General features: G+C 38.3%; 206 protein-coding genes, 2 tRNA genes, 5 pseudogenes and 3 riboswitches (2 of these 216 only partly in view). Of the genes and pseudogenes, 114 read left to right on the top strand and 99 right to left on the bottom strand.

Going from position 1 to position 230,686, the window contains the following annotated elements:
* Positions 1-504 carry the 5' portion of a carbohydrate binding family 9 domain-containing protein gene (locus tag H8S90_RS20265; RefSeq protein ID WP_187339622.1) on the bottom strand. The gene continues 1,665 nt to the left of window position 1, outside the view, so only the first 504 of its 2,169 coding nucleotides appear in the window; its start codon is at positions 502-504; the stop codon falls past the left edge of the window.
* A gap of 84 nt (positions 505-588) precedes the next feature.
* Here H8S90_RS20265 and H8S90_RS20260 point away from each other — a divergent pair, with 84 nt between their 5' ends.
* The 3 genes from H8S90_RS20260 to H8S90_RS20250 all read left to right on the top strand — a co-directional run bounded on the left by H8S90_RS20260 (position 589) and on the right by H8S90_RS20250 (position 4,166).
* Positions 589-1,485 carry a LysR family transcriptional regulator gene (locus tag H8S90_RS20260; protein WP_187339621.1) on the top strand — a complete coding sequence of 299 codons (897 nt, stop codon included), beginning with the start codon at positions 589-591 and terminating at the stop codon, positions 1,483-1,485.
* A 78-nt stretch (positions 1,486-1,563) separates the two neighbouring features.
* Positions 1,564-2,004, top strand: coding sequence for a (2Fe-2S)-binding protein (locus tag H8S90_RS20255; RefSeq protein ID WP_187339620.1), 441 nt, complete (start codon positions 1,564-1,566; stop codon positions 2,002-2,004).
* Between the two features lie 17 nt (positions 2,005-2,021).
* Positions 2,022-4,166 carry a molybdopterin cofactor-binding domain-containing protein gene (locus H8S90_RS20250; protein ID WP_187339619.1) on the top strand — a complete coding sequence of 715 codons (2,145 nt, stop codon included), beginning with the start codon at positions 2,022-2,024 and terminating at the stop codon, positions 4,164-4,166.
* Between the two features lie 318 nt (positions 4,167-4,484).
* Here the strand turns inward: H8S90_RS20250 and purL are convergent, their stop codons facing one another.
* The 3 genes from purL to H8S90_RS20235 all read right to left on the bottom strand — a co-directional run bounded on the left by purL (position 4,485) and on the right by H8S90_RS20235 (position 10,281).
* Positions 4,485-8,150 (bottom strand): phosphoribosylformylglycinamidine synthase, encoded by a 3,666-nt coding sequence (purL, locus tag H8S90_RS20245; protein ID WP_187339618.1) that lies wholly within the window; start codon positions 8,148-8,150, stop codon positions 4,485-4,487.
* A gap of 264 nt (positions 8,151-8,414) precedes the next feature.
* Positions 8,415-8,864, bottom strand: a complete 450-nt coding sequence (locus tag H8S90_RS20240; protein WP_255501669.1) for an OmpA family protein — start codon at positions 8,862-8,864, stop codon at positions 8,415-8,417.
* 619 nt (positions 8,865-9,483) lie between these two features.
* Entirely contained in the window at positions 9,484-10,281 is a 798-nt protein-coding gene (locus H8S90_RS20235; protein ID WP_187339616.1) for an MBL fold metallo-hydrolase, read from the bottom strand.
* A 514-nt stretch (positions 10,282-10,795) separates the two neighbouring features.
* Here H8S90_RS20235 and H8S90_RS26495 point away from each other — a divergent pair.
* From H8S90_RS26495 to H8S90_RS20215, 4 genes are read left to right on the top strand one after another with little or no spacing between them, the layout of a single operon-like run.
* On the top strand, positions 10,796-10,999 hold the full coding sequence (locus H8S90_RS26495) for a winged helix-turn-helix domain-containing protein (protein WP_370525659.1): 204 nt from the start codon (positions 10,796-10,798) through the stop codon (positions 10,997-10,999).
* Positions 11,000-11,051: 52 nt separating this feature from the next.
* Complete coding sequence (locus H8S90_RS20225) at positions 11,052-13,067, top strand: TonB-dependent siderophore receptor (protein ID WP_187339614.1); 2,016 nt, start codon at positions 11,052-11,054, stop codon at positions 13,065-13,067.
* Between the two features lie 19 nt (positions 13,068-13,086).
* Complete coding sequence (locus tag H8S90_RS20220) at positions 13,087-14,211, top strand: cytochrome-c peroxidase (protein ID WP_187339613.1); 1,125 nt, start codon at positions 13,087-13,089, stop codon at positions 14,209-14,211.
* A gap of 38 nt (positions 14,212-14,249) precedes the next feature.
* On the top strand, positions 14,250-14,735 hold the full coding sequence (locus H8S90_RS20215) for a molybdopterin-dependent oxidoreductase (RefSeq protein ID WP_187339612.1): 486 nt from the start codon (positions 14,250-14,252) through the stop codon (positions 14,733-14,735).
* 52 nt (positions 14,736-14,787) lie between these two features.
* On the opposite strand, the gene H8S90_RS20210 is transcribed toward H8S90_RS20215, so the two are convergent.
* Positions 14,788-15,159, bottom strand: a complete 372-nt coding sequence (locus H8S90_RS20210; RefSeq protein WP_187339611.1) for a YccF domain-containing protein — start codon at positions 15,157-15,159, stop codon at positions 14,788-14,790.
* A 129-nt stretch (positions 15,160-15,288) separates the two neighbouring features.
* On the opposite strand from H8S90_RS20210, the gene H8S90_RS20205 reads away from it, so the two are divergent.
* On the top strand, positions 15,289-15,828 hold the full coding sequence (locus tag H8S90_RS20205) for a hypothetical protein (RefSeq protein WP_187339610.1): 540 nt from the start codon (positions 15,289-15,291) through the stop codon (positions 15,826-15,828).
* A gap of 53 nt (positions 15,829-15,881) precedes the next feature.
* On the top strand, positions 15,882-17,183 hold the full coding sequence (locus H8S90_RS20200) for a sorbosone dehydrogenase family protein (RefSeq protein ID WP_187339609.1): 1,302 nt from the start codon (positions 15,882-15,884) through the stop codon (positions 17,181-17,183).
* An 86-nt stretch (positions 17,184-17,269) separates the two neighbouring features.
* Here the strand turns inward: H8S90_RS20200 and H8S90_RS20195 are convergent, their stop codons facing one another.
* Entirely contained in the window at positions 17,270-18,019 is a 750-nt protein-coding gene (locus tag H8S90_RS20195; RefSeq protein ID WP_187339608.1) for an SDR family NAD(P)-dependent oxidoreductase, read from the bottom strand.
* A 227-nt stretch (positions 18,020-18,246) separates the two neighbouring features.
* On the opposite strand from H8S90_RS20195, the gene H8S90_RS20190 reads away from it, so the two are divergent.
* Positions 18,247-18,621 (top strand): DUF2784 domain-containing protein, encoded by a 375-nt coding sequence (locus H8S90_RS20190; RefSeq protein WP_187339607.1) that lies wholly within the window; start codon positions 18,247-18,249, stop codon positions 18,619-18,621.
* Between the two features lie 90 nt (positions 18,622-18,711).
* On the opposite strand, the gene H8S90_RS20185 is transcribed toward H8S90_RS20190, so the two are convergent.
* Positions 18,712-19,272, bottom strand: coding sequence for a hypothetical protein (locus H8S90_RS20185; protein WP_187339606.1), 561 nt, complete (start codon positions 19,270-19,272; stop codon positions 18,712-18,714).
* Positions 19,273-19,798: 526 nt separating this feature from the next.
* Between H8S90_RS20185 and H8S90_RS20180 the strand changes: the two genes are divergently transcribed.
* Positions 19,799-20,752 (top strand): sensor histidine kinase, encoded by a 954-nt coding sequence (locus tag H8S90_RS20180; protein WP_255501668.1) that lies wholly within the window; start codon positions 19,799-19,801, stop codon positions 20,750-20,752.
* The gene (locus tag H8S90_RS20175; protein ID WP_187339604.1) at positions 20,712-21,449 is read left to right on the top strand and encodes a LytTR family DNA-binding domain-containing protein; all 738 of its coding nucleotides are present in this window, start codon (positions 20,712-20,714) and stop codon (positions 21,447-21,449) included. Before H8S90_RS20180 ends, H8S90_RS20175 begins: the two co-directional genes overlap by 41 nt.
* A gap of 21 nt (positions 21,450-21,470) precedes the next feature.
* Here the strand turns inward: H8S90_RS20175 and H8S90_RS20170 are convergent, their stop codons facing one another.
* A complete protein-coding gene (locus tag H8S90_RS20170; protein ID WP_187339603.1) occupies positions 21,471-22,715 on the bottom strand; it encodes a hypothetical protein in 1,245 nt (414 codons plus the stop codon).
* 462 nt (positions 22,716-23,177) lie between these two features.
* Between H8S90_RS20170 and rbsK the strand changes: the two genes are divergently transcribed.
* From rbsK to H8S90_RS20145, 5 genes are all read left to right on the top strand, one after another.
* Entirely contained in the window at positions 23,178-24,095 is a 918-nt protein-coding gene (gene rbsK / locus H8S90_RS20165; protein WP_187339602.1) for a ribokinase, read from the top strand.
* Positions 24,096-24,169: 74 nt separating this feature from the next.
* Entirely contained in the window at positions 24,170-25,183 is a 1,014-nt protein-coding gene (locus H8S90_RS20160; protein ID WP_187339601.1) for a GRP family sugar transporter, read from the top strand.
* Positions 25,184-25,213: 30 nt separating this feature from the next.
* Positions 25,214-26,770 carry an ADP-ribosylglycohydrolase family protein gene (locus H8S90_RS20155; RefSeq protein WP_222852148.1) on the top strand — a complete coding sequence of 519 codons (1,557 nt, stop codon included), beginning with the start codon at positions 25,214-25,216 and terminating at the stop codon, positions 26,768-26,770.
* A 32-nt stretch (positions 26,771-26,802) separates the two neighbouring features.
* Entirely contained in the window at positions 26,803-27,129 is a 327-nt protein-coding gene (locus tag H8S90_RS20150; protein WP_187339600.1) for a glycosyl hydrolase-related protein, read from the top strand.
* Between the two features lie 64 nt (positions 27,130-27,193).
* Positions 27,194-28,156, top strand: a complete 963-nt coding sequence (locus H8S90_RS20145) for a nucleoside hydrolase (RefSeq protein WP_187339599.1) — start codon at positions 27,194-27,196, stop codon at positions 28,154-28,156.
* Positions 28,157-28,487: 331 nt separating this feature from the next.
* Here H8S90_RS20145 and H8S90_RS20140 read toward each other — a convergent pair whose 3' ends face one another.
* The 4 genes from H8S90_RS20140 to H8S90_RS20125 form a co-directional block, all read right to left on the bottom strand.
* Positions 28,488-29,192 (bottom strand): LytTR family DNA-binding domain-containing protein, encoded by a 705-nt coding sequence (locus H8S90_RS20140; RefSeq protein ID WP_222852147.1) that lies wholly within the window; start codon positions 29,190-29,192, stop codon positions 28,488-28,490.
* A 274-nt stretch (positions 29,193-29,466) separates the two neighbouring features.
* Positions 29,467-30,498, bottom strand: a complete 1,032-nt coding sequence (locus tag H8S90_RS20135; RefSeq protein ID WP_187339598.1) for a sensor histidine kinase — start codon at positions 30,496-30,498, stop codon at positions 29,467-29,469.
* Positions 30,499-30,593: 95 nt separating this feature from the next.
* Positions 30,594-31,805 (bottom strand): acyltransferase family protein, encoded by a 1,212-nt coding sequence (locus tag H8S90_RS20130; RefSeq protein ID WP_187339597.1) that lies wholly within the window; start codon positions 31,803-31,805, stop codon positions 30,594-30,596.
* A gap of 146 nt (positions 31,806-31,951) precedes the next feature.
* Positions 31,952-33,241: an outer membrane beta-barrel protein gene (locus tag H8S90_RS20125; protein ID WP_187339596.1), complete on the bottom strand. Its 1,290-nt coding sequence runs from the start codon at positions 33,239-33,241 to the stop codon at positions 31,952-31,954.
* 317 nt (positions 33,242-33,558) lie between these two features.
* Here H8S90_RS20125 and H8S90_RS20120 point away from each other — a divergent pair, with 317 nt between their 5' ends.
* Positions 33,559-34,299, top strand: a complete 741-nt coding sequence (locus H8S90_RS20120) for an MBL fold metallo-hydrolase (protein ID WP_187339595.1) — start codon at positions 33,559-33,561, stop codon at positions 34,297-34,299.
* Positions 34,300-34,323: 24 nt separating this feature from the next.
* On the opposite strand, the gene H8S90_RS20115 is transcribed toward H8S90_RS20120, so the two are convergent.
* From H8S90_RS20115 to ppk2, 3 genes are all read right to left on the bottom strand, one after another.
* Positions 34,324-35,583 carry a VCBS repeat-containing protein gene (locus tag H8S90_RS20115; protein ID WP_187339594.1) on the bottom strand — a complete coding sequence of 420 codons (1,260 nt, stop codon included), beginning with the start codon at positions 35,581-35,583 and terminating at the stop codon, positions 34,324-34,326.
* A gap of 180 nt (positions 35,584-35,763) precedes the next feature.
* Positions 35,764-36,921, bottom strand: coding sequence for an FAD-dependent oxidoreductase (locus tag H8S90_RS20110; protein WP_187339593.1), 1,158 nt, complete (start codon positions 36,919-36,921; stop codon positions 35,764-35,766).
* A gap of 36 nt (positions 36,922-36,957) precedes the next feature.
* Complete coding sequence (gene ppk2, locus H8S90_RS20105; protein WP_187339592.1) at positions 36,958-37,779, bottom strand: polyphosphate kinase 2; 822 nt, start codon at positions 37,777-37,779, stop codon at positions 36,958-36,960.
* 596 nt (positions 37,780-38,375) lie between these two features.
* Positions 38,376-38,468: riboswitch (TPP riboswitch) on the top strand.
* Positions 38,469-38,510: 42 nt separating this feature from the next.
* Between ppk2 and thiM the strand changes: the two genes are divergently transcribed.
* The 5 genes from thiM to H8S90_RS20080 all read left to right on the top strand — a co-directional run bounded on the left by thiM (position 38,511) and on the right by H8S90_RS20080 (position 42,764).
* Positions 38,511-39,311, top strand: coding sequence for a hydroxyethylthiazole kinase (gene thiM / locus H8S90_RS20100; RefSeq protein ID WP_187339591.1), 801 nt, complete (start codon positions 38,511-38,513; stop codon positions 39,309-39,311).
* Complete coding sequence (thiE, locus tag H8S90_RS20095; RefSeq protein WP_187339590.1) at positions 39,304-39,942, top strand: thiamine phosphate synthase; 639 nt, start codon at positions 39,304-39,306, stop codon at positions 39,940-39,942. The genes thiM and thiE overlap by 8 nt, the downstream gene beginning before the upstream one ends.
* Positions 39,939-40,775, top strand: a complete 837-nt coding sequence (gene thiD, locus H8S90_RS20090; RefSeq protein WP_222852146.1) for a bifunctional hydroxymethylpyrimidine kinase/phosphomethylpyrimidine kinase — start codon at positions 39,939-39,941, stop codon at positions 40,773-40,775. The genes thiE and thiD overlap by 4 nt, the downstream gene beginning before the upstream one ends.
* On the top strand, positions 40,762-41,409 hold the full coding sequence (gene tenA / locus H8S90_RS20085; RefSeq protein ID WP_187339589.1) for a thiaminase II: 648 nt from the start codon (positions 40,762-40,764) through the stop codon (positions 41,407-41,409). The genes thiD and tenA overlap by 14 nt, the downstream gene beginning before the upstream one ends.
* Before the next feature lie 188 nt (positions 41,410-41,597).
* Complete coding sequence (locus H8S90_RS20080; RefSeq protein WP_187339588.1) at positions 41,598-42,764, top strand: Gfo/Idh/MocA family protein; 1,167 nt, start codon at positions 41,598-41,600, stop codon at positions 42,762-42,764.
* A gap of 51 nt (positions 42,765-42,815) precedes the next feature.
* Here the strand turns inward: H8S90_RS20080 and H8S90_RS20075 are convergent, their stop codons facing one another.
* Together H8S90_RS20075 and H8S90_RS20070 are read right to left on the bottom strand one after the other, a co-directional pair.
* Positions 42,816-45,578: a carboxypeptidase-like regulatory domain-containing protein gene (locus H8S90_RS20075; RefSeq protein ID WP_187339587.1), complete on the bottom strand. Its 2,763-nt coding sequence runs from the start codon at positions 45,576-45,578 to the stop codon at positions 42,816-42,818.
* Between the two features lie 291 nt (positions 45,579-45,869).
* Positions 45,870-46,505 (bottom strand): TetR/AcrR family transcriptional regulator, encoded by a 636-nt coding sequence (locus H8S90_RS20070; RefSeq protein ID WP_187339586.1) that lies wholly within the window; start codon positions 46,503-46,505, stop codon positions 45,870-45,872.
* A 158-nt stretch (positions 46,506-46,663) separates the two neighbouring features.
* Here H8S90_RS20070 and H8S90_RS20065 point away from each other — a divergent pair, with 158 nt between their 5' ends.
* From H8S90_RS20065 to H8S90_RS20040, 6 genes are all read left to right on the top strand, one after another.
* A complete protein-coding gene (locus H8S90_RS20065; RefSeq protein ID WP_187339585.1) occupies positions 46,664-47,320 on the top strand; it encodes an HAD family phosphatase in 657 nt (218 codons plus the stop codon).
* A 199-nt stretch (positions 47,321-47,519) separates the two neighbouring features.
* Positions 47,520-48,374, top strand: coding sequence for a M23 family metallopeptidase (locus H8S90_RS20060; protein WP_187339584.1), 855 nt, complete (start codon positions 47,520-47,522; stop codon positions 48,372-48,374).
* 176 nt (positions 48,375-48,550) lie between these two features.
* Positions 48,551-50,095 carry an ATP-binding protein gene (locus H8S90_RS20055; protein ID WP_187339583.1) on the top strand — a complete coding sequence of 515 codons (1,545 nt, stop codon included), beginning with the start codon at positions 48,551-48,553 and terminating at the stop codon, positions 50,093-50,095.
* A 252-nt stretch (positions 50,096-50,347) separates the two neighbouring features.
* On the top strand, positions 50,348-50,521 hold the full coding sequence (locus H8S90_RS20050) for a hypothetical protein (protein WP_187339582.1): 174 nt from the start codon (positions 50,348-50,350) through the stop codon (positions 50,519-50,521).
* Between the two features lie 40 nt (positions 50,522-50,561).
* Positions 50,562-50,777 carry a dodecin family protein gene (locus tag H8S90_RS20045; RefSeq protein WP_187339581.1) on the top strand — a complete coding sequence of 72 codons (216 nt, stop codon included), beginning with the start codon at positions 50,562-50,564 and terminating at the stop codon, positions 50,775-50,777.
* Positions 50,778-51,076: 299 nt separating this feature from the next.
* Positions 51,077-52,600, top strand: a complete 1,524-nt coding sequence (locus H8S90_RS20040; protein WP_187339580.1) for a GH3 auxin-responsive promoter family protein — start codon at positions 51,077-51,079, stop codon at positions 52,598-52,600.
* Here the strand turns inward: H8S90_RS20040 and H8S90_RS20035 are convergent.
* Entirely contained in the window at positions 52,595-53,200 is a 606-nt protein-coding gene (locus tag H8S90_RS20035; RefSeq protein WP_187339579.1) for a hypothetical protein, read from the bottom strand. The genes H8S90_RS20040 and H8S90_RS20035 overlap by 6 nt on opposite strands.
* A gap of 794 nt (positions 53,201-53,994) precedes the next feature.
* Here H8S90_RS20035 and H8S90_RS20030 point away from each other — a divergent pair.
* Both H8S90_RS20030 and H8S90_RS20025 read left to right on the top strand, forming a co-directional pair.
* Positions 53,995-54,525, top strand: a complete 531-nt coding sequence (locus H8S90_RS20030; RefSeq protein ID WP_187339578.1) for a GNAT family N-acetyltransferase — start codon at positions 53,995-53,997, stop codon at positions 54,523-54,525.
* Between the two features lie 117 nt (positions 54,526-54,642).
* Positions 54,643-54,939: a hypothetical protein gene (locus H8S90_RS20025; protein WP_187339577.1), complete on the top strand. Its 297-nt coding sequence runs from the start codon at positions 54,643-54,645 to the stop codon at positions 54,937-54,939.
* A gap of 27 nt (positions 54,940-54,966) precedes the next feature.
* Here the strand turns inward: H8S90_RS20025 and H8S90_RS20020 are convergent, their stop codons facing one another.
* Entirely contained in the window at positions 54,967-55,428 is a 462-nt protein-coding gene (locus H8S90_RS20020) for a GNAT family N-acetyltransferase (RefSeq protein WP_187339576.1), read from the bottom strand.
* A gap of 173 nt (positions 55,429-55,601) precedes the next feature.
* Between H8S90_RS20020 and H8S90_RS20015 the strand changes: the two genes are divergently transcribed.
* Entirely contained in the window at positions 55,602-56,189 is a 588-nt protein-coding gene (locus H8S90_RS20015; RefSeq protein ID WP_187339575.1) for a DUF4202 domain-containing protein, read from the top strand.
* Between the two features lie 79 nt (positions 56,190-56,268).
* On the opposite strand, the gene H8S90_RS20010 is transcribed toward H8S90_RS20015, so the two are convergent.
* The 3 genes from H8S90_RS20010 to H8S90_RS20000 all read right to left on the bottom strand — a co-directional run bounded on the left by H8S90_RS20010 (position 56,269) and on the right by H8S90_RS20000 (position 59,943).
* Complete coding sequence (locus H8S90_RS20010; RefSeq protein WP_187339574.1) at positions 56,269-57,507, bottom strand: DUF6600 domain-containing protein; 1,239 nt, start codon at positions 57,505-57,507, stop codon at positions 56,269-56,271.
* A gap of 162 nt (positions 57,508-57,669) precedes the next feature.
* Positions 57,670-59,388, bottom strand: a complete 1,719-nt coding sequence (locus H8S90_RS20005) for a GMC oxidoreductase (RefSeq protein WP_187339573.1) — start codon at positions 59,386-59,388, stop codon at positions 57,670-57,672.
* Between the two features lie 30 nt (positions 59,389-59,418).
* Positions 59,419-59,943, bottom strand: coding sequence for a gluconate 2-dehydrogenase subunit 3 family protein (locus tag H8S90_RS20000; RefSeq protein ID WP_187339572.1), 525 nt, complete (start codon positions 59,941-59,943; stop codon positions 59,419-59,421).
* Positions 59,944-60,263: 320 nt separating this feature from the next.
* Between H8S90_RS20000 and H8S90_RS19995 the strand changes: the two genes are divergently transcribed.
* The 13 genes from H8S90_RS19995 to H8S90_RS19935 all read left to right on the top strand — a co-directional run bounded on the left by H8S90_RS19995 (position 60,264) and on the right by H8S90_RS19935 (position 71,826).
* A complete protein-coding gene (locus tag H8S90_RS19995) occupies positions 60,264-60,848 on the top strand; it encodes a DUF4230 domain-containing protein (RefSeq protein ID WP_187339571.1) in 585 nt (194 codons plus the stop codon).
* Between the two features lie 99 nt (positions 60,849-60,947).
* A complete protein-coding gene (locus tag H8S90_RS19990) occupies positions 60,948-61,418 on the top strand; it encodes a GAF domain-containing protein (protein WP_187339570.1) in 471 nt (156 codons plus the stop codon).
* 97 nt (positions 61,419-61,515) lie between these two features.
* Positions 61,516-62,373: a hypothetical protein gene (locus H8S90_RS19985; protein ID WP_187339569.1), complete on the top strand. Its 858-nt coding sequence runs from the start codon at positions 61,516-61,518 to the stop codon at positions 62,371-62,373.
* A 42-nt stretch (positions 62,374-62,415) separates the two neighbouring features.
* On the top strand, positions 62,416-63,318 hold the full coding sequence (locus tag H8S90_RS19980; RefSeq protein WP_187339568.1) for a histone deacetylase: 903 nt from the start codon (positions 62,416-62,418) through the stop codon (positions 63,316-63,318).
* 82 nt (positions 63,319-63,400) lie between these two features.
* Complete coding sequence (locus tag H8S90_RS19975; protein ID WP_187339567.1) at positions 63,401-64,213, top strand: alpha/beta hydrolase family protein; 813 nt, start codon at positions 63,401-63,403, stop codon at positions 64,211-64,213.
* 108 nt (positions 64,214-64,321) lie between these two features.
* Positions 64,322-65,377, top strand: a complete 1,056-nt coding sequence (locus H8S90_RS19970; protein WP_187339566.1) for a nucleoid-associated protein — start codon at positions 64,322-64,324, stop codon at positions 65,375-65,377.
* The gene (locus H8S90_RS19965) at positions 65,377-66,462 is read left to right on the top strand and encodes a DUF3810 domain-containing protein (protein WP_187339565.1); all 1,086 of its coding nucleotides are present in this window, start codon (positions 65,377-65,379) and stop codon (positions 66,460-66,462) included. The genes H8S90_RS19970 and H8S90_RS19965 overlap by 1 nt, the downstream gene beginning before the upstream one ends.
* A gap of 165 nt (positions 66,463-66,627) precedes the next feature.
* Positions 66,628-66,876, top strand: a complete 249-nt coding sequence (locus tag H8S90_RS19960) for a type B 50S ribosomal protein L31 (protein ID WP_187339564.1) — start codon at positions 66,628-66,630, stop codon at positions 66,874-66,876.
* A 90-nt stretch (positions 66,877-66,966) separates the two neighbouring features.
* Entirely contained in the window at positions 66,967-68,145 is a 1,179-nt protein-coding gene (locus tag H8S90_RS19955) for a putative sugar nucleotidyl transferase (protein ID WP_187339563.1), read from the top strand.
* Positions 68,146-68,166: 21 nt separating this feature from the next.
* Entirely contained in the window at positions 68,167-68,931 is a 765-nt protein-coding gene (tpiA, locus tag H8S90_RS19950) for a triose-phosphate isomerase (protein ID WP_187339562.1), read from the top strand.
* Positions 68,932-68,989: 58 nt separating this feature from the next.
* Positions 68,990-69,829: a 50S ribosomal protein L11 methyltransferase gene (gene prmA, locus H8S90_RS19945; RefSeq protein ID WP_187339561.1), complete on the top strand. Its 840-nt coding sequence runs from the start codon at positions 68,990-68,992 to the stop codon at positions 69,827-69,829.
* Between the two features lie 14 nt (positions 69,830-69,843).
* Entirely contained in the window at positions 69,844-71,205 is a 1,362-nt protein-coding gene (gene murC / locus H8S90_RS19940) for a UDP-N-acetylmuramate--L-alanine ligase (RefSeq protein ID WP_187339560.1), read from the top strand.
* Between the two features lie 276 nt (positions 71,206-71,481).
* Complete coding sequence (locus H8S90_RS19935) at positions 71,482-71,826, top strand: helix-turn-helix domain-containing protein (RefSeq protein WP_187339559.1); 345 nt, start codon at positions 71,482-71,484, stop codon at positions 71,824-71,826.
* A 109-nt stretch (positions 71,827-71,935) separates the two neighbouring features.
* Here H8S90_RS19935 and H8S90_RS19930 read toward each other — a convergent pair.
* The 5 genes and pseudogenes from H8S90_RS19930 to mqnC all read right to left on the bottom strand — a co-directional run bounded on the left by H8S90_RS19930 (position 71,936) and on the right by mqnC (position 76,421).
* Positions 71,936-73,166 (bottom strand): annotated as a pseudogene (locus H8S90_RS19930) (IS256 family transposase).
* A 48-nt stretch (positions 73,167-73,214) separates the two neighbouring features.
* The gene (locus H8S90_RS19925) at positions 73,215-74,336 is read right to left on the bottom strand and encodes a GNAT family N-acetyltransferase (protein WP_187339558.1); all 1,122 of its coding nucleotides are present in this window, start codon (positions 74,334-74,336) and stop codon (positions 73,215-73,217) included.
* An 83-nt stretch (positions 74,337-74,419) separates the two neighbouring features.
* Positions 74,420-74,614, bottom strand: coding sequence for a hypothetical protein (locus H8S90_RS19920; RefSeq protein WP_187339557.1), 195 nt, complete (start codon positions 74,612-74,614; stop codon positions 74,420-74,422).
* Positions 74,615-74,731: 117 nt separating this feature from the next.
* Positions 74,732-75,292: an SMC-Scp complex subunit ScpB gene (scpB, locus tag H8S90_RS19915; RefSeq protein WP_187339556.1), complete on the bottom strand. Its 561-nt coding sequence runs from the start codon at positions 75,290-75,292 to the stop codon at positions 74,732-74,734.
* Positions 75,293-75,296: 4 nt separating this feature from the next.
* A complete protein-coding gene (mqnC, locus tag H8S90_RS19910; protein ID WP_187339555.1) occupies positions 75,297-76,421 on the bottom strand; it encodes a cyclic dehypoxanthinyl futalosine synthase in 1,125 nt (374 codons plus the stop codon).
* Positions 76,422-76,972: 551 nt separating this feature from the next.
* Between mqnC and mtaB the strand changes: the two genes are divergently transcribed.
* The 3 genes from mtaB (at position 76,973) to H8S90_RS19895 (ending at position 80,233) form a co-directional block, all read left to right on the top strand.
* Complete coding sequence (mtaB, locus tag H8S90_RS19905; RefSeq protein WP_187339554.1) at positions 76,973-78,301, top strand: tRNA (N(6)-L-threonylcarbamoyladenosine(37)-C(2))-methylthiotransferase MtaB; 1,329 nt, start codon at positions 76,973-76,975, stop codon at positions 78,299-78,301.
* Between the two features lie 173 nt (positions 78,302-78,474).
* On the top strand, positions 78,475-78,957 hold the full coding sequence (locus H8S90_RS19900; RefSeq protein WP_255501667.1) for a C40 family peptidase: 483 nt from the start codon (positions 78,475-78,477) through the stop codon (positions 78,955-78,957).
* A gap of 307 nt (positions 78,958-79,264) precedes the next feature.
* Positions 79,265-80,233, top strand: coding sequence for a 3'-5' exonuclease (locus tag H8S90_RS19895; protein WP_187339552.1), 969 nt, complete (start codon positions 79,265-79,267; stop codon positions 80,231-80,233).
* Positions 80,234-80,280: 47 nt separating this feature from the next.
* On the opposite strand, the gene dnaB is transcribed toward H8S90_RS19895, so the two are convergent.
* Positions 80,281-81,870, bottom strand: a complete 1,590-nt coding sequence (dnaB, locus tag H8S90_RS19890) for a replicative DNA helicase (RefSeq protein ID WP_187339551.1) — start codon at positions 81,868-81,870, stop codon at positions 80,281-80,283.
* Positions 81,871-82,288: 418 nt separating this feature from the next.
* Between dnaB and rlmB the strand changes: the two genes are divergently transcribed.
* Complete coding sequence (gene rlmB / locus H8S90_RS19885) at positions 82,289-83,053, top strand: 23S rRNA (guanosine(2251)-2'-O)-methyltransferase RlmB (protein WP_187339550.1); 765 nt, start codon at positions 82,289-82,291, stop codon at positions 83,051-83,053.
* Between the two features lie 23 nt (positions 83,054-83,076).
* Here rlmB and H8S90_RS19880 read toward each other — a convergent pair whose 3' ends face one another.
* From H8S90_RS19880 to H8S90_RS19865, 4 genes are all read right to left on the bottom strand, one after another.
* Positions 83,077-84,330: a nucleoside permease gene (locus H8S90_RS19880; protein WP_187339549.1), complete on the bottom strand. Its 1,254-nt coding sequence runs from the start codon at positions 84,328-84,330 to the stop codon at positions 83,077-83,079.
* A 46-nt stretch (positions 84,331-84,376) separates the two neighbouring features.
* Positions 84,377-84,982: a bifunctional nuclease family protein gene (locus H8S90_RS19875; protein WP_187339548.1), complete on the bottom strand. Its 606-nt coding sequence runs from the start codon at positions 84,980-84,982 to the stop codon at positions 84,377-84,379.
* A gap of 171 nt (positions 84,983-85,153) precedes the next feature.
* Complete coding sequence (locus H8S90_RS19870; RefSeq protein WP_187339547.1) at positions 85,154-86,128, bottom strand: electron transfer flavoprotein subunit alpha/FixB family protein; 975 nt, start codon at positions 86,126-86,128, stop codon at positions 85,154-85,156.
* Positions 86,129-86,216: 88 nt separating this feature from the next.
* Entirely contained in the window at positions 86,217-86,954 is a 738-nt protein-coding gene (locus H8S90_RS19865) for an electron transfer flavoprotein subunit beta/FixA family protein (protein ID WP_187339546.1), read from the bottom strand.
* A gap of 190 nt (positions 86,955-87,144) precedes the next feature.
* Between H8S90_RS19865 and H8S90_RS19860 the strand changes: the two genes are divergently transcribed.
* Both H8S90_RS19860 and mutS read left to right on the top strand, forming a co-directional pair.
* Entirely contained in the window at positions 87,145-87,486 is a 342-nt protein-coding gene (locus H8S90_RS19860) for a tetratricopeptide repeat protein (RefSeq protein WP_187339545.1), read from the top strand.
* A 59-nt stretch (positions 87,487-87,545) separates the two neighbouring features.
* Entirely contained in the window at positions 87,546-90,155 is a 2,610-nt protein-coding gene (mutS, locus tag H8S90_RS19855) for a DNA mismatch repair protein MutS (RefSeq protein ID WP_222852144.1), read from the top strand.
* Here mutS and H8S90_RS19850 read toward each other — a convergent pair.
* The 3 genes from H8S90_RS19850 to H8S90_RS19840 form a co-directional block, all read right to left on the bottom strand.
* Positions 90,152-90,853, bottom strand: coding sequence for a bifunctional 2-polyprenyl-6-hydroxyphenol methylase/3-demethylubiquinol 3-O-methyltransferase UbiG (locus H8S90_RS19850; RefSeq protein WP_187339544.1), 702 nt, complete (start codon positions 90,851-90,853; stop codon positions 90,152-90,154). The two genes, mutS and H8S90_RS19850, sit on opposite strands and share 4 nt — an antisense overlap.
* Positions 90,853-92,037 carry a nicotinate phosphoribosyltransferase gene (gene pncB, locus H8S90_RS19845; protein ID WP_187339543.1) on the bottom strand — a complete coding sequence of 395 codons (1,185 nt, stop codon included), beginning with the start codon at positions 92,035-92,037 and terminating at the stop codon, positions 90,853-90,855. The genes H8S90_RS19850 and pncB overlap by 1 nt, the downstream gene beginning before the upstream one ends.
* Before the next feature lie 79 nt (positions 92,038-92,116).
* Complete coding sequence (locus H8S90_RS19840) at positions 92,117-92,872, bottom strand: SGNH/GDSL hydrolase family protein (RefSeq protein ID WP_187339542.1); 756 nt, start codon at positions 92,870-92,872, stop codon at positions 92,117-92,119.
* Positions 92,873-93,198: 326 nt separating this feature from the next.
* On the opposite strand from H8S90_RS19840, the gene H8S90_RS19835 reads away from it, so the two are divergent.
* From H8S90_RS19835 to H8S90_RS19825, 3 genes are read left to right on the top strand one after another with little or no spacing between them, the layout of a single operon-like run.
* The gene (locus tag H8S90_RS19835) at positions 93,199-93,963 is read left to right on the top strand and encodes an ABC transporter permease (protein WP_187339541.1); all 765 of its coding nucleotides are present in this window, start codon (positions 93,199-93,201) and stop codon (positions 93,961-93,963) included.
* Between the two features lie 2 nt (positions 93,964-93,965).
* Complete coding sequence (locus H8S90_RS19830) at positions 93,966-94,739, top strand: ABC transporter ATP-binding protein (protein ID WP_187339540.1); 774 nt, start codon at positions 93,966-93,968, stop codon at positions 94,737-94,739.
* A 5-nt stretch (positions 94,740-94,744) separates the two neighbouring features.
* On the top strand, positions 94,745-95,755 hold the full coding sequence (locus H8S90_RS19825) for an MlaD family protein (RefSeq protein ID WP_187339539.1): 1,011 nt from the start codon (positions 94,745-94,747) through the stop codon (positions 95,753-95,755).
* 23 nt (positions 95,756-95,778) lie between these two features.
* Here the strand turns inward: H8S90_RS19825 and H8S90_RS19820 are convergent, their stop codons facing one another.
* Genes H8S90_RS19820 through H8S90_RS19805 form a run of 4 tightly spaced genes read right to left on the bottom strand, consistent with a single transcriptional unit; the run spans position 95,779 to position 99,042 of the window.
* Positions 95,779-96,771, bottom strand: a complete 993-nt coding sequence (locus H8S90_RS19820) for a YihY/virulence factor BrkB family protein (protein WP_187339538.1) — start codon at positions 96,769-96,771, stop codon at positions 95,779-95,781.
* On the bottom strand, positions 96,768-97,184 hold the full coding sequence (locus H8S90_RS19815; protein WP_187339537.1) for a thioesterase family protein: 417 nt from the start codon (positions 97,182-97,184) through the stop codon (positions 96,768-96,770). Before H8S90_RS19815 ends, H8S90_RS19820 begins: the two co-directional genes overlap by 4 nt.
* 2 nt (positions 97,185-97,186) lie before the next feature.
* Positions 97,187-98,239, bottom strand: coding sequence for an endolytic transglycosylase MltG (gene mltG, locus H8S90_RS19810; RefSeq protein WP_187339536.1), 1,053 nt, complete (start codon positions 98,237-98,239; stop codon positions 97,187-97,189).
* Positions 98,240-98,277: 38 nt separating this feature from the next.
* Positions 98,278-99,042 (bottom strand): PASTA domain-containing protein, encoded by a 765-nt coding sequence (locus H8S90_RS19805; RefSeq protein WP_187339535.1) that lies wholly within the window; start codon positions 99,040-99,042, stop codon positions 98,278-98,280.
* 120 nt (positions 99,043-99,162) lie between these two features.
* Between H8S90_RS19805 and H8S90_RS19800 the strand changes: the two genes are divergently transcribed.
* A complete protein-coding gene (locus H8S90_RS19800; RefSeq protein ID WP_187339534.1) occupies positions 99,163-100,164 on the top strand; it encodes a D-alanine--D-alanine ligase in 1,002 nt (333 codons plus the stop codon).
* An 83-nt stretch (positions 100,165-100,247) separates the two neighbouring features.
* On the opposite strand, the gene H8S90_RS19795 is transcribed toward H8S90_RS19800, so the two are convergent.
* Entirely contained in the window at positions 100,248-100,664 is a 417-nt protein-coding gene (locus H8S90_RS19795) for a thioesterase family protein (protein WP_187339533.1), read from the bottom strand.
* 187 nt (positions 100,665-100,851) lie between these two features.
* Between H8S90_RS19795 and rpsO the strand changes: the two genes are divergently transcribed.
* The 4 genes and pseudogenes from rpsO to H8S90_RS19775 all read left to right on the top strand — a co-directional run.
* A complete protein-coding gene (rpsO, locus tag H8S90_RS19790; RefSeq protein ID WP_187343115.1) occupies positions 100,852-101,130 on the top strand; it encodes a 30S ribosomal protein S15 in 279 nt (92 codons plus the stop codon).
* A gap of 136 nt (positions 101,131-101,266) precedes the next feature.
* The gene (gene pnp, locus H8S90_RS19785) at positions 101,267-103,402 is read left to right on the top strand and encodes a polyribonucleotide nucleotidyltransferase (RefSeq protein WP_187339532.1); all 2,136 of its coding nucleotides are present in this window, start codon (positions 101,267-101,269) and stop codon (positions 103,400-103,402) included.
* Positions 103,403-103,485: 83 nt separating this feature from the next.
* Positions 103,486-104,157 (top strand): ribulose-phosphate 3-epimerase, encoded by a 672-nt coding sequence (rpe, locus tag H8S90_RS19780; RefSeq protein WP_187339531.1) that lies wholly within the window; start codon positions 103,486-103,488, stop codon positions 104,155-104,157.
* 148 nt (positions 104,158-104,305) lie between these two features.
* Positions 104,306-104,704: pseudogene (locus H8S90_RS19775) on the top strand (transposase); the annotation flags it as partial.
* A gap of 29 nt (positions 104,705-104,733) precedes the next feature.
* Here H8S90_RS19775 and H8S90_RS19770 read toward each other — a convergent pair.
* On the bottom strand, positions 104,734-105,669 hold the full coding sequence (locus tag H8S90_RS19770) for an IS3 family transposase (RefSeq protein ID WP_255501942.1): 936 nt from the start codon (positions 105,667-105,669) through the stop codon (positions 104,734-104,736).
* Positions 105,597-105,896: a transposase gene (locus H8S90_RS19765; RefSeq protein ID WP_187339052.1), complete on the bottom strand. Its 300-nt coding sequence runs from the start codon at positions 105,894-105,896 to the stop codon at positions 105,597-105,599. The genes H8S90_RS19770 and H8S90_RS19765 overlap by 73 nt, the downstream gene beginning before the upstream one ends.
* A 67-nt stretch (positions 105,897-105,963) precedes the next feature.
* Between H8S90_RS19765 and H8S90_RS19760 the strand changes: the two are divergent.
* The 3 genes and pseudogenes from H8S90_RS19760 to H8S90_RS19750 form a co-directional block, all read left to right on the top strand.
* Positions 105,964-107,190, top strand: a pseudogene (locus tag H8S90_RS19760) (IS1182 family transposase); the annotation flags it as partial.
* Between the two features lie 306 nt (positions 107,191-107,496).
* Positions 107,497-108,567, top strand: a complete 1,071-nt coding sequence (gene serC / locus H8S90_RS19755) for a 3-phosphoserine/phosphohydroxythreonine transaminase (RefSeq protein ID WP_187339529.1) — start codon at positions 107,497-107,499, stop codon at positions 108,565-108,567.
* A gap of 36 nt (positions 108,568-108,603) precedes the next feature.
* On the top strand, positions 108,604-109,551 hold the full coding sequence (locus H8S90_RS19750) for a D-2-hydroxyacid dehydrogenase (RefSeq protein WP_187339528.1): 948 nt from the start codon (positions 108,604-108,606) through the stop codon (positions 109,549-109,551).
* A gap of 862 nt (positions 109,552-110,413) precedes the next feature.
* Here H8S90_RS19750 and H8S90_RS19745 read toward each other — a convergent pair.
* The 4 genes from H8S90_RS19745 to H8S90_RS19730 form a co-directional block, all read right to left on the bottom strand.
* Positions 110,414-110,689, bottom strand: coding sequence for a Txe/YoeB family addiction module toxin (locus H8S90_RS19745; RefSeq protein WP_134089831.1), 276 nt, complete (start codon positions 110,687-110,689; stop codon positions 110,414-110,416).
* Positions 110,680-110,880, bottom strand: a complete 201-nt coding sequence (locus tag H8S90_RS19740) for a DUF2683 family protein (RefSeq protein ID WP_187339527.1) — start codon at positions 110,878-110,880, stop codon at positions 110,680-110,682. Before H8S90_RS19740 ends, H8S90_RS19745 begins: the two co-directional genes overlap by 10 nt.
* A 132-nt stretch (positions 110,881-111,012) precedes the next feature.
* Positions 111,013-111,309, bottom strand: coding sequence for a helix-turn-helix domain-containing protein (locus tag H8S90_RS19735; RefSeq protein ID WP_187339526.1), 297 nt, complete (start codon positions 111,307-111,309; stop codon positions 111,013-111,015).
* Positions 111,310-111,637: 328 nt separating this feature from the next.
* Positions 111,638-111,823, bottom strand: a complete 186-nt coding sequence (locus tag H8S90_RS19730; RefSeq protein WP_187339525.1) for a hypothetical protein — start codon at positions 111,821-111,823, stop codon at positions 111,638-111,640.
* Positions 111,824-112,100: 277 nt separating this feature from the next.
* Between H8S90_RS19730 and H8S90_RS19725 the strand changes: the two genes are divergently transcribed.
* From H8S90_RS19725 to H8S90_RS25990, 8 genes are all read left to right on the top strand, one after another.
* On the top strand, positions 112,101-112,910 hold the full coding sequence (locus tag H8S90_RS19725; protein WP_187339524.1) for a hypothetical protein: 810 nt from the start codon (positions 112,101-112,103) through the stop codon (positions 112,908-112,910).
* Positions 112,910-113,323, top strand: a complete 414-nt coding sequence (locus H8S90_RS19720; RefSeq protein ID WP_255501666.1) for a DUF5675 family protein — start codon at positions 112,910-112,912, stop codon at positions 113,321-113,323. Before H8S90_RS19725 ends, H8S90_RS19720 begins: the two co-directional genes overlap by 1 nt.
* Positions 113,320-113,562 (top strand): hypothetical protein, encoded by a 243-nt coding sequence (locus tag H8S90_RS19715; protein WP_187339523.1) that lies wholly within the window; start codon positions 113,320-113,322, stop codon positions 113,560-113,562. The genes H8S90_RS19720 and H8S90_RS19715 overlap by 4 nt, the downstream gene beginning before the upstream one ends.
* Positions 113,555-113,728 carry a hypothetical protein gene (locus H8S90_RS19710; RefSeq protein ID WP_187339522.1) on the top strand — a complete coding sequence of 58 codons (174 nt, stop codon included), beginning with the start codon at positions 113,555-113,557 and terminating at the stop codon, positions 113,726-113,728. Before H8S90_RS19715 ends, H8S90_RS19710 begins: the two co-directional genes overlap by 8 nt.
* Before the next feature lie 76 nt (positions 113,729-113,804).
* Positions 113,805-114,506, top strand: a complete 702-nt coding sequence (locus H8S90_RS19705) for a hypothetical protein (protein ID WP_187339521.1) — start codon at positions 113,805-113,807, stop codon at positions 114,504-114,506.
* A 431-nt stretch (positions 114,507-114,937) separates the two neighbouring features.
* Positions 114,938-115,159 (top strand): hypothetical protein, encoded by a 222-nt coding sequence (locus tag H8S90_RS19700; protein WP_187339520.1) that lies wholly within the window; start codon positions 114,938-114,940, stop codon positions 115,157-115,159.
* A gap of 397 nt (positions 115,160-115,556) precedes the next feature.
* On the top strand, positions 115,557-116,525 hold the full coding sequence (locus H8S90_RS25995; RefSeq protein WP_222852143.1) for a helix-turn-helix domain-containing protein: 969 nt from the start codon (positions 115,557-115,559) through the stop codon (positions 116,523-116,525).
* A 15-nt stretch (positions 116,526-116,540) separates the two neighbouring features.
* Positions 116,541-117,176 (top strand): ATP-binding protein, encoded by a 636-nt coding sequence (locus H8S90_RS25990; protein ID WP_222852348.1) that lies wholly within the window; start codon positions 116,541-116,543, stop codon positions 117,174-117,176.
* Here H8S90_RS25990 and H8S90_RS19690 read toward each other — a convergent pair.
* From H8S90_RS19690 to H8S90_RS19645, 10 genes are all read right to left on the bottom strand, one after another.
* Positions 117,127-118,488: an McrC family protein gene (locus H8S90_RS19690; RefSeq protein ID WP_187339519.1), complete on the bottom strand. Its 1,362-nt coding sequence runs from the start codon at positions 118,486-118,488 to the stop codon at positions 117,127-117,129. The genes H8S90_RS25990 and H8S90_RS19690 overlap by 50 nt on opposite strands.
* The gene (locus tag H8S90_RS19685; RefSeq protein WP_222852142.1) at positions 118,472-120,838 is read right to left on the bottom strand and encodes an McrB family protein; all 2,367 of its coding nucleotides are present in this window, start codon (positions 120,836-120,838) and stop codon (positions 118,472-118,474) included. The genes H8S90_RS19690 and H8S90_RS19685 overlap by 17 nt, the downstream gene beginning before the upstream one ends.
* 40 nt (positions 120,839-120,878) lie before the next feature.
* On the bottom strand, positions 120,879-121,595 hold the full coding sequence (locus H8S90_RS19680; RefSeq protein WP_187339518.1) for a hypothetical protein: 717 nt from the start codon (positions 121,593-121,595) through the stop codon (positions 120,879-120,881).
* A 46-nt stretch (positions 121,596-121,641) separates the two neighbouring features.
* The gene (locus tag H8S90_RS19675; protein WP_187339517.1) at positions 121,642-123,204 is read right to left on the bottom strand and encodes an AAA family ATPase; all 1,563 of its coding nucleotides are present in this window, start codon (positions 123,202-123,204) and stop codon (positions 121,642-121,644) included.
* Positions 123,201-124,517, bottom strand: a complete 1,317-nt coding sequence (locus tag H8S90_RS19670) for a restriction endonuclease subunit S (RefSeq protein ID WP_187339516.1) — start codon at positions 124,515-124,517, stop codon at positions 123,201-123,203. The genes H8S90_RS19675 and H8S90_RS19670 overlap by 4 nt, the downstream gene beginning before the upstream one ends.
* Positions 124,517-125,983: an N-6 DNA methylase gene (locus H8S90_RS19665; RefSeq protein WP_187339515.1), complete on the bottom strand. Its 1,467-nt coding sequence runs from the start codon at positions 125,981-125,983 to the stop codon at positions 124,517-124,519. The genes H8S90_RS19670 and H8S90_RS19665 overlap by 1 nt, the downstream gene beginning before the upstream one ends.
* 86 nt (positions 125,984-126,069) lie before the next feature.
* On the bottom strand, positions 126,070-129,315 hold the full coding sequence (gene hsdR, locus H8S90_RS19660) for a type I restriction-modification system endonuclease (RefSeq protein WP_187339514.1): 3,246 nt from the start codon (positions 129,313-129,315) through the stop codon (positions 126,070-126,072).
* Positions 129,316-129,498: 183 nt separating this feature from the next.
* On the bottom strand, positions 129,499-130,449 hold the full coding sequence (locus H8S90_RS19655) for an STING domain-containing protein (protein WP_187339513.1): 951 nt from the start codon (positions 130,447-130,449) through the stop codon (positions 129,499-129,501).
* 1 nt (position 130,450) lies between these two features.
* On the bottom strand, positions 130,451-131,509 hold the full coding sequence (locus H8S90_RS19650; RefSeq protein ID WP_187339512.1) for a nucleotidyltransferase domain-containing protein: 1,059 nt from the start codon (positions 131,507-131,509) through the stop codon (positions 130,451-130,453).
* 608 nt (positions 131,510-132,117) lie between these two features.
* Positions 132,118-133,134: a YafY family protein gene (locus H8S90_RS19645; RefSeq protein ID WP_187339511.1), complete on the bottom strand. Its 1,017-nt coding sequence runs from the start codon at positions 133,132-133,134 to the stop codon at positions 132,118-132,120.
* Between the two features lie 200 nt (positions 133,135-133,334).
* On the opposite strand from H8S90_RS19645, the gene H8S90_RS19640 reads away from it, so the two are divergent.
* Both H8S90_RS19640 and H8S90_RS19635 read left to right on the top strand, forming a co-directional pair.
* Entirely contained in the window at positions 133,335-133,712 is a 378-nt protein-coding gene (locus H8S90_RS19640) for a hypothetical protein (RefSeq protein ID WP_187339510.1), read from the top strand.
* Between the two features lie 19 nt (positions 133,713-133,731).
* Positions 133,732-134,229 (top strand): hypothetical protein, encoded by a 498-nt coding sequence (locus H8S90_RS19635; RefSeq protein ID WP_187339509.1) that lies wholly within the window; start codon positions 133,732-133,734, stop codon positions 134,227-134,229.
* A gap of 152 nt (positions 134,230-134,381) precedes the next feature.
* Here H8S90_RS19635 and H8S90_RS19630 read toward each other — a convergent pair whose 3' ends face one another.
* From H8S90_RS19630 to lgt, 11 genes are all read right to left on the bottom strand, one after another.
* Positions 134,382-134,594, bottom strand: coding sequence for a SymE family type I addiction module toxin (locus tag H8S90_RS19630; RefSeq protein WP_187339508.1), 213 nt, complete (start codon positions 134,592-134,594; stop codon positions 134,382-134,384).
* A 269-nt stretch (positions 134,595-134,863) separates the two neighbouring features.
* Positions 134,864-135,439 carry an AAA family ATPase gene (locus tag H8S90_RS19625; protein WP_255501665.1) on the bottom strand — a complete coding sequence of 192 codons (576 nt, stop codon included), beginning with the start codon at positions 135,437-135,439 and terminating at the stop codon, positions 134,864-134,866.
* A 22-nt stretch (positions 135,440-135,461) separates the two neighbouring features.
* Positions 135,462-136,229: a transcriptional regulator gene (locus H8S90_RS19620; protein WP_187339506.1), complete on the bottom strand. Its 768-nt coding sequence runs from the start codon at positions 136,227-136,229 to the stop codon at positions 135,462-135,464.
* 42 nt (positions 136,230-136,271) lie between these two features.
* Positions 136,272-136,544: a helix-turn-helix domain-containing protein gene (locus H8S90_RS19615; RefSeq protein ID WP_187339505.1), complete on the bottom strand. Its 273-nt coding sequence runs from the start codon at positions 136,542-136,544 to the stop codon at positions 136,272-136,274.
* A gap of 84 nt (positions 136,545-136,628) precedes the next feature.
* Positions 136,629-137,483 carry an RteC domain-containing protein gene (locus H8S90_RS19610; RefSeq protein WP_187339504.1) on the bottom strand — a complete coding sequence of 285 codons (855 nt, stop codon included), beginning with the start codon at positions 137,481-137,483 and terminating at the stop codon, positions 136,629-136,631.
* An 84-nt stretch (positions 137,484-137,567) separates the two neighbouring features.
* Positions 137,568-138,821 carry a site-specific integrase gene (locus H8S90_RS19605; RefSeq protein ID WP_187339503.1) on the bottom strand — a complete coding sequence of 418 codons (1,254 nt, stop codon included), beginning with the start codon at positions 138,819-138,821 and terminating at the stop codon, positions 137,568-137,570.
* Positions 138,822-139,072: 251 nt separating this feature from the next.
* Positions 139,073-139,157, bottom strand: a tRNA-Ser gene (locus tag H8S90_RS19600).
* Positions 139,158-139,289: 132 nt separating this feature from the next.
* Positions 139,290-140,264 (bottom strand): polyprenyl synthetase family protein, encoded by a 975-nt coding sequence (locus tag H8S90_RS19595; protein WP_187339502.1) that lies wholly within the window; start codon positions 140,262-140,264, stop codon positions 139,290-139,292.
* Between the two features lie 24 nt (positions 140,265-140,288).
* Positions 140,289-142,424 carry a ribonuclease R gene (gene rnr, locus H8S90_RS19590; protein ID WP_187339501.1) on the bottom strand — a complete coding sequence of 712 codons (2,136 nt, stop codon included), beginning with the start codon at positions 142,422-142,424 and terminating at the stop codon, positions 140,289-140,291.
* A gap of 105 nt (positions 142,425-142,529) precedes the next feature.
* Positions 142,530-142,982: a Fur family transcriptional regulator gene (locus H8S90_RS19585; RefSeq protein WP_187339500.1), complete on the bottom strand. Its 453-nt coding sequence runs from the start codon at positions 142,980-142,982 to the stop codon at positions 142,530-142,532.
* Positions 142,983-143,007: 25 nt separating this feature from the next.
* Positions 143,008-143,844 carry a prolipoprotein diacylglyceryl transferase gene (lgt, locus tag H8S90_RS19580; RefSeq protein WP_187339499.1) on the bottom strand — a complete coding sequence of 279 codons (837 nt, stop codon included), beginning with the start codon at positions 143,842-143,844 and terminating at the stop codon, positions 143,008-143,010.
* Positions 143,845-144,121: 277 nt separating this feature from the next.
* On the opposite strand from lgt, the gene H8S90_RS19575 reads away from it, so the two are divergent.
* On the top strand, positions 144,122-145,348 hold the full coding sequence (locus tag H8S90_RS19575) for a Glu/Leu/Phe/Val dehydrogenase dimerization domain-containing protein (RefSeq protein ID WP_187339498.1): 1,227 nt from the start codon (positions 144,122-144,124) through the stop codon (positions 145,346-145,348).
* Positions 145,349-145,410: 62 nt separating this feature from the next.
* Here the strand turns inward: H8S90_RS19575 and H8S90_RS19570 are convergent, their stop codons facing one another.
* Positions 145,411-146,115, bottom strand: coding sequence for a TIGR00730 family Rossman fold protein (locus H8S90_RS19570; protein WP_222852347.1), 705 nt, complete (start codon positions 146,113-146,115; stop codon positions 145,411-145,413).
* A gap of 120 nt (positions 146,116-146,235) precedes the next feature.
* Here H8S90_RS19570 and recR point away from each other — a divergent pair, with 120 nt between their 5' ends.
* From recR to H8S90_RS19520, 10 genes are all read left to right on the top strand, one after another.
* Positions 146,236-146,853, top strand: coding sequence for a recombination mediator RecR (recR, locus tag H8S90_RS19565; protein ID WP_187339496.1), 618 nt, complete (start codon positions 146,236-146,238; stop codon positions 146,851-146,853).
* 98 nt (positions 146,854-146,951) lie between these two features.
* Positions 146,952-147,770 carry an SDR family oxidoreductase gene (locus H8S90_RS19560; protein WP_187339495.1) on the top strand — a complete coding sequence of 273 codons (819 nt, stop codon included), beginning with the start codon at positions 146,952-146,954 and terminating at the stop codon, positions 147,768-147,770.
* 326 nt (positions 147,771-148,096) lie between these two features.
* A complete protein-coding gene (trpD, locus tag H8S90_RS19555; protein WP_187339494.1) occupies positions 148,097-149,101 on the top strand; it encodes an anthranilate phosphoribosyltransferase in 1,005 nt (334 codons plus the stop codon).
* Between the two features lie 5 nt (positions 149,102-149,106).
* Entirely contained in the window at positions 149,107-149,721 is a 615-nt protein-coding gene (locus tag H8S90_RS19550; protein WP_187339493.1) for a phosphoribosylanthranilate isomerase, read from the top strand.
* A 10-nt stretch (positions 149,722-149,731) separates the two neighbouring features.
* A complete protein-coding gene (trpB, locus tag H8S90_RS19545; RefSeq protein ID WP_187339492.1) occupies positions 149,732-150,916 on the top strand; it encodes a tryptophan synthase subunit beta in 1,185 nt (394 codons plus the stop codon).
* 32 nt (positions 150,917-150,948) lie between these two features.
* Complete coding sequence (gene trpA / locus H8S90_RS19540) at positions 150,949-151,734, top strand: tryptophan synthase subunit alpha (RefSeq protein ID WP_187339491.1); 786 nt, start codon at positions 150,949-150,951, stop codon at positions 151,732-151,734.
* Between the two features lie 179 nt (positions 151,735-151,913).
* On the top strand, positions 151,914-153,284 hold the full coding sequence (locus H8S90_RS19535; protein WP_187339490.1) for a dipeptidase: 1,371 nt from the start codon (positions 151,914-151,916) through the stop codon (positions 153,282-153,284).
* Between the two features lie 134 nt (positions 153,285-153,418).
* Complete coding sequence (alaS, locus tag H8S90_RS19530; RefSeq protein ID WP_187339489.1) at positions 153,419-156,037, top strand: alanine--tRNA ligase; 2,619 nt, start codon at positions 153,419-153,421, stop codon at positions 156,035-156,037.
* A gap of 60 nt (positions 156,038-156,097) precedes the next feature.
* A complete protein-coding gene (locus tag H8S90_RS19525; RefSeq protein ID WP_187339488.1) occupies positions 156,098-157,186 on the top strand; it encodes a TlpA disulfide reductase family protein in 1,089 nt (362 codons plus the stop codon).
* 103 nt (positions 157,187-157,289) lie between these two features.
* Positions 157,290-157,979, top strand: a complete 690-nt coding sequence (locus tag H8S90_RS19520) for a response regulator transcription factor (protein ID WP_187339487.1) — start codon at positions 157,290-157,292, stop codon at positions 157,977-157,979.
* Positions 157,980-158,052: 73 nt separating this feature from the next.
* Here the strand turns inward: H8S90_RS19520 and H8S90_RS19515 are convergent, their stop codons facing one another.
* The gene (locus H8S90_RS19515) at positions 158,053-158,883 is read right to left on the bottom strand and encodes a ferritin-like domain-containing protein (protein WP_187339486.1); all 831 of its coding nucleotides are present in this window, start codon (positions 158,881-158,883) and stop codon (positions 158,053-158,055) included.
* Positions 158,884-158,893: 10 nt separating this feature from the next.
* The gene (locus H8S90_RS19510; protein WP_187339485.1) at positions 158,894-159,610 is read right to left on the bottom strand and encodes a ferritin-like domain-containing protein; all 717 of its coding nucleotides are present in this window, start codon (positions 159,608-159,610) and stop codon (positions 158,894-158,896) included.
* Between the two features lie 275 nt (positions 159,611-159,885).
* On the opposite strand from H8S90_RS19510, the gene H8S90_RS19505 reads away from it, so the two are divergent.
* The gene (locus H8S90_RS19505) at positions 159,886-160,623 is read left to right on the top strand and encodes an RluA family pseudouridine synthase (protein WP_187339484.1); all 738 of its coding nucleotides are present in this window, start codon (positions 159,886-159,888) and stop codon (positions 160,621-160,623) included.
* A 29-nt stretch (positions 160,624-160,652) separates the two neighbouring features.
* Here H8S90_RS19505 and H8S90_RS19500 read toward each other — a convergent pair whose 3' ends face one another.
* Positions 160,653-161,552 carry a 3-hydroxyacyl-CoA dehydrogenase family protein gene (locus H8S90_RS19500; RefSeq protein ID WP_187339483.1) on the bottom strand — a complete coding sequence of 300 codons (900 nt, stop codon included), beginning with the start codon at positions 161,550-161,552 and terminating at the stop codon, positions 160,653-160,655.
* Positions 161,553-161,587: 35 nt separating this feature from the next.
* Positions 161,588-162,358 (bottom strand): LexA family transcriptional regulator, encoded by a 771-nt coding sequence (locus H8S90_RS19495; RefSeq protein WP_187339482.1) that lies wholly within the window; start codon positions 162,356-162,358, stop codon positions 161,588-161,590.
* A 98-nt stretch (positions 162,359-162,456) separates the two neighbouring features.
* Here H8S90_RS19495 and H8S90_RS19490 point away from each other — a divergent pair, with 98 nt between their 5' ends.
* The gene (locus H8S90_RS19490) at positions 162,457-162,813 is read left to right on the top strand and encodes a GIY-YIG nuclease family protein (protein ID WP_187339481.1); all 357 of its coding nucleotides are present in this window, start codon (positions 162,457-162,459) and stop codon (positions 162,811-162,813) included.
* Between the two features lie 29 nt (positions 162,814-162,842).
* Here H8S90_RS19490 and H8S90_RS19485 read toward each other — a convergent pair whose 3' ends face one another.
* The 5 genes from H8S90_RS19485 to H8S90_RS19465 form a co-directional block, all read right to left on the bottom strand.
* The gene (locus H8S90_RS19485) at positions 162,843-165,860 is read right to left on the bottom strand and encodes a basic secretory protein-like protein (protein WP_255501664.1); all 3,018 of its coding nucleotides are present in this window, start codon (positions 165,858-165,860) and stop codon (positions 162,843-162,845) included.
* Positions 165,861-166,057: 197 nt separating this feature from the next.
* Entirely contained in the window at positions 166,058-168,394 is a 2,337-nt protein-coding gene (locus H8S90_RS19480; protein WP_187339479.1) for a transglycosylase domain-containing protein, read from the bottom strand.
* Positions 168,395-168,722: 328 nt separating this feature from the next.
* Complete coding sequence (locus tag H8S90_RS19475; RefSeq protein ID WP_187339478.1) at positions 168,723-169,334, bottom strand: HAD family phosphatase; 612 nt, start codon at positions 169,332-169,334, stop codon at positions 168,723-168,725.
* A 147-nt stretch (positions 169,335-169,481) separates the two neighbouring features.
* Complete coding sequence (locus H8S90_RS19470) at positions 169,482-170,807, bottom strand: ABC transporter permease (protein ID WP_187339477.1); 1,326 nt, start codon at positions 170,805-170,807, stop codon at positions 169,482-169,484.
* Positions 170,808-170,817: 10 nt separating this feature from the next.
* The gene (locus tag H8S90_RS19465; RefSeq protein WP_187339476.1) at positions 170,818-171,732 is read right to left on the bottom strand and encodes an ABC transporter ATP-binding protein; all 915 of its coding nucleotides are present in this window, start codon (positions 171,730-171,732) and stop codon (positions 170,818-170,820) included.
* Between the two features lie 199 nt (positions 171,733-171,931).
* Between H8S90_RS19465 and H8S90_RS19460 the strand changes: the two are divergent.
* Positions 171,932-173,454, top strand: a pseudogene (locus H8S90_RS19460) (IS1182 family transposase); the annotation flags it as partial.
* Between the two features lie 196 nt (positions 173,455-173,650).
* Here H8S90_RS19460 and H8S90_RS19455 read toward each other — a convergent pair.
* The 8 genes from H8S90_RS19455 to H8S90_RS19420 all read right to left on the bottom strand — a co-directional run bounded on the left by H8S90_RS19455 (position 173,651) and on the right by H8S90_RS19420 (position 180,502).
* A complete protein-coding gene (locus tag H8S90_RS19455; RefSeq protein ID WP_187339475.1) occupies positions 173,651-174,241 on the bottom strand; it encodes an outer membrane beta-barrel protein in 591 nt (196 codons plus the stop codon).
* Positions 174,242-174,581: 340 nt separating this feature from the next.
* Positions 174,582-175,730 carry a molecular chaperone DnaJ gene (gene dnaJ / locus H8S90_RS19450; protein ID WP_187339474.1) on the bottom strand — a complete coding sequence of 383 codons (1,149 nt, stop codon included), beginning with the start codon at positions 175,728-175,730 and terminating at the stop codon, positions 174,582-174,584.
* A 2-nt stretch (positions 175,731-175,732) separates the two neighbouring features.
* Positions 175,733-176,359, bottom strand: coding sequence for a nucleotide exchange factor GrpE (locus H8S90_RS19445; protein ID WP_187339473.1), 627 nt, complete (start codon positions 176,357-176,359; stop codon positions 175,733-175,735).
* Between the two features lie 159 nt (positions 176,360-176,518).
* Positions 176,519-177,202, bottom strand: coding sequence for a cell division ATP-binding protein FtsE (locus H8S90_RS19440; RefSeq protein WP_187339472.1), 684 nt, complete (start codon positions 177,200-177,202; stop codon positions 176,519-176,521).
* A 1-nt stretch (position 177,203) separates the two neighbouring features.
* The gene (locus H8S90_RS19435; protein WP_187339471.1) at positions 177,204-177,407 is read right to left on the bottom strand and encodes a fructose-6-phosphate aldolase; all 204 of its coding nucleotides are present in this window, start codon (positions 177,405-177,407) and stop codon (positions 177,204-177,206) included.
* Between the two features lie 149 nt (positions 177,408-177,556).
* Positions 177,557-177,955, bottom strand: coding sequence for a hypothetical protein (locus H8S90_RS19430; RefSeq protein ID WP_187339470.1), 399 nt, complete (start codon positions 177,953-177,955; stop codon positions 177,557-177,559).
* A 155-nt stretch (positions 177,956-178,110) separates the two neighbouring features.
* Complete coding sequence (lat, locus tag H8S90_RS19425; protein ID WP_187339469.1) at positions 178,111-179,442, bottom strand: L-lysine 6-transaminase; 1,332 nt, start codon at positions 179,440-179,442, stop codon at positions 178,111-178,113.
* Between the two features lie 133 nt (positions 179,443-179,575).
* Positions 179,576-180,502, bottom strand: coding sequence for a 1-aminocyclopropane-1-carboxylate deaminase/D-cysteine desulfhydrase (locus tag H8S90_RS19420; protein WP_370525658.1), 927 nt, complete (start codon positions 180,500-180,502; stop codon positions 179,576-179,578).
* Positions 180,503-180,691: 189 nt separating this feature from the next.
* Between H8S90_RS19420 and H8S90_RS19415 the strand changes: the two genes are divergently transcribed.
* Both H8S90_RS19415 and H8S90_RS19410 read left to right on the top strand, forming a co-directional pair.
* Positions 180,692-181,936 (top strand): pitrilysin family protein, encoded by a 1,245-nt coding sequence (locus tag H8S90_RS19415; RefSeq protein WP_187339468.1) that lies wholly within the window; start codon positions 180,692-180,694, stop codon positions 181,934-181,936.
* Entirely contained in the window at positions 181,929-183,212 is a 1,284-nt protein-coding gene (locus H8S90_RS19410) for a pitrilysin family protein (protein ID WP_187339467.1), read from the top strand. Before H8S90_RS19415 ends, H8S90_RS19410 begins: the two co-directional genes overlap by 8 nt.
* A gap of 41 nt (positions 183,213-183,253) precedes the next feature.
* Here the strand turns inward: H8S90_RS19410 and H8S90_RS19405 are convergent, their stop codons facing one another.
* A complete protein-coding gene (locus tag H8S90_RS19405) occupies positions 183,254-184,882 on the bottom strand; it encodes an NADP-dependent glyceraldehyde-3-phosphate dehydrogenase (RefSeq protein ID WP_187339466.1) in 1,629 nt (542 codons plus the stop codon).
* A gap of 377 nt (positions 184,883-185,259) precedes the next feature.
* Positions 185,260-186,042, bottom strand: coding sequence for a zinc-dependent peptidase (locus tag H8S90_RS19400; protein WP_187339465.1), 783 nt, complete (start codon positions 186,040-186,042; stop codon positions 185,260-185,262).
* Between the two features lie 158 nt (positions 186,043-186,200).
* Between H8S90_RS19400 and H8S90_RS19395 the strand changes: the two genes are divergently transcribed.
* Positions 186,201-188,045 (top strand): DNA topoisomerase 3, encoded by a 1,845-nt coding sequence (locus tag H8S90_RS19395; protein ID WP_187339464.1) that lies wholly within the window; start codon positions 186,201-186,203, stop codon positions 188,043-188,045.
* Between the two features lie 112 nt (positions 188,046-188,157).
* Here the strand turns inward: H8S90_RS19395 and H8S90_RS19390 are convergent, their stop codons facing one another.
* Both H8S90_RS19390 and H8S90_RS19385 read right to left on the bottom strand, forming a co-directional pair.
* Positions 188,158-189,303: an AI-2E family transporter gene (locus H8S90_RS19390; protein ID WP_187339463.1), complete on the bottom strand. Its 1,146-nt coding sequence runs from the start codon at positions 189,301-189,303 to the stop codon at positions 188,158-188,160.
* 173 nt (positions 189,304-189,476) lie between these two features.
* Positions 189,477-190,565 carry a DUF5074 domain-containing protein gene (locus H8S90_RS19385; protein ID WP_187339462.1) on the bottom strand — a complete coding sequence of 363 codons (1,089 nt, stop codon included), beginning with the start codon at positions 190,563-190,565 and terminating at the stop codon, positions 189,477-189,479.
* Between the two features lie 115 nt (positions 190,566-190,680).
* Positions 190,681-190,881, bottom strand: a riboswitch (cobalamin riboswitch).
* An 88-nt stretch (positions 190,882-190,969) separates the two neighbouring features.
* Between H8S90_RS19385 and H8S90_RS19380 the strand changes: the two genes are divergently transcribed.
* Positions 190,970-192,043: an acyl-CoA dehydrogenase gene (locus H8S90_RS19380; protein WP_187339461.1), complete on the top strand. Its 1,074-nt coding sequence runs from the start codon at positions 190,970-190,972 to the stop codon at positions 192,041-192,043.
* A 61-nt stretch (positions 192,044-192,104) separates the two neighbouring features.
* Here the strand turns inward: H8S90_RS19380 and H8S90_RS19375 are convergent, their stop codons facing one another.
* From H8S90_RS19375 to H8S90_RS19360, 4 genes are all read right to left on the bottom strand, one after another.
* The gene (locus H8S90_RS19375; RefSeq protein WP_187339460.1) at positions 192,105-192,545 is read right to left on the bottom strand and encodes a DoxX family protein; all 441 of its coding nucleotides are present in this window, start codon (positions 192,543-192,545) and stop codon (positions 192,105-192,107) included.
* 91 nt (positions 192,546-192,636) lie between these two features.
* Positions 192,637-192,963: a YegP family protein gene (locus H8S90_RS19370; RefSeq protein ID WP_187339459.1), complete on the bottom strand. Its 327-nt coding sequence runs from the start codon at positions 192,961-192,963 to the stop codon at positions 192,637-192,639.
* Between the two features lie 400 nt (positions 192,964-193,363).
* Positions 193,364-194,077, bottom strand: coding sequence for a DUF3307 domain-containing protein (locus tag H8S90_RS19365; RefSeq protein ID WP_222852140.1), 714 nt, complete (start codon positions 194,075-194,077; stop codon positions 193,364-193,366).
* The gene (locus H8S90_RS19360) at positions 194,074-194,688 is read right to left on the bottom strand and encodes a SatD family protein (protein ID WP_187339458.1); all 615 of its coding nucleotides are present in this window, start codon (positions 194,686-194,688) and stop codon (positions 194,074-194,076) included. Before H8S90_RS19360 ends, H8S90_RS19365 begins: the two co-directional genes overlap by 4 nt.
* Positions 194,689-194,864: 176 nt before the next feature.
* Here H8S90_RS19360 and H8S90_RS19355 point away from each other — a divergent pair, with 176 nt between their 5' ends.
* Positions 194,865-195,389: a hypothetical protein gene (locus tag H8S90_RS19355; protein ID WP_187339457.1), complete on the top strand. Its 525-nt coding sequence runs from the start codon at positions 194,865-194,867 to the stop codon at positions 195,387-195,389.
* 534 nt (positions 195,390-195,923) lie between these two features.
* Here H8S90_RS19355 and H8S90_RS19350 read toward each other — a convergent pair.
* On the bottom strand, positions 195,924-197,243 hold the full coding sequence (locus tag H8S90_RS19350) for a peptidoglycan DD-metalloendopeptidase family protein (RefSeq protein ID WP_187339456.1): 1,320 nt from the start codon (positions 197,241-197,243) through the stop codon (positions 195,924-195,926).
* A gap of 526 nt (positions 197,244-197,769) precedes the next feature.
* Positions 197,770-198,309 carry a TetR/AcrR family transcriptional regulator gene (locus H8S90_RS19345; RefSeq protein ID WP_187339455.1) on the bottom strand — a complete coding sequence of 180 codons (540 nt, stop codon included), beginning with the start codon at positions 198,307-198,309 and terminating at the stop codon, positions 197,770-197,772.
* A 222-nt stretch (positions 198,310-198,531) separates the two neighbouring features.
* Between H8S90_RS19345 and H8S90_RS19340 the strand changes: the two genes are divergently transcribed.
* From H8S90_RS19340 to H8S90_RS19295, 10 genes and pseudogenes are all read left to right on the top strand, one after another.
* Positions 198,532-199,371 carry a universal stress protein gene (locus tag H8S90_RS19340; RefSeq protein WP_187339454.1) on the top strand — a complete coding sequence of 280 codons (840 nt, stop codon included), beginning with the start codon at positions 198,532-198,534 and terminating at the stop codon, positions 199,369-199,371.
* A 287-nt stretch (positions 199,372-199,658) separates the two neighbouring features.
* Positions 199,659-200,738 carry a glutamate 5-kinase gene (proB, locus tag H8S90_RS19335; RefSeq protein ID WP_187339453.1) on the top strand — a complete coding sequence of 360 codons (1,080 nt, stop codon included), beginning with the start codon at positions 199,659-199,661 and terminating at the stop codon, positions 200,736-200,738.
* Between the two features lie 9 nt (positions 200,739-200,747).
* Positions 200,748-201,995 carry a glutamate-5-semialdehyde dehydrogenase gene (locus tag H8S90_RS19330; protein ID WP_187339452.1) on the top strand — a complete coding sequence of 416 codons (1,248 nt, stop codon included), beginning with the start codon at positions 200,748-200,750 and terminating at the stop codon, positions 201,993-201,995.
* 38 nt (positions 201,996-202,033) lie between these two features.
* Positions 202,034-202,234, top strand: a riboswitch (cobalamin riboswitch).
* Between the two features lie 123 nt (positions 202,235-202,357).
* Positions 202,358-203,206, top strand: a complete 849-nt coding sequence (locus tag H8S90_RS19325) for a cell surface protein (protein WP_187339451.1) — start codon at positions 202,358-202,360, stop codon at positions 203,204-203,206.
* 22 nt (positions 203,207-203,228) lie between these two features.
* Positions 203,229-205,229, top strand: coding sequence for a TonB-dependent siderophore receptor (locus tag H8S90_RS19320; protein WP_187339450.1), 2,001 nt, complete (start codon positions 203,229-203,231; stop codon positions 205,227-205,229).
* 60 nt (positions 205,230-205,289) lie between these two features.
* Positions 205,290-206,366, top strand: coding sequence for a YncE family protein (locus H8S90_RS19315; protein WP_255501663.1), 1,077 nt, complete (start codon positions 205,290-205,292; stop codon positions 206,364-206,366).
* A gap of 145 nt (positions 206,367-206,511) precedes the next feature.
* The gene (locus tag H8S90_RS19310) at positions 206,512-206,880 is read left to right on the top strand and encodes a hypothetical protein (protein WP_187339448.1); all 369 of its coding nucleotides are present in this window, start codon (positions 206,512-206,514) and stop codon (positions 206,878-206,880) included.
* Positions 206,819-207,517 carry a penicillin-binding protein activator LpoB gene (locus H8S90_RS19305; protein ID WP_255501662.1) on the top strand — a complete coding sequence of 233 codons (699 nt, stop codon included), beginning with the start codon at positions 206,819-206,821 and terminating at the stop codon, positions 207,515-207,517. The genes H8S90_RS19310 and H8S90_RS19305 overlap by 62 nt, the downstream gene beginning before the upstream one ends.
* Before the next feature lie 73 nt (positions 207,518-207,590).
* Complete coding sequence (locus H8S90_RS19300) at positions 207,591-208,973, top strand: COG3014 family protein (protein WP_255501661.1); 1,383 nt, start codon at positions 207,591-207,593, stop codon at positions 208,971-208,973.
* Between the two features lie 268 nt (positions 208,974-209,241).
* Positions 209,242-210,765, top strand: a pseudogene (locus tag H8S90_RS19295) (IS1182 family transposase); the annotation flags it as partial.
* Between the two features lie 377 nt (positions 210,766-211,142).
* Here the strand turns inward: H8S90_RS19295 and H8S90_RS19290 are convergent.
* Positions 211,143-212,729: a peptide chain release factor 3 gene (locus H8S90_RS19290; protein WP_187339446.1), complete on the bottom strand. Its 1,587-nt coding sequence runs from the start codon at positions 212,727-212,729 to the stop codon at positions 211,143-211,145.
* 308 nt (positions 212,730-213,037) lie between these two features.
* Between H8S90_RS19290 and guaB the strand changes: the two genes are divergently transcribed.
* The 12 genes from guaB to idi all read left to right on the top strand — a co-directional run bounded on the left by guaB (position 213,038) and on the right by idi (position 225,947).
* Positions 213,038-214,513, top strand: coding sequence for an IMP dehydrogenase (gene guaB / locus H8S90_RS19285; RefSeq protein WP_187339445.1), 1,476 nt, complete (start codon positions 213,038-213,040; stop codon positions 214,511-214,513).
* 421 nt (positions 214,514-214,934) lie between these two features.
* Positions 214,935-216,170 (top strand): nucleoside permease, encoded by a 1,236-nt coding sequence (locus H8S90_RS19280; protein ID WP_187339444.1) that lies wholly within the window; start codon positions 214,935-214,937, stop codon positions 216,168-216,170.
* 99 nt (positions 216,171-216,269) lie between these two features.
* A complete protein-coding gene (locus H8S90_RS19275) occupies positions 216,270-217,949 on the top strand; it encodes a GMC oxidoreductase (RefSeq protein ID WP_187339443.1) in 1,680 nt (559 codons plus the stop codon).
* Positions 217,950-217,984: 35 nt separating this feature from the next.
* Positions 217,985-219,445, top strand: coding sequence for a Gfo/Idh/MocA family oxidoreductase (locus tag H8S90_RS19270; protein ID WP_187339442.1), 1,461 nt, complete (start codon positions 217,985-217,987; stop codon positions 219,443-219,445).
* A gap of 23 nt (positions 219,446-219,468) precedes the next feature.
* A complete protein-coding gene (locus H8S90_RS19265; protein ID WP_187339441.1) occupies positions 219,469-220,038 on the top strand; it encodes a gluconate 2-dehydrogenase subunit 3 family protein in 570 nt (189 codons plus the stop codon).
* Positions 220,039-220,277: 239 nt separating this feature from the next.
* Positions 220,278-221,192 carry a metal ABC transporter solute-binding protein, Zn/Mn family gene (locus H8S90_RS19260; RefSeq protein ID WP_187339440.1) on the top strand — a complete coding sequence of 305 codons (915 nt, stop codon included), beginning with the start codon at positions 220,278-220,280 and terminating at the stop codon, positions 221,190-221,192.
* A gap of 23 nt (positions 221,193-221,215) precedes the next feature.
* Positions 221,216-222,004 carry a metal ABC transporter ATP-binding protein gene (locus tag H8S90_RS19255; RefSeq protein WP_187339439.1) on the top strand — a complete coding sequence of 263 codons (789 nt, stop codon included), beginning with the start codon at positions 221,216-221,218 and terminating at the stop codon, positions 222,002-222,004.
* Between the two features lie 6 nt (positions 222,005-222,010).
* Positions 222,011-223,300, top strand: a complete 1,290-nt coding sequence (locus H8S90_RS19250; RefSeq protein WP_187339438.1) for an iron chelate uptake ABC transporter family permease subunit — start codon at positions 222,011-222,013, stop codon at positions 223,298-223,300.
* Between the two features lie 32 nt (positions 223,301-223,332).
* Positions 223,333-224,220, top strand: coding sequence for a metal ABC transporter permease (locus H8S90_RS19245; protein WP_255501660.1), 888 nt, complete (start codon positions 223,333-223,335; stop codon positions 224,218-224,220).
* Positions 224,204-224,911 (top strand): tRNA1(Val) (adenine(37)-N6)-methyltransferase, encoded by a 708-nt coding sequence (locus tag H8S90_RS19240; RefSeq protein WP_187339437.1) that lies wholly within the window; start codon positions 224,204-224,206, stop codon positions 224,909-224,911. Before H8S90_RS19245 ends, H8S90_RS19240 begins: the two co-directional genes overlap by 17 nt.
* 13 nt (positions 224,912-224,924) lie before the next feature.
* The gene (locus H8S90_RS19235; RefSeq protein WP_187339436.1) at positions 224,925-225,392 is read left to right on the top strand and encodes a 3-oxoacyl-ACP synthase; all 468 of its coding nucleotides are present in this window, start codon (positions 224,925-224,927) and stop codon (positions 225,390-225,392) included.
* Between the two features lie 27 nt (positions 225,393-225,419).
* Positions 225,420-225,947, top strand: coding sequence for an isopentenyl-diphosphate Delta-isomerase (gene idi / locus H8S90_RS19230; RefSeq protein WP_187339435.1), 528 nt, complete (start codon positions 225,420-225,422; stop codon positions 225,945-225,947).
* Positions 225,948-226,162: 215 nt separating this feature from the next.
* Here the strand turns inward: idi and H8S90_RS19225 are convergent.
* Positions 226,163-226,245: transfer RNA gene (locus H8S90_RS19225), tRNA-Leu, on the bottom strand.
* Positions 226,246-226,482: 237 nt separating this feature from the next.
* Between H8S90_RS19225 and H8S90_RS19220 the strand changes: the two genes are divergently transcribed.
* Positions 226,483-226,917, top strand: a complete 435-nt coding sequence (locus H8S90_RS19220; RefSeq protein WP_187339434.1) for a DUF2147 domain-containing protein — start codon at positions 226,483-226,485, stop codon at positions 226,915-226,917.
* A 59-nt stretch (positions 226,918-226,976) separates the two neighbouring features.
* Here the strand turns inward: H8S90_RS19220 and H8S90_RS19215 are convergent, their stop codons facing one another.
* Positions 226,977-230,153: an efflux RND transporter permease subunit gene (locus H8S90_RS19215; protein WP_187339433.1), complete on the bottom strand. Its 3,177-nt coding sequence runs from the start codon at positions 230,151-230,153 to the stop codon at positions 226,977-226,979.
* Between the two features lie 55 nt (positions 230,154-230,208).
* Positions 230,209-230,686, bottom strand: the 3' end of a protein-coding gene (locus H8S90_RS19210) for an efflux RND transporter periplasmic adaptor subunit (RefSeq protein WP_187339432.1). Its footprint extends 662 nt past the window's final position; only the last 478 of its 1,140 coding nucleotides appear in the window; its start codon lies beyond the right edge, outside the window; its stop codon occupies positions 230,209-230,211.

The raw sequence follows: 230,686 nt of genomic DNA, 5'->3' as shown, positions 1-230,686 counted from the left end.
AGAAGTTTTTACTTTCCATAGTCCGTTCCAATCCACATCAAAGTAGGTGTCGTCAAATGATAGGTAATCGCGTTGTGCACCATATGGATTTACAAAAAAGGTCATACTGTTACGGCCATCATTGAAACCATCGATTGTAATACCAACGAGATCGTGATTGTGGAAATCGAAATCCCTTTTTAAGTCCGGAGCCTTTAAACGATTTCGACCTGCACTATCATAACTTATGATGCCGAAGTATAAGCTGTTACTATTGTAAACACTTTTTACAATAGTTTTGAAAAAAGCTGGCTTTCCAGGAAGCGGTTCTATCTGTGTGAAGTTAGCGGTCGATGGAGACTTTTCCCATATCTGTTCGGTAAGTTGCCCATCTATGATTATTTTTTCTGCTGTAAAGGAAGAAGTTATTTTTTTTTCGGTAGTGTTTGATCTTTTTCCATCTTGTGCAGAGAGCATAATTGGCATCACAGATAAAAATACAGCAATAATAAAAGGGCTTTTCATGTTTTTATAGCAAAATAACGCCCTTGAAATGATAGTTAAAAATACTTAATTTTGATTGTTTGATAACTAAATGGAATCATTATAATGACTATCATACAATTAGAGAATTTCTTAATACTTGCCGAAACATTAAATTTTCGCAAAGCAGCTGAGAAGATTTTTATTGCTCAACCCGCGTTGAGTAAACAGATACAACTTTTAGAAGAGGAGGTAGGGGCTATGCTATTTGAACGGAACAATAAAAGGGTCTCGCTAACACCCGCGGGTTCTTTTTTCAAAGCAGAAAGTCATAAATTACTGTACCAGTTTAAACAGTGCATGCGTAAAACCGCATTGATTCATGAAGGCAAAGCCGGGGAAATAAGGATAGGGCACTCCAGTTCCGCTATGCACACGATACTTCCAGGGTGGTTGTCTTATACTGAAAAGTTATTGCCAGACTTGAAAACCAGTCTCGTTGAGGGTACCAATGAGCTCATTTTTAACAAATTAAATAAAAATGAAATAGACTTCGCATTTGTTCCCAATGCCTTTATTCCCGAAGATGTTTCCAGTATAACGGTATATAGAGAGCAGTATGCGTTAATCCTTCCATTAGAACACCGAATCAATGAAAATAATTTTACAGGTTTGGTAGACTGCGCCGATGAGAACTGGGTGTTACACCCTCAGGAAGGTCACGGTTATATGGAAGAAATTCTCAAAATACTTTCCACTCATCATATAAACCCAAAGATTGTACATCGATCACCTAATACATCAACGGTACTGCGGTTAGTAGAAGCAGGTTTAGGGGTAACAATGATGGGATTATCAACCTTGAAGGGGTTCAACCTTCGTATTAGGAGTATCGTACTTAAAGATATGCCTGATCAATTGGAAATGAGATTAGCATGGAGAAAAAATCGTAGTGAGGAACTCAAGGCACATCTGCAGGTCATACAGCGTTATCTTGAAAAAAAGTATCCATCTTTTATATAGAAACTGTTCATCATTGTAATTTGTATAAACAACACTTCTTTATTAAATTTGGTTTTAGCAGAGATAAACCTAAAAGCTATGATAATTCATGTAAATGGCAAAGACCACGAGTTAGATATACCCGGCAACACAAGTCTTCTAGATGTGCTGAGAGTTCATTTAAATCTTACTGGAAGCAAATATGGCTGCGGAGAAGGAGCTTGTGGTGCTTGTAAAGTGCTGGTTGACGGAAATGCGATACCATCATGCATCACGTTAGTTGCTAATGTGCAGAACAAAGAAATAGTCACAATAGAGGGACTGGAACGTGATGGTGAATTGCATCCTGTACAGCAGACGTTTTTAGAAGAAGATGCATTTCAGTGCGCATATTGCTCATCAGGCATGATTATTTCAGCTGCGGCGTTAAAATCCAAAAACCCTTCTCCTACACGTCAAGAAATCATCGAAGCAATGCAGCGAAATATTTGTAGGTGTTGTATTTATCCAAGAATTATCAAGGCTATAGAAAAGGCATAGCACAAAAATCGGAAATCATGGGCAATACTAACCAAATAGAAAAGAAGCAACTTCGGAAAAGGGAGCGGGAATTGTTACCTCTTCCCGTGAAAAACGATTTAAGCAGGCGAAAGTTCTTAAGGATCCTGGGCGGCGGTGTAGCCGTTGCTCTTACCTATACCGATGTGTTTGCATTTTCTGAAGGGGCATCTAAAATACATCATCCTGTTGATGAAACATCTATAGCTGCTTGGATACATATTGATGGAGAAGGTCGGATTACGGTATTTACTGGAAAAGTAGAAGTGGGGCAGAACATCAGAACGTCTTTAGCTCAAGTCGTTGCAGAGGAACTTTCTGTACCTATGGATACCATTGAAATGATAATGGGCGATACGGATTTGACTCCCTATGACCCTGGAACTTTCGGGAGTCGTACAACGCCATATATGGGGCCGCAGTTAAGAATAGCAGCTGCTTCAATGAAAGAGGCGCTGATTGCCATGGCCGCAAAACAATGGAAGGTTGATAAACAATTTCTCCGTGCTAAAGATAGTAGTATTATAAATACGAAAACCGGTCGATCACTTCATTACGGTGAAATTACAAAAGGGCAGAAAATAGTACTTCCATTGAATAAGAATGCGGCAATCACCTCTCCAAATGAACGGGCGATAGTTGGAACTTCGGTTCCAAAAATGAACGGCAAAAGTTATATAACCGGTAGGCATAAGTATGTTTCGGATATGGTTTTGCCTGATATGGTTTATGGAAAGGTGCTAAGGCCTCCTGTATATGGCGCGTCATTGCTGTCGGTAAATACGCAGGCCGCAAGGTTATTACCGGGAGTTACCGTCATAGAAAGGGACGGTTTTATTGGTATAACCGCTGTTGATCCACAAACTGCTGAAAATGCAATGGTGAAAATAGAGGCACAATGGAGTAAACCAGCTCATCCGTCTAAGACCGAAATTTTTGAATATCTTAAAAGTAATTCAACAGAAGAGGGCAATCCAGAAGATACCGAAACGACTTTTAGAAATGCATTGAGCACGTCTTTCATACAAGTCAAACAGGATTTTAAAGTGCAATACATTGCTCACGTGCCGTTAGAACCGAGAGCTGGCGTTGCAAAATGGGAAGGGGAACATTTAACGGTATGGACGGGAACCCAAAGACCCTTTGGCGTACAGGAAGAACTGGAAGACGCGTTCAAAATGCCTAAAAGAAATGTTCGGGTGATCATGCCAGATACGGGCTCGGGCTATGGGGGAAAACATAGTGGCGAAGCTGGCGTGGAGGCCGCGAGGCTGTCAAAAGCAGTTGGAAAGCCGGTTAAAGTGATATGGAGTAGGGAAGAGGAGTTTAAATGGGCTTATTTTAGACCAGCGGGATTTATAAGTGTGGCAGCTGGCGTAGATGGTAAAGGAATGCTTACTTCTTGGGAATTTCGCAATTATAATTCTGGTAATGCAGGTATAGAGATACCCTATGAAGTTCAGCATAAAAATATACAATTTCACCCTTCGAAATCTCCATTCAGGCAGGGATCCTATAGAGGACTTGCTGCAACGGCCAATGTCTTTGCAATAGAAACTATAATGAACGATATTGCTGTGCAGCTAAAAAGGGATCCATTGGAATTCAGAATAGCGCATCTTAGAGATGATCGTTTGACAGCAGTTTTGAAGGCAGCCGCAGATAAGTTTGGTTGGGGAGTGTTTAAAAAGGATGGAACAAATGGACAGGGAATATCCTGCGGTTTTGTGAAAAATGCCTATGTCGCTACTTGTGTCGAGGTGAGCTATAATAGAGATACAAGCGAGTTAAGTATAAAACGCATTGTTGCAGCCTTTGAATGTGGTACGATTATTAATCCAAAACATTTGGAAAGTCAGGTGATGGGTTGTATTCTTCAAGGTTTGGGTGGTGCCTTATTTGAAGAGGTAGATTTTGATGAGGGCCGTATTCTCAACCCTACACTTTCTACTTATCGAGTGCCTAGATTTGCAGATATCCCTCCTTTGGAAATTGTACTTTTAGACAGGAAAGATTTACCGTCATCCGGTGCTGGTGAAACACCCATTGTTGGTATAGCACCTGCTGTCCGAAATGCCATTCATGACGCTACAGGAAAACAGCTTTACGACTTACCTCTTATACCTAACGGACTAAAGATTTAATAATTTAAGAGCTAGTTTAAAATTCATCTAATAATAATTTGTTTATGCCTGTTTTGGCTGTGACTTCGTTGTATTTTCTTGACGTAAAAGCAGCGCTATCTCTTCAAAAACAGATCTATTATCGCAGAACAATAAGCGATAAACATTTCCATTAGAATAAATTTGTTCTCCGTGGTGTTCAAGGAGATCACTTTGCTCTTGTGAGCGTCACCTCATGCACGTTTCATAACGTGAATTTAAACAAGCTCCAATAGTAAATTTAAAAAGACCCGATGTGAAAAATCGGGCTATCTTTTCTAAGCAGAAATGTGTCTTTTGCTATTGTTGATCTTCTATCCATTTTCTTGCATTTACAAAAGCTTCTATCCAAGGGGACACTTCATCCTGTCTTCCTGTTGGATAGTTAGCCCAATGCCACTGGAAAATGGAACGTTCGATATGTGGCATCATGACTAAATGTCTGCCCGACCGGTCGCACAACATTGCCGTGTTATAGGTCGATCCGTTTGGATTGGCAGGATAGGTTTCGTATCCATACTTCGCGACAATATGATATTGGTCTTCGGTATAGGGTAAGTGGAATTTACCTTCACCATGAGAAATCCATACTCCCAGAGTAGATCCTGCTAAACTGGATAGCATGATCGAATGATTAGGTTGTATAGTGAGTGATGTAAAACCACTCTCATGTTTATGGCTATCATTATGGAGCATTTTAGGCTTATCACTGTGATCAGGATGAATAAGGTCCAGCTCGACAAATAGCTGACAACCATTGCAGATTCCCACAGATAAAGTGTTTGGGCGTTTAAAAAAATTCTCCAGGGCAATTCGAGCCTTTTCATTATATAAGAAAGCGCCGGCCCACCCTTTAGCTGAACCTAATACGTCTGAATTTGAGAAACCGCCCACGGCTCCAATAAATTGTATATCTTCCAAGGTTTCTCTGCCAGAAATAAGATCAGTCATATGAACATCTTTTACATCAAAACCGGCTAAATACATCGCATTGGCGAGTTCTCGTTCAGAGTTGCTTCCCTTTTCACGAATCACTGCGGCTTTAGGACGTGGTTTTGTGTCATCGATCGCAGGCTTTTTTCCATCAAAATTAGCAGGGAATTTGTATTTTAGTACATGATTTTTGTAGTTATCAAAACGTTCCTTCGCTTTTATCGACCCACTTTGTTTTTTATCTAAAAGATAAGAGGTTTTAAACCAAACGTCTCGTAAATGGTCAATATCAAGATTTAGGGTGGTATTGTTGCCATGTTGTATTGCTAATTCTGCAGTGGGCAGTACACGACCAATTTTATGATACTTTATGTGATTAGTTTCAAGCGTAGTTTCTATAGCGGTATCTGCCTGAAATACAATCCCAATATTTTCGGCAAAAAGCACTTTCATTATATCGGCTTCGCCCAAGAAACTTACATCTATAGAAGCGCCGAGATCACGATCCGCAAAACACATTTCCAACAAGGTAGTGATTAAACCACCACTGCCTACATCATGCCCCGCCTGTATTTTACCTTCACGTATTAGTTGTTGAAGCGTGTTAAAAGTGTTTTTAAATTGATCGATATCCTGTATATCAGGAACCTCATTTCCTATTTTATTTAAAATTTGAGCGAAAGAAGAGCCTCCTAATTTGTAAGAATCCCCAGACATATTAATGTAATAAATGGTTCCCCCATCTTTTTGTAATACCGGTTCTATCACTTTGGTAATATCGTTACAATGCGCAGCAGCAGAAATAATAACAGTTCCTGGGGCGATCACTTCACCGTCTCCATATTTTTGCTTCATGGATAAGGAATCTTTTCCGGTCGGTATGTTGATACCTAAACTGATGGCAAAATCAGAACATGCTCTTACCGCTTGGTATAGCCGTGCATCTTCTCCTTCGTTTTTACAGGGCCACATCCAATTGGCTGAAAGTGAAACACTTTTTAGCCCATCCTTTAGTGGGGCCCAGATAATATTGGATAACGATTCGGCAATTGCGACCCTACTTCCTGCTCCGGGATCTATTAAGGCTGATAATGGAGCGTGACCTATGGCAGTGGCTACACCTTCTTTTCCGAGAAAATCTAAAGCCATTACACCACAGTTGTTCAGAGGCAGTTGTAAAGGGCCTGCGCATTGCTGCTTGGCCACACGACCGCCAACACACCGGTCAACTTTGTTAGTTAACCAATCTTTACAGGCTACAGCTTCTAATTGCAACAGTTGTTCTAAATAATCATGGAAGTTATCAATATTGTATACTGTTGGTTCGTAGGTTCGGTTAATGGACTGATCTTCCATCACCATTTTCGGTGAGCTACCGAACATATCCTTGAGTTCTAGATTCATAGGGGTGAGCCCAGTTGTTTGGGAGGCAATGGTAAAGCGGTGATCGCCGGTTACTTTCCCGACAGCGTATAATGGAGACCGTTCGCGTTCGGCTATTTTCTCAAGTGTACTAATATTTTTCTCTCCGATCACTAATCCCATACGCTCTTGAGACTCGTTCCCAATAATTTCTTTAGCCGAAAGAGTCGGATCGCCAATAGGTAATTTGTCTAAATCAATTTCTCCTCCGGTATCTTCCACTAACTCTGAGAGGCAATTTAAATGACCACCAGCACCATGATCATGAATAGATACAATGGTATTATGGTTACTTTCAACGAAACCACGTATGGCATTTGCTGCTCGTTTTTGCATTTCAGGGTTGGATCGTTGTATGGCATTTAGTTCGATACCAGATCCAAAAGCGCCGGTATCTGCTGAGGATACAGCAGCACCACCCATGCCTATTCTATAGTTTTCCCCTCCTAAAATAACAATCTTATCGCCTATTTCAGGTTTCTGTTTTTTTGATTGGTCAGCCTTTCCATAACCTACACCTCCCGCCAACATGATTACCTTATCAAACCCCAGCCTTCTAGCATGTTCTTCGTGCTCAAAAGTAAGCACGGAACCAGCAATGAGCGGTTGTCCAAACTTGTTACCAAAGTCAGAAGCTCCGTTAGAAGCTTTGATGAGAATATCCATTGGGGTTTGATATAACCACGGACGTTCTTCCATTGCCTTTTCCCAGGGTCGATTTTTTTCAAGTCTTGAAAGGGCAGTCATATACACGGCCGTGCCAGCTAGCGGTAATGATCCTTGACCGCCGGCCAGCCTGTCTCTGATTTCACCTCCTGCACCTGTTGCCGCACCATTAAATGGCTCTACAGTAGTAGGGAAATTATGCGTTTCTGCCTTCAAAGAAATCACTGAATCGAAATCTTTTGTAGTATAGAAATCCGGTAAGTCTGCTCTTGTAGGTGCAAATTGTTGCACTTTTGGCCCTTTTATAAATGCGACATTATCTTTGTAGGCGGAGACGATATCGTTAGGATGTTCTTCTGAAGTTTTACGAATCAGCTTGAATAGCGATGCTGGTTGCTCTTTCCCATCAATAATGAATGTACCATTGAATATTTTATGACGACAGTGTTCAGAATTCACTTGTGAAAAACCAAATACTTCAGAATCGGTCAATTTTCGACCCAATCTTTCTGATAATCCATTGAGATAGCTAATCTCTTCCTCACTCAACGATAAACCTTCCTGTTGATTATATTGGGCGATATTTTCTATTGCGATAATCGGTTCAGGAGTTATATTTATAGTAAATATCTCTTGGTTTAGTTCACTGTACTTTTGAAAAAGCATGTGATCAAAATCATTGAAATCAGATGATACCTGTTGGAACTCCTCAATTCTTTCGACATCTAATATTCCCATGTTTTGTGTAATCTCAACGGCGTTAGTACTCCAAGGGGTAACCATTGACGCCCGGGGTCCTACATAAAAATGTGCTAATACGCTTTCTTGCAATAGTTCGGCTCCGCCAAATAACCAATTCAGTTTAGCAATTTCTGAAGATGCGAGAGTGCGAGTTAACTTTAATGCAAAAACAGTATCGTGGGGGGTTCTGAAGAAATAGATCATGTTATTTTTTAAGTGCCACAAATTTAGGCAAAATTGCACTTATATGCAATTTGCGTATAGGGTACGATGAACGAATCTTAATAATTTAGTGACGGCATAATATATCAGGTAATTTTAATATAGTTTAGGAGAGTTTTCATACTATACATCGTAATTTAATAGTAAATAATAAAAGCTATAAATAAAAATGGACATTCACTTTTTTAGCGAATGTCCTTACATAAAAAGTAGTTAATGCCTTTATCGCAATGTGCGATTTATGTTTTATTTGATAATTTCAATTTCTACCCGACGATTCAATGATCTTCCCTGCTCATCATCATTTGTAGCAGTGGGTTGGGTAGCACCATGTCCTTTACTTAGTAGATTGTCTGAATTGATACCTGCATTTACCAAATATAGTTTGACAGCATTTGCCCTGTCAACAGATAGAGCCATATTGTGCTCCGGAGAACCTTCAATGGAAGCGTGGCCGTTCACGACAAATTTAGCAGAAGGATCTTTTTTCATTTCCCTTACAATATGGTCTAACACTTGATAAGACTCCGTTTTTAGTACACCTGAATCAAATTCAAATAAAATATTCTGAAAATCAAAGTTAGGTTCCTCCTTAACCGGCTCCTCTCTGACGGGTTCTGGTTCTGGTTCTGGTTGTTTTTCCTCCACCGGTTCTTTTTTTACAGTCTCTACCTGAGGACCCGGCTTAACCGTCATCTTTTTAGATTTACATGATTGTAATGAAAAGATCAAAACAGCAACTACGCTTGATACGAAAAAAAATTTAAAAAGTTTCATTAGTATTTTAATTTGTTTTTATTATTACCTTAAGCTTTCTCAATAAGAGTTCTTGTAAGTACTCTTGCATTGTTTCTTTATGCGTAATCTAAATACGCAGTCGGTTGATGACGTAACCTATGGTGGTTTCATTGAATATTATTAATTTATGGTGTCTCTTCATATATTGATTGTCGATCGGTAAGTTTTATATTATGCAATAGCCGTTCCAATAAAATGTTATGAGGCTGTAAACATAAGAAATATCTGCTAAATCTTAACGTGTTGGATGAACTTAATAAGACCTTTCTTAAAAAAATAAACCACTGGCATATCCCGATAGGAGCGGCTAAACGCCAAAATAAGTTCTTTTCCTATGCAGCTTTTCCTCTACTATCAAGATCACCGTGTGATGTCTTTAACTCTCTATTAAGTTAAAATGATGACTATTAGATGTTTACATATCAAACTGCCTGTAGGTGTGGTGGGCATATCCGCTTTGTAGTTCATGTACTTAGAAAATATTTTTAAAAAGTGGATATCCCGTTTTTTCAATACATTAGTAAATACGTAAATACCTGTTGATAGATTGCTCTGTGAGCATTGCCGCATGCGTTAATAAATAATGTCCGAAGGCACCATAAATGCTAGCGTATTTTAGCTTACTTAACAGCTTAGCTATCTGTAGAATATCTTTTTTTGGTAAAGGAATATAATTGGGGTAACTATACATAAATGAAACCGATTTTAGATCCGGACATACCTGGATAACATCACCAACCAACAATAGACCATCATTTAGATTATAATGTAATATACTGGCGCCATCAAAATGCCCGCCACAGTTTACTAATTTTACATGTTCCCAAAGCTCTTTTTGTTCTCTATGCCAGAGAATAAGATTAAAATCTATTCTTCCAAGCCATTGCTCATCTTTAGCATGAATATATACCGGGGCGTCATCAAAACGTGCACTCCATTCTGCCACCGAAGAGTAATAATGGGGATGAGAAATAGCTATAGCATTTACGCCGCCTAATCTATTTAATAAATCGACTGTGCTATCATCTATATTACTTATGCAGTCCCACAATATATTACCATCGGGAGTAAGTAATAGATGGGCTCGTTGGCCAATTCCAAATGAAGGTGTGGTATAAATAGCATACAAATCTTCCCGTAATTTTTCAACGACGTTTCTATGGTGTTTGTTGATGAAGGGTAGTGTTGTCCAACTTTGCCCATTTGGATTGATATACTGACGTTCGTCGCTACAAATTTTGCATACGGTTGGAGGATTAGCTGTTGGAGGGTACTGTATTCCACAGGTTGAACAGATGTAAGATGTCTTATCCATTTTTTATAATTGATTCGTCATATTAGTATCTTTCAAAGGAAACAAAAAATAACATATAAAAAAATAACTAAGCGGCTCGAATAGTAGTTGCTTAGTATATCGAACGGATGTCGACTTTTTCAAATTTTAGTCATACTTAATCGTATTCTTTGAACAATAACTGAAGGAAGTATGTGCAAATTATAAAGGTCAGCTATTGATAACTTTACGCTGGCTTTCAACAAAACGAACATCGGAGGTTTAGCGTAATATTTTCCTATATAAAAGAAATAATCATGGAAAATAACTTGAAAAAAACATTTTTTTTTATTTTTATGCGTGATGTTGCAAATAGCCTGAAATAACCCTTGAATATACCTGATTGAATATCGCCATGAAAGGATCAAACGTTCAGTTAAAAAATAAACTTTGGATAGAAATAAATGGTGTGAAATGTTTCGGCCCCGGTCCATGTACTTTACTTGAATACATAAACGAAACCGGGTCTATTAGTCAGGCAGCAAAAAAAATGAAAATGTCTTATAAAAAGGCCTGGGAAATTGTCAATCGCTTAAATGAAGTGACCGGGCATCCATTTGTTTTGACTAATGCCGGTGGGGAACATGGAGGAGGTTCATTCATTTCAAATAAAGCAAAAGAAACGATCAATAATTATCTGGCATTGCAGGAAAAGTTGAGACAATTCCTTGAGAAAGAACAAATCGATATTCATATTTAAACTATTTTTTTGTTAACCGTTATATTTTTAAATAAATAACGAAACCTAAATTATGAGATCATATATCCCTTTATTTGCCTGTTTGTTATTTTACAAGTTATCTCATAGCCAGCAGGTGCTTCCAACCATTGAAAGAGATACCAGTTTCAGCAATGTCTTTCATTTAGGAGAAGTAGTGGTAACTGCTGAAAAGGAAACGCAAATGCATTCGAAAATAAATAGTGCCGAAATTGAGGCGTTTGCAAAAACGGACGTTTCTCGGGCCCTGAATTTGTTGCCTGGGGTTACCATGTCTAACGTTGGCCCACGGAACGAAGCGATGATATACTTGCGTGGTTTTGACCTCAGACAGGTGCCACTTCTGATTGATGGAATTCCTGTATATGTTCCCTATGACGGCTATGCTGATCTTGGCCGTTTTACGACATTTGATTTAGCCGAAATTAACATCTCTAAAGGGTACACGTCTGTATTATATGGACCTAATGCCATGGGGGGCGCCATCAACTTGGTTACACGAAAGCCCATGAACGCCTTTGAAATGGAGGTTACCTCCGGATGGTTAACAGGTGGGTACCGTAGTAATATTAATATTGGTAGTAATTTGGGTAAATTTTACTTTCAGGGGAGTATCTCACGTTTACAGCGGAATTTTTTTCCTTTATCGTCTAGTTTCAATCCTATACCCGCGGAAGACGGGGGAGCGCGAGGAAATTCATCTCATAGAGATGATAAATACGCGTTTAAACTCGGGTACACGCCCAACAATCGATCAGAATATGCATTAAGTTATAGTTATCAACATGGCGAAAAGGGATCTCCCGTTTATGTCGGAAGTGATACTTTAAACAATCTGCTTCGGCAACCACGTTATTGGCAATGGCCCTATTGGGATAAACAAAGTTTATATTTTATTTCAAATAATATCATCGATGAGACACAATATATAAAGACAAGGTTTTACTACGACGTGTTCAAGAATCAGTTAAATTCTTATGATGATGGAAGTTATACCAGCATTACCAGACCATATGCCTTTGAAAGTCATTATAACGATTATACACTTGGAGGTGTTGCAGAGTATGGTAAAAGCCTATGGGCTGACAGAGATATCGTAAAAGCTACTTTACAATATAAACGGGATGTGCACCGTGAATACAACGAGGGAGAGCCCGAACGTACTATGTCCGATCAGACGTTGACCATTGGTTTAGAAAACATATTTCATATGACTTCCGCTTTACAGTTGTTGACAGGTTTCAGTTATAATCATAGAGGCAGTATAGAAGCTCAGGATTATAATAGTGAGACCAATGAAATAACCGACTTTCCCGCTAATCGTAACAATGCCTATAATATTCAAGGAGGTTTAGTTTATCAGTTTAATGAAAGACATATAACCAATCTGTCGGTCGCCAGAAAAACCAGATTTGCTACCACTAAAGACCGCTATTCCTTCCGTATGGGTACGGCCATTCCTAATCCGGATCTTGACGCTGAGTATACGATTAATTATGAACTGGGTTATAATGGCAGCTTCTGGGAAACACTACATATAAATACAGCCTTATTTTATAGTAATATTCGTAACACTATTTTAAGTATGAATAATGTGTGGTATGACCCAATAACAGAAATATGGCTTAGCCAGCTTCAAAATGCCGGTATTTCTAAGTATAGTGGTGTTGAAATTGGAAGTAGTTATTCCGTTAATGACTGGCGAGTTGGAGGCAATTACACATATATACGGAGGAAGAATATTACTAATCCGGAGGTATATTTTGTCGATGTTCCCGAACATAATGCTTTTGGTTATATACAATATCAAACCGCCAATAAATATTCTTTGCAGGCAAATATCGAGTATAATAGTAGTCGTTATAGCACAAGCTACGGCACTAAAGTAGGTGGTTTTACATTGCTTCATATACGAGCAGCAGTACCAATATGGCAAAAACTGTCTATAGAAGGTGGTATTAACAACTTGACTGATAAAAATTATGCCCTTGCAGAAGGTTATCCGGAAGCTGGGAGGAATTATTTTGTGAATTTGATGTTTAAGTACTAATCCATTGAACTGTGACAATATGAAGAGCCTCTTTACTGTGCTAAAAAGAATATACGGTTGTAAGACAGGTGTGTTGACACTGCTCGTCAGCTGTTCTTTTCTATTGGAAAGCGCTTTTCAGATCAATCTTATCCAAGAGGAAAACGAACGGTTTGTACTTTCTTATCCATCTTATTTTGGAAATAAAATTTATGAAAATGCGGGTAATCCGTTGACAAAAAACGGAGTAGCCTTAGGTCGCATGCTGTTTTATGAAAAGGCATTATCCGCAAACAACAATATTTCTTGTGGCACTTGTCACCGACAAGAATTGTCATTTACCAACGGTGAACGATTTAGTGAAGGGACGGATGGTACATTGACCGATCGGAATGCAATGGCGCTGGTCAATCTATTATGGGTAAATAATTTCTTCTGGGATGGTCGGGCACAAGGTTTGGAAAATCAGGTGGTTATTCCGTTGACAGACGCACGTGAGATGGGACAACCCTTGGATATATCGACACAAAAGCTTCAAGAAATGCCAATATACCCACCAATGTTTAAAGCGGCCTTTGGAACGGAGAAAATTACAGATAAGCAGATCATTTATGCATTGGCCCAATTTACCAGAACATTGATATCGGAAAACTCTAAATACGATCAATATTTACAGGGAAATTATCAACCCTCTGCAGCGGAATTACGGGGAATAGCGCTTTTTTTTGGACACGAGGAAAGAGGGGATATGCGACGGGTAGCATCCGGACATTGCCATGGCGGACCAAAGACCTTTACAGAGCTTTATCATAATAATGGTTTAGACGCGGTGGCACAGGATGTTGGCAGAGCTGCTTTTACAGGTTTGGCAGCCGATACGGCTCGTTTCAGAGTAGCTACACTGCGAAACATAGCTTTGACTGCTCCATACATGCATGATGGAAGGTTCGAAACATTGGAAGAGGTGTTGGATCATTATAGTGAACATATCAAAGCAAGCCCTACCTTAAGTCCGTTTTTGCGAAATACTTCCGGTGAACAGGACGTTTACGGTTTGCAATTTAAAAAGGAAGAGAAAGAAGATATTATCCGCTTTCTCAATTTGTTAACAGACACTACTTTTATTTCAAATCCTCTTTTCTCTGATCCGTTCATAAACAAATAATAGATATAATCTATAATGCACATCTTTAGACGATAAAAATGAAACGATTACTCACTTTGTTTTTTTGCTTAGCTTTTGTGACTTCCCTGGCGCAGAAGATACCATCTATTACTATTCGGGGAGAAGTACTGAAGGAACTTGAATTGAATGCACCGGATTTGCTCAGGATGGAACGGGCAAGTGCTATCCTGAAAGATCGGGAAGGTACTTCTCATCAATACGAAGGGGTGCCCGTAACGCGTATACTTGACTCCGCTGGTGTAACCTTAGGCAAACAGCTTAGGGGTGAGAATTTAACTAAATATTTACTGGTAAAATGTGCTGATGGTTATGAGGTCTTATTTTCCTTGGCAGAATTGGATAGTTCTTTTTCCGATCGCGTCGTCATTTTAGCAGATCAAATGGATGGCAAAGCGATCCCCGAAGGAAGAGGGCCGTTTCGGCTAATTGTTCCCGGTGAAAAAGCTCTTGCGCGTAGTAGCTTTGAAGTAGTTGCTTTTGTGGTTGGTTTTGCACGTGATTGATAAGCTAGCTCATTATTGGTGATTTATTTGCCTATGACGGCGTCCATATAAGCTAGTCGATTACTTTTTTTCCAAATGGCATGAGGGAGACTTCCAGCAATTTTAAATGTTGTTTAGCGAAAGGTATTCCTATAATGGAAATAGCCAGAACTGTTGCCCAGAACAAGTGGTTAAGAGCTGTATATAAACCACCGCATAAAATCCATACTAAATTTGCGAAGAGGTTCAAACAGCCCGACGCCTGAGGTTGGTTAATGATTTTCTTACCAAAGGGAAATAACGCCAATCCTGCCAATTTAAAACATTGGATGCCAAAAGGTATACCGATGATGGTAATACATAATATAATGCCGCCGAATAGATAACCAAGAGCAGCAAAAAAGCCGCCGAATAGGAGCCATATCAAATTCCCCAATAGATTCATAAGCGAATATACCGGATTTTTTTAAAGAAGAAGACACAAAAATAAGAATGGGGGATATAGTAAGAAATAGAATAAACATTTAACTTAGAATTTTTAACAATCGAAAACTTTATGGTGAATTTAAAAAAAATGGCTTTTACTATTTGTTTGGGTTTAATTATCCTATGCTATTATCAGTGTGGGAACCATGCAAATCAACCTTTAAATGATGAGAACCGCTCCATGATGGGGGATAGTATTCCCCCTCCTAGTAATAAGTTAGTATTGTTGGATAGTACCGTGAAGGTGTTCTTTATTGATAGTCTCAGTATGGCGGAAGACACCATCATACAACAATACCATCATATTCGTTTTAGTGGAGATGCCTTTTTTGATATCGATGAAAAAAAAGATTTTCCCTTATATATCTTCACCAGTCTTATGGAGATTAAGGTACTAAGTCCTTCTAGTTTCAGAGTTGCAGCCTATGATGCGGATCAAGGACAATCTGTAGAGATGATAGAAGGAGATATGATTATCTCCAAAGCCTATGCTTCGCCTTTCCCTGAACCAGATACACTGACTAATAACAACCTATATATGGTCAATAAAAGTATTGACCTGTCGGAAAAAGAACAATTAGACAACCCACAGTTGATCGTATGGTGGGAACAATTCAAACATTTCTAATTATATAGTGTTTTTCCTACACAGTTGAGTTATACGCATTAAATATAAAATCAATGAGGTGTTTTTCATTTTCTTTTTTAGTGGTATTCAGTATTTTCTCTTTCTTTTCCTGTGGTGAGGGCAACCGCAAAAAAAAAGAACCATTGGCTGATCAGGATGCTGCAACAGAATACGGAACGTTTATACAGCTTGCAGAACCATTGGCTACTGCGCCACAAAATAAATATGCAAAAGTGATCGGTTGGCCAGAAGGCCGGACGCCAATTGCTCCATCCGGTTACAAAGTAATCAAGTTTGCTGCTGACCTCAATAGTCCACGCAATATCTATGTAGGGCTTAATGGAGATGTTTTTGTGGCACAGTCTCGAACAGAGCGCACTGGCGAAGATCCGGATAAGGCCGCAGCCAGAAATGTTAAAGCGGGAAAAAGTGCGAATAGTATTTTAATTTATCGGGATACCGATAAAGATGGCACACCCGACTTTGAAGGGGAATTTTTAAATGGTCTGAAACAGCCCTTTGGTATGTTGATATTGGCAGATTATTTTTACGTAGCGAATACCGATGAGATAAGGAGGTATCCGTATAAGGAAGGTGACAAGAAAATAAACTCAAAAGGTGAGAAAATATTGGATCTTCCTGCGGGAGGGTATAATAACCATTGGACACGTAACCTAACTGCTAGCAAGGATGGCTCGAAAATTTACGTTACCGTTGGATCTGGAAGTAATGTGGCAGAGAATGGATTGGAAAATGAAAAGCGACGTGCAAATATCTTGGAAATAAATCCGGATGGGAGTGGGGAACGGATATATGCTGCTGGACTAAGAAATCCTGTGGGGATAGATTTTGAACCCCATACAGGCGTGCTGTGGACAGCAGTCAATGAGCGGGATCAGTTAGGTGATATGATCGTACCTGATTATATTACAGGCGTGCAGGAGGATGGTTTTTATGGTTGGCCTTTTGCTTATTGGGGGCCTAATCCCGATCCTCGTTTGGAAGGGAGAGAAGAGGAATTGGTTCAAAAAACGCTTGTTCCCGATTTTGCTTTGGGGTCACATACCGCTTCACTTGGTTTGAGTTTCAACAAATCAGATAAATATCAAGAAGGTGCCTATGTTGGCCAACACGGTTCTTGGAACCGTTCGGAATTCGTAGGTTATAAGGTCGTTTTCGTTCCTTTCAGTAATGGGAAGCCTGTAGGGGAACACGAGGACTTTCTTACGGGATTTATCGCAAATGCAAAAAAAAATGAAGTATATGGCCGGCCGGTAGGTGTTACTTTTTCGCCAGATTATATGTTGGTTGCAGATGACGCAGCAAATGTGGTTTGGGCAGTGCTGCCAGAATAAGATCCAGGTAAATATTATAAAAACCGCATACTGCGAGGTACGCGGTTTTTATAAAGATTTAATTTTATAAGCGTTTTTTTTAGAATTTAGGAAGCTAAGTATCCACCATCTACCGGATAATAAGCACCATTTACGAAAGAAGCTTTACCAGAGCTTAGCCAAAGCACAAGTTCTGCTACTTCATTGGCTTCGCCTAAACGTCCACTCGGATGCTTGCTTATCAACCACTTAATAGTTTCATCATCCATATCTTTTAAAAGCGGAGTGTTAATAAATGCTGGCCCAACAGCATTAGCCCGAATGCCCTGATCAGCATATTCCAGCGATATGTTTTTTGTTAAGCCTATTACACCATGCTTAGCAGCTACATATGCAGCACTTCCCGCAAAACCAACCTGCCCAAGAATTGAAGCCATATTAATTATAGCCCCACCTCCTGAGCTCAATATTGCTGGAATCTGGTATCTGCAACCATAAAACACTCCAGATAAGTTTATCGCAATTACCTTGTTCCACGCATCGACGTCGTACTCACCCGTTGGAGAGTTAGGACCTCCAATGCCTGCATTATTACAAGCAATATGCAGCCCATTATATTTTGTAATAGCTTGATCAACTAAATAATCATTTTCGCTAGAGTTAGACGTGTCTGCCTTCACAAAAAAGGCCTCTCCGCCACGTTCAGTTATCACGTTAACCGTTTCATTACCGGCGTGCTCGTTTATATCAGAAACCACTACTTTTGCTCCTTCATTAGCGTATAACTCGGCAATAGCTCTCCCTATACCTGAGCCAGCTCCAGTAACTATTGCAACTTTGCTTTTTAACAATTCCATGTGTAATATTTTTTGTATGTTATGTTAACAAAAGAATAGAGGAATTGGTTCATAAAATATGAGATTCATCATATTAAAAAGAGAGTCTTACAAAAAGAATAAGGAGGTCATTTTGTCACGTTGAGTAAGGTTCCAGAACAACCACAGGTGTGGCGCCTCCTTATTCCTATTGTAAACCAATATGCAGTACCATTGTTAGAAAAGAAGAATAACTTTATTTAAGGTGCATGTACGTCTTATTAGATTTGCTGTTAACGCTGCTCCATTTAGTTATTATAGGATTCAATTTATTGGGGTGGATTTGGAGGGCTACGCGAAAACTACATTTTTATGTCATTTTAGCTACAGCTTTTTCTTGGCTGGTGCTTGGTATTTGGTTCGGTATAGGTTATTGCCCTATAACTGATTGGCAATGGCAGGTAAAGAAAGAGTTAGGCGAGAAGGATCTGCCAAACTCATTTATTAAATATATAGTAGATAAACTGACTGGCTTGAACAGTGATGCAGATTGGATTGATACGATAACAGCTATAAGCTTTGCTATAGTGACTTTATTATCTATTTATTTAAAGTTTTTTCATAAGCGAAACAAAAAACTATAGTTTGGCTTTACTAAGGCGTCTCTAATATACGAATGGATATTTTGACTGATTAGTAAAGCCTTCTATTACTGTACCATTCTTCATGCGTTTTTATTCAGAAATCCATCTTTTCATGCTGCGAACAACCAGCGCATTACCTTTGCTGAAACGTACGTGTTTTATTTGTTTTTCATTTTGCAGCTGAACGATATAAATCGTATCTTGATGGTTTGGAACATGAATTTCGTGTGCTCTTAACAGTGTATAATTAGCATATTTTTTGTCAACTTTTTTGCTTAGGTCTATTGGTATGTGCCGTTTTGCTAAGTATTTAATGGTGTGTTTCCATGCGCCATTTTCGTCATAACCAACTGTATATGGAATGTCTTGCTGAATGAATTTGGCCAACATGCCATAGTTAACCATATACCATTGAACATCAGAAATATCAGCAAAGCGCTCCGTGAAATGTCTAAGAATACGGGGATTTCTTATCATATTATGATCGCTTCTGTCATGTATAACCTTGAACATATCGTCTACTATTTTACTGCTGCTTTGCACTTTGACATCTTTAGATCTTTTCATGGCCAGTGTTTGCGCCCCTGTTATGCCACAATAAAAAATAGCGGTAAATACAAACGCTATTTTTATAATTACTAATTTTTTCATGATTTATAAATTAATTGTTTAACAAATGTTATGTTCTTAATGCTTTCTATTTTTGTTTGTCAGGCCGATAGTTATTACTAAATGTTCCAATTTTTATATCTTATGTTGGTAACCTATATTCGACAACACGTGTCGAATGGGAAAAAACCGAAACATTAAAGCAAGTATTATCAGTGAAGCGCAAGCAACCGGTTAATGGTAACTAGCGCGACATCTGTGTACAAAAGAAACATAGGAAGAACAGCTTTCCTATTATTTTTAGCCCAACAGCCTGGTTTTAGATCAAAGGACAACAAGGTAATACAAATGCAGTTTGTCGGGCATAAAACGTCGTAGGGCAAAAAAATAGGTTGTTTATAAGAATAATAACTAAATTAGTGTTTTGTAGGAGATTTAGGATATGTTTTCGTTGACAAAGAAGTGGTTGAATAACCAATACGTATTTAATGCTGTGTTTTGGCTGCTGTATTTTTGCTACGACTGGTTGACCCAGGCTTATATGAGCGGCGAGTATAGAAGACACCTTATGTCTACCTGTTTATTTGTACCTACAACAATTATTGCCGCCACACTCACAGTACATGTATATTTTAATAATTATTATTTGAAAGACAAAAAGCAACTGTTCTGGGTAGCGGCAATAGGCACCATGCTTATCTTGTTATTTATCCGAAGGTTGTTTTACTATTATTATACCTATCCAAGATATTATCCCGAAGGTAACCTTCAGCCCTTTTTTTACTTGCCGAAGCTTATTGTTGATATGGTAAATATGTATCTTATTGTTGGGTTATACTCCTTTATCCATTTTTTCAGGTCTTATTATGAACAGCAAAAGCTCACAGATACTTTACAGAAAGAAAAAATACGTTCGGAATTGGAACTATTGAAAATGCAAGTACATCCTCATTTTATTTTTAATACACTTAACAATATTTATTCTTTTTCACTACAGCAAAAACCCAAAACTCCCGATCTAATACACCGTTTATCGTCTTTTTTAGATTATAATCTGTATAAGGCAAAAGATAATATGGTACCGCTCTCCAAAGAGGTCGAATACATTCAAAATTATATTGAACTGGAAACTATCCGATTTGGCAATAAGTTAGATGTGTCACTGAATATATTATCTGACATCGATAAATTTTATATGAGTCCAATGCTTCTATTACCGTTAGTGGAGAATGCTTTTAAACATGGGGCAAGTAAATTAAATCAAGATGCGTGGATTCGAGTGGATCTTTCTATTAAAGAAGATATACTAACCGTTAAAATAGAAAATAACTATCCCGACAGCGTTGGCAAGAATGGTGTTAGTAACACGGGAATTGGTTTGGAGAACGTACGAAGGCGTTTAGAAATTTTATACGAAGGGATGCACGATCTAAATGTTTTATCGGAGTCAGGCACTTTTTTAGCTATTCTTAAAATAAAAAATGGAAAACTTGAACAGAATCCGGTGTATGGCGGTGGATGATGAACCGCCTGCTTTACAGTTGCTTAAGTCATATATCGATAAAATACATTCATTGCAATTGATCTTTCATAGTAGCAACGCCCTGGATGCTTTTAATTTTATTCAGCAAAATGAAATTGACCTTCTTTTTATCGATATCCAGATGCCCGGATTAAATGGTTTAGAATTTGTTAAGGCTCTTTTCCATAAACCGGCTATCATCATAACAACAGCTTACCGCGAACACGCTGCCGAAGGCTTTGATTTGGATGTGCTTGATTATCTGGTTAAACCCTTTCGGTTCGAGCGATTCTTAAAAGCAGTATCGAAGTACACACATACGGTGACAGTTCCAGCAAACTTTGAGATGTTGCAAAATAATCGTACGTCGGAATCGGTTTATATGTATTTCAATGTAAATAAGGAATTGATAAAAGTATTCTTAAAAGATATTCTGTATATTGAGAGTATTAAAGATTATATCAAAATAGTCACGCTTCAAAAAACGATCGTTACCTATCAAAGAATTAGTTATATGGAAGAAAAACTGCCCGAAGAAGATTTTATGAGAACACATAAATCTTTTATTGTAAATATTCATAAAATTAACTCTTTTAAAAGCGACAGGATACGAATCGCTTCTGATGTTATACCAATTGGACGTTTTTATAAGCGAAATCTTATAGATAGGTTAAATGGTGATACGTTCAGCGAATAAATAAAAAATATACGGAAACATTTACTTAGCTACATCGATATCACTACTGTTGATGGTGATATATTTACTTTTGATCCATTCACAACAATCGAAATATTTTAATAATTGCAGCTCTCCTTTATCCTTTTTTATTTCATTTAATTTAGGTTTTATATTTTTCCAGATGGCTTTTTTCCAAGCATTGCCTCGTCGTTTAGGATCCGATGAAATAGTGTTAAAGACCATTTTTTCTATTTTGAAGGCTTTCCCAAATTTGCTGAATAATCTTTTATAAGATCTGACTTCATATTCAAGGTATTCCATATCATCTTGTTCATAATAAATGAGTGTACTCAGTAATCTACCAGCACGATACATTCCAAGTTGAGGTGCCTGTTTACCTATCGTAAGAAGCTGATTAATGTGTTTACTCGCTTTATGCAATTGGTTCATTAAAAAATAGGTTAACGCTTCAAAATATAGGTATTCAAGTTGTTTTTCATGGCCTTCAGCTACTTCAATCCGTGGTTTCTCGCTTCTAAAAATACGCAGCAACTGCTGTGCTTTGTTCAGATTTACCATACCAATAGACATATTCAGTGAATATACCTGCGCAATGAGCTGGGCAAGACCTTTAAAATGATCAGGATACATTTTATTTGACAACGCTCGCGTTTGATCAATGAACTGGGCCATTTCTTTATAGTAACCTATACTCCTTAAGCTATCCAATATACCATCTAGTGCGGAGAGATAATCATAAGGAGGAAAGTCCCATATCTTTCTATTCGTATCAAAAAGTGTATTAAGCTCTTTAAATACCGTTAATGCAGATTGATATTCTCCTGTGTGAATGAAGAAAAAAGACTGGAATAACATATGCAGCTTTTGCGTTTCAAATTGCTGTTGACTTCCTCGAGTAGTGATGCTTAATTCGCTTAATATCAGGTCATTTATTTTTTCATTTTGCTTACCACTGAAAGTCAAACTTCCTTTGGTGAGACGGTGGCTCAACAACTCATAAAGTGAATAATGTTCATGGAGTTGACGTAAAGATTGCAAAGTATGCTTGGCTTTCATTTGTAAATCTATCAATTGCTGCTCTGTTATATTTGGAAAACCAATATCGGCCAATAAAGTGAGCTCCATCCGTGCTGCTTGATATATCATTGGATAATTTTGATTCTCCTGAGCCAACCTATATGCTTTCTGTAATTCCTTATTTCCTCTATTAGGAATAGATCGTTCAAAGCATAGGCGGGCTTTCATCAGGCTATGATGTTGCATGTACCGAAGGTCTTGTTCAACGCGTATTTGAACTAGTATATCTGTAAGGATCTTATATAGATAGTTCGACGTATTCTCGAACGATTTCGATGGGTACTTTTCCTTAAAGCGCTGTCTAAGAGTTTTATTATCTGAATTATTTTTATCAATGGATAATTCAAAGAGTAGGAGGTAATCCTTATGGCTTTTGAGTTTGGCACAATGAAGTCGGAAAAGCTTTTTTTCCGTAGCGGACAGTGATTTTATCAGTTTTTCCAATTCAAAAGCTAACATATTGAAGACTAAACTATTAAAAATTTTATTTATGATATTTTAAATTATTGTATAACAATTAGTTATATTTTATTTATTTAGTTTATTAGGTTTTATAATTCATAAAAATATAAAAAAATGGCTAATTTATGTTTCTTGTATCACTTATTTTTGACCACATTATAAACCGAATACCATTTTAACCATAGTATGAACAGAAAAATCATTGTAGTAGGGAGTATGAACATGGATATGGTAGTGAAAACCAGTCATATACCCAAACCTGGTGAGACTGTTTTAGGCGGTTCTTTCTTTATGAATCCAGGAGGTAAGGGAGCGAATCAAGCTGTTTCTGTAGCTCGTCTTGGAGGAGATGTAGCATTTATTGGAAAGATTGGGGATGACATCTTTGGAAAACAATCTGCTCAATTGTTTGACGAGGAGGGTGTAGACACTAATGGGGTACTGTCCGATCGCGACAGTCCATCCGGGATTGCTCTTATTACGGTAGATGATCTGGGAGAAAACAGTATTGTGGTAGCTCCCGGAGCCAATGCCCATCTTGAACCGGCAGATGTCGAAGAGGCGATAAACAGATATCCACAAGGCAAAATATTACTTATTCAACTGGAAATACCGATGCGCACCGTAGAGTTTGCGGCAGATTATGCCCACAAGAGGGGAATGCGGGTTATACTCAATCCAGCACCGGCAAACGAGCTAGTTTCAGGTATGTTCCATCTCATTGACATTATTACACCAAATGTAAACGAAGCGGAGATGCTCTCCGGAGTGCAGATTGTCGACATTGCAAGTGCAAGGCAAGCAGCTGAAAAAATCCATGAGCAAGGAGTTAAAAATGTTGTCATTACGTTGGGTAGGCGGGGAGCAGTATTATTCGAAGATGGTGAATTTTGCCATATCCCGGCCCCAGAAGTAGAAACAATTGATTCTACAGCTGCCGGCGATGTCTTCAATGGAGCACTTGCCGTAGCGGTGGGCGAAGGTAAGGCACTGACAGAAGCTACTTTATTTGCCTGTCGAGCAGCCTCTATCGCTGTAACCAAGATGGGAGCACAATCGTCTATACCGTTCCGTAATGAGGTGTTGTTAAATGGTATAAAATAAATATATATACTGAAAGCTATTCATTTTTAGGTGTATTGAAGGAAACTATTAAACGCTAACCAATAAAATCAATTATGTTCGTCGTACAAGATTATACATTAGCAGTTACGTTCTGTATCATTACGATGCTTTGTTGGGGTTCTTGGGCGAATACACAGAAGCTGGTACAAAAGGAATGGCGTTTTGAGCTATTCTATTGGGATTATGTGTTAGGTATCTTTTTATTAGCTGTTCTCGGCGCATTTACGATGGGGAGCATCGGGGCGTCGGGAAGATCGTTTTTAGATGATTTAGGACAAGCAGAAGGCCGCTACATCCAAAGTGCATTCACAGGTGGGGTGGTGTTTAACCTTGCTAATATTTTACTTACAGCGGCCATAGCAGGTGCTGGTATGGCAGTGGCATTCCCGGTAGGCATTGGTTTAGCACTGGTAATTGGTGTGTTGATTAATTATTTTTTGCTCAGTAAGGGTAACCCTGTTTTGTTGTTTTTGGGAGTAGGTCTTATTACCCTTGCTATTGTTTTTAATGCGATAGCTTTTCGCCAGCAATCAGGTAATTCAAGCAATAAGGCCGCGAGTAAATGGATTGTAGTGTCTGTTGTGGCCGGAATACTCATGTCTACATTCTATCCCTTCATTGCCGCAAGCATGGATCTTACTGACTTCGTGTCGCCAACGGTTGGAAAAATGACCCCTTATACCGCTTTTGCGATGTTTGCTGTAGGTATTCTAGTTAGCAATCTATTATTTAACACCCTATTGATGCGCAGACCACTTGAAGGTCCACCTATAACATATAGCGAATACTTCAGTGGTAGAAAGAACATTCATTTAGTGGGCATATTGGGAGGATGTATTTGGGGTATAGGCAATCTTTTCAACCTCATAGCGGCAGGTAAGGCAGGGCCAGCGATTTCTTATGGCCTTGGTCAGGGTGCAACATTGGTGGCAGCCCTATGGGGAGTAGTTATCTGGAAGGAATTTAGGAGAGCTTCTAAAATAGTTAATGCGCTCATTATAATCATGTTCATCCTGTTTGTGTCTGGGCTGGTGCTTGTAATCATTGCTGGAAATGAAAATAACTAAAATAATTGTAGAAAAGTAAAAAGCTTTGTTATGATAACTAAAAGGAAAATTTACCAGTTTATGTCTATGGGATTGGGGTGTTTTGTGATGTTTGTATCTTGTCAAAATGAAAAAAAGGAGCAGCTACAACTAAGCCATGAGGTGCTAAAAGATAAAATTAGAGGAGGATGGGCCGGTCAAACTATCGGCGTTTCTTTCGGAGGGCCCACCGAGTTCAAGTATAATGGTACCTTTATTCAGGATTACAAAAGTATTGAATGGAATGCTGGTCATATGAAAAAGCTCATGACTGAATGGCCAGATCTTTATGATGATATTTACATGGATTTAACTTTTGTTGACATTATAGAACGATTAGGTATTGATGCACCTGTTGATTCTTTTGCAAATGCTTTTGCCTATGCAGGCTATAACCTATGGCATGCCAATCAGGCTGCTCGTTTTAATATCTTAAATGGGATCGAAGCACCTGCATCCGGTCATTGGCGGAATAATCCTCATGCGGATGATATCGATTATCAGATAGAGGCCGATTTTGCTGGATTGATGAACCCAGGTATGCCAAACTCTGCATCTCAAATAAGTGATAAAGTAGGCCATATTATGAATTATGGCGATGGTTGGTACGGCGGTGTATATGTTGGCGCTATGTATTCATTAGCATTTTTGTATGATGATATAGAAAAGATTGTTGGGGAAGCCCTTAAAACGATCCCTGCTGAAAGTGATTTTCACCAATGTATCAGTGACGTTATTCATTGGCACCAACAATACCCCGGTGATTGGAAACAGACATGGTTTGAAATTCAGAAAAAATGGACAGAAGAAGTAGGCTGCCCAGAAGGTGTTTTTCTACCATTTAATATCGACGCTAAAGTAAACGCTGCATACGTTGTGTTAGGGTTATTATATGGTGATGGCGATTTTACACAAACACTTGAAATAGCCACACGTGCTGGCCAAGACTCTGACTGTAATCCTGCTACGGCCGGTGGAATTTTAGGTACACTCTTTGGCTACGATAAAATTCCTGCTTATTGGAAGCAAGGATTGACTGATATAGAGGATATGAATTTTAAATATACCGATATGTCGCTCAATAAAGTTTATGAGGCCAGCTATAAACATGCATTAGATATGATTGGTCGTAACGGTGGCGAAGTAAATGAGAAAATGGTTGTGATCAAAACGCAGATACCAAAAACGGTTGCTTATGAAAAGTGCCTTGAGGGTTTTTTCCCTATTATTCGCGAAGAGGTTCATCGACCTATAGATGCCGAATTCACTTTTGCCTTTGAAGGAACCGGTTTTGTTTTAAGAGGAACAGCGAATAAAGATCATGAAGACCTGCCCGAAGGCATTGTAGAAGCCGACTGCTATATCGACGGTGAAAAAGTTGAAACAGTGCAGTTGCCTACCGCTTTCCGTACGCGACGGCATGATCTTTTCTGGAAATACGCGCTTCCAAAAGGCAAACATCAGGTTAAAATAGTGATTAAAGACCAGCATCACGATTATAAATTACAGGCATGGGACTATGTGGTATATAGCGATAAACCATCGGATGGCTTAAGTGCGCACCTTTGATCTGGGCGACCAAACCATAAAACTAGCCAAAAATGAAAAAAAATATTTTAAATCTCTTAACCAAAATCGCCAACTCGGTGCAGCTTTCGTTGCCCTATTGCGGCGCTCTTAAGGTTTCTTTGAATGATGAAAATATCTTATTAACAGCAGTAAAGCCAGCATTGTCTGGCAATGGAATTATTGTTCGCCTATATAATGTATCTTCAAGTGGCCAAAAACTTCAATTAAAATGCAACCATCATAATAGGCGGGTATCCCAAATCCACTTGAGTAATGCTAGAGAAAAGATGATTGAACCATTTGATTTACAGGGACTATGGCCGGCATTTTCTTTGAAAACATTGTTCATACTTGTTTAATAATGTGATGTGTATAAAAAAAAGGAAAGTAAACATTTTGGAACTATTGGCACTTGTTATCATAATGATGGGAACAATAAATGCTCATAGTCAACAGTCAAAACAAACAATCATTTTTGATACCGATATAGGGAACGATATTGATGATGTATTAGCGATGGCAATGCTTTATAATTATCAGAAGCAGGAACAGGTTGATCTAAAGGCTATTACCATATCAAAAGCAAATCCAGTTACCGTAGACTATATTCATATGCTGAATACGTATTATGGCCTGCGAGATATAGCCATTGGATATATAGGTGAAACGGGGCCCACTCCAGATTCAGGACTATATATGCAGCAAACATTAGCTTATGAAGAAAATGGAAAGCGCCTATTCTTATCGACGCCGGAAAGATATAAGCAGGTGCCGGAAGCCTATAAGTTGCAAAGAAAAGTTTTGGCCGCGGCGCCTGACCATTCAGTAACCTTAATTGTGGTGGGGTTCTCTACGAATATGGCGAAGTTGTTGTCATCGAGACCTGACGAGTTTTCAAGTCTGGAAGGAAAGGAGCTCATTCAAAAAAAAGTTATCAGCATGTATATGATGGCAGGTATGTTTGGCAAAAAACCTTTTCCTGAATATAATGTAGTGAAAGATGTGCAAGCAGCTCAACAGGTGTTTAAAAATTGGCCCACACGCATTGTCGTGAGTGGTTGGGAAATTGGGAACGCTTTGAAATTTCCAGCCGATAAATTATTGAGCGCATTTCCGCAATATTGGCATCATCCTATTGTAAACTCTTATTTCCACTATATGAAGATGCCTTATAATCGAGAAACATGGGATCTCACCGTTGTATTGCAAGCGATAGAACCCCACCAGAATTATTTTGGAAGTTCGATTTCGGGGACAATAATGATTGACGACGACGGTATGACTCGTTTTTCTCCAACAAAGGGTAAGCATCAAATTTTATTACTGAATCCAGACCATAGAGAACGTATACTTAATCGGTTGGTGGAAACAGTAACAGATAAATGATTAGACATCCTATTGCAAGTTACCTTTTAAACAAACCAAATTATACGATAGAGCGTCGTTTTTTGACCTTAAACAGATAATATCAAAAAATAGTAGATGATTTGTAGCGAATAGGTATGTTAACCCGTTTAGTAAACAGGTTGGATTTAAAATGGTAGAGGCTCTGCTAACCCAAAAGCGGGGCTTTTACTTTTTTTATTAATGGCCGTTTTATTGCATTTTTTATATTTCACCCGCGATATAATAATTATAAGCTTCAATTTCCTTTTTTGCGTCAGCTATGGTAAATGATAGAATATCCGTTGTAGGCATATTGTATAGATCCTGTTTATTAACGTTTTAATAGTTTGTTATTAATTATTTTTTCCATGACCGACTCTTTTAAACTTCGGGAAACTGTTATTCTATCACTTCCTATTTCCAGTATATTACCGTTAATACCATCGATAGCTGTTATATTTACTATAGAAGACTTATGTACCTGTATAAAATTCGCAGGTATTTGGTCCAAAATGGATTTCATGGTGATGTGCACAATGTGCTTATCTGTAGAGGTATGGATGCATACGTAATTCTCCAACGCCTCAATAAAGAGAACGTTCTGCCAAGCTAGTTTGATTATTTTGCCGTCTACTTTAACAAAAACATCATCAGAGATGGTAGACCGCTGGTCATTATTAAATAAGCCAACCGCCTTATTGGCCGCTTTCAAGAAACGATCAAAAGAAATAGGCTTCAACAGATAGTCAATCACTTCCAGTTCATAGCCTTTCAGTGCATATTGTTCGTATGCGGTAGTTAAGATGACTTTGGGCGGCGTAGCTAGTGATTGTAATAGCTCTATGCCCGATAAATATGGCATCTCAATGTCAAGAAAGAGCAAATCAACTTCATGGTTTTTAAGAAGGGTATTTAAAGATAAGGCATCTTCGCAAGTGCCTGCCAAGGTTAGGAAGTCAAGCTTTTCAACATATCCCTGTAAACCCTTTCTAGCGATGGGTTCGTCGTCTGTAATAACACATTTTAATTTCATCATAATTATTAGTCAGTATTTAATTTTCAATGTTACTCATGAGCCGTTGCTCGGGATTTATCCATCGATCAGATGGGGCTTATCTTATTCAAACCCCGAAGGGTTCATGAATACCAATTCGACATTTAAAATACGTGAATAAATTTACATTTTCCTGTGTGATAAAAAATGAAATTTTAAACATCGACCGTTCATTTTGAGTATTATTGATTGGTATCTGTTTCTCTTTTCTTTTTTGTGCAATAGAAAGCGTTGTCTTTACCCATTGTAGAATTTGTTACAAAATTACGCTCAATGTAGCCTTGAAAGTTTGTACTTGCTTTTCTATAATCAACTCATGTCTGCCCGGATACAGTAAAGCTAACCGCCTGCGAAGATTTTCCAGGCCAATGCCGCTACTTTTTTTCTTCGGTATATTAGCCGGTATGGAGTTGATCACGTCAAAAACCAAGCGGTTTCCTTCTATAGCCGCGATGACCTGGATACGATAACTTCCTCCAACATACTTGAAAGCGTTTTCTACCAAAGGCAAAAGTAGTAAAGGATAAATAGATTGCCGATTTAATTCCTTGGGCAGTTGTAGATGCAGCTTTAAACTTTCGTTCATCCTTATTTTTTGTAAGGCAATATATGATTGCAGATAGTCTAATTCCTGTTTGATCGGCACTATTTCGTATTGATCATATAATTGATAGCGCAGCAATTCTGAAAGCTTTTCCAGCGTATGTTTGGCTTGTTGATTGGTATCATCGATCTGAAAATATACCGTATTTAAAGCGTTGAATAGAAAATGTGGGTGGTATTGGGCTTTAAGTAATTGAAGCTCTGTCTGTAATTGATCGGCATTTATTTTTTCGATTTGCAGTTGACGTTCGTAATTAATGTACACCAAGGCATTTCCTTTTGAAATGGTATAGTAAAGTAATATAAATAGAGGTGGTATCAAACATATGAGCACAATATCAAGTAACTGCGCTCCATCATCTGTTAAGGCAGCCATCGGTAAGAGGGTTACCAGTACAATAATCTCCATATATCCGATAACTTCGGCATATTCTTTTATGGACGATACTTTTTGCTTGTTGTGGCTGATACTATATAGGTTTTTTCTTAGCATATGCCGAATGGTAAAGATCATAATATAGCTGGTGACCACAGCGGTTGAAATTTCGATGGCATTCAGTTGCCACGGCCTTAACCAGAATTTGGAACCATCGAATACATCAGTGATCAGTCGTATGATGAAATAAATCAATATACCATATGTTGGGGGGAAAATAAATCGCTCTACCCAATTGAACTGTATCATGCTTTGATTTTTTATACAAGATCGAAAAAAAATTATTCACTGTCATTATTTTAACCATTATTTTGTTCGGCTTTAAAGACCTTATTTACTGATGATCAGAAAGCCGAAACTTCTGCTCCCTTCATAACGGCTTTTTTTTTGTGTGGTATCGGTGATTTCTTTTTCAAAGGTTTCATGCCAAACAAAAATCGCATAATAGGAAAGGGTCTGATGAAGAGGTGGTAAGTCATAATGGTCGCAAAGAGGGTGCTGATCACAATGAAAACGTATTTTAAACCAATACCGTCTGTTGATTGTACTACACGATAGGTAATCAATATGATCACGGTTTGATGTAGGATAAAAAAGGGATAAATAGATGTATTTAGGTAATCCATCGCCCTATTGGTTATATTCAGATATCTTTTGCCATAACCCACGATAGCAAATACCCAAGTCCAAGCCATTAACGGAAAAGAGGTGCTAAAAAGTTTTGTGTGCCAGCTTTCGCGTGCTGGGGAAGAATGACCAGACCATTCAAAACTTCCCCACCGAATGCAATTTACAATTACCAATAACAGAAAAGCTATTCCCAACGACAAATGGCGATTACGTTCTAAACTTTGTATAATAGTCGGTTGAACCATGCAGATAAATCCAACTAGCACAAATCCCATCCAATAAATAAAAAATAATGGATCATTTATCAGGGCGTTTGTTTGCGGATAACTAGAAACCATTATACCGTAAAGCAGGCTTGTAGGAATTATCAGCAGATATACATTTTTTTTAGTAGCAAAAAAATGTAGCTTTTGTCTGAAATCCACTGCTTGTTCGCCTGCACACCATTTAAAAAAGGGAGCAAGGAGCATGTCGTAAATGAAGAGATAAACAATAAACCATAGGTGGTGCCAGCTAAAATTTCCTTCAGGATAAGGCTTAAAGCTAAATACTGAAAGGAGAAATGTCCAATAACTACCTTTGTAACCTTGGCTAAGCCGTTCGAGGTACACCTGAGGAGGGACGACAACCAATATTCCCACGATAAGTGGAATAAATAGACGGCGTAACCGAAGTAGTATGAATCCGCTTGTTGTTCTTCTTTTAACCATAAACCAGGTTACAGCTCCAGAGATAAAAAACAGCAGTGGCATGCGAAAGCGACTGAGCCAAAAAATGAATTCGGTCAATATATCGCTGCCTTCTGGGTTGCTAATATGCCATTGATAATCCTTAGAAAAGGGCATAGCCGAATGGAACAACAGCACACCTATAATGGCAAAAATCCGAAGCCAATCGAGATAATTTACACGAGCAGTATTTTCCATAATTTTATCTTTTTTTTAATTCATGATAAAACTAGGCTTCGTGAACAAGTCTCAGAAATTTCTTTGACCAGTGGCAAAAAAGTGTTGACGTATGGTGATGCTTTACCACTGCTGGGTCTGCATAAATCGAATGGCTATTAATATGATCAAAAAGAGTAACCCAATAGTAAGTAATGTCTATTGGTTGTGGATTTTAAATTGGTGTAAGCGGATATGCCACTTCCCCTTTCTAATCGCCACTGTAATGACATTGCTTTATAAATACTGCCGAAGCCAATAGCCAAACCTTGTTCATACTTTCTGGTGTCTTCCAAAGCTTTTTGCTCTCTGGTATTTTCTGAGTTGTAGAATTTAGATACTATTGTCATGCTATTAGTTTCGTTGATGACAAAGCCATTAGTCATACCTGCATTAATAAATAGCGATGTCCGTCTGACTGCTTGTGAAAAGCGTATCATATTAACTGTTTTAAGGTGCGTGTGACCGATAGTTGTGTGATAGGTGGAGTAGTTCTCACCACTCGTAAAGTCATTATAGTTCCCTTTTACTTTATAGGTGCTCATAGCAAGTTCATTGTAGATTGACCACTTCTGAAAATTTCTCGGGATAAATATTTCTAGAAATACACCAGCTGCGATGTTAGTTGATTGGTCGAATTTGGTATTTATCAAAGGGCTATTTCCATAACCTTCAAAATTCAACGAAGTTACAGAAATACCACTTAAAGCGCCCCATTTTGGTTTGTTCTCCTCCGTTTGATTTTTAAAAGCTATAGGTTCGTTTTTGCATGCGTAATACGTTAAGAAAAGCTTTTCTAAATATTTAGCGCTGTAATTTGTGCTCTGTATGGCAGCTACAATTGAAGGGCAATCCTGAAAATATGATATCAGTTGCGCTACATATTGTTTATCCTTTGCAAGGTAAGTCTTTCCATTCTGCTGGACATTATATTGGTTATAACCAAGCAATTCAAAATCTCCATTTCTTTTTATATAAAACACATTTGTGCCGCCTCTATTTCTGTATTTATACAAGGATTTTTCGCCAGTTATAAGCGTTTGTAAAAAGATGGTGTCACGTTGAAGTCGAAGGATTCCGCTTTCAGATTCCTTATTATTTTCTCCTGCGTTTTTCTTACCAATGATGATACCACTTTCATAAAGCTCTCCTGCTACACTAAAACATATGATATCGAGGGGTGAAAAAAGAATTCTATCGTCTGTTAGGTGGGCTTTAAAAGCTATTTTTTCGGGGTTTACCGACCAGTTTCGATAGTCAACATAACCTGTTATGGTGTCTTTATTATTTGTAACAACGTATCCGGATATAAAATTATCCTGACTGAGCGCAACAGTTGGAATGAGAGCTAGTGATAAAATTAATAGGCTAACGGATATTCTTCCATTTCGCGTAAAAATAGATAAAGATTGATTCATAGTGTTAAATTCAATTTGGTACTATTAGGTTGTTTTACCTAAAACCAAAGGTTGTTATGAGAGCTTGTTGTTTAGATTGTTCCTAAAAGTTTAAGTTGATCGATTGCGTCAAATATATTTATTAATCATATTAGTTGCAATATGTTGACAGCAAACATTTATTTTATATCTCTATAGAATTTTAAATAATTGGGAATAGGCAACATGAACGGCTTTTGTACGGAGAAAAAATTTGATCAGGTCTTTTCTTTCTTAGTGAAATTTAGGAAACAATTATCGTCAAAACATTGTTCAGCAAACATATAAAGAATATAGAAATGAGTGACTTAACAGTTACGGTTATTGGGTCTGGTGATGCTTTTTCAAATGGCGGTTACAGGCAAACATGTTTCCATACACATACGCAACATGGAGATTTTTTAATTGATTGTGGTGCAAGTGCATATCAGGGACTGAAGCAACTTGCCGTGGCTTTAGATCAAATAGATATTATTATTATCTCTCATTTTCATGGTGATCATTATGGTGGTTTACCCTTTCTTCTATTGGATATGGCTACACATGGTAGGGGAAAAGTACTTACGGTTATAAGTCCCCCAGGGTGTGAGCAAAGGATCAGCGAAATGCTCGATCTTTTGTATCCTGGGAGTGATGTATTGGGTAAAATGAATGTGATTTTTCGTAGCTATAAAAAGTACGAAGAAATTGTAGTGAATTATCTCACAGTTACTGCAGTACCCGTTCTGCATAAACCGGAAAGTTTACCTCACGGTCTCAGGATAGGTGTAGCGGATAAGATAATCAGTTATTCTGGAGATACCGAATGGACAGATGAATTGATCATGCTCGCAAAAGATGCAGATTTATTTATTTGCGAATGTAATTTTTACGATCGCATAACAGCCGGTCATATGAATTACTTGTCCTTAAAAGAAAACATTCATAAACTTGCATATAAAAAAATCCTTTTGACGCATTTTGATGCGGAAATGCTAATGAGACTAAATGAAGTTGAATGGCCGCATGCTAAAGATGGCATGTCTATTTCTCTAGGCTAAATGATCTAACGACATAATTTTCGTTTACTGGTTGCCTACCTTCTTCCCCAATAATAAACGCGCTTGAGAGCCCCATGCACCAATAAGAACATCGTTGATACCATCACCATTAAGGTCGCCAATGGCCAGACCCCAACTTCGGCCCACCGTTAATGCTGGAATAACTTTACTGGTTACATCTTTGAAATTTCCCTTTCCATCATTCTCGTAAGCTTGTACCTGCATAGGTTCAAAAGGAGGGATTTTGAGCGCACTTAACAGTAAATCAGTATCACCATCATGATCAAAATCGATGGGTATTCCTGCGTAAGTAGAGAATTTATTGGCAGGCATCCGGTTGATCGTTTCGTCTTTAAAATTTGCTTTTCCATCATTAATAAGTATACGAACGCGAGGGTCCTTTTCCCAGGGGCCGCCATTACTTGTTAAATTGGTAAATATGATGTCTAAATCCCCGTCGTTATCTACATCAAACGTCAGAACTTCCCGGGTATGCAAAGGAACCGGGAGGTCTAACTGATCTGGGTTCTCGGTAAAAATCCCATTACCATCGTTTATTAGCAAACGATTGGGGGGAATTTCATTACCTACTACCATATCCAAGTTGCCATCACCATCTAAATCGGCTAATTTTATACTTTGACTGGCATCATTAACCTGTGGTAACCCGCTGCTGGTGGCATCTATAAAGAAGCCTGGACGATCTTGGTCGTTCATCCAAAGAAAGTTCTGTCCTTCAGTTCCGGAGTTGCCCACTACGATGTCGGGTAGACCATCACCATTCACATCGCCCACATCCAGACCATTTCCCTCACTTTTAGCTAACAATCGATCACTTACATTCTTAAAGCTCCCATCACCTTTTCCCAAATAATATTCATGATGTTGATCGTCTTCTGCCACAAAAACAATATCCATGATGCCATCTTGATTGAAGTCGGCAACCCGTACATGTTCAGTATCATGATTTTTGTTGAGAAATACGTCTTTCCTCCAACTAAGCTTTCCATTACCGTCATTCAGATATAGCCTATTTGGTTGAGATTCTAAGGCAAGGATAACGTCTAAATCCCCATCACCATCTACATCTAACAGTGCAATATCCAAGGCATGGGCATCGGGATCTAACGGTACATGGGTGGCTGTTACATCTCGGAAATAAGCAGTTTCTTCATGCTGCGCATAAAGACATGATTGAAAGAAAAAAATTAGGCTAAAGAGTATACTTATTAGTTGACAACGTGGTTTAACTAATGCGGAAAATAAGTTCGATAAAATGTTCATAACGGATTGATTTACAATTAAGGTTTGCAGTTTAGAGGATGAGACATCGATAATTGCAAATTATGAGCACTGAAGAAAGTAAATTGCCGCGAATAAACTGCTTTTGTGTGCAATATACAAAAACAGCATAAAAAAGCAGTTTATCTAAGTTTATATTATAAAAAATTTTATGGGTTAGTTTCAAAAATCGACTTCAAACAGCCATTTTAATTGTTTTTTTGTAAAAGCTTGGGGCATGATTCGAAAAACACCGTTGCGCAATTTACATAAGAATGGTTGCTGCCAATGCGATATCCAGCCCAGAAACCTAGATAGTCGTATGATTCTTGTAGTTCTTGCTATTCTACGCTTTTCATAATAGGCTAATGCCTCTTTGAGGCTGATTTTTTGTTGCAAACATTGCCCCAGTACCACGGCATCTTCAATAGCTTGGCATGCTCCTTGTCCCATATTGGGCGTGGTGGCATGGGCAGCATCACCCAATAGTACAATATTCCCGTAAACAAACTGTTTAAGCGGTTTAATGTCTGCTATATCATTCCAAATGAGTTGATCAGAGCTAGTGGCATTCAGCATTTCTGCTATGGGTTTATGTACACCAGAAAAATGATTTGCCAATTCCTTCGGTGTCATTTGTCGCATTTTAGGGTTGTTTTTATGCGTTTTAATACAGGCATACCAGTATATTTTATTACCTGGCAAAGGAGATATACCAACCCTGCCTGCTATGGCCCAAGTTTCAGCAGAAACCATGTTGTTTAAGTTAATTCCTGGGTTTTCTATGACTGCCCGCCAGCAGGTATAACCTGCAAAACGGGGAGTACTGGAAGGAACTAACTGTTGCCTAACGACGGAGTGAATGCCGTCGGCCGCTATTAGTAAGTCGACAGTTATCTGTGTTTCATCAGCAAAGCTTACCAAAACTTGATTTTCTTGTTGCATCACATTTGTACAGCGTTTACCCAGCACTATTGATACTGGCTTAATTTTTTGCAAAAGTACTTCATGCAGGTCGGCACGATGAATTACCAGGTTATTCTCTTCAAATTGACTACCCAAAAGCGCAGTATTCTGATCGCTAATTATTTTGCCTCGATCATCCAACATCTGCAAAGCAGTTAATTGTTTACCCCTTCCGATAACTTCTTTTGCAACTCCCAGCTTTTCCAAGCCCAAGATTGCATTAGCCGCCAAACCTACACCGGCCCCTATAGGTTTAATATTCGGCGCTGCCTCATATACCGTAACATTCGTACCCTGTCGTTGTAGGGCAAGCGCCGTGCTCAATCCGCCAATACCTGCTCCAACGATGGCCACGTTGTTCTTTTGTATACTCATGTTGTCAAATATACAGCCTTGGCCACAGTATCCTATTTAGGTATGTGCCATTACTATTTTTTTATCGTTCTTTATAGCACTATCTGCTTTGTAACCTTCGATATGGCCTAAGGTATATTTTATTATTTCCAGGCGTGCCGCCCTCTTATCATCTGTTCTAACTTCTATCCAGGGCGCCTTTTTGGTAGAAGTTTGTTGTAATAGTTTATCAATATAATGTGCATAATCCTCCCATTTATCCTGTGCTTTTTCATCCAGTGGACCTACCTTCCATTGCTTTAGTAGATCTTCTTTACGTTCGTTTAGTCGACCCTCTTGTTCTTTTTTGGAGATAGTAAGAAAGAATTTAATCAGGATTATGCCATCTTCTATTAGTAGGCTTTCAACCTCATTGACCTGTGCCATGAACTGCTTATACTGTTCCTTGGTACAAAAGCCGAAGACCGGTTCAACCATTGCTCGGTTATACCAGCTGCGATCAAAGAAAACGATCTCACCTTGTTTAGGCAACTGCTTGATGTAGCGTTGAAAGTACCACTGCAATTGCTCGTCTTCGGTAGGCTTACGGAGAGCTACAACCCGGTATTTTTTTGGATTAAGTTTCGCAATCATTCTACTGATGCTACCTCCTTTGCCGGCGGCATCACGACCTTCAAAAATTAGCAGTACCCTTTTATTATGTTCAATAACGTATTGCTGCAATTTAAGCAGTTCAAATTGCAGTTTCGATAATTCCTTTTCGTAGGCGAGTTGTTTTCTGAATTTCTTTTCCTTGATAATATTATTTGCGATTAACAAATCCAGTATTTCTTCGCTGCTATTGATTTTTTCAAGACTAAAGAGATCAAATGGTGTCATAAATTAAAATGATATTGACAGTTTTTAATAATTTTAGAATAATAACGATCGTGTAGGCCTTAAAGTTTTCCCTCAACCAACAAGCAACCATTTTCTAAGTAACAGCTGCCTTTTATCAGGGTTGATCAGCATTTTATCGGAAATTATCCGAGAATTTATCAGGAAAAAGTAAGATAAAACCAAGTAAAAAGCAATGAACAAGACGATTGATGGTAGAAGTTAGTTAGGTCTTAGTTGGTATCAATCCTGAATTATGTATGTTGTTTAATCTCGGTAGTTTAATGCAGGTTTGCGGTCGTCTAGCAAGGCTTTACAGTTAAAATCGGTTGCTTAGGCTTTCTCGAATTCTGCCTTTGACCGTTCTATTAAATGTGTTATTCGGAAATATTAGCTGCCTATTACTTAATGATTTGTAGATGATACAAGGGGCTAGCCGACGGACGTGCGCGAGTCGAATTTTAAAGGATAATAAGGGAAATCATGTTGCGGTTAAGCTGATACTACATGACGGTCGTATAAGGGGAAAAGCAGAGGGTGAATTAAAAGGAAGCGAAACGATGCCTATTTGTATATGAGTACAAGTTTTTATAAGTTTGTATTGGCTTTAGGGGTATTCTTTAATGAATTGAGACAGTCCCTTTGAACCTGATATGGTTGATACCGTCGTAGGGAAAAGCGATAAGATTCCAAAGGAAAAACTATAGCCATTTTTAACTTTTTATTATTGAATTATGGAAGATAGCCTTTGGAAACATATTCAAACCGTCAAATCGGTATCCCCTTTAATACATAGTATCACCAACCTCGTAGTAATGAACAATACGGCGAATGCTTTGCTTGCAGTAGGTGCGTCTCCTATCATGGCTCACGCCCATGAGGAAGTAAAAGAAATGGTGGGTATCTGTCAGTCATTAGTTGCCAATATAGGCACTATTGACGAGTATATTTTCCAGGCTTTGACGCTCGCCGTTGAAGCCGCTAATGTACTTGGTAAGCCCTGGGTTTTAGATCCGGTTGGGGCTGGGGCAACATCTTTTCGCGACAAAATACTGTCAGAGCTGTTAGTGCAGGCACCGGTAGTGATTAGGGGCAATGCCTCCGAGATTTTAGCACTAGCAAAGGTAAGCGCTACGAAAACGAAAGGAGCAGATAGTACTGTGCAAAGTGATGAAGCCATAGATGCTGCGCGCTACCTATGTCAGCGTTATGGAACAATCGTATGTGTCTCAGGAAAAAAGGATATTATTGTAAGTGAAAATCGTCTTATTACTATTGCTAACGGAAGTCCTCTCATGACCAAAGTTACGGGGTTGGGTTGCTCTGCAACTGCAGTCATCGGAGCATTTGTTGCAGTTGTCGATGATAAGGTTGAAGCAGTGGCGGCCGCTACTGCTTTATTCAGTATCTGCGGAGAGCTCGCTGCTAAACAATGTAATGGGCCGGGGAGTTTACAGGTTTTGTTGTTAGATAAATTGTACAATCTCACGGAAAGGGAATTTAACAACCATTTAAGGATTCATTTTAATGACTAGGCACCCCTTATTTCCTTATCAATTGTATTTAGTGATTTCGGAAGAAAGTTGTACGAAGCTCAATTACTTAGCTGTTGCAGAAGAGGCGATTCGAGGCGGTGTAGATATTATACAGTTTAGAGAAAAGAATATCGATACTGCGACCTATTTTAAGAAGGCTATGTCTTTGAAGGCGATTACCGATAAATACAATATTCCACTAATTATTAATGATAATTTAACCGTTGCCATGCGTGTGGGTGCATTTGGAATTCATGTGGGAAGGAATGATGTTTCGCCGATAGTGGTCCGCGAGAAGTGGCACAGTTGTCGAAGTTTAGGTTATTCGATAGAATATTTGACTCAGCTCTTAAACGAAGAAGCTTCAGCAGCCGACTATTTTGGGGTCAGTCCGGTTTTCAATACAAAAACAAAAAAAAATACCGTTACCGAATGGGGGATAGAGGGTTTGAGAAAGATCAGGAAATTAACCGAAAAGCCTTTGATCGCTATTGGGAATATGCACCTGGAAAATGTGTCGAGTGTCATGAAAGCAGGAGCAGACTGTATAGCGGTGGTTTCGGCTATTTGTACATCTGACGATCCGCGACAGGCTGCCATTGAATTAAAAACAAAGATATTAACATCATGATTAAACAGTATAAATATCCCTCGGCTTTAACTATTGCAGGTTTTGATGGTAGCGGTGGAGCTGGTATCCAAGCCGATATCAAAACCTTTTCGGCCTTAGGTTGCTATGCGACGTCTGTGCTGACGGCTTTACCAGTGCAAAATACGCAAGGCGTTCGTAGTATCTATCCTATTCCAACAGAAGTCGTGCAGGAACAGATAGAAGCCATACTGGATGATATTTTTCCAGCTGCTATAAAGATTGGAATGGTGCATACCAGTGAATTGGTGAAAACCATCGTAGATACACTCAGGCATTATCCCAGCACGCCTATCGTATTTGATCCGGTGATGGTGGCTACCAGTGGCCATAGACTTATCGAAGAGAAAACTGTAGCAGATATTGTAGACAGGTTGTTTCCCGTAGCCACACTCATTACACCGAATTTAGATGAGGCAAGTATATTGGCCGAAATGGAGATCAAAACAGTTGACGATATGTACTTGGCTGGAGAGAAGATCTTAAAGTTTGGTTGTCAGGCTGTATTAATAAAAGGGGGGCATTTGGATTTACCAAAAATAACTTCTTTATATTTTGAAGCCAATGGCGATATTCACGTCTTTGAGTTTGAAAAATTTCAAACGAACAATACCCATGGGTCTGGTTGTACCTTATCGTCTGCTGTTGCAGCTTACATCGCTCAGGGACAAAAACAGTTGGAAGCAGTGTCGTTAGGGCAATCTTACGTTCATAAAGCTATATATCATGCTATAGGCGTGCAAATAGGTAAAGGTAACGGTCCATTGAACCATTTTTTTGATCCCCAAAAATTGATTAAGAATGAGTTGGTCTGAAGGTGCATGGAAAAAGATAGAGCCCATCTATCAATCAATTATTGAAATGCCGTTTATTTTAGAGTTAATGGATGGCACTTTGGCCGCTGATAAATTCCAGTTTTATATGGCGCAGGATGCACATTATTTGGAGCATTTTGGTAGGGCATTAGCCGTTATCGGTGCGCGGGCTTTGGATACCGCAGATGCGCTAGCATTTATGCGCTTTGCTGAAAATGCCATTGTAGTGGAAGCTGCTTTACACGAGTCCTATTTCCGGGAATTTGGGTTGGAAGGCAGAGGTAAAATAGAACCCGCTTGCCACCATTATATACACTTTTTGAAGTGCACGGCTGCCTTGGACATAGTAGAAGTGGGAATGGCCGCCGTATTACCCTGTTTTTGGATATATAAGGAAGTGGGAGATTATATCTATAACAACCGGTCGTCTATTACTAATCCTTATCAGCGATGGATCGATACATATGCAGGTGAGGAATTTGGCATAGTCGTTAAAAATGCCATCCAAATATGCGACCGCGCAGCAGAAGCTACTGTTGATCCGATAATAAATAGGATGGATACCGCATTTATAACAGCAACCCATTTGGAATTTGACTTTTGGAATGCAGCTTATAACCAAAGGCAGTGGTAATGCCGTTAGTATCTGATGAATATGGAATTCTGAAGATTTTATCCGGTAACCTTTATGAAGTGGCCACTGAAAGACACTAATCAAAGAATAAATAAACCTTCTCCGGGGTCATTTGTTGGTATTTGGTGAAGTTGATTAGGAGAACAGTATTAAATGGAATTAAAAACCGTCTACTAATAGATTAAATTATGAGAATCAATGAAAAACACACTATCAAAAACCCTTTTTCCAGGAGAAAATTTATTTTTCAGGTATCCCGCTGGGGGGTCGGGAGTATAGTGTTGTCAACGATGACTAGCCTAGTGTCATGCGGTGGGACGACGAGTACGGAAAAGGCAGATGAAAATAAGATGAAACAGAAAGAGGGAAAAAAACTCGGTGTGGCTTTGGTGGGGCTTGGAGGTTATAGTGGCGGACAATTAGCTCCTGCATTACAGGAAACAGAACATTGTTATTTAGCAGGCATCGTAACTGGTAGTCCAGATAAAATCGATGAATGGAAAAATAAATATAAAATCCCCGAGGGTAATATTTACGATTATGAAAACTTTGATACCATAAAAGACAATCCGGCTATTGATATTGTATACGTGGTTTTGCCCAATTCTATGCACGCCGAATATACTATCCGGGCAGCCAAGGCTGGGAAACATGTTATTTGCGAGAAGCCTATGGCAGTGACGGTGGAAGACTGTGATAGGATGATTTCAGCCTGTAAAGACGCAGGGAAAATGCTTTCCATTGGTTACCGTTTACATTTTGAACCTTATAATCGAGAGATGATGCGTTTGGGACAAGAGAAAGTTTATGGTGAGATAAAAAAAATGGTGGGGGAGAACGGTATGGGAAGTGCCGGAGGTTGGAGATTGGATAAAGAGTTGGCCGGTGGAGGCCCCTTAATGGATGTCGGCATTTATTGTATACAGGCTATGCGTTATGTTACCGGTATGGAACCGATAGCCGTTAGCGCAAAAGAGGGCAAAAAAACACAACCTGATAAATATAAGGAGGTAGAAGAATCACTCATCTGGCAGATGGAGTTCCCGGGTAATCTGATAGCAGAGTGTAAAACCAGTTATAGTGAGGGTATGAACCTGTTGAGAGCGGAGGCTGTTAATGGTTGGTTTGAATTATCACCTGCATATGGGTATGGTGGCATTCAGGGAGAAACATCAGAAGGTAAAATGGACTTTGAGGACGTTAACCAACAGGCATTACAAATGGATGATTTTGCAATCGCTGTAAAAGAGGAAAGAGATACACCGGTTCCCGGTGAGATGGGTAAGCAAGATGTTAAGATTTTACAGGCAATTTATCGTGCCATGCAAACTGGTGAACGGATAGAAATAACTTAAATTATAACATATTGAAAGTTATACGTTATATGAAGTGATTGTGAAATAATTTTACTTTTTTGCTGTTTTATCATCAATTGTTAATTCCTGCTGGGTGGTGATAAGGTTGCCGTCATTGTCTACCCCTTCCATACGAATAGTATAAGTTCCCGGACGATCTGAAGTATAAAAGCTTATGGTGGCTTTGCCATCTTCATCTGTTATCATCATTGGTTGCCAATGGATAGTAGAGCGCAGATCTTCTATGGCCAACTGTTTATTGTCAGTGGTATATCGCGGTCGGTAAAATTCTTTAGGCCAGCTGAAAGGCATAGGCCTAAAATGAACAACACCCGGTGTTTTCCGCATGAACGGACCGCTTCCGCCACGGGTGGTGATTTCGATATATACTGGATCAGTACCTATAACAGGACTGATATTCATTAACTCTTGTGCCGATAGAAAACGTGTATTATAAGCACTGTTATATTTTGGATTATACATAATCTCTACCCCAAGCACATCTTCACCTGCATAATGTTCGAGGTAGGATTTCATAAAAAGTAGATGGTCGTTTTGGGAAACAGCCGTTTCCGGATCGTAAAAGAACTCTAGATCGATACCATCAAAAATCAAGCGTGCCTTTTTGTCATTTACCATAAACTCTGGGCGCCCGTTCCTGCGTGGATAGAACCCCACACGAAATCCCTTAATTTTTTCTTCAAGGACACTTAACAACGATTTAGACCCTGCAGTAACCATGTCCTCTTCCCCCAATAACTGATCGGCCTCGCCCGGACCGTTTAGGTTTTTAGAACCTTTAATTATTTTTTTCTCTGTAATGGTTACCTCTTCAAGCATAATAGTATTCGGGTCGGCCTGATGCAAAAGTGTTCGTAGATTCCTTTGGTAGGCACGTTGGTCAATAATACGTTGCTGCAAGTTGGTGTCAAGGTTCACAAACCAGCTGTGTGATGGCTCTGCTACTTCCGATGGTGACCATTTCGGGGGGGCGGCGTCGGTATCTAAATCAATTCCTATATTGAAACTCTTACCTCGTTTATTACGAGCTTGGATAACAAAACCCACAGTGTCAAAGGGTGGAAAATCTTCAAAAACAAATCTACCATTTTCATCCGTCAAGGTATCCACAACTAAATTGACCTTTCCAGTGGAAAGCAATACGAGGTGGCTTTTTTCTATTGCTTTTCCAAAAGCATTTCGTACTGTTCCACTGATTTTAAACGAGGGTTCCGGGGCATATGCAAAGGAGGCTTTTTTTTCTAGAAGAGTCTGGTCATAGCGCACCCATCCCTGCGTAAGGAGGAGGTTGTCTAATGCCTCCGCAACCTCCTCCTTTTTAGAAAAATAATAACCTGGGTCTTCTATCGCTCCACGCAGTTCTGTGCCCAAATAGTAGCTGCTCCATATGTTTTGATTCCATTTATTTATTTTATACTGACTATTGTCTGTTATAGCCATAGAAAAGTTGCCTACGACACCTTTGCCTGAACTATCCTTTACTGATACCGATAAAGCTACACTATCCCTTAAATTATAAGTTGGCCGGTGTGTCTGGATAATAGCGGTTATAGGTCGCTTGGGCTTGCTATTGTAAACCATGCGTTCAGCTAGGATACTACCGTCACTTGCTGTCAACGAAAAGTGAATGATGCCTTCCGGAAAATACGCTCTGGGAATGGAGCTTTGAAAGGTGGTGTTGATCGTTTTTACAACTGCTGCATAACACATAATGCCCCTTACTTGACCTATAAGCAGTTGACTGCCATTTTGCGACAAAAATTCTTCTGAAGATACCATTTTCAAATGAATGGAATCCCGGTTGGATGATGTTGCGCCGTGTTGTAAGATAACGCCGTTAACTATGGGAGGAGGTAACTCGTAAACATGCTGGTGTCCGTCAGCAAAATCAACCCTGGCGCGGTAATGGTCAACAGGCAATGGCGGAAGATATACCCTGCCCATACCTTTGTGTTTAGTTGAAAATGTGGCGATCCGTTCATTCGCCGAATTCAAAATTATACCCCGTGCGGCAACACCTTTTCCTTGACTATCAATAGCTTTTATTCCAAGCGTATTTGATGCGTTGGCCAGCCAATGTCCACTTTCGGGAAGAAACTGTACATCGTATTGTTTTTCTGGCATGCCTTCACTTAATGCAAATTGGGCTTTAAGTATGTCCTCTTCAAATAACATGACCTCAGCGCGATATAGGTTCTGCTTTTTTGGCAGATTAAAATGGAGCGATAATATTCCAGAGGTATCAACAACAATTTTTTCACGGAATAGATTTTTGCCTTTTTCTTGTATTTTGACCACAACAGGCTTTGTTTGGAAGGGTTTTGTATTAATGTTACGTAATTTCATCTGCATGTGTATCGCATGTCTACCTGACGAATCGTCTATCGTATGCGGTGCGAGATCAACTGTCCACTCTTGTCGAAAATCTCCTGATATTGTAATGTGTTGTTCAAAAATATACTCTTTTCCAAAATTCTGGAGCCATCGCGTATAAGCTCTCAAAGTAAATTGCCCGGGTGCTAATGTCGTTGGATCGAGATAAAAATCGCCGTAAATTGATCCGGCAAAGAGCATCTGTCTAGCTCTTTTTACTATATTTCCTTGATTATCTGATAGCTCTATGTATAAAATGCCACTCAATTGTGATGGCGTACTAAATGTACCATCCATAACATAGGCTTTATACCAAATGGTATCACCTAGGAGGTAATCCGATTTATCCAATTGGAGGTACAGTTTTTCTAGGGGTACGATGTTCAGTAACGTATCTAATTGATTTTGAATCTTATACAAAGTGTTTTTTTGCGCATGTACTTGATATGCTGTTATTAGCAATATAAATAGGCAAAGATATTTTCTGTAATAAGTATACATATTGTACTATTACTACCGTAGCTAGTATTCATTATTAGATTTATATTGAAATTAGCGAATTTATATATGCTTTGCAACTTGGACTTTAGGCATGTCGATTTATACTATTGGTTTTCGATTTTCTCAAACCCTATAACATTCCCATGGGTTGTAATAACTTGAAAAGAATCTTTTTAAAACCTAAACTTTGCTTTTTTGGTAGCCCGGAAACTATGATATAGCATGAGGTTGTTGTAAAGGATGTCGCAGTCCATTTACAAATATTTTGGTGGTTTCTTTCTGTAAAACAAGTAAATGCTCAAGGTAATCGTGATTAATAGGATGTTTGATTGTAGGCTTTTTATGTTTGATGGCCATTCCGTGCAATATTTCTATGTATAGTTCTGAAGTAGATTTAATATGAAAAACTGTCAACTCCTGTCTGTCAATAGCTCTTTTAAATAACAAAGAAATTTGTTTAACCTCCGCTACTTTGATAAGCTTCATCAATTGTTTAGATAATTCATTTTTGTTGGCATAATGAAAGAGGCTGGCGCCGGCATACTGCATCCGGGTTTGATGTTTTATCTCCAACAATTGATAAATAGATGACAAGACGGGTGTACCGCGTTTAATCAGGCTGTTTATTTTGTTTTGCTCGTGCATAACGATTTGTTCAGCTATTGCAACTATCAGCTCAAACTTATTATTGAAATGTGATTTTAACTGGATACTTGTAATGCCTAGATTTTGTGCGATCTCATACATTGTAGTTTTGTCTGATCCCTGTCTGACAAAAAGTGTGAGCGCAACAGACATAATTTCTTTGCGTAAACAATATAGGTTATTCATGAAAAGTGTTTGCATGCTAAGTATTTTTAAACGCTATCTTTGCTTTTTAAAATTTCACTTACAAAACTAATGTTTTGACTAATATTATCAAATGGTCAATACCTTTTTGTTACTAATTGTTATATTAGCTGAATGGACTGGAATTTTTATAGCAGTGTGCTTACTATGATAGTATGTTAGATGTGCAATGTGTTATTTTTGACTGTGACGGCGTATTGGTAGATACAGAAACGACAATGATTACCGTATTACTGGAAATGGTTGCCGAGTTTGGTGTAAAGATAAATGTTGATGAAGGCGTTAGCTTATTTAGTGGTAAAAAGATTGAAGAAACGATAGATGTATTGAAGTGTTCTGCTCAATCACCCTTCCCGGCAAACTTTGAGCAGCAATTTAGGCTTAAAGCATACGAGCGGTTTAAAATAGAGGTTAAACCCATTGACGGTGTTGAACGTTTAATTCAATTGCTCAAAATACCTTTTTGTGTTGCATCTAATGGCCCACGTGAAAAAGTAGCGTTTAACTTAAAGCTTACAGGTTTATGGCCCTATTTTAACGATGATAGAATTTTTAGCGCTTATGAAGTTAATACCTGGAAACCTGATCCCGGTATTTTTTTACATGCAGCTAGGATGATGGGATTTGAGCCAGCTCAATGTGTTGTAATCGAAGACAGTTTGGCTGGAGTTGAAGCTGCGGTGAATGGAGGTTTTCAGGTGCTGGCGTTAACAAATGGATATAACGTTGGTGAATTAAGCAGCGCTGGAGTTAAGGTGTTTGGCCATATGGAAGAGCTGTATCCATTGCTACCCATGAGCAAATCCAACTAAAGCGCACCGATTTTCCCCAACATATAAACTAGCGATTTTGAAACAGCATATTTACGGCGAGGAAACCACCCTCGAATTGGTTATATGATGGCCGGTATAATATTATTTGTTTATTGACGTTTAATTCTTGGAAGAAGTCGAATTAATATATGGTGCTGTTTATTGAAGAATCAACCGGAACCAAAATTTTAAAGAATTTATGAAGAAAAAAGGACGGCAGTCTCTTTCTGAGCCAATTAATGTGCTAGTGCTCGATCAACATGCCAGTTCAGAAAAAATTAAAAGTGTTCCTTACGGTCTATTACTTTACTGGCGAAGGTTAATATTAGCATTTATCTGTTTAAGTGTTTTTTTGATCGTTGCGGTTTTGTTCTTTGCTTCCCATAATTATTTTCTCTTGAAAAGTAGTGAGCGCCTTCAGAGTGAACTGAAAGAAGCGCGGGAGTATCCTAAACAAATGGAAACTGTACAATCTAAAATGCAGGAGTTGGAAGGGAAGATGGAAAAAGTGAATACGTACCTGAGCAAAAGAGGAATTGAGCGGGTGACCGCCGAAGGTGGACAGGGCGGTCTTTCAGAGGAATTAACCGGCGATAATATCGAAGAAGTATTAGATCAGTATAACTTTTATGCAGACAGTTTACATCGCGATTTGTCGAACGTCCCGTTAGGTTACCCTATCCAAGGGCCTCTAACTAGCGTTTTCGGTATAAGAAGCAACCCTTTTTCGAAACGAGGTATAGAAGCACATGGTGGTGTTGATATAAAAGCAAAAAGAGGCGCCGTCGTGAAGGCTCCGGCACAGGGAAAAGTTTTGTTTGCTGGTTGGAAAGGTGGATATGGGAGATGCGTAGTAATTGAACATGATAAAGGGTTTGAAACACTTTACGGTCATCTTTCTGCTATCCAAGTTAAACCTCACCAGATGATTGACGCTGGGCACATCATTGGAAAAGTGGGATCTACGGGAAGGTCAACAGGACCGCATTTACATTATGAAATTACACGTCATGGCAAGAAGATCAACCCAGGCCTTTTTTTGAAAGATCACTAAGAATAGCATAGCACGGGACTAATCAGCATATACTTCCTTATGGTGTTTGAAATAATTCAAGGGCTTTAGGGAATTGCTAATTCTTTAATAGCCATACTTACACTAGTAAACAAAAAACCTGTGACGCCTGTTTTTTCAAAGCGTTTTGTGTATCTTTTATTTTATCAAAATTGCTGATGGCTCTTAACACTACGAATATAGATCGCATTAAACATGTAACAGACCGTTATCAAGCACTGTTAAATTCAATTAACCAGGGATTTTGCATTATCGAAATGATTTGGGACGAACGTGGTTATCCAGTAGATTACCTATTTATTGAAACAAATAAAGCTTTTGAAAATCAAACGGGTATTAAGCACGCCGAAGGACGAACGATGCGTACGATTGAGCCCCTGCATGAAGAGCACTGGTTCCAGATTTATGGTAAGGTTGCAGCTTTGGAGAAAGCTGTACAATTTGAACAGAAGGCTGACTTTTTGCGGAAAGGTACTTGGTATGAAGTGTACGCTTTTCCCATGACTGAAGCAAGTGGTAGAGTTGCGGTATTATTCAACGACATATCTGAACGTAAACGGGCGGAATTATTATCAAAAGAATTTTTAGCTCGCTTGGAACAAGAGGTTTCCGAGCGGACGCAGGCATTAAAAGAAAGTCGCGAATTATTAAAGGCGACGTTAAACAGTTCAAAGGATGCCATACAAGTATTGCGTGCTATAAGGAGTGATGATGGCATTATAATTGATTTTTATTGGATACTCATTAATAAATTAGTTGAAGATATATATGGCGATATAGTTGGTAAGCGTTTATCGCAACTAACAGAGCGTCTACCAATACCTAGGGATAAAGTACTTTTCTCGAAATGCAAACAGGTCGCTGAAACCGGAGAAATGTTGCACTTTGAGTATGAAACGGTGAGGGAGCAGATTAAATTCTGGTACGATATTACCTTGGTTAAGCTTAACGATGGAGTGGTAGTAACGGTATCAGATATAACTGAACGAAGAAGCGTAGAGTTAGAAATTAAAAAAGCAAAGGAATTGTACGATAAAAATATACAACTTAAACTTAAGCAAAAGGAGTTGAAAAAACGCCAGCAACAGGAGATTTTTATGACCACGCTGAGAACACAGGAAGAAGAGAGAAAAAGAATAGCAGAAAATCTTCACAATGGTTTAGGACAATTATTGTATAGTGTGAAATTGAGTTTAGAACAGATTGACATACAAGAGAATGGACAGCAAAAAATACTACAGCAAGCGCAACATTTATTGGCTGCTGCCATTAGAGAAAGTCGGCGCATTTCCCATGAATTAATGCCCTCTATACTCGAAGATTTCGGTTTACAAGTAGCTATTCAGGACGTATGTGATCAATTCAATAAATCGTTAGCTTTTAAGTGTGATTTTATAGGCTTGCCTTATAAAATGGATAAATACATTGAAATTGCTATTTACAGGATCGTTCAAGAGCTTGTGATCAACATCATCAAACACGCTAAGGCTACCGAGGCGTCAGTGAAAATTATGTTAGAGCAAAATGCTATTAATATTATGGTGAAAGACAATGGTATGGGATTTGATCCAAACGTCAAAGAAAAGCGCGGTATTGGATTAAACACCATCCAAGACAAGGTGAAATTGTTAAACGGCTCATTCGATGTAATTTCCGAGAGAAGCCGGGGTACAACAATTAATATCAAATTTCCTAACCAATAGCTATTGTAAAATAGCAGATAATATACTCATCGGCCATTTTTGGAACAGTTTTTACCATGTACTAAAAATTAACGATTTTGTGTTGATTTTAGTCGTTTACTGCTATAGATCCTAAAGGTTAATTTCTTTAAATAACTATTCAGTGCTTCCAATGGCACCTAATTCCCCTTTTTTCTTACAAATGATCATTTGGCAAGGCTATTGAACTTAAAAGGTTATTGAACTTAATTTGTTGGGTTAGTTAAATGTGGCATGAGAAATAGAAAAAAAATGCTCATCGTATTTGCCTTTGTTGTCGCAGCGGCAATGTTGTTTCGTTTTGCACTTGCAATTGTTCATGATGACTTTAGTGTAGTAATGATCGTTGTAAGTGTTATACTATTGGTGGTTGCGATGGTTTTTTTTGTAATCTACTTCAAGGAATGAAAATTAACTAATGGTTGTATATATTTTAAATTGAAAAGTTATGTCTATTGTCAAAGTTATAGAAGTGATTGCTTCTTCAGAAGAAAGTTTTGATGATGCTGTAAAAAACGCAGTAGCAGAAGTCTCTAAAACCGTAAGTAATATTGATTCCGTTTTCGTGAAAGATTTTAAAGTACATGTGAATAATGGTCAAGTTACGAGTTATGGAGCAATTTGTAAAGTTTCGTTCAGGATTGATCGACAATCGAATGAATAGGTGTTTAAAAAAGGGGAGTGGCGCCGATACGAGCTCCCCATAGTTTTAGCAGTATAACTGAACGGTTTTATCAACCTAAAATTACTTTTTTATACAGTAGGTTTGTGTTTACGCATGAAGTTTGAAACCTAATTGTCTCTCTTTAGAAGAAACCGATCATTAACCATGGATATAATATAGGAGTAAATAAATATTCAATGAGAGTGCAAACTTTATGAGAAAAAAATCATTTTATTAGTAAAACGAGCAATAGTTGTTTTCTGTTTAAGTGAAGTATTTAATTGATAAAATTTTAATGTATGGCAATCATTGGGGAGATAATTAAGCGTGTAATTGATGTATCCGGATTGATAGATTTTGGATCGGATCCGACAACTTCACAGCGAAAAGTGCTTCTACAATTGATTGACAGCGCTAAGAATACAGCGTTCGGTAAAAAATATAATTTTGAAGATATATTATTAAGTGATAACATCATCGATCGTTTTCAGAAAGAGGTTCCCTTTCATGACTATGATAAGATGTTTAAGGAATGGTGGCATTATTTGCTCGAAGGCCATCAAAATGTTACGTGGCCAGGGGGACAGCGCTATTTTGCGTTAAGTAGTGGAACGACCAGCCATAGTAAATATATACCGGTAACAGATGATATGCTAGATGCGATTCGGAAATCGGGCATGCAGCAAATTATGAGCCTAAAGAACTTTGAGCTTCCTGGAGAATTTTTTGAGAAACAGATACTAATGCTTGGAAGCAGTACAAAGTTACAAGAAAAAAATAATCATTTAGAAGGAGAAATTAGTGGCATAAGCGCTGCAAATATTCCATCGTGGTTTAAGCGTTACTATAAACCAGGTAGTAAAATTGCCGCTTTACACAACTGGGATGATAAAGTGCGAAAAATTGCTAAAGAAGCACCGAAATGGGATATTGGCAGTATAACTGGAATACCATCGTGGACAGAGTTAATGCTAAAAGAAGTTGTACGCTATAACAAGCTGGATACGATTCATGATATATGGCCAAACCTGGAAGTTTATACGTCAGGTGGAGTTGCATTTGACCCGTACCGTAAAAGTTTTGATAAATTATTGGCAAGGCCAATAATTTATATCGATACCTATTTGGCATCAGAGGGGTATCTGGCAACCCAAAAAAGACCGGATACTTCGTTTATGGAACTCATCGTGGATAATGGAATGTTTTTTGAATTCGTCCCTTTTACTGATGAAAATATTGATGAAAATGGCGCGGTTAAACAAGGGGTGCAGGCGCTTACACTTGCAGATGTAAAAGAGAATACAAATTATATACTCTTGATCTCTACGGTTGCTGGCGCTTGGCGTTACATGATAGGAGATACGGTAATGGTTACCGATAAAGAAAAAGCAGCTATTAAGATCACTGGTCGTACTAAACATTATCTGAATGTTGTAGGAGAACAACTTTCGATACATCAAATGAATGCAGCAATAGCAGCAATAGCGAAGAAATACCATTTGGAGATTAAAGAATTTACAGTATCAGCCTTCGTTAAGGGAGAAGAATATCTTAATAAGTGGTTTATCGGATCCGACAAGATTATTGATGAGATTGATGAATTAACGCAGTATCTCGATCAGTATCTGAGGTCTCATAACAAAAATTATGATGTCGCAAGAACGAAAGCGCTGAAAAATATTGAAGTAGAATTGATTCCAATAGAACACTTTTATAAGTGGAGTGCGGCAACAAAAAAATTAGGAGGACAAGTTAAAATCCCTCGAGTATTGAAAGAAGACGACTTCATCGACTTTGAACAATTTATAAGGAAAATTTCATAGATTTTCACTTTCAAGCTCGCGCACTTGCTCCACAATATCGTCTGGCGAAAGATAAAGACGCGCAATTCTATCTTTATATGTTTGCGGAATATCTGCATGGTCCAGAATAAATCTTTTGGTTTCTATGATGTAATGACCAACGCCATTATTCACGGCATACGTGTCGGCAGTATTTTCGGCCTTTCGAACAAATTTGTTTGACAGAACATAAGAAATTCCGAAGCCAATCAAATTGATGGTGCTACGTTGTTCATAATCCATAATATGTCCCAACTCATGGCCAATCCATCCTATCATGATACTATCAGGTAGTTGATGAATAGGGATAGCTGTGTTTGTTAATTGGAAGAGTGCACTGATGTTAATCTTATAGATGCGTTTTTCTTTTTTGCCGATTAAAGAGCCTAAGAGGGGTTGCGCTTGCATAATAGACTTCTTAATCCGTTTTTTAAAAGTAAATTTGATGTGTGTCTCTTGTAACTCAGGAAAATAGGATAGTGCCTCCAATACATTTTTTTCAATTACCTTAGGGATTTGCTTGTTTTTTGCGAACCTGGCCAAGGTTGGTGGAATGCTATCCTGTAGTATGGAGTGTGACATGAGTATTGATAATAGAATATGCATCATTGCGAATCATTAGCTTTGTTATGTATATTAGTTTCAACAGATAAAGATGTCGATAGTTCATAATAAATCTAAAACAAAGTTGATAACTCTTTCTTTTTTACTATTTTCTATGACGTTTTTCCTTTCACTCCATGCTTATTGCTGGTCTTTTATCAGCTAAGTAACCAAATATGCCAGCAGCTCGCTAAGTTGTGTTGCTGTCCAGTGCTATCACGATAAAGCATTAATTCGTTTGCCATCCACTGGTATAGCTACTTACATTACTGGAACGAAATTGATTAATATCTATAATAAAGCGAGGTGCTTAACAAATAGCAGTGTGCACGAATATTTAATTTTTTTCACAAACAAAAAGAATAGCGAGCTGTTATAAAATTTAACAGAAAAGAGGATATAACAATGTATTATTTGGTGTGTTATGAGAAAGAAACCGCTATTGTGATGGATGATGATGTAGATTTAGCCAATTTAAATAATAATTGTTCACCACATCTCAAAAAATTCTTAAAGAAAGTTGGGAAACATCCAATAACTAAGATTGATCAGAATTATCCAAGTTTTGGTGCCGTTAGAGATAATTATTTGATAATAGACGGAGGAAACAAGAGAAACTGAATTCGTTTGCCACCTATTTTTGAAAAGAACTTTTTTTTTGATTTTCTCTAACTAGTTCCCTTTCGGTGAGCAGCCTAGGCTGCTCACCGAAAGGGAGCGTATCACTTATCCGTTATTAAATTTGATTTTTATAACATTTAAAGTCTGCTATTATGGAAAACAGAAAGTCATTTAATATCGTATTAAAGAAATTAAACCTAAGCCAGGCCAAAGAATTCTGTGATTTGTATGCATCCCCTCATCAATATGGCTCTTTGTATTATGAACGCCATGCAGATGATGAAACTTATGAAGAATTTACCAAGCGTCTGCTTTGGCTGTCGAAGTGTATTTATACTATTAGGCCTTCATCCGAACCGAAAAAAGTAATCGGTTATTGTATGATATATAAAGCGGGGCATAGAAGAGGAGAGGTCTTTATCAGAGGAACCTTATTGCCAGAATATGGAAACAAAGGACTTATGTCCGAGGCCTTTAAGCAAGTATTGGATATGGCAAAATTTGCCTACGGTGTAAATGAGGTTAAAATACTGATGCATACGATTAACGAGAACGTTTTGCAGATGGTAAAAACACTTGGATTTACGAAAGAGAGTGATACTTCCAAAAATACGGTATATGCGAAAAAACTTCGTCAGTATATCCCGAGAAGAGCTGAAAGTGGCTCCGTTAGTTTGATGTGATTTTTAAGGTGAAAACCAAATGATTTCATGATACTTTATTCAAGATTGCAGTGAAGGTAGAGCCCGTTTAAGTTAAATAGTGAAACCGGTAAACCACTGCTTTTAAATGACTATACAATGGCTACAATCAAGCGTGATGATCTTCTAAAGCTGGGTTTTGAGGATTCAGAAGGACCAGTATTAGCAACGAATTTAGACTACATCGTTGTTCGGTTTTATATCCATAGGGATAAACCTTGGATTGGCGTCGAGGAGCATTATCCCAAAAAGGGAAGTACGCATATAAATCCAAAGCATATTCTTTCTGCTGCAATCAACTATGGAACGAAGGAAGGAACAATTGTTTATAACAAAGACGAGGTTAATGCCTTCTTAGCTCATCAGGGTAAACTACCATTTAAATTTAAAAGATAATAATAAGTAAAAGAAACTATTAGATGTTTAGGCATCCAGTCGCATTGTCGTTAAGAAACTTTTAAAACCTACCTTCTTATATGCTTTTACGGCAGCGATATTCTCGCTGTACACATCTAACCTAATTTCATAAATCCCTTGTCTGCTAGCCCAGTCTTTGAGCGCATTTATAATTATTTGGCTAATACCCTTACCTCGATGTGTAGGAAGCACATACATGAAGTGCAACATTACATATTTTTCGAACGCGACGTATGGCTTACCTTCTCGTATGACAGCGAAACCACTACCTACAAGTTCCTTATTAACTTCCGCTATTACCACTTCTGCTTCTTTGCTTTCAATCATGCATTCGATGTCATAGTAATGAATAGTGCCAGTTTTCAATGTTTCGTTAAAAGGACGCTCTGCATTTACTAACTCTTGCTCAAAACGATAGAGAATAGGAAGGTCTTCTTTCCTTGCTTTTCTTATGCTTACTTTATTCATATCTTTTACATTAAAATTAGATATCATACGGTTATAATAGCAAAGTTAATAGCATTTTCAAAACTGACAGGGACTAGCTGGTATATTTTATGAATATCTTGCAATAAAAATACCCTAATAAATATGTTTTTTTTATGTTTGGTAAACTATTATAACGAAGCCTAAAAGCAGTAATGGAAAAATTAGTAAAAGCTTTTCAACTTTTTGACGACTACAATAGGAAGGATCCAACTATTTTTATATGGAATGGACAATCTTATCCTCAAGAATATTTTTTAGCACTTAAACTATACGATTGGGTGCTAAGGCTATCTCCACATGCTAGTGAAACGTTATTGTTAGCTTCTAGAAGCCAACATATTGGTCGATGGGAAATTCCGAGAGAAACTTATCCAGAAGGTAGGGAAGGGTATCTGAGGTGGCGGAAAGAATTGGCGGCTTATCATGCAAATAAATCTGCTGAAATCTTGGCAGAGGTTGGTTATGAAAAGCCTGAAATTGAAAGAGTAAAAGAAATTATTTTAAAGAAGAAAATTAAAGTAAACAGTGAGGTGCAAATTATTGAAAATGCGCTATGTTTAGTTTTTTTAGAATATCAGTACGAGGATTTTTATCCAAAACATACGGATAAAATTGTTCAGATATTGAAAAAATCTTTATTGAAAATGGACGGAGAGGGGCATCGATTCGCGTTGTCGTTAGCCTATTCAGAACAAGGGAAAGGCTATGTAAGCCAAGCGTTGGCATTATTGGATAAATAATTTTCTTCAAACAAAAGAAACCCCCCGATAATTTTATCGAAGGGCTAATTTTAGGTTGAAATATCTGTCAGCAAAAAGATTACTGGTTTCTTGAACTTCTAGTAGGTCTTGATGGCCTGTTTTCACTTCTTTGGCTGCTACTTGTTCTCGAAGGAGCAACCCTTTCATTTCGTGGAGAACTTGACCTTACGGTTGGCCTACTACTAGTGCTTCTTTCAGTTCTATTAGGCTGAGTACTTTGCCTATTTGTATTAGCACGAACTGTAGGTGTCTCCCTCTTTGTAGTGGTTGAAGGCCTTGTGTTTGTACTGTTATTATCTCCTTTAGTATTTCTAGGAGCTGTTGTTGTTCTAGGACTTGTCGTTCTGTTCGTTGGAGCAGCGTTTGTATTATTACTGCGCTGGCCTTGTGTGCGAGTTACTGCAGACCTATCTCTGGTGTTGGCCGATCCAGCATTTGTTATTGCACGACTATTATTCGTACGATTAGTGTTACCTGAACGCACGTTAGTGCTATTTCTGCCGCTGGCAGTAGCTGGCCTGAAGTTGCTGGCACTGGTAACCCTACTTGGTTTCGCTTGACTGCTTCTAGTTACATCTGGACGATAAATTTCTAGAGATCGTCCGGTAATCCTTCCTGCTCCCGGCCTATTCGCATTGGCTATCTGATGCACTTGCACGCGACTTCTAGTAGATCGTTGTAAGTCGTTTACCCGTGGTCCAGCAACATAAGTACGATTATTTCGAACATATGTATTGTTGATAATGGTAGTACGATTATAGATGTTTACTACCGTTCTTCTAGGTGTATAATACCTATGTACACGCGGATTGAGGATGTAACGCTGTGGTACGAAAACCCAATAATTAGAAGGAATATTTACACTTACTCCAATACTTATTCCGGGCGCTAGGGGTGCCCATCCGTAGTAGCCACCTCCACTTCTCCAATGTACCCACGCAGGCCCCCATTCATAACCTGGAACCCAAGACCATCCGAATCGCTGATGGTAGTTCCATCTTCCATAATGGAATGGAGCCCACCCCCAGTTATAATTAGATACCCAAGTATTGCCATAATCAGTCATCACCCAACGACCGTTAGTCGCATAGGGTTGAAAATCTGGTCCTACATTAGGAACCCATATATAACCGTATTCAGGATCATTTACCCACTCTCCATACGGTGATAATTCATCGTAAAACTGTTGAAAAGATACAGTCACTCCCGGCTGTGCATTCGCTTTTGGATTGCTAAATATCAATAACATCAGTGATATTGATAAAAGTAAAATATTTATTTTCTTTAACACTTTCATGGCTGATCGTTTTAATCCCACAATTTGTTTTCTTGTAGTGTATGACAGGATGAAGGTTAAAAAGTTTAAAGTGGAGCTTAAAGGAGAAACAATAACCTAAAAAAACACACAAAAGCGCTGGTTCTTTGTGTGTTTTCGGCAGAGGAAAGATGATAGAAAAAATTATAAATTATTCTTTTTCATTTCATTTACTGCATAATCTACGGATCTGGCAGCGAATGCCATATAGGTTAAAGATGGGTTTTGCGTAGATGTTGACGTCATGCAAGCACCGTCAGTAACAAATACGTTACTACACTGATGTAATTGATTCCATTTATTTAACAAAGAGGTTTTTGGGTCATTACCCATACGTACTCCTCCCATTTCATGTATATCTAATCCTGGCGCCTGACTGGCAGTATTCGGTGTTATATTGGTAAAACCTGCCTCCGTGAACATTTCTGTGAGTTGTTCGATATAATCAGCCTTCATTTTTACATCATTATCATCGTAATCCATCGATATCTTCAACAAGGGCATTCCCCATTCATCTTGCTTATTTGTTTCTAAAGCAACATAACTCTCTTCTTTGGGGATGGTTTCACCCATCATGTGCGAGCCTACCCGCCATGGCCCAAGAACTGGATTCAAAAGTTCATTTTTCAGATCGTTACCAATTTTTGACAGATCGCGATCCATACTTCTATGAGCCGAAAAACCCGCGGCGTAACCTCTGAGAAAGTTGGTTTCCTGTTTTAATATATTCCGGAATCGTGGTATATATCCCCCACCTGCGGGATTCCTTCCATCGGTTTTATATTCCTTTAATCCGTCATATTCCGCGCTTATGCGGGCGCTGTAATTATGAAATGCAACAAATTTGCCTAATAGACCATTATCATTACCAAGACCATTAGGAAAACGGTTGGATACTGAGTTTAATAAAATTAAGTTGGTGTTGAGAGCTGCTGCATTTACGAAGATTACTTTTGCATAAAAATCAATCTCCTCTTTTGTATTGGCATCAATAACTTTTACTCCTGTAGCTTTACCTTTTTCTTCATCATATAGCACGGAGTGCACAACAGAAAAAGGCCTTAGGGTTAGGTTGCCCGTTTTCTCCGCCCAGGGTAAAGTAGAGGAGTTGCTGCTGAAATAACCTCCAAATGGGCAACCCCTTTGACATAATATTCTGTTTTGACATTGCACCCTACCTTGGTCTATATGAATTTGATTGGGTTTTGAAAGATGCGCACAGCGCGCGCTGACTACGTGTCTACTGCCACCGTATCTTGTCGATAAAACTTGCTTAAAATAGTCCTCAACAGCATTTAGTGGGTAACCGGGAAGAAAATCTCCATCCGGAAGTTCTTTTAAACCATCCTTGTTACCTGCAATGCCGGCAAACTTTTCTACATAGGTATACCATGGTGCGATATCTTTATATCGAATCGGCCAATCTACCGCAAAACCGTCACGCCCCGGCCCTTCAAAATCAAAATCCGACCACCGTTGAGTTTGTCTTGCCCATAAAAGAGATTTACCGCCCACCTGGTATCCTCTAATCCAATCAAAGGGTTTTTCTTGTATATAGGGATGCTCTTTGTCTTTTACAAAAAAGTGCATAGCATCTTCTCTAAATGCATAACACCTGTTGGCAATGGGGGCCGCTTGTTGGATAGCCAGTGGTACTTCGCCCCGATGATCAAATTCATAGGGATACATATTGGTGGTCGGGTAATCGACTACATGTTTTACATCTTTCCCCCTCTCTAGCACGAGTGTTTTCAACCCCTTTTCTGTAAGCTCCTTTGCTGCCCATCCACCGCTTATACCAGAGCCTATTACGATTGCGTCAAAAGTACGGGCTTTAACGCTGTCAATATTTAAATTAGACATGTGATTGTTAGTTGTTAGTCTTTTAGTTGATTAATTGACGGGAAAATAACCATTGTACCGTCCCGGAATTAATTCATATTGTTTTAAGTCTGTCATGACATACTTTGAGTTTAGAAAGCCTTGGATAACTCTTCTTTTGGTGATTTTATAGAAAGCTTCAACGTCTTGTGAATGAGGTTGAGTAGCATCTAACGTTGCTAATAATTCCTGGCGTTCTTTTATATCTGCTTTCATAAAGGTTTTGCTGAACTTTTGATTAGACAGATCGTTGAACTGATCAAGCCCCTTCAAAAATTGTTTCTGCTCTTCCTCCGGATGGCAGTCGTCTACCATTTTTAATACAAATAAATGAAGATTGAGGTCTTTAGCTCCCTGTGTGTCGCCCGCGGGAATAATCGCCTCCGCTATTTCTGCTAGCAGCGCTTCTTGGTCACCATTGATTGATAGATTGCTTAATTGGATAGATGCTTTACCGTTCTCAGTGGAACAGGCCGGTAGTATAGCTATACCACCAGCTATGATCAATAAATTCTTAATTGCCGATCTTCTTTTCATCAGAATAATATTAATGTTCGCTCTACAGCTTCTATTTAAATAGTCAATAAACTGTTTTAGCCGTTTCTTACATCTGTATTTGATCAATGTGCTGAAATACCTTGGTATTCTTTAATTCTACATTTAAAACAACAAGAATAAGGTTTAGCGATAACCAAATACAAAGGCCCGTCTACAGCAACCTTTTTCGCAAATCAATATTAAGGATAAAATTTTTAAGAATGAAATATTCCATGGTCTCAGCGCTATCATTTTGATATTTCTGAGAAAACCTTTTAAACCTTTGGTATGCGTTTTTGTTCCATACTAAAATTGTCATTATGATCAGGAAGATTATTTATTTCATTGGTGCTACGATATTTATATTAGTTCTTTTTATAGCTGGATGGTTAATCTACTATAAATTTGATTTTAACAAGCCAACAGTTCAGTTAAGTGAAGACGTAATGGTTGAAAAAATTGCCGACATGGGTAAGCTCGAACTCGTAAAATATTCTATGAAAGATGTAATTGAACGAAAAGAACTCAGGTATTTTCTGCCTGATCAACGGGTGTTATTTGTAGCCGTAGGTGAAGTAACAGGATGCATTGATTTGAGACAAATAAAGAAAGAAGATATCGTAAAATACGGTACAGATTCGTTGACCATATTTTTGCCGGAACCGGAAATCTGTTATGTTAAAGTGGACCATAAAAGATCAAAAGTCTATGATATTTCTGGAGCTTGGTTACCGGGAGACACCCAGCATTTGGTGGAAGGAATTTACAGATTAGCCGAGGAGAAACTTCTTCAAAACGCAAGAGAACTAGCTATTATGGAAAAAACTAAAGAGAATGCATCGATTATCTTTAAGCCTATAGTACAGAATTTTACGGATGTGAAGGTAAAGATTGCTTTTAGATAACACCGGAGATTGTAACTGATAGCAATAATAATATAACTTTGAACCATTTAAAATAGTACGGGAGGATTCCAAATGCTTCCCTGACAATATTTTGTTACTATGGCAGAAGATTTAACGATTAATAAAGGATCAAAAGAAGAACAATATCAATCACTAATACCTCAGATAGCCGCTCTATTGGAGGGAGAAGACGATCGTATTGCTTGCTTGGCGAATATATCGGCAGCGTTAAAAACACAGTTCGATTTTTATTGGGTTGGTTTTTACTTAGTTAAGGGAGAGGAACTTGTGTTGGGTCCTTTTCAAGGCCCAGTTGCATGCAGTAGGATATCGAAAGGAAAAGGGGTATGTGGAACTGCCTGGGAAAGAAATGAGGCGTTGATCGTGCCTGATGTGGAAAAATTCCCGGGGCATATAGCTTGTAGTGCTTTTTCACGGTCGGAAATTGTACTTCCCGTGATCAGGCATGGACATACCATTGCAGTGTTAGATGTAGATAGCGATGTGATCAACGATTTCGATGCGATTGATAGCGAATATCTCGAAAAGATAATCGGTCTGATTGCGTAAATGTGAAATCTATTTTCTTTACGGCGGTATCAGTTTTTGCAATGCCTGTTGAACTTTACACGTTTCCTTTTGTTAATGAATCGAGGAGGAAGCATGTATGAAATATATTAAGCAAGTTGCCATTTTAAATGTAGTGACGTACGTTATAGCCTTTACCATATCGATGTTGGGACAGACCGATATTTTGGGTCAATATTATATGGATGAAATAGCAGCTAAATATGCATCCGGAATCACGCCGGCAAATTTTACTTTTTCTATTTGGTCGTTGATATACACCGCTTTGTTTATAATGGTTATATACCATCTTATACATGCTTTTAGAAAACCAGAAAACTTTATTACGAATAAAGAATTGAGTTTAATAGGTTTCGTATTTGCAGTTAACCAATTGTCTATCGGTATGTGGGTGTATACATGGTTAAACGATATGCCAGGCGTGTCATTATCACTTTTATTTGTGCAGCTTTTTACTTTGTATATTATCGACAGACGCTTGTCAATGTTAAATCCACGAATGGGAAAAATATCACTTTTTGTCACACAGCTTCCTTTAAGTATTTATTTTGGCTGGATTACTATTGCTACTTTAGCTAATTTTGCCGCATGGTTAGTTAGTTTAGGTTGGCTTGCCAACCCAATAGTGGATCTGTATACCAGCTACTTGTTAATAGTTCTAGCAGTAGTTGTAGGAACAATAGTAACCTATTTCAAACATAACATATTTTTTGGTTTGGTGGTGATTTGGGCAATTTATGGCATTATTATGCAACAGCTTGAGTTGGATAATAAAACGTTCCATTCGATAATATATGTAGGGGTTTTCGGTATTATCATCATCTTACTTGCTATTATAAAGACGGCAGTTTCTTATAGCGCTATTGAAGAAAAACCACATGCCCCTCGAACAACTAGATTCGGGTATAACAAATTTAAAAATCACGAGAAGAGTTAGTATTTTAGCAGACATCATTGTTTTACTAAATACTTTTATAGATTGCTCAAGATAGCTTATCACCCCACTTACGTTCATGATTTGCCTCCCGGGCACCGCTTCCCGATGCTAAAATATGAGCTGATACATGACCAACTTTTATATGAAGGGATAGTAAACCAAGGAAATTTTTTTATACCTGGTGAAATTGATGAATATTATATTTCACTTGCACATGACCGGTCTTATTGGCAACGGTTAAAACATCTGTTATTAAGCGAAAAGGAGGTTAGACGTATAGGTTTTATGCTTTCGGCGAGTTTGGTTGAACGAGAAGTTCGCATTGCTCAGGGAACAATCGAAGCTAGTGATTATGCATTAGAACATGGAGTGGCTTTTAATGTTGCGGGAGGAACACACCATGCAGGAAGCAATTGGGGAGAGGGGTTCTGCTTATTAAATGATCAGGCTATTGCCGCTCACTACCTGTTACACGAAAAGAAGGCAAAGAAAATTCTGATGGTTGATTTAGACGTACATCAAGGTAACGGCACTGCCGATATTTTTAAAGATAATACGGCTGTGTTTACATTTTCTGTTCATTCGCAAAGGAATTTTCCATTTAGAAAAGAAGTTTCGGATTTAGACATAGGACTTGCCGATGGTGTAGGGGATGAAACTTATTTGGCTACGTTAAAAAGGGAAATGCCAATGTTAATTGAAAAGGTAAGGCCCGATTTTATTTTTTATCTATCGGGTGTCGATGTACTCGCTTCTGATAAGTTGGGCTGGTTGAGCCTCTCCAAAGAAGGTTGTGCTAAAAGAGATGAGATAATTTTTGGCTATTGTAAGCGTTTCAGAATACCTGTTCAGGTAAGCATGGGTGGAGGTTATTCTCCCGTTATTGGGGATATAGTGGATGCGCATTGTAAGACATTTAAAATGGCAGTTGATATTTTACTATAAATTTTTTGTCTTAAAATATCACACAAGACTTTTTGATACAGGATTATAATTAGATACATTAAATAAAACAACCAGTTGTAATATGCGAGTTATTGTCTTTTTTTCGATCTTCATATTTTGGAGGTTTTTAGCCTATGGGGCCAATGTCGATACGGTGTCAACACCTAGTGTCGCAATGGGTAAAAATATTAAGGCTGTAATTGTAACACCAGATAGCTATAAGGATAGTACGAAGTTTCCTGTTGTTTATCTCCTACATGGATATAGTGGGAACTATAGTGACTGGATTAATAATGCGCCGGAAATTACTAACCTGGCCGATCGGTACCAATTTATAGTAGTATGCCCTGATGGAGGGTATTCAAGCTGGTATTGGGATAACACATCAGATAAGAATTTTCAATATGAAACCTATGTGGCTAGAGAACTTACAGAATGGGTAGACAGCAATTATCGTACAATTAGGGATAAAAATTCAAGAGCTATTACAGGTTTAAGTATGGGAGGGCATGGTGCACTTTATCTGGCATTTAGACATCAAAATATTTTTGGTGCAGCTGGTAGCATGTCAGGGGGAGTTGATATTCGCCCATTTCCTGATAATTGGGATATTTCAAAACGTATCGGTACTTATGCAGATCATCCAGAGCGTTGGGAGGCACATACGGTAATTAATATGTTGCATTTGCTTAAACCGGGTGGACTAGCGCTTATGATTGATTGCGGTGTAAATGATTTTTTCTTTACGGTTAATGAAGATCTACATCAAAAGTTGTTGGAAAAGGGGGTCGGGCACGATTATATTGTGCGACCCGGTAAACACGATTGGAATTATTGGAAAAACAGCGTGTCCTACCAATTGCTGTTCATGCATCGTTTTTTTACGAATAAATAAATGCCTTGTTGATCTTTTCGTTATTGCGTATCAAAAGTGATTTGTCTATTTTTGCACCCCTTATTTTATATACTACTTATTTTATATACTATTAATTGAATCTTATTTATGTTATCGCATTTCGAAGCTTCCTTAGCTCAACTGTCTATTCATAGGATTGGCAACAAGCTGATGGACGATCATTACATATTATCTGAGTCGCCATTAAACCTAACTGATGAGCTGTTGCCTAAGCTCTTGATGCAGTATTTTTTGAGTCCTTTTGAAAAGGTGCAAGAAGTTTTTCGCTTAACACATCATAGTGGAAATTTGGCATTAAACGAGCTTTTCCACTTTTCATCTTCATATTTTGATGGCACTACAGACTTTCACGAAGTGTCGCAGTATATAGCAAAACATCTATATAATGTTTCTAACCATCCGAAAATTAAAGCAGGAGAAGTGTATGTGGTTAGCTTTGAGAATGTTCAATTAGAAGGTGAGTCGTACAATGCTCTGGGGATTTTTAAGTCGGAAACAAAAGAAACTTATTTAAAAGTTTTTCCTGAACATGGCGCATTTAAAGTAGGATATGAGGAAGAGGGTATTAACATTCAAAAATTGGATAAGGGGTGCTTGATCGTAAATGCCGAAAAGGAGCACGGGTTTAAAGTTTTGGCAGTTGATCAAACCAATAGACAAAATGAGGCTATTTACTGGAAAGATGATTTTTTACAACTGAAGATCAGAAATGATAACTTTAATCAGACCGGTAATTTATTACAGGTGTGTAAGAAATTTGTAAGTGAAAAATTAGATGAAGCTTTTGAAATGGAAAGAACAGATAAAATTGATCTGCTTAACCGATCTATGACTTACTTTAAGGAGAAAGATAAGTTTGAAGTAGATGAATTTACAGAAGAGGTACTGGGCAATCCAGAAGCAGTATCTATGTTTAAGGATTATAAATCTAATTTTGAGCGGGAGTATGATATGGAAATTGCTGATAGCTTTGAAATATCTAATTCGGCGGTGAAAAAACAATCAAAAATTTTTAAATCTATATTGAAATTGGACAAAAATTTTCACGTCTATATACATGGAAAGCGCGAACGTATTGAAAAAGGTTTTGATGACGAGAAGGGAATGGCATTTTACAAGTTATATTTTGAAACGGAAAGCTAATGCTCGACAAAACAATTTTGAAGAAAGGACTTTCTAAGCAATTAATAGTAACAGGTTGTTTTATATTGATACTCACTTGCTTTTTCTTTTTTTTTCGTAATGCAGTTTACGTCGAACGTTTCTATAGCGGTAAGATTTTTCCGGTTTTTGCAATTATCGGCCAGACGCTTTATAAATGGACGCCGGTTAGTATAGGGGATTTATTGTATGTAATATGTTCGCTTATCGGACTTGTCCTTTTTGTTAAAGCAATTATATATATCTTTAGACGGATCTACCTGATGGCACTCATTCAAGTGATAAGCATATTGAATATCACATTATTTATTGTTATGCTATTCTATCTATTATGGGGTGGAAATTATTTTAGAGTGCCATTGGAAGTAAGAATGGCATTGGATATGGAGGTGAAGGAGTCTTGTGAGTTGCTTGAAACAGCAGCTTTTTGCATCGATCAAGCAAACAAATATAGGAAGCTGATAAGGGAAGAAGATTTCTTGATCGATAACCGAGCGATATTTAAACGTGCTACACAGCTATTGCAGGAAAATGCGAAATTAAAACCTTTTTTATTTGTCTATTTACCAACTGTTAAGGAACCAATCTCAGATCTTTTGATTAATTATGCTATGGTCTCCGGATATTTTAATCCATTTACACAGGAGACACAAGTAAATAGTAGTATGCCTGTTTTTTCAAAGCCTTTTACAGCATGTCACGAACTAGGACATCAGTCAGGCATAGGTTTTGAAGATGAAGCGAATTTAGTAGGGTTTATTCTTTGTACGCAGAGTGATGACGCGCTTTTTCAATATTCAGCGTACTATCATGCTATGGCTATGCTGTTAAGACAGGTATATCTGGAGGATAAACATAGCTATCTAAACTTAATACAACTGATTGATAAGGAAGTGCTGTTAGACGTGGAGGATGAACAAAATTATTGGGAAAAATTTAGTGGATTGGTAAACGATGCCGGATCCGTTTTTTATAATCAGTATTTATTGTTGAATAACCAGCCAGAAGGCTTGAGGAGGTACGATCGAATGACAAAGCTACTGATCGCTTGGCGAAAGAAGTATTGATTTTTTAATGAAAAAATAGAATATATATTTTGGATAGGGGGATTAAATAACTATCTTTGCAGCCTTAAAAGAGTTAACAATAAAAATATACGACGTTATCGGCTCTCCTGTATTTGCTATTACGCAAGAAAGTTTAGTTGAGAGGTTAATAAACAAATAGTTCAAATGAAAAAAGATTTGCACCCATCAAATTACAGATTAGTGGTATTTAAAGATATGTCTAATGACTATTCTTTTGTAACTAAATCCTGTATCGATACCAAAGAAACTATTCAATGGGAAGACGGACAGGAATACCCTTTGGTTAAATTAGAAATTTCACACACTTCGCATCCTTTCTATACCGGTAAAATGAAGTTAGTTGATACCGCAGGACGTATCGATAAATTTCGCAGCCGTTATAACAAAAAATAGGCATATTTATCTGTATTTAGAAAACTATAAAAAGTCTCGATATATTTATCGAGACTTTTTTATTTTTAACCAAAATAAAATAAACTTTACATGCAGATAGTATTATATGATAACGACGAATGGCGTGCTAAACTTTATCCCTTAAGTTTAACAAGACCTGTAGCCGATCTGCGTGTCGGCATTCTCACAATTGGCGAAAAGTGGTCTAAATGGCTGAAACAGCCGGTGTCCTTTTTAACAGAAGAATATCTAAAACCTAAATATCCAACGTTTAATCAAGATAATGATGTATTATTGATCAGGGCTGGGGTTTGTCCCGACGAACGTTTATGCACCGAAGTGATGTCATTAAAAGCTGGAGAAAAGCTTGTCAATAGGCAGGATATCATAGCCATCCGCACAACAGTTGATGAAGTAAAATTATCGGCAAGACCGTCGACTGATTTTTATAGGCCATTGGTTTATGTTCATGATTTTGTAGATATAGTATATCCCGAAGATATTTTTATAAATAATGGAATAGAGATAAGGAAGGATTTTCAATTGTTAACAGCGGGGCGAATATCAGCTACCTTAAGTAGCACCAATACGATTCTTGGCGAAAATATTTTTGTTGAAGAAGGCGCAGTGGCAGAATGCTGTATAATCAATACATTGAAAGGTCCTGTTTACCTAGGAAGAAATAGCGAAATATGGGAAGGAACAGCGGTGCGAGGATCTTTTGCTTTGGGTGATGATTCGCAAGTGAAAATGGGTGCAAAGATATACAGTAATGTTACCGTAGGGCCTGGTTGTAGGGTAGGTGGTGAACTGAATACTTGTGTGATATGGGGGAACTCCTCTAAAGGGCATGAAGGTTATTTTGGCAGCGGTGTTATGGGAGAGTGGTGTAACTGGGGGGCGGATACTAATAATTCTAATTTAAAAAACAACTATAAGAATGTGCGTGTATATGATTATAAATCAGATTCTTATAGAGATACTGGTTTGCAATTCTATGGTTTGATTATGGGGGATCATTCAAAGTGTGCGATAAATACCTCATTTAATACAGGAACTGTAGTAGGAGTGTCAGCAAGTATATTTGGAGGCGGGGTGCCACCCACTTTTGTCCCAGATTTCTCATGGGGAAATCATGGCATATATGAGCTTGAAAAAATGTTTAGCACGGCTAAGTTGGTTTTTGCCCGGCGTAATCGTAAATTTGACAACATTGAACAGTCCATTTTAAACGAAGTGTTTGAAATTACTAGAAAACAGCGAGACTAATAAAATTCTATTTAATTAATTATGCGAAAAAAAATTGTAGCCGGTAATTGGAAGATGAACCTAGATTATCAAGAAGGAATAAGCCTTTTTTCTGAGGTAGTAAATATGGTAAAAGATGAGGTTAGAGGTGAGCAGGATATTGTTGTATGCAGCCCTTTTATTCATTTATACGGTATTTCGGCTTTGGCAAAAGATGCAAATAATGTATCTACAGGTGCACAGAACATACACCAAGAGGAAAGCGGTGCTTTTACCGGAGAGATTTCTGCTAAACAGATTAGGTCAGTTGGAGCTAATTACGTTATTTTGGGGCATTCGGAACGAAGAGCGTATTTTGGAGAGACCAACGAATTATTGGCTAAGAAAGTCGACATCGCTATAAAATATCAATTAACGCCTATTTTTTGCATTGGAGAAACAAAAGAAGAGCGTGAATCGGGTGAATTTTTTTCTGTTATAAAAGAGCAATTGACGCAGGGTGTGTTTCATCTAGAAGCTGATGATTTTGAAAATATTGTCATTGCCTATGAGCCTGTATGGGCAATAGGAACGGGCTTAACCGCTAGTCCGGAACAGGCGCAAGAGGTTCACGCATACATTCGGAAAGTAATTGGTGAACAATATAATACTACGTTGGCAGACGAAATTAGTATTTTATATGGAGGAAGCTGCAACCCAAAGAATGCTCCTGACCTGTTTTCCCAAGCAGATATCGACGGTGGTTTGATAGGCGGTGCATCCTTAAAGTCGAGAGATTTTACTGATATTGTTAAAGTATTTAATTAACTATTGATAATTTAGTTAAAGGTGCATGTCTTAACATGTACCTTTAATATTTTTTAGAATGGACTACAGTGAACTGATATTTACATGCAGTGATAGTGAAGCATGGCAACGGGATTTATTAATAAATGACCTTGCCAATATTGGTTTTGATACGTTTGAGGAAATCGACGTTGGGTTTAAAGCTTACATCGCTAGTGCCGCCTTGGATATCGCTGCTGTTGAACGTCTCTTATTGAATTTACCTGATAATTTTAGTATTACTTATACGGTTAGGCCTATTGAACCGAAAAATTGGAACGCTGTATGGGAAAGTAACTTTGAACCAATAGCGGTGTTAGGTCGTTGTTATGTACGGGCAACCTTTCATGAATCTAAACCTAATTACGAGTACGAGATTATAATCGATCCTAAAATGGCGTTCGGTACGGGACACCATCAAACGACATCACTTATGATGGAATATTTGCTCGATAGTAATCTGCAGCGAAAAAGGGTTTTAGATATGGGGTGTGGAACGGGGATCCTTGCGATTCTCGCTGCGAAGATAGGGGCACAGGAGATAACTGCAATTGATTATGATCCCATCTGTTGTACGAGTGTGAAAGAAAATACAGAACTCAACCAGGTTAATAGTATAAAAATCTATTGTGGGTCTAAGGAAGTTATTCCGAATGAGCTTTATGATATTATTTTGGCAAACATTAATAGAAATATACTGTTAGATCAGCTAGGTAAATACGCAGAAGTTATAAAACCGCATGGATCATTATTTCTAAGCGGATTCTACGATGGTGATGATTTAGCGCAGATCGTTGATGCTTCACATTCCTTTGGATTTAAGTATATTAGTAAAAAACTGCAAGATAATTGGGTTGCAGCCAAACTTGAAAAATATTAAAAAGATATAGAGATATGCGTGTGCATTTTATAGCTATCGGTGGAAGTGTTATGCATAATTTGGCTATAGCTTTGTCGAAAAAAGGGTATTTGGTGAGTGGCTCTGATGATTTTATCTATGAGCCTTCTCGAACTAACTTAGCTAAATACGGACTACTGCCTGAGCGTCTCGGATGGTTCCCAGAAAAAATTACCGATGAAATAAATGCAGTGGTTCTAGGGATGCATGCGAAAGAAGATAATCCGGAGTTACTAAAAGCACAAGAACTTGGATTGCAGATTTATTCTTATCCGGCTTATATCTATGAGCAGTCGAAAGAGAAAACCCGTGTTGTCATTGGTGGAAGTCATGGAAAAACAACGATTACTTCTATGGTTATGCATGTGTTGAAGCATACAGGGAGAGATTTTGATTATGTTGTGGGAGCGAAATTGGATGGTTTTGAATACATGGTGAAGATTACAAAGGATGCTCCTTTGATTATTATTGAAGGAGATGAGTATCTTGCTTCGGCAATAGACAGGCGACCAAAGTTTTTATTATATCATGCTCATATTGCTTTGATCAGCGGGATAGCCTGGGATCATATAAACGTTTTTCCTACCTACGATGAATATGTTAAGCAATTCAAATTATTCATTGAAAGTATTGAGGAGAAAGGCACTTTAGTGTACAATAAAGATGACAAGGAGGTTCAGGCGCTTGTTTCTAACGACGATTCTAATATCAATAAACATGGTTATAAATTACCCGATTTTACTATTAACAAAGGAATTAGCTATTTAAATACAGCAAAAAGGGAGGTCCCGCTGCAGATTTTTGGAAAGCATAATCTTTCAAATCTTGCAGGTGCTTTTACTGTTGGCGAATGGTTGGGGATAAGCAGGAATGAGTTTTACGATGCTATAAGTACTTTTAAGGGTGCTGCGAGAAGACTTGAATATATAGCTGATTATAACGGGAGTGTAGTTTATAAAGACTTCGCACACTCTCCATCAAAAGTTAAAGCATCCATAGAGGCTGTAAAAGAGCAGTATCCCGAAAATAAATTATTTGCAGTGGTAGAGTTGCATACTTTTAGCAGTTTGAATGAAGAATTTTTGAAGGAATACAAAGGGGCGATGGATGGAGCGGATGAGGCTGCTGTGTTTATAGATCAGCAATCAATGAAACAGAAAAATATATCACCCATTAGCGATCTCACTATTAAAGAGGCGTTCAACCGAATGGATATTTCCTACTTTACGGACGTAGATACATTACAACAGTATATCGGAACAATAGAATCTCAGCATAAAAATTTATTGTTTATGAGTTCTGGAAACTTTGGCGGTATCAATCTTGTTAACTTGTCGGAAAAATTCTTTAATTCCTGAAATTAATTAATATATTTCCTCTTTGAGAACGTTGTTTTCGCTAAGCGGGGGAGAAAATGGATAGACGTTATTTTACTATCTCACAGTAAAATTGCTTGCATATAAAAGAAAGTTTATCTAAGTTTGATATAGTTGAAGTTACTATTTTATAATGATAGTTTACGTGGCCTGCTAATAAGACAAACATTTGAAACAAAGAACTATTTAGAGGAAAATATTTGTTTTATCATTATAAAATACCATCTGATAGGTAACAAATAAAAATTAGACAAATAGATGAAATCTCTAGGGAAAAAAATCAGATTATTGCGTCATCAAAATGGATGGAGTCAAGAAGATGTAGCCAAGCGGCTGGATATATCTATTCCTGCCTTTTCAAAAATAGAAACCGGCATTACAGATGTCAATCTTTCAAGATTACAACAGATTGCGAAGCTTTTTGATATGACAATTGTACAGTTGCTAAATTTTAATGACGCGGATGAGCAGAAGAAATACACATCTGATTTAGAGCTTGCTAACAAAAAATTGCTCGAAAGAAATAATGATGTAATAGAGTTGCAAAAAAAGGTAATAGAGCTATATGAAGAGTTGAGGAAAACGTACATCAATCAGAAGTAAAATATTATTAACTATTTTATATGCCATAGTTAGAATATGTGGGAGTGTAAAACAAACTGTGTCAATGGCTGAATTACCGCCCCGCGGGGCGGTAATTCAGCCATTTTGCTTATTGCAAATCTAACACCATTCTTCCCGGAAACCAAATGGCTAATTTCTGTGCTGTTGTTCCCCAATTGGCCAGTGGCATCGTCCATTTCTTCTTAATGTTTTTATGGGCTAGATAGATCAGTTTCAATAACGCCATATCTGAAGTGAAGGCACCTTTAGTTTTAGTGACCTTACGGACCTGGCGATGGAATCCCTCGATCGTATTGGTGGTGTAGATCAATTTTCGGATGGATTTATCGTATCGGAAATAGGTGGTCAGACGATCCCAGTTACGCCGCCAGGAGTCGATGACCACCGGATACTTTTCACCCCATTTATCCTGAAGTTCATCCATCCGCAATCCGGCAAGATCCAATGTGTCAGCCCGGTAGACAGGCTTTAGATCGCTCATAAACTCCTTTTGGTCCTTACTGGCCACATACTTTAAGCTATTCCGGATCTGGTGCACGATACAGGTCTGTACTTCGGTATCGGGAAAAACACCCTGTATTGCTTCTGAAAACCCTTTTAGGTTATCGATACAGGCAATTAAGATATCCTCTACACCTCGGTTCTGTAAGTCCGTCAGTACGCTCAGCCAAAAGTTAGCCCCCTCACTCTCCGAAACATACATCCCTAATAAATGCTTATGTCCGTTTCGGTCAACGCCAAGGATATTGTATACAGCCCGAGAAACAAAACGATGGTCTTCTTTCACCTTGTAGTGCATGGCATCCATCCAAACAATCGTATAAAGAGAATCCAGGCTTCGTGATTGCCATTCCCTGACCTGGGGAATAATCTTATCGGTAATCGAAGAAAGTGTACTGTGGCTGATATCCGTATCGTACATCTCCTTGATGTGGTTGGAAATATCCCGAAAACTCATACCCAAGCCATACATGCCTAAAATCTTCTTCTCTAGGCTCTCAGCTAAAATCGTCTCCCGTTTCTTAACGAGTTGGGGCTCGCTCGAAATTGGATCGACGATCACGGGGAGTATCGATATCGATCGTACCCTCAGAAGTCCGAATCTGCTTACTGGACTTGCCGTTACGCCGATTACCACCGGAGCGTTGGGCTTCGTCCATATGGCTCTCCATTTCAGCTTCCAACGCGGCTTCTAAAAATTTCTTCATTAAAGGAGCAAAAGCTCCGTTCTTGCCATAAAGTGATTCTCCGCTGCGTAACTGTTCCAGAGCTTTATCCTTCATGGACTCAAAATCAAAATCGCTTTCTTTAATACTCATAATTACTATGTCAAAAATAATACTTCTATTTATTATCCTTGACACAGTCTATTTTACAGTCTCGAATATGTACCTAAATGTGGCATGTTTTTTTCCTGGTTTGGCTCCAGTAGCTTTATGTATGGATAACATCTCCTTATTAAAATCACCTACCCATGACAGCTCAAGTTCCTTATACCTATTTAGAGGTATAACATATTGCTTTAACTTGATAAACAGTGCAGATTCAAGTCCGTGCTTTTGATAATTTTTCTTTGTTCCCATAACAATCGCACGTAATCGGTTAACCTTTCTTTTATTCAATATAAAACGAAAACTATTCCATATAGTCATTTTTCCATTGAACTTCCTGATAAGTTGATTGGCGTCTGGTATTACCATAATAAAAGAGACGGGTACATTGTCTATATAAGCGAACCAAATTAATTTTTCGTCCATAATAAACCTCATTTTTTTAAAAGATTCCATTATGGTCTCCATCTTTATAGGTTTAAAATTTTCGAAATCTCCCCAAGCATCGTTATAAATTTCCATAAAATGCTTAGCGAACTCAGGTAGTTTCTTTTTACTGAAGTGTTTGAAGGTATAACCTTGTTTTTGGCTTACCCATTCTGCTATCCTGTTAAAACGTTCCGGAAATGGGCGATTAACATCGAGGTGATTAGTGATTTGTTCATAAATTATTTTGAAACCATAATTTATAAATAAATCGCGATAATAAGGTTTATTATAATTCATGCCATAGGACGGAGGAGTAAAACCCTCGATCAGCAGTCCCCAAAAATTGTCGTTCTCACCAAAATTAATAGGGCCATCCATCACCTCTATACCTTTTGCTTGTAGCCACAATTTTGCAGTATCAAATAGCTCTTTTGAAGCGCTATAAGAATTTATGCATTCAAAAAAACCTATCCCTCCAACCTTGAATTGCAGAGAAAAAGCCTTCTCATAATTAATAAAAGCGGCGATTCTTCCTACTACTAGCTCGTTTTCAATCAAAATCCATCTGGCACAGACACCATGTTGGTGAAAATTGTTTTTTATAGGATCAAAAATTTGTTTTATATCATTGTCAAGCGGACATATCCAGTGTTCATCATCCTTGTATAATCTTTTCGGAACTTCTAAAAATTGTTTCTCTTGCTTCTTTGTTCTTACCTCAACTGTCATCTTAACCTTGAATATTTTTAACAAAAAAGCACCCAGTATAAATACTAAGTGCTTTATATTCCTATAGTGCGTTGATCGAAAGACTAATAGTCATCATCATCGTCGTCGAAATCATCAAAATTGTCAAACGTATCCAGCTCGTTGAAATCAAAGTCATCATCGTCGTCGTCAAAGCCTCTTTTGGATTTTGGTTGGGTAGACTTAATATCAGACTTGTCTGCTTCGTGCGAGGGAGCTTTTGAACCAATTTTTTTGTCAGTTTTCTTTGGCGTTTTCATTTCCAATTTTAATAGTTACGCTTGTTTTATATTGTTTGGTTTGTGCTGATAAAATTACGAAGATTTTAAAAGAGTCTATAAATTTATTTAAAAATAAATCTGCAAAATGTTATTAGCCTAATCGATAACATCACCTATGCTCTGTTCCTCATTTGCAATATCTTTTAATTTAGGTAAATCCGCAGTACAATTAATCCCAAAATAGTCCATAAAAATTTTGCTGGTTCCGTACAGTAATGGTTTTCCTATTGCATCTGATTTTCCGTTAATTTGGATAAGCCCTTTATCAAGTAGTTTTTGGATAGAATAGTCGCAGCTAACTCCTCTTATTTGTTCTATTTCAAGTTTAGTGATAGGTTGCCTATAGGCGATGATAGCCAGTGTTTCCAGCGCAGCTTGACTTAGTTTCTTTTTAGAGTGGTGTATCTGTAGTTGATTGATAACTTTATGGTAATTTTTCTTTGTCAAGAATTGATATCCGTTATTTATCTTCTGCAATTGTATGGCAAAAGTCGGCGCTGCATATTTCTGTTCGATTAAATGTATGGCTTCTTCTATATCCTCTGACGACAATTCGTATTCCAAGGCCTCCCGTATAACTTGTTTAATATCATAGATTTCAACGCTTTGTTCAGATGCAAAAATTAAAGCTTCAATGTACTGTGCAACGTTTTCCATTACATTAATAATTTATGACCTGCTCTTCTATTTTTTGAGGAAGTTCTCTGAATTCGTATTTTTGCGTTCTTAGTTGTGGTTCAAAACCTGCTTCTTTAATCGCGTCTTGTATGGATCGTGAGGTGAAGCGATGCGGAGCACCAGCAGCTGAAACAACATTTTCTTCGATCATGATGGAACCAAAATCGTTCGCTCCAGCATGTAAACAAAGTTGTGCTACCTTTCTTCCAACGGTCAACCAAGAAGCTTGAATATTTCTGATGTTTGGCAGCATAATTCTACTCAATGCAATCATGCGTATATATTCTTCTCCAGTAACATCATTCGTTATGCCCCGAATTTTCTTCAATAACGTTCCATCATCTTGAAAAGGCCATGGTATAAATGCGATAAACCCATAGGCGTTTTTGGGCTTATCATTTTGTACTTCCCTAATCCAAGCGAGATGTTCGAAGCGTTCCTCAATTGTTTCAATATGCCCAAACATCATAGTTGCGGAGGTGGGTAGATTTATTTTGTGGGCCGCACGCATAACATCGAGCCATTCCTTTCCTCCACACTTTCCCTTAGAGATCAGTCTGCGAACGCGATCGTTCAATATTTCAGCACCGGCACCTGGAAGAGAATCCAGTCCCGACTCTTTTAAGGCGCTTAGCACTTCTAGGTGTGACATGTTCTCCAGTTTCGCGACATGAGCAATTTCGGGAGGGCCTAATGAATGTAGTTTTATTTTTGGATAGAGATCTTTTAGCTGTCTAAACAAGTTTGTGTAGAAATTCAAACCAAGGTCAGGATGGTGCCCTCCCTGTAATAATAATTGATCACCTCCGTACTTAATGGTTTCTTCAATTTTATGCTTATAAGTCTCGATATCTGTTATATAACTCTCCTGATGCCCGGGTCTTCTGAAAAAATTACAGAATTTACAATTGGCAATACAGACGTTAGTTGTATTTACGTTTCTATCTATTTGCCAGGTAACTTTGCCATGTGGTACCTGTATTTTGCGTAATTCATTAGCAACATAGGATAACGATGCAGTAGATGCATGGTGGTATAGGTGTATACCCTCTTCTTTGGATAAGAAATCAAATTGAAGCGCGCGCTGAAGTAATTTTGAAGTGTCCATTTATACTGCGTATTTTTTGGTGCGGCCTTATTTCGAAGATCCTTTCTTAAAATTGAAGTCAATCGAAAAAAGCCGAAGTAACATTCTTTTTATTGGCATTAATTAAACACACAGATAATTGAGGTGCCTATCAAGTTATTTGACTCTAAAAAGAACATACAAACTTAGACAAAATTGATTTTATATGCAATGAAATGCTTCATGCTGGAAATAAAGGTTCAGAGAATTGATATTTAGTGTTTTAACATACCAAAAGCTCATTCATGGTGAAACTGTCGTGTTTGTTTCGGGTTGAATTGCCGATCAAAGGATAGAATTGTCTCGTGTTTCCTTATGCGTCAGCCCTTGAAAGGCCTAGGTATCAACCTAGTCTAATTTGATAATTGAAGTTTAACTCTTTTGAGTTTTGTCAAATTAGTCTCTAAACTAACTTCCTTATGCGAAAAACTCAAACTTATCTGCAATAAGCTTAAATAAAACTGTATTTTTGCCATTCGTAATAATGACAGTATGTAAGATGTTGCAATACATGTCTTTGCAAATAAGTAATTATGAAAAAACGAGTTGCTTTTTATACGCTGGGATGCAAACTGAATTTTTCAGAGACTTCGTCAATCGGTCGACTGTTTCAGGATGCGGGATACCGTTCTGTTGCATTTAATGAAGAAGCAGATGTTTACGTTATAAATACCTGTTCAGTAACAGACAATGCCGATAAAAAGTGCAGAAAGGTGGTAAAAGAAGCTTTAAAATATTCTCCTAATGCTTATATCACCATCGTAGGGTGTTATGCACAGTTAAAACCGAAAGAAATTGCTGAAATTCCTGGTGTTGATATGGTTTTAGGTGCTGCGGAGAAATTTAATATTATTGAACATATTAATAGTCTAACGAAACAGCAAAAAGCTATTGTACATAATGCACCAATAGAAGAGACCAATATTTTTGTGCCTGCGTTTTCTATAGGAGACCGTACCCGAACTTTTTTAAAAGTACAAGATGGTTGTGATTATTCATGTACATTCTGTACAATCCCTTTAGCTCGAGGTGGAAGTCGAAGTGGAGCGATTACTGACATTGTAAGGCAGGCTGATGAAATTGCTGCCTCAGGAGTGAAAGAAGTTGTTCTTACGGGTGTAAACATCGGTGATTTTGGCGTCAGGAATGGTCGTAGAGAAGACCGTTTTTTGAGTCTCGTGGAAGCACTTGACAATGTTAAGGGTATTGACAGATTTCGGATTTCCTCTATTGAGCCAAATTTATTGAGTGATGAAATTATTGAGTTCGTTGCACGTTCTAAACGTTTCGTTCCGCATTTTCATATACCTTTACAATCGGGCTCAAACAAGATTTTAGGATTGATGCGCCGGAGGTACAAAAGGGAGTTGTACATAGAGCGCGTTGAAAAGATAAAGCAACTTATGCCCAACGGCTGTATTGGAGTGGATGTTATTGTCGGTTTCCCTGGAGAAACAAGGGAAGATTTTATAGAAACCTATGAGTTTTTAAATAGGTTGGCTATTTCTTACCTACATGTTTTCACCTATTCTGAACGGGAAAACACTATTGCTGCACAAATGGAAGGAGCTGTTCCTGGATCAGCTCGTTCTGAACGAAGTAAAATGTTGCATATTTTATCTGATAAAAAAAGGAGAGCATTTTATGAATCTCAGTTAGGGAGTACCGTAGAAGTACTTTTTGAAGGAGATGTAAAAGATGGCTACATGCATGGTTTTTCAAAAAATTATGTAAAAACACGGGTAATGTATGACCCGTTATTGGTGAACGAAATAAAAACAGTTAAACTTATCGAGTTGAGTGAAAATGGTGAAGTAGAAGTAGAAGAAACCTCGGCTTCTTTAAGCGTTGCAAATTCATAAATTAGCAATGAATGTTAGGCTAAATGATAATTGTAAGACGTATTTTTGTTGATTAGCTCTTTGTGATGAATTGTCTGCTGAAAAGGAATATCTATTTATTGATCATATTGTGCTTGTTTACCGGTTGTTTAAGTAGAAGGTCTGCAAGGCCTACGGTAACGCACAATAAGCATTTGGAAAAAAATAGCGGGCAAATCATTACAGATGCATCTAATGTAAATAATTATCACAGAACGGGTAATGTGTTGAATGACTATGCGATGTTTATGGGAGTAAAAACAAGTGATCTTAAAAATGAACGTTTATATCTATTGATCAATGAATGGATGGGAACACCGCACTTGTATGGAGGAAGCTCGAAACGAGGAATAGATTGTTCTGCTTTCGCTGTGATGGTCATGAGTCAAGCATACGGGAAGAGTATTCCTAGGAGCTCTAGTGAACAAGCAAGTGCCGTCAAACGTAAATATGAACGTCAATTGCAAGAAGGTGATTTGCTTTTCTTTCGTTTTGGTAGCTCTAAAATCAATCATGTAGGTATATACCTACATAATAATAAATTTGCGCATGTATCTACCTCAAAAGGAGTAATTGTAAGTGACTTAAAAGATGCTTGGTATTATAAAGGTTTTAAGCGCTGTGGAACGGTTAGGTAAGAAATTTTATTAACATAGATGCATCTGTCGACGTGTGATCGACGAAAACATCAGGTATATACCGTTCGTTTAAATTGCATTTTATATGCAATTTATATATGTAAGTTTGTTCATGAGTGAAGAAAAAGATAGACACGATTATAGTTTTTGGACGCAATATAAGCATTTTGCGAGCAATGAGATATGGCTTTATATCATTATGGTTGTTGGTATAATGCTGGGAATTCTGATATTTGGATGAGTTACCTTGTTTCTTTCTTCAGTTAAACTAATCAATAAATAACACAATATTAATCAAAAAAAAGGAATGATGCTGAACTTAAAGCGCCCTTTAGCTTTCTTTGATCTAGAAACAACAGGTGTAAATGTAGCTTCTGATAGAATTGTTGAAATTTCTATTCTTAAGGCAATGCCGGATGGGAGTGAAGAGATCAAGACTGAACGTGTAAACCCAGAGATGCCAATACCACTAACATCGTCTGTTATTCATGGCATTTATGATGAGGATGTGAAAGACGCCCCTACTTTTAAGGAAATAGCCGAAGAGATTGTCCTTTTTTTGGATAATACTGATTTAGCAGGCTATAACTCTAATAAATTTGATATTCCGGTTTTAATGGAGGAGTTTTTACGCGCTGGTGTTGATTTTGAGCTGGACAATAGAAAATTTGTTGACGTACAGAATATTTTTCACCAAATGGAACAGCGTACCTTGAAAGCCGCTTATAAATTCTATTGTGATAAAACACTTGTAAATGCACATAGTGCGGAGGCAGATGTGCGGGCGACTTATGAAGTTTTACTTGCTCAGATTGAGAAATATGAGGGAGTAGAATGGGAGGATAAACAAGGCAATAAGTCTTTTCCTGTAAAAAATGAAGTGTCAGCACTACATGAGTTTACCAACTTAAATAGGCCTGTTGATTTTGCTGGACGTATTGTTTATAATGAGGATGGGATAGAGGTTTTTAGCTTTGGAAAGTACAAAGGTAGAAGTGTAGAAGATATATTTAGGATAGAGCCAAGTTACTATGCTTGGATGAAACAGGGCGATTTTCCCTTATTCACTAAGAAATGCATTGACGGCATCTGGAATAGGGTCAGAAGTAACAATCAGACGGTAAAAAAAGACGCAAAAATATCCCCATTGCCTAACAGTGGAAATTCAAATATAAACCATCAACAACGGATTAATAAAGTTAAAACTGTAGAAAAGAAAGCAAAGCCCATCACTGATGATATGCTAAAGAATTTACAAGACAAGTTCAAAAAATAGTATTTAAGGTAACCCAATAGTTACCGCAGGTAATTATTGGGTTTAACTTAGAATGGAGCTTCATCATCCATGTCATTCATTCTTGAGGATCGTGTTATTATTCCACCAACATTTCCAAATTCCGGCGAAGGCATCATGCCTGCTGAAAAAGGATTATCCTCAGTACTGCCGCTACCAAAGGAGGTTCCTCCATTAAAATCTTCTTCTAAATCTTGAAATTTGACATATTTACCTACAAATTTTAGCGGAACAATGGTTGTTTCACCATGTCTGTTTTTTGCAATGATAACTTCTCCTACTCCAGCAGTAGGCCTGCCTTCTTCGTCCTCGGTCATTCCGTAATATTCTGGTCGATAAAGGAATAGCACCATGTCTGCGTCTTGTTCTATTGAGCCAGATTCACGTAAATCTGAAAGCATTGGTCTTTTCGATGCTCCAGGCCTGCTTTCAACAGCACGGCTTAGTTGGGATAATGCCAAAACTGGAATATTTAGTTCTTTTGCTACTGACTTGAGGGCTCTTGATATACTACCTATTTCCTGCTCACGATTTCCACCGCCCTTACCTTCAGCTTTACCCTGCATTAACTGCAGGTAGTCAACAATTACCATTTGTATATCATACTGCGCTTTCAAGCGCCTGCATTTCGCACGAAATTCGAAAACATTAAGGGCTGGGGTATCATCTATTAAAAGAGGAGCTTCAGTAAGCTTTCCTATTCGAGAATGTAGTTGTGTCCATTCATGATCAGCAAGTGTACCTTTTTTCAACTTTTCCTGCTCTATTTCTGTTTCCCCAGATATTAATCTGTTCACGAGCTGTACGGAAGACATCTCAAGGGAGAATACGGCCACGGGTTTATCATGTGTAACGGCTGCATTTCTAGCACAGGTTAATACAAATGCCGTTTTACCCATTGCTGGCCTTGCCGCAATAATAACCAAATCTGATGGCTGCCAGCCGGAAGTAATTCTATCCAAAGCTGTAAAACCCGACGGAACTCCTGTTAAGGAATCGGTACGATCTCTCAATTGTTCGAGATTATTTACAGCCTCGCGCATGATGTCATCCATTTTCCGGGTGTCACGCCGGAGATTATTTTGCGCGATATCAAATAAGCTTTTTTCTGCAGTATCCAATAAATCAAAAATATCAGCAGTATCTTCGTAGGCGTTATTAATTATTTCCGTAGAAATTTTTATTAATTCACGCTGAATATACTTTTGAGATATGATACGAGCATGATACTCGATATTTGCGGCTGATACCACCCGATCTGTCAGTTGGGTAATATAATAAGCTCCTCCTACCATCTCTAAGGCGCCCATTTTTCTCAATTCAGCAGTCACAGTTAATAAGTCAATGGGAGAGGATTTTTGGAATAAGTTGAAAATGGCTTCAAAGATTTTCTGGTGTGCATCTTTATAGAATGTATCCACCTTTAGTATGTCGATGACGGTCGACAAGGCATCTTTTTCTACCATTAAAGCTCCTAGAACAGCTTCTTCTAAGTCTACAGCTTGAGGAGGTAGCTTGCCAAGACCGCTTGTCATATTGCTTAACCTGTTTTTACGATCAGCAAATGATCCTTTTTTTGCAGTATTTCTTGGTTGATAATTTTCGTTTTCGGAGTTCATAGTACAAATGTAGTTAATTTATTATCCTTCGTAATTTTGAGTTTCTCACAATGGTGGATAATAAAAAATGTTAAGCATTGAATTTGTCTGCTTTGCTAAAGATGGATATCCACATTTGATGTGGATATCCTGTTAGTTGTGTGCATACTAATATGATCATCAATGATTTGTAAAATATGTTAATAACTTTTCGACTGTTAATTTGCATGCTTAATAACCCTCTGATATTCTAGAAGAAAAACTTACCATATAAGAAACATTTAGTTATTTCGCGACATATAAAAGAGGGAGCGTTGGATATTTAACTGACGATTTACAAAAGACTAATAGCATGGTGGAACACTCGAATTTTTTATATGGAACGACCCTATAATAATAGATTATATTGGTAACTTGCACGGGCAATTTTAATGTAGATATGCGTCATTTTTCAAAACCGATTAAAGGAGAAACCAACCAATTAGTGTTTGGTATAAGAGCAGTGATTGAAGCGATAAATAGTAATAAAGAAATTGAATCTTTATTTATTCAAAGAGGGTTGTCCGGAGAACTTTTTCAGGAACTTAAGTCTTTGATAAGGGAACGTGAAATTAGCTTTCAATCAGTACCTCTAGAGAAGTTGAATCGTATCACGAGAAAAAATCATCAAGGTGTGATAGCTGCTATCTCACCTATTACATACCATAAGATTGAAAATCTCATTCCCCAAATTTATGAGTCTGGCGCTGTACCGCTGATATTGATTCTCGACGGAATAACGGATGTGCGTAATATGGGGGCTATTGCAAGGACGGCAGCTTGTGCAGGGGTGGATGCCATCATAGTTCCCAAAAAGGGGGCTGCTGAAATTAATCCCGATGCAATCAAAACGTCTGCGGGCGCTTTATATAAAATCCCTGTATGCAGACACGGGAATCTGGTGGATGTACTACGATATTTACAGGAGTCCGGGCTTCAAATAGTTGCCTGTACAGAGAAAACAAATAGCACGATATATACGCCCGATTATAGTGCTCCAACCGCTATTGTCTTAGGTGCCGAAGATGAAGGAATATCTAAGGATATTATCCGATACGCAGATCATCTGGCGAAGATACCGATGTTCGGGGATATCGCATCTTTGAATGTTTCTGTGAGCGCAGGTGTTATTATTTACGAAGCAATTAGGCAACGGTTACAATAAAGAGCCATTTTAAAAATTGCTGTTTATTCAATCTTTTCAGAATTCGAGGTCTGATGTTTGTGTTTAAAAAGAAACGAAAATAGAAAAGCGATGACAAGTGCATAAGCGGCAAAGCTTATCCAGATTTCCTGCCACATCATTCGTCCATTGGCTTGTGTAAAATAATGTTCAATAACATAACCGCTAACTGAGCTGCCTAAGATCGCCCCAAAACCGTTGGTCATCATCATAAACAATCCCTGTGCCGAAGAACGGATGTTCGCATCGGTACTGGTCTCCACGAAAAGAGATCCAGATATATTGAAAAAATCGAAGGCCATACCGTAAACTATGCAAGAAAGAATAATCATCCATAGACCGTTAATCGGATCGCTATAGGCTAATAAACCAAAACGGAGCACCCAAGCTAACATGCTGATGAGCATGACATGCTTAATACCGAATCGTCGAAGAAAAAATGGAATAGCTAAGATAAATATGGTCTCCGATATTTGGGAAATAGACATGATAATAGTAGAGTGCCTAACAACGAAAGAATTTGCATAGGCCGGGATACTGCCAAAATCGGATAAATAGGCGTCTCCATACATGTTTGTTAATTGGAGCGCGCCACCTAGAAACATGGAAAACGTAAAAAATAATGCCATTTTTGGGGTTCGAAAAAGCTGGAATGCATTCAATCCCAAACGCTCATTTAGCGATCTATTTCCTGATTTTGATTGAAGAGGAGGGCATGGGGGCAAAGTAAAAGAATAGATACCGAGTCCAATTGCCGCAATGGCAGAGATGTAAAATTGCCCCTCTAGCGCTTTATTACCGGTCAGATCAGTTACCCACATCGCAGCTATAAAACCTATTGTCCCCCACACACGGATAGCAGGGAAATCTTTAATGATATGGTATTGATTTTTTTTTAATAATGTGTAAGCGATGGAATTTGATAAGGCTATAGTAGGCATATAAAACAACATGGCAACCAAAATGACCCAAAAAAAAATTTGTGGATCTTGTACATGCGGTAAATACAAAAAAGTACATCCAAATAAGATGTGCAAAATACTATATAGGCGCTCGGCATTCACCCATTTGTCGGCCATTATGCCAGTCAATGCAGGCATAAATAGAGAAGAAATACCCAAAGTAGAAAAGATAGCACCGAACTCGCTCCCAGACCATTGTTTATGTTGAAACCAGTATACACCAATCGTTATCATCCATGCACCCCAAACAAAGAACTGCAGAAAACTCATGAGTGTTAATCTGAATTTGATCGGCATATTTTACTTGGCTGTATGCTAATTAACAGTTTAGTTTATTAACGTGTCAAGACGATTTTCTCCGCGAAATTTCGTCACGTATTTTTGCTGCTTTTTCGTAAGCCTCTTCCTGAAGAGCTTGTTGAAGAGCAGCCTTTAGTTCATCATCTGTATAAGATGCATAGGTTGTTCTAGAAGGTTCAGCTGTGGTAGACTGCTCTTCTTTTGATGCATCTAGGTTTTCCAAAAACACAAAATCGTTTCCCTCTATAACAATCCCTGCTGACGCGAGTATGAACTCGTACGTATATATTGGGCACTCAAACCTAATAGCTAGCGCAATGGCATCAGAGGTCCTTGCGTCTATTTCGATATCTTTCTTACCATTATTACAAATTAATTTTGCATAAAAAATGCCGTCAACCAAATTGTAAATGATGACCTCATTTATTGAAATGTTAAACGTTGAGGCAAATGTTTTGAATAAGTCGTGTGTAAGAGGCCTGCTAGGAGTAAGTTTTTCAATTTCAATTGCAATCGCCTGTGCTTCAAATCCACCAATGATAATTGGTAATCTTCTGCGTCCACTAACCTCACCTAGTACTAAAGCATAAGCACCAGACTGTGTTTGACTATAGGAGAGCCCGACTATTTCTAACTTGATCTTATTCATTTTATGGAGGCAAATATGCAAAAAGCATTTTAAAAGAGGTGCTATTTTTTTAAAATAGCATCTAATTCAACACGCGAATTTATTGCTTTTTCAACTAATCGTGTATAAAAAGTCCATTTAACTGTTAATCTACTATTAACAACAGGTTGATGAGACACTTTAGCTTTGTGTTTAACTGTCTTTGTGTGCATTGATGGCAGCAGTAAGTTTTGGAACTATGTCAAATGCATCTCCTATAATACCATAATCTGCAACTTTAAAGAAAGGAGCCTCTGGATCCTTATTGATGACAACAATAACTTTCGATGAACTTACACCTGCTAAATGTTGTATAGCTCCAGATATACCAATGGCAATATATAAGTTTGGGCTTACTGCGATACCTGTTTGCCCAACGTGTTCAGCATGGGGGCGCCAGCCGGCATCAGATACCGGTTTAGAACAGGCGGTAGCTGCACCAAGCGCTTTTGCCAAATCTTCTATTATTCCCCAGTTTTCGGGCCCTTTTAATCCCCTTCCTCCCGAAACTACAATTTCTGCTTCAGGGAGAGAAATTTTATCAGTGGCGCGCACGATGTCTTTTACTACAGCACCAAAATCCTCCTGTGAGGGAGACCCCTCAAAATTGACAATTGCCGCTTCCACAGCGTCTTCCCGTATCTCAAAAGAATTTGCATTTAACGCTAAAACTTTGATGTCAGAACGCAATGCCGTTATCGCAAAAGCTTTTCCCGAGAAGGCTGTCTTCTTTACTTCGAAAGATTCACCATCAATTTTAGGAAGTTCTACTACCCCATCAGCCAAACCAGCTTCCAGTTTAGCTGCAATTCGAGGAGCCAGTCCTTTCCCACTAAAAGAGTTAGATAAGACGATGATCTTTGCATCTTCCTGCTTTGCCGCTTGTGCAATAATGGAAGCATAGGCCTGGTTAACGAACGACTTCAAATTGTCGGCGTTAACAGTCAATATTTTGTTGGCTCCATATTTCCCTAAGTTGAGAAGATTTTCTTCAGAAACATCTCCAATAGAGATAGCAACCAATTCTTTATTTACCGATTTGGCTATGGTTTTGGCATAAGAAACTACTTCGTAGGCAGATTTCTTAAAATTGCCTGATATATTTTCTACAAATACTAATACTGACATTATCAGAGTGTTTTTATTTTAATGTGAATTAGAAAAGGACGTACTTAACGTTGTTTGCTTTCTTTATACAAACATATAAACTATATCCTTAGATTACCCGTGCTTTGGTATGTAGCAGATCTACTAATTTTTCTGCTTCTGCTGCATCAATCAATGTTACAGCCCCTCTGGGAGCGGGTGTTTCATATTTAATAACTTTAGCGAGCTGAGGTACCTCTATTGCATCAATAACCTCCAATGGTTTTGTTCTGGCAGACATAATCCCCCTCATATTCGGGATTCTTGGTTCTGCAACTCCTTCTGCAGTTCCAATTGCAATTGGCAATGGGACTGAAATTATTTCTTTACCACCTTCTATTTCCCGCTCAATAGTGGCTTTATTGTCTTCAATGCTTATTTTTTTTGCGATTGATACGGACGGTATATTCAGTAACTCACCAACTAATCCTGCTACCTGAGTTCCGTTATAATCAATAGATTCACGGCCCAGTAAAATTAAATCAAAGTCTTCGTGTTTAGCATAATTAGCTATCTGGTTAGCAACAAACCAGGCGTCTCTGGGGTGCGCATTAACCCGTACCGCTTTGTCGGCACCAGTTGCCAATGCTTTTCTAATGGTAGGTTCTGTTGAAGCTTCGCCAACATTAATTACGGTGATAGTTCCTTTTCCTCCTTCGCTTAACTCAATTGCTTTGGATAGTGCTATTTCATCATATGGGTTTACAATAAATTGTATGCCCGTTGTATTGAATTCGGTATCTCCGTTTGAAAAGGTGATTTTCGAGGTAGTGTCCGGAACGTTACTTATACAAACTAATACTTTCATCTTTTTTGTTTAAATCTCTCTGGTTTTATTTTACATAACTGGTATTTGCTTGTTCGATGACCCGTATTGCTAGAAGCAGTCATATTTTCTATTATTGTGAAATCAAAACATACTTTTCTATCTTTGGTCTCTCAAGGTTTTAAAGATATGAAAAATCGCATAACTATTAAATTTTTAGGGGCACAATAATATGAGTAACGAACGTTTGGAAAAACTTTTTAGTTTTCAAGAAGCCAATCCCAATGATCCTTTTGTAATATATGCTATTGCTTCTGAGTACGTTAAACAGAACGATACTAAACAGGCGTTGCGTTATTTTCGCAAGCTCGTGAATAATCATCCCGGATACGTAGGAACTTATTACCACTTTGGTAAATTGTATGAATCATTGCAGCAAAAGGAGAAAGCGATAGAAATTTATCAAAAGGGAATGGCTGTTGCAAAGCAAGCAAACAATTTGCATGCGTTGGCAGAACTCCAGTCAGTACACGATTCACTATTGGGAATCGAACCTGATGATGAAGATTGGTAATAGAGCTGACGGGTAACTAAATTTTATCTTATTTTTACCGCTTTAAACTTATTTATATTTTGGCAAAGACAGCGAAGAAAGAAACTCCATTGATGCAGCAGTATAATAGCATTAAAGTGAAATATCCAGGAGCTTTATTGTTATTTAGGGTAGGTGATTTTTATGAAACATTTGGTTCTGACGCCGTTAAGGCAGCAGAAATATTGGGAATAGTGCTTACAAAGCGCGGTAATGGGAGTGCTTCTGAAACTGCGCTTGCTGGTTTTCCTCATCACTCGCTAGAAACCTACTTGCCAAAGTTGGTGCGCGCAGGGCAACGTGTAGCCATATGTGATCAACTGGAAGATCCAAAATCAGTAAAAACCATTGTGAAGAGAGGTGTTACGGAGTTAGTAACACCCGGCGTATCTTATAACGATAATATTGTTCAACAAAAATCTAACAATTACTTAGCTTCATTATTTTTTGAAAAGAGTAATGTAGGTGTTGCTTTTTTAGATATTTCTACGGGTGAGTTCTTAGTCGCGCAGGGAAATCCTGATTATATTGATAAGTTGTTGCAGGGGTTTAAACCCAGTGAAGTTATTTTTCCAAAACGAAGTTCGAATGACGTCAAGACAAATTTTGGTGATCGATTCTATACCTTTTCTTTAGATGATTGGCCTTATACCGGTGATTATGCAGAAGAAACTTTACTTAAACATTTTGAAGTTAATTCGCTAAAGGGCTTTGGTATCGATCGAATGCCATTTGGTATAACTGCTGCCGGTGTAGCGTTGCATTATCTTAATGAAACAGAACATCGAAATTTACAACATATCTCACACATTGCGCGTATAGAAGAAGAGCGTTATATGTGGTTGGACCGCTTTACTATTCGTAATCTTGAACTCCTTGGTTCAAGCAATGAGCAGGCAATAACCTTGGTAGATGTACTTGACAATACATCATCCCCGATGGGAGCTAGGCTTTTAAAAAGGTGGATGGTGATGCCCTTGAAAGATAAAGCTCCTATAGAAGAACGACTAAATGTTGTCGATTACTTGTTAAGGAATGAAGACTTAAGGGAACATTTGATTCAAGAAATTAAGCAGATAGGCGATCTAGAACGTTTGATCAGTAAAATCGGTTTACAAAAAGCAAACCCCAGAGAGTTAATCCAGCTCAAACGAGCGCTGACGTCGATAGCGAAATTGAAGGAATTGACAAGTAACGTGGATTCTTCTGCTTTGAAAATGATTTCCGAGCAGTTAAACCCTTGTGAACTAATAATCGAACGTTTAGACAAAGAATTGCAGCAGGAGCCTCCCGTACTTTTGATAAAAGGCAACGTAATAGCTGATGGTGTGGATGAGGAGTTAGACCGGTTGCGTAAGGTGGCATTTGGGGGGAAAGATTACCTACTTGAAATTCAACGCCGGGAGTCGGAGTTAACCGGTATTCCTTCGTTGAAAATATCTTTTAATAATGTTTTTGGTTATTACCTAGAGGTTACTAACGCTCATAAAGATAAAGTACCTTCCGATTGGGTAAGGAAACAGACACTGGTGAATGCAGAACGATATATCACTAATGAACTTAAAACGTATGAAGAGCAAATTTTAGGGGCCGAAGATAAAATACAGGGAATCGAAAATCGCCTGTATAATGAATTGTTGGTTTCATTATTGGCCTATATTAAGCCTGTACAACTGAACGCAGGTTTGGTTGCACAGCTTGACGTGCTATTAAACTTTGCTTCAATTGCCAGACAGCAGCATTACGTAAAACCGTTGATTAATGAAGGCCGGGTACTTGATATCAAGGGGGGGCGTCATCCTGTCATTGAGAAAACACTACCTGTTGGAGAGGAATATATTACAAATGATGTTCTTTTAGATAGCGAAAAACAGCAGATAATTATTGTTACCGGTCCAAATATGGCCGGAAAATCCGCCTTGTTAAGGCAAACTGGGCTTATTGTTTTGATGGCACAAATGGGCTGTTTTGTGCCTGCGAAACAGGCAACGATAGGACTTGTGGACAAAATTTTCACTAGAGTTGGCGCTTCTGATAATTTATCTTCGGGCGAATCTACTTTCATGGTGGAGATGAATGAAACAGCAAGTATATTAAATAATATTTCTGATAGAAGCCTCATTTTGCTAGATGAGATTGGGCGGGGGACAAGCACTTATGATGGAATTTCTATTGCTTGGGCAATTGCTGAATATTTACATAACCACCCAGCGGCAAAAGCAAAAACACTTTTCGCTACGCATTACCACGAACTGAATGAATTGACTAACACGTTTAATCGTGTTAAAAACTTTAATGTTTCTGTAAAAGAAATTAATAATAAGGTTATCTTCTTGCGTAAATTGGTTCCGGGAGGAAGTGAACATAGTTTTGGCATCCATGTGGCTAAAATGGCAGGTATGCCGCCTAAGTTAGTAATGCGGGCCAATGATATTTTAAAACGATTGGAACAGGAGCGTACCGGCGGAGAACATATCAAGGATAGTATTAAGAAAATACAAAAGCAAGCCTATCAATTACAGATGTTTTCTATTGACGATCCGATACTGGTAAAGATCAGGGATATGTTAAATAATCTAGATGTAAACGCGCTAACACCCGTAGAAGCTTTGATGAAACTTGATGAAATTCAACGTTTACTTAAAAATTAAGGCGTACTTAGAGAAAGCCTTACCAGGTATTGATCATTTTCATCTTCGTACAAGATTTGCACTACCCAACCGCTGCGTTGAGCGATTAGTATAAGCGTCTCTTGGTCAATATACAACCAACCAAAAGGATCTCCCAATTGGTTTTTATATTCGTACTGAAAGTGTATCTCTCCATGATAAACCATTGGTCTTTCAAGATCACTTTCATATAGATAGGAAACATCAGAAGAATCAAAGATAAGCTGGCCGCCCGTATTAAGAAGCTTTTTACAGTGATTTAATAGTTTTTTTAAACCCGCTATATTTTCCGCAAGTCCAATCCCATTCATCAAAAACAAAAGGGTGTCAAATTTTTCTTCTTTATAACTGAAAATATCTTGATTGATTATTTTTTTTATTCCACGTTTGGCCATGATTTGGCAAGCAATGGGAGAAATCTCCAAGGCGGTTACGTCAACACCTTTTTGCTGAAGATATAAACAATGACTTCCAGCTCCTGCTCCAACATCTAATACCTTTCCATCGGTAAGTGCCAATGCAATGAACTCGAGTTCAGGAAAGTCATCAATTTCTCTAAAAAAAATCTCTACGGGCATTTCTTCGTCTTCGCCGTAGTTATTATGCAGTATAAGAGGTGCCGTTGATCGTTTTTTATGATAATAATCTAGCAACGCATTTCCAAAAATATCATTATCCATTAGTCCGTTATCCCTAATATCGTTTTACTTAAGCTTATCATTTTTTGATCGCCGGTATATTTACCTTTAACATCTGATAATTTAACTACAGGTGTCCAATACGCGTCATCAGGATGCGCTTCCGTCATCTTTATTACAATATTTAAAGGGCTTAAACCAACATCATTTGTAAAGTTTGTACCTATTCCAAACGAAATGCCTATTTTCCCTTTACAATGTAGGGCAATATGCTCTACTTTTTCGTAATCTAGACCATCAGAAAAAATAATTGTCTTTGAGAGAGGATTGACTCCTTTCTCCTGATAGTGTGCTATGGTTTTGTTGGCGAAGACAATCGGGTCGCCACTATCATGTCGGACACCATCAAATAACTTAGCGAACATTTTATCAAATTGAGAGAAGAACACATCTGTTGTATACGTATCAGATAGCGCTATTCCGAGGTCTCCCCGGTATACGTTCGCCCAATGTTGTAGGCCCAGGTTGTTGGCCATTTTGAAACCATACTTAGCTGCATGAAACATAAACCATTCATGGGCATGCGTACCAATAGGTTTTGTTTGGTTCAACATAGCCAGATGTACATTACTGGTCCCTATGAAGCTTTTTGTGCCAAAACGTCTAAGGGTTTGTACTACTAGCCTGTGCGTATGGTAGGAATGTCTTCGACGTGTGCCGAATTCGGCAATCGTAACTCCCAAAGCATTGTATTTTTCAATTTTACGCCTAGCTGTTTCGACTACTTCATTGTCGGTGTGACCGATCAGTTGATTCATTTTGTAGTATAGTTCAGAAATCAAGGACATGATTGGAACCTCCCATAAGATTGTCCTGTACCAATAGCCAGTAATTTTTACAGATAGTATACCTCCATGCTGTGTTATTGCAACTTCTTCTGGATCGTATCGGTACCCTTGTAAAAAATCAAGATATGTCGGGTCTAAGTAAGGGCAGGTGGTTTGTAAATATGTTTTCTCTTCTTTACTTAACTGTAAACTGGCCATCTTAGCAACTGCGTATCTCAGCGCTTCGGCAAAACCTTCTGGGTACTTATGATCGCCACGATTAATAAATTCATAGGATGCTTCGGCTTTTGGGAAAAGCTTGATAACTGCATGTTGCATCGTGAATTTGTAAAAATCATTATCCAATATGGAATTGAGCAATGTTTGGGGCGTTGTCATTTTTGACTATTTAGAGAGATTGAAATCGATGGTCATTTGTACCGTTATATAACATAAATCGACAATAAACGAATACGGTTCAACCACTAACTACTTTTAACCAAGCTTCAGCCATCAGTGCGGCTCCAGCTAACGTGGTATGCACGCCATCTCCTGTCCAATATTGAGCTGGTGCCTGCTGAATGGCTTCATCAAACACCTGTTGATAAGGAATAAATATAGCATTAAATTCTGCGGCAAGCGCCTTGGCAACAGCACGATATTCGTCAAAAGCAGGATACCATTCAGTGTTTACTGCCTTCACGCCTTTAATAGCGAAAGGTTCTCCTATAACCAGCTGCGTGTCTGGTAATATTTTCTTTGTGTAGTCTAATAGTGCACGGTAATCTTTTTCATACGTTGCTACAGTTCCCTCATATGGGTCTTTATCTGCCAAAGTATGCCAAAAGTCATTTACCCCTATAAGAATACTAAGTACATTGGGTTTAAGATTTAACGTGTCCTGTTCCCATCTTTCAGCAAGTTGGTATACTTTGTTTCCACTGATGCCTCTGTTATAAATATGTAAATTTAAAGATCCATATTTGAGTAATAGTTGTGCTGCTGCCAATGCCGAGTACCCGTTTCCCAATGACGCTTGGGTATTAGCTGCTGTTTCTTGTTTATCTCTACCAGCGTCTGTAATAGAATCACCTTGAAATAATACTACATCATCTCGGTTAAGTTTAATAGTATTATTGCTGCTCAAATTTGCTGCCGATACAATATCTGGAATGCTGATAGCTAAAGTGCTGCCAAGCGCTAGTTTTTGAATAAAGCTTCGTCTGTTTGTCATTTTAAAGGTTTGTTAAGTTAATAAGCCTGTCATCAGTTACTGTTTTTTACATAACAATGCGTAACACTGTCTTTGAATCAGTGTCTAAAAGTAAATTTTTTAAAATAAAGAGCGAAAACAAAATAAATAATTCGGTATAGGGGCATCATCTTTTGTGAAAAAACCTACTGTCGGCTTATAGTTTTTTCATATAAATCTCATAATTCCCACAAACGGTAAGATGTGTTAACTTTTGTGTTACCAACAAAGGAAATTAATTAATAAAAATATACTTTTGCAAAAAACATAATAGGGTATATTATGTTTTTTGCTGACAAAGAGAAGAGATGATTTCTAGAAAAATTGACCAAAAGCTTATTCAATTAGGTAATGTGCACCAATTTATCATGCGGTTTTTTAAAGAGCTTTTTATGCCTCCTTATGAATTTAGGGAAATAATGAACCAATGCTATGAGGTAGGAGTGAAGTCATTACCCTTAATATCCTTGACAGGCTTTATAACAGGAATTGTATTTACAAACCAGTCGAGACCTTCTTTGGAAGAATTTGGCGCAACAGCCATGTTACCTTCTTTAATAGCTATTGCCATTGTGAGGGCATTGGCCCCATTGGTCACAGCATTAATTGCCGCAGGAAAAGTCGGTTCAAATATTGGGGCGGAGCTAGGATCCATGAAGGTAACCGAACAGATAGATGCTATGGAAGTTTCCGGGACGAATCCATTTAAATTTTTGGTGGTTAGCCGAGTATTGGCAACCACAATTATGATTCCAATATTAAGTTGCTACACTGGTTTTGTTGGGTTAATGGGTTCATTTTTAAATGTTTATCAGCATGAGTCCGTTAGTTTTATTAGTTTCTTTGACCAAGTGTTTGAAACAGTATCTTTTCTGGATATTTTTCAGGCAATTATTAAAGCTGGTTTTTTTGGATTTACAATTGGAATCGTTGGATGTTATCAGGGTTATCATTCTTCTAAAGGTACAGAAGGTGTAGGTAAAGCTGCCAATGCTGCGGTTGTAGCCTCTATGTTCTTGATTTTTATAGAAGAACAATTAGTTGTAATGATTGTACAAAGTATGCGCGGATAGTTATGGAAAAACAATTGGCTCATATAAATTACGATAATACAGTGATCGACCTTCGGGACTTACGAAAATCTTTTGGCGATCTACATGTATTAAAGGGCGTAAATTTGCAACTTTATGAAGGTGAGAATTTAGTAGTATTAGGACGGTCGGGTACGGGTAAATCTGTTTTGATAAAGATTATTTCAGGTTTACTGGAACCAGATGAAGGGCTTGTCAATGTACTGGGAGAGCACGTCAATCTATTAGACGAGAAAGCATTAATGGAATTGCGATTACGGATTGGCTTTTCTTTCCAAAATAGTGCACTATATGATAGCATGACGGTGCGAGAAAATTTGGAGTTTCCACTGGTAAGAAATAAACGCACATTAACCAGGAGTGAAATTGATAAGGAGATTATGCAGGTATTAGAATCTGTTGGTTTATTACAAGCCTTAGATCAAATGCCTTCAGAACTTTCAGGTGGGCAACGGAAACGTATTGGCATTGCCAGAACACTTATTTTGCGGCCAGATATCATGTTATACGACGAACCAACGGCCGGTTTAGATCCAATCACCTGTACAGAGATCAATAATCTGATAAACGCTGTACAGGAAGAATACAAAACGTCTTCAATTATTATCACCCACGATTTAACCTGCGCCAAGGAAGTGGGAGACAGGATTGTCATGTTACTAGATGGGAAGTTTGAGCGTCAGGGTAGATTCGATGAGATTTTTGATTCGAAAGATGATCGAGTAAAAGCATTTTATGATTATAATTTTATTGTATAAACTATATGAGTAGTAATTCAGATAATAAGAAGTCTGTAATAGTAGGCTTGTTTACCTTAATAGGCATTGTGTTTTTTGTAACTGCAATTTTTGTTTTGGGAGGCAATCAAAAGCGCTTTACAAAGACAATACATTTAAAAGCGGTATTCGATAATGCGGGTGGATTAAAAACTGGAAATAATGTTGTTTTCTCTGGAGTGAAAATAGGAACGATAAAAAACATTAAATTGATAGAAAATTCACACGTCGAAATTGATTTTAATATCGAAGAGAAGTCGCAAGATTATATTAGAAAGGACGCTGAAGTACGCATCAGTTCTGAAGGTTTTATAGGAAATAAGATCATTGTGATTCAAGGGGGGAGCGCCGATGTGGCCGTTGTTGAACCTGGAGATTTACTTCAATCTGTAAAGAGTACGGACACAGAAGAGATGATGGCTACATTACAGGTTAATAATGAAAATTTAGTGGCTATTACAGGTGATGTAAAAAAACTAAGTGAAAGGATAACAAACGGAGAGGGAACTATTGGGGCTGTACTTACCGACTCTTTGATGGCTTTGCAGGTTAAGTCGATTATGGCTAGCTTGTCACAAACAGCGGCCAATACAGCAAAGGTTTCTGCATCGTTGCAATTATTTACCGAAAAGCTAAATACCGAGGGGTCTTTGGCAAATGAAATTCTGACTGACACCACCGTATACCAGAGTCTACGCAGTTCTGCTGCGCAGTTAGCGGGAATTACCCAAACAACTTCTTCTTTGACTGAGAATCTTAAAAACGCTACCGACAAAATGAATACGAATGATAATGCATTAGGTACGCTGCTTAATGATGAGGAGATGGCCGTTCAGATGAAAAAAACAATGAATAACTTAGAACAGAGTACGGATAAATTAAATCAGAATATGGAAGCTCTACAGCATAACTTTTTATTCAGAGGTTTCTTTAGAAAGCAGGCAAAACAGCGCGCAAAAGACGAAGCTGAGAAGCTGAAACAAGATCAAGCGCAATGATCTTGGCCGCAAAATAGTTGATATTATTTCTTTAGCATATCTTCTTTTTTTACCCCGGTTTTAAAGCTATTAAATCGGGGTTTCACTATTTTAATGCTTTGTTTGGATAGCGCGATACTGGCATTTAGTTCGAATCCTATTAATAAAATAAGAGAATTTAGATAGAGCCAGATCATGATAACTATTAACGTACCAATAGAACCGTAGAGCTTATTATAAGTATTAAAGTTATTAATGTAAAACGCGAATCCCCAGAACGTAAATGCGGCTAGTATTGTCGCTAAGGTAGCTCCAGGACTGAAGAAACTCCATTTTTTTGATGATGAAGGGCCATATTTGTATAAGATACTTAGGGTGAAAAAGTAAATGCCGAAAAGTATAATCCACCGTGTAACGCTGATAAGCCAAGTCCAGAATGCATTAGTAATTTCTAAGTTGTTCCTTATATGCCGGATAACAAAAGATGCAAAAGTGACAATGCCCATGCCTACCGTAAGCGCCATTATAATCATAATTGTCAGACCAAGAGCAACAAGGCGCTGTTTAATAAAACTGCGATTTTCCAAAACCAATGATGACTTGTTGAAAGCCAACATTAAACTATGAATACCATTGGTGGCAAAAATCATAGCCATTACAAAACCAAAAGAAAGCAACCTACTGTTTTGATTGGTTACAATGTCCAAAAGTGTAGATTCTATGGTGTTATATGCATCAACTGGTAATATCATCTGCATGAATTCCAATAGTTGCTCTTGGAAATCTTCGATAAAGACTCTAATATAAGGGATGAGTGTAAATAAAAAAATGATACCCGGGAAAATGGCAAGCATAAAAGAGTATGCCAAGGATGAAGCTTTGTTGAGAAGAGATTCCCTTCCAATTTCCTGAAAGAAAAATAAAGCTACAGTGTATAGAGGCAGTTTTCCAAAACCCGGAAGTACTAAGACTTTGGTCCATTCAATGAATAAGTCGTATGGTTTAAATTTTAACAATTTCCGGTGTAACCAACTCATGTGTTTTCTCCAAAGTATATTGCCAACTTATCCTGAAAATCCATAGGTGGCAAGCAGGGTTTACTCTTATTCATATCGATAAAGACAAGGGTAGTCTCGCCTATATTAATCAACTCCTGCCTTTCATTAAATAGCTCATATTTGAATTTAATGCGTAAAGACGGCTTTTCCGGTATAGAAACTTTGATGGTGATCAATTCATCATATCTGGCAGGTTTGAGGTATTTACTGGAGAGTTCTAAGACAGGCATCATTATTCTGCGATCTTCCATTTCTTTATAGGAGGTGCCTAAACTGCGTAACATCTCCACTCTAGCAACTTCATAGTACGACGCATAATTGCCGTAATAGACATATCCCATTTGATCCGTTTCCGCGTATCGTACTCTGATATGGGTTTTAAATATGAACATATCTATTTTTTGATATTTCTTTCGTTAAGCGCTTGTTGAAATTTTCTTGCGTTTACCAAGTGCTCGGATACATTGGTGGAAAAGTTATGGTATCCAGAGAAATCTTCTTTTGCACACATATATATATAATTATGGTTTTCATAGTTAAGAACAGCATCTATGGCTGTAATACTGGGCATCATAATCGGTCCGGGAGGCAATCCTTTATGAATATAGGTATTGTATGGTGATTCAGTTCTCAAATGTCTATTGAGCACCCTGCGAATAGTAAAATCGTTAGTTGCAAAAATAACAGTTGGGTCTGCCTGTAGTAAAATACCTTTTCTAAGTCTGTTAATATAAAGGCCAGCAATTTTTGGCATCTCATCATTATGAAGTGCTTCCCCTTTTACAACGGACGCTAAGATACTCACCTGGATAGGCGTTAGGTTTATGGCCGCTGCTTTTTTAGTACGTTCTGTGTTCCAGAATTTTTCGTACTCATCGTGCATACGGGAAAAGAAGTTGTCAGCGGAAGTATTCCAGTATAATTCATAAGTATTTGGAATAAACATCGTAAAAAAGTTCTCGGTATTAAACCCATACTTTGCAGCAAGTGTATCACTGTTTAACAGCCCCATTAGCTGAGTAGAATCGGGTTCTATTTGTGTAGCAATAAAGCCAGCAAATTGTTCTTTTAGTCTAATATTTTGAAACCTTAGATTTACCGGTTCTTGGAAACCTCCACCAAGTATATTGATAAGCGATCGGTTATTCATCTGCTCTGTTAATCTGTATTTTCCTGGTTTTATCCGAGACGGATATTCCATTTTTTCTGCAGCCCATCGAAAACTAGCGGTGTCTTTCAATAGATTGTTTTTTCCTAGATCTAACATGATATCTTCAAATGAAGCCCCTGTTTTAATATATAAATAATCTTCTACTCCTGTTACGTTGGGAGCGAAATAACGCTTGTAATAAGTATAAGCCAATGTGATACCAGTCAGTAATAAAACGACTGATATTGTAGTGATTATTCTTCTTTTATATTTTTTTTTCTTAGGAATACTTTCCATTAGTATAACGATAATGTGTCTAGTTTACCTCAAGGTTTTTAGTTGCTAAGAGCCAAATTAACTGAGGTGCCAATACTCACTTTCTTTTCACCATCAGGATCAGCTTCTGGTGTTTGGCTAACGACTTTTGCACTCGTACTATCAGTTACCGGCCCCATGTACCTAACGGTACCTAGTGTTAGTGAAGCTCCTTTAAGAGAAAAGATTGCTTCATCTAAAGTGTAACCAACGAGATCAGGTATATAAACTTCGCTTTCACCCATACCGTTCCCCAATACGAGATCAATCTTACTTCCTTTAGGTATGGGTTGCCCAGCGTTAATTTTTTGCCCACCATATTTTACATCTAATACCCTGTCGCGCGCAATATCAGGTATATAAATGGTATCTCCGAGTTTAAGTCCGTAATTACTTAAAGTTGACATAGCTTCCAGTAGTGCCATTTCTGTCAGATCTGGCAACTGTACCTCTGGAGCATTTTTCGTAATAATCGTTAGATATAATGTTCGATTGCTTTTAACATTGGTACCGGCATCAGGGTCTTGTTCTATAACTAATCCCGGATTTTTATCTGCTTGATACACCGAGTCTACCTGGTATCTAAAACCTCTGCTTTCGAGTCTGTTAACTGCTTCGTCTATTGAAATACCTCTTAAAGATGGCACTTCAATAGATTCTCCGTGGCGCGTATAAAATCTTAAGCTATAAAATAAGAGAAGAAGAAATACTATACCAGATATCAAAGCTATAATAAGGTTTTTCCTAAATGTTTGCGTTCTTAAATACTGAAAAAATCTGCTCATCAATTATTACTTTTTAAAAATATCTTAACACTCATCTGAAAAAAGTATGCCAACTCTATATTTTTTAATTGATAAAGATATAGATATTCAACTATCTTTGTTCACTATATTCCGTCTTTTATGAACGCAAAAATAGCATTAATTACTGGTGGATTCACAGGAGAAGCCGAAGTTTCGTTAAAAAGTGCAGCATTTGTAGCTCAAAAGCTAAATACTAAACGCTTTGATGTCTATAAAATTATTTTAACATCTCAAAATTGGTATTATGTAGATGATGTAGGTATTAAACATGAGGTTAATCGTAAAGATTTTACATTGCCTCTAAATGATCGAATTATTAAGTTTGATTTAGCGTTCATAATGTTGCATGGTTCTCCTGGGGAAGACGGTAAGTTGCAGGGATATTTGGATATGATTGGTTTAAGGTATACTTCATGTGACGCCCTGACTTCTGCAATAACAATGAATAAGGCATACACGAAAGCATTGCTCCAAGAAATTGATGATCTTAACTTAGCCAAATCAATTTGCCTGTCCGAACATCAAAAACAACTTGCGATATCGCTTGTTGAGGATAAGCTTAAATTACCTTATTTTGTGAAACCTAATGGCGGTGGGAGTAGTATTGGGATGACAAAGGTGACAGAAAAAGTCGCATTACCGGAAGCTATTGAACGAGCTTTCAATACAGCGAATACAGGCAAGCAGGTGCTTGTTGAAGAGTTTATTTCGGGAAGAGAGTTTTCTATTGGTGTATATCGTTCAGGAAATGAATTAAAAGTGTTACCGGCTACTGAAGTTATCACCTCACGTGGTTTTTTTGATTTTGAGGCAAAGTATACGCCAGGATTAACGAATGAAATTACACCTGCAGATCTCTCTGTCGAAGATAACAGGTTAATACAGCGTTTGGTAAAAGAAGTGTACGTACGCTTAAACTGTAAAGGTCTTGTAAGGGTTGATTTCTTTCTTGAGACTGGTTCCAACAAATTCTATTTTATCGAAATAAATACAATACCTGGGCAAACAGAGCAAAGTTTTATTCCACAACAAGTTCGGGCTGCCGGGATGAACGAAACCGATTTTTATACTGAATTAATTGAGCAAGAATTAAAGTCCTAACCGCGTATTTCACTTATCAACATGTAGAAAAACTATTGTCAGACGCAATTCATACCTATTAAATTTAAAGCATGATGGCGAAATTAAATAGAATATTTCGCTATCATTTCATCAGTAACGAAGGCAGATTTCCCAGATTTCAAGTCAATTAATACATAGTTAAACCATCCATCACAAGAAATCTTGCCAGAGTCCTTAAAGCGTATTTCAAAAGTAACCAAGCAACCCTTATCCCTCATTTCGTCAACTCCCGTTTCAACAATGAAATTTTGCCCAAGCTTTAAAGGACGTTTATAATTAACGTGAGCCGTGCTTACTACCCATCCAAAGCCTTGCCGTATAAACTCTTCCATGGTCATGCCGTAAAAGGTCTCCATTTGCTCATACCTTGCAGCTAGAACATAATCGAAATATTTACTGTTATGTACATGTTGGAACATGTCGATATCATCAGGTCGTACCTTGAATTCACTTTCAAAACGGGTATAATTATTTGTCATTAATACAAAGCTACATAATGTTTGTAACTATCAAAGTGTATTCACTGTAATATATTTGATTGAATAGTTTTGTTGTGCTCAAGTTTAAGCTTTAAAGACTTGTTGGAAGGTTTTGATAATAAATACAAAAACCTTACCTTTGCAGGCAATTAACAAAATTTTTAACGCTTTAATATTATTCAAAGTAATGTATTTAAGTAAAGAGTACAAGGCAGATATTTTTGCTGAATTTGCTGGAAACGCAACAAACACCGGTTCTACAGAGGGTCAAGTGGCTTTATTTACAAAACGTATTGCTCACTTAACTGAACATTTGAAAAAAAACCGTAAAGACTTCTCTACCCAGTTGGCTTTACAAAAACTTGTTGGTAAACGCCGTGCTTTATTAGCGTATCTATATAAAAAGGATATTGAGAGATATCGTGCAATTATCAAAGCTTTGCAACTGAGAGATATTATCAAATAACTCTTAGTGAAAAAAAAACAAGAAGCCATCCTTAAAAAGAGATGGCTTTTTTTGTTTACCTTTGTAGCAAATTAAGAGTCTATAAAATAAAAATGGATGCGCTTTTAAAGACGACCAGTGCATCAGAGAAAATGACATGAGTTATAATGTAATTAAAAAAACATTCGATATTGGCGATGGGCGTCAAATCGAGATCGAAACCGGTAAGCTGGCAAAGCAAGCTGACGGTTCTGTAGTAGTAAAAATGGGCAACACGATGTTGCTTGCTACGGTAGTTTCCGCACAAGAGGCAAAACCTGGAACTGACTTTTTACCCCTTTCAGTAGATTACCAGGAAAAATATGCAGCTACTGGACGAATTCCAGGAGGCTTCCTACGCCGAGAGGCACGTTTGTCCGATTATGAAATTTTAATTTCTCGTTTAGTTGACCGTGCACTTCGTCCAATGTTTCCTGAAGACTATCATGCAGATACTCAGGTTATGATCACATTGATATCTGCTGATAAAGATATCATGCCGGATGCACTTGCCGGATTAGCAGCATCTGCAGCCTTGGCTGTTTCTGACATTCCATTTAATGGACCAATATCAGAGGTTCGTGTGGCTAAAATTGACGGGAAATTAGTGGTAAATCCACGATTGTCAGAGCTGGAAAAAGCTAGTTTAGAATTTATCGTAGCAGGCTCGGCAAGTGATATCGTGATGGTTGAAGGAGAGAGCAAGGAGATTGCTGAGGAAGAAATGGTGGAAGCAATAGCTTTTGCACATGATGCGATAAAAATACAAGTACAGGCGCAGATTGAACTTGCTGAAATGGCTGGCAAGCTGGAAAAACGCACCTATAATCATGAACCTAGTAATCCTGAATTAAAAGACCGTGTTTATGCAGCAACTTATGATAGTGTGTATGAAGTTGCTAAGTCCGGTCTTTCCAAGAAAGATCGCTCCGCTAAATTTGCCGATATAGCTGAAGCTTTTGCGCTAACGCTAGGAGAAGAGGTAGATGAAGAAACAGTTTTTTTAGCAAAAAAATATTTTCATGATGTTCAGTATGATGCAGTAAGGAACCTTATCCTTAACGAAGGAGTGCGTTTGGATGGGCGTGATGCACGTACAGTAAGACCTATTTGGAGTGAAATTGATTATTTACCCGCTGCACATGGATCGGCTATTTTTACCCGAGGTGAAACCCAGTCTCTGACGTCTGTAACATTAGGAGCAAAAGACGATGAGCAGATGATTGATGGGGCGTTTATAAATGGTTATAGCAGGTTTATTTTACACTATAACTTTCCTGGTTTTTCAACTGGTGAAGTTAGACCAAATAGAGGCCCTGGTAGAAGGGAAGTAGGGCATGGCAATCTTGCTATGCGTTCTTTGAAAAAGGTTCTTCCTGCCAAAGAAGAAAATCCATATACTATACGTATCGTATCCGATATACTGGAGTCTAACGGATCATCATCTATGGCAACGGTTTGTGCTGGAACGCTAGCATTGATGGATGCTGGTGTGAAAATACAAGCTCCAGTGTCTGGGATAGCCATGGGTTTAATTACTGATGAAAAAACAGGTAAATATGCCGTGTTAAGTGATATCCTTGGAGATGAAGATCATTTAGGAGATATGGATTTCAAAGTAACGGGCACGGAAAAGGGAATTGTAGCTTGTCAAATGGATCTTAAAATAAACGGGCTAAAATGGGAAGTGTTAAAAGAAGCATTGTATCAGGCTAAAGAAGCACGCTTGCACATTCTTAATGAAATGTTAAAAACTATAGCCAGCCCAAGAACGGATTATAAGTCACATGCTCCTCGTATTGTCAGTTTCAGCATTGACAAAGAGTTTATCGGCGCAATCATAGGACCTGGTGGAAAAATTATCCAGGAAATGCAGCGTGAAACAGGTGCGACTATTGCTATTGAAGAGACTGACGGGAGAGGAATCGTCCAAGTCTTTGCGGAAAATAAAGAGTCTATTGATGCAGCAGTAGGTAGAATCAAGGCGATTGCAGCTAAACCTGAAGTTGGAGAGGTTTATGAAGGTAAAGTAAAATCTATTATGCCCTTTGGAGCATTTGTCGAAATTTTGCCTGGTAAAGACGGATTGCTTCATATATCAGAGATAGACTGGAAGCGTTATGAAACAATGGATGGTATTTTTGAAGTGGGAGAAAAGGTTCAAGTTAAATTGCTTGACATCGATAGGCAAGGTAAACTAAAACTATCTAGAAAAGCATTAATTCCGAGGCCTGAGAAAAAAGCAGAAGCTTAATTATATTACAGTATACCCATCACCAGAAAGCTTTTCGGTGATGGTTCTATACTCTTTTAGGTCTTAAACGAATTTTATTTATAATGAAACATTTAATTGCTCCTTCTATTCTAGCTGCTGATTTCGCAAATATTCAAAGAGATATTGAGATGATCAACAGGAGTGAAGCCGATTGGATACATGTAGATATTATGGATGGAGTTTTTGTTCCTAATATTTCATTTGGTTTTCCTGTATTGGCCGCTGTAAATAAGCTTACAAATAAGCCTTTAGATGTTCATTTAATGATCGTTGATCCCGACAGGTATTTAACAGCGTTTAAGGATTATGGTGCTGCAAATATCACAGTGCATTATGAGGCTTGCACACATTTACATCGCACCATTCAGAAAATCAAAGAACTGGGCTGCACAGCCGGAGTTGCAGTAAATCCACACACACCGATAGCTCACTTGCATGATATTATCGAAGAGATTGATTTAGTATGCGTCATGTCTGTTAATCCGGGTTTTGGAGGTCAGAAATTTATAGAGAGCACCTACCGTAGGATCCAGGAGTTGAAGCTTTTGGCGCAGGGGAGAAAAGACGCGCTCTGGATTGAAATTGACGGGGGCGTTAACCAACTGAATGCACTTCCGTTATTAAAAGCTGGAGCAAATGTGCTCGTGACGGGTAATACCGTGTTCTCAGCTGAAAATCAGGAGAAGACCATTTTTGATCTAAAAAATATTTCTACCTCCACCATGACAATTTAACAACAAACAAGTACAAGTAATAAATCATTCAAACAAAAGGAGCTGTCTAAAAAGCCCTATTAATAGAAGATCCCCGATACTGAAAAAGTGTCGGGGATTTTTATTTTTTGTCCTAAAAAACAGTTATTTTTAGGTGCACCCAAACAATATGGCAAACATACTATTCAAAGCATTACCGTCCAACAGTCCGAGCCTGTTTCCGGAAGATATTTTTGCAAAGATCCCAGAGAACCACCCGGTACGTCTGGTAAATGCAGTGGTTGACAGACTGAACATCGACCACATCATAGGACAGTACAAAGGTGGCGGCACGAGCAGTTTACATCCGCGTATGATGATCAAAGTGCTGTTCTATGCCTATCTGGGCAACATCTATTCGTGCCGCAGGATAGAAAAGGCCTTACAGGAGAATATCTATTTCATGTGGCTTTCGGGCCACAGTGCACCGGATTACCGAACGATCAACCACTTCCGTGGCAAAAGACTTAAAGGGCATATCCATTCCCTTTTTGCCGATGTTGTCCGTTTGCTTGCCGAACTGGGCTATGGAATTGCAACTTAAAATAGGAGACTTTTTTATGCTGCCATTTTCTCTTTTTCCAATAGCATCTCTTCGATCTGCTTAGGGGTTTTATATCCCAGGGCAGAATGTGTTCTTTTGGTATTATAAAAACCTTCAATATATCCAAAGATCTCCAATTTAGCCGATTGCTGATCGATGAATTTTCTATGGTAGATCATTTCAGCCTTTAGTGTCTTGAAAAAGCTCTCAGCTACTGCATTGTCCCAGCAATTGGCCTTCCTACTCATGCTTTGAAGTATCTTGTTTTTTACAATTACCCTCCTGAATTCATCGCAGGCATATTGGATCCCTCTATCCGAATGGAAGATAAGACCATCTTTGATACCTCGGTTTCTAATAGCCATTTTGATGGCTTGTACAGAAGTGTTTTTAGTCGTCATATCGGTGCTTAAAGACCATCCAATGACTTTTCTGTCCGCCAGATCGATAACCGTTGTTAGATAAAGCCACCCTTTGCCGGTATGGATGTAAGTAATGTCGCTAACCCATTTTTGCGATAGGGAATCCGCTGAAAAATCTCTTTGGAGGAGATTTTCAGCTATCCTATAACTATGGCTCGAATCTGTGGTCACCCTATATTTTTTCTTAACCTTACTTCGTATCCCATGTTTCTTCATCAATCTTGCTACGTAGCTTCTTGATACCATTTCACCTTTTTTGTGCAGCTCTGCGGTTATCCGTGGGCTGCCATAGATATACTTACTGTCACTGTGTACCTGCTGTATTTTATCCACAAGTGCTTTACTGCGTTGTTCCCTGGGGGATTCGGGCCAAACCAGCCAACGGTAAAAACAACTGCTGCTAACGTTCAATACTTCGCACATCTTCTCTACGGAATATACTTCTCGGTTCTCCTTTATGAACCGGTATATGGACCGTCTCCCCTGGAGAAGATGGCTATGGCCTTTTTTAAGATATCGCGTTCTAATTCTGTATCTCTTAATTTCTTGCGTAAAATCCTTAACTCCTGCTCCTCCGGACTGATCTTGGGATTGTCAGGTAAAACCTTATTCCCATTATAACGTGGATTTCTACGCCATTTACTCAGTAAACTGGGGTCTATGTCTAATTCCTTAGCTACATCGGCTACAGATCCCTTAACAACGCTCAAATCGACCGCCATTATCTTAAACGAATCATCAAATTTTCTATGCATTTCTACAAATTTAAAATTACTGTCTAAATCTGTCTCGCTTTAAAGGTAGCAACTCCACTATGTAAGCCTAAAGGTCCAGTACATAGACGGTACAAAGATTGAATCGGCGGCAGGCCGTTACACTTTTGTATGGAAAGGTTCGGTGGAAAAGAACAAAGCAAAACTGGAAAATAAAATACAGTCGGTCCTCTCGGACATTGAATCACAGATAAAACAGGACCAATCGGAACTGGGCAGGGATGAAACACCCAAACCTATTAAGAGCAATGAGCTCAGGGACAGACTTTCTTTACTGAACGAAAAGCTCAAAGCAACAGCAAAACCTACCCAAAAACAGCTTAAAAAGCTGCGGGAAGAACATCTTCCAAGGCTGGAAAAGTACGAAAAGCAATTGGCTACACTGGGGGAAAGGAACAGTTACAGCAAAACCGATGAAGATGCCACCTTCATGCGGCTGAAAGATGACCACATGCAGAACGGGCAGCTCAAACCGGCCTACAACACGCAGATCAGTACGGAAGAACAGTTCATCACCCACTACAGTATCCACCAGACAAGCACCGATACCACCACATTGGAAGACCATCTTGATAGCTTCGAAGATCAATATAACAGGCAGAGCGATGTGGTGGTGGCCGATGCCGGTTACGGAAGTGAAGAGAACTATGAAATGCTGGAATCAAAGAACATAGAAGGTTACGTGAAATATAATTACTTCCACAAAGAGCAGAAACGCAACCAGAGGAACAATCCTTTTCTATTACAGAACCTGTATTATCATAAAGAGCAGGACTTCTATGTGTGCCCGATGGGACAGAAGATGGAGTTTGCCGGTAAGGGAATACGCAAAAGCACCAATGGATATAGTTCCCGGGTGAGCTATTACAGGGCCGAACGCTGTGAAGGCTGCCCGCTTCGGGGGCAGTGCCATAAAGCGCAGGGAAACAGGATCATCGAAGTCAACCACCGGTTGAACGAACTGAAGACCAGGGCACGCGAACGTCTAACATCGGAAACAGGAAAGTACCACCGGAGTAAACGCCCCATAGAAGTGGAGGCGGTCTTCGGACAGATGAAAAGCAACAACAGATTCAACAGGTTAACCATGAGGGGGCTTGAAAAGGTCGATATTGAGTTCGCCCTGATGTGTATAGGGCATAACCTGAGAAAATGGTCGAAAAAGCTCCTGAAAACAACTTCGTCAGGCCCAAACAACGAACCTAAATACAATAATCCCCTTATTTATGACCCCAAATGGATAAACTACTGCTATCAACCATTGGTCGCAGAGTAACATCCTAAAACCGATAGACTCTACAGGTAGATACAAAACGAAAGAAGGCGCCCTTTTTAGACGCCTTCTTTTGTTTGAATGATTTTGTTAACAATTTCTTCTCTGTACAAGATTATTATCTGTTTAATTGTGTAAAAATATTTTAGCTATTTTCGTAATAAAATGCTTAAAATTTTGAATTTTTTTCACAAAACGATTACATTTGCCTAAACCAATAAATTCTGTCTATTAGATCTCACATTGGTCATATATAGAAGAGAATTTTTAATTTAACGTGCATATTTTAAATCTATATATTACGTAATAATGAAACATAATTTCGGTGCGGGGCCATGTATATTGCCTCAGGAAGTTTTTAAAGAAGCTTCGCAAGCAATAATTGATTTTAATAATTCAGGACTTTCTATTTTAGAAATATCGCATCGTTCGAAAGCTTTTGAAGCGGTAATCGAAGAGGCTGAGCTCCTAGTACGGGAATTGCTATCAGTGCCCGAGAATTACAGTGTTCTTTTTCTTCAAGGGGGAGCTAGCCAACAATTTGCAATGGTTCCTATGAATTTATTACCTCATGCTGGTAAAGCGGCTTATTTAGACACGGGTACTTGGGCTACAAAAGCTATTAAAGAGGCGCAGAAATTAGGCACTATACAAGTTGTAGCATCCTCCAAAGAGGGAAATTATACGTTTATACCTAAGAAGTATGAAGTGCCTTCGGATGCAGCATATTTCCATTATACATCGAATAATACCATTTATGGAACTGAATTATTTGAAGCGCCGTCTTCTGTCCCGCCTTTGGTTTGTGACATGTCATCAGACGTATTGAGTCGCAAAATTAATGTTGCAGACTATGGTTTAATTTACGCCGGCGCGCAGAAAAATATGGGGCCAGCTGGGGTAACATTGGTTATAGTCAAGAATGATATTTTAGGAAAAACAGGTAAAGATTTGCCTGCGATATTTGATTATCGTAAACATGCAGAAGCTGGCTCTTTGTACAATACGCCACCCGTTTACGCGATTTATGTTTCGCTTTTAAATTTACGTTGGCTAAGATCTAAAGGCGGTATTGAGGAGATTGAACGTGAGAACATTATCAAGGCAAGAACATTATACGAAGAGATTGATCGTAACCCACTTTTTAGAGGTACTGCCAATGCAGAAGATCGATCAAGGATGAACGTTACTTTTGTAATGGATAATAGCGATTTAGAGAAAGATTTTTTGGTTTTTGCGGAAGAGAGAGGGTTGGTAGGTTTAAAGGGGCACCGAAGCGTAGGTGGTTTTAGGGCATCGATTTATAATGCTTTACCGATTACAAGCATCAATATATTAGTTGATACTATGCAGGAATTTGCAGAGAAACATGCCAAGTAAATATTAACAGTTTTATATATCATCACATACCATTTTATGAAATTATTAGCAAATGACGGAATAGATCCTATTGGGAAGGAATTGCTTGAAAGAGCCGGGTTTACCGTTGATACAGTACATATTCCTCAGGAAGAGTTAGTAAGTAAATTACCTTATTATGATGCTGTTACTGTAAGAAGTGCTACGAAACTGAGAAAGGAGTTGATAGATGTTTGTCCTAATTTAAAACTTATAGGTAGAGGAGGTGTAGGAATGGACAATATTGACGTAGCGTATGCACGGTCTAAAGGGATCGCTGTGGTAAATACACCTGCGGCATCCTCGCTATCGGTAGCTGAGCTGGTTTTTGCCCATTTGTATGGGGGAGTACGCTTTTTATATGATGCAAATCGCAGAATGCCATTGGAAGGAGATACTGGTTTTGCAGGTTTAAAAAAGAGCTTTGCAAAGGGAGTAGAACTTAGAGGGAAGACTTTAGGTGTTATAGGTTTTGGTCGTATTGGCCAAGAAACAGCGAAAGTGGCATTAGGTGTTGGTATGGATGTAGTAGCTTGTGATTTTGTGAACGTTCCTAAAACACTCACATTGAATTTATCTGGTGGAATTTTAGTCGACGTTCCCGTCAAACAGTCAAGTATGGAAGAGTTGTTAAAAACTGCTGACTTTATAAGCTTACATGTACCTTTTCTGAATAAGCCAGTTTTGGGAAAAGCAGAATTTGATTTGATGAAGGAAGGGGTGGGGATTGTAAATGCTTCTCGCGGAGGCACAATTGACGAGGCTGAACTTATAGCTGCTCTTGATAGCGGGAAAGTTGCTTTTGCGGGATTAGATGTGTTTGAAAATGAACCCACACCGAGAAAAGAGCTGTTACTTCATAAAAAGGTATCGTTGACCCCACATATTGGTGCTGCTACTAATGAAGCTCAAGAACGAATAGGTGTGGAGCTAGCAAACATCATTATCGATTTTTTTCAAAGGTAAGCCGATAGCGGTTTATTTAATTAATAGAGAGGTTACCTTAAGGGGTTGCCTCTTTTTTGTATTTGACGATACGCGTGGGAAAGGGTATGTCTAAAGATCATCGGTTGCCGCTATATCGCTCTGGAGTTACCCGCGTATGCCAAAATAAAAAATAACTAGCTATGTGGGTGTTATTACTAATAAATAAGTCTAAGCATCCTCTAATGCTTTATCCTTAGATTTTCGTTTAAAGAAAAGCTTCCCATTAAATCTGGTTAGTAACAGTTATGTTAGTGGAAAGTGCGACTATTGTCCCCCTCAGGGATTGGCAGCGTCTCGCTAGCTCCGCTCGCAATGGCTGCTGCCATCTCTGAGGGGCGGCTTCAGGTCAAATTAAGCCATTCGTTACACTCATTGTTTTTTTATTTATAGGAGCAAATTGAAGCGAGCTTCTCTTACTCCTATAAATAAAAAACCCCGCTAATGCGGGGCTTCATTTGGCTTTGGCGGAAAGTGAGGGTCTTGAACTCGCTTCCTAACTCATTGATTTAATATCTTTTATAAGTGATGGTTTTTTGAGGTCTCGCTAGGGTCTCGCTGAACCATTTCCTTATTATCCCTATTCCATTTTGCTATACAAAGATACGAAATGAACGGGTTTAAACCTTATACTTAATGCAGTTTATAGTATTTTCAGGAATGGCGGTTAATCAGCTGACATATATAAATAACAATCTCGTTTCAGGAGGAATACCTATGTCCGAGTATATGTGTTTTCGGAATGAAATAATAATTTGTTGTCGCAAATAACGTTTCGCGACAAATTTCTGTCGCGAAACGTTATTTGCGACAGAAAGCAAAGCTTAATTGTTGTGAAAATTTATTATTTCAGATAGTGGCCACGAAGTGACTGGATTTCAAGGATCACTACGGTTTGATCATTGTAAACTTCATAAACGATACGATGTTCCCGATTGATCCGTCTTGACCAGGAACCGGATAGTTGGTGTTTCAAAGGTTCAGGTTTACCAATACCCTCAAATGGATTTTCTATAATAGCGAGAATAAGTTGCTGTATTTTCTTTTGAATGGCTTTGTTTCCAGACTTTTTCCAGTAGTTCAAATCCTCAACCGCCTGTGGCGTATAGATTACTTCCATAAGTCTTCCACGGCTATTTTAACTCCTTTGCCATTTTTGACATCTTCCCGGCCATCGAGAATTTTCTTCACAAAATCCGGATTATATGTACTTTCTGAATTAGTTTCAAAATCCATTTTCAATGCCTTGGCAAAAGCTTTAATAGCCTCCAATTGCGTTTTGTTCTTAGGACGTATAAGTATGGTATCCATGATGCAAAAATACTAATTTTTCTGTAAAATGTAATAGTTATTGCTTAATGTGAAGTCATTTGTGCGGTCATTTTCAAACAATTATAGATGATTGAATAGGTTCCGTACTCCGGTTGTTTATCATAGCTGAAACTAAACGCCGTTCAATAATTTCAAATCCTGCAATTTTCTTCCCAGCTCATCGTCTGCCGCTAATTTTAACACATCATTTTGTAGACCTAATACACGAAGTACATTAAAATACGCACCAAATGCCACTCCTGTACCCCCTTTTTCAATTAGGTATAACGTCGAGCGTGCAATCCCAGCCCGCTCTGCAACTTGAACGGTTGTTAGTTTGCGACGTTTTCTTGCAAGCTTTATATTTTCGCCGACTTGCTCCATCAGTTTGTGGTACTTGGGAAAAACGACCTGTCTCTTCGTAGTCATCTCTAACTAATGTTTGTTATTACATACAAATGTGTGTATTTTGATTGAAATAACAAACATATTTATCATTAATACTATAGCAGATAGGCTAAAGGCATCTAAAGTTGTGGTGGCTTTAAGGTTGAACTGGTCGTATGTGTATAGTAGTTTCCTAATAGTTTTGTCAAACCTTTCGGGCGTTATTTACTATTATTTGCCGCTAATTTCAGCACATCATCTTGTAGACCAATAAATGTCAAGTTTTTGGCGCCAAAAACTTGACATTATTATTTACGGATTGCAAATAGCAAATAAACTATGGCGAGCGGCCGGTTCTATTGGCGGAGTGCTAAATTATCTTGATCACCGTCTCTCTTTCCAAACCTAAATACACACAAAGTTCTTCAAGCGTAACGACCTGGTGCGGTTGTTTGTTATTAGCCTTTTTGATGGTATGATGGATCCTCAAACTCTGTCGGTAGCTTTTGCCGGTGATCCTTGCAATGTCTTTCGGATAAATACAGATTCTTCTCATCTTCTATACTTTATGTACGCTTTATCTACCCAGTTGATATTAAGGTAAGTCGGCGTAGCTGTTCATCATTTTGATGCCAAATTTGGTAACAAGTTGGGGTAAAGTTGAGGTGGAATCTTTGTTGCAATTTACAAATAATACTTAGGAAGTATGTGACCATATTGACCTATAAATGCCAGATGGTATAGCCTGTCTTCTTTCAGGAGATAATTATCACAATTTTCGTTTTGTATTCACTGATCAGCTGCAGCAAAGGTGAGTTTAAAATGGTGAAAAAATGGCAAGACAATCAGGTATTATTAAATTGAAAGGTACTATCGGGGATATTACCTTCTACAAGAGTAAAGACGGCTTTTTGGCCAGGCAAAAAGGCGGAATTGAAAAGGAACGTTTTCTGAGTGATCCCAAATTTCAGCGGACGCGTGAGAATGCCGCAGAATTCGGAAGGGCGGGCAAAGCCAGTAAGGCGTTTTGCACGGCCATCCGTCCCGTGCTGAATAAAACACAGGATTCGCGCATGATCTCGAGACTGGTCAAATCCATGATGCAGGTGATCAAAGCGGACCAGATAAGTAACCGTGGCCAGCGTAATGTGCTGGATGGCGAATTGATTCTTCTCCAGGGCTTCGACTTCAATGGCAATGCGCGTTTGAGCGCAACGGTGTATACTCCCTACAACGCATCCATCGCACGCGCCACCGGACTGCTGGATATCAATGTTCCGAGCTTTACGCCGGACAGTCAAATCGTAGCTCCGGGAGGCACCACGCATTTCCGCTTGATTTCAGCAGGGGTTGAAGTGGATTTCGAAAATGAGACCTTCGTACTGGCGCAAAGCAGTTCCGGTGAAATGACCTTTGATAACTTAGCTACAGAGACGGTGAGTTTAAGCAACGATCTCGGTGTGACGGACTCTACCAAACCTTTATTCCTCGTTTTCGGAATTGAGTTCTTACAACAGGTGAACGGATCTTTCTATGCCCTGAACAATGGGGCTTATAACGCATTGAGTTTGGTACTGGTTGATACCGGTATCGATTCAGGAGAAGATGTGGATGAAGGTACAGGTGGGGAAACAGGCGAATAATGATGGTAGTGGTCGAACTGTTGCGGACTTATAGTGAGCAGGGTACGAATGGTGAGGTCTGGATAGATGGCGAATTGATTTGTTATACCATTGAACTGCCCTGGCGCGATAATGTCCGCAATACTTCCTGTATCCCGGAAGGAAGCTATCCACTGGCCAAGCGATACAGCAAAAAGTTTGGCTGGCATGTGGCCGTAAAAGACGTGCCAGAACGCAGCGCGATCTTATTCCATCCAGCGAATGACGCGAAGAAGGAATTAAGAGGATGTATAGCACCGGTTAGCCAACTATCGGGTGCCGGCATGGGAACACAGTCACGATTGGCATTTGACAAATTCAAACAATGTATCTACTCGGCATTGGACCAAGAAAAAGAGGTGAATTTGGTGATTTTAAAAAAGGAAGAAAAATGAACGTAATAGAAAGAGCGCAGGCGCCCACTCCCAAGTTTTTTAAGACCCTGCGCAGCATAGGGCTGATTGTCGCAGCGATGGGAGCAGCAATCGCGACCGCCCCGGTAGCCCTACCGGCGGCAATAGTTACCATTGGAGGTTATTTAACTGTGGCCGGTGGTGTACTCTCCGCTATCAGCCAGGTTACGGTGGATGATAAAGAAACAAAAGAAAATCCGGAGGAGGTTCCCGATGAATAAATCTGCTGTAGGTATGGGAACCTGTGGCGGTTTGCTCATGGGAATTTTTCCCACATTGATCATTGGCGATATTATCCGCACGGTTTTGCTGGCAATCGTTGGAGCAGTGGTCAGTTTTTTTGTATCTTTATTGCTGGCAAATTTGGTGAAACGTAAAAATAAATAAAGTTGTGGTGGCTTTATTCATAACGAAAGCTCGGTAGAAATGCCGGGCTTTTTTTAGTAAAGAATTATGCTTAAATATGGAAAAAACACCGTTTGATAAAATATTGGGAACGATCTATTTGCTTTATTATAAAGCTAAAATAGATTTAGGCGAAGCGCATCTTACGCGTAGTCCTAAAGGTTATTTACAAAAATTTGGAGTAGAGATGCCATTCAGATGTGATTTAGATATCCTGGACTATCTGATCGGGCACAGATCTTCAATATATAACGCAATGTCCAGAAAAAGCTGGATATTATACGTCTTAGAAATTACAAAGATCTTGTCCAATAACGGGGCTTTTGGTATAGGGAAACTGTATAACAAAATACTCAACAAGAATATTAATATTAACGTGTCGCTAGACTGTTTTAAACCGATATTAACAATACTAGAATCAAAGGATACTTCCAGTACAACCCATAAGTTGAAGATTCTTCGAGATAAATATTATGCGCATACAGATGCTGAAGTTGGGCGTTTGACAGACCAATTATTTCCGACCTATGATGAAGCTTGGGATCTCATGCTTGTAATAGAGCAATTTCTAAGAGACATTTATGCTCAAAAGGATGTGGATATAGACTTAGAGATCCACAGACATCTTCATAGTTATTTACGAGAGTTTAAGAGGACATACCAATATTTCAAAACGATAGAAGACATAGCTGAAAAACATATGTTACGGCATCGTTTTGGCGAAGAAAAGAGCGATATATATTTCAACTCATTGGAATAACCTATTCCAAAAGAAAAAGAGAAAAAAGAAAGTATTTCCTAAATGTATGCTGGCTAATAAAGCAAGTTTTTTCAGTAAAATACTACCGCCATTAGGCGGATGGAGATTTTCCTGAAAAGCTCGTCCTTGAACTTGCTGTTTAGCCAGCTCATATTATTTTTACTTTACTTTTTTTTCTTTCTATACGTATTTCTATTCCAAGGATTTTATTTGGAAACGAAATTTGCGAAGCTCGTACCGGGAAACGGCTGGTAAATGGGTGCAATGAGCGTAGCGGGTTGCATCCATTTACCAAGCATCGCGAGCCGTCTGCGAGTGGAGCGAGGGTGCCGGGCTAAGAGGACGTAGTATCGGGGAACGGCAAATGTAGGTGGGTTTGGCTGGCGGTATTTTTGATGTTTAGAATTGCGTCTTGGGTATTCTCAAAAATAGTGACAGCCGAAAGCTCGCCTACACAAGGTGGACTAGGCATGCCTTGGGCTGTGCTGCTTTTGGATCTGCCTATGGCCACCGCAGCCCGAGCGACCCGCAGGCGAGCCAAATACGAAGCGGCGGTGGATGGAATGGTGCTGAATGACAGGGAACGGAATGGAGCGAAGCGAAAAGAGTACGCTGGAGTGAAGCTTCATGACAGACAGAGCAGCCGCCTATGAGGCGGACGACTGATCCGGCAAAGATGATGACAATCTGCGTAGCACCCGAAGGGCAAATAGGCGCTATTTCAATGCCTTAAAAATAAACACATCATGAATAGGGCCTATTTGGATTGGCAACATTCTTTGCGGAAGGAGGACGACGAATGCCTTATTTCCTGTGTGGTGGGTGTGCAATGGATAAAAGCAAGGGTATGACCGAGAGAGATGATGAGGGAAGGATGAAGGAAATCAGCAATCGAGGGAATACGCTTGCTGTGGGTTTCCGTAGGTGGGTGAATGCCTAGAGTGAGGTACGAACGAAAGGCATGAACCGACCGGAGGAATTGGCTTTTGTATTTTCTTTCTTATCTTCGTTTAATCAAATTAATTTTCCTAACACTGTATTTTAGAACAGATGGCTTTACCCGTTAATATTGAAGATCTTTTACATGGACAGGTAGTGGAATGGGAACGTTTGGAATTTAAACGTGGGTGGAATCCGGAAGAGGTAATCCATACGATCTGTGCTTTTGCCAATGATCTCAATAATTGGGGCGGCGGATATATCGTTATTGGTATTGCTGAGCAAAACGGACAAGCTGTTTTTCCTGCAGAAGGAATTGATCCGCAACGAATAGATAGCATCCAAGGTGAAGTTTTATCGCTTGCTAACCAGCTTCAACCAAACTATTTTCCACGGATGCAGCCATATGTATTAAACGGACGGCACATACTCGTGCTATGGTGTCCAGCTGGTGATCATCGTCCTTACACAGCTCCAAGTACACAAGGCAAGGGTGCTCAACGCTATTCCTATATCCGTTATGGCTCACGGAGTATCATCGCCAAAGGAGAAAACCTGCAACGTTTAATTGAGCTGACCGCACGTATTCCTTTTGATGATCGTATTAACCGACAGGCCACAATAAATGATTTTGATTTGGGATTGATACAGGCGTTTTTGCAGGAAATAAAAAGCAACCTTTATGAGGAAAGCCAAAAAATGTCCCTAGCCGAATTGTCCAGGAGCATGCACATCGCCAAAGGAGCTAATGAAGATCTTTATCCTGTTAACGTTGGCTTATTATTTTTCAATCGTACACCCGAAAAGTTCTTTTCCCGCGCTTGGATTGAGCTGGTGGTTCATCGAGACGATAGCGGACGGTCATTTAGCGAGCATTATTTTAAAGGGCCATTACATATACAATTGCGTGATTGCCTTGCTTTCCTAAAAGCGACAGTCATCCATGAAAATGTAATCAAAGTATCTTATCAGGCCGAGGCTATCCGCTTTTATAACTTTCCTTATGAAGCTGTTGAAGAAGCACTATCTAATGCCGTATATCACAAGAGCTATGAAATCGGAAATCCAATTGAAGTATAGGTATGGCCAGATAAAATCGAAATATTAAGCTTTCCGGGTCCAATTCCACCCGTGGATGTTCAAATACTAAATCACCAAAGGCGGATAGTTGCCCGGGATTATCGGAATCGTCGTATCGGTGATTTTTTAAAAGAATTGGACCTTACTGAAGGACGAGGTACAGGTTTTCCAACCATATACCGCACTATGCATAAAAACGATTCTCCTGATCCTATTTTTGAAACCGATGATCAAAGCACCCATTTCTTGACTATTCTACCTGCCCGTCAAGAAAAAAGTGACCAAGCTAGTATCGAAGTTAAAGATTTGGTATTTAAAGAATTAGGCGATGTTGTGGCTTTTTTTAAATTACCGAGTAACCAAGCTAGTAACCAAGCTAGTAACCAAGTTCAAGAGGTAATCAATAGAACGGTACATGATAAAGTTATCCCTATTTTAGAAACTGCCACACAATGGGTTTCTAGCAGAGATTTACTTACTCAAATAGGTCTTAGTGTACAGTCCAAGAATAAAAACCGTTACCTAACTCCACTGCTTAAAATAGGATGGCTTCAACTGGAATATCCTGAAAATCAAACCCACCCTAATCAGCGGTATAAGATTACTGAAGCTGGAAATAGGTATTTGGAGTTTGTGAAGTCGATAGGTTAGCTAATAAAACCAACAATGAGGTATAAAGTTCGCTATCTATATTTTGATGGCCAAAAAGCGACCAAAACGGAATTTCTGCTGCTGTGACTTTAATAACTTGGGATTGATGAGCATTCGAAATATGAAAGATATCCGGTTCACTCAAAATATCACACTGATTAGGATATAAGAGTAGTACACTGCTACAGTCTCTTCGAAATGCATAGGAAGTCATTTGGTACAGATCATTTTGCGCTATCCCTTTTTTCTTATCCTCTTTAAAATTACCTCGCAACTTATACTTAGTGTCAACGATAATTTTAATCGATTTATCTTTCTTCGACACTAAAAAAATATCATGTTGCATCTGAAACGCCTTTTCATCCGTCAAGTACATATCTGATTTTTGATATTTCACTTCCCAATCTTCCGAAAAATAACGTTCGAGAAATCCTGCAATGAAATCCTCGAACACATATTCCATCGGCAAAAGTAGAGACCAATGCTTTGAATCCTCATAATGGTGATTATAGATATGTTGCTCTAATACCATACGACACAACCCGATTGTTGTTTGATAGTCCTGATAAAACGGACTGATTGGAATATGGTCTAAAAAAGAGGCCTGGCACACCTGATCTTCTGCCTCATCCAATATGAAAATAATATCCTCCAACTTTTGACGGGTTTCGGGAAATGAAGATTTGGCCAATAGTAACCGAGCGACATATTTAATCGTCCGATTAAGGCGATTATCGAATTCCATCGGCTGATGGTCACACTCCAACATATGAAAGTTACCATTAGCTATGCTGTTTGAGATATAACGGTTGAAGTTTATCGAACCTTTTGGCTTCAGCATAGCCTCTTCCATGTCTTGATAAAGTGAAATCGGATTTGTGGAAACAACTCCGTGAAATTGATTAGCGATCAAATTTAGGATCAATTCGGGTAGATCGATATCTTGTAAGTTACTCAGGTTTACGTCCGTGAAAGGAAACTTCCATTTTCGACAATAGTCAAACCAATAAAAGAGATGTTTAAGCATCACACTCTTCTCCATATTAGCCCCACGAAATATTTTCGGATATATCTCGATGGATTCATACTCGCTTTGAAGGAATCCAATAAAATTTCTTGCTCTCGCAGTATTACCGTCAAACCGAAGTATACCTTGCCGAGTAACATTATCTTCAGTCAGGCTGAGTGAAGTTGAAGCCCCATCTTCATAACTGTAATAGACTTTCCAAACCGCATGAAGGTATCCCTCCAATTCCTTTCTGGAAGTGACGTCGAAAGATGGTCCGAATTCGAAGCTAGTTATGCGTTTCATCGAACATAGTCGCATTTATAATCCAGATATAACGCTGCGTATTATATTCTGCATTAATACCTGCAGCCTTCAAAATAGATTGAACTTCTTCTGTGCGTCCGGAAAAATATTCCATCAGCAGAGGAATGACCTTTTTGAGCAAAATTGTCTCCAGGGGTTCCGTTTTCATAAAATAGCCATGGCCGATAAGAAAATCGGCTGTTTTCTTACGTGTATAGATGGCTTCATTAACTCTTTGCAATACGTTACTGTGCGCAGCATTAAAGTTAGCTAATGTTTCATAATCTGGATAATATCCTTCGAACTCAAAACGGCGACGAAGCGCAATATCTACTAAGGCAATTGATTTATCGGCTGTATTCATCGTACCGATAATATAAACATTGGGGGGAATACTGAAATCAGGCTCACCATTCGGCAAAGCTAAGGCCAGTGCATTTTCTGCTCCCATACGCTTATCGTCTTCGAGCAGGGTGATCAGTTCACCAAATACCTTAGATATATTGGCTCGGTTGATTTCGTCAATAATGATTACGAAGTTTTTCAACGGGGTATTGGCTGATACAGGCTGTTGCAGCTCCTGAACCCGTTGTACTAACGGCTTATAATAAGCTCCCAAACCAGAGTGAAACTGTCGTTTTCCTTCAACAATTGCTTTTAACGTATCTACGCTTAAGGTATGCCGATCAGAGCCGTTTGGTTTTTTAAAGCGTATGGTGCCATTGTCAACGTCTGTAATGGTAAAAGCGTTACCACCTTCCATTGGTATATCAATTGTCTGACCCTTTTCTAGTGGAGCAATCAAATCTTCAAAGACAATGTCGAATGATTTTACTTCCTGCTTGTTATTTTTGTAAGCAACGTAATTTGCTTTTGCCCGTTCTACCAATCGATAGAAAATTCCTTTATGCGGTTTGAAGGTCAACTGTTCGGTATCCGTATTAGGTTTAATACCCACCATAAAATCCTCGTAGGAATATCCTTGATGGAAGGTGACAAACTCTATTTGTCCTTCTATTCTCAGTTGGTCAAATATTAATTTATTTTCTGCATGATTTCCAGATTCCCCTGTAGCTATGTGTACGGCTTTATCAATGCTATTATAGGTCTTTCCCGTCCCCGGAGGTCCGAAAAGTATTTGGTTTAACGAACCTTTGTCAACCATATTATCCAGCTCTTTTTTTTTCGTTTCTGAAATATTCAATAATTCTTGAAGTTTATTGATCGAATCCTTAGCGGTAAGCTCAACAAAAGTGGTCTGCAAACCTTCAGAAATTTGGATGTCATTGATATCCTTAGCCAACCATTCAACGGGCTTTACATGTGCAAAAACTAATGATGCATCGTAATGGTACCTATCATCAAGCGCCCGCGCTATAGCTTTCACCGTATGTCCCTCCATAGCAACGACATAATCATTGCGATTTAAGTCCGTGGCGAAATTAAGAATCTCTCCTGCTTTACGCGAAGATGTTCGTTTATCTTGATCGTATGTTTGAATAAGTTCTTTTTGAAGCGCTGACTTATTCAGGGTAGGTAACTTGTATAAATCTCCCAAATCATTCCATCCGATGGATACGACATTATTTTCATACATTTCTTCTAATACGCTTTGTTTATTCCTGCCTGAGGTAGTTCCGACACGCCAGAACCGGTGTTTCTTCTTACCTCGATCAGCGTATAGCCACGCTTCATAAGATAATTGATAAAATGGAAGATTAAATGACTCCTTTGCAGCCGCATTAATTTTCTTAATTTCATCTAAACTTCTAAATTTAGTTTGGATGCCTTTCTCGGCCAATAGGGGTAAGACTACTTTATTGAGCGGCAAATATTTTTTCGGCTTTAACAAGAACAATCCTTCAGTAATCTTAGTCCACCCTATACTTTGAATGGTGATAACATCTTGCAAAATATCATCACTAAGACGGTCTTCCATGACGGCATCAAAAAAGGCCCATAATCTGGTTATTTCTTGATTATGGCGATCCCGCTTATATGGAAATAGCCATACTTTCTGCGCATTAGATGTTGGTATACCACAAGCATCATATATCTCAATGCCCAAATTCCATAACTTAGAAAGATTGTTCATCAATTGGACACGCTTGTTATCCCCATATTTGTTTAGATAGGAAAGAAAAGTCAATGGATCTATTTCATCTAATAGGATATCACCGTTTTCGTCTTTATCATTCAGTTGATCCACACCAATTTGTGCCAGTACATCAATCAAACCAACCTGATTGTGTTTATAGGTAGCTAACATCTCCACCACCTTCTTGTAGAATGGCACCCAGCTGTATAGGTATTTTGTGTTCTGAACTGCTCTTATTTCTTGTGGTTCCATAGATCGGTAAATTGGTTTTGATTATGTTATAATATATGGATTACAAAAAATCACTAAAATTCGCCTTTACCATATTGACATACTGATCGTTTTTTTCAATGATTTCATGTAATCTTCTGAGGAGAATATCTACAGCCTTTTCTCTACTATCTATGTCTACTATTGAATTCACGACGTTTCTTAATGTAAATAGGTCTTTCAATTTCTCTTTTCTCACCTCATTTAAGGCTAGTCTGTCTAATTGTAAATATTCAATTGTTTTTCTTCCTCGATATGTAATCCCTTGAGGAGTTTCTTCATAAAAAGTGATGTGTAATTCAGGGTCCTCTAACGTTGGATTAATAAAAACGGGAAGTTCGGCTTCGACATTGTAGTTATGTGTAACATTAGCTCTAGCCGTTTCGTTTACTAAAGGAAAATTATTACCTTTTATTCTTTGATTGCACATCTGACAACTAAGCATTAAATTATTCCATTCGTAAGCCAAAAAGTAATAACCTGGCTTTTTTTTAGTCTTCGTACCATTATCATTTTCTTTCGACCATTCAGCCTTTGGTCTAAAATGCTCTACGTCCCCGTCAGAGATATGTGTTACTTTTGATTCACAAAAACAACATTTATGATTCTGAATACGAACTAATGCACTTTTAACATCTTGATGAGCATAGACATTAGACTTGAAGATATCCTTACTTTGTTTATCATCGAAATATGTATTATCAGCATCATAATTGGCACACAATATTTGTGTTTCCACAACTCCATCAGTTAATAGAACGTTTGGAATTGGTTCAGCTATTCTATTAATGTAAATCATCCTTATTCGCCAATTTGTTGAGAAAAGCTAAACTCTCTATTTCAGTAATAGTCTCGCCAAGTGGTAGATATCCAAGTTCGTCCTCCAACTCCTTTAGTTTCATTTTATCTGCATCCGTCAGGTCACCTTTTCTAATAATCTCTTGCTTTAGTTTGAGGAAATCATCTGTATTTATTGGTCGAGTATTTTCAATTCCAAAATATTTACTAGCAAGCACCTGATCTATTCTCCAATTGGAAATAATTTGCGGATCATTATCGATTTGAATATTTTCTTCCTCGTTTAAGTGATATAAGAGGATATCAAATTTACCCTCCACAGCCTGGACAATTAATGGGCTATGAGTTGCAACAAAAATATGTGAATTATCGTCGTTGAGATTAAAATTAGTCAATAGCTTAATGTAATCTCTTTGCCATTTAGGATTTAAATGTGTGTCAGGCTCATCTAACAAAAAAAGACAGTCATCTTTACCAGTAATTAGAACTAACCCGAGGACAGTGACCAACTGCTGTTCTCCTTCGCTTAATTCCGCAAATTCATAAATAAGGTTATTCTTATTTTTCACTTTCAGATGAATCGATGAGAGAAGACCTGCACAGTATAGAGTCTCAAACGCATCAAAAAAATCAATGGGCTTCGGGAAAATTTCCTTGAGTTTATTTGTTAGCTTGATACTGTTAAGCTCTAGATACTCTTTGGACAGTCTATCTTTTTCCTTCTCTTCGTAGTATATTGGAGCTTCGTCATTCTCTTCATAAAGTAATTGAAGAATTTTATTCGCTTTACCTTTTGCATTCCAAAATGGAAAAATGTTCGAATCGTTTATTTGTAGATTTTCTTCCAACTGATTAACCCCATAAACTTGGTGTTCCTTTCTCCTTGGATCAAACCAATCTGGACTGTTAAGTCGTATACCAAACTCCTCTAATTCATGAAAACTTAGGTAATTGTCAAGTAGATCATTTACACATCTTGAAAAGCTGTTGTTATCATTGCGATATAATAAAAGTGTCAGCAAGATCATTTGACCATGAAAGTTTTCAGCAAAAAACATTTTCCGAAAACCACTGTCAAGCCCCTTATTACTTTTCAAATCTTTTATGATAGTTTCCTCATATGGTTTAATCGTTTCTCTAATGCGTTTATTTTCACCTGAGTAGTAGCCAACTACGTAATCTGGAAGATAGCTAATTTGCTTGTTTTTTCTGAACTCAGAAAAATTAATATCCTCAAAATCGTGCTGGTCGCCGATTTTTTTAACATAGACGTGAAACTCACTTTTTAAACTATTTATTTTAATGTCTAAACCTTTGCACTGATAGTGTATTTTATATTCAAAATGCCTACTGTCATATGGCCAATCTTCGTAGTCGGACAGTGTATCCATCAAATCTAGATCTCGGAATATCAACGATAATGCTTCTAAAAGATTAGATTTTCCAAAACCATTTTGACCAACCATCAAGGAAATCAGATCAGTATCGAATTTCAGTTCAATATTTTCTACATTTTTATACTTAGAAATCCACAATGATTTTATTTTCACGCTTTACCTCGCTTTCCTTTAGACTCTTTCTTCAGTGCTAAAATCTCTTGCAATAGATCCTTAGCATCACCATCCGTAGGAAGTTGCGGAACCAACTCACCTCTGAAAGCTTTGTGCAAGATGACTTGGGGTAAGTTGTCAACTTTTTCTTTGAGTTTCTGGTAGCGAGCTTCGATAGTATCGGCTTTGGCAAATAGGCTTTCTACACGACGGACGATTTCTTGTTGTTCACTAACTTCTAAATCTGGAATATCGAGTTCTTGGATCTCCTTACTATTAATGTTATTAACACCGCTGGTAGAACGAGATGTGTCGATCATTTGACTTCTAATGAAATTTGATTTGAAGATATAGTTTAAATATCCTGCGTCATAATTTTCATTAAGTCTAATACGAATTAAATAACCTGCATACGAGTAATTTTCATGCTTACTAGATATGATAGCGCTCTGACCGACAAGCGACACACTTCCATTTGATCTGATTATCAATATATCGTTTTCCCGTAACCTAAGTGTGTTATATTCCTTTTCGTCCAATACAGAATATTTTAAATCTTTATCATTTATCCCTCCATTTTCTATATTAGGTATCCTTAATATTGGAGTTCCACTAATGCCATACTCCGATTTTTTAGATGTGCCGTATTTTATATCAATTAGAAACTCCTTTAGTTTTGTTGTACCTTTTTTGTTTTCCACAGCCTGCGTCAAAACCTGCTGACGGAACGCTTTAAGCAATTGTGGAATGCGGTCGAGGGCTTTTTTTATTTTCTCATGCTGTGCAAAGAGTTTATCAAGTTTAGCGACCATGCGTTCTTGTTCGGGGAGTGGAGGGAGAGGTATTAATGTATTGGAAGCAAACTTCGTATTAATTCCTCCTTGAGCTGCACCTGCAAAGTTCACCATTATCCTTTCTTGTCCATCCTTACTTCTCATAAAATAATAGACTACTTTAGGATTAATTTCTTTGTAAGGCCTACAAATAAAAACATGTTCATTTACAAATGCTGTATCAAATGGAAAGTTTATGCCAACAAAGGATGTTTTGCCTGTGGTGGCACCATCCTTTACTATCAATACATCATTATGTAAAATCCTTCCTCTTAACAACTTTTCAGCAAATTCTTTAGGAACGTATTTAATATTCTTGAAATTAAAGCCTCCGTCGGACGTTAAATGTTCTCCACCTATGCTTGGAACACCTTCCAAAATTCCCTGAACACCACCTTTAGGTCTAATTCCAGTTTCAAGAGTTTGTAGTAAGTTTAATAATTCCGTTTCAACCCATCCCTTTGGCAATACCTTTTCCATTAGCTCAACTCCTTTATCAAATCGTTCAACTCTTTTGTAATGGCATCCAGTTCTACTAACGCTTCACGAGCGATGTCAATCGGCTCGCCGAGATCGTCACCATTGCTTAATGAACTATCGGCTATTAGTCCAATATCCAGCCAATCTCCTTTAGCTGCAATCGCCTCACGGGAGAATATTTGCCAGCGATGATCTTCTTTTGCTATTTCAGCACGTTTGGCTTCATCGATATCACCTTGCCAGCCATTTTTTACTTCATCGATGGAAATACCTCCGGTATAAGCTTTCACAAAATCTGCAAAGGCTGCACGGGTGAAGGGTGTACGCTTGCCAAAGTTCGGCGCGTTCGTCCGCATGTCGTATACCCATACATTTTTGGTGTTCCCGGTTTCTGTTTTTCCACGGGTAAAGAACAGGACATTGGTCTTGACACCAGCTGCGTAAAAAATTCCTGTGGGCAGGCGCAGTATGGTATGCAGGTTGCACTTATCCATCAGGTCGCGGCGGATCTTCAAACCATCCCCATCTTCAAAAAGGACATTGTCCGGCAATACTACAGCGGCACGAGCTTTGCCGTCCTTTTTAAGTGAGCGGTAGATATGTTGAAGAAAATTGAGCTGTTTGTTGGAGCTTAGAAAAGTTAAATCAGTACGCGATGGACGTTCACCGCCTTTCTTAGTGCCAAATGGTGGATTCGCCAATACACCATCATAATTTTTGAAAGCCTCACCATCTTGGCTTAACGTATCCGTCATAGCAATCGATGATTCAATACCATGCAGTTTCGCATTCATCAGCGCTAAACGATGGGCATCCTGCACCAATTCACAGCCCGTAAAAGCTTCGTACTTTTGAAACTCCCGTTCTTTGTCATTTAGTTTAAAATAGTCATCCGTTTTTTGTTTGAGATAATGATCAGCAGCAATCATAAATCCAAATGTACCCGCTGCAGGGTCGTTCCAACGTTCACCAATCTTTGGAACAATTAAATCAACCATTACATTGATTAAAGGCCGAGGTGTAAAATATTGACCGGCACCGGATTTTTTTTCGTTCGCGTTTTTCTCCAGTAATTCCTCGTAGATCGTTGCAATCTTATCTTTCTCTGTATCTTCGAACCAATCAATGTTATCAATGGCCGTCACCAGCGTACGCAAGTTGACCGGTTTGCGCAGCATGCTCGATGCATTGGTATAAATCTCCTTGATCGTCGCATTTTCTGAATCGGCCGAAATGTTTGCTAACAAATCTCGGTAGGTGTCATATAGCTCTTTATTGTCTTTAATTGCTTTAAATCTACTCCAACGGTATTTTTCCAGAATATCCTGTTCGAAGTTTTTAACTTCCGAAAGTTTGAGAAAGAGGATATAAGTCAGTTCATTTAGGTATTGGTGATAGGTTACTCCGTCATCACGAAGGACATTACAGAGATTCCAGAGTTTTTGTGCTATTTCTTCTGCGCTCATTATTTTGTTGTTAATAAGCCAATCGGCTCTTTTTCAGATACTAATTTTGTGTTAAAGAATACTTTCAGTCTACTATTTATTTCGTATTAGGCCGTTTGGTTGCCACCGTACATATAGCTGTTGATCTTTTGCAGTATATCCGGCAAATGGTTGTCAAAGCGTTGATTGATCCGGTTAAAACCGCCGTAAGTGGAAACAAAGGGTTCTTTATCCAGATCGTCGACGGTGACCACGGATTCTGCAATCATCTGTGCTTCTATACGAACCAGCAAGTTCTTTTGTGGTACCGTCCAGTTTTGTTCACTGTAGAGCTTTTGAAAAGCTTGCCTTACGCGGTCTTCCTTGCTAACCAATTCCGAACCTAATATAAGCGTGCGAATATAGGCAATAATATCGGCCGCTACATCTTGCTTTTTGGTAGATTTCCATGCTTCGCGTAATGTACGAACAGTATAACCTTTTGTATCCAGCAAGATTAATAACTCTTTCAGGTCGCTACGCTTTAATTGCGTTGGCGCCGTAGCAATCAGTTTCAGAGATGCAATATTATTCTGGTTTTCTTCAATAAACTGTTTAAAACCTTCAATATAGTCTTCCGGTTTATCAGAAGTACCGTAACCGGCAACTACTTCACGCAACTCATCTTCATGGTTGGAGTAAAACTGTCTTGCGGGAGCCGACTTGAATTCGTCCAGGTATTTCCAAAGGTCATTGCTGTCCGTCAGCAATTTGACCTGTTCAGGTAAGGTTTTTTCACGTATACTATGGATGAATTCATCCAAGGAACCTACACCGGTGAAATAGTTGATCTTCTCGTTGTCGATACCTGTTGACCGCTTTTTGCGTTGCAGTTTGGCGATGATCTGATCCACTTGTTGCGCAGCACGTTCGTCTGTCTGGATGTGCCGGAATTCGCTGCTTAAGGTTGCAAAGTTTGCTGACGGATTAACTACTAAGGGTTTCATTTCTGTATAATCCTTAATACTTTCATAGAGGTTGACTGCGTCGAACACTTTAAAACTTTCCTTATGGATCTCCGGACATAAGCGTGTAGCTCGTCCGATCATTTGGTCATACAGGATACGGGATCGAATACGGCGCATGAAAACCAGATTACATATTTTAGGAACATCGATACCAGTGGTCAATAGATCAACTGTAACAGCGATGTTGGGATATTGCTCATTTTTATACCGTTTCACTTTATCCTCGGGCTGGTCCGATTTTCCGGTAATCTTCGCCACCGCATCATCTGGTATAGGGATACCAGCTACAGCGAACTCTTCCTTAAGAATTTTAACAATCATATCAGCATGCTCATCGGTAGCAGCAAAGATTAATGTCTTGGCCTCGCCATCCGGATCAAGTTGATTTACCAATTCGCGGAGTACGGTTCGATTGAAATTCTCGGTAATGACCTGCTTATTGAATCCTGAGACATCAAATTTAAGTTCGTCATCCAGCTCATCCAATTCAATAATTTGATTTCCTTCTTTGTCGTATACCGTTGGTCTTTCTCCTTTTTCCCATACAATACCTTCTTCGGAGAGTTTGGTTTTGATCATGATCGGTGGATCCTGGTCCACCAAATAACCATCCAGTACCGCTTCCCGTAATCCATAATTGAATACGGGCTTATTGAAAATCTCTGTCGTATGCAATGCTGGGGTAGCTGTTAATCCTATCGCAAAGGCATCGAAATAATCTAACACCTGGCGGTACTTACTAACGTAATCATCCTGATCTTTAAAATCCAGCTCTTCGTCATCCATTTCTTTGTCTAACAAATACCCGCGGTGCGCCTCATCCACGATGATGCAGTCGTAGGTATCGATGCTTAGCGACTTTTGTTCATCATCATGATAAAACAGTCGTTTCACCATACTCTGTACCGTAGCAAAGTGAATTCGGCTGTCCACATCCGGCCACCAGATTCTAAGGTTATCAATGTGATAGATATCGTTGAAGCTCTTTAGATCATCCACTTTGTAATCTTTAAAACCATCTAAAGCTTGCTTAGCCAATAAGGTACGATCAACCAAAAACAAGATACGTTTGAAACGGTTGGTCTGTATGAGACGATAAGCCAATCCGATAATCGTACGGGTTTTACCAGTTCCGGTCGCCATGGCCAATAATGCCCGGTCCACTTCCGGATGATTAATGACGATAGTTTCTACGGCTTCAATGGCCTTGATTTGATAGTCCCGTAAACTAAGGCCTGTTTTTGATTGTAAAAAGTCCAGTGAATTTGCTTGCAATTTTTTATTAGCCAGGGCTATATCTTGTTCGAATTTCTTTCGTAGATCATCCGGACTATGAAATCCTTTGATAGATTTGGAGTTGTTGTATGTCTCCCGCACATCGAGATACCATATACCACTTTTCGTCGCAATCTGTTGGAGGTATTCCCTTCCATTGGTGGAGTAAAGGAACGGCACTTTATAACCTTGCCATTCTCCCAATATTTCAATCCCTTCCTGTGGAATAATGTTCAGCGCGTAGCGCTTGCTTTGATCCAGGTTGGTAGAGATGTCTTGTCCGTATTTTTTTGCCTCGACCACGCCATATAGGCTGGTACCGATAAATAGGGCATAATCTGCATAACCACCTTTTACTGGCCATTCGGCAATAGCCATGTTACGGCCTTTCTCCGGTTGGGTTTTATGAATTTTAGCGTTTAGCAATTTTGTATCCGCTTCCCAACCCATCTTCCGCAAATTGACATCAATGAGTTCGCGCGTTTGCGCCTCGTCCATATCTAATTTAGAGGCGGAGCGTTTTGCCCGCTCGGTAAAGGCCTGTCTTTGTTCCTGGCTAACTGTTTTCTGTTGTAAGATTAATTGGTCGTATTGTTCTTTTAGCGCTTTGTTTTCTTGTTCCAATAGGTATAAAGCATGGCGCGCATCGAGGTTTTCGGGTTTATGGAATTTGATATCCGCAATATTCCTGTTCTTAACGGAATAGGATTCGTAAAACCATTTACCTAGTTTGAATGCTGAAAAAAGCGACGAAGTCGCCTCGTCAGTGGTGCCTTTATATTCATGGACGGCATCATTTCCTTGTTTCCGAAGAATGGTAAAATAATCGTAGACATTACTGGGTAATATTCCTTGGTTTCGGAGCAGGTACACCAGGTTCTGGAATTTGCTGTCTTCGGGCAAGTCCATACCGTAGGTATCAAATATCTGCTTGGCCATGTATTCCCCATACTGACGCAATTTGAATAATGACGTCGTTGGATCTTGATATAAGTTATATTCCGCTGCTTTTGCCAGATTAAATAGCAACGGGAATTCTTCTTCTAAAAAATGGAAACTGGTTTCGGCCATGCGTTATTATGGTTTCATACGTTCATTACAACCAAATATAATGAAAAAGCTCTTTTTATGCGATTTAAAAGCAAAGACAACCGTTCATATGCCTTGGAAAATTGTTCGTGCAAACATGTCATATACATATACCTATTCATTGTGTATTTTTTAAAACCTGACAAACCATTGGTTTTGAAACATTTACTTCAAGTCCCTTTCATTGATAACCGTTGTTAAATTATTGTAACCATCCCGGAGAGCAAGCTTATTCAGCGTATAAACAAACCTATCAAATTCCCTGTTCAAAATAGATTCATAGTCCTCGGACATAGCGTTAAAGTCGTACGGCAGTAAATTGGAAATTGCATAATTAATTCCAGACAAAACCGTAGGAAAGTCTATAACAAATAATTTTCCATCTTTAACCAAGATCTCCACATCGATATGTCTAGGTCTGCCCAAATAATCAAAAGTCAGCTTCTTCGTTTGAAACTTCTTTTTCAACGTCTGAAACTGGCCATTTACGTCAGATGTCAATTTTTCTGGAATGATGATTTTTATTATACAATCCTCATATTTTTTCCCATCGTCATTTACGATCCCGTTGTTTTTGATTATGTGTAGACAAGTTGGTTTTACAAAGTTTTCATAATAAACGGCTGCTAGGGTCGAAGAGGGGAAAAAGTTAATTCCGGAATCGATTTGATTTCTGAATAAATCCTTAATTTGACTTATCGCATTGGTGAATGTATCCATTTTGTTTCTTTCAAAACGTGCCAATGAAATACCTTTAATATCTGATAAAAGCTTGATGTCTTTATCAATTAAAAAAGCGCAGTTATTTAATCCTAACCTTCCGATAAATAGCCCCAATTCGAATAATATGTTATCCCTTGGCTGCAGATATTCGTCTCCTCTAACTTCGACTTTGTCGTCCTTGGTGCCGATAAGAATCCCAAAGTCAAATTGCAAAGTAGCTCTAATCAGGTCGTTTAAATAATTATTGTTAAGTTTAAAAACGGATTTTTCCCATACATCTTCATTCCATATTGTCACTTCAAAGTCTTGTTCAAATTCCAAAATAGTTTTGGCTGCATTTGCTAAGCCGAGCTCTTCGCTTGAAGATCCGATAAATATTTTTTTCTTTCTCATCTTATAATTGGGTTTTTAAATCATTTAAAACGAAGCTTACTTCACCCATCAAGTTCCTTAGGGATTGTAATTTTCCGGAATTATTTCTAAAGATATACTCTCTCCCATCTACGGAAGTTAAGTTATCTGCCGAATGTCCGTCAGTCGCAAGCTTAATAAGTTTGTTCAGAACTACACCCACAAGCATGTATTTATTTAAATCTTTATAGGTACTGATATCAATGTCGTAGCAAATAGCGTTAAAATCAAAGCTGCTTAGTTCAATTTCCTTATCGCTATCAGCCTTAATGTTTTTCAGAAGACGAATCATTTTTTTTAATCTTCCCTGTGTATCGGCACTTCGGTCATTAATACGCTTTATACTTAAAAATGGATAATCGACATCACCTTTTGAATGTAATTGTTTGTTATAGACCTGAATTCCACGATAATCATCATTTTTGTCATTGATGACAGATTTTACGTCGTCATACCAGTTCGCTATGACAATGTCTACGTCACGCTTAAGATGTTGATTAGTAATCTTAATGGACTTAGGACGAGTAATATCGTAGATCTCATACTTATCTTTAAGTTTATGCTCCGAATGTAGGCGATTTTCCCGTAGATCTTGAAGAGCAATATCAGTTCCGTAACCCCCACCTTGCAACTGACTTTTTAGACTATTAATTTGGGACTCTTTGAGATAGATCATTTGGTTGTAATCGGATAATGCTTTTTCAATACCGGCACGATCAAACGTATAGAACTTATCCGTAATGACCAATAAATCAATATCGCTAGTTCCTTTAATATGAGTATTAGTCATTACGGACCCTTGATACCTGTAAACAACATCAGAAAGTGTTTCTTTAAGATGATTTTTAACTCTTTCGCCTGCTAGTTTGCTTTTTTCAGTATATGCAGGATCCACTCCATTCATAGCCAAGGTTATATACCTCAATAGGTCATTGTATTGAACGGAAGAAAGTTCATCGGAAAAAGATTTCTCCAAAACTAAATTTTCTGGATTTGACCTTTGCTGGATGCTGGCAGCTAATTGATTGTAATTTTTATTCATAATTTAATGAGTAAAGTAAAAATATTTTCTCTTATTATTTTGCTAACTATTTAAGACAAAGATGGATCGATATTGTGCAGTGTATGTGCACACAAAAAAAGTGATTGATCAGGTATATAACCATAATGTTAGAATACCAAATCAACGTTTGCCTAGCTACGTTGCATTATAGATGATTCTGACATGATTTTGAGTTTTAAGAAGGCTACGCTTACACCTCTTACAAATAAGAAATTCATATTTCTTATCGATAAGATATTTAGCCAACAACGATCTAGAGATTTTACACCTGGAACATTTGTCAATTTGATAAGTCGCCTCACCTTTTTTGCGTTTCAGGTATTTGTCCGCCTCGTGAATTAAAAGGCTTGTGCTAAATGATTCAATAATATTACGAGTTTTTAAGTCTAATAACTTTCCATCTTGATAATGGATGAAGTGCCCATTTAAGTATTGAAATCCAGGATAATGGACATCGTTTAGGTGACTAAAAAAAGAAAGAAGGTCCTTATTAATTTCTAGGTTACAAATGGGACATAATGAAATAGTTTTCTTAGCCCGCTTTTTACGTTCGGTTGAGATCATAATGAGATTATAAAATACATCTTCTAGTTTTCAGTGGAATAATTCCCCAACATAGCAATCAACTTTTTCTTCATCGTGAATCGAACACTTTCGGGTTCAATCACCTGTACAGCTTGCCCAAAACTTAGTATCTGCGCATAAAATTCGTAGTTTGGAATCACGTCCAGCTGTATAATCGTGTAGTCTTCCTTTTTTTCTAAGATCTTTTGAGAGGGGTGTAGTGGCTTAGAGTCGATGTAAGGCCAAAGGCTCTTATTGATTTTGATCCGAACAAGTTGAGCGGTTAATTCGATAGGTTTACTTACGCCAATCAGATCTTCAAAATAATCATCTGGATGAGTACTTGCTGGTTTATAGACCTCATCCTGCTCAACTGAAAAATCAATGATTCGGTCTAAGGCCAGGCTACTCCAGTTTTCAAAATCTTCACGTTGACCGAATAAGAACCAGCGTTTGTTGTATTGCTTTAGGAAATAAGGATGAAGCAGAAAACTTTCTTCCCGATCCTGGTTGAATGACTGATATCGTATCCTTAGTACACCTTTATCTTGGATAACTTTTAACAGATCGCCTAGAAAGTGTAGATTTTTCAGATATTCGTTTTGATCAAAAAATATACATTCATCCAGCTCTTCCAACTGAAAACTCTTTTTTAATTTCAAGGCCAGCTCTTGGACAAAGTCAAATTGTGGCAACCCTTTAAATCTCCCCAGCATATCCAATGTCGTTTTCAGAAGATCGGCTTCGACGGGATTGATCTGTTGCATAGCAAGCGAATAGCTTCTGTCCGAATAGCGGTAGTAGGTCTTTTTCCCTTCCTTGTAGGAGTCGATGGGTGCGCGAAATCCGGCTTCACTGCGCATGAAATCCATGTCTTTGAAGATCTGTCTGCGTGATATAGAACCTTTTGTACCACTATATTCTTCGATGGCTGTCGATACGTAAACGATTAGATCATCGATGAAAAATTTTCGACCCTTATTGGAAAAGCACCGATCCAATGCTTCATAACGGATAATTGCGTGTTTATTGGTGGCCATATGGTTTTATCTGGTATACATACGAAGATACGTTTTCCAATGCAGTGTATGTGCATAGCTATATAGGAAACTGTGCACATAGGCTACATCAATCGTTTTTTACTTTGTTCTAAAGATAGACAACGAAAAGATGCTTCTCTTACGGGTTTCCGTAATGCTCGTCTTTATGGATTAAATACTTTTGGCAAACATAAAAACAGATGAATAAACTATTACTATTAAGTCTCTTGATCCTTTCGGTAAGTGCCTGCAAGAGCTATAAATATGGCACCGAAGGCAATGCGCAGAAAAGCAATCTCACGATAGGTGTGGTGAAAAGCCAGTTAAAAAAAGGACAGACCTCACAGGATGAAATCCTGAAACTCTTTGGTGCCCCTAACTTGGTATCCAAAAACAAATCGAATAACGAAGTTTGGAGTTATAACCGGATGTCTGTAGAACATAAAGCAGGCTCGACCGACTTTTTCTCCGGACAGCGTGCCAGTCAAAGTAGCACCAGTAAGTCTTTTGATCTCATCATCACCTTCGATGAACATGATATCGTAGAAGATTACTCCGTAGTATCAACTGCTTATTAACCTTTCAACATATATAAATATGAAACGAATACTTTTACTCGTATGTAATGTAGTACTGTTAACATCTTGTGCTACCAAGATGGTTACCAAATCGCCCGCCGAAGTGAAGATGATGACCACCAAACAATTTGAGTCGGACCAAGAACTTGTTTTTAAATCCGTAATTAGTCTGCTCCAATCCGAAAGCTACATCATAGATCGTGCAGATAAAGAAACCGGCCTTATCAATGCCAGCAAACGTATTGAAAATAAAAACGCTGCTTCTCAACGGTTTTGGCTAGGCACTGCAAAAGATGCCAATACCTCTAAAGCGATGTTCTATATAGAAGGAGTTAACGATAATCTAACTGAGGTAAAGATTACCATGTATGAAGGAGCCGAGTCCAGCCGCAATGGTTACTGGGGTCAGGTGAATAAGGACAATAAAGAGCAGATGATCTATGAACCAAAGGTGTATCAAGAATGGTTTACGAGTCTGCAAGCTGAAATAGAGCGAAGAAAGGAATTGGGAAGGTAGTATTGACAAGTTGTTCAATAAAAAGGCCTGTTCAGTTTTGCTGAACAAACCTTTTTATTGAACGTTAATTTGGATTGCGCCATAAAATGCCATAATTGCGAAGTAATTGAGTTTGTACTGCTTCAATTCCTGCAGAGGCATTGACGATAATCTCAATCCTCATCCAAACTAATGATAAGCAATTTATTCATCGTTGTGACCTTGACTCGTTGATCGGGACTAAAACCTAATTTTTCGAGCCAATGCCCACTTAGTCTGATAACAGGAACTGTTGTCTGACTGAATTGGTTAAATCTGATGACTGGTTGGATTTTTAAGCTTCTAACCTCCGGTTGTCTGGTTACTTTCTTTTTGGGTGTTTGCATAACTTTTTGAAAGATTTAAATAAGCAACCTGGCAGTGCTGCAAACACCCAAAAAGTTTGGAAATGTGCAGGACTCGCACCTGCTCTCTGCCAGGTATATTGTTAAACATGATTGTTATCATAGTAATTACTTTTTGGAAATGTTTGCACTCCAAATATAGACATTTTTTTGTTTAGCGCTTAAAGGATCCGCCTCGAATTATTTGAGGCAATGAGAAGATCGATGCTATGATATATTAAAAAGGGTTGACGATATCACCAACGATCTCTCTACTTCCTCTTATCCTTCACTTCTTTATCAAAACCAATCAGATTAACCATTTCCCGGAGGCGTGAGCGTAGTCGGTTACCATATGCTTCTTCCAATTCGGTCGCAGAAAGGTTGGTCGTGATATGTGTCACCAATCGCTTAGAAACAAATAAATCATAACGCGACAATAGAATTTCAGCCATCACATTGCATTCGTTACCAAAATATTTGATGTTATTCTCTGTCCCCAGATCATCAAAGCAATAATTACGGTACTCGCTGGTATAAAGTTTACCTCGGCTATACCGATGGATGATTTCATACCCTTCCTGGATAAATTCAAACGTGACATCTCGAGCGCTTTTCATGAGGTAGCGGTATTGTCCTCCGTTTAAAAACCGCAAAACATGCATCAGCGACGTTTTACCACAGCCAATAGGGCCGGTCAGCATAATGCCTTTGTCCAGGTCGAGTTGTTGATCGCGGCATAATTCCTTATCACGAAGAAAATAGGCAGCCAATTTTAGCAGCACGGATTTATCTTCTACACACAATTGGAATTTCCGGCCGTAAAGCTCTTTTCCTTTGATCTCCATAAACTGAAAGACTTTTTGGTAATCATAGCGGCTCGAAATAATTCTTTCGCGTATTGGTATTAAGCTGTTGGGCGCGGTTAGGTTTTCCATAATTTGTGTTGCTGTTAAAATTGATACTGTTTGAGATCCAGTTCTTGGCCGAAGCTTTCCAGTCCTTCATCGGACTTTTTCCACCGACCAGCCAGCCATTGGCCGTATAGTGATTGATGAAACGATGCGCTTCCTGTTCGGTCGATTTTTCGGCAATAAAAAAGCGTTCTACTTCACGGGGAAATGGCGGAATACTTTTTTCTATTTGCGGAGAGTTCTCTAATTTTTGGGGCAGGGAAACCAGTTCATTACTTGAACCGGCACTTTTCTGCTTATCATTTTTTCTCTTATCTATCAATAAAGATTTACTATTAACATGATTAGAGATAGTATTACTATCTATATATGGCTCGTTTGATGGTCTTGTGGTCAGGATTTGAACAGGTTCATTTGGTAACGAGGTTTGAATAGGGGTTTCCGGAAAGAAGGATATCTCACTCCCTTTAAACGGATTATAAGATGGCCGGTAATCGATGTATGCTTTTTTGTGTAGATAAGCCATTGTTTTATGGTAAGTCGCCTTGGAATTGATCTTCCCCAAACGCATAGCGTCATCCCGGATGATCTGTATGGCCTTGGCGAAGCGAGCCTGGTTCCAAAGTTGGAATAAAGCAATAAACAGACTCAAATGTGTCGATGTGAAATCCGGATCCGCGGAGGCTTTGTTGAAAAAGTAGGTCAATTGTTTGTTGTAGTTCATATTAAGGTGATTAAAGAGATAAATAAGGTAAATATCCTAATGCTATTGGCTATTGCGACCCTGTTCGAGTAACTGTTCAATTTCCTGAAGCGAATAGTAGATCGTGTTGCCAAACTTTGTATAACGGATGGTGCCGTTAACCCGGTAATTTTGTAGGGTTCCCGGTGAAATCTGAAGCATCTTGATAACTTCCCTTGTCTTTAACCATTTTTTCTGCTGGCTTACTTTCGTGGCGGATAAGAGGTCTCTTAGATCGTTCAATAGTTCATGTTTAAAGGACATGAGGTCTTCTCTGGTAATAATTTCTACTGCCATAAGATTATATTATTTGGTGAGCAGTAAAATTGCCTATTAAATACTATGATTTCTCACAACTTGTTAACAAGTTGTGAGAAATTTTTATATAAATAACTCGTTATCAGTTTCTTTAATTCGTCTAAGCAACGCGTCTTTTAAGTTGTCCAACAGTTTCGTTTTACTGGTTTTGCGGGCACGAATATCATAGAATACCCTGTTATACTGCCCCAGCTCCACATCAAAAACCTGCTGGAAATATTCGGCGATTTCCTTAATGTCCGCCTTCCCATTATTGAAGGTACCGGCAGCATGGAGTGCATAGATGAGTTCGATCAGATCGGTCTTCGAAGTGGTCCATTGTAGCGGGTGATTGATTTTGCCCAGCTGCTTTTCCTCTTTTGCTTTGCCAAAGCTCTTGATCTTTCTTTTGAGGTAATGCCGAAGCATTTCATAGGCCTCCACCTGAGCAAAAATGTGAAGAGTAGGCGTACTCTTCCGTTTATCGATATCCAGGATATAAGAGCCTGCGTGGAAAAACAGATCGTGATCGATTCTTTTAAATAAGTGGTCATCCAACTGATCCAGGTTGGCTTTGTAGTAATTGTAGAAAAACTGGCGTTTCCTCAACTTCTTTTTCACCTTATACAAGGCCTTCAGATAATACTCTTTTAGTTTCTTTTTCTGTAAAGGTGGTTTCTTCAGTTCGACTTTCTGCACGAGTGCATAATATTGGATCAAAGCCAATAGGTGAGATTTGATATGTTTAAAGTAGAAAATTTCTTCATCCGCTGTAAGGTTAATGTTTTGTTCGAATTTTTGTTTGGCCCATTGTAGTCGCTCGGAAATGTATTGAATGGACAGTTCCGACAATTTTGAATAATCATTTTTGTAGCGCTCTTCTGTTTTTTTAGCATAATCTTGTATGTCTTCGTTTATGGCTAAAAGTGTTTCATGCATAAAGTATTGGTCTAAAAGGTGATTAGTATCTGTTTAAAATTTAAGAGCACCATTTTAATGATACATTTTGCATTAAGGCGGATTTTATCCCGATTTTTTGTCGGTATTAGGTAACTTTCCTGTGTGATTTAGAATTTTCTTCAGATTTTCCATATCGTTTGCGACTTTACGGTCGGTGATCTTGGCGTAGTGCTGCGTGGTCTTGATACTTTTATGGCCGAGCATTTTGGAAACGCTTTCGATGGGTACGCCGTTGGATAGTGTTACAATTGTAGCGAAGGTATGCCGGGCACAGTGAAAGGTGAGTTCCTTATTTATATGACAAATGGCGGCAACTTCTTTAAGGTAGGCATTCATCTTTTGGTTCGTCAGGATGGGAAGCAGCATACCTTCATTTCCTGATTTAGGATGATTCCGGTATTTTTCAATAATAAGTCTGGCCGTATCGAGCAAGGGTATTTTCGAGAGTGTGTCGGTTTTTTGCCGATGCGTACTGATCCACATTTGTCCATCAATCCCTTTAGTTAGATTGGCCGGTGTAAGCTGTTTGACATCGATATACGCCAGGCCTGTAAAACAGGAGAACACGAAAATATCACGTACTACGGCCAAGCGCTCCACATTAATTTCTTTGGCCATGAGCCGCTGCAGTTCTTCTTGTGAAAGAATGTCTCGTTCTACTTCTTGTATTTTGGTTTTATAATTCAGAAAGGGATCTTTTTGTATCCAACCGTTTGCTATGCAGATCAGGATGATTTTCTTGAAATTTTTGATGTATCTAACCGTGGTATTGTTTCCGCATGCTCTTTTGGTACGGAGATAAAAATCGTAATCGGTTATAAATCGGTGGTCTATTTTACTTAATGCGATATCGTTGACTCCGTATTGATACTGAATGAACTCCTTAGTATGTTGCAGAGAGGTTTGATAACGTTCATAAGTGCCTTGGGCATATTCTATGCCTACGAGGGAAAAGAGGCGTTTATTGTGCTCTTCGAATACGGGAATCAGGGTTCTTTCTCGCTCGGCACTTTTGCCGATAAATACATGCATAAAACTCTCTAGTGTAAGCGCGATTTCCTGATATTCTAAGACAATTTGCGTTTGTGTGATCTTGGCTTTTAGCTTTTCAAGGTAGCTGTTGATTGAACGGGCTTCTTCGGTGTTGCCTTTCATTTTCATCATCTTTTGATCCAAGTGCTTGGGATTGATGAACTTCTTGCTGGAAAATTCTGTTCTTTTCCCGTCAATGGTTATCCGTACATAAAGGGGATGGAGGCCTGCTGCATTGGCTTTTGCTGCCCGCGCATAGATGTGTAGGGTGATAGTGGTGTTCATGGTGGTGGCGCTTTATTTAGTTATTCAATTTATTCCTTAGCCATCTAGTTGTCAAGATGTTCACTTGACGACTAGGTTAGACCGGCTTTGACCGGTTCATTTTAGCGAGACCCTACAAGACTGAATTTTAGGGTCTCGCTAGGGTCTCGTTTGAAACTGGAATAAGGAAATAGTTAGGAAGGCCTACAAAAGCAAAAACCCTATAAATAGTGCTATTTATAGGGTTCTGATACTAAATGTCTTGATGGGTGCGGAAAGTGAGGGATTCGAACCCCCGGTCCTGTTACAGACAACGGTTTTCAAGACCGCCGCATTCGACCACTCTGCCAACTTTCCGGCACAAAAGTACAAACTCCATTGATTTTAACAAATCAAAAAATGTATTTTCTCTCTCTTTATGATTAACTGCTTCATTTAGTGTAAATTATTTTTGTTAAATTTAACGTTAATGTCTTATAAGAATATAGCTTAACTTTCTCTTATTAATAAGCTTTTAGCGAAATTTCGGAGTACAGTTGTTTTTTCCTGCTCTATACTTAAGGCATTTAATGCTTTAAATGCTTGATTTGCAAAGTCTTTTTTTGCTTTTTCAGCTAAAGATCGGATGTTCAGTTTGTCATAAATTTTTTTTGTAGACGCAATCTTATATTGCACATCTACTTCATTATTTGTTACCAGTGATTTCAGTTCTACAGCATCCTTTCCACGGGATAGTTCAAGAGCATTGATAAGCAAGAAAGTCTTTTTATTTTCAATAATGTCTCCACCTATTTGTTTGCCAAATTTGTCGGGGTCCCCATATACATCTAATATATCATCCTGTAATTGGAATGCAATACCCATATTAACACCAAATTGGTAGATTAAGTTTCGATCACTATCGTTGGCCCCACTGATGATTGCACCTAACTCTAAGGCAGTTCCAAGTAAAACGGAAGTTTTTAAACGAATCATCTGAATATATTGTTCTTCAGTCACATGATAGGTGTTGCCGAAATCAAGATCTAGTTGTTGTCCTTCACAAACCTCAAGTGCCATTTTATTAAAGCTTGCAAACAATTGATGTAAATAATTATGGTCAGTTTCTGATAATAGTTGATATGCCATGATAAGCATAGCATCACCGGAAAGTATAGCCGTATTGGTATTCCATTTTTCATGAACAGATGTTTTTCCTCTTCTTAATGGCGCCTGGTCCATGATATCATCGTGCATGAGCGTGAAATTATGAAACAGCTCTATTGCCAATGCAGCTGGTATACTTTTTTCGATTGCTTCGCTAAATAAGTCTGTAGCCAGTAAAGTGAGAACTGGTCTCAGACGTTTCCCACCTAAACTTAGAAAGTAACTGATAGGTTCATATAGTGTGTGCGGCTCCCTGGATATCTGTTTCGTTATTAATGCTTGACTGATTGTTAACTGAAGATCTGCTATTGAATACATGCGGCGAAGATAAGATTTTCCTTATTAACTAATTAATGTAAAATCTATTTGGCGTTTAGCTAAGTTAACCGTTTTGACCTTAATTTCTACTTCATCTCCCAATTGATAACGCTTTTTCTTACGTTGGCCGATGATAGCGTAATTTTTTTCATCCAATGAATAAAAATCATCGGTAATATCTCGCAGCCTAACCATTCCTTCACATTTGTTTTCTTCTATTTCGACGTACATTCCCCATTCTGTTACCCCTGATACAATCCCCAGATAAATATTTCCGATGTGATCCTGTAGATATTCTGCTTGTTTATACTTAATGGAGGTTCTTTCCGCATCCGCCGCTTTTTTCTCCATTTGTGAGGCATGAACACACATTTTTTCGTAAACTTCCTCATTTACTCCTTTTCCTCCAGTTAGGTAATACGCCAGTAAACGATGTACCATCATATCAGGATACCTACGGATAGGCGATGTGAAATGCGTATAATAGTCAAAAGCTAATCCATAATGACTGTGTTTTTTAGTCGTGTAGATGGCCTTTGCCATGGAACGTATCGCTAAGGTTGTTAACACGTTTTGTTCTTTTGTTCCCTCAACGTCATGCATAAGCGTGTTTAATGACTTCGCAGTTTCTTTATCTGACTTTGTATTGATTTTATAGCCAAAACGTGCTGCAAATTGCGCAAAGGCTGTAAGACTTTGCTCGTTTGGAGCATCATGACTACGATAAACAAATGGCAACTTTTTTTTCCCTTTTCCTTGTTTGCCTATATACTCGGCAACTTTTCTATTGGCTAACAGCATAAAGTCTTCGATTAACTTATGCGCATCTTTTCTTTCTTTGGTATAAACACCTAGCGGTTTCCCATCTTCATCCAATCTGAATTTTACTTCTGTAGACTCAAAGTTAATAGCTCCTTGCTTGAATTTACGCTCTCGTAAAATATGAGCCAAGTTGTTCAATGTTAATAGTTCATGGCTATACAACCCCTCTTTTGTCTCTAAAATTTTCTGTGCCTCCTCGTATGTAAAACGTCTATCGGAATGAATAACCGTTTTTCCAAACCATTGATCCTTGATATAGGCCTGTTTATCTAATACGAATACAGCAGAAAAGCAGAGTTTATCTTCGTTTGGGCGTAATGAACATAGATTGTTGGAAAGCCTTTCAGGTAACATTGGAATGACTCTATCGACAAGATACACGGATGTACCCCTTTCATAAGCTTCCTTATCTAAAGCACTATCGGGAACTATGTAATGCGTGACATCAGCAATATGTATACCTACCTCATACGTGTCTTCGTCGAGTGTTCGAAAAGATATTGCGTCATCAAAATCCTTTGCATCAAAAGGATCGATTGTAAAAGTCAGAATATCTCTGTAATCTTTCCGTTTTTTAATTTCTTCCTCGTCAATATCGTCTGTAATGGCATCAGCCTCCTTTTCTACAAAGTCTGGGAATGCTAAGGGGAACCCATAATCAGCCAGAATAGCACTCATTTCAGTATTATTTTCACCCTGTTTGCCCAGTACATGTTTTACTTTTCCAACAGGGTTTTTACTTCCTTGAGGCCAGTCAGTTATGGTAACTACTACTTTATCTTGGTCTTGCGCACCATTTAAATCTTCCAGCGGAATAAATATATCATGGAGCATCTTCCGGTCATCTGCTATTAAAAAAGCGAAGCGTTTCGAAATCTTGATAATACCGGTAAAATCAGTACGAAAGCGCTCTAATATCTCAACAACTTCACCTTCTTTCTTTCTCCCTTTGCTCTTCTCATAAGTATATACTTTGACGGAATCGCCGTGTAACGCGTTTCTGAGTTTACGAGGAGCTATATAGATATCATCTTCAAACTCATCCTCAGTTACAATGAATGCCGAGCCGTCTGCAGTCATATCTACCTTACCGATTGTGAAAGTTTTAAGTTCCCTTAGCGTGAATTTTCCTTTCTCGACTTCCTTGAACAACCCAGACTTGATTTTTGATTCTTCTTGTAATATGTCTAAAATAGTACTCTTCGATACAGGATCGTCTATATTGAGTTGGGCAGAAACTTGTTTATAATTTAGTGCTTTATTTCCTGATTTCTCGAAAACGTCGGCAATTAATTGAGATAGAACATGTTTAATTGCATTTGCTTTTTTTGTCGACATAAGGTTTGTGCTTTAAGATAATAACTCTAAGAATACAGCTTATTTTTGTCTTTGTTTTTTATTGATCAGTATTCCTCAAAAAGTGTTTAACAATACTAGGTTCTTTTAACTTATGGAGGCAGCCTTCAAGCTTTTGCACTTATTGCATATACCTATGGCACTTATTGCCACTTGGTTTATGGAAAAACCAGGAGGGGTGCTTATTTCAGGTAATTTAATCTCCTGCAAGCAGTATATGCTGTTACAAATAGAGCAGCTAAAGTGAACATGTTCATCATGATGTTGATGGGTAGTACATTGCGGTGAGCACAACGCATAGGTTGCGGTTCCATGAAGATCGAATATTTTATGGATGATTCCTTTTTCTTCAAAAATGTTCAATACACGATAGAGCGTTACTCTATCAATATCTTTGCCGATCGATTTTTCTAATTCCGGCTGAGAAGTTGCCGTATCTTTATTAAAAATATTTTCAAGCACCTTCAAGCGAGGTAGGGTTACCTTCAAATGGTGTTTGCGAAGAATATTTTCAAATGTTTTAACCTTATCTTCTTTCATCACTAATGCTTGTTTTGGTTAGCTATTATTTCCGTTTTGGAGCTAAAGTAACGGGCTCTTTTCTAAATATAAAATAAAGTCCCAATATGATAAAGGGAGCACTCAGTATTTGTCCCATATTGAGCGTCATATTGTTTTCAAATGCTTCCTGATTCTCTTTAACAAACTCCATAATAAAACGAAGGCCGAATACAGTTGCCATAAAAAAACCAAATAGATATGCAGGTTTTATATATTTTTTTTGCCTGTATGAACTGTACAACAGTAAGAAAATTAGTAAATAACCTAATGATTCATATAACTGCGCTGGATGACGGGGTATGTTATCAATCTGCGCAAATATGACAGCCCAGGGAAGTTTACTGGGAGTGCCTATTATTTCAGAATTAAAGAAATTTCCTAGACGGATCAGTGTCCCAGAAAGTGCGGCAACAATAACGAGCCGATCAGCAATCCACCAAAAATTAACTTTTGTCTTTCGGCAATAAAGAATTAAGGCCAGTATAATTCCAATAGCGCCTCCATGGCTGGCTAAGCCCTGATAACCCGTGAATGTTAGATTTCCATTGATATTTCTTATAGGTAAAATCATCTCAAGTAAATGATCTTTATAGTAATCAAATTCGTAAAAAAGACAATGACCTATTCGTGCGCCTAAAACCGTACCTATAAATACATAGATGGTGAGCTTATCAAGTAGTTCTTGAGATTTTCCTTCTTTTCTGAAGATGTTTAAAAGTATGACATAGCTTAAGAAAAAAGCCAACATAAAGCAGAGTGTATAATAACGTAGGCCAAAGCTGCCAATACTGAATATCTCAGGATTTATATCCCAATGTATACTTGATAAAAAAAATGACATATATTTTTTCCTTATTTTATAATCTTACAAATATAGTTTTTTATTGCAATTCAGTTGCGGGATAATTGTGATTGTGTTTTAATTTGTATGACACAATTGTGTTGAATTAATATTCTGTAATACGGCTATTTTTCTTTGCTAATATTTTGTTTAGGTTTGCACTATATAGTGAATATTTCTTAAATACCTATTGTTGACGCTATTTAATAGCACTTTACAATGATACGTTCTCACTGTTTTTACATTATTTATTGTAAACCGATAATTAAAGCATGAAATGAAAGATCTATTGAACAGATTCGAAAGTAAGAAACCAGAAATAGTATTTGAATGGAAAGATCCAGAAACAGAAGCCGAGGGGTGGATTGTTATTAATTCGTTGCGGGGGAGGGCGGCAGGTGGCGGGACACGAATGAGGAAAGGATTGGATAAACACGAAGTCGAGTCGCTGGCAAAAACAATGGAAGTTAAATTTACAGTTTCTGGTCCTGCTATAGGAGGAGCAAAATCCGGTATTAATTTCGACCCGTCAGACCCAAGAAAAAGAGGCGTGTTAGACCGTTGGTTTCAGGTAGTAACTCCGCTGCTCAAGAATTATTACGGTACTGGCGGCGATTTGAACATTGATGAAATCAATGAGGTTATTCCGTTAACAGAAGACTATGGTTTATGGCACCCTCAGGAAGGTGTACTAAACGGGCATTTTAATGTAAGAGAAAATAAACGGATTCATCAAATCGGACAATTACGGTATGGTGTATCAAAGGTATTGGAAGACCTGAAGTATACTCCGGATCTTAAACGAAAATACAGAGTGGCAGACATGATAACTGGTTACGGCGTTTCTGAGTCGATTAAACATTATTACAAATTAATGGGTGGTACCCGTATTGGTAAAAGGGCTATTATACAGGGTTGGGGAAATGTTGCAGCCGCGGCAGGCTATTATCTTTCTAAGTTAGGAGTTAAAATTGTAGGCATTATAGATCGGGAAGGAGGGGTAATTAATGAAGATGGTTTTAGCGATGAGACCATTGAAAAACTCTTTTTAGACAGAAGTGGTAATGCCTTAATTAGTGATGATTTATTAGCATTTGATGAGGTTAACGCGCATATATGGGAGGTAGGAGCTGAGATATTTGTGCCTGCTGCCGCGTCTCGTTTAGTTTCGAAAGAACATGTACTCCAACTTTTAAATAACGGTTTGGAGGTTATTTCGTCAGGAGCAAATGTGCCTTTTGCTGATAGAGAAATTTTTTATGGACCTGTTATGGAGTTTACCGATCAACAGGTAGCGTTAATTCCTGATTTTATTGCAAATTGTGGTATGGCACGTGTATTCGCCTATTTGATGCAGCCAAATGTTGAAATGAGCGATGATGCCATATTTTCAGATACATCACAGGTTATATATCAGGCTTTAAAAAGGATCTTTGAACTGTCTAGAGAAAAAACGGGTATTTCTTCTAGGGCATATGAAATCGCTTTAAAACAGCTGATATAATTATTCAAATACCAATGAAGAAATTATGGGTCAATTGCTTCATTGGTATTTGTGAAGAAAAGTTAAAAATTGGGTTTTAATAGATACTTATCATAGAATTTGAAGATATGGCCTGCCGCTTCCTCAGCAGTATCAACCAACCGATAGAGATTTAGATCCTCTGCGCTGATCTTTCCTTCTTCCAACATTCTGTTCTTAATCCAATCAAATAAGCCTCCGTAATAAGATCTTCCAACTAAAACGATTGGAAATCGAGCTATTTTACCTGTTTGTATCAAAGTGATCGCTTCAAACAGTTCATCCATCGTTCCAAAGCCTCCGGGGAGAACAATATACCCTTGTGAATACTTCATGAACATAACTTTTCTAACAAAAAAGTAGTTGAATTCCAATAGTTTATCCCTATCTATATACCTATTATGAAACTGCTCGAAGGGGAGTTCTATATTAAGTCCAACAGATTTACCTCCGGCTTCATAAGCCCCTTTATTAGCTGCTTCCATAATGCCGGGGCCACCTCCCGATATCACACCATATCCTTTTTCTGTTAGTAAACGGGCACATTCTTCAGCTATTTTGTAATCAGCATGATCTCTAGAAGTACGTGCAGAGCCAAAAATAGAAACACAGGGACCTATTTTTGCCAGTTTTTCAAATCCCTCAACAAATTCTGCCATTATTTTAAAAATCTGCCATGAGTCTTTTACTTTAATCTCCTGCCATGTTTTGTTCTCAAAAGCTTTTCTTATCTTATCTTCACCAGTTATCATATAATATATTGTCTCTTTTTAAGTGATATTCGTATTAACCTGTTGTTTGCAATAGTTAATTGCTTGTTTTGTGCTAATGTAATAAATTTTTTTACCTTTTTCCTTTACCTTTGTATCATGAATTTCTCGTCTAAACTATTGGAAAATGCTGTTAATGAATTTAGTAGACTGCCGGGTATAGGTCAGAAAACTGCACTTAGGCTGGTATTATACCTACTTAATCAACAAAAGATCGATGTGGAGCGTTTCAGTGAAACTTTGGTAAAGCTAAAGTCAGACATTTGTTTTTGTACAATCTGTAATAATATAGCTGACCAAACAATTTGTGAAATATGCAGCACGCCTAAACGAGATAAGAGTTTAATATGTGTAGTCGAAGATACACGGGATGTGATGGCAATCGAAAATACAAACCAGTTCAATGGCGTTTACCATGTTTTAGGAGGTTTAATTTCTCCGATGGATGGAGTAGGCCCTTCTGATTTGAATATTGATAAATTGGTACATCGGATGAAAGAAGAAGAAGAAGTGAAGGAAGTTGTATTAGCTTTAAGCGCAACTATGGAAGGAGATACCACTATTTTTTACCTGTATAAAAAGTTAAAGGATTTCGATATACAAATAAGTACTATAGCTAGAGGAATTGCATTTGGAGGTGAATTGGAATACGTCGATGAAGTAACTTTGGGGCGCTCGATAGCTACACGTGTTCCTTATGAAAGGAGTATAGCATAGTAGATGTGTTTAATGGCTATCCCTGTAGTGTGTTATGGTTGTTTTCAGTAATGTGCGGTGCTGATAAACAATAATGGACCGATAAAACTCAAAACAAATTGAAATCATTTAATAATAAAACAGTTATTATAACTGGGGCATCTTCGGGAATAGGTTTGGCTTTAGCGCGAAATTTGGCTGCAAAAGGAGCTAATTTGGTTTTGGGGGCAAGAAAATACGTAGTATTATGTAAAATAGCCCAAGATCTGGAAAGAGAATTTGCTATTAAAGTGGTTGCTGTGCAATGTGATGTTTCGAAAGAAGACGATTGCAAACATCTAGTACAACAGGCACTTTTAACCTTTCAAACAATAGACGTGTTGATCAATAATGCTGGTGTCAGTATGAGGGCCTTATTTAATGAACTTGACTTAAGGGTATTGAGAAATTTAATGGATGTAAACTTTTGGGGCACAGTGTATTGCACTAAGTTTGCTTTACCTGAATTATTGATCAATGGCGGTTCGGTTGTGGGAGTATCATCGATTGCAGGTTATAGAGGCCTGCCTGGACGTACGGGATACTCTGCTTCTAAATTTGCTATGAATGGTTTTATGGAGTCTTTACGTGTAGAGAACTTAAAAACAAAATTGCATGTAATGGTTGCCTGCCCTGGTTTTACGGCTTCAAATATCCGCAATACAGCATTCGATAAAAATGGAGAGCAGTTTGGTGAGACAAGTATGAACGAAAAAAAAATGATGACTGCTGAAGAGGTTGCAGCACGTATAATACAAGGCATTCAGGATAGAAAACGCACGCTTATCATGACCAGACAAGGAAAGTTGGCTGTATGGATGAATAAGCTTTTTCCAGCATGGGTAGATAGGAAAGTATTTCAATTATTTGCACGTGAGAAAGATCCATTGGTTAAGTAGTTTAAATCCATTGATATGCTAGCGATATAGCATTTAGAGTCTCTTGTATTTTTAGATTTACTAAGCACCTCAAAAATCATTTGCATATGTAAATCTTATTGAGCATATTTGTAGGATAAAATGGAAATAAGAGTCGCATATCAAAGTTGGTGGTGGCATAAAGAATAACTTTATGGCAAATACCATTTTGTAGTGATATTTAATTATAGTAACAAAAGGCTTGCCGTAACGCAAGCCTTTTTTTGTGTGGTAAAAGCCACATAGATTCACCGGAAACATAATTTAATTTATTGACACAAAATAATTCACATCAAACGCAATTACAGATGAAACATATACTGGCACATTTGTTCGAAAGTAAAACCTTTACAAGAGCTGAAGCTTACGATATATTAACCAATATCACATTAGGGAAATATAATAGTTCGCAAATGGCCGCTTTCATGACAGCCTACTGCATGCGTAATATTACCGTGGAAGAGCTTGCCGGCTTTCGTGATGCTATGTTGGATCTTTGTTTGGAAGTCAACCTTAATGAATATAAACTTATCGATCTTTGTGGTACCGGTGGCGATGGAAAGAATACCTTTAATATTTCAACATTAGCATCCTTTGTAGTGGCAGGAGCTGGTTACCACGTGGCTAAACATGGTAACTATGGGGTTTCTTCTGGGTGCGGATCGTCTAATGTAATGGAATTTCTAGGATATCGATTTTCGAATGATGAAAAAGAAATTTACAGAAGCTTAGAGAGTTCCAACATTTGCTTTCTACATGCTCCTTTATTTCATCCGGCAATGAAAACTGTTGCACCGGTTAGGCGTGAGTTAGGTGTGAAAACTTTTTTTAATATGTTAGGGCCATTGGTAAACCCTGCTAAGCCAAGCTATCAATCGGTAGGTGTTTTTAGTCTGGAGTTGGCACGTCTATATGGTTATCTCTACCAAAGAAGCAATAAACAATATACTATATTGCATGCGTTAGACGGCTATGACGAGATATCACTTACAGGAGATTTTAAATTGATTAATAATGAGGGCGAACAATACGTCACCTTGGAGAAAATAGGTTTTCAACGTGTAGACGCCACAGCAATAAGCGGCGGAGAAACCATTGAGGAGGCTGCCGGAATCTTTGTTGCAGTACTAAAGGGAAATGCCAGTAAGGAGCAACAGCAGGTGGTTTTATCCAATGCGGCTATAGCTATTCGGACTATTTGTCCTGACAAGTCTTTCGAAGACTGTTATTTAGAGGCTGAGGACGCCCTTTTATCAAAAAGAGCGTTGAATAGTTTTAATAAATTAGTGAACAAAGAAAAGGCTTTGTACTGAGTAATATGCTTAGAGTAAAAGTTTGTGGGATGAAATATCCCGATAATATATTGGACGTGCTGTCATTAAATCCCGACTACTTAGGTTTTATATTTTATGATAAATCGCCACGTTATGTTGGCGATTTATCTCAAATGTTCATCAAAAATTTAACAAATATAAAGAAAGTTGGGGTTTTTGTTAATGACACATTACCAAATATCCAGAGATCTGTGTCGGCTTACGGCTTAGATGTAATACAGCTACATGGAAATGAGCATCCTGCTTTTGTAGACAAAGTGAAGACATCCACTGGGGTTTTAACAATCAAAGCCTTCGGTATAGCGCCAGGTTTTAACTGGTCGGAGCTTGATGCCTATAAAGATAATGTCGATTATTTTCTTTTTGACACTAGAGATAAAGCCTATGGAGGAACTGGACTCCGTTTTGACTGGAATTTGTTAAATGGATATACTTTGGATAAACCTTACTTTTTAAGCGGAGGGATAAGTGAAAAAAATATAGCAGATGTATATAAATTGAAAGACCAACGTTTGTTTGCCGTAGATGTGAATTCGAGATTTGAACTGAGCCCGGGAATTAAAGATGTTAAATTATTACAGTCGGTATTTGACTACTAAATAAGATAAAATGAGTAAATATCAAGTGAATGAAAAAGGTTATTATGGTATTTTCGGCGGAGCGTATATCCCCGAAATGATGTACCCCAACATCGAGGAACTTCGACTAAATTATTTGGAGATAATCAATAGCGATTCGTTTTTGAAAGAGTTTGAAAGTCTTTTGAAGGATTATGTAGGTAGGCCGTCTCCTCTATACTTAGCCAAGCGTTTGTCGGAAAGATATGGTGCACAAATTTTTTTAAAAAGAGAAGATTTAAATCACACAGGAGCACATAAAATCAATAATACAATAGGGCAGATTTTGCTGGCAAAACGTTTAGGAAAGAAGCGGATAATTGCCGAAACCGGAGCCGGACAACATGGAGTAGCAACAGCCACCGTATGTGCTTTAATGGGGTTGGAGTGTGTGGTTTATATGGGTGAAATTGACATTAAAAGGCAGTCACCCAATGTTGCACGAATGAAAATGATGGGAGCAGAGGTACGTCCAGCCGCCTCGGGTAGTAAGACGTTAAAAGACGCTACAAATGAAGCCATGCGCGATTGGATTAATAATCCCGTAGACACGCATTACATTATCGGTTCGGTAGTTGGCCCTCATCCATACCCAGACATGGTTGCACGATTTCAATCAGTTATCTCTTCCGAAACTCGTAGACAATTGCTTGAAAAAACAGGAAAGGAAACACCAGACTATGCCATCGCGTGTGTAGGGGGAGGGAGTAATGCCATTGGCATGTTCTATCATTTCCTAGCAGATGAACAGGTGAAATTAATTGCTGCTGAAGCTGCCGGAAAAGGAATTGACAGTGGCTATTCTGCTGCCACCTCAGTTTTGGGAAAGGAAGGAGTTTTGCATGGGAGTCATACGATTCTAATGCAAACAGTGGACGGACAGGTAATAGAGCCGTATTCTATTTCAGCTGGACTTGATTATCCGGGAATTGGTCCACAGCACGCTTTTCTTCATAAGATAGGAAGAGCTCAATATGTAAGTATAACGGATCAAGATGCGATGAATGCCGGACTTTTGCTAACACGTCTAGAAGGCATTATACCAGCTATAGAGAGTGCGCATGCGTTGGCGCAATTGGAAAAAATGTCTTTTGAAAAGGGTGATAATGTAGTTGTCTGCTTATCAGGTAGAGGTGACAAGGATTTGGATAATTATATGAAGCATTTTAATTTTTAGCAGGGTCGTATATAACGAAGAATATATTGATAATGAATAGAATTAATGAACTTTTTGAAAGTAAAGGCAAGAAAAAACTACTTTCTATCTATTATACAGCGGGGTATCCGGGTTTAGATGATACCATTGAACTGGCGAAAACCTTACAAGCCTCTGGAGTTGATTTTTTAGAAATTGGGTTCCCTTATTCAGATCCGGTAGCTGATGGCCCCGTTATACAGCATAGCTCCGAACAGGCTTTAAAAAACGGCATGTCGTTGGAGTGTCTGTTCAACCAATTAAAAACATTACGGCAGCAGGTCAGTATTCCTGTCTTGCTTATGGGGTATGTTAATCCAATGCTTCAATATGGTGTAGAACGCTTTTGCCGTGCTTGCGCAGAAGTTGGTGTAGACGGCGTAATTGTGCCGGATCTTCCCGTTTATGAATATGAAGAGCATTATCACGATATATTTAAAAAGTATAATGTAAGTAATATATTTTTGATTACACCGCAAACTTCGGAAGAGCGGGTACGTAAAATTGACGCATTAAGTACCGGTTTTATTTATATGGTTTCGTCATCTTCTACCACAGGAAAGAATCTGGCAGTTTCTGAAAGTTCTCAGGCCTATTTTGATAGAATTAAAAAATTAAATTTGCGCAATCCATTGACTATAGGCTTTGGTATTTCCGATCACGAAAGTTTTGAACATGCGTTGACTTATGCAGATGCAGCGATTGTGGGAAGTGCTTTTGTCAAATTACTTCAAGAACCGGATTTTTTCGATAAAATACCCGGGTTTGTGGAGAAAATTAAGGGAGAAGTTACGGTATGATACTGGTAATAGTTTACATCGTAAATATCAATTCCTTAGTTCATATATGAATGACATATATAACGGTGATAATAGCATGTTAGGGCTATAAAATGGACGGCTTTTTACTAGCCCTTATCGCAATCGACACCATGAAGTTTTAATCAATTTTATGTAGGTTTGCAACAAACAGAATTATTATGTCAAACATTAAAAACTATGTTGAAGCCAACAAGCAACGTTTTTTAGACGAGCTGTTTGAGTTGCTTCGTTTTCCTTCGGTAAGTGCCGATCCTAAATATAAAGAAGACGTATTAAAGACTGCTGAATATATTGCAGACAAACTAAAAACATCCGGTGCGGATAATGTGGAAGTTTGTCCGACTGCAGGAAATCCTATTGTCTATGGTGAAAAGATTGTTGATCCATCAAAACCTACCGTGTTAGTTTATGGTCATTATGATGTTCAACCTCCTGAGCCTTTGGAATTGTGGCATACACCTCCTTTTGAACCAACAGTAAGGGATGGTAAAATATTTGCGAGAGGTGCTTGTGATGATAAGGGACAAATGTATATGCACATAAAAGCATTTGAAGTCATGCAGGAAACAGGAGGGTTACCGTGCAATATTAAATTCATGATTGAAGGTGAAGAAGAAGTCGGCTCAGATAATTTAGGCGTTTTTGTTAAAGAAAATAAAGAGAAGCTTGCTGCCGATGTAGTGTTGATTTCTGATACGGCTATGATCAGCTTGGAAACCCCTTCTTTAGAAACAGGACTGCGTGGTTTGTCTTATTTAGAAGTTGAGGTAATCGGACCTAATCGCGACCTTCATTCAGGAGTATACGGCGGTGCCGTAGCTAATCCTGCGACTATTTTGGCTAAAATGATCGCATCTCTTCACGATGAGCATAATCATATCACGATTCCCGGGTTTTATGATGATGTAGTTGAACTGAATGCAGAAGATAGAACAGCTTTAAATCAAGCCCCATTTAATGAACAGGAATATAAAGATGATTTAGGTATTGACGAATTGTGGGGTGAAGAAGGGTATACCACCATAGAACGTACGGGCATACGTCCAACACTAGAGGTGAACGGTATATGGGGTGGTTATACAGGCGAAGGAGCAAAAACAGTATTGCCGTCTAAGGCGCAGGCTAAGATTTCTATGCGTTTAGTTCCCAATCAACAATCGGCTACCATTACGGCCCTGTTTCAGAAGCATTTCGAAACCATCGCTCCGAAATATGTGAAAGTTAAAGTGACTCCGCATCACGGGGGAGATCCAGCGGTAACGCCGACTGATAGTATTGCTTATAAGGCGGCTGAAAAGGCAATCACCGAGTCTTTCGGTAAGGAACCTATTCCATGCCGGGGTGGAGGCAGTATCCCTATTGTTGCCCTTTTTGAAGAGGAGTTAGGACTTAAAACAGTGTTGATGGGGTTTGGTCTGGATAGCGATAATTTGCATTCGCCTAACGAAAAATATGACATAGCTAATTATTATAAAGGAATAGAAACCATTCCATTATTTCATAAATATTTTGCTGAATTAAGTGTTTGATGAACACGGATTTTTCGAAAGGATTAAGGAGGAGGCCTCTCAAGGCTTCCTCCTCCTATTTTTGTACACATTTTATTATTACATTACATTACGGAAATACGTTAACTTTGTCCTTCGTAATAAATAGTTATTAAATGACTAGCAGAGAAATAAGACAAGCATTTTTAGATTTTTTTAAAAGTAGAGGCCATATAATAGTTCCTTCAGCACCGATTGTGGTCAAAAATGATCCGACCTTGATGTTTACCAATGCTGGTATGAATCAATTTAAAGAATTATTTTTAGGAGAAGCGCCTATACAGCATTCCCGTGTAGCTGATACGCAAAGATGTTTGAGGGTTTCAGGTAAACACAATGACTTAGAGGAAGTTGGTATTGATACCTATCACCATACAATGTTTGAAATGCTGGGAAATTGGAGTTTTGGTGACTATTTTAAGGAAGAGGCTATTGCTTGGAGCTGGGAGCTATTAACTGAAGTGTATGGGATCGCAAAAGACCGATTATATGTGACTGTCTTCGAAGGTGATGAGAAAGAAGGGCTCCCTGCCGACACAGAAGCGTATAATTTTTGGAAAAGACATATAGACCCCGACCGTATTCTGAAAGGAAATAAAAAGGATAACTTCTGGGAAATGGGGGATGTTGGTCCTTGTGGACCTTCTTCTGAAATTCATATTGATTGCAGAAGTGACGATGAACGTTTGGCAATTGACGGAGGTACCTTGGTCAACGCAGATCATCCACAAGTAATTGAAATATGGAACAATGTTTTCATTCAGTTTAATAGGTTAAAAGATGGATCTCTCACACCGCTACCGGCCCAACATGTTGATACCGGTATGGGATTTGAACGATTGGTTCGGGTACTTCAGCATAAAACATCCAACTACGATACAGATGTATTTCAGCCACTTATAAATACAATAGCTGAGGCAGCGAAGGTCAACTACGGAGACGAAGAACAAAAAGATATAGCGATGCGTGTAATGGCTGATCATGTCAGAGCGATTTCTTTTGCCATAGCAGATGGGCAATTACCGTCTAACAATAAGGCTGGTTATGTCATCAGGCGAATTTTGCGCCGTGCCGTTCGTTATGCATATACTTTTTTAGCGATTAAAGAACCTTTCTTAAATAAATTAGTTCCTGTTTTAGCCACGCAGTTTGAAGGAGTATTTGATGAATTATATCTTCAGAAAGACTTTGTTCAGAAAGTGATCTTAGAGGAAGAGGTGTCTTTCTTACGAACCCTAATAACGGGCATACAACGATTTGATAGCTACCAAACGAACGAAAAATTAGTAGAAGGTGATTTCGCTTTTGAATTATATGATACCTATGGCTTTCCCATCGATTTAACAAGTTTAATGGCCCGTGAGAAGGGGTGGGAAGTTGATATGATTGGATTTAACAGCGCTTTATGTATACAAAAAGAGCGGTCAAGAACAGCCACTAATATTGATACGGGCGACTGGATAGTACTCGTTGATAATGAAGATACTTCTTTTGTGGGCTATGATGTGTTAGAGCACACTTGTAAGATATTGAAGTACAGACAAGTTTCCAGTAAAGGGAAAAAACAATATCAGTTGATTTTGTCATTCACACCTTTTTATCCAGAAGGGGGAGGCCAGGTTGGGGACACTGGGCTGTTAATTGATCAGCATGATGGAAGTATATTGCGTATCACGGACACAAAAAAGGAGAATGCTTTAATCATCCATTATGTAAGCGAATTACCTAATGACATACAAAGTACTTTCGTAGCGCGAGTAGATAAAATTAGACGTATAGACATAGAAGCAAACCATTCTGCAACCCATTTATTGCATGCTGCCCTTAAGGAGGTTTTGGGAGTACATGTTAATCAAAAAGGGTCTTTGGTAAATGCTGAACTATTGAGATTTGATTTTTCTCATTTTTCAAAAGTTAGCCACGAAGAATTATTGCAAATTGAGCGGTTGGTTAATAGTAAAATACGTGAGAATATCGCATTGATGGAAGAACGGTCTGTTCCTTATAAAGAAGCTATGGCGTCCGGGGTTACAGCCCTGTTTGGTGAAAAGTACGGTGATAATGTACGTATAATAACATTTGATGATGAATTCTCGAAAGAGCTTTGCGGTGGAACACATGTGAAAAATACCGGAAATATTGGTTTTTTCAAGATAATCAATGAAAATGCAATAGCTGCAGGTGTGCGACGTATAGAAGCCATTACAGGACAAAAAGCAGAGGAATATATAAATCATCAGGATAGTCTTTTATACAGATTAAAAGAGCTACTTAAAAATCCGAAAGATATTACCGTTGCCGTGACGGCACTTCTAGAGGAAAACAGTGAATTAAAAAGAGAAATCGAACAGTCTACCCGAGAGAAAACACTGCAAACAAAAAAAGAGCTGTTGAACAAAGTAGAGTCTATCAATGGATTACACTTTATTGCAGAAAAAATTGATCTTCCAAATGCAGATGCCGTGAAAAATCTAGCGTTTGCCATTAAAGCATCGATAGTTGAGAACTTATTTATGATCTTGGCGGCCAATATTGACGGTAAACCACATTTGGCTATAATGATTTCTGAAAATCTTGTTGAAGAAAAAGGTTTTAATGCTGGTAAAATTGTGAAGGAACTCGCGAAGGAAATAAAAGGCGGTGGGGGTGGACAACCATTTTTTGCTACAGCCGGGGGTAAAGATGTTAGTGCTTTGGATAGCGTACTATTAAAAGCAAAGGAGGTCGTAAAGTAACCTGCTCATGTATTTATATTGCTAAGTTGAAGTATATTTCTTCTAACAAATCAGTTTATCATGAAAAAAATAATATTTACAGTAAGCATCATGATCTTTTTTGCTTGTAGCAATGACGATCAGTTTGTGTTGGATGGAGAATTGGTCAATAGTGGAGATGTTAAGAAGATTTTTCTCTACGAAGGCGGAAACGTGGTGGACTCGGCCTTTCTAGATGAAAACAATAAGTTCCGATTTCGGAGAACAGCGCCAATGCCTCAATTTTACGATTTAAAAATAGGGAACAACCATTATTTTTTTGTACTTAGCAATGGTGAAAAGGTTGGATTCAAGGCTAATCTCGAGGACCCTGATGGGAAATATGATATAAGTGGCTCAGAAATATCCAGTAAAATTAAAGCATTTAGTGAGATTAACATGCATTATGCTAATATATCAAAAAAGATTGAAGGGGAATTTCAGATGAGATTGGGAGCAGAACCGGATAAAGAAAAAGAAATAAGAGAAGAGTTGTTAAATAAATATAAAACCAATTTGACTGAGTTCTCCCAAGATGTATTGGCTTTCTCACAGAGAAATATCGACAACTTAGCGGGCTTTTATGCAATAAGTTCACTCGACCCTGTTGAATATGAACAGGAAATGATGGCTTATGCAGATTCGATCAAGAATAAGTTTCCCCAAAATGCTGCGGTACGAGATTTTGTCACACATATGGCAGAACTTAAACCATTGAGTATTGGTAATAGGGCCCCAGATTTCGAATTAATGAATGAGAAGGGAAAAAATGTGAAGCTTTCTGACTTCAGAGGTCAGTATACTTTGGTAGATTTTTGGGCATCGTGGTGCGTCCCTTGTAGAGAGGAGAATCCCAATATTGTTAGTCAATATAATATTTTTAAAGATAGAAATTTCACCGTTTTAGGGGTGTCGCTTGATAATAATCAAGCAGCTTGGGTGAAAGCCATCAAAGATGATAAGCTAACTTGGATCCATGTTTCTGATTTGCAAGCATGGAATAGTAAAGCTGCTGAGCTCTATAAAGTATCAAGCATACCGGCATCTTTTCTGCTCGACCCAGAAGGTGTTATTATTGCAAAGAACTTAAGAGGTATAGCGTTAGCAGAATTTCTTCAAAAAACCTTGTAATTTTAAGTTGATGTCACCCGATTTATTATCGTTAACGATTTGTTAATATTATCTTAACTTTTATTTGCAATTAAGTACATAATTTAGCGTAAAATTAATGAGTATGAGCAGTACTAAATACAAGATATTAGTTGTTGATGATGAGCCCGATATACTTGAACTCATCGAGTATAACTTGAAAAGAGAAGGTTATACCGTAGTTACAGCTTCTAACGGTCAGGAAGCAGTTTCAACCGCACGAAAGATAAACCCTGATCTGATTATCTTAGATATCATGATGCCAAAAATGGATGGGATAGAAGCCTGTAGAATTATGAGAAGTATGCCGGAATTTAAAAACACTTTTATGGTATTTTTAACTGCTAGAAGTGAGGAATATTCTGAAATTGCTGGATTCAATGTTGGAGCAGATGATTATATTGCCAAACCTATTAAGCCAAGAGCTTTAATTAGCCGTATTAATGCCATATTAAGAAGGAATAGTAAAGGCGAAGAAGTGTTGGATAATAAGGTTGAAATAGCTGATCTTGTAATAGACCGAGAAACTTTTTTGGTATATAAAAATGATGAGAAGATTGTGCTAGCTAAAAAGGAGTTCGAGTTATTATATCTTTTGGCATCCAGACCGGGAAAAGTGTATACCAGAGAGACGATCCTGAAAAGTATCTGGGAAGACTCAGTGGTAGTTACCAACCGGACAATTGATGTGCATATACGTAAGCTACGAGAAAAAATCGGCGACAATTATGTATCTACCGTAAAGGGTGTAGGATATAAGTTTGAAGCTTCTTAGAACAGAATAGCCGATTTTAAATAAAGAACCATAAACACTTGATGTTTGTGGTTCCTTATTTACAAAATGGATGTTAACTGACAATAAATAACTGAGCAATTTCAAGTACGGCATCTTTTGACAATGGTTCATCAAATGATTCTGTCGCTGCACCTGTACTGATTTTTCCATTTATCCCATTTAATGTGGTAATATCTATGTCAGCTTGGATTTTATTATCCTCATTTGCATATATAGGATCAACCGCACTGATTCCCGTATCATTTGATCCAGTTATCCATGGTTTTAAGTTCGCGGCTACTCCACCTCTTGCTCTACGCATTTGCCGGATATGAGCGGCATGTCTGGCTTCAACACTATGGATATTCAATGCATAACGTAATATATTATCATTTTCCATCAGTTCTCCCGCCTGCCCTTTATAGGCTCTAACACCAGTATCCTCAAGTGCATTAGCAATAGCTAAAAAAGTGTCGTAATTGGAAAAAACATCTGAAAATGTACCACTTGCGGTAAAATCAAATTTCGGCTTGGCCACAGCCTTAGCTCCCAATGCCGATTTTAAGAAGTCTACATGCTGGTTTTCGTGATCTCGTATAACCGTTATTGCATCCTTAGCAGTGGTATTCGTAATCAGACCATTCGCTGCCAAAGCCTTTGTGTAGAACTCAGCTTCAAGGTATTCTAATGTTAACGCGAAATTCAGCACGTCTACAATTTTTTGAGGCAACTCTTGACCATAAGCTTTTCTAAGCAGTCCTGATACCACAAATGGTAAACTTGATAATGCTATTTTGGAACCAAATGATGAAATAGTCCGGATCACCATTCTACGTGGATTCAATCTTTCATAAATTTCCAAATCTGCGTTTTCTATATCTTTGATAACTTTAAATACATTCATAACTGTGGGGTTAATAAGTGGGTAAATCTCTAGCGTTAATTTTCGTTTTGATAAACGGTGCAGCTGCTGTCAATACATCGCTTGGACTTTTGGATATTTCCAATCCATTGGCATCTACGACCTCATCGTCTGCAAAGGTGCCATTCCGTACTAGATCACGAATTAGTGCTGCATGACGTGCTTCCACTGATGCAATTTTCCCGGCAAGCAGAAGGTATTCCGGCTGTTGAATCAATTGTCCCGCGCCGTTATACGCAGAAACACCTAAATCTTCGAATGCTTTAGCGGCAGCTAATACATTATCCCGATTGCTAAAATTAATGGATGAGAAATCAACCTCGATATCCGGTATCGCGTTATCGCCTAATGCTAGCTTAAAAAACTCTCGATGAGCAATCTCGTGATCCCTGATATCTACTAGTAGAGAATTCTCCAGATCTGAAATCTCCCCATACGGCGATTCTGCTATCTTTGTGTAAAAAGCAGCTTCGAGCTGTTCTAGAATGTAGGCGTAATTCAGAATTGCTACGTCTCCTTTTCCCATATAAACACCATCTTCCATATCAGGAAAACCATCTTTATTTTTATTGCACGCAGTTGCCAACAAGGCAGAGGTGGCAAGTGTTGCACCGGTAAACTTTAAAAATGACCGCCTCTTTAAATTTGTATGAGAAAGACTATCTTCCCTAGGCTGGTGATCTTCATTATTCATTTTCAAATTTTTCATAGATATTTATAGCTTGATGTGAATTTTTGTATATATACGAGTAGTTAGAATATTTAGATTCCTAAAAGTTCTTTTTTCTAATTTTATTTTAATACAACGTATGGTATGTAGTTAATCAAATGTGATAGGCAACGGCCATAGAAATATGATATACCAAGTGTTGAAGTACCTAAGCATGTATGTCCATATTTTAACTAAATATAAAATTGATTAAATAGCTCAAAATAATCGGTGGTCGACAATAATGTTCAGGTCTTTTCTTACTTTTGTTACTTATGGACGTAAGAGGAAGAAACTTTAAATTCCCTAAGTTTAAAGACATTATTATATACGAAGATCAAGATCTTATAGCAGTAAATAAACCGCCCTTCATTTCATCATTGGATGAGCGCGAAGGAGGGGAGGTTAATATACTAAGGATGGCAAAACAGTACCATACTGATGCGCAAATATGCCACCGGATAGACAAGGAAACCTCTGGGGTTCTGTTAATCGCGAAAAATCCCGCAAGTTACCGTTCGGTTTCTATTGAGTTTGAGAAACGTAGAGTTAAGAAAGTTTATCATGCTATAATAGATGGACACCATGTCTTTGAAGATATGAAGGTCGATTTACCTATATTGAACATGGGGAATAGAAACGTTGCAATAGACCGTGTTAATGGAAAGAATGCTGAAACATGGTTTAAGTCACTACGATATTTTAAAAACTACACCTTAGTAGAGTGTAGGCCCGTAACAGGGCGAATGCACCAGATACGAATCCACTTAGCAACACAGCACGCCTCAATAGTTGGGGATGGTCTTTATAAAGGTAAGCCTGTTTACCTGTCCCATATTAAAAGAGGATATATTTTGGGTAAAGAACAGGAAGAATTACCCATCATGAAACGTTTTGCCTTACATGCGAAAGAGTTGCAACTAAATATCCATGGTAAAAAATATATAATTGAGGCACCTTACCCTAAAGACTTTTCCACATTATTGAAACAGTTAGAGCGATTCAATACATAATTGGAATCGCTCGTAGCATTTTATCTAAATTATACGAGCTTACGAGAAAACTGTTTAGCAACCTGTATATCTTTACTTTTTGCTGGATATTGATAAAAACCCATTCCAGATTTTACTCCTAGATGTTTGGCATGCACCATATTGACCAGCAACGGACAAGGGGCATACTTAGGATTGCCTAAGCCATCGTGTAAAACTTTAAGGATTGCTAAACAGATATCCAAACCAATGAAATCAGCTAGTTGCAAAGGTCCCATGGGATGAGCCATACCAAGTTTCATTACAGTATCTATTTCTTCTACACCTGCAACGCCTTCATATAAACTATAAATAGCCTCATTAATCATGGGCATAAGGATACGGTTAGCAACAAAACCTGGATAATCATTTACAATAACAGGCGTTTTACTTAAGCTTTTTGCTATGCTTACAATACTTTCGGTCACATGCTCATCCGTATCATAGCCCCGTATAACTTCTACTAGTTTCATGACAGGTACGGGGTTCATGAAATGCATACCAACCACCTTTTCTGGCCTTGATGTGTTTGCTGCTATTTGCGTAATAGGTATAGATGAAGTGTTAGTGGCAAGTATGGTATCTGCTGGGCATAAGTTATCCAGTTCTCTAAAAATTCCTAATTTTATATCCGTATTTTCAGAAACAGCCTCTATGGCCAGATCTGCATCCTTAACTGCCAACTCCAGCGAAGTAAAGGTTGTTATATTCTGCAATGCCAGCGTTTTTTCATCCTCACTAAGTATTTGCTTGTTTACTTGTCTAGTTAAGTTTTTCTCTATCGCCTGTAACGCCCTGTCCAGCGAATTTTTATCGATGTCCATTAAGGAAACTTGATAGCCATGTTGAGCAAATGAGTGGGCTATGCCATTACCCATTGTGCCAGAACCAATTACTGTAATACGGTGCATGCTGGTTTTTCTTATTTATTCATTCGGTTATTTATTTATTCGGTTTTGATTCCGCTAATGGTTTTCTGCATCTGTGCCATCATACTGGTAAGCGTTTCTAACGTAGGCTCAGGTGTTGGTTCCGGAAGGTTAGTGCTTATAAAAGCTTTTGCTTTCCATATCTCCAAAATGTCCGCTGTGTCTATCCAATAAGGATCGTAGGTTTTATTATCTGAAAGCAATTTCAAACCTTTGTCTTCCTTAAATTTATGGGCAATACGTTTATAAACAACCCCTTCAGATTTAGAAATGATAATGTAAGTTAGTGAGGGTTTAATGTCAAACCAATTTTCTACGTATTCACTGATAATAATAGTGCCAGGTTGAAGGGGTAGCATAGAATCACCTTTTATTTCAAACGCTCTATAAGTTCCTTGATTAAACATAGGTAATCTAAATTTAGGGAGTTCACTTATGTAGTCAGGATCGGCATAGCCGTTTAGATAGCCAGCGCTTGCTTTAACAGGTACAAGTTCTATATTCTCCCTATCATCTCCGTCGACGGTAATACTGAGGACGCGAAGATTAGAAATGCCCCCTTTTGCCGTAGGTTTCCATTTGTCATCGATTTTATCGTTTACCAATTCGTCCATGGTAAGGTCATAATGCAATGCGAATTTTTTTAGTAATTCATATTTAGGTTCCGCCCGATCCTCTTCATAAGCACCCACTAAAGAACGTTTAATATTCATTAAATCCGCAAACTGCTGCTGTGTATGACCTTTTTTTTTACGAAGATATTTCAGATTAACTGCAATGTTACTCATTTTAAAATAATTTTGTTTTTACTAATATTATTAGTAGTATTGTGCCAATAAAGTTAGTAATTAAATTTTAATAAGCGAAAAATATTAGCTGATTTATTATGAAGTTATTTGTGTACATATTAACAGATTGTAATCGTAAATGTTTACATGTAGGTCTGACGGATGATCTTTTAAAGACAGTTTCTTTTTATAAGACACATAAGCAGTTGTTTTTCGATGCTGCTTCTCAAGTATCTAGATTAGTATATTTTGAAGAATTTAGATCGGAAGAACTTGGTATTGAGCGGTTTAATAACCTAAGTATCTTTACGCGGTCGCAGAAAGAACGTCTGATTCGATCTTACAATAAAGATTGGATAGATTTAAGCTTAAAGCTAGCGGGGGAACAACAAATAGTGGCTAAAAGCAATGATATGTATTACATGAAGCAAACTAACCAGGCTTATATTGCTTGATTAATTTGCGCTGTGTGGAAAAGATAAGTCTACCAACCAGGTGCGAAGTTCAAACCGAATGTACCAAAACTTAGGTCTCTCCGGTTAAATGGAATTGCATAATAAGGCTCGAGAACAAAGTATCCAAAAATATTTACTCTTAATGAGACGCCTGCACTCATCGCCGGTACGCGTTCGTATACATCAATGTAGGAGCCATCTGGATTTTGGATTCTGTCAATAACGTCAGGTTCACGTTTAAAAGTAATTTTGTCACCTCCACTCCAAGCTAATCCCATATCGAAAAAGACATTTAAATCGGAAAATAGTAAACCTGATTTAAACGCAGCTAATTTTTCCGGACCTGTAAATGGTAACCTGGCTTCTAGATTAACCACCGCAATTCTTGATCCCATTAATTGGTTTAAGTTATACCCTCCCGTTCTGTTGTTATTATTATTATAAAAAGAAGCTGATTCATATCCTCTGATTAAGAAAGGATAACCAATATATAAGGGGTAAAGCCGATCTTCGCCATTTCCAACACGCATGTAGGTATATGCCCGCGCTGCCAGAGAAACTGGTTTTATTCGATGATACTTACGTAAATCAACCGTATAAGCAGTAAAATCAAAGTCTCCAAAATATTTTTCTGCAGATATTCGATAACGATAACCACTCAGTGGAGCCGCTACTCCAAAGAAAGAGTTATCACCTACAAAAGCGGCATTTATTTGTTGTAAAGTAAATGAATCGAAATTTCCACCATAACTTTGACTGGCCTCTTCATTAGAAATCCGCCTTCTGTCACTTCCTACAAACTGCCCAATGGTATTGTAATAGTTGGAAAACCGATCTACTCGATAACTGTATCGAGCTAACGCTCCACCTATTTCAAAGCGTGCCACTCTGGAGAATGGGTAGGCTGCAAAAGCATCTACCTGCGATTGAAAAGTACGAATAATATCGGTGTTTTCGGTGAAGTAGGTATTGCCATCAATTTCACGTGTGCCGTAACTCATCAACCCCGACATAAATGGTATATGGGATACAGATACCCCCCAATTGATTCGACTCTTCTGGTTAATATAAGCAAATTGTCCACCGAAGTCGTATATTTCACCGTTAATGGCCAAGCCTGCAAATAATTGATTTCTTCCCAAGATATCGGAGAAAATTCCCTGTATACCACTTGCCAAACCTGCTCCGTATCTGCTACCCACAGCAACGCCTACACCACTGCCCTGCAGATAATCTAACTGAAATTTTGGTTTATAGGCAATGGGTTTTATCAGCGAACTACTTATTCTTCTGAAAATATTATAATTATTGAGATTGCTATTGACGATATCTACACCTAGAGATTGGGGGGGTGGAAGCATAGCAGCATCAAAATTCACATCAGTTCTTGAAACCTCCACTGGCGCAAAGTCTGTGGGTTTAGCATTATAAATGGTATATTTCTGTGCCCTATAATAAGAATACAAGATATCATCACTTGCCGATACACTCAGCGCCGGTGAATATTCTGTTATACCACTGATGCCAGTGAAGTAATCTGTCATTCGTTCTATCTTTTGGTCGACAAAAGTATAACGATACAGATTTCTAAATCCATCACTATTAGACAAAAAATAAAGTTGACTATCGTCGGATGAAAATTGAGGATTTAAATTATTTGCACCAGGAAATATATCTATCTCTCGAATTTGTCTGGTTTCAATATCCATGATTGCTAATCCCATAGGGATATCAACGCCTTCATAATTGCTTTTCAAACTTATTCGGTCGGTACTAAAGACGATTTTTTTTCCATCCCTGGAGAAGCTGGGGTGATAATCTGAATAAAGATCATCGGTAAGCTGCGTGAGTTCTTTCGTTGACAGATTGAACATATATATGTCGCTTTGCCCATTACTTAAACCCGAAAAAGCAACATTTTCTCCGTTCGGCGACCAAGTGATGTTGGAAAATTCAGCCACGTCGCCCATACTTTCAACAGCCAAAGTTTTTCCGCTGCTAACGTCAACAATCATTAATTTTGTTCGTCCGCCACTGAAAATACTGAAGGCGAATTTTTTGCTGTCACTGGAAAAGGTACCTGCACTTTCTATATAACTGAATTCATCAATATGGGAGTTGTTTTGCCTACTGGTGAGCTTTCGTATGACTTTTCCAGTTTGAGCATCTGCCAGAAACAGGTCGATACTAAAAAGATCTTTTTCTGATAAGAAAGCAACGAATTTACCATCGGGAGATATTGCAGGAGAAACGTTCATGTTACCACCGTTTCTGTTATCTATTATCATTTTTCCCTTGGGTATTTGTGCGGTGTCTAACAACAGGGGCTTATAGGCATTTTCGAGATTTGTTCGCCACAAATTGGATAATGTACGCTCATCGTATCCGAAAGTGTGTTTAATAGCCATTTGATAACCATACTTGGCTGTATTCTTAAAAAAAGGAACGATCACGGTATCTCCATAAGTGGAACCTATGTATGCCCAAAAGGCTTGTCCATATCGATATGGGAAATACCTACCGCTCTCAGTAAGGTCTCGCAGGCTGGGTATATCCTTATTTAAGTAGGCGTCACGCATCCACATAGCTGTGAATGCGTCCTTCTTGCCTATGGATAGATATTCAGCCATTCCTTCTACCATCCACAAGGGAAGGTTCCCTATGTTTTCAAGCCTCGTGGAATCGCCTTCAATTAAGCTGTGATATTGAAAGGCATGTACAAGCTCATGGCCTAGTACATGACGTGTTTGATTATTAATTTGCATGATGGGCATGACAACCCTGTTTTTAAGCCCTTCTGTTACGCCGCCGGTTCCCACACTTATTTGCCCTCCTATAGCAGTAGTTTGTTGAAAATCAGGGTGATTGTTATAAAGTATTAATGGGTTTTTTCGCAGAAACGTATCTCTAAATACTTGTTGATGCAACTCATACCATAACTCGCTTTCTTGAACAAATCGATTAAATAAACTATCATTTTCTAAATAGGTGTAGAAATCGAAGTGTGGTGTTTCCTTTACCCTAAAATCCAGTGTTTTGTACCGCATTTTATTCTGACCAAAATATTGTCCGAAAACATGCGGAGAAAAACAACAAATCAACAGAAAAATAGACGTTATCTTAAAAAATGATAGTTGACTTTTGGTATTAAAGTATTTCATATGATTGCTTAGGTACAATTTCTTTTACTCGGTTAAAGTTAAAATTAATTTAAACAATTTGGCGGCTTTTTAACATGGCTTTTTTAAGGAATAGTTGGTTTTAACTGTTCGTCAATTCTATTTATTTCATCTTCATCCTGTAAAGGTACCGTTGGCATTAACCGCTGTTCTATTCGAACACTATCTGTAGCAGTACTATCTTGAATAACAATTCTCGGACTTGGACAATTATATTTTCTGGTTATGGGTACTGTAGGGTCGGGGAGGGGGCCATAAGTGTAGCCACTATTAGGGTCATGATATAACTGCTCCATGAATGTTGCAAAAATTGGCAAGGCAGTTCTCGAACCTTCTCCGGTAGCAGAGTTTCTGAAGTGAATGCTTCTTTCGTCGTTCCCGACCCAAACTCCTGTGACTAAATCCTTTGTTATACCAATATACCATCCATCTACATAATTTGATGAAGTACCAGTTTTCCCTCCAATTTGGTTGCCATCTTTCCATAGATCCCATTCCCATAAAGCCTGAGATGTGCCGCCCGGTTCTTCCATGGTTCCTCTAAGCATATAAGTCATTAACCATGCTGTTTCTTCATCAATCACCTGCTCAGGTTTTGCCTTAAATTCCGCAAGTGTTTTTCCATCGCGGTCAACGATTCTTTTTACCAGGATCGGAGTTGTGTGGTTGCCTTTATTTAAGAAAGTAGCATATGCGCTGACCATTTCGAAAACGGTTACATCATTTGAACCGAGACCTACTGATGGAACAGAAGCTAGGTGACTGGTAATGCCACATTTATGAGCGGTTTCTACCACCTTATCCCAGCCTACTTTTTCTGTAATTTGAGCAGTTACGGAATTAATAGATCGACCCATCGCCCACCTCAAAGACATATCAAGACCGGAGAAAGTCCAATCTGCATTTTTAGGTTCCCAAGATTTCTGTTCGCCATTTTCAGTATAGTCAATCCTGACTGCCTTATCCGGAAATTTATCACAGGGAGACATACCCTCTTCTATTGCTGCGAGATAGGCGAAGGGTTTAAACGTCGATCCAGCTTGCCTTTTTGCCTGATTTACGTGATCATATTTATAATAGGAATGATTGATTCCGCCCACCCAAACTTTGATTTCTGACGAGTAGGGATCTAAAGCCATCATGCCGGTATTTAAAAACTTTGCATAATGGGCAAGAGAGTCCATTGTTGAATAATTTACCTCTTTCATACCGTCTTCCCAGGTAAACACTTTCATCGATTTCGGTTGATTAAGGTAATAGGAGATGCTGTCGGTATTTTTGTTGAACTTTTGGCTTAGAAAATCATAAAGTGGAAGTTTTTTCGCTAGATTTTCCAAAAAATTTTCAATAACTACACCTTTTGAGTCACGCCAGGGCAATTCGTTGGCCCAGGATTTGTCTAATCTTTCTTGCAATATAGCCATTTGCTCATATGCTGCTTTTTCCGCATGGGCTTGTAATCTAGAATCGATAGTAGTATAAATTTTTAATCCATCTTCATATAGATCATATCCATTTTCCTCGCACCACTTTTCAACAGTTCTCTCCACGGCTGCACGTAAATACGAGTCGTCTTTACTAGAGTCATTAACACTTCCTAAACTTAAACCTAAGGGTTTAGTAATGAAATCTTTATATTGTTCTGATGAAATAAAATCAGCCTTTAACATTTGCGACAAGACAATATTTCGTCTCTTAGTGGCTTGTTCGGGATTTCTTATGGGGTTATAAAGGGTCGTCGCTTTAAGCATGCCTATTAATAGTGCAGCTTGTGAAGCTGTGATATCATTTGTATTACTATTAAAATAACGCTTGGCAGCGGTTTTTATGCCGTAAGTGTTGTTGCCAAATGACACCGTATTGAGATACATGGTCAGTATATGTTCTTTACTATATTTGCGCTCGAGTTTAACGGCTGTAAACCATTCCTTAATTTTAATAATTAACATGTTTAAGCCAGGGATTTTTCCTAAAAAACCAGCAGATTGTTGGTAGCGGGTTCTATATAGATTTTTTGCCAGTTGTTGAGTGATCGTACTGCCTCCACGTTTTTCACCGTGAGCTGTAGATACCAAGCTGGATGCAACTGCAAAAAAATCAACCCCACTGTGTTTAAAAAAACGGATATCTTCTGTGGAAACCAGCGCATTCACAATATCAGTTGAAATACTATCATACACTACAGGCGACCGATTTTCTTTAAAATACCGGGCAATTAGTTTTCCATCATCCGTATATAATTCCGAAGCGATATTCAGCGTTGGAGTTTCAATATCCTTCGTCGTTGGAGAATAACCAAAAAGACCTAAAAAATTCAGTTCTATAGCGCATAAAAAAATTATGGCGAAATAAATAAATATTATAAAATAACGAAGAAACTTGTTCTTAACCCTTCTGAACATGTAGTAAAGATCTAAAATGAACGGATAAAAAAATGTAAAAAATTGTTAAATATACCATATCAGGTTATGCAAAATATTATCAATTAGGTTATGCTGCATGATGTTCTGACGAATATAAGTCAATAAAGGCGGTTTTATAGCAGGCTCTCATTTTTTGTGTAAATAGTGAGAACCTTTCTACAAAGATATATTGTTGTTATAAAATATGCATTAAAAGTAAAAAAGAATAGATCTTTTGCATAAGTTATTATCGCCACTAAATAGATTAGGTAACGTATGTATAGTAGAAGTTATTTTATTTGCTGACCAAAGTTGAGCCGTCTTGCCTTTATATCTTGTCAACCCTTACCCAATCCATTCCTGCTGCAATAGCCGCAGCAACACCGGGATCACCATCTTCGAATACCATACAATCTTTCGGCGCAACGCCTAAAGCCTTAGCAGCTGCTAGAAAAGGATCGGGAAATGGTTTTCCCTGAGGAGTTTCACCTGCGCATATTAGTACATCTATATATGCTGTAAGTCCTAAAACAGATAAGGTTTTTTGTACAGTCGTCCGTGTACCCCCGGATACAACACCAATATGAGTGTCTTTTGCGTTTTCCTTGAGATGTTCAGCAACAAAAGAGATGGGTTGTGTATGTTCAATAAATTTTTCGAAAAAAACTGCCGATTTTTCTTTAGGAAAGGTTTCAGGTAAGGTTATTTGGTATCGCCTACTAATTTCATCGGCTACAAGTTTCGTAGGCCAACCAGCTAGTTCATCAATAATATCTGTATCTAAATCAATGCCGTATTTGGCAGCCGCTTCCTTGTAAGAGAGCTTATGTGCTAACATGTTGTCTGCTAATGTTCCATCACAATCGTAAAGTAATGCGATATAATTGCCTTTTGTCTTCTTATTTAATATCGCTAATTTTTCTTGTGTATCTTTGTCCATTTAATTACTATCTGTGTAAACTTTCGCAAAAATCACTCATTTTGACCTACTTTCCTAATTTTTACCTCTAAAAAAATAGACGGTAATTACTAAGGACAAAAACCAGTTTCGTTTGCTGCGATAGCAATTCTTTACTATCTGTCTATTTTAGCCCTTGTAATTGAACCATTTAAATAGTTCTTTATAACTCGCCTTTTTTCCATACATGAGTATACCTACTCGGTATATCCTTGAAGCAAGGTACGTTGTTGTTATAAAACCCAATACCAATAAAATGATCGATAAAATTAATTGCCACGTGGGTACCCCAAAAGGTATCCTAACTAACATACCTATTGGAGAGGTGAAAGGAATCATACTTAACCAAAAGGCTACCGAACCATGTGGGTTATTAATCAGGACAGAAAAAGAAAGCATATAAGTAAAGAGTAGCGGCATAATAATAGGAAACATAAACTGTTGCGTTTCCGTCTCACTATCTACAGCAGAGCCCACCATAGCAAACAATGCGCTATACAGCAAATAACCTCCAACAAAATATACAAGGAAACAACTGATGATAATACCGTAATCAATAGTCTTTAAGTTTTCCAGGATTTGGGTTATCTTTGAGTTTTGAGGAGGCACCTCTGCGTCCTCTGCATAGGAAATTTCCGTTTCTTGATTAACATGGATTTCAGTTGTATGTACCTCTTCTGACATAAATGTTGTAGCTGCAACCATCAGGCCGGCAGATAGCAGTATCCACAACACAAACTGGGTAACACCAACTAAGCCAATTCCTACAATTTTCCCCATCATCAATTGAAAAGGTTTTACCGATGAGATAATTACTTCTACAATGCGACTAGTTTTTTCTTCTATGATGCCTCTCATCACTTGGCTGCCATACAGGAAAAGTGATATATATATTAATATTGATAGGGTAAAGCTAATACCTATTGCGGCGCCTATGCTACTGTCTTTCTCTCCGTCGATGGTTAATTGTTTTGACTTAACGGTTACGCGAGGGTTGATATTTTTTAGAACCTTTGGGTCAATGCCTGCCTTTTTTAAAGCCTGCTCTTTTAAGATCTCATTTATTTTATGTTCAATGCTTTGGATTGTCCCGATTCCTTTCTTTTCCGTATCGTAAAGCTCTACTGTTTGTCGTTTTTCAATATCTGCGGGTACTATAAGTAAAGCGGTATTCTCTTCAACTCCATTTTCGATGTGTTTCTTCAAATTTTCAGAAGATGTTCCTGCTTCAACGAATATTAAATGATCTGTATTCTCCAAATATGCGAAAATTTGATTTGATTCATCTATTACATGCACAGTTGTAATGGGCTCTTGGTTATTCATTGCTACATAAAATACCGTCGCATACATACCTATGAACAGGAAGGGAACTAGAAAGGTCGTTAATAGGAATGATCGCTTTTTTACTCTGCTCAAATATTCTCGTTGGATGATAAGTAAAATTTTGCTCATAGCTGACTTTTTAATTGATATTTACAGATGTAACTTCTTTAATAAAGATATCGTGTATGGAAGGGATTATTTCTTCTAAATGTTGTATCTCTACTTTTGGAATCAAATAAGATAGAACAGCGTTAACAGATTTTTCCTTTGGTATTTTGATCGACAAAGTAGTTGTGACGCCTTGATGCTCAATATCGTCAATTATAAATAACGTATCATCTGGAGTAGAAACAATATCGTCACCTAAATAAGTAATCTTATATTTGTTTTCACGATATTTGTTTTTTATATCTATCACGGAGCCATCCAGTATTTTTTTTGATTTGTTTATAAGCGCTATGTTGTTGCACAACTGCTCAACTGATTCCATGCGATGTGTTGAGAATATAATGGTAGTTCCGTTACGATGGAGCTCAAGGATTTCATTTTTTATAATATCTGCATTTACGGGATCAAATCCTGAGAAAGGTTCATCAAGAATAAGTAGCTCAGGCTGATGAAGTACTGTGGCTACAAATTGAACTTTTTGTTGCATCCCCTTACTTAAATCTTCAACTTTCTTGTTCCACCAAGTTTGCATTTCCATTTTTTCAAACCAATGTTTTATGCGATGCTTAGCCTCACTCTTCGACAGACCTTTTAACTGTGCCAGATATAACATTTGTTCGCCGATCTGCATTTTCTTATATAATCCTCTTTCTTCTGGCAAATATCCAATCTGATAAATATGGCTACTGTTCAGTGGCTCACCATTAAATTGAATATGCCCACTGTCTGGAGCGGTAATTTGTGTAATAATGCGAATAAGAGAAGTTTTTCCAGCGCCATTTGGTCCAAGTAGGCCAAAGATAGTTCCTTTTTGTATATGAATAGATACATCGTCAAGTGCGCGATGCCCGGCATATTGCTTTACAATATTCTTTATTTCTATCATCGAATAGCTGATCAAGTGTTCGTGTTATTAGATCGATATAGAGAAGCTTTGTTACAGATAAGAACGAAATAAGAAAATGGTTACAAAAAGGAGCTGTCTAAAAAGCCCTATTAATAGAAGATCCCCGATACTGAAAAAGTGTCGGGGATTTTTATTTTTTGTCCTAAAAAACAGTTATTTTTAGGTGCACCCAAACAATATGGCAAACATACTATTCAAAGCATTACCGTCCAACAGTCCGAGCCTGTTTCCGGAAGATATTTTTGCAAAGATCCCAGAGAACCACCCGGTACGTCTGGTAAATGCAGTGGTTGACAGACTGAACATCGACCACATCATAGGACAGTACAAAGGTGGCGGCACGAGCAGTTTCCATCCGCGTATGATGATCAAAGTGCTGTTCTATGCCTATCTGGGCAACATCTATTCGTGCCGCAGGATAGAAAAGGCCTTACAGGAGAATATCTATTTCATGTGGCTTTCGGGCCACAGTGCACCGGATTACCGAACGATCAACCACTTCCGTGGCAAAGACTTAAAGGGCATATCCATTCCCTTTTTGCCGATGTTGTCCGTTTGCTTGCCGAACTGGGCTATGTAAGCCTAAAGGTCCAGTACATAGACGGTACAAAGATTGAATCGGCGGCAGGCCGTTACACTTTTGTATGGAAAGGTTCGGTGGAAAAGAACAAAGCAAAACTGGAAAATAAAATACAGTCGGTCCTCTCGGACATTGAATCACAGATAAAACAGGACCAATCGGAACTGGGCAGGGATGAAACACCCAAACCTATTAAGAGCAATGAGCTCAGGGACAGACTTTCTTTACTGAACGAAAAGCTCAAAGCAACAGCAAAACCTACCCAAAAACAGCTTAAAAAGCTGCGGGAAGAACATCTTCCAAGGCTGGAAAAGTACGAAAAGCAATTGGCTACACTGGGGGAAAGGAACAGTTACAGCAAAACCGATGAAGATGCCACCTTCATGCGGCTGAAAGATGACCACATGCAGAACGGGCAGCTCAAACCGGCCTACAACACGCAGATCAGTACGGAAGAACAGTTCATCACCCACTACAGTATCCACCAGACAAGCACCGATACCACCACATTGGAAGACCATCTTGATAGCTTCGAAGATCAATATAACAGGCAGAGCGATGTGGTGGTGGCCGATGCCGGTTACGGAAGTGAAGAGAACTATGAAATGCTGGAATCAAAGAACATAGAAGGTTACGTGAAATATAATTACTTCCACAAAGAGCAGAAACGCAACCAGAGGAACAATCCTTTTCTATTACAGAACCTGTATTATCATAAAGAGCAGGACTTCTATGTGTGCCCGATGGGACAGAAGATGGAGTTTGCCGGTAAGGGAATACGCAAAAGCACCAATGGATATAGTTCCCGGGTGAGCTATTACAGGGCCGAACGCTGTGAAGGCTGCCCGCTTCGGGGGCAGTGCCATAAAGCGCAGGGAAACAGGATCATCGAAGTCAACCACCGGTTGAACGAACTGAAGACCAGGGCACGCGAACGTCTAACATCGGAAACAGGAAAGTACCACCGGAGTAAACGCCCCATAGAAGTGGAGGCGGTCTTCGGACAGATGAAAAGCAACAACAGATTCAACAGGTTAACCATGAGGGGGCTTGAAAAGGTCGATATTGAGTTCGCCCTGATGTGTATAGGGCATAACCTGAGAAAATGGTCGAAAAAGCTCCTGAAAACAACTTCGTCAGGCCCAAACAACGAACCTAAATACAATAATCCCCTTATTTATGACCCCAAATGGATAAACTACTGCTATCAACCATTGGTCGCAGAGTAACATCCTAAAACCGATAGACTCTACAGGTAGATACAAAACGAAAGAAGGCGCCCTTTTTAGACGCCTTCTTTTTGTAAAGCTTAAAATCTTAAAAATAAAATTGTACGCCTAATTGTGGAGCAAAGAAATCACTTGCTAAGCCAAAAGAGTTGGAAATTACTTTATTTCCAGTAGACTCATTTTCTACTCTATTATTCCCATAATACAAGCCCCTTACACCCAGCTCGATACCGACATTTTTATGTGGGAAGAAAGCTACTCCTGGTGACAATTGTACACCGTAATGGGCATTGGTAGAGGTTTTAGTACCGTCAATCTTTTCGTTGCCCCATGACATTGGAACAGACAACTGACCGAAAAATTTAAACATTTCGTTTCCTTTATAAGCTCTTGCAAATGGAGAAACAGTAAATGCACCTTGTTGAACTTTTAGGTCATTTGAATTGTAAGACTGGGAATAGGCGTAACCAATACCTGTACCAATCGCAAAGTTATCGCTTACGAAATAACCGATATTTGGCGTTATATTGAAACCTTGGGACGAATGATCAGATCCATTAACCTTATTGTAGTTATATCCTACACTTCCTCCTAAAAATAATTTACCTTGTTCGGTTTGTGCGTTAGCAGAAAAAGCTAGTGCGAATGCTGTAGTTAGCGTCAAAAATAATCTTCTCATGTTTAATATAATTTTGTTTACTCATCGTCAGCATAGTGCTGACTAATTGCTTATATAGGTCAATGTTTGTGCCAAATATAGTGCGCTAATGTATATAAGTTGTATGTGCAACTAAAATTATATTTAAATGACAATGTATAAAGAATATGTTTTTTTGTACATTATTGATATATAATGAATATGTTATTGATGTGACAATAGCCTCAAAAATATGTATAACAATAAAACTGACTAATTGTCTTAAAATGTCAATTACTGATTTATTGTCATGATAATAATAGATAAATAAAAAACGCCCGCTATTTAGCGGGCGTTTTTACTAGTACTAAAAATAACTTTCCTATTCAAAAAACTCTTTTACACGTTCAAAGAAACTTTTTTCATTTTTGCCAGGTTGAGGCTTGAAATTTGGAGACTCTCTTAACGCTTCCAGTTGATCTCTTTCTATTTGAGATAATGCTTTAGGTGTCCAAACGTTAACATATACTAATTGGTCTCCCTTGTGATAAGAATTGACTTCGGGGATTCCTTTTCCTTTTAAACGAAGGATTTTTCCTCCCTGAGTGCCAGGATCTATCTTTATTTTTGCTTTACCATCTATTGTAGGTATCTCAACACTTGATCCTAATGCAGCATCAACAAAACTTACATATAAATCATAAATAACATTGATGCCATCACGTTTCAATAGGGCATGGGGAACTTCCTCAATGAGAATAATAAGATCACCTGGAATCCCACCCCGAGGTGCAGCATTACCTTTACCACTCATGGACAATTGCATGCCCTCACTTACACCTGCAGGAATGTTAATGCTAATTGTTTCCTCTCCGCGTACCAATCCTTCTCCATGACAATTCGTGCATTTGGAGGTGATTTCTACGCCTTCGCCATTACAGGTAGGGCATGTACTGGTTGTTTGCATTTGCCCCAATATCGTGTTGGTTACTCTTCTTACACTTCCAGCTCCCCCGCAAGTACGGCATGTAGACGTAGAGCCTTTATCTTTTGCACCACTACCATCACAAGTCTTACAGACAACTTGCTTATTGACTTTTATCTTCTTTTCAACACCCTTTGCAATTTCTTCAAGGGTTAGTTTTACTTTTATACGGAGATTAGTGCCCTTTACAACTCTTCTACCGCCACGTGACTGTCCACCGCCACCAAAAAAACTTTCAAACGGATTTCCGCCACCAAAGATATCTCCAAAATTGCTGAATATGTCTTCCATATTCATGCCGCCGCCATAACCTCCACCAGCACCATTGGCAGTATGCCCAAACCTGTCATAACGTTGGCGCTTTTCTGTATTACTCAATACTTCATAAGCCTCTGCTGCTTCTTTGAACTTCTCTTCAGCTTCCTTGTTGTCAGGATTTTTATCTGGGTGATATTTAATAGCAAGCTTACGATAAGCAGATTTGATTTCAGTCTGCTCAGCATTTCTCGATATCCCTAATACGTCGTAATAATCTCTTTTTGCCATTTTTATATTGATTCACTACCTACAACCACTTTTGCATAGCGTAAGATTTTGTCATTAAGAAAATAACCCTTCTCTACTTCATCAATTACTTTTCCTGCCAATTCTTCAGATGGCGCGGGTATTTTAGTGATTGCTTCATGTAGGTCAGCATTGAAAGGTTCACCAACTGCATTCATTTCTTTTAGTCCTTTTTTTGTTAAAATAGATTTTAATTTTTGATAGACTAAATCTACACCTTCTTTGATAGGACCTACGTCTTGTGTGTTTTCTATCGCTTTCCGAGCTCGTTCAAAATCATCTAGCACCGTTAAAAGATCCCCGATAACTTCTTTACCGGCACTCTGTAACAATTCTACACGTTCTTTCGAGGTACGTCTTTTGTAATTGTCAAACTCAGCATATAGACGAAGATATTTATTGTTTGCTTCGGTTAGTTCGTGTTGGAGCTTTTCTTCCTCACTTAAAGCGGGCGACTCTTCCACATCTACCTCATCAGCATCTTCTACAGTATCCAAACCGGCCTTGCTATGTTGACGTGCCTCGTTAACAGACTCTAATTCTTCAGCAATATTTTTATTCTCCAAGTTTTGATTCTCTTCGAGATTTTCTTTCTTTTTTTGTTCTTCCATAATTCTAATAAAGCAGTACAAAATATAAAATGCCTTCACAAAATTATTGCCAAGGCATAATTCACAGTCAGTATGTCAGTTCCAACACGTTTTGAACTAACATATTGACGCAGTCTGTCAGTTGTTATCTTGGATCAATATATAGCTTCCCTCCGGTGCTTAGGAAATAGTGACATTGTCATATAATACACCTGACTCTGTCTTCACAATACGTGATGGCATGTTTCTAATAATTTGATAGTCATGCGTGGCCATTAACACAGCTGTTCCAGCTCTACTAATTTCCTTAAGAAGCAATACTATTTCTTCCGATGTGTGTGGATCTAGATTTCCGGTCGGTTCGTCCGCCAAAATTACTTCCGGGTCGTTTAATAACGCGCGGGCAATTACTACCCGTTGCTGTTCACCACCAGATAACTCGTGTGGCATTTTTTTTAGCTTAGAGCGTAAACCTACTTTATCTAAAACATCAAACATTCGTTCTCTTATCAGGTTTTTATCTTTCCACCCAGTTGCACGCATAACAAACTCAAGGTTCTTTTCGACAGTTCTGTCGGTAAGTAAATGAAAATCCTGAAATACAATACCCAATTTCCTTCTTAAAAAAGGAATGTCCCGATCGTTTATCCTCCCTAGATCAAAGCCTGCTACTAAGCCGTCACCATTAGATATGGGAAGATCCCCGTAGATTACTTTGAGTAAGCTACTCTTCCCTGAACCAGTTTGTCCAATCATAAAAACAAATTCGCCAGAATCGATCTGTAAATTTACATTAGAAAGAACTAAATGTTTTTGTTGATAAATGTCTATATTTCTAAGTTTGATAACGGTATTTGCAATCATATTAGAGGATTATTTTTTTTATTTGTCCAAAAGGTAGTTCTTTTACTATGGTCATGATATACGCTAATTTATGGCCTAAACCAATTTTTTCAAGCGATTTGTCAGGCCGATCTACCCTAAAATATGCAAGTAAAGTGAAGTTTTCATCACGCAGTTGAACATAATCTGGAATTTTCGCCACACCTTTAACTTTTATTATATACATGATAGGCCAAAGTTAGTACATTATTGGAAATATCACCTATGTTTTTCAACGTACATTTTAAACATATCTTGTACTACCTGGTTTTTATTGCCAGGTGAATTTATCCATGATTGGGATATTGGTTTATTCCTATATGGCTAAGGTCGATTTTAATACATGTTAAAGTTTAGAAGGAGCGTACCACCCATAGGCCTCTTTTCATATCTGGAAGAAGCTTTGTAAATGGTAGTATCAAAATGTGGGGGTTGTAAATTTATTCGTTGAGGAATGGGTTTTTCCGCGTTAAAGAAAAACACTTTAGTAGTTCCGTATTTTGTATGTGGCATTAAATCACCATATGATTGCATTTGCGCATTTTTTTCATCTTTAACCGAAACAACATATAATCTAATAATAGGACCGGCATTTTGCTCACTTCGCGCAAAGACTATCTCTTTAAAACCTCCTTTTAAGTCCTCCGCATTTGGTTGTAAAAATGAATCTTTTAAAATAAATGCAGCTATTGATAAAATCGCAGCTCCAATCCAAATCCATCGTTTCTTGCTCATGTCTATTTTAGACGTTATTTTTCTCTTTTTATTATGTAATATCTCCTTATTCTAAAAAAAGTAAACACGCTCTAAATAAAAGTGCTTAAGTAGCAGGGGAAGGGCGTTTAATGTGTTTTTCATGAAAGAAACCAGGAGTATGGGTGCAGCCGCAGTTAAAGGTGTTGAACTACGCTTTCCAAGGTTTCCAAGCCGCGATCGATATCCGTTTTTTGTATGATTAATGCAGGTCTGAAGCGTATGCTCCTTTCACCGCACCCCAAGAATAGTACCTTTTGTTGTAGCGACTTCTTTAGAAAACTATCCCTTTTTTCTTTGTTTGGAAAATCGAAAGCGGTAAGAAGACCCCTGCCTCGAACATTGCTCATCACTGGATATCTATCTGTGCTATCTATCAGTCGCTGTTGTAAATAATTTCCCACGGCTTCAGCATTGCTCAATAAATCATCTTCTTCAATAATCTGCAATATTTTGCTTGCTCGGACCATATCGGCTAAATTTCCTCCCCAAGTTGAATTAATACGGGATGGTACTTTGAATACATTTGTTTTTACTTCATCGATGCGTTCACTTACTAGAATACCACACACCTGCATCTTTTTTCCAAACGCTATAATGTCAGGGCGTGCCTTGGCACCAAAATGTTCATGACACCAAAATTTTCCCGTTAAGCCAACTCCCGTTTGTACTTCGTCATAAATTAACAAGGCATCATTTTCGTTCGCTAGCATTCTTAATTGCTCTAAAAACTCTTTTCTAACATGGTTGTCCCCGCCCTCCGATTGGATGGGCTCGATAATTATGGCACATATATCATCTTTATTGTCGGCAAAAGCTTGCTTGATTTGGGCCAACGATTGCCTTTCACGTTGCAGCAGCAGTTCATATCCTTCATCAGTAAAAGGAAACTCCATATATGGAATGCTTACGCGAGGCCAATCAAATTTAGCAAACCATTTTGTTTTGTCTGGTTGTGTATTGGTTAAACTCATGGTGTATCCCGTTCTGCCATGAAATGCTTTTTCAAAATGTATAACCTTCAAACCGCGTTCTTTTATATAACCCTTTTGAAAGTTTTTTTGAACTTTCCAATCCATTGCAGTTTTAAGCGCATTTTCAACAGCCAACCCACCACCGGCCACGAAAAACGCATGTGGCAAATATGATGGGATACCCACTCGACTAAACGTTTCCACAAATTTTGCATATTGCATAGTGTAAATATCTGAATTAGAAGGATTCGTTAGTGCTGCGAGTAATAAGTCTTCTTTGAATTCCTCATCATTTAGCATTTTTGGATGATTATACCCAAGAGGCACAGATGCAAAACAGGTGAAGAAGTCTAAAATTTCCCTGTTATGTTTCGAATCAAACATCATTACCCCTTTACTCTTTTTTAAATCTAAAGTAAGGTCCATTCCGTCAGTTAACACATGTTTACTGATAACCGATTGAGCATTTTCAGGTGTTGCAGAAGTTTTGTTCATACCAAATCTGTTTATCGCCGTTAATACTCAAACATAAAATAAAATTTTAATAAATCCAATTTAGTAAGGTTATTTATTGGTAAAAATGTGTTTTTATTAATAATAATATTGTTTTTTTGCTAAAGTGACAAAACTAATGATTGAATCCAAATGAGTCAAGTTTGCCTAATATCCCAGTCATTCCTCCAGTGTGGAGAACTAGTATGCTGCTGTTTGGAGGGAAGTACTTTTTTTCAATTAAATCGAAAAGACAGAAAAGCATTTTGCCCGTATATACAGGTTCTATTAATATCCCTGTTTTGCTGACAAAATGCTTAATAAAAGTTAGAAGCGCTGGCTTTGTTTTCGCATAACCGCCAAAATGATAATCGGTGTGCAGCATGACATCTTTAATAGTATTATCTAAACGATTAATATCTTCATATAAAAAAGCACCGTTGGCAAGCACCGGCACGCCATTAAGTCGTGTATGCAAGCGGTTATTTTTTACCCCTATCGCAAGACCTGCTAATGTAGTACCAGTACCGCATGCAGTGAATATATGATCATATGCAAACGGGAGTTCGTCAATAATTTCGACACATCCTTTAAGAGCATGAACAGAAGCTCCACCCTCATTTATGAAATAAGTGGTACTATCTTGTCTATGGTATTTATTAAAGATATTTTCTTTATTTCGATAGTTCTCTCTACTTACAAATTTGAGTTCCATGCCGAAAAGTTTGCAAAGGTTAAGATTTTGATTTTCTACAGATTCGCCACGAACATAAGCTGTACTGGTAAATCCAAACTTTGCAGCAGCCGCCGCGGTAGCTAAAAGATGGTTTGACCAAGCTCCGCCGAAAGTTACCAAATGTGTTTTATTCTCTTTTTTTGCATCAAGTAACGTATATTTCAGTTTTCGCCATTTATTTCCGGATATGAATGGATGGATCATGTCATCTCTTTTGATATGCACGGTTAGATTATATTTTTCAAATAAATTGAACTTTAATGGTTCTACGGGACTGTGAAAATCAAAAGAAAGCTCCATATCTAAGTTTTCTGCAAACTTAGGCAAACTCAAACGGATAAACAATTTGGCTTTTTGGATGGTTGAAATTTACAAAAGAGCTATATTAACTCATATTTATTGCAGTATAAACGCTATAAATCTATATCGTTATTACAATTGTTCATATACATTGATATTTGTGTAACAAAAATGTAAAAAATATACTAGGTTTGCCTTCAAAAATAAAACATCCATATGATAACATACAATCGTTTTACTTTAGATAACGGTTTAAGAGTTTTGGTGCATGAAGACACAACAACTCCCATGGTTGTTGTCAATACCTTATATGACGTTGGTGCGAGGGATGAAGATCCTAATAAAACAGGTTTCGCACATTTGTTTGAACATTTGATGTTTGGGGGATCAGTAAATATCCCTCAATTCGATCTGCCTTTACAACGCGTAGGAGGGGAGAGCAATGCCTTCACAAATAATGACATCACAAACTATTATATTACGTTGCCCGCTGTTAATGTAGAAACGGCATTTTGGTTGGAGAGTGATCGAATGCTTAGTTTGGCGTTTAATGAGAAGAGTTTAGATACTCAACGTAACGTAGTTTGCGAAGAATTTAAGCAACGGTATCTCAATCAGCCCTACGGTGACGTCTGGTTGAAATTGCGTGCGCTAGCATATCAAGAACATCCTTACCGATGGGCTACAATTGGAAAAGAGCTCGCACACATCGAGAATACTACCATGGACGAGGTAAAGGCTTTTTTTAAGAAACACTATCATCCTCGGAATGCAATATTAGTCGTTTCTGGGAATGTGAAAACGTCGGAAGTTAAAAAATATGTAGAGAAATGGTATGGTGATATACCTACGCGCGAAAAATATCTGAGAAAACTTCCAGTGGAGCCGGCTCAGGCTAATGCCAGAAGGGAAGTGTGCCATGGCAATGTTCCTGTAAATAGTCTATATATGGCTTTTCATATGGCAGAGCGTGGCGCTTCTGCTTATTACGCAGCCGATTTGATTTCCGATATACTCTCACGAGGTCAGTCATCCAGATTATATAGACGACTTTTAAAAGAGCACGCATTATTTAGTGAAATAAATGCTTACTTACTGGGGAGTATTGACAAAGGTTTATTCATCATTGAAGGGAAGCCGTTAATACATGTATCAATAGAAGAAGCAGAAAATGCCATCTGGCAAGAACTCGAAGAGCTAAAGACAACATATATTATGGATTATGAATTAGCAAAGGTTAAAAATAAAGTCGAGTCAACGTTGGTTTTCGGTGAAATGTCTATTTTAGACAAGGCAATGAATTTGGCCTATTTTGAATTACTGGGCAGTGCTGAACTGTTAAATGATGAAATAAACAAATACCGAAGTATAACTGCTGAATCCATTCAGTTACAAGCAAAGGAAATATTTAAAAAGGAAAATTCATCAACCTTAGTTTACATAGCAAATACACATGATTGATAGAGAAAAAGCGCCGAATTATAATGATATTAGTGAATTTAAATTACTGGAACCCGTCAAGGAAACATTGAATAACGGAATAGATTTATTTGTTTTCAACTCCGGCGAGCAAGACTTGGTACGAATAGAATGGGTTTTTGATAACTTAAGCGTCGCCGGTGCAAATCCATTGTATAATGTGGCGCTATCAGCGATGCTGCTTGAAGGAACCAAAAAGCTTTCAGGAGCTGAAATAGCAGAAAAAATCGATTTCTATGGAGCTTTCTTACAACCGGAATATTCTTTCGATCATACCTCTCTCACCTTGTATGTCTTAAATAGATATGTGGGTGAGTTGTTACCAATGTTGAAAGACATCTTGACTAACAGCATTATTCCTTCGAAGGAGCTAGATACCTATATACGTAATAACAAACAATCGCTTGCTGTATCTTTAAATAAAACGGATTTTATCGCTCGAAGAACCTTTAATAAAAGTATATTTGGTGATACTAAATACGGTTTTAGCCCTACATTAAGCGATTATGATAACCTAGAAAGAGAACTGTTGCTTACACTTCTTAAACAGCAAATTTCATCAGATAATTGTACCATATTTATTGCAGGAAAGGTTGAATCCAAAACTATCGATACTATTTCAGCATTCTTTGGAGGAACTTGGGGAGCAGCTGAACCTAATATACGGGTAAAAGACGCATATATTTTTAATACTTTTTCGTCAGATATAACATTGGTTGAAAAGACGACAGCGTTGCAGTCCGCAATACGCATAGGTAACTTGGCCATCAACAGAACAGATCCAGATTTTTCGGTTTTTCAATTGGTGAATACGATATTGGGCGGATATTTTGGGTCAAGACTAATGAATAATATCAGGGAAGATAAAGGCTATACTTACGGTATAGGCTCCGGAATTGGAGCTTTGAAACACGGCGCCTTTTTTACAATAGCTACGGAAGTCGGAGTAGAAGTAACTGCGGCTACGCTGGAGGAAATTGAGAAAGAAATAAATCGTCTAAAAAGTGAGAAGGTGCCCTTAGAAGAGTTAAATTTAGTGAAAAACTACATCGCTGGAACTTTTCTTGGTTCTTTGGAAAATGTTTTTTCTCATGTGGATAAATTCAAAAACATCTATTTTAATGGCTTAGATATGAATTTTTACACACGGCATTTGGCGATAATAAAAAATAGCGATACGGAAGATATTTTGATGACAGCTAATAAATATCTCCATTATGATCGTATGGCAAAAATAGTCGTTGGGAAAATTAGTTAAGGATTGATGATCCTTAACTAATTAAATAATATCATAATACGTTAGAAAATAAAATTTGTGCTAAGAAAATTCGAATCTTGATTATTAACGATATCATTGATCAGCTGCTTGTTGGTTTTACTCATTTTTGTTGCCACTAAAGAGCGTATCGAGAACGAACGTAAGGCATCCACAACAGATAAAGTTCCTTCAGCACTATCTTTACGCCCGGTAAAAGGAAACTTATCTGGGCCTCTTTGGCATTGGCTATTTATATTTACTCGGCTTACCAGGTTTACAAAAGGATCTATCAAAGAAGCGATTTCTTTAGCATTGTTGCTAAAAATACTTACCTGCATCCCATGCGGAGATTCTATTTGATACTTAATCGGCTCCTCAATGGAGTCAAATGGAATTATCGGTATAATAGGACCGAATTGTTCTTCTCTGTATAGTTTCATTTTTTCGTTCACAGGATATACAACTGCTGGATACACAAATGTGCCAATACTTTCACCACCGTTCTCATTCATTACTTCCGCTCCCCATTGCTTAGCATCTGCTATACAGTCCTTTAAATAGTCTGGTTTTCCAGGTTCTGGTAGTGGCGTTAGCGTAATACCTTCTTCCCAAGGCATCCCAAACTTTAATAGAGCAATAGATTTGTTAAGTGCATCTAAAAAATCTTTTACAATATCTTTGTGTACAAATACTATTTTAATAGCGGTACACCGTTGCCCGTTAAACGATAATGCTCCTAGGACAATTTCGTTGACAGAAAGCGTTATATCCGCATTTTTTGTTACTATCGCTGCGTTTTTAGCATCCAAGCTCAATACCGCTCTTAGCCGGTTAATTTTTGGATGGCTTTTTTTTAAATCGTTCGCTACTTTACTAGATCCTATAAAAGCTAACACATTTATTTTTCCTGTTTTCATCAATCCGGGAGTTGTGTTTGCCCCTCTGCCATAAATAGTGTTTACGACCCCTTTTGGAAAAGATTCCTGAAATGCTTTTAGCAACGGATAATGTAAGAGTGTTCCGTGTTTTGGCGGTTTAAACAGTAACGTATTTCCCATAATAATTGCAGGAATGAGTGTAGTGAATGTTTCATTTAACGGATAATTAAAGGGACCCATGCATAGTACTACTCCTATAGGTGAACGTCTTATTTGCGCAACAACGCCTTCTTCAATCTCGAATCTTGAGGATTGGCGATCGACGTCTTTTAAGGCGTCAATGGTAGCATTTATGTAATCTACCGTGCGGTCAAATTCTTTGGTAGCATCTATATATGATTTTCCTATTTCCCACATGATGAGCTTAACAACTAAATTTCGTTGTTCATTCATTTTGAACACAAATTTTTGAAGACATTTAATGCGACCACTTACCCCCATGGTTGGCCATTCTCCACGTCCGTTATCATACGCATTAACGGCCGCATCAAGCGCTTCCATCGCTTCCTTTTCTGTACAGATAGGGTAAGTGCCAATAAACTTTCGTTGAAGGTTCCCATGTGTGTCTGGTAAACAAACAGGAGAATATACTTCACTATACGGTCCTTTCCACTGGAGCATTTCTCCGTTACATAAATACTCCCTTTGATGAATTTCTTCTGAGAGAGCAAATTCAACCGGTATTTCATGCTCCGATTTAAACATTGATTTCAATTGGTCTTTAAATTCCATTTTTTTAAAGTTTTGGTTTCAGGACTTCAACAACATTATGCGAGTTCCGATTTGTTTGGACAAGGTGAAAATAGTCATTCAGTTAATACTTTCATAATAAATATTGTTTAATATTGTAAATTACGTTTTCTATGTTAATTTATGTTGATATAAAAATAAAATATACAGTCTGTTTGCTGCTAGGCGCTTTGGTAACTACTTTCCGATAATCGGTTTTCAGCTATCCGAGTTCAGTAACAAATTCTATTATTCATTTATTTTATAGGCTGGTAGCCTTCACCTAGGAATTATACCACTGAAAAGATGAAGTGATTGACTGGGTGGATCCCGATTGACCTAAATAATATCAGAAAATTATCCCCTTAATAATTCCTGCATTAAGAAGTGGTCTTAAAGATCTTTGTTAACATCTCGAAAAGGGCCGGATGCTTTTTGTTAAGACGATCTGGATTTTCAAAAAAATATTCCGATGCAACTGCAAAAAATTCAGCCTCATTTGTCAAGGCATATGAATCAATTTCGGAATTTCCTTTTGCTATTGCCTGCATTTCCCGGTGCATGAGTTTTATCCATGGTATAACGTAAACATTTTCTAATAGATGCTCGGGTACGCCATCAACACTTCCATCGCTCTTATCTATTAAATGAACAAATTCATGTATAGCCGTGTTGCTGTTTTTTGAAAAGGTAGAAAAACCACTATGCAACGCTTTCTTCGACAAAAGCATTTGTCCGTTCATATAGCCAGTTCCGATCAAGCCTAACGTGTTGTGATGTGTTCCTTCAAATTGAAAATGCTTGTCGAAGGCGTCTGGGTACAGAATTACGTTCGTTAAGTTAGGGTAACGCCATCCCTGAAATGAAAATATGGGAATTATTGCACTTGAGGCTACAAGGATTCTATCTAAATCATCTACGTTAGTACCTACACCTTCAATCTTGACGCTGCTCAGAAACGCTGAAACCTCAGTTAAGAACCGGTTTTTATTTGTGGCATCTAATCGCTTATAAAAACTTACACGATCCTCAATGAGCAATCGATATGAGCGATATTGTTTCTTTGCGTTGTTAGCGTTTCTTGATAACTTGTACCTTTCGATTAAATATAATACGATTATTGTGGTAGTTATAGCAATAAAAAAGAATGTCAGGAAAAGCATATGTTGTTGTTTTAGCGTAACAAGTGGAACACGTATACTGTTTTAAATAAAGAAATTATCTAAATAATATCTGTTAAAGATTTATATATGAGTCTGATACATAAAAAGTGCCGATTTTAGAACAGATGGATTAAATTAGCGGTCCCAAAACAGGATTAATGAGAGTTATTATTACGGAAAAGCCTTCGGTCGCACGTGATTTAGCAAAGGTATTTGGAGCTACAATCAAGAGGGATGGTTACATTGAGGGTACAGGATACTTTTTCACTTGGGCCTTCGGACATTTGTTGCAGCTCGCGCCTCCACAGGATTACGGTTACATCGGGTGGAAGGCTAAAAACTTACCTATGGTACCGCAAAGGCTCAGGTTAACGGTTCGTAAGGTAAAAACCAAGGATGGATTAATAGAAGACCCCTCTATAAGAAAACAGTTGAATATCATTAAAATGTTATTTGATGTTTGCACAGAGATTATCGTAGCGACTGATGCCGGGAGGGAGGGTGAGCTAATTTTTAGGTATATCTATAGATATCTACAGTGTAAAAAACCTTTTAGACGCTTATGGATATCTTCTCAGACTGACAATGCTATTAAAGAAGGGTTTAGGAACCTTAAGCCCGGACAGGATTATGATACGTTATTTTATTCAGCACATTGTCGGTCCGAATCTGATTGGTTGGTAGGGATGAACGCAACTCAAGCTTTAAGCGTGTCAGCTGGTGCCAGGAGCGTTTTATCTCTAGGACGTGTTCAGACGCCAACATTAGGCATGATCTGCGCCCGATATTTAGGGCATAAAAATTTTGTTCCTAAGACTTACTACCAATTAAGTATTCTACTCCAAAAAGACGATCAACTGTTTAAGGCGATATCAAAAAAAAATTACAACGATAAAGCAGAAGCAGCGAAAATATTACATTCGGTGGAGGATGTAGGGACAGGATTTCCGAATGGAGCCATTATTCTTAGCGTTGAGACCAAATCAAAAAAAGAACAGCCCCCCTTGTTGCACGATTTGAGTAGTTTGCAGCAAGAGGCAAATAAGAAAAGAGGGTTAACTGCGGATGAAACACTTGCTATTGTCCAACGTTTATACGAAGAAAAATTAGTTACGTACCCACGTACGGGCAGTCAATATATAGGAGATGACGTATTTGCAACTATCCCATCATTATTAGAAAAACAACAAAACCATCCGCAATTCGGTAAACATGCAGGCTATCTACTTAACCATAAACTTAACAGGCGCAGTGTCAATGCCAAAAAAGTAACTGATCATCACGCTATATTACCAACCGGGGAAAGGGCGGGAAACCTGTCAACTGAAAAACAGGCAATATATGATATGATAATCGGAAGGATGTTAGAGGCTTTTCATGAAGTTTGTACGAAAGATTTAACAAAAATAACCATAAAATCCGGTACAATGTTCGTAGCGAATGGAACAGTTCTTCGTTCAGCGGGTTGGCGGTCGATTTACAATGAGTCTGACGAGAATGATAAGGAGCTAGAAAACAATAAGTTACCCCTAGTGGAAGAAGGTAATCACTTACCTATTATTAGAAAGGAACTAAACGAAAAACAAACTAAACCGAAACCGCTATATACAGAGGCTTCTCTACTGAAAGCTATGGAAACTGCTGGGAAGGAGATAGAAGATGAAGAGCTTCGGTACGCAATGAAAGGAAGTGGGTTAGGAACTCCCGCTACTAGGGCTTCTATTATTGAAACGCTCATTAAAAGAAGTTATATTCTTAGACAAAAGAAAAATTTAGTACCAACAGATACTGGTTTGGCTGTTTACGACATTGTAAAAGACAAGAAGATAGCACAGGCAGAGCTAACCGGACAATGGGAAAAGCGTTTGGAGGAAATTCGGGAGGGGGCTTCCGTTAAACTGTTCAGAGAAGAAATTAAAAACTATACAAAGGCAATAACCAATGAATTATTAATCGCAGGGAAAAGTTTAAGTCCTGTGATATCAGGAGGGGCGAAACAATAAAAAGAAACTTGATACAGTTGTATCTATTCTTTACAGGTTTATTATTTGGCTACTACTGCATTCGTCATAATAATATACCTGAGAATATGTGTTAAGGCAGTACCTTTACTGTTTAATGAGCGTCATCATTCTTTTCCTTTAACTTATCTTTAAGCTGCCATCTTTTAATTAATACCATTGTGGAGTGTTTTTTCAAATGATATTTTTCGGGTTCACCGATCAAAAATCCAAAGGCTTTCATTGAAGGTATCGCGTCAAACAATACTTTAATTACGGCCGTAAGTGGTAGTGCTAAAATTAAACCAGCCAAACCAAATAACATGCCACCTAAGAGAATGGCAATAACAGCCATGAGCGGATTAATACTTACCTTACCGCCAACAATATTCGGTGTAATTAAATTTCCCTCAAGAAACTGTACCACCTGAAACCAAGCTACCACTCCGATAGCGTACCAATAACTGTCTTTGGTAGCTAATGCAAATAAAGCCGGGAGAATGGATCCGATAGCAATGCCAATATAGGGAAGGAGCATAAGAAGTGACGCGAGTGTTCCAAAGAACCAAGCGTATTGTACCCCCAAAACCATGAGTCCTACCGTGTTGAGCACGGCAACAATCGCCATTACAGTTACTAGTCCAAGTAGATAGCTCTGCACAACGGTGTATATTTTATTTAAAGTTTCATGTACTTTACTTTGGGGAGTGCCCTTAAATGCATGGAAGAAAAATTCGCGAAAGAAATCTCTGTAATAAAGTAGAAAAAAGGAAAATAGCGGTACAATAACTACACCAGCTAAAATACCTCCTACCGATCCGAAAGCAGCCGACAGGTAAGTCCCGGCATGAGATAGCGCCTCATTAGACAATTCTTTTACTTTCTCGGTAATTTCACCGGGTTCGACGCCAAATCTAACCGTTATCCATTGCTGGATGGTGTTGAAAATGGTCATGAACTTATTCTGTAAATCCGCACCGTTATGCCCTATAACAATAACCTGGTGTATAATGAACCAGATAAGCCCAGAAATAACTACGATGGAAAGTATAACAGCGATAATAGAAGATAATGCTCTATGGAAATTATATTTCTCCAGAAACCGGGCTACCGGAAATAAAGAAATTGCAATCAAGATAGAGAACATCAGAGGAACTAATACACTCTGAAGAAAATAAAGAACGGCAATAATCAATACCATTGAAAGTAAGCTTGCCGCTAGCTCGTAAGAGTAAGGTTTTTTGTTAGTCGAGTCAGCCATAAATTATCAATTACCATTGTTAGCATACACGTCAGATGTATGGATCGAACAATAAACAACGATAAATCTATTTAGTTTTTAAAATTACGGGCATCAGCATATTTGCGTGGTAGATGCCCGTAAGAAGAAGAGAAAAAATATTTTAAATAGTTGATATTCTGTTGCTTTTGTTTCTAGTTAACCAATACTGGTAATGCGGGGAAATAAAAGCCTTCGTAACTTATTTTTTTAATTGCTGCTCCGAAAGCATTGTAAAACAAAATCTGGTTGTAGCTGTAATTATTACCGAAACCTGACTTTACCACAGGTACAATTAAATTTTGTGATTTTTCATCATACCGGATAGAACCGTAAATCCATTGTCCATCGGGAACCCTAATAAAGGGCATATCTAGAGAGGCTGGATTTCCTTTTAAATACCGATAAATCTCTGTTCCAGAAGCCCAAGAGATGAGCTTCGTTAGATATATAGCATCTTCGTGAGGCGAATAAGTAATTGAGCCTGCACGCCATGCTCCAACGGATCCCGTGAAGTTAAAAGGAAGCTTTACTTCTTCTACTTCAAGATCATTCGAATGAACTCCATATAGAATTTCCCCACCGGCAGCCCATATTATACCATTTTTTGTTTGTACGAAACCGGAAATCGGTCCCGATATTTCTTTTACTACAGTAAAATCATTATTATTTAAAACGTAAAGCAGCCCATTACTGGAGATGATAAAGGTGTATTGGCTGGTTGCGATCATGTCTCCGATTGTACCTTCGATATCAGCTATTTTATCTCCTAATGCTAAATTTTCCAGGTTTAATGCATACAGACCGTCTCCCGTTCCCAGTAAACCTGTGGTTTCATTTATTCCAACAAAACTTTGACCGTTATTACCGGGTAATTGCGCTATTCGGCCTGTTTCTTTCATAGTTTGTGCATCAGCGGCCACCAAAGGCCCGCCAACTTTTACAACCATATACAACTTCCCCTGAAATAGTATTCCATTTTGAAGCGTATTTCCAGGTCCTCCCAAGGTTGCTCCCTCATTTTCCTTTGAAAAAATGTCGAAAGATATACTGTCACCATCATAATGGTAAAAATTAATGTCCCCCGGGTTATGTCCGAACCAACCCTCGTTTAATAAAAAGAAGCCATTTGTGTATTTACCTGAAATTTCATCTGGAATAGGATTCTCGTCACTTTTTGAGCAGGAGGTAAGTAATGTAATAGTGAGGAGTAAATAGGAAAAAAAAGATAAAAATTTTCTCATGTTCTACAATGATTAAATAAAAAAATAATTGGGAAAAAAGCGCGGAACAAACGGAAACACAACTATGTTAAAAGTTGTATCGATAGTTAGTTCGTTACTTCAATCCTCGAAAGTTACGTCTATATGATGCATCGGCAGGTATTCTGACTTACTCGACATTATTCCGCCTTCCCATCCAATCAGGACAGTGGCATGTTCTTTGAATAATTCCTTAGATAAGAGCTTACAGCTGCGGGACAGTTTTGGATTTCCACCAAATTCCCTTTTAATTTCAAATTACTTTACTAATTTAAAAACCTAATGCATGGCGAAATTAAAAAAATATCTTTGTACTGTATTTTATTTTCTAGGTTTTTTATTTGGTTTATTCTGAATAAAGACCTTAAATCGTAAATTTGAGTTAAATGGATTTACCAAAAGTCATTGTAGATGATTTAAGGAGGGAAGCCTTCCAAGCGGAAATACTAGAAAAACCAACATCGAAACAGTTAGCAATCATTTACGATAATAAATGGTTTAAAATGTTTGTTCCAGAGAAATACGGTGGGTTAAACTTATCTTTAATTGAAGGGCTTAAACTAGAGGAAGCACTGGCAGAAGTAGACGGAAGTATCGGATGGACAGTAACGTTATGCAGTGGCGCGACGATGTTCGTTGGATATATTGCACCTGATGTGTCTGACTTATTGTTTCAGAATGAAAAAGTATGTTTTGGAGGGAGTGGGAAAGTTTCCGGAGTGGCTGAAGTAGTTGATGATGGCTATCGCATTACCGGAATATGGAAGTACGCTACCGGAGCTCCGCATAATAGCGTGTTTACGGCCAATTGCCAGATAATAGAAAATGGAAAAATAGTGAGGGGAAATGACAGAATGCCTCTTATAAAATCATTTCTTCTATTAAATGAAGAGGTCGTACTCCATAATGATTGGCAAACCATGGGGCTAAAAGCTACAGCAGGATGGTCCTTTGAAGTAAAGGATTTGCTATTAGATAAAAACCGTTGTTTTCAGATTGATAATCGTTCAGCAATGCTGGATAATCCCATCTATCAATATCCTTTTTTGCAGTTTGCAGAAAGTACATTGGCGGTGAACACATTAGGAATGACTAAGAGATTCTTCACTCTTTTTGAACAAATCATTGATTATAGAGATAAAGAGACTGAATTTCCTGCTTTCGATAGAAAGAAACAAAGAAATCTATTAACAAATGCACAAAAAGAACTGGATAATATAAGTAATCAGTTTTATCAATGTATTTACCGATCGTGGAATCAACTAGTGGCTATTGGGCATATTGATAAGCGTTTACTGGGAGAAATTTCCCGTAGAAGTCGTCAACTTGTAAAGAACGCAAGACTCCACGCTAATAACTTATATCCATATGGTGGCATGGCGGCGGCAACGACGAATGAAGAAATTAATCTGGTATGGCGAAATTTATTTACAGCAAGCCAGCACAGTCTTTTGTTATAAAATTAAACCGATAGCATGGAGCTGTTATTTCTAGTTTTTCACTTATTGAATTTTCTTTATCTCATAAATGTCTCTTATCTTCAACTCTGGTACTGTTTTTTGTGATAAGCCAGTCCAAACTATATTTGCCCGGGCCGAGCATAAGAATAGTCAAATAACCTATCAGAAATGCGGGCACCAGCTCGTGTTTGCCAAAAATTTCCCATTGGTGTACAGAAAGGATAACCAGTACGGTGATAATCAATGGTATTGTTGCTAACCTCGTACAAAGACCGAGAATTAAGAGAATAGAACAAAAAAATTCTGAAAAGATGGTAAGCCCTAGAGAAAAGGGGCCGCCAAAGCCCATAAAATCCATAAACTGGTCTTTACGTTCAGCATAAGATAATAACTTTGCATAACCGTGATTAGGAATCATTAATATTCCAAAACCAACACGTAACAATAGCGTCGCTAGGTCAAGCGAGAGTCTGTTGTAAGTAGCAGAAAACAGTGATCGCATATTTGAATTTGTTAAGAAGCAAATATGCAATTATTTAGAATTATTATAAACAAATGCCGGAAAAGAATAATTCTATGACATTAGTTTAACATTACTCTTCGACAACAGTTGCGTTTGGTGCATTTTTTGTAACCGAAATGATGCCGTTATTACGCCCTGCTGAGGATTCATACATTTGGCTAGTTCCTATAATTTGACCATTACGGGCCTTGAGATTAAAGAAATATTTCCCGTTAGTGGATTGTTTGCTATCGAATCTGTCGCCATTTTTTGCATTTTCTTTAACAGAAGATATACCATTAATGCACGCAGTTTTTGATGTATATAACTCGCTGGTAAGAATAACTTGGCCATTTTTTGCCTTCAAATTAAAATGAAACTGACCGTTCTTTGCAGCCTTAACGATAAATTTTCCCATGATATTAAGTTTATTGCTGAATACAAACATAATAATTAAGTTATTAAATATCAATGATTTGTTTTGTTCTTGTTAAACTTAATCTTAATATTTTATACTTTACTGCGTCTTGTTTGCCAGATTTTTTCGGGCATTTCGATCATAGGTTTTTATTCCACGTTTGTTGGTGTATTGTCTGGTCCGTTGTGTATAACTACTTCGTTATTTGACGTCTGTTCGAAATTTATAAGGAGAGGTTGAGGAGATTTTGCATCAGACCATGCTGGTTTTTTCCATAATGAAGTAATTCCTGGTGAATAGATGCCTGAAGATGCTATTTCTGGAGCTTTTTATTGAGCAAAATTAGATAGCACAGAAAAAATATATTCGCTGATACTAAATTGGTGTGTTTCCCCTTTTACTATAAAATATTGATGTAAAATAAGCCTGTTAGAATAGCTATTCCGAAACTTAATAATGTTCCAATGAGCACATATTCTGTAAGCCTCCTATCTTCACCTTGCTTTAAATCTCCAAACCTAAAAATAGACTTTGCGGCGAGCAGGAAGCCTATAGCCTCAAATCTTCCTACAACAATAAAGACGAAGATCAATAGTCTTTCTAGGTTTCCAATCCATCTACCTGCGTTTTGCAGTGAGCCATTCTTTTGATTTTCCTCTAAATTCTGAGGAGACCAATTAGAGATAGCAATCTTAATAAAGATAGAACTGGGGGAGGTTAAGAGAAGAATGCAGGTATAAAGCAACAGGTATTTATCACTTAAGAGGAAAGCAAAATCAACTTCTGACCGCGCGTAAGAAAAGGCAACAATAAACAGTACTAATAAATGACAAGCCTGATCAATTAAAAAGATTGCTACTTTTCCTTTCTCCTTCTGAAGATAAAGTTTCGTAATGTCGATAATAAAATGACTGCATCCTATGCATAGTGCGTATGGCCAAAAATGGATATTCCAAACGATTAACATTGTTAGCGCAGTATGTATAATGCAGTGGATATAGAGGTAAAACGATCTGATTTTTTTTTGCTCTTTCGATTTTACAGCCCTGCCGGTTTGCAAGAGAAAATCCCCTATAAGATGTGCTAACAGTAATTTTAGAAAGATCACGATCATTTTGTTAATCCGTTTATTTTTTTAATAAATAAGCGCTGAAGAGCCTCAATTTCTGAAATGTGGGCTCTATTATACCGTTCACTTACAGATGATTGACTGATTCCCAGAATGTCTCCTAATTCCTTTTGTGATAGGTTTTGGTTTTCAAACAACGTTTTAATTAGCATTGCAGAATTCGGTGTCCAGTTATCCATAATGGTCAATGCTAATCTGAAAAGGATATTCAATTCCTCATTTAAGTTTTCATCGGTTGTTTTTATCGCTAAATTCTGTCTATCACGTTTTAACGATTCGAGCTTTTCACCGGAAAAAATATAAGCGTCACCGTAAGACTCAGATACTTTATCTCCTGTATAATTCTTATTGCCTATGCCGATCGCGATACGAACATCAAGCTCTTTAACGGTTTTTACACACGCTTTTATATAAATTGAATCTTTCAGAGCTTCTTGCGGAACATTCAGTTCAACCTGAAAGCTATCTCCACGAAATATTTCCCAATTATTAGCTGACGCAATTTTATTTAAAGCACGCTTTAATACATCTTGCCATGCCTTTGGAGAATTAATAGTACGAGAATTTACAATATCACCTGTTAAAACTGCAATCATAACATGAATATCGGATATTTATCCGATAATACAAAAAATCGGCTCTTCAATCTATATCTTCTTATTTATATGCCTAACGACGTGGTAACATAAGTAAAGTTCGGCAGTACTATTTTGACTATCATAAATTAGTAAAAAAGATCTATTTTTATAGATTATAAAAAACAACATTTGTCATGAGAAGCGCAAAAATATTGTTTCTAATAGTTATTGCACTATTTAGCTGCAATAAAAACGAGTTAACTAAAGATCAAGCACTATCACTTTTGGAACAAAGTGACAGGTACCCTTATGTACACAGTTATCAAATTTATGTTAAAGACTCTGAAGATGGAAAAAGAGTTATCAATGCTGGATTAGAAAAAGAAGGCTTGGTGAAGGTTGAGCGTAATAGAAAATCAGGTAATAATGAAGGAAACGTTATTGAGTTTACGGAGGCAGCTAAAACCTATTTTTTAGAGCCAGATAAAGGCCAGTTGAGTTCGGTGCAGCGGGTAAAAGTGGCCGAGGAGGTACTAGGCGAAGTTACTTCGCTGGAGATTGACGAAGAAGGGAAGAGCGCCAAAGCCACTTATACAACGAAGTTTACAGGAGTTACTCCCTTTGCAAAACTTGAAAAGAAAGCGTTTGGTGAACCTCGATCTCATGAAGTAAAATTTATAAAGGATAAAAATGGATGGAGAATGGAACGATCAGAATGACACCTTTTAGCTATCCAAGGATATAATATTAACTACAATGAATTTTTATTATTAATTAAAGAATTACTTGATTTTTCATAGAAAAAATATGTAATATTAATTGATTATTTCATAAATATGAAATAATAATAATAAATATGAAAAAATAGTCTTGTATCCTTATATTTGCAGTCCTATGTCAGGCCATCCGGCCACTTTTTAATAATAATAAGGGCCTTCAATCTCCTTGAAGGCCCCTTTTTTATCTATTCGTCAAATCTTCAGGGACTGTGTGTCCGTAGGGCATCGAAAGTAGCTGGAATATAAGCAATAAGCATCGGTTTGTAAGCTGATTTTTTGTTATTACGTCCATCGGCATAAACCATGGAAGTTTACATCTGGCATTTCAGCCATTCAGCAGATAGCTGAGCTAATTGCGCTTGAAATTAAGTGCCAGAATGGTGAAAAGGGTGGCGACCTATAGGAGATATCTGCCGATCTTCCGATTGATGTTTCGATATTTAAGGTTACTGAAACAGGTATTAAACTACTTATTTAAAACGCAGTTTTTTCTTCTAATTCGTTGGCCTGGGTAGATGCTGCGAGCAGGTCATCGTTATCGTCAAGTTTTAGAGAGGCTAGTAATTGTTGCTTCGCTATAATGCTACTTTTGAATTGAGCCAAAAACTCCTCCGATAACGGAATCGTTTCATGAAAATTCTGTTTTAAAGCGTCTACCTGTTTACCATTTTTCCAGAATCTATAACATACGTGTGGTCCGGTTGCAAGCCCGGTGCTTCCTACGTACCCTATGACTTGACCTTGCTGAATATTTTGACCGCGCTTTACAGCCCTTCTACTCATATGGAGATATTGTGTAGTATATGTACCATTGTGTTTTATTTTGACATAGTTGCCATTGTATTTCGTAAATGCAGACTCTACTACGGTTCCACTACCTGTTGCAATAATAGGTGTACCGCTAGGAGCCGCATAATCGGTACCAAGATGAGCTTTCCAAACTTTTTGTACCGGATGTAGACGTCTGTTCGTGTAGCGAGATGTTATCCGACTAAATTTTAATGGAGCCTTTAAAAAAGCGCGTTTTACACTATTACCTTCCTCATCATAAAAACCTCCCTTAGTGGTGCTATCCGGTTGAAAATAATAAGCCTGTAATTCTTTTCCTTTATGTGAAAAAATGGCAGATTGTATTTTTCCCGGGCCAATTGGTTTACCGTCCACATATTCTCTTTCATATTGTATCTTAAACCAATCATCTTTGTTGATAGCATAGAAATCTATCGCCCAGCCATATATTTCTGCTAGCTGCATAGCCAAAAGCGGATCTCCTCCATTCTTCTGTAACGCATCATAAAGAGAATGATTAATACTGCTTGCCAATGTTTCCGTCTTTTTCGTAACATCTTTTTTTCCTGTATATACGCGCATGCTGTCACGAAGATCGAAGACGATGTAATCAACTGGATTAGGCTGATAAATGAAATAAGCGGCACGTTGAGGATCGTTTTTATAGGTGAAAATCGTGTATGGATTTCCTGCGCTAATCTTTCTAACGTTAAAAACTGACTTCGATTTTTCAACTATCTTAGCAATAGCACTGCGGTCTATGGCATGTTCTTCCAATATATTTGATAGAAACTGATTGCGGGCTACCGTTTTTTTATGGACGTTAAATGAATCAACATGTAATCCGAATTGTTTAGGGAGGAGTACCGGCTTGCTGGGTAGACTAACACGTACTTCCTTTTGTGTTGGTTTGTTAAGCTCGAAGGCTGAGAAAAAAACGAAACCACTTCCTAAAACGATTGTCAGTGCTATGAGTATCTTTATTGTTTTTTTTTTGAATTTCATGTTGTTAAATAGGTTCGGTGATCTTTTCTATGCTTTGTTTTAATATTGTTTACACTACGATTCTACTAAAATCACGATTAGTTACTAAAATAACAAGAAAAGAATGGATTTATTGCATAGCGTAGGGGATTTTTATTCTTTTTGTGTGTAATTGATGTTCTAGGCAAACTGGAAATATTGATTTAGCAAAATTCGAATGACAGTTGTAGCTGGGCGGAGGATATCCTGTTATGTAAAAAAAAGTCTTTAATTGCAGCGTAATCATGTCTTTAACCAATAAATGAGGGGTTAATAATTACCAATGGTCGCAATTTCATATTTCTAATCTGATTGCAAAGAAAACAAAGTGATCATAAGTAAGCTACCCGGCAGTGCTCCCTTTACAAATGATCACTTTATATTAGAATATAAAAATGCTTAGTTTTATAATTGATTAGTGATGCAAATCTAATGTAATATTTTTAATATCAAAAAAATATTAAAAAAATAAGTGAGTAAACACTTACTTTGTTTTTTTCAAAGCTGATTATAGGTTGTACTTCTGTTTAATAAGTTCAGCGATTCTGTCAATAGCCTCGATTTCGCCAATAGCCTCTTTTTTCCACAGCGTATCTATCAAAAGTAGAAGAAATTGAGTTTCAAGTGCAGGATCTTTCTTGCCAAGTTCAGTAAATGCTTTGTTCACAACTACGTCAACTGACTTCATGAATAGATTATGCTGCTGCTTAGAAAAGTCATGATGTGAAAGTCTCTCTTGTAATTTCCAAAAAAGTGGCTCTTCACTCACCAGTTTTTTAGGAAGATCTATCATATTCCTCAAGAAAGATTTTGGATCATTGTAGGTGAGCATCCCATGGTTTTGTAGGAGTACACGTCTATAACCAGATTTAATTAGGTGGAACAGCAATTTATCCTTGTTTTCAAAATGCTTAAAGATTAATGCTTCAGAAACATTTGCTTCTCTGGCTATGAGCTTGGTAGAAGTATCAGCATACCCTTTTTCAGCAAACAAGAGAAGAGCTACATTCATTATTTTTTCTCTTCTGTTTGGCCCCTGTTTTTTCATATGCTATAATATAATATAACCTATTTTAGCGTTAATATGCGTACAAAGATATTATTCTTTAAACACTTTGTTAACATATCCGTGTATTCATTCTGTAAATTATAATACCATTAAAATAACGTCGAACAAAGCCAAGTGTCAATTGTTGAGTAAGTAGTTACTGCTGATAGAAGTCATTGCTGCGGTCGCCACAGCGTAGCTATAAAACAATAGTTTATTTCAATGAAAACAATCCTGTTAGCTACCGATTTCTCAGACGCTGCTTTCAATGCGGCCCGATACGCATTATCATTAAGCATACAACTGAATATAGAACGTGTACTAATATATCATTCATTTAATAAATTGCCCATAATAACAGAAATTCCTATAAGTGAGCCTTATAACAGCGATCACTTAGAGGAAGAATGCAAAGAAGAACTGAATAAATTAAAAGAGGCTTTGAATAATCAGACAAATAATTCTGTTGTTATAGAGGTATTGGCTGATCATCGTTCGCTCGACCTGGCTATTAACCAATTGGCATCATCTTACCAAGTCGAATTTGTTGTCATAGGCACCTCCGTTAAAAATCAAATTGAACGAATTTTTATTGGTAGCAATGCTGTTGATTTGATAAGGTCTACTGAATATCCTTTATTAATAGTACCACAAAGTGCCACGTACGATGATTTTAATAGCATGGTATATGCTTGCGACTTAAAAGAGGTAGCGCAAACAGTGCCAGTTCGTATGATTAAGTCTTGGGCAGATAATCTACAGGTCAGATTATTGGTCGTAAATGTGGATTACAACGATGTTGGTCATTTTGATCCAGATACAATCACTGAGCAATATAAGCTGCATGAGCTGTTTGGGGATACAGCGGAACTTCATTATATCGACCGTAAGGATTTAATAACCGGAATTATAGATTTTGCTCAGGAACATCGGGCTGGTATGATTTTTTTGGTAGTAAGAAGCTATGATTTTCTTGAAAGGTTATTCCATCGGAGTATCAGTGAAAGATTGCTTTGGCATGTGAAATTACCATTAATGTTTTTGAAGGAAATTAAGAGATGATTTTCTTCATGTTTCTACAGTGAGCATTAGATCGATTGGTGTACAATTGTAATGGTGCTGCTATATTTAAGCCGTTTGTTTGCAATCGTTCCAGCCAACACTTTTTTAACAAGCCTAATAAGGGTTACTTGATATTTTTCCGAATTTATTAACCTGTTAGCTATTGTGAAGTTTCATTGCTAAATAATTGTTGTTTTTTATAAAATGTTGTTAATTTGCTATCCTCCAAATCGTATAGGGAGTACTTTCTAATAAAATAAAATATTAATAGCTGTTACAACATCTCCATGGGTTTTCAATACAAGCGAATTATTGTAAAAGTAGGTTCAAATGTTATTACTAAAGACGATGGCCTTCCTGATAGCGGTCGTATCAAACACCTTGTTAACCAACTTGCAGCAATAAAAAAGGAAGGCGTCGATGTTATATTGGTTTCTTCCGGGGCCGTGGCTTCGGGCAGGAGTTTAGTTTCGTTGAAAGAAAGCAGACAGCCTGTTGCCATTAGACAAGTCCTTTCATCAGTTGGTCAGGTACAGCTCATTCATACCTATTCTGAATTGTTCAATATCCATGATATGTTATGCGCACAGGTGCTAGTTACAAAGGAGGATTTTCGTGACCGCGTGCACTATTTAAATATGAAGAATTGTTTGAACTCACTTCTACAACATAATATTATTCCTATAGTTAATGAAAATGATGTGGTGTCAGTTACGGAACTCATGTTTACAGATAATGATGAATTGGCTGGCCTGATTGCGTCCATGCTTAATGCAGATGCCTTAATTATCTTATCCAATATCGATGGCATTTACGATGGCGACCCTAAACTGGCAACTTCGAGAATTATTGAACAGATACAGGGTAATGATTATAACTTTTCATCCATTATTAAACCAGAAAAGTCAACATTCGGAAGAGGAGGGATGGTAACTAAAACTTCCATAGCCAGAAAGGTTTCAAAATTGGGGATTGCCGTACACATAGCTAATGGAAAAAGAGATGAGGTTTTATTCGATTTGCTCATGGGGAAATTGACCCATAGTTATTTTGTTCCGGAAAAAAGAAAATCAGGTAAAAAAAAATGGATTGCTCATGCTGAAAGCTCTGCTAATGGCATAGTAAAACTTAACAATGGTGCTAAAACGGTACTAACCTCGGGTAATGTAAGAAGCCTACTGCCTATTGGTATTTTGGAGATCATCGGAAATTTCAAAAAAGGAGATATTATCAAAATTTTAGACGAGGATAACGCAATTGTTGGATTAGGTATAGCTCAGTATGGAGCAGACAAAGCTCGAGAAAGACTTGGTCTTAAAAACCAAAAGGCATTGGTTCACTACGATTACTTTTATTCGATTTATTAATATTTAAGAATGAGTTATTTAAGCGCTTTCGAGAAAGCAAGAGAAGCACGGCAGGAAATGGTATACCTGTCTGCAGGAAAGATCAACGAGGTATTACAACTATTGGCTACTGAAATAGTAAGCAGTATTGATTTTTTACTGCGTGAAAATCAAAAAGATTTAGAGAAAATGTCGATTAGCGATCCTAAGTATGATCGACTAAAACTAACATCTGAGCGTATCAAAGCCATTGCAAGAGATATTGAGAACATTGCGGAACTCAACAGTCCTATTGGAGAGGTGCTCGAAAAACGGTTGTTGGCAAACGGTTTGGATGTAAAAAAAGTAAGAGTTCCTCTCGGCGTGGTAAGCGTGATCTATGAGGCTAGACCAAACGTAACTTTAGATGTTTTCGCTCTTTGTTTTAAAACAGGTAATGTAACAATTTTAAAAGGCGGTAGTGATGCCGAATTTTCCAATAAGGCTATTATGACAATTATTCATAAGGTATTAGTTCGGGAGCAGGTTAGTCCTGCAGTTGTTTGCCTATTGCCGGTAGATAGAGCTGCAACTGCATGCTTACTTAATGCCGTAGACTATGTCGATGTGCTTATACCTAGAGGAAGTCAGCAGCTTATTAATTATGTCCGTGAAAACAGCAAAGTTCCCGTTATAGAAACAGGAGCAGGCATTGTACATACTTATTTTGACGTTTCGGGTAATCTGGAGAAAGGGAGAGCTATTATTGATAATGCGAAGACAAGACGCGTAAGTGTGTGCAATGCGTTGGATTGCCTTTTAATACATAGCGATCGACTATTAGATTTAGTTCGTTTATTGGAGCCTTTGGCAGAAAAAGGAGTAGAGTTATTTGCCGATAGCAGAGCATATGAAGTATTGGCTGCAGGCTATCCGAAAAAGTGTTTGCAGCCTGCTGACGACCGTCATTATGGCATGGAGTTTTTATCATTAAAAATGGCGGTAAAAACAGTCGACAGCCTGGAAGAAGCCATTGCTCATATTACTGCATTTAGTTCTAAACATAGTGAGGCCATAATTGCTGAAGATGAACACGCTATCAATGACTTCTTAACCGCTATAGATGCGGCAGCAGTGTATGCCAATACGTCTACCGCTTTTACCGATGGTGCCCAGTTTGGCCTTGGGGCAGAAATAGGAATTAGTACGCAGAAATTACATGCCCGTGGCCCCATGGGCTTAGCAGAACTAACGTCTTATAAATGGATCGTGGTTGGTACCGGACAGGTACGTGTTTAGGATAGCATTTTTTCATTCATCTTCGAAAATTATATATTACCTTTGCCACGATATTTGGTTTTTAAATTATTGCTATAATTGAGATTAAAAGGGAATTTGGTGTAAATCCAAAACTGTCCCGCAGCTGTAAGTTCTCCTATTAGTCAGCATTTTAAATGCACCACTGTTTCGGAATGAAATGGGAAGGTCCGATGCTGGCAGAACAAGTCAGAATACCTGCCAGATATATGATGTAACTGATGGCTTTCGTGGATTGAAGCAAATTAGTATTTTGTACCGTAAGTATAACTTACTGATTCTTCTTTTCTGCTTCTTTAGCCTAAACTATGCTATTTTTATCGCACAAATCATAATGTATATATATGAAGAAAGACAGTTTTATGAAGCAGGCTCTTTTATACACGATGTCAATATTATGTCTAACAGCATGCAACAAAAAAGAAGATGTTGTTCCTGTAAGCAATAGGTATGTCGTTAATTTATTTGAATATAAACCTGCACCGGGTCAATTTATTAATAAAGCTCCAGGCAATATAGAAAGTGCTGAAGGAATTCTTGGAGGAAGAGAGGGGCTAGTCTCCTTAGGCGCATATGGGGGATATATCGTCTTGGGCTTTGACCATCCGGTAGTTAATCAAGAAGGTGAGGATGATTTCGTAGTATATGGTAATTCGCAAGCCGAGTTTGCCGAACCGGGTGTGATTTGGGTAATGCAAGATGCAAATGGAAATGGAGTGCCAGATGATACCTGGTACGAAATCAAAGGTAGTGCATATAACACCGATGGTTATCTTCGAGATTACGAGGTTACGTATTTTAAGCCTGAAAGTTCTGATGGTGATGTTTCCTGGAGAGACAGTCAAGGTAATGAAGGTGCAATAAAAAGGAACACTTACCACAACCAGCCATACTATCCCGAATGGCTTGACGCAACATCCTACACCTTGACCGGCTCACGTCTACCAAGTACCAATATCGATAAAACCGTTCCTACATATGTAAAAAGTATGCCTTTTGAATGGGGGTATGCCGATAATACCGTTGGAGGTGATAAGGTTGACATTGATAATGCTATCGATCATAACGGCGATAAAGTTGAGTTGCAAGCAATTGATTTTGTAAAAATACAAACGGGTATTCAGGCTGATTTAGGTTGGCTTGGTGAGCTCTCCACCGAGATAAGCGGTATAGAAGATCTCCATATTCCCTAGCTGACAAGTATCTATAGCGCTAATGCATTGGTTAAAGAGATTTTCTTTTATTTATTTTTTAATAATAAGTGTTGGTGTTCATGTTTCTTACGCACAGACCGTAATGGATACGGTATCCGTATATTCTCTGCAAGGTAGCCGATGGCTTAAATCACCAACCCCAGTCCAAACTTTAACCAAACATCAGCTTCAACGCCTTAATAGCCTTACCGTAGCTGATGCTACCCGTTTCTTGTCGGGAGTTCAGTTAAAAGACTATGGAGGCGTTGGTGGATTGAAAACTGTTAATATCAGGAGTATGGGAACTAATCATACGCAGGTATTTCTAGACGGATTAGCGATTAGTAATGCTCAAAATGGACAGGTAGATCTAGGCAAGTTTTCCCTAGAGAATATAGAGGAAATTACTTTATTCAATGGAGAACGACCTATGTTGCTTCAACCGGCAAGAGCCTTTGCTTCAGCTTCAGCAATGTATCTCACGACCTCTTCTCCTGTATTCGAAGAAGGTAAGCGGACCAACCTTCGTTTGGGAATCAAGGGTGGTTCATTCGGGTTGGTAAACCCGTCTATTTTATTACAACACAAACTTACAGATCAAACAAGTTTATCCCTAAGTACGGAGTATACCGAAGCTCATGGTAAATATAAATTTAGGCTCCGTGACAATAATTATGACACAACAGCTATTAGAGAAAATACGGATTTAAAGGCTTTTCGTATAGAGTCTTCCCTGCAGCGATCGTTAAAAAATGGATTATGGAAGTCCCAGTTGTACCTTTATCATGCTGATCGTGGGCTTCCCGACGCAACGGTAGGTAATCGGTTGAAACCTACGAGCCCCGAATTGGGACAAAGGCAAATTGACCGAAATATTTTCGTACAATCGTCGTTCTCACAAACTTATTATCGTTATTCCTTAGAAGTAAATTTAAAGTACGCAAACGATTATACTTATTATGCTAATCCAAATATCATAAAATTAGAAGGTCCCCTTGAGAACAACTATCATCAGCAGGAGGCTTACTTGTCGGTTGCTAATCAATACGCGTTGAGCAGCTATTGGAGTGTAGGTCTAGCAGGGGATTTTATCTGGAATAAGCTGAACGCAGACCTATATAATTTTGCTTATCCTACAAGGTATACCACATTGATAGCCGCAACAGCAAAATATAGCAATGACCGGTTAACGGCTCAAGCAACAATATTGAGTACTTTTCTTGAAGATAAAGCTCGTTTTTTCTCCGCAGCCGGAGATAAACAGGAGGTGACACCTTCAATATCTTTGTCTTGGCAGCCATTTAGTGATGATTCTTTTGTTATACGATCGTTCTATAAAAATATCTTTAGAATGCCTACATTTAATGATCTCTACTATACCGCGATAGGCAATACCTTATTAAAACCAGAATATGCTAATCAGTATGATATAGGTTTTACTTTTAGAAAGTATTATGATAAATATATTAAGTATATTAATTTACAATCAGATATATATTACAACGAAGTAAGTGATAAAATTATCGCTACTCCGGCAGATAACCAGTTTAGATGGATAATGTATAATTTAGAGCGCGTAAGTATTAAAGGCGCTGATGTAGTCGTAAAAAGTGGGTGGTCCGTAATAGGGAATGTGGAGCTGGATGTCGGTTTGAACTATACTTTTCAAGAAGCTCTGAATACAACAACACGAGGCAGTATGTACAACAAAGGGGAACAAATACCTTATATACCGAAGCACAGTGGCGCCATAACCTTAGGGTTAAACTATGGAAGTATTTATATGAACTATAGCTTTATATATACCGGAGAACGATACAGTCAGTCAGCTAATACTGTAGATAATTATCTACAACCATGGTATACCAGCGATTTTTCTTTAGGAAAAGATTTTTCGTTGAAATTGGGAAATGCAAAGGTTCTTCTGGAAGCTAATAACCTGTTTAACCAACCTTACGAAGTGGTAAAAAACTTTCCGATGCCGGGAAGGAACTACCGCATTAGGTTGGCATTTGATTATTAAAACAGCATGATATTTGATAGTAAAATAAGATTTTCAGGATTTAACATGCTAATTATAAGTATGTTATTGTTTTGTGGCTGTAGGAAAAATGCCGAAGAATTGCCAGAGGAGTCTTTTAATTTTAAACAAGGGTTTTACTTGTTAAATGAGGGAAATATGTCAATGAACAAGGCTTCGCTTGATTTTTACGATTATCACACGGATCGCTATGAGCGCGATGTTTATAGAAGAGCTAATCCAGGGGTTGTATTGGGCCTAGGGGATGTTGGAAACGATGTTCAGTTATACGGAAGTAAATTATACGTAATCGTCAATGCATCTAATAAAATAGAGGTTCTTGACGCAAATACAGCGAAGAGAATAAAACAAATTGACCTTATTAACTGCCGTTATATCACTTTTCATGAAGATAAAGCGTATGTTAGTTCGTATAATGCAGAAATAGGTTTGGATCCCAATTCTCCTCTCGGAAAGGTGGTTGAAATAGATACATCTACTTTAAGTATCACAAGAAGTGTCAGTGTAGGAAGACAACCAGACGGTGTTGCAATAGCCAACAATAAACTATATGTAGCAAATTCAGGAGGATATAATCCAAATGCGTACGAACGCACCTTGTCCGTGATCGATCTCGATGCATTTGCTGAAATAAAACGAATTGATGTGGGAATTAACCTCCATCGGCTAAAGGTTGATCATGACGGAAATATTTTAGTTTCATCAAGGGGCGATTATACCGGTCAGCACTCAAACTTATTTTTGGTAGACACTAAGACAGATAAAGTAGCGCACACGTTTAACTTACCCATCAGCAACTTTTGGATAGATGGCAAACAACTTTATACCTATAGTTCCGAATGGAGTAATCAGGAACAACAAAATAATATCAGTTACCATTTGATAGACCTAAGTGATGTAAACGCTCCTCCTTCTGTGTATATAAAGGATGGAAGCGAAGAACAGATAGCTATGCCATATGGTATAGCAGTAGATCCCGAGCGGAAAGATATATACATTACTGATGCGAAAAATTACGTTACACCCGGAACATTACATCAATATGATACCTCTGGTAAACTTGTACGGTCTTTCAGTACGGGAGATATACCGGCTCATATTGCTTTTATCAACTTCTAATGGCAATGAATAATTTTTCGCTTACTTTAATCCTTTATGTTTTTTTATTGTCAAAAGATAGCGAGTAAATACTACTATCATGCGTATTAAGAGTCATTTTGTAACAATTAAAGAATACCTTTGTCATATCAAAAATTTGAAAGAGATGAATAAAAAATGGATCCCCGTTCTTTTAATGGTTCTATTCTTATTTGTTAGCTTAGGATATACGCAAGATAAAAATTTGTCAGACCAAAACCCGCGGCACTACAAAAGTGCAGAGAAATATCTTATAATAAGCGATTCATTGTTGAGGACACAAGGAACGACAGTGCAGCAAACTTATAAAGCCTACGATTGGTACACCGCCAGACAGGAGCGACGTGCACTCCGTAAAGAAAGAAGACACTTGGAAAGGGTAAGTAATCCTTATTGGGATTGGTACTATCCAAGTTTTGGTTTTTACAATAATATTGGATTTAACAATTGGGGTTGGTATCCTTCGTATGGTTTCAGAATTGGCGGATTTTGGTAGATCCGTAATGTACAAAAGTGAAAAAACATCAATTAAATTAATAGAAATAGATATGCAAGTAAAACCTCTTTTGTTTGTGGCAGCAATCACCCTTTTTATTTCATCTTGCGCTAGACAGGTAACAAGGGTTAGTCCAGACGAAGCCATTGATATTAGTGGCAATTGGAATAATACAGATTCGCGGATGGTTGCGGACGAAATGACCAAAACAATTTTGGGATCCAGTTGGCTAGGTAATCATCTTGAAAAAAACGGTGGTACTAAGCCTGTCGTTGTAGTGGGGATGATGCAGAACAAAAGTCATGAACATATAGATGCTGAAACATTTGTGAAGGACATCGAAAGAGCTTTCGTCCAAACACAACGCGTTAGGTTAGTTCAAGGAGGTAAGAAGAGAGAAGAGTTAAGGGCCGAAAAAGCAGATCAGCAGGATAATGCTTCTTTATCAACAATGAAAAAATTTGGGCTCGAAAATGGCGCTGATTACATCCTTCAAGGTTCTATAAACTCTATTGTTGATTCTCATAAACGTCAAAAAGTAGTTTATTATCAAGTTGATCTTGAGTTGACTGATATTCAGAGTAATGAGGTAATTTGGATAGGCGACAAAAAGATAGCGAAATACGTTAGAAACTAAGCGTAGTAGCTCCATATATCCTATGAAGGAACGATTCAGGCATATTTTTAGAGCATCGATAATTTTCCTTTCGATGCTCTTTCTATGTAATTGCGCCTCTTATAATAGTAGAGTTGCTCCTTACTACAAGAAAATATCTGAAGGTAATTTTCAAGAGGCCGAGCAGAATCTGTCAAAAATCGCGTTATTGAAAAAGCCAAGAAATAAGTTGCTTTATCTGTTAGAAATGGGGAGGGTCTCTCACTTGAATGGCGATTACGAGGCTAGTAATAACTATTTTAACGAGGCTGATCGTCTATTAGAAATTGGACTCAGCAATGTACAGGATGCCGTTGTCGGTGTCGTCCTGAATCCGATGGCCCAGAACTATAAAGGGGAGGATTTTGAAAAATTCATGGTGCATTATTACAAAGCACTCAATTATTTGTACCTGCAAAAGACAGAGGATGCCATAGTGGAGGCTAGAAGAATAACTTTGCAGACTCAAGAACAGTCGGATAAATTTAACAACAGGGAAAATAGATATACCAAGGATGCTTTTTCGCTGATGCTTCAAGGCATGATATATGAACATGATCGTGACTTCAACAATGCTTTCATAGCCTATAGAAATGCAGCAAACGTTTACTTAGGAAGCTCTGATAGTACTTCATATGGCATAAAAATACCCTTTGGTTTAAAGTATGATGTCATGAGGATGGCTTACCTCAATGGTTTTGATAGCGAGCTACAGCACTTTGAACAGTTGTTTAAGATACCTTATGAGCACTATATTCCTGGCGAAGGAGGGGAGCTTATTCTATTTTGGGAAAATGGTTTAGCTCCGATTAAACAACAAGAAGAGATTTTATTTTCCATGATTAAGGGCAGTGATGGTGACTGGTTTTTTACTAATTCAACTGGAACGATATATATTCCGGTTGATCGGGATGTTTACAAAGGAGGAAGCAGTTTGAATGATGTTCACACGATACGGGCTACTTTACCTAGGTATATTTCTTCCGCGCCCTATTATAGCGAAGCGCGTGTTGAAGTTGATAATGAGACTTTATATTTTGAAAAAGCAGAAGATATCAATGTGCTGGCAGTCGAGACGCTAAAACAGCGGTATACCAAGGAAATAGGGAAAATGCTTACCCGTCTAGCTGTTAAAAAAACAGCAGAGTATGTACTAAAGGAAAGTGCTAAAGGAACCGGAAAAGATGGTAAAGATAATGTGTTGCTGGAAAGTTTAGGCTTTGGAGTGCAACTATATAGTTTATTGTCCGAAAAAGCGGACACGAGGAACTGGCAATCGCTGCCAAACGAAATATATTATACACGTATACCTTTGAAGAAAGGAACAAATAACATTGTTTTGCACTTGATAGACCAAGAAGGTAATGAGCAAGCCGATACGATTACAATTAATGGGAATGGAAGATTACAGTTTGTAAGTTACCCAACCTTACGTTGATTTTCCCTATAACCTATTTAGTTTTGCTGGATTTTGAATTTGTTGTTAACGTTTCCTGCGTTGATTTCCTATCCGTTTTGGTACACATTTACCCATGCCATATTCATATTAAATTCTAAATTAACATAGTATAAACAAAGGGTTGATAGAGGATTAACGGAGCTGTCTAAAAAGCCCTATTAATAGAAGATCCCCGATACTGAAAAAGTGTCGGGGATTTTTATTTTTTGTCCTAAAAAACAGTTATTTTTAGGTGCACCCAAACAATATGGCAAACATACTATTCAAAGCATTACCGTCCAACAGTCCGAGCCTGTTTCCGGAAGATATTTTTGCAAAGATCCCAGAGAACCACCCGGTACGTCTGGTAAATGCAGTGGTTGACAGACTGAACATCGACCACATCATAGGACAGTACAAAGGTGGCGGCACGAGCAGTTTCCATCCGCGTATGATGATCAAAGTGCTGTTCTATGCCTATCTGGGCAACATCTATTCGTGCCGCAGGATAGAAAAGGCCTTACAGGAGAATATCTATTTCATGTGGCTTTCGGGCCACAGTGCACCGGATTACCGAACGATCAACCACTTCCGTGGCAAAAGACTTAAAGGGCATATCCATTCCCTTTTTGCCGATGTTGTCCGTTTGCTTGCCGAACTGGGCTATGTAAGCCTAAAGGTCCAGTACATAGACGGTACAAAGATTGAATCGGCGGCAGGCCGTTACACTTTTGTATGGAAAGGTTCGGTGGAAAAGAACAAAGCAAAACTGGAAAATAAAATACAGTCGGTCCTCTCGGACATTGAATCACAGATAAAACAGGACCAATCGGAACTGGGCAGGGATGAAACACCCAAACCTATTAAGAGCAATGAGCTCAGGGACAGACTTTCTTTACTGAACGAAAAGCTCAAAGCAACAGCAAAACCTACCCAAAAACAGCTTAAAAAGCTGCGGGAAGAACATCTTCCAAGGCTGGAAAAGTACGAAAAGCAATTGGCTACACTGGGGGAAAGGAACAGTTACAGCAAAACCGATGAAGATGCCACCTTCATGCGGCTGAAAGATGACCACATGCAGAACGGGCAGCTCAAACCGGCCTACAACACGCAGATCAGTACGGAAGAACAGTTCATCACCCACTACAGTATCCACCAGACAAGCACCGATACCACCACATTGGAAGACCATCTTGATAGCTTCGAAGATCAATATAACAGGCAGAGCGATGTGGTGGTGGCCGATGCCGGTTACGGAAGTGAAGAGAACTATGAAATGCTGGAATCAAAGAACATAGAAGGTTACGTGAAATATAATTACTTCCACAAAGAGCAGAAACGCAACCAGAGGAACAATCCTTTTCTATTACAGAACCTGTATTATCATAAAGAGCAGGACTTCTATGTGTGCCCGATGGGACAGAAGATGGAGTTTGCCGGTAAGGGAATACGCAAAAGCACCAATGGATATAGTTCCCGGGTGAGCTATTACAGGGCCGAACGCTGTGAAGGCTGCCCGCTTCGGGGGCAGTGCTATAAAGCGCAGGGAAACAGGATCATCGAAGTCAACCACCGGTTGAACGAACTGAAGACCAGGGCACGCGAACGTCTAACATCGGAAACAGGAAAGTACCACCGGAGTAAACGCCCCATAGAAGTGGAGGCGGTCTTCGGACAGATGAAAAGCAACAACAGATTCAACAGGTTAACCATGAGGGGGCTTGAAAAGGTCGATATTGAGTTCGCCCTGATGTGTATAGGGCATAACCTGAGAAAATGGTCGAAAAAGCTCCTGAAAACAACTTCGTCAGGCCCAAACAACGAACCTAAATACAATAATCCCCTTATTTATGACCCCAAATGGATAAACTACTGCTATCAACCATTGGTCGCATAGAGTAACATCCTAAAACCGATAGACTCTACAGGTAGATACAAAACGAAAGAAGGCGCCCTTTTTAGACGCCTTCGTTAAAACTTAGTTAAAACAATGTTGAAACTTATTTACTGTGACATTTAATATGAAGATAATGTCAATTAGGACCGTAATGAGGTAATCGCCGGCCACTGATTAGTACGGCGACAATGGATATTAAGGAGAATGGTATTGCAATAAATGAGCTAATGTGGATGCTGGATTTAATAATCAATGGATAGATGATAAATCTGTTACCATTCGGAGGTTTCATGAAAGATAATATCGGGATATTCCCGCATGGTTGAATCAATGTCCCATTTAGAATTTGAAAGATATACAGGCCTGTTTTCTTTGTCAAACGCGATACGGTTTGCTTGAGAACGCATTAATTGCTGGATTTGTTCATTGTTTTCAGAGATGATCCAACTCGCTTTGGTAAAGCTAATTGAACGAAAATTACAGGATGCTCCGTACTCATTTAACAATCTAAATTTGATTACTTCAAACTGTAGCTCTCCAACCGTTCCGACAAATTTTCTACTACCTAAGTTTTGAATAAATAATTGCGCAACCCCCTCGTCAACTAATTGACTAATCCCTTTTTCTAACTGTTTTGTCTTCATAGGGTCGGTATTTTCCAGTTCTTTGAAAATTTCCGGTGAAAAGCTTGGGATACCAAGGTATTTCAGTGGCTCGCCTTCAGTAAGCGTGTCACCAATTTTAAAATTCCCGGCATCGTAAAGGCCGATTACATCTCCAGGCCAAGCTTCTTCGACAAGACTCTTCGTATCGGCCATAAAACTAGTCGGAGACGCGAACTTAAGTTTTTTTGATAAACGTACATGTTGATAGAATTTGTTTCGTTCAAATTTTCCGGAACATATTCTGCAAAATGCAATCCTGTCACGATGGTTTGGGTCCAAGTTTGCGTGTATCTTGAAGATAAAACCACTAAATTTAGCCTCCCCCGGTTCAACTTTACGCATGTCCGTTTCCCTTGCCTGTGGTGGTGGAGCAATTTCAATGAATGTATCTAATAATTCCTGTACGCCAAAATTGTTGATAGCGCTTCCAAAAAAAACCGGAGCCAAATAGCCAGACCTGTAAAGACCAAGGTCGAATGGCTCGTAAACACCTTCCACGAGTTCTACCTCGTCTCTGAGTTTTTGAGCTGCTTTTTCACCGATACGCACAGTTAACTCCTTGTTTTGAATATCATCTAATTGTAGGTATTCTTCCGAAATTTCCATTTTGCTATCGGGGCTAAACAGCTTCAGCTGTTTTTTAAAAAGATGATATACTCCCTTAAAGGTACTCCCAATTCCAATCGGCCAACTCAATGGCCTAGTAGAAATGTTTAACTCCTTTTCGATTTCCTCCAACAGATCAAAGGGGTCTTTCCCTTCGCGATCCATTTTGTTGATGAACACCATTACCGGAATATGACGCATCCGACAAACGTTCATCAATTTTCGTGTTTGCTCTTCAACCCCCTTTACACAATCCACCACTAAAATCACCGAGTCTACCGCAGTTAAGGTACGATAAGTGTCTTCAGCAAAATCCTTGTGACCCGGTGTGTCCAAAATATTTATTTTTCGATCTTTATAGTTAAAACCCATGACTGACGTCGCAACAGAAATTCCCCGTTGTTTTTCGATTTCCATAAAGTCAGATGTGGCAGTTTTATCCGCTTTATTGCGCTTTACGGTACCTGCTTTTTGGATAGCACCACCAAAAAGTAAGAGCTTTTCTGTCAATGTCGTTTTACCCGCGTCAGGGTGACTGATTATGCCAAAAATTCTTCTTTTATCAATTTCTGTCTTTAATGTGCTCATGGTGGAACGTGGAGGTGCTATGTTAAAAATAGGTGCAAAGGTACGGATTTATTTATTATATGATGGTAAAATGTATTTATATATACATCATATCACCTAAAACTGGATGCGAAGAGGGACAGCTATCCGCAAGAAAAACTTATCGTTCAAAAAGCAATTTTGGCATATCCATACGAAAGGTAATTACTAGATATACAAAATTACTTTGAGCTTACAAAAAAGAGGTAGAATTGATAAAAGAGCTAATTGAAATACGAAAATTAATCGTACTTTTGCCTGGCAAATAGTAACCCCTATACATATTTGCTATGCAATTAGATCCAGAAAAGTTTGTAGCTGAAGGTCTCACCTACGACGATGTATTATTAATTCCTGCGTACTCAGAAGTATTGCCACGCGACGTGGACACAGGTACGCAGTTGACAAAAAAAATCCGGCTAAATATCCCGTTAATTTCCGCTGCTATGGATACTGTTACAGAATCCGAGCTTGCTATTGCTTTAGCCCAAGCGGGAGGTATTGGTATTTTACATAAGAACATGAGTATAGAAGCACAGGCGGGAGAGGTACGTAAAGTGAAACGATCCGAAAGTGGAATGATTCAAGATCCGGTTACCTTAAATGAAGATGCGCTGGTTGGTGATGCCTTTAATATTATGAAGGAAAATAAAATAGGTGGGATTCCTGTATTGGATAATAGAAATAAGCTTGTAGGTATTGTAACCAACCGGGATTTACGTTTTCAAAAAGATATGAACAGGCCAATTAGTGAGCTGATGACTAAGGAGAATTTAGTTGTTGCTCCTGTTGGCACCAACTTAATTAAAGCAGAAGAAATACTGCAAAACTATAAGATTGAAAAATTACCCGTCGTAGACGAGGACGGTATTCTTGTGGGTTTAATAACTTTTAAGGATATCCAGAAATTTAAACACTATCCAAATGCTGCGAAAGATCAACATGGTCGTTTACTAGTGGGTGCAGCAGTAGGTGTAGCGGCTGACAATATAGACCGTGTAACTGAGCTAGTTAAAGCTGGTGTCGACGTTATTACCGTTGATACCGCACACGGCCATTCGAAAGGAGTGGTTGATATGGTGCAATTGGTAAAGAGTAGATATCCGGATTTACAGGTTATTGCTGGAAATATAGCGACAGCAGAGGCTGCTATTGCCCTGGCAGATGCTGGCGCAGACGCTGTTAAAGTGGGGATCGGACCAGGATCTATTTGCACCACCCGTATCGTGGCTGGGGTAGGTGTTCCACAGCTCTATGCTGTTTTCGAATGCGCCAAAGCACTCAGAGGCAGAGAAATTCCAGTAATAGCCGATGGCGGAGTTAAGCAAACGGGGGATATCGTGAAAGCAATCGCAGCAGGAGCCAGTACCGTAATGGCGGGTTCTTTATTTGCGGGAGTAGAAGAGTCACCTGGCGAAACAATTATTTATGAAGGTAGAAAATTTAAATCTTACCGGGGTATGGGGTCTGTAGACGCCATGGCAAAAGGGTCGAAAGACCGTTATTTTCAGGATGAAACAGATGTCGTAACTAAGTTGGTTCCTGAAGGTATTGTTGGCAGAGTGCCATACAAAGGTACATTAGCTGAAATTGTTTATCAATACATAGGTGGTTTAAGAGCCGGTATGCATTATTGCGGTGCTGCAACTATCGAACAGCTTCAAGGGGTAAAATTCGTTAAAATAAGTGCAGCAAGTATGCGTGAGAGTCACCCACATGACATTGCGATCACCAAAGAAGCTCCAAATTATAGTAGCAGACAATAGAAAAAACGGTTTAGCTTTTGAAAAATCCTGCAAGCATATGATTGATTGCAGGATTTTTTTATTGAAAATGACAATATATCTAAATTGTTATACAACGGAAATATTACCATAATAATAATCTTAGTGTACTTTATACATGTTGATTATCAGTGTTTTTACTGATGATACGGATTTGTACAATATTTTTTTTATCCGAAGCGTTTGATATTAAGTTCAATAAAATTTCTAACGGTATTTTGGAATTTTTAAAAAATCGACTACTTTTAGTAAATTTTAACTTAGATTTCTGTAGGCAAACAGCTATAATTTGTTTGTCTTGTGAGCTAACTTTATTATATTAACTAATTGAAAATTAACTATTTATTAATGCTTGAGTCAGTAAAACATACTAGAGCAACCAAAACTTGTACTAAACCTTATTATGAACACAACTACACGTATTAAGCTTTCTTTTATGATGTTTCTTGAATTTTTTATTTGGGGAGCATGGTTTGTTACATTGGGAACGTTCCTGAATATCAATTTGAATGCTACTGGCCTCGAAAGTGCAAATGTCTTTTCAACGCAATCTTTCGGAGCCATAATAGCCCCCTTTATCATTGGCTTAATTGCTGATCGCTATTTTAACGCAGAGCGGATACTGGGCGTATTGCATTTGGTGGGCGCGTTATTGATGTATCAAATGTATAGCGCATCGAATGTCGCAGTTTTCTATCCTTATGTATTGGCTTATATGATCGCCTATATGCCTACATTGGCTTTAGTTAATTCAGTTTCTTTTAGACAGATGAGCAACCCTGAAAAGGAATTTTCCGCTATCAGAGTATGGGGAACTATCGGCTGGATTATCGCAGGTCTGGTAATTAGTTACCTATTTCACTGGGATTCTGGGGAAAGTTTAAGAGAGGGGGCTCTTAGAAACACTTTTTTAATGGCTGGTATTGCATCGTTGATCTTGGGGCTATATAGTTTTATTTTACCTAAAACCCCTCCAATTGCTAGAGAGGCTGGTCAAAAAAGTAGTATATCCGAAATATTAGGGTTAGATGCTCTTAAATTGCTAAATAAGAAAGATTTTCTTGTCTTTTTCGTATCAGCAATTCTTATCTGTATACCTTTGGCATTCTATTACCAAAACGCGAATCCATTTTTATCGGATATTGGTCTTCCTAATCCTACGGGCAAAATGGCCATCGGACAGATATCGGAGGCCTTGTTTCTCTTGTTATTGCCAGTTTTCTTTAGCCGTTTTGGTTTTAAGAAAACTATTTTGTTCGGTATGATAGCATGGGCTATCCGCTATATACTGTTCGCTTATGGTAATGCAGACGAATTATCTTTCATGTTAATCATAGGAATTGCTTTACATGGTATATGTTACGATTTCTTTTTCGTTTCCGGACAAATTTATACAGATGCACGTGCCGGTGAGAAATATAAATCTTCGGCTCAAGGCTTAGTTACTTTGGCTACGTATGGAGTCGGTATGTTGATTGGCTTTTGGGTAGCGGGTTTTGTAACAGAATATTATAAAGAAGCCGAAGTAACTAATTTTTGGCAAAGTGTATGGATCGTACCCGCCTCAATCGCAGCGGTGGTATTTGTACTCTTTTTTGTTTTCTTCAAGGAAGAAAAGGAAATAAATCCATCTGTGTAACGTATAGATAGTTAAAACCAAATCCTTACACAAGAGAAAAAAACATTAAAATAACTCTAACTAAAAATACTAAAACGACAAAATAAACTAAATCAAATTATGGCAGATAATGTATATGATGCGATAGTAATCGGATCAGGTATCAGCGGAGGCTGGGCAGCCAAAGAATTGACAGAGAAGGGTCTCAAAACGATTATGCTTGAACGTGGCAGAAACATTGAGCATATCAAAGACTATGAGAGCCCTAATAAAAACCCGTGGGATTTTCCGCATAGGGGCGGAAGAACGCAAAAGATGATTGAGGATTATCCTGTACTAAAACGCGACTATCCCTTAAATGAAACGAACTTAAATTACTGGGTTAATGAAAAGGAAAGTCCGTACGTTGAAATCAAGCGTTTTGATTGGTACCGTGGTTATCATCTTGGCGGAAGATCACTGATGTGGGGTCGTCAAAGTTATCGATTAAGTGATTTAGATTTTGAAGCTAATTTAAAAGATGGAGTAGCTGTTGACTGGCCTATTCGTTATAAGGATATCGCACCCTGGTACAGTTACGCAGAGAAGTTCGCTGGCATAAGTGGAAATAAAGATGGTATAGATATATTGCCCGACGGGGAATTTATGCCTCCTATGGAAATGAATGTCGTGGAAAAGGATATCGCGGCACGTGTGAAAAAACACTATGGAGGAAAGAGACATTTTATTATAGGTCGTACCGCTAACATTACTGTTCCTCATAATGGCAGGGTGAACTGTCAATACCAGAATAAATGTTGGTTGGGATGTAATTTCGGAGCATATTTCAGTACGCAATCTGCTACGTTACCCGTAGCTATGAAAACAGGTAATCTAACTGTTCGGCCTTGGTCTATTGTTACAAAAATATTATATGATAAGGATACGAAAAAAGCCAAGGGAGTTGAAGTGTTGGATGCAGAAAACAACCAAACATATGAATACTTCGCAAAAGTGATTTTTGTGAATGCTTCGGCATTAAACTCTGCCTGGGTATTGATGAATTCTGCAACTGACATCTGGGAAGGTGGTTTAGGAAGCAGTAGTGGAGAGCTCGGACATAACGTGATGGACCACCACTTGGGTGTTGGCGCAGGAGGCCGGGTTGAAGGTTTTGAAGATAAATACTACTTCGGTCGACGTGCAAACGGTCTTTACGTACCTCGTTTCCAAAATGTAGGAGACGATAAGCGCGATTATATAAGAGGCTTTGGTTATCAAGGGGGTGCCAGTAGGCAAGGTTGGAGTCGTGATATTCCTGAAATGAATATTGGTGGCGATTGGAAAGACGAACTTTGCGAACCAGGATCTTGGAGTATAGGACTGGGTGGTTTTGGTGAAATATTGCCGTACCATGAGAATAAAATTACGCTGGATAAAGAGAAGAAAGACAAATGGGGGCTACCTGTTTTGGCTTTCGATGTGGAGATGAAAGAGAATGAATTTAAAATGCGTGAAGACATGGCCAACGATGCGAAAGAGATGCTCGAAGCTGCGGGAGTGAAAGATGTGTATACTTATAACAGAGAATATGGCTTTGGACAGGGTATTCATGAAATGGGTACTGCCAGAATGGGAAGAGATGCAAAAACATCGGTTCTGAATGAAAAAAATCAAGTTTGGGATGCACTTAACGTATTTGTTACGGATGGAGCATGTATGACATCTGCGGCCTGTGTAAATCCCTCACTCACTTATATGGCATTAACTGCACGTGCGGCTGATTTTGCCGTTAACGAGCTGAAAAAGGGAAATCTTTAATTCAAACAAATTAAAACTATATTTAATATTAAATTATGTCTGATACTAATAATAGCAACAAAAAGAAAAAGATAAGCGAATCCAGAAGAAGCTTTCTAAAAACAGGGGCTATGGCTGCTGCCGGCTTTATGATTGTTCCGAGACACGTACTGGGTGGAACTGGATTTATAGCGCCAAGCGATAAATTACAGGTAGCCGGAATTGGTGTAGGAGGGAAGGGATCCAGCGATATTAACTCTTTCTATGACAGCGGTAAAGCAGAGATAGCATTTCTCTGTGATGCAGACGACCGTAGAGCTGCTGGATCTGTAAAGAAATATGCTAAAGCGAAATACTATAAGGACTATAGAGAAATGCTTGATAAAGAACACAAGCATATCGACGCAGTATCCGTTTCAACACCCGACCATAATCATGCGATTCAAGCCCTGGCAGCAATGCAGTTAGGAAAGCATGTTTACGTGCAAAAGCCATTAACACACGATGTTTGGGAGGCAAGAATATTGACGGATGCCGCTAAAAAATATAAAGTGGTTACGCAAATGGGTAATCAGGGAGCATCTAATGATGGCCCGAGACAAGCACGTGAATGGTACGAGGCTGGGATAATAGGAGATGTTCATACGGTATATTGCTGGACAGACCGACCCGTGTGGCCGCAAGGAATTCAATGGCCAACTCAAAAAGCAGAGGTTCCCAAGGAATTGGATTGGGATCTTTGGTTGGGAACAGCGCCTCAGAAGGACTATATTGATAAATTGGTGCCTTTCAATTGGCGTGGTTGGTGGGATTACGGAACAGGGGCTTTAGGTGATATGGGATGCCATTTACTTGAAATGCCTTTTAGTATGTTCGGTTTAACTTATGTTCAGGATGTTCAAGCAAGTGTTGGAACAGTGTATGTCGACGAGTTTAAACGTGGATATTTTCCAGAAAGTTGCCCGCCATCAAGTCACGCGACCTTAACATTCCCAAAAACAGAAAAAACTACTGGACCAATAAAGTTGCATTGGATGGATGGAGGTATTCAACCTGAAAGACCTGAAGAATTGGAGCCAAATGAAATCTTTGGTGATGGTGGTAACGGAATTTTAATTATAGGTACCAAAGGTAAAATACTAGCCGATACTTATGGAAAAAATGCACGCTTATTACCTACTTCGAAAACAGACAGTGTAAACGTACCTCAAAAGTATGCACGAGTTAATGGTGAAGAAGGCGGGCATTACGCACAATGGGTAGAAGCATGCTTAGCAGGTTACGGCAAACAAGAGGTTAGTTCTCCGTTTGAAATTGCAGGACCATTAACCGAGGCTTTGTTAATGGCTAATCTCGCTATAAGAGGTGCTGACTTGAAAGTTAATAATGATTACCCTGGCCGCAACATCAAGTTGATATGGGACAATGACGCGATGAAAGTGACAAACTTTGATGAAGTGAACCAGTATGTTAAACGGGAATACCGTACCGGTTGGGATATAAATTATACATTATAATAAAACGAATTAATTAATTTGATATGAATAGAAGAGAAGCCTTAAGCCGAGTAGCTTGGATTATGGGGGGTACCGTAATTGGTGCCAACTTATTTCTGGAAGGCTGTACTCGACCTGCATCTAAAGACGTCGAAAGTCTGTTCAAAGATGAACAAATCGATTATTTAGGAGATATTGCTGAAACAATCCTGCCACAAACGGCCACTCCAGGAGCCAAAGAAGCAGGTGTGGGGGCATTTATTCCCGTAATGGTACGCGACTGTTATACCAAAGAAGATCAAAAGATATTTCTTGATGGTTTGAATAAACTAGAGGAGTCGTCGCAATCCAAATTTGGGAAGAAGTTTCAGGAATTGACGAAGGAAGATCGCACCACCTTACTTACGGAAATCGATAAGGAGGCAAAAGATCATGCCAGCAACAAAAAATCAGAAGATCCTGCACACTATTTTAGCATGGTTAAACAATTAACACTCTTAGGTTTTTTTACTTCCGAGTTGGGAGCAACAAAAGCTATGCGTTATGTTCTGATTCCAGGAAAATACGATGGCAACGTGCCCTATAAAAAAGGAGATAAAGCCTGGGCAACATAAGGTGTTATAAGTTATACAAAAAAAGCAATCTCAAAAGAGATTGCTTTTTTTGTATGTAACAATAACTAGGTTTCTTCAAAACGTAAGAATAAACAAGGCGCGTTATTAGGTGAAAGAAAGTCAGAGAAAGCACTACTCGTTTTTTATCGTTATACCTTCGTCTTAACAAAGTTTTTGTTAAAAAGGCCGTACAAAAATTGTTAGGTTAGTCTAATTTTTATATTTTTGTTTACGGATATATGAAAATCAAGATTTTTATTTTCGCCTTAGTTATTTTCAGCCAGCTCTCAGGTTGCCGTGAGCCATCTCTAAAAAGGGATAAGCCATATATTGTTACCACGACCGGAATGTTGGCAGATGCTGTTAGAAATATTGTGAAAGACACTGCAGATGTAGTGGCAATTATGGGTGCCGGGGTTGACCCTCACTTATATAAAGCAAGCCAAGGTGATCTTGAGAAATTTTTAGAAGCCGATCTGATTGTTTTTGGCGGCTTACATTTAGAAGGAAAGCTTACAGAAGTGCTGACGAAACTTGGGCGTACAAAACCTGTATTTGGCGTAGGAGATCAACTTCCCAAAGCGATGGTAAGAGTAGATCGTTCCTTTAGTTCGGCTGTTGATCCACACATTTGGTTTGATATAAAACTCTGGTCGGCAGTAGTGGATTTGCTGGCGAAACGTTTAATGGAGTTAGACCAGGCAAATGCTGCATACTATCGATTAAATGCCGATCATTATATTGAGCAGTTAGATGCTTTGGATGTGGAAGTGAGGGCGCAAATCCAGACAATACCTCCAAAAAAAAGGGTAATGATTACCGCGCACGACGCATTTAATTATTTTGGACAGGCTTACGGAATAGAGGTCAAAGGCCTACAAGGCATATCCACTACCGCGGAGTTTGGTTTGAGAGATGTTTCTATTTTGGTTCGTTTGATTATGGAAAGGGATATTAGTTCGGTGTTCGTTGAAACTTCGGTCTCAGATAGAGCGATTAATGCTGTTGTTGCCGGTGTACGTGAACGGGGTGGAGAATTGAAGATAGGAGGTAATCTTTTTTCCGATTCCATGGGGGCAGAAGGTACTCCAGAGGGAACATACATTGGGATGTTTAAATATAATGTACGAACAATTGTAGATGCTTTAAAGTAGTGTTAAATATAAAATAGATAGCAATGATTGAACATGTTGACAATCCTGTATTGGAAGTACACGACTTGACAGTGAGTTATTCGCGTAAACCTGTTTTATGGGGAATTGATTTCACCTTGCCAAAGGGCTGTATTGCTGGAATAATCGGACCAAACGGTGCAGGAAAATCTACTTTAATAAAGGCCATTATGGGCGTACTATCGGTGTCGAGCGGTTATGTAAAAATTTTTAATCAATCATTAGATAAAGTTCGGGGACGGGTTAGCTATGTTCCACAGAAAGAATCTGTCGATTGGGATTTCCCTGCCTCTGTTTTAGATGTGGTGCTGATGGGACGATACGGAAAAATAGGACTGTTAAAAAGGGTAAGTAAGGCGGATAAAAAAATAGCCCTGGAATGCATCGATAAGGTGGGTTTGAGCGCCTTTACTAAACGGCAGATTTCACAATTATCTGGTGGGCAACAGCAAAGAGTATTTCTAGCAAGAGCACTTGCACAAGAAGCAGATTTCTATCTCATGGATGAACCTTTTGCTGGAGTCGATGCAGCCACGGAGAAAGCCATCATCGAAATTCTCAGGGATATGGCAAACTTAGGCAAAACAATTATTGTTGTGCATCACGATATACAGTCGGTTATTAATTATTTTAATTGGGTAATTCTTATTAATATGCGCTTGGTGGCTTCAGGGCCTACAAAAAAGGTGTTTAATAATGAGTTAATACAGGAAACATATGGAGGCAAGCTAACCTTACTAACTGAGGTTGGTAATATTTTAAAAGAAAAACAAATGCCATCTAGAGAAAATTGATCAGGTATGGAGGATCTCATTACTTTTTTTTCATTCACAGATCCCAATATTCGATATGTAGTTTTGGGCGCTATATTATTAGCCGCAAGTTCGGCCATTGTAGGGTGCTTTACCCTGCTTAAGAAAAAAGCACTTGTGGGAGATGCCGTTGCCCATTCTGTACTACCGGGAGTGTGTGCTGCATTTTTATTTGCGGGAGACAAGAATACGGTATTGCTAATTGTAGGTGCCTTTATAACTGGCTGGATATCACTATTAGCTATCGATTATATTACGGCTAAATCGAAAATAAAGCAGGATGCAGCTATCGGTTTAGTGCTTTCTGTATTCTTTGGTGTTGGTATTGTATTATTGACTTTTATACAACAATCTGGTAATTCCGCTCAAAGTGGTCTGGATAATTTTATATTTGGCAAAGCTGCGGCTCTCGTAGGCCAAGATCTTTGGGTATTCAGTATTATTTCGATCGTTCTGTTAGTGGTTGTGTCTGTTTTTTTTAAAGAACTAACGTTGGTAGCATTTGATGAGAGTTATGCCATTAGTTTGGGCTTACCTGTACGAGGTTTGGATGTATTACTTACAACGCTTACAGTTTTAGCGGTGGTAACTGGTATAACCGCTGTTGGTGTAGTTTTGATGGCAGCAATGTTAATCACACCGGGTTCCGCTGCTCGGTATTGGACAGACAATATTCGAATCATGGTGTTACTTGCTGCAATTTTTGGAGCCATATCGGGAATTGCTGGTGCATATATATCTTATGTGGCGCCATCTATGCCCACGGGCCCTTGGATGGTTGTTGTTTCGTCAATAATTGCTGTTTGCTCTTTTCTATTGGCGCCTCGGAAAGGGATAATAGCAAGGTGGTACAATAGCAGACAGAATAGGTTTCTGATGTTAGAGGAAAACACCTTGAAAGTGTTTTATCATCTTGGCGAAGAGGATAAGAGTTTTCAAGCACCAAGGAGTATTGCTGTTTTGTTGGGTAAACGAGCGCTCGGAAAAAGTAACCTTTATCAAGGATTAAAAAGGTTAAAAATTAAAGGATTGTTAGAGCCATTGGCAGGTCAATGGCAACTTACCGCGAAGGGTGTTGAAAAAGCAGCAAAGGTGGTGAAATTACATCGACTATGGGAACTGTACTTAACAAATTATATGAAAATAGCTCCTGATCATGTGCATGATGATGCCGAAACGATTGAGCATATTATAACGCCTGAAATTGAGACAGAGTTGGAACATTTATTGGATTATCCTAAGATAGATCCTCATAAACAAGAAATTCCAAGATCCTAGCGTAAGGCAAATTGAGTATTTAAAAATATGGTATGATTGCTTTCTGGATTATTTTAACGGGGGCCCTTGTCGCAATTTCTTGCGGCCTTTTGGGCTGTTATTTAATATTAAGAAAAATGAGCATGGTTGGCGATGCAATCAGTCATGCCGTTTTACCGGGTATAGTTATCGCTTTCCTGATGAGTGGAAATCGTGATCCAGTAATTATGTTGATAGGGGCGGGGGGAATTGGTCTATTAACTACTTTCATTATTGAATATTTCCATACGAAAGCTAATTTACAAACAGATGCTGCTATTGGCGTAACGTTCACTTTACTTTTCGCAATAGGCATTATTTTGATCAGTGTGTTTGCTGGTAAAGTGGATATAGATCAAGATTGTGTACTTTATGGAGAAATTGCATACGTACCTATCGATCTTTGGATATTAGACTCTGGTATGGTGATGGGACCTAGACCTGTATACATTTTATCCATTATCCTTATACTGGTGTTACTGTTTATTGTTCTGGGTTATAAGCAATTAACCGTAACAGCTTTTGATCCATCTTTTGCAGCGGCCATTGGTATCTCTACAACTTTATGGCATTATTTGCTAATGGGTGCAGTATCATTAACTACAGTTGCTTCATTCGAGTCTGTTGGAGCAATTTTGGTGGTTGCATTCTTGATCGGCCCTCCGGCCACAGCTTATTTACTGACAGAAGACCTTAAGAAGATGATGACCATCACCGTGATTTTGGGAATATGCATTTCTGTTTTCGGCTATTGGTTGGCTTATTGGTTAAATGCTTCGATTGCCGGTTGTATGACGGTAATATTAGGTCTATTTTTTCTTTTGGCTTTTATCTTTGCTCCAAAGTCGGGGCTATTTTTTAAATATTTCCACCGCAGAACAAAGCATGTCATCCCCGTTTAGATTTAAAGAATTTAGTGTAGAGCAGGAAGGAGCTACAATGAAAATTAATACGGACGGTGTTTTGTTGGGAGCGCTTGCTTACCATAAAGCGCCTAAACGTATTTTGGATATTGGTACAGGCACCGGAGTTATTGCATTAATGATGGCTCAACGCTTCGAACAAGCGGTTGTCGATGCCCTGGAAGTTGACAAAATAGCCTTCCTGTTGGCTCGGGATAATTTTGCTGATTCCCGATTCTCACGTCGTTTAAACGCCCATCAAACAGCTTTTGAGACCTTTTCTACATCATTTTGCTATGACTTGATTGTAAGTAATCCTCCTTTTTTTATGAACGCCTTGAAGAGCCCGGATATCAGGAAATCAAATGCAAGGCATGCATCTTTCAGGTTTTATGAGGATTTACTAAGTCGATCGCATACTTGGCTTGCCCCTAATGGTTTCTTACAACTGGTATTACCACCGGCCTTAGCGAGTTATGTTGTTGAAAGCGCTAATACGTTGTTTGCTTTCAATCAGGTAAGCTCCATTCGCCTAAAGTCTTTTGTACATAGTGAGTGTTTTCGAGAGATTCTTTTTCTTTCAAAAAATGAAGAAGCTAGTACTTGCAGTGATTTTGTCATCTACAAAGAAAAAGGGGTGTACTCAGAAGAATATATTGAACTTTTAAGACCTTTTTTCTTGAATTTTTAGCATATAATTGCATATGTTGAAACAAATTGATCAAGGAGTAAAAGAGAAACTATATGAGTATATTGTAGCTTATGTAGATCAACGCATCACAACTGCTCAGGATGCATTAACAGCAGCAAGAGATGCCGCTAACGATGACACCAAAAGCAGCGCTGGTGATAAGTATGAAACCACTCGGGAAATGATGCAGCAAGAGATCGAAAGAAGTCAAGGTTTATTAAAAGATGCTGAAGAGATGCGTACTATAGTTGATCATCTAAATAGCCATGCAAGAGCTGGAAACGTATGTCTGGGATCGCTGGTTCTTACCGATCACGGACATTTTTATCTTTCAATTAGTGCCGGAACTATTATCTTAGATGAAATAAATTTTTATGTGATATCTTCTAAATCGCCTCTCGGAAAATTATTTCTGTATAAATCAATCGGCGACGATGTGTTATTTAATGGTAAAAGGTATCAAATTTTGGGCATACTTTAACAGTGCCAAAAAAAGTTCTATACAATTATGAAAGAAGTAATATTGGTTAATCTACAGGATGAAATAGTGGGAAGTATGGAAAAAATGGAAGCGCATCAAAAAGGAATTCTACATCGAGCTTTTAGCGTTTTTTTATTTAATAGTGAGGATGAGCTGCTATTGCAAAGACGGGCTATGCATAAATATCATAGTGGAGGACTATGGACAAATACGTGTTGTAGTCATCCAGCTCCGGGAGAGACTATCATGAATGCTGCTAAAAGAAGATTAGTTGAAGAAATGGGAATTGTTGCTGATTTAAAGCTTATAGATTCCTTTATCTATAAAGCGCATCTTGACAACGGATTAATAGAACATGAATACGATCATTTGTTGACAGGGAATTACAATGGTGAAGTAGCACTGGTAAATCAAGAAGAGGTGATGGATTTTAAGTGGATAGCGTTTGATGCACTCCAACAATCAGTCAACTCGTTTCCAGATCAGTTTACCGTATGGTTTATAAAGGTATACCAAGATATCTTTAAAAAATATCTAGAGGATAAAAAAATATAAGACAGAATTAAAGCGTCTAAAAGCAGATTGGCTGTGCCCCGCGGTTCCGCACTTGATGGCCGCAGCCATCTGTGGGTAGGAGGTCAACCATCGAAATGGAAGCCGGCCACTTCGTGGCTTTGCCTTTTGTTGTTTTATCGCTCACACAAGCACAAGCTTGGCTCACCATAAAACAACAAAAGCCCTAGCTTTCGCAATGGCTTCCATTTCGATAGTGCCCAGGAGCAGATTCGAACTGCCACGCCCTTAGGGCGCCACCCCCTCAAGATGGTGCGTCTACCAATTTCGCCACCTGGGCAGGGAATGCGGTGTATACCCGCGAAGTGGCTGCAAATATAACACTTGTATTTGGTTTAGGAAATATTTCTTAATAACAAGTTTCTTTTTTGATTCGTGTGTGCAAACTTTATGAACACTAACGAGGTTCTTTAAAAAAAAACATTTATTTTTATGCATGCATAATACTTACTAATTCTAAAGAGGTTATATAAATGTGTTAATAAGTATCAATTGAACTATTTTAAATCTATTAGTTATGAAAAAAATTCTGTTTGCTTTGATTTTTTGTATAATATCCTTACATGCATTTTCGCAAGGTGATGATATAGTCGGTAAGTGGCAAAATCCTAGTGGTGAAGGGAGAATTGAAATCTCAAAAGAAGGAGATAATTTTTTCGGAAAGCTATACTGGCTTAAAGAACCAAATGATGAAAATGGACAGCCAAAAAAGGATTCCAAGAATCCAGATAAGGAAAAACAATCTAGGCCTATTCAAGGCCTGCAAATTTTGCAAGGCTTTGTAGATAAAGGAAAAGGTTCTTATGAAGATGGTACAATATACGACCCTAAATCTGGAAAGACCTATAGTTGTAAAATGACGTTAAAAGATCAAAATAAATTGGACATAAGAGGTTATGTAGGTGTAAGCTTACTTGGAAGAACAGAAACGTGGACGAGAGTTAAAGAATAAAAGCTAACAAAATATCTGGGCATTAACAATGTCATTAAGGCCCAGATATTTTTATTTAACTAGTGTGATTTATGACTATGCTCATCGGGGTTGTAATTAGCCTCAAGCTCTTGAAGCTTTTTCTTTCCGTAGGCAATTCTACTGATGATAACGAACAATACTGGGACAATAAATAAGGCGAGTAGGGTGGCCGCAAACATCCCCCCAACAACCGTCCAACCAATGGTTTGCCTTGATACCGCTCCTGCTCCAGAAGAAAGTGCTAATGGAAAAACTCCTAATATAAAAGCTACAGATGTCATGATAATCGGACGTAATCTGAGCTTAACTGCCTCTATAGTCGCAGGTAGAAGTCCCATTCCCCAATCCAACCTTTCTTTTGCATATTCAACAATCAGGATAGCATTTTTGGCTGATAAGCCTATCAGTGTAATCAATCCGATCTGTGCATAGATATTGTTGGTTAGTTTAGGAATGAACATCAAGGTTACTATAGCCCCAAAAGCGCCAAGTGGTACCGATAATATGATAGAAAATGGTACTGACCAACTTTCGTATAATGCTGCCAATAATAGAAATACAAAAATAATTGACAACATAAAGATAATAGTGGTCGTATTGCCTGCACTTGCTTCTTCGAGACTGAGTCCGGAAAAATCATAACCATAACCTGTGGGTAATACTTCAGATGCGACCTCTTCCAGCGCCTGCATGGCCTGTCCGCTGCTATAACCGGGAGCGGCATCTCCGTTTATCTCGGCCGACCTAAAAAGATTGTAATGAGAAATCAAAGCGGCATTCTTTACCCTATCCCAAGACGCTATTGCACTAATAGGTACTTGTACACCTTCGTTATTGGTAACATAATAGCCATTTAAATCGACGACATCACTTCTATATTGACTTTCTGCCTGTGTGACCACCCTGAAGTTTCTTCCAAAACGTGTGAAGTCATTAATATAGGCACTTCCCATAAAATTTGAAATGGTGCTATAGATAGCATTCAGAGGAATTCCCATGCGCTTTGCTTTTTCCCGGTCAATATTTACCTGGTAACTGGGAGTCTGTGCATTAAAAAACGTATAGGCCATAGCAATTTCCGGTCTCTGGTTGGCCGCCATAATAAACTTATTAACGTTCTCTTCAAAGGATTGTACACTACCAGCTTGGCGCTGTTCCAACATAAAGCTAAAACCACCAGTATTACCCATACCTGGGATTGCGGGAGGTGTTACCACTACAATATTCGCTCCTTTTATTCCCGAAACCTCTTTCCTAAGATTAGCAACGATCGCATCAATTTTATCTTCCGGAGCTTTTCTTTCGTCCCAGGGTTTTAATTGGGTAAAGAAGGTAGCGGAGTTACTTTTGAAAGAGAAATTAAGGGCATTTAATCCTGCAATACCGGTATACGTCCTAAATTGAGGAAACTTGTTTTGGATAATGCTTGCTACAGAATCAATTACCTCGGCGGTACGTGAGGTAGAGGCACCTTCCGGAAGAGTGATGGAAATGAAAAGCCGTCCTTCGTCTTCCTGCGGAATAAAACCGGTGGGTTTGGCCTTAAATAACAATCCTGTACCAAGATATATGCAAACGAGCATTACAAGAGCCAAAGGTGTTTTTTTGATAGCATATTGTACACCTTTTCCATAATTTTCAGTGGTTTTAGCAAACCACCGATTGAATTTATAAAAGAACTTATTTAAACCTCTTGAATTTTCGTCAAGTTTCATAGGTTTAAGCATGATGGAGCATAATGCCGGTGTAAGTGACAGTGCTACAAAGGCTGATAGCAATACTGAAATGGCGATGGTAATGGCAAACTGTTGGTACAAACGGCCCACCATCCCGGGGATAAAACCAACAGGGATAAATACGGCTGCCAAAATAAGCGCAATGGCGATTACTGGCGCCGATATATCTTTCATAGCTGCTCTCGTCGCTTCTTTGGCCGATAGGCCTTCATTGTCTATATAATGCTGGACCGCTTCCACAACAACAATAGCGTCATCTACCACGATACCTATGGAAAGCACGAAACCAAACAACGTCAATGTATTGATCGTAAAATCCAATGGAATAAAGAATATGAAGGTACCAACAATTGATACCGGTATGGCCAGTATAGGGATTAAAGTGGCCCGCCAACTTTGTAGAAAGAAAAATACGACGAGTGTTACCAGCACGAGCGCTTCCACCAAGGTATGGATAACCTCATTAATGGAGACTTTTACCACGGTGATCGATTCGAAGCCTACAGTATAATCGAGATCTTTAGGAAAACTTGTTTTTAGTTGTTCCAGTGTCTCTGTTATTCCTTCTGCCGTTTCAAGTGCATTACCACCTGGAATTTGGTTAACCAACAGCATAGTGGAGGGCTTCCCATTGGTGGTTGCCGCAGCGCTATAATTGAACTGACCAAGTTCCACGCGGGCGATATCCTTTAAGTAAACAATGGAACCATCGGGATTTGTCCGAATAATGACCTTTTCAAACTCTTCTTCTTCGGAGATGCGACCATTCAATAAGATGGAATACTCAAAGGCTTGCGCTTCGTCTTGCGGACTTACGCCAACCTGACCACCGGCCACCTGCATATTTTGATCTTGTAATGCAGCAGTAACTTCATTGGAAGTAATATTTAGCTGAGACATTTTATGAGGATTCAACCAAATACGCATGCTAAAGTCCTGCCCAACATTCCTTACATCACCTACTCCCTTTACCCGTAACAATGCATCTCTAAGGTAAATACTCGCGTAGTTGGAGAGAAATTTTCGGTCATAGGTGCCGTTAGGTGAATACAGGGCAATCCCCATTAAAATGGTTGGATTTCGCTTTCTAACCGTAATCCCTAAGCGTCTGACTGCTTCTGGCAAGGTGGGTTCGGCTACACTGACCCGGTTTTGCACATCAAGCGCAGCGATATCGATATCTGTACCTATATCAAATGTTACAGTAGCAGACATCATACCATTGTTCGTACTATTGGAACTCATATAAGCCATTCCGGGCGTGCCATTGATTTGTATTTCCGTGGGCGTAGCTACGGTTTCTTCAACAGTTTGTGCATCAGCTCCTGTATAATTAGCCTCTACCTGAACAGTTGGTGGTGTGATGTCCGGGTATTGACTTACAGGAAGATTTATGATGGAAATGGCCCCCACAAGTAGTATCACAATAGATATTACCATGGCGGTAACGGGCCTTTTTATAAATACGTCAGCTATCATAGTCTATTTTCTAAATATATAAGTATAATCGTCCCTAATTAACGTTTTGCATGCCTTATTCCTGTTCCTGCTGCGCTCCTTCTGCCGGTAAGTTGTTGGGGTCAATTATCTCTACCTCAACACCATCTCTAATGTTTTGCACACCGTCAAGAACAATTACGTCCCCTTCATTAAGCCCATCACGTACGATCACCTTATCTTTTACAATGCCCCCCAAGATTACATTGGTTTGGCTAACTTTTCCATCACTATTTATGGTAAATACGGAAACAGCACCTAACTGGGAAGTTATTGCCCTGGTAGGTATTACTAGCTGCTGGCCGATATCGTGCGTAGCTACCGATACGTTGGTATTCATACCTACGCGTAATATTCCAGTGGGGTTGCCGAATACAACCCTGGCAGTAAGTGTACCGGTTTGAGGATTTATTGCCCTATCTATAAATGCTAGTTTGCCTGGCTTGTCATAAATCTCTTGATTAGGTAACGTCAACCTGAAAGTAGAATCCGGCGCTTGTTTTTGTAGTTCGATA

Origin of the sequence: Olivibacter sp. SDN3 (genome assembly GCF_014334135.1) — a bacterium.
GTDB lineage: Bacteria > Bacteroidota > Bacteroidia > Sphingobacteriales > Sphingobacteriaceae > Olivibacter.
The sequence above is the reverse complement of the archived record's forward strand: the minus strand, read 5'-3'. Positions and strand labels throughout refer to the sequence as shown.

What these genes read in the sequence shown, in the direction of transcription:
- H8S90_RS20260 (WP_187339621.1), top strand. Translation starts at nt 589, where the DNA reads ATGACTATCATACAATTAGAGAATTTCTTAATACTTGCCGAAACATTA.
- H8S90_RS20255 (WP_187339620.1), top strand. Translation starts at nt 1,564, where the DNA reads ATGATAATTCATGTAAATGGCAAAGACCACGAGTTAGATATACCCGGC.
- H8S90_RS20250 (WP_187339619.1), top strand. Translation starts at nt 2,022, where the DNA reads ATGGGCAATACTAACCAAATAGAAAAGAAGCAACTTCGGAAAAGGGAG.
- purL (WP_187339618.1), bottom strand. Translation starts at nt 8,150, where the DNA reads ATGATCTATTTCTTCAGAACCCCCCACGATACTGTTTTTGCATTAAAG.
- H8S90_RS20240 (WP_255501669.1), bottom strand. Translation starts at nt 8,864, where the DNA reads ATGACGGTTAAGCCGGGTCCTCAGGTAGAGACTGTAAAAAAAGAACCG.
- H8S90_RS20235 (WP_187339616.1), bottom strand. Translation starts at nt 10,281, where the DNA reads ATGGATAAGACATCTTACATCTGTTCAACCTGTGGAATACAGTACCCT.
- H8S90_RS26495 (WP_370525659.1), top strand. Translation starts at nt 10,796, where the DNA reads ATGTCTTATAAAAAGGCCTGGGAAATTGTCAATCGCTTAAATGAAGTG.
- H8S90_RS20225 (WP_187339614.1), top strand. Translation starts at nt 11,052, where the DNA reads ATGAGATCATATATCCCTTTATTTGCCTGTTTGTTATTTTACAAGTTA.
- H8S90_RS20220 (WP_187339613.1), top strand. Translation starts at nt 13,087, where the DNA reads ATGAAGAGCCTCTTTACTGTGCTAAAAAGAATATACGGTTGTAAGACA.
- H8S90_RS20215 (WP_187339612.1), top strand. Translation starts at nt 14,250, where the DNA reads ATGAAACGATTACTCACTTTGTTTTTTTGCTTAGCTTTTGTGACTTCC.
- H8S90_RS20210 (WP_187339611.1), bottom strand. Translation starts at nt 15,159, where the DNA reads ATGAATCTATTGGGGAATTTGATATGGCTCCTATTCGGCGGCTTTTTT.
- H8S90_RS20205 (WP_187339610.1), top strand. Translation starts at nt 15,289, where the DNA reads ATGGCTTTTACTATTTGTTTGGGTTTAATTATCCTATGCTATTATCAG.
- H8S90_RS20200 (WP_187339609.1), top strand. Translation starts at nt 15,882, where the DNA reads ATGAGGTGTTTTTCATTTTCTTTTTTAGTGGTATTCAGTATTTTCTCT.
- H8S90_RS20195 (WP_187339608.1), bottom strand. Translation starts at nt 18,019, where the DNA reads ATGGAATTGTTAAAAAGCAAAGTTGCAATAGTTACTGGAGCTGGCTCA.
- H8S90_RS20190 (WP_187339607.1), top strand. Translation starts at nt 18,247, where the DNA reads ATGTACGTCTTATTAGATTTGCTGTTAACGCTGCTCCATTTAGTTATT.
- H8S90_RS20185 (WP_187339606.1), bottom strand. Translation starts at nt 19,272, where the DNA reads ATGAAAAAATTAGTAATTATAAAAATAGCGTTTGTATTTACCGCTATT.
- H8S90_RS20180 (WP_255501668.1), top strand. Translation starts at nt 19,799, where the DNA reads ATGTCTACCTGTTTATTTGTACCTACAACAATTATTGCCGCCACACTC.
- H8S90_RS20175 (WP_187339604.1), top strand. Translation starts at nt 20,712, where the DNA reads ATGGAAAACTTGAACAGAATCCGGTGTATGGCGGTGGATGATGAACCG.
- H8S90_RS20170 (WP_187339603.1), bottom strand. Translation starts at nt 22,715, where the DNA reads ATGCAACATCATAGCCTGATGAAAGCCCGCCTATGCTTTGAACGATCT.
- rbsK (WP_187339602.1), top strand. Translation starts at nt 23,178, where the DNA reads ATGAACAGAAAAATCATTGTAGTAGGGAGTATGAACATGGATATGGTA.
- H8S90_RS20160 (WP_187339601.1), top strand. Translation starts at nt 24,170, where the DNA reads ATGTTCGTCGTACAAGATTATACATTAGCAGTTACGTTCTGTATCATT.
- H8S90_RS20155 (WP_222852148.1), top strand. Translation starts at nt 25,214, where the DNA reads ATGATAACTAAAAGGAAAATTTACCAGTTTATGTCTATGGGATTGGGG.
- H8S90_RS20150 (WP_187339600.1), top strand. Translation starts at nt 26,803, where the DNA reads ATGAAAAAAAATATTTTAAATCTCTTAACCAAAATCGCCAACTCGGTG.
- H8S90_RS20145 (WP_187339599.1), top strand. Translation starts at nt 27,194, where the DNA reads ATGATGGGAACAATAAATGCTCATAGTCAACAGTCAAAACAAACAATC.
- H8S90_RS20140 (WP_222852147.1), bottom strand. Translation starts at nt 29,192, where the DNA reads ATGATGAAATTAAAATGTGTTATTACAGACGACGAACCCATCGCTAGA.
- H8S90_RS20135 (WP_187339598.1), bottom strand. Translation starts at nt 30,498, where the DNA reads ATGATACAGTTCAATTGGGTAGAGCGATTTATTTTCCCCCCAACATAT.
- H8S90_RS20130 (WP_187339597.1), bottom strand. Translation starts at nt 31,805, where the DNA reads ATGGAAAATACTGCTCGTGTAAATTATCTCGATTGGCTTCGGATTTTT.
- H8S90_RS20125 (WP_187339596.1), bottom strand. Translation starts at nt 33,241, where the DNA reads ATGAATCAATCTTTATCTATTTTTACGCGAAATGGAAGAATATCCGTT.
- H8S90_RS20120 (WP_187339595.1), top strand. Translation starts at nt 33,559, where the DNA reads ATGAGTGACTTAACAGTTACGGTTATTGGGTCTGGTGATGCTTTTTCA.
- H8S90_RS20115 (WP_187339594.1), bottom strand. Translation starts at nt 35,583, where the DNA reads ATGAACATTTTATCGAACTTATTTTCCGCATTAGTTAAACCACGTTGT.
- H8S90_RS20110 (WP_187339593.1), bottom strand. Translation starts at nt 36,921, where the DNA reads ATGAGTATACAAAAGAACAACGTGGCCATCGTTGGAGCAGGTATTGGC.
- ppk2 (WP_187339592.1), bottom strand. Translation starts at nt 37,779, where the DNA reads ATGACACCATTTGATCTCTTTAGTCTTGAAAAAATCAATAGCAGCGAA.
- thiM (WP_187339591.1), top strand. Translation starts at nt 38,511, where the DNA reads ATGGAAGATAGCCTTTGGAAACATATTCAAACCGTCAAATCGGTATCC.
- thiE (WP_187339590.1), top strand. Translation starts at nt 39,304, where the DNA reads ATGACTAGGCACCCCTTATTTCCTTATCAATTGTATTTAGTGATTTCG.
- thiD (WP_222852146.1), top strand. Translation starts at nt 39,939, where the DNA reads ATGATTAAACAGTATAAATATCCCTCGGCTTTAACTATTGCAGGTTTT.
- tenA (WP_187339589.1), top strand. Translation starts at nt 40,762, where the DNA reads ATGAGTTGGTCTGAAGGTGCATGGAAAAAGATAGAGCCCATCTATCAA.
- H8S90_RS20080 (WP_187339588.1), top strand. Translation starts at nt 41,598, where the DNA reads ATGAGAATCAATGAAAAACACACTATCAAAAACCCTTTTTCCAGGAGA.
- H8S90_RS20070 (WP_187339586.1), bottom strand. Translation starts at nt 46,505, where the DNA reads ATGCAAACACTTTTCATGAATAACCTATATTGTTTACGCAAAGAAATT.
- H8S90_RS20065 (WP_187339585.1), top strand. Translation starts at nt 46,664, where the DNA reads ATGTTAGATGTGCAATGTGTTATTTTTGACTGTGACGGCGTATTGGTA.
- H8S90_RS20060 (WP_187339584.1), top strand. Translation starts at nt 47,520, where the DNA reads ATGAAGAAAAAAGGACGGCAGTCTCTTTCTGAGCCAATTAATGTGCTA.
- H8S90_RS20055 (WP_187339583.1), top strand. Translation starts at nt 48,551, where the DNA reads ATGGCTCTTAACACTACGAATATAGATCGCATTAAACATGTAACAGAC.
- H8S90_RS20050 (WP_187339582.1), top strand. Translation starts at nt 50,348, where the DNA reads ATGAGAAATAGAAAAAAAATGCTCATCGTATTTGCCTTTGTTGTCGCA.
- H8S90_RS20045 (WP_187339581.1), top strand. Translation starts at nt 50,562, where the DNA reads ATGTCTATTGTCAAAGTTATAGAAGTGATTGCTTCTTCAGAAGAAAGT.
- H8S90_RS20040 (WP_187339580.1), top strand. Translation starts at nt 51,077, where the DNA reads ATGGCAATCATTGGGGAGATAATTAAGCGTGTAATTGATGTATCCGGA.
- H8S90_RS20035 (WP_187339579.1), bottom strand. Translation starts at nt 53,200, where the DNA reads ATGTCACACTCCATACTACAGGATAGCATTCCACCAACCTTGGCCAGG.
- H8S90_RS20030 (WP_187339578.1), top strand. Translation starts at nt 53,995, where the DNA reads ATGGAAAACAGAAAGTCATTTAATATCGTATTAAAGAAATTAAACCTA.
- H8S90_RS20025 (WP_187339577.1), top strand. Translation starts at nt 54,643, where the DNA reads ATGGCTACAATCAAGCGTGATGATCTTCTAAAGCTGGGTTTTGAGGAT.
- H8S90_RS20020 (WP_187339576.1), bottom strand. Translation starts at nt 55,428, where the DNA reads ATGAATAAAGTAAGCATAAGAAAAGCAAGGAAAGAAGACCTTCCTATT.
- H8S90_RS20015 (WP_187339575.1), top strand. Translation starts at nt 55,602, where the DNA reads ATGGAAAAATTAGTAAAAGCTTTTCAACTTTTTGACGACTACAATAGG.
- H8S90_RS20010 (WP_187339574.1), bottom strand. Translation starts at nt 57,507, where the DNA reads ATGAAAGTGTTAAAGAAAATAAATATTTTACTTTTATCAATATCACTG.
- H8S90_RS20005 (WP_187339573.1), bottom strand. Translation starts at nt 59,388, where the DNA reads ATGTCTAATTTAAATATTGACAGCGTTAAAGCCCGTACTTTTGACGCA.
- H8S90_RS20000 (WP_187339572.1), bottom strand. Translation starts at nt 59,943, where the DNA reads ATGAAAAGAAGATCGGCAATTAAGAATTTATTGATCATAGCTGGTGGT.
- H8S90_RS19995 (WP_187339571.1), top strand. Translation starts at nt 60,264, where the DNA reads ATGATCAGGAAGATTATTTATTTCATTGGTGCTACGATATTTATATTA.
- H8S90_RS19990 (WP_187339570.1), top strand. Translation starts at nt 60,948, where the DNA reads ATGGCAGAAGATTTAACGATTAATAAAGGATCAAAAGAAGAACAATAT.
- H8S90_RS19985 (WP_187339569.1), top strand. Translation starts at nt 61,516, where the DNA reads ATGAAATATATTAAGCAAGTTGCCATTTTAAATGTAGTGACGTACGTT.
- H8S90_RS19975 (WP_187339567.1), top strand. Translation starts at nt 63,401, where the DNA reads ATGCGAGTTATTGTCTTTTTTTCGATCTTCATATTTTGGAGGTTTTTA.
- H8S90_RS19970 (WP_187339566.1), top strand. Translation starts at nt 64,322, where the DNA reads ATGTTATCGCATTTCGAAGCTTCCTTAGCTCAACTGTCTATTCATAGG.
- H8S90_RS19965 (WP_187339565.1), top strand. Translation starts at nt 65,377, where the DNA reads ATGCTCGACAAAACAATTTTGAAGAAAGGACTTTCTAAGCAATTAATA.
- H8S90_RS19960 (WP_187339564.1), top strand. Translation starts at nt 66,628, where the DNA reads ATGAAAAAAGATTTGCACCCATCAAATTACAGATTAGTGGTATTTAAA.
- H8S90_RS19955 (WP_187339563.1), top strand. Translation starts at nt 66,967, where the DNA reads ATGCAGATAGTATTATATGATAACGACGAATGGCGTGCTAAACTTTAT.
- tpiA (WP_187339562.1), top strand. Translation starts at nt 68,167, where the DNA reads ATGCGAAAAAAAATTGTAGCCGGTAATTGGAAGATGAACCTAGATTAT.
- prmA (WP_187339561.1), top strand. Translation starts at nt 68,990, where the DNA reads ATGGACTACAGTGAACTGATATTTACATGCAGTGATAGTGAAGCATGG.
- murC (WP_187339560.1), top strand. Translation starts at nt 69,844, where the DNA reads ATGCGTGTGCATTTTATAGCTATCGGTGGAAGTGTTATGCATAATTTG.
- H8S90_RS19935 (WP_187339559.1), top strand. Translation starts at nt 71,482, where the DNA reads ATGAAATCTCTAGGGAAAAAAATCAGATTATTGCGTCATCAAAATGGA.
- H8S90_RS19925 (WP_187339558.1), bottom strand. Translation starts at nt 74,336, where the DNA reads ATGACAGTTGAGGTAAGAACAAAGAAGCAAGAGAAACAATTTTTAGAA.
- H8S90_RS19920 (WP_187339557.1), bottom strand. Translation starts at nt 74,614, where the DNA reads ATGAAAACGCCAAAGAAAACTGACAAAAAAATTGGTTCAAAAGCTCCC.
- scpB (WP_187339556.1), bottom strand. Translation starts at nt 75,292, where the DNA reads ATGGAAAACGTTGCACAGTACATTGAAGCTTTAATTTTTGCATCTGAA.
- mqnC (WP_187339555.1), bottom strand. Translation starts at nt 76,421, where the DNA reads ATGGACACTTCAAAATTACTTCAGCGCGCGCTTCAATTTGATTTCTTA.
- mtaB (WP_187339554.1), top strand. Translation starts at nt 76,973, where the DNA reads ATGAAAAAACGAGTTGCTTTTTATACGCTGGGATGCAAACTGAATTTT.
- H8S90_RS19895 (WP_187339552.1), top strand. Translation starts at nt 79,265, where the DNA reads ATGATGCTGAACTTAAAGCGCCCTTTAGCTTTCTTTGATCTAGAAACA.
- dnaB (WP_187339551.1), bottom strand. Translation starts at nt 81,870, where the DNA reads ATGAACTCCGAAAACGAAAATTATCAACCAAGAAATACTGCAAAAAAA.
- rlmB (WP_187339550.1), top strand. Translation starts at nt 82,289, where the DNA reads ATGCGTCATTTTTCAAAACCGATTAAAGGAGAAACCAACCAATTAGTG.
- H8S90_RS19880 (WP_187339549.1), bottom strand. Translation starts at nt 84,330, where the DNA reads ATGCCGATCAAATTCAGATTAACACTCATGAGTTTTCTGCAGTTCTTT.
- H8S90_RS19875 (WP_187339548.1), bottom strand. Translation starts at nt 84,982, where the DNA reads ATGAATAAGATCAAGTTAGAAATAGTCGGGCTCTCCTATAGTCAAACA.
- H8S90_RS19870 (WP_187339547.1), bottom strand. Translation starts at nt 86,128, where the DNA reads ATGTCAGTATTAGTATTTGTAGAAAATATATCAGGCAATTTTAAGAAA.
- H8S90_RS19865 (WP_187339546.1), bottom strand. Translation starts at nt 86,954, where the DNA reads ATGAAAGTATTAGTTTGTATAAGTAACGTTCCGGACACTACCTCGAAA.
- H8S90_RS19860 (WP_187339545.1), top strand. Translation starts at nt 87,145, where the DNA reads ATGAGTAACGAACGTTTGGAAAAACTTTTTAGTTTTCAAGAAGCCAAT.
- H8S90_RS19850 (WP_187339544.1), bottom strand. Translation starts at nt 90,853, where the DNA reads ATGGATAATGATATTTTTGGAAATGCGTTGCTAGATTATTATCATAAA.
- pncB (WP_187339543.1), bottom strand. Translation starts at nt 92,037, where the DNA reads ATGACAACGCCCCAAACATTGCTCAATTCCATATTGGATAATGATTTT.
- H8S90_RS19840 (WP_187339542.1), bottom strand. Translation starts at nt 92,872, where the DNA reads ATGACAAACAGACGAAGCTTTATTCAAAAACTAGCGCTTGGCAGCACT.
- H8S90_RS19835 (WP_187339541.1), top strand. Translation starts at nt 93,199, where the DNA reads ATGATTTCTAGAAAAATTGACCAAAAGCTTATTCAATTAGGTAATGTG.
- H8S90_RS19830 (WP_187339540.1), top strand. Translation starts at nt 93,966, where the DNA reads ATGGAAAAACAATTGGCTCATATAAATTACGATAATACAGTGATCGAC.
- H8S90_RS19825 (WP_187339539.1), top strand. Translation starts at nt 94,745, where the DNA reads ATGAGTAGTAATTCAGATAATAAGAAGTCTGTAATAGTAGGCTTGTTT.
- H8S90_RS19820 (WP_187339538.1), bottom strand. Translation starts at nt 96,771, where the DNA reads ATGAGTTGGTTACACCGGAAATTGTTAAAATTTAAACCATACGACTTA.
- H8S90_RS19815 (WP_187339537.1), bottom strand. Translation starts at nt 97,184, where the DNA reads ATGTTCATATTTAAAACCCATATCAGAGTACGATACGCGGAAACGGAT.
- mltG (WP_187339536.1), bottom strand. Translation starts at nt 98,239, where the DNA reads ATGGAAAGTATTCCTAAGAAAAAAAAATATAAAAGAAGAATAATCACT.
- H8S90_RS19805 (WP_187339535.1), bottom strand. Translation starts at nt 99,042, where the DNA reads ATGAGCAGATTTTTTCAGTATTTAAGAACGCAAACATTTAGGAAAAAC.
- H8S90_RS19800 (WP_187339534.1), top strand. Translation starts at nt 99,163, where the DNA reads ATGAACGCAAAAATAGCATTAATTACTGGTGGATTCACAGGAGAAGCC.
- H8S90_RS19795 (WP_187339533.1), bottom strand. Translation starts at nt 100,664, where the DNA reads ATGACAAATAATTATACCCGTTTTGAAAGTGAATTCAAGGTACGACCT.
- rpsO (WP_187343115.1), top strand. Translation starts at nt 100,852, where the DNA reads ATGTATTTAAGTAAAGAGTACAAGGCAGATATTTTTGCTGAATTTGCT.
- pnp (WP_187339532.1), top strand. Translation starts at nt 101,267, where the DNA reads ATGAGTTATAATGTAATTAAAAAAACATTCGATATTGGCGATGGGCGT.
- rpe (WP_187339531.1), top strand. Translation starts at nt 103,486, where the DNA reads ATGAAACATTTAATTGCTCCTTCTATTCTAGCTGCTGATTTCGCAAAT.
- H8S90_RS19765 (WP_187339052.1), bottom strand. Translation starts at nt 105,896, where the DNA reads ATGCATAGAAAATTTGATGATTCGTTTAAGATAATGGCGGTCGATTTG.
- serC (WP_187339529.1), top strand. Translation starts at nt 107,497, where the DNA reads ATGAAACATAATTTCGGTGCGGGGCCATGTATATTGCCTCAGGAAGTT.
- H8S90_RS19750 (WP_187339528.1), top strand. Translation starts at nt 108,604, where the DNA reads ATGAAATTATTAGCAAATGACGGAATAGATCCTATTGGGAAGGAATTG.
- H8S90_RS19745 (WP_134089831.1), bottom strand. Translation starts at nt 110,689, where the DNA reads ATGGAAGTAATCTATACGCCACAGGCGGTTGAGGATTTGAACTACTGG.
- H8S90_RS19740 (WP_187339527.1), bottom strand. Translation starts at nt 110,880, where the DNA reads ATGGATACCATACTTATACGTCCTAAGAACAAAACGCAATTGGAGGCT.
- H8S90_RS19735 (WP_187339526.1), bottom strand. Translation starts at nt 111,309, where the DNA reads ATGACTACGAAGAGACAGGTCGTTTTTCCCAAGTACCACAAACTGATG.
- H8S90_RS19730 (WP_187339525.1), bottom strand. Translation starts at nt 111,823, where the DNA reads ATGAGAAGAATCTGTATTTATCCGAAAGACATTGCAAGGATCACCGGC.
- H8S90_RS19725 (WP_187339524.1), top strand. Translation starts at nt 112,101, where the DNA reads ATGGCAAGACAATCAGGTATTATTAAATTGAAAGGTACTATCGGGGAT.
- H8S90_RS19720 (WP_255501666.1), top strand. Translation starts at nt 112,910, where the DNA reads ATGATGGTAGTGGTCGAACTGTTGCGGACTTATAGTGAGCAGGGTACG.
- H8S90_RS19715 (WP_187339523.1), top strand. Translation starts at nt 113,320, where the DNA reads ATGAACGTAATAGAAAGAGCGCAGGCGCCCACTCCCAAGTTTTTTAAG.
- H8S90_RS19710 (WP_187339522.1), top strand. Translation starts at nt 113,555, where the DNA reads ATGAATAAATCTGCTGTAGGTATGGGAACCTGTGGCGGTTTGCTCATG.
- H8S90_RS19705 (WP_187339521.1), top strand. Translation starts at nt 113,805, where the DNA reads ATGGAAAAAACACCGTTTGATAAAATATTGGGAACGATCTATTTGCTT.
- H8S90_RS25995 (WP_222852143.1), top strand. Translation starts at nt 115,557, where the DNA reads ATGGCTTTACCCGTTAATATTGAAGATCTTTTACATGGACAGGTAGTG.
- H8S90_RS19690 (WP_187339519.1), bottom strand. Translation starts at nt 118,488, where the DNA reads ATGAAACGCATAACTAGCTTCGAATTCGGACCATCTTTCGACGTCACT.
- H8S90_RS19685 (WP_222852142.1), bottom strand. Translation starts at nt 120,838, where the DNA reads ATGGAACCACAAGAAATAAGAGCAGTTCAGAACACAAAATACCTATAC.
- H8S90_RS19670 (WP_187339516.1), bottom strand. Translation starts at nt 124,517, where the DNA reads ATGGAAAAGGTATTGCCAAAGGGATGGGTTGAAACGGAATTATTAAAC.
- H8S90_RS19665 (WP_187339515.1), bottom strand. Translation starts at nt 125,983, where the DNA reads ATGAGCGCAGAAGAAATAGCACAAAAACTCTGGAATCTCTGTAATGTC.
- hsdR (WP_187339514.1), bottom strand. Translation starts at nt 129,315, where the DNA reads ATGGCCGAAACCAGTTTCCATTTTTTAGAAGAAGAATTCCCGTTGCTA.
- H8S90_RS19655 (WP_187339513.1), bottom strand. Translation starts at nt 130,449, where the DNA reads ATGAGAAAGAAAAAAATATTTATCGGATCTTCAAGCGAAGAGCTCGGC.
- H8S90_RS19650 (WP_187339512.1), bottom strand. Translation starts at nt 131,509, where the DNA reads ATGAATAAAAATTACAATCAATTAGCTGCCAGCATCCAGCAAAGGTCA.
- H8S90_RS19645 (WP_187339511.1), bottom strand. Translation starts at nt 133,134, where the DNA reads ATGGCCACCAATAAACACGCAATTATCCGTTATGAAGCATTGGATCGG.
- H8S90_RS19640 (WP_187339510.1), top strand. Translation starts at nt 133,335, where the DNA reads ATGAATAAACTATTACTATTAAGTCTCTTGATCCTTTCGGTAAGTGCC.
- H8S90_RS19635 (WP_187339509.1), top strand. Translation starts at nt 133,732, where the DNA reads ATGAAACGAATACTTTTACTCGTATGTAATGTAGTACTGTTAACATCT.
- H8S90_RS19630 (WP_187339508.1), bottom strand. Translation starts at nt 134,594, where the DNA reads ATGCAAACACCCAAAAAGAAAGTAACCAGACAACCGGAGGTTAGAAGC.
- H8S90_RS19625 (WP_255501665.1), bottom strand. Translation starts at nt 135,439, where the DNA reads ATGGAGATCAAAGGAAAAGAGCTTTACGGCCGGAAATTCCAATTGTGT.
- H8S90_RS19620 (WP_187339506.1), bottom strand. Translation starts at nt 136,229, where the DNA reads ATGAACTACAACAAACAATTGACCTACTTTTTCAACAAAGCCTCCGCG.
- H8S90_RS19615 (WP_187339505.1), bottom strand. Translation starts at nt 136,544, where the DNA reads ATGGCAGTAGAAATTATTACCAGAGAAGACCTCATGTCCTTTAAACAT.
- H8S90_RS19610 (WP_187339504.1), bottom strand. Translation starts at nt 137,483, where the DNA reads ATGCATGAAACACTTTTAGCCATAAACGAAGACATACAAGATTATGCT.
- H8S90_RS19605 (WP_187339503.1), bottom strand. Translation starts at nt 138,821, where the DNA reads ATGAACACCACTATCACCCTACACATCTATGCGCGGGCAGCAAAAGCC.
- H8S90_RS19595 (WP_187339502.1), bottom strand. Translation starts at nt 140,264, where the DNA reads ATGTATTCAATAGCAGATCTTCAGTTAACAATCAGTCAAGCATTAATA.
- rnr (WP_187339501.1), bottom strand. Translation starts at nt 142,424, where the DNA reads ATGTCGACAAAAAAAGCAAATGCAATTAAACATGTTCTATCTCAATTA.
- H8S90_RS19585 (WP_187339500.1), bottom strand. Translation starts at nt 142,982, where the DNA reads ATGAAAGAAGATAAGGTTAAAACATTTGAAAATATTCTTCGCAAACAC.
- lgt (WP_187339499.1), bottom strand. Translation starts at nt 143,844, where the DNA reads ATGTCATTTTTTTTATCAAGTATACATTGGGATATAAATCCTGAGATA.
- H8S90_RS19575 (WP_187339498.1), top strand. Translation starts at nt 144,122, where the DNA reads ATGAAAGATCTATTGAACAGATTCGAAAGTAAGAAACCAGAAATAGTA.
- recR (WP_187339496.1), top strand. Translation starts at nt 146,236, where the DNA reads ATGAATTTCTCGTCTAAACTATTGGAAAATGCTGTTAATGAATTTAGT.
- trpD (WP_187339494.1), top strand. Translation starts at nt 148,097, where the DNA reads ATGAAACATATACTGGCACATTTGTTCGAAAGTAAAACCTTTACAAGA.
- H8S90_RS19550 (WP_187339493.1), top strand. Translation starts at nt 149,107, where the DNA reads ATGCTTAGAGTAAAAGTTTGTGGGATGAAATATCCCGATAATATATTG.
- trpB (WP_187339492.1), top strand. Translation starts at nt 149,732, where the DNA reads ATGAGTAAATATCAAGTGAATGAAAAAGGTTATTATGGTATTTTCGGC.
- trpA (WP_187339491.1), top strand. Translation starts at nt 150,949, where the DNA reads ATGAATAGAATTAATGAACTTTTTGAAAGTAAAGGCAAGAAAAAACTA.
- H8S90_RS19535 (WP_187339490.1), top strand. Translation starts at nt 151,914, where the DNA reads ATGTCAAACATTAAAAACTATGTTGAAGCCAACAAGCAACGTTTTTTA.
- alaS (WP_187339489.1), top strand. Translation starts at nt 153,419, where the DNA reads ATGACTAGCAGAGAAATAAGACAAGCATTTTTAGATTTTTTTAAAAGT.
- H8S90_RS19525 (WP_187339488.1), top strand. Translation starts at nt 156,098, where the DNA reads ATGAAAAAAATAATATTTACAGTAAGCATCATGATCTTTTTTGCTTGT.
- H8S90_RS19520 (WP_187339487.1), top strand. Translation starts at nt 157,290, where the DNA reads ATGAGCAGTACTAAATACAAGATATTAGTTGTTGATGATGAGCCCGAT.
- H8S90_RS19515 (WP_187339486.1), bottom strand. Translation starts at nt 158,883, where the DNA reads ATGAATGTATTTAAAGTTATCAAAGATATAGAAAACGCAGATTTGGAA.
- H8S90_RS19510 (WP_187339485.1), bottom strand. Translation starts at nt 159,610, where the DNA reads ATGAAAAATTTGAAAATGAATAATGAAGATCACCAGCCTAGGGAAGAT.
- H8S90_RS19505 (WP_187339484.1), top strand. Translation starts at nt 159,886, where the DNA reads ATGGACGTAAGAGGAAGAAACTTTAAATTCCCTAAGTTTAAAGACATT.
- H8S90_RS19500 (WP_187339483.1), bottom strand. Translation starts at nt 161,552, where the DNA reads ATGCACCGTATTACAGTAATTGGTTCTGGCACAATGGGTAATGGCATA.
- H8S90_RS19495 (WP_187339482.1), bottom strand. Translation starts at nt 162,358, where the DNA reads ATGAGTAACATTGCAGTTAATCTGAAATATCTTCGTAAAAAAAAAGGT.
- H8S90_RS19490 (WP_187339481.1), top strand. Translation starts at nt 162,457, where the DNA reads ATGAAGTTATTTGTGTACATATTAACAGATTGTAATCGTAAATGTTTA.
- H8S90_RS19485 (WP_255501664.1), bottom strand. Translation starts at nt 165,860, where the DNA reads ATGCGGTACAAAACACTGGATTTTAGGGTAAAGGAAACACCACACTTC.
- H8S90_RS19480 (WP_187339479.1), bottom strand. Translation starts at nt 168,394, where the DNA reads ATGTTCAGAAGGGTTAAGAACAAGTTTCTTCGTTATTTTATAATATTT.
- H8S90_RS19475 (WP_187339478.1), bottom strand. Translation starts at nt 169,334, where the DNA reads ATGGACAAAGATACACAAGAAAAATTAGCGATATTAAATAAGAAGACA.
- H8S90_RS19470 (WP_187339477.1), bottom strand. Translation starts at nt 170,807, where the DNA reads ATGAGCAAAATTTTACTTATCATCCAACGAGAATATTTGAGCAGAGTA.
- H8S90_RS19465 (WP_187339476.1), bottom strand. Translation starts at nt 171,732, where the DNA reads ATGATAGAAATAAAGAATATTGTAAAGCAATATGCCGGGCATCGCGCA.
- H8S90_RS19455 (WP_187339475.1), bottom strand. Translation starts at nt 174,241, where the DNA reads ATGAGAAGATTATTTTTGACGCTAACTACAGCATTCGCACTAGCTTTT.
- dnaJ (WP_187339474.1), bottom strand. Translation starts at nt 175,730, where the DNA reads ATGGCAAAAAGAGATTATTACGACGTATTAGGGATATCGAGAAATGCT.
- H8S90_RS19445 (WP_187339473.1), bottom strand. Translation starts at nt 176,359, where the DNA reads ATGGAAGAACAAAAAAAGAAAGAAAATCTCGAAGAGAATCAAAACTTG.
- H8S90_RS19440 (WP_187339472.1), bottom strand. Translation starts at nt 177,202, where the DNA reads ATGATTGCAAATACCGTTATCAAACTTAGAAATATAGACATTTATCAA.
- H8S90_RS19435 (WP_187339471.1), bottom strand. Translation starts at nt 177,407, where the DNA reads ATGTATATAATAAAAGTTAAAGGTGTGGCGAAAATTCCAGATTATGTT.
- H8S90_RS19430 (WP_187339470.1), bottom strand. Translation starts at nt 177,955, where the DNA reads ATGAGCAAGAAACGATGGATTTGGATTGGAGCTGCGATTTTATCAATA.
- lat (WP_187339469.1), bottom strand. Translation starts at nt 179,442, where the DNA reads ATGAACAAAACTTCTGCAACACCTGAAAATGCTCAATCGGTTATCAGT.
- H8S90_RS19415 (WP_187339468.1), top strand. Translation starts at nt 180,692, where the DNA reads ATGATAACATACAATCGTTTTACTTTAGATAACGGTTTAAGAGTTTTG.
- H8S90_RS19410 (WP_187339467.1), top strand. Translation starts at nt 181,929, where the DNA reads ATGATTGATAGAGAAAAAGCGCCGAATTATAATGATATTAGTGAATTT.
- H8S90_RS19405 (WP_187339466.1), bottom strand. Translation starts at nt 184,882, where the DNA reads ATGGAATTTAAAGACCAATTGAAATCAATGTTTAAATCGGAGCATGAA.
- H8S90_RS19400 (WP_187339465.1), bottom strand. Translation starts at nt 186,042, where the DNA reads ATGCTTTTCCTGACATTCTTTTTTATTGCTATAACTACCACAATAATC.
- H8S90_RS19395 (WP_187339464.1), top strand. Translation starts at nt 186,201, where the DNA reads ATGAGAGTTATTATTACGGAAAAGCCTTCGGTCGCACGTGATTTAGCA.
- H8S90_RS19390 (WP_187339463.1), bottom strand. Translation starts at nt 189,303, where the DNA reads ATGGCTGACTCGACTAACAAAAAACCTTACTCTTACGAGCTAGCGGCA.
- H8S90_RS19385 (WP_187339462.1), bottom strand. Translation starts at nt 190,565, where the DNA reads ATGAGAAAATTTTTATCTTTTTTTTCCTATTTACTCCTCACTATTACA.
- H8S90_RS19380 (WP_187339461.1), top strand. Translation starts at nt 190,970, where the DNA reads ATGGATTTACCAAAAGTCATTGTAGATGATTTAAGGAGGGAAGCCTTC.
- H8S90_RS19375 (WP_187339460.1), bottom strand. Translation starts at nt 192,545, where the DNA reads ATGCGATCACTGTTTTCTGCTACTTACAACAGACTCTCGCTTGACCTA.
- H8S90_RS19370 (WP_187339459.1), bottom strand. Translation starts at nt 192,963, where the DNA reads ATGGGAAAATTTATCGTTAAGGCTGCAAAGAACGGTCAGTTTCATTTT.
- H8S90_RS19365 (WP_222852140.1), bottom strand. Translation starts at nt 194,077, where the DNA reads ATGATCGTGATCTTTCTAAAATTACTGTTAGCACATCTTATAGGGGAT.
- H8S90_RS19360 (WP_187339458.1), bottom strand. Translation starts at nt 194,688, where the DNA reads ATGATTGCAGTTTTAACAGGTGATATTGTAAATTCTCGTACTATTAAT.
- H8S90_RS19355 (WP_187339457.1), top strand. Translation starts at nt 194,865, where the DNA reads ATGAGAAGCGCAAAAATATTGTTTCTAATAGTTATTGCACTATTTAGC.
- H8S90_RS19350 (WP_187339456.1), bottom strand. Translation starts at nt 197,243, where the DNA reads ATGAAATTCAAAAAAAAAACAATAAAGATACTCATAGCACTGACAATC.
- H8S90_RS19345 (WP_187339455.1), bottom strand. Translation starts at nt 198,309, where the DNA reads ATGAAAAAACAGGGGCCAAACAGAAGAGAAAAAATAATGAATGTAGCT.
- H8S90_RS19340 (WP_187339454.1), top strand. Translation starts at nt 198,532, where the DNA reads ATGAAAACAATCCTGTTAGCTACCGATTTCTCAGACGCTGCTTTCAAT.
- proB (WP_187339453.1), top strand. Translation starts at nt 199,659, where the DNA reads ATGGGTTTTCAATACAAGCGAATTATTGTAAAAGTAGGTTCAAATGTT.
- H8S90_RS19330 (WP_187339452.1), top strand. Translation starts at nt 200,748, where the DNA reads ATGAGTTATTTAAGCGCTTTCGAGAAAGCAAGAGAAGCACGGCAGGAA.
- H8S90_RS19325 (WP_187339451.1), top strand. Translation starts at nt 202,358, where the DNA reads ATGAAGAAAGACAGTTTTATGAAGCAGGCTCTTTTATACACGATGTCA.
- H8S90_RS19320 (WP_187339450.1), top strand. Translation starts at nt 203,229, where the DNA reads ATGCATTGGTTAAAGAGATTTTCTTTTATTTATTTTTTAATAATAAGT.
- H8S90_RS19315 (WP_255501663.1), top strand. Translation starts at nt 205,290, where the DNA reads ATGTTATTGTTTTGTGGCTGTAGGAAAAATGCCGAAGAATTGCCAGAG.
- H8S90_RS19310 (WP_187339448.1), top strand. Translation starts at nt 206,512, where the DNA reads ATGAATAAAAAATGGATCCCCGTTCTTTTAATGGTTCTATTCTTATTT.
- H8S90_RS19300 (WP_255501661.1), top strand. Translation starts at nt 207,591, where the DNA reads ATGCTCTTTCTATGTAATTGCGCCTCTTATAATAGTAGAGTTGCTCCT.
- H8S90_RS19290 (WP_187339446.1), bottom strand. Translation starts at nt 212,729, where the DNA reads ATGAGCACATTAAAGACAGAAATTGATAAAAGAAGAATTTTTGGCATA.
- guaB (WP_187339445.1), top strand. Translation starts at nt 213,038, where the DNA reads ATGCAATTAGATCCAGAAAAGTTTGTAGCTGAAGGTCTCACCTACGAC.
- H8S90_RS19280 (WP_187339444.1), top strand. Translation starts at nt 214,935, where the DNA reads ATGAACACAACTACACGTATTAAGCTTTCTTTTATGATGTTTCTTGAA.
- H8S90_RS19275 (WP_187339443.1), top strand. Translation starts at nt 216,270, where the DNA reads ATGGCAGATAATGTATATGATGCGATAGTAATCGGATCAGGTATCAGC.
- H8S90_RS19270 (WP_187339442.1), top strand. Translation starts at nt 217,985, where the DNA reads ATGTCTGATACTAATAATAGCAACAAAAAGAAAAAGATAAGCGAATCC.
- H8S90_RS19265 (WP_187339441.1), top strand. Translation starts at nt 219,469, where the DNA reads ATGAATAGAAGAGAAGCCTTAAGCCGAGTAGCTTGGATTATGGGGGGT.
- H8S90_RS19260 (WP_187339440.1), top strand. Translation starts at nt 220,278, where the DNA reads ATGAAAATCAAGATTTTTATTTTCGCCTTAGTTATTTTCAGCCAGCTC.
- H8S90_RS19255 (WP_187339439.1), top strand. Translation starts at nt 221,216, where the DNA reads ATGATTGAACATGTTGACAATCCTGTATTGGAAGTACACGACTTGACA.
- H8S90_RS19250 (WP_187339438.1), top strand. Translation starts at nt 222,011, where the DNA reads ATGGAGGATCTCATTACTTTTTTTTCATTCACAGATCCCAATATTCGA.
- H8S90_RS19245 (WP_255501660.1), top strand. Translation starts at nt 223,333, where the DNA reads ATGATTGCTTTCTGGATTATTTTAACGGGGGCCCTTGTCGCAATTTCT.
- H8S90_RS19240 (WP_187339437.1), top strand. Translation starts at nt 224,204, where the DNA reads ATGTCATCCCCGTTTAGATTTAAAGAATTTAGTGTAGAGCAGGAAGGA.
- H8S90_RS19235 (WP_187339436.1), top strand. Translation starts at nt 224,925, where the DNA reads ATGTTGAAACAAATTGATCAAGGAGTAAAAGAGAAACTATATGAGTAT.
- idi (WP_187339435.1), top strand. Translation starts at nt 225,420, where the DNA reads ATGAAAGAAGTAATATTGGTTAATCTACAGGATGAAATAGTGGGAAGT.
- H8S90_RS19220 (WP_187339434.1), top strand. Translation starts at nt 226,483, where the DNA reads ATGAAAAAAATTCTGTTTGCTTTGATTTTTTGTATAATATCCTTACAT.
- H8S90_RS19215 (WP_187339433.1), bottom strand. Translation starts at nt 230,153, where the DNA reads ATGATAGCTGACGTATTTATAAAAAGGCCCGTTACCGCCATGGTAATA.